The following is a 230,686-nucleotide window of genomic DNA, read 5'->3' on the forward strand; positions in this document are numbered from 1 at the left end:
GACGGAGGCACCTACGTGGGCGGTCGATTCCACAGGATCGGCGCGGCGTTCAGGCCCGGCCTGCTGCGCCTGACACCAGCCGGTGCTCTGGACACCGCCTGGTTGCCGCCCCTGGTCGGCCGCCGTTGGGTGAGCGCCCTCGTCAGCGACGCCCACCACGTGTATGTGGGCGGTGAATTCGCCAGCGCCGGTACCCCGACAGTCAACAATCTGGTCCGGCTCACGCACGGTGGGAACTTCGATTCCAACTGGATTCCGGGCGCCTCCGGGCCCGTGTATGCCTTGGCCATCGACGAGGCTGCCAATACCGTGTTTGCAGGCGGCCCGTTCAACGCGGTGGCTGGCCAGGCGCGCAACAACGTCGCCGAGCTGAGCCGCAGTACGGGCCTGCCCACGGCCTTCAACCCCAACCCCAACAATCAGGTGAGGGCGATTGCTCCAATCGGCGATGCCGTGTTCATCGCCGGCAACTTCAGTTCGGTGGCCGGCGTTCCTCGCAGCCGCGTGGCCAAGGTCAACCGTGCCGGCGCGCTTGATGCGAACTTCGTTGCCAACGCCAACTCAACGGTCCGTGCGCTCTTGCCCGGCCCCGATGGAACCCTCTACGTCGGCGGATTCTTCACCTCCATCAGCGGTCTCGGTCGCACGGGCCTTGCCAGGCTTTCGCAGGCAACCGGCGCGCCCGACCCCAGCTGGACAACGTTTCCCAACAGCGCAGTCACCACCTTGGCCGCTGCCTCCGACGGCATCTACGCGGGCGGCAACTTCAGCCTGATGGGAGATCAGCCGAGGCAGCTGCTGGCTCGGATCTCACACGGCAATCAGGTGGCGGCGCTTTTCGCACCTGCCCTCGATGTGGGCCTCAACACGGTGATCGAGCAAGGTGGACGCGTGCTCGCCGGAGGCTTCATGGCCTACTACGCGCCAGCGTCGCAGCGTCAGGTGGGCTTGCTTGCCTTTCCCCTCAACGCCATTCCCGTCGCCACCACCACCACCATCACCAGCGACAGCCCGGAGCGCTCGCAGCCCTTCCAGGCCTATCGGGTGACGGTCAACGTGACGGGTGCGGGCGGAGTGCCCGCCAGCAATCAGCGCGTCGATATCAGCGACGACCGCGGCGAGCTCTGCACGACGTTCCTAGATTCCGCCGGCAACGGGGCTTGCGAGCTGGTCGGCCGCGTGTCAGGCACGCGCCAGCTGACTGCGCGCTTTGCGGGAACGCCCCTGCTGCTCCCCAGCAGCGCCACCGAACCCCACACCGTCGCCGGCGAGAGCAGCACGCCGCCGGTGAACACCGCCGTCGATCTGCGTTCGGCCAGTGCGCCTGCGGCTTCGGTACGTCTCTCCGACGGCAGTCTGGTGATCGGCGGCAGCTTCAACCGCGTGGGCGATCAGATCCGCCGCGGTTTGGCCAAGCTGCGGCCCGATGGAACTCTGGACACCGCCTTCAGCGCGGATGTCATCGGTAGCGTGACCGCGCTCGCGCGTGATTCTGCAGACAACGTCTACGTCATCGGCAGCTTCGGTTACATCAACGGCGCAATGCGGCGGAACATCGCCAAACTCACGCCGACGGGAAGCGTCGTCAGCGCCTGGACCGCCGGCACCCCATCGATCGAAGTCGCCTCTGGCCGCACGACGCTGGCGGTGGAGCCCGACGGAAACCTGCTGGTGCAGACCGCGCAGACGGTGATCTCCGGCAGCCCGAGTATCCGCTTCACCCAGATCGTCCGCCTCTCCGGCAGCACCGGAGCCGTGCTGCCGGGATTTGTGGTCGACTTGAGCACCGACTCCACGAGCAAGCAGCTGTTCGCCAGCCTGCTTGTCGACGGGTCCGACCTTTACGTCTTTGGCAGCTTCGATAGGGTCAATGGCACAACACGGGCACAGATCGCCCGCGTGAGCAGGGCGACAGGCGTGCTTGACCCCGGCTTCGTACTCGATCCGTCCGGGCCGGTCGCGGGCGTCAGCTATCCCGTGCAGCGCGCGATCGCGGATGGCGCGGGTGGCCTTTATGTGGCGGGGAGCTTTACCCGGCTCGCGGGTCAAGCGGTGACGCAGCCGGCACGCGTGAACAGTGCGGGGGCCGTCAGCGCCGCGTTCGCGCCCAGTGTGTTCTCCGGCGTCGATGCGATGCTGCTGCTCGACGGGAGCCTGTATGTGGCCGGCGCCAACTGCCTGCCGAGCACGCCCTGCACGTTTGCGACGGCCCGCATGGACCCGCAGACCGGGCAGGTGGATCCGACGTTCCAAGCAGAGTTTTCCGCGAGTGCTCTGCATCCGCTGGGGCCGAATCTCTGGCTCTCGAACGGTGCCCAGCTGCTGGATGCCAGCGGGGTGCTTGCGATGGGCGCAGTGCAGCTGCGTCGAGCCGACGGTGTGCGCGTACCGGCCGAGTTCATCACGCGTCCGCCCATCATCCGCGCGCTTGCACGGCAGCCGGACGGCGCCACCCTGATTGGCGGCCGGTTTGCCCGCGTGGGCGGCAATCAGGAAAACCTGGTGCGCGTCACGGCCGCGGGCCAGTTCGACACGACCTTCGCTCCCTCGGTCGGTAGTCGTTTCGTGCAGGCGATCGGCGTGTCGGGGACAGGGGAGATCTTTGTCGGTACGACCGGCGCGCTTCTCAAGTTCACATCGACTGGAGCGCGGGACACGGCGTTTGGTACGGGCGGCGAACTGGCATCGAACGGCACGATCTACGCCTTCGCGCCGCAGCCCGACGGACTGCTGGTCGGCGGTATCTTCGGCACCTTCGGCGGCGTGAGCCGACAGGCGCTGGTCAAGCTGGACCCGGCAACGGGCGCTGTCGATCCCGTCTGGAACGCGCAGATCTCCGCCAACGGCGGCGTGCTGGCCATGCAGCGCGATGCTTCCGGCGATCTCTTTCTCGGCGGCACCTTCACCGCTGTTGGCGGTCAGCCGCGCCAGAACCTCGCTCGCATCACGTCAACGGGAGCGCTGGCCACGTCGTGGAACGCCCCGGCCAACAACCTCGTCTGGAGTTTGCTGCTCGACGGCAACGCGCTCTACGTCGGTGGCAATTTCAGCAGCCTGAGCGGCAGCACGCGTCAGCAGATCGGTCGCGTGGACGCCGTCACCGGCGCGGTGCAGCCCTGGAACCCCGGCGGCACCACCTTCGCCGGCGCCGTGCGTGCCATTGCGCGGGGGCAGGATGGGGCCATCTTCTTGGGTGGTGACTTCCTACGGATGGGCGGAGCGTTCCGCAGTCGTGCGGCCAAGCTCGATCCGGTCTCCGGCTTGGCCGACCCGAACTGGAACCCCAGCTTCGATGGCCCGGTGTTCGCCATCCTTGCCGGTTACGGTGACACCCCGCCGCGGGGCGCAAGACTCGCCCACATCGATCAGGCCGTGACCCTTGGCGGCGAGTTCGAGTTCGCCGGGCACGTGCCCATGGCCGGTTTCACTGCCGTCGAGCCCACCGGCATCCCGCCGCGGGAGATCTTCTGCAGCGGGTTCGAGCAGCGGGCTTGCGAGTAGTCCCTCTTCGCAGACTGTGAGCCGCGCCGCAGTCGTTATGCTTCGCGCGGCTGGCAGCACCCCTCTGCGCCGGACATGACGCATCGTCCGACGCCTTCTGATTGTTCGCTTCCATGGAGTCCCACATGCGTTTCCTTGTCTGCCTCCTGCTCATCGCCGGATGGCCCCTGCGCGCAACGGCGCAGATCGAGATCCCCGAATACGCGGATTTCGCCGACATCTACGACAACCTCGGCGCCGTGGTACTGGCGGACGACAACCGACTGGTGCTCGGTCCGGTGCGCGGCCGTCAGGGCACCAATCCCGATCTGTTCGTGTTCGTTCGCGAGGGCACCCAATGGCGGCGTGAGGCTGCCCTTGAGACCGGCTGGGAGGGGGGCGCGGTGATCGGCAGCACTGTCTCTGCCAACGCCTCCGCTTTCGGCAACCTCAAGATCATCGCCTTTGCCGATCCTTGGCTTGCGGTGGGGATGCCGCAGCGCGCGCAGAACGGTGCTGCCAACACCGGCGCCGTCCGCCTGTACCGCCGCGGCGCCGGAGGCTGGCAGGAGCACAGCCTGCTGCGCGCCAATGTCGAGCAGGCCAACAGCCGGTTCGGCGCTTCGGTCGCGATCGCCGGTGACCGTTTGGCGGTGGGTCAGCCCGGCTCCAACCGGGTTGAGATTTTCCGCTTGCAGGCAGGGGCATGGCAGTCCGAGACCAGAATGCAGTGGTCTGGGGGCGGACTCGCGTTCGGCTACGAGCTGGCCTTCGCCGGCGATCAGCTGGTGGTGCGCAGCACTGCCGGCCTCCACATGTTCAGTGAGGTCGCCGGAGACTGGGCGCTGTCAGGCGAACTGAACCTGGCCACCGCCGGCTTCGGCAGCAACTTGCCGTGGGCCACCGAGGGCGACCTGCTGATCACCGCAGCCAGCAGCGAGATCCGCTTCTTCCGCAGCGTCAATGGCCAGTGGGGCGCCGCTGCGAACATCCCTCCGCTGCCGATGGGCGCCGCCGCTGGGCTCAGCGGGTCACTGCGCGGCTTCGCGGTCAAGTCTGGCACCGCGCTTCGCCTTGCCGGGCACGGTTTCGGCGTGAACGGCGGACCCATGCGCCCGCGCTATTGGGAGCTGGTGGACGGCGCCTGGTCACCCGCGCGAGACATCGCCCTGCCTGCGAGTGACGCGCCTTCGGCGTTTCGATTCACCACATCCTTCGCGGGCATGGCCTTCGCTTTCGCGCAGGACCGCCTCTTCGTCGGCGCGCGTCTGGTCAGCGTGGGTCGCGTGCTCAGCCAAGGAGCGGCCTACGCCTACACGCTGGGCGCATCGGGCCCTGCCCATGAGCGCACCTTTCGGCATGGCAACGGCCGGCTCGGCGACAACTTCGGTCACTGGGTGGCCATCGATGGCGACTGGGCGCTGGTGGCGGCCCGCGGCGCCGATGCGTTGAGCCCGACGGGTGTGCTGCGCGACACCGGCGCGGTGCAGGTCTATCGAAAGTCCGGCACGAGCTGGGCCCCGGTACAGACGCTGGCCCTGGAGGCGCCCGAGGCCTTCAACGCCTTCGGCGAGCGTGTGGCCTTGAAAGGCGCGCTGGCCGTGGTCGCCGCGCAGGGCAGCGAAGCCGGCATCGCCAGCCATGGCCAGATGCATGTGTTCCGGCGCAACGCTCAGGACACGTGGGCGCCGCTGTGCCGCCTCACGGCGCCGGTCACGCCCGACGGCCAGCCGCAGGCCTTCCGCAACCGCGGCGATGGGCTGGAAGACAGCAGCCCCATCGAGGTGATGGTCACCGATGGCGAGCACATCGCTGCGATCTATATGAATCGTCTGTACGCCTGGCGCGCCGAGGCGAACGGCTGCAGCCTGCTGGGGGAGATCGCCATTCCCGATCGCCTGGCCGCGCCGGGCGCGCCGGGTGTCACCCAGGCGGGGTCGCTGCAGTTCGAGACCCAGGGGCGCTCGATGCTGCAGGGGCGCCTCGTGGTGAGCGAGTTCGGTGGAGTGGTGAACGGTACCTCGCCTCCGTTCCGCACGCTGGTGTTCGATTTCGACGGCAGCGCCTGGGTGCGCAGCTTCGCCTACACCAGTGCGGTCGGCGACACCTGCGCGCAGACCTTTGGCGGTGCGCTGATCGCCCGCGATCACCTGCAGTTCGTCTGTGGCCGAGGCTCCGCGCCCAGCAGGACCTACGAGCGCGTCGACTGGCGCGAGACCGCGCCGGGCGCCTGGACCTCGACCGCGCAGCCGCTGCCCGCGTTGGGCGCCACGGAGGGGCCGGTCGGATTTGCCTGGGAGTCGCTCATCACCGCCGAGGGCGGTCCGGGCTTCGACGCGGTCGGCCAGTTGCTGCGCGTGCGCCAGCCGCCGAGCTATGACGTGGTCCAGCAGCTGGGCCCCACCGATGCCTGCCTGTCCTTCATCGTCGGGCAGATCGTCTTTGTCGGCCCCAACGATGTCTTCGTGCCCTGTCCCTATGCGAATGGCCCGAACGGACGCGGCGCCGGCGCCCTGCAGATCTTCAGCCGCGCTGCAGCGCAGCGCGCGGGCGAGAAGACAGGCAGCAGCTTCGGCCCCATTCCGCAGCAGGAGGTCCCGCCGCCGCGCCCGGACCTGACCCGCGACGGCTTCGAGGCCGTGCAGTAAGCCCGCGTCCCGCGCGAGTCCCTCGGGGGCCGCGCGGGAACGCGTCGAGCGTCGGGCGGGGCGAGTCCCACCCGACGCGAGTCCTCACCACGATGCGGCCGGGCCACCGGCCCCATCGCTGCTCCCCCCCCGGTGCGGCGCAGCCATCGGGCCTGATCCCCTGCGCCGCGATTCAAGGGCTTCCCGGCCGTGGCGCCACGCCCGGCGGCCCGCCCCGGCCGCGCGCCTCGGCTCAGCAGTCGCCCCAGCGCCGCGTGTGGCGCGCTGGTCTTCACGAATTGTTTGCGATTTTCGCTCTCCAAGTCTATGAAAGAAAACATCTTTCGAGATTTCAGAGCTTTTCAGACTTGCGCGCGCTGAACCCGCGCCGGCAGCCACTACCCTCCGCGCACCCCCCCGCGACCACCGATATCCGGCAACAGCTCTCCCCCTGGGCCGCCGGCGTCGGTGGCGTGGGGGCGGGCATTCGCGTGGGCGGGGCCCGCGCCGCATCGGAGAGCAGATCGCATGAATCACAGTACGCGCCGCGCCGGCTGGCGCCGGTCCCTGACGGGTGCAGCGCTGGTCGCGCTGCTGGTTGCCACGTCCACCGCGCTGGGGATGGGCAACGTGCCCGCCATGAGCATGGCCGAGGTCCAGCAAACGCCTGAAAACGAGCCTGCCGCGTCAACCGGCCGCAGGCTCCGCTTGCCCGAGAAGCCCGCCGGCCTGGACGACGTCGGCTGGGACTCGTTGCAGCAGGCCGTTCGGAAGGAGGCGTCCCAGCAGGCGAAGTTGACCGCCGGTTCGGTAGCGGGGGCTGACGGCGCGGCGTTTGATGAGTTCGGCTACTCTGTGGCGCTGTCAGGCGACACGGCGCTGGTAGGGGCTTACCGCGACGATGTGGGTGCGATCAGTGATCAGGGCTCGGCTTACGTCTTCACGCGCAGCGGCGCGACCTGGACGCTGCAGCAGAAGCTGACGGCTGGCGACGACCCGGCGGCTGATTTGTTCGGCTACGCCGTGGCGCTGTCCGGCGACACCGCGCTGGTGGGGGCCAATTGGGACGATGTAGGCGTTAACAGCGATCAAGGCTCGGCCTACGTCTTCACGCGCAGCGGCTCCACGTGGACGTTGCAGCAAAAACTCACGGCGGCTGACGGCGCGGCGTTTGATCAGTTCGGAGGTTCCGTGGCGCTGTCCGGCGACACTGCGCTGGTGGGGGCGATCTCCGACAGCGTGGGCGGGAATAGCGTTCAGGGCTCGGCTTACGTCTTCACGCGCATTGGCACGACTTGGACTCAGCAGGCGCAGCTGACTGCTGGCGACGGTGCGGCGGTTGATCAGTTCGGCTGGTCCTTGGCGGTGTCTGGCGACACTGCGCTTGTGGGGGCGGTCTTCGATGATGTGGGCGCGAACAGCGATCAGGGCTCAGCCTACGTCTTCACGCGCAGCGGCACGACTTGGACGCTGCAGCAGAAGCTGACGGCCGGCGACGGCGCTGCGTCTGACCAGTTTGGCTTGTCCGTGGCGCTGTCCGGCGACACGGCGCTTGTGGGGGCTTACCGCGACGATATAGGTGCGATCAGTGATCAGGGCTCGGCTTACGTCTTCACGCGCAGCGGCGCGACCTGGACGCTGCAGCAGAAGCTGACGGCTGGCGACGGCGCGGCGTCTGATTGGTTCGGCTACGCCGTGGCGCTGTCCGGAGATACTGCGCTCGTGGGGGCGCGCCTCGACGACGTCGGCGCCACGAATCAGGGTTCGGCCTACGTCTTCATGCGCAGCGGCACGACGTGGGCGCAGCAGCAGAAGCTGACGGCTGGCGACGGCGCGGCGAGTGATGGATTCGGTTACGCCGTGGCGCTGTCCGGTGACACCATGCTGCTGGGGGCCAATGGGGACGATACAGGCGTTAACAGCGATCAGGGCTCGGCCTACGTCTACACGCGCAGCGGTATGACCTGGACGCAGCAGGCGAAGCTGACGGCGGGCGACGGTGCGGCGAGCGATTTTTTTGGCTTCTCCGTCGCCCTCGACGGTGACACCGCGCTGGTGGGGGTTCAGGGCGATGACGTGGGCGCCAACGTCGATCAGGGCTCGGCCTACGTCTTCACGCGCATCGGCACGACGTGGACGCAGCAGGCGCAGCTGACGGCCGGCGACGGCGCGGCTTTTGATCAGTTCGGCTACGCCGTTGCGCTGTCCGGCGACACTGCGCTGGTGGGTTCAGTGAGTGGCGACGTGGGTGCGAACAGCAATCAGGGCTCGGCCTACGTCTACACGCGCAGTGGCACGACCTGGACGCAGCAGGCGAAGCTGACGGCGGGCGACGGTGCGGCGAGCGATTTTTTTGGCTTCTCCGTCGCCCTCGACGGTGACACCGCGCTGGTGGGGGTTCAGAGCGATGACGTGGGCGCCAACGTCGATCAGGGCTCGGCCTACGTCTTCACGCGCATCGGCACGACGTGGACGCAGCAGGCGCAGCTGACGGCCGGCGACGGCGCGGCTTTTGATCAGTTCGGCTTCTCCGTAGCGCTGTCCGGCGACACTGCGCTGGTGGGTTCAGTGAGTGACGACGTGGGTGCGAACAGCAATCAGGGCTCGGCCTACGTCTACACACGCAGCGGCACAACCTGGACTCAGCAGGCGCATTTGACGGCCGCCGATGGCACGGCGAGCGATCTATTTGGCCGCGCCCTGGCGCTAGATGGCGACACCGCGCTGGTGGGGGCGCCCTTCGACGACGTGGGTGCCAACGCCGATCAGGGCTCGGGCTACGTCTTCACGCGCGGCGGCACGACCTGGACGCAACAGGAAAAGCTGACGGCCGGTGACGGCGCCGCGTCTGACCAGTTCGGCTCCTCCGTGGCGTTGTCTGGCAACACCGCACTGGTGGGTGCGCGCTCAAACGACGTGGGCGCCAACAATGACCAGGGCTCGGCCTACGTCTATATGCGCAGCGGCACCACCTGGACCCAGCAGCAGATTCTAACGGCCGGCGACGGTGCGGCAGGCGATTTTTTGGGCTTCTCCCTGGCGCTCTCCAATGGAGCTGCACTCGTTGGGGCCTATTTGGCGGATGGCCTGCCGCCCTACGGTAACGCCAACGAGGGCGCGGCCTACGCTTTCAGCGGCGTCGGACTGCTGCCCCAAATCATCACATTCGCCAACCCGGGGGCGCAGACCTTCGGCAAGACGCCGACGCTGAGTGCAACGGCCTCGTCCGGTCTGCCTGTGACGTTCACCTCAGCGACGACAGGCGTCTGCACGATCACCGCCGGCGGCACCCTGAGTTTCCTCACGACGGGCACCTGCACCATCAACGCCGATCAAGCCGGTGATGCCACCTACGACGCCGCACCGCGGGTGTCGCAGAGCTTCGCCGTGATCAACGCCCCGATCGATGCCGTCAACGACAGCGGCACCGTCGCGAACGGCGCTTCGGGAGGCGTCGCCGTCGCTGACGTACTGCTCAACGACACCTTGAATGACGCACCGGCCACCTTGGCCTCGGTGACGCTGACCCAGCTCAGCACCAGCAACCCGAATATCACCCTGAACTCGGCGACGGGTGCGGTGGCGGTGGCGGCGGCCACGCCGGCGGGCACCTACACGCTGACCTACCAGATCTGCGAGCAGCTCAACCCGACCAACTGCGATAACGCAACCGCAACCGTCACTGTGGGCGCGGCGATTATCGATGCGGTCAACGACAGCGGCACCGTTGCGAACGGCGCTTCGGGAGGCGTCGCCGTCGCTGACGTACTGCTCAACGACACCCTGAATGCCGCAGCGGCCACCTTGGCCTCGGTGACGCTGACCCAGCTCAGCACCAGCAATCCGAACATCACCCTGAACCCGGCGACGGGTGCGGTGTCTGTGGCGGCCGCCACGCCCGCGGGCACCTACACGCTGACCTACCGCATCTGCGAGCAGCTCAACCCGACCAACTGCGATGACGCAACGGCAACCGTCACCGTGGGCGCGGCGATCATCGATGCCGTGAACGACAGCGGCACCGTCGCGAACGGCGCTTCGGGAGGTGTAGCCGTCGCTGACGTACTGCTCAACGACACCCTGAATGCCGCAGCGGCCACCCTGACCTCGGTGACGCTGACTCAGCTCAGCACCAGTAACCCGAACATCACCTTGAACCCTGCGACGGGTGCGGTGGCCGTGGCAGCGGCGACGCCGGCGGGCACCTACACGCTGACCTACCGCATCTGCGAGCAGCTCAACCCGACCAACTGCGATAACGCAATCGCGACCATCACGGTGGGTGCTGCGCCAATTGACGCGGTGGACGAGGACTACACGGGCACGCAGGTGAACGGTGCCTCCGGTGGCACCCTGCCGACGGTGCTGGTCAACGACACGCTGAACGGTGGTGCAGCTACGGTGGGCGACGGCGGCAACGTGACGCTGACGCCAGGCGCAGCGCCGACGCCGGACGCTGGCAGCATCGCAATGAATGTGGAAGGCACGATCACAATCGCGGCCGGTACGACGGCGGGGGTTTACACGTATGCGTACACGATCTGCGAAGTGCTGAACCCGACCAACTGCGACACGGCGATCGCAAGCGTCACCGTGGGCGCGGCGATCATCGATGCGGTCAACGACAGCGGCACCGTTGCGAACGGCGCTGCGGGCGGTACAGCCGTCGCCAACGTGCTGGTCAACGACACGCTGAACGACGCAGCGGCCACCTTGGCCTCGGTCACGCTGACCCAGCTCAGCACCAGCAATCCGAACATCGCCCTGAACCCGGCGACGGGTGCGGTGGCGGTGGCGGCGGCCACGCCGGCAGGCACCTACACGCTGACCTACCAGGCCTGCGAGCAGCTCAACCCGACCAACTGCGATAGCGCGACGGTCAGCGTCACGGTCAATGCGCTTGCGCCCACGACCGCCGACTCGTCTGTGACGGTGGGCTACAACGCGTCCGCCACCAGCGTGCCGCTGACCCTGGGCGGTGGCGCCGCGACATCCTTGACGGTGGTGACGCCACCGGCCAAGGGCACGGCAAACGTCAGCGGCACGACGATCACCTATCAGCCGAACGCCGCCTTTGCCGGTCCGGACAACTTCACCTACACCGCCACCAACAGCGGCGGCACCTCGGCGCCGGCCACGGTCACCATCACGGTGCAGGACCCGGTGATCACCATCACCCCGAGCGGTGGTCTGAGCGCGGCGGTGGCGTCGCCTTACACGCGGACCTATAGCTTCGACGGCGGCGCCCCGCCGTGGTCGGAGTACCAGGTCACGAATCTGCCAGCGGGCCTCAGCATCACCGGCACTACGGCCAACACGGTGACCATCAGCGGTACGCCGACGCAGGCAGGCAGCTTCACTCTCAATGTCTCCGCCACGGACAGCAGCACGGGCAACGGCCCCTTCACCGTGGGCCAAGCTTTCGGCCTCACTGTGGATGCCATCCTGCCGGGCGCGCCGAGCATCGGTGCCGCGACTGCAGGCGATGGCGAGGCCAGCGTCAGCTTCGGCGAGCCCGCGTTTACGGGTGGCGCGCCGATCACGGGCTACACCGTGACTTCGAATCCCGGTGGGCTCACCGGCACCGGCGCGACCAGTCCGATCACGGTCACAGGCCTGAGCAACGGCGTGGCCTACACCTTCTCGGTGACCGCCACCAATAGCGCTGGCACGGGTGCGGCCTCGGAGGCCTCCAATGCGGTCACCCCGCGCGGACCGCAGGCGGCGCTGACCGCCATTGCCACGCCATCCACGGTGGCGTTCGGCGCGACCAGCGCGCTCAGTGCCAGCGGCGGCTCGGGCGGTGGTGAGGTGAGCTACGCCATCACTGCGGGCGCTGCGTTCTGCAGCCTCAGCGGCAGCACCCTCACCGCAACCGCCATCGGCACCTGCACGGTGACCGCCACCAAGGCGGCCGAGGGCGCATTCAATGCCGCCACGGCAACGGTGGATGTCACGGTGGTGCGAGCCGAACAAGCGGCGCTGACGGCGACGGCAAGCCCGTCGAGCATTGCCTTCGGTGGGGCCAGCGCTCTGGGCACGACCGGCGGTTCGGGCACGGGTGCGGTGAGCTTCGCAGTCACCGCGGGCGGCGAGTTCTGTTCCATTAGCAGCACGACGTTGACCGGCACCGGTGTCGGCACCTGCACGGTCACCGCAACCAAGGCGGCGGATGTGAACTTCAACGCCGCCACGGTGACGGTCGACGTCACCGTTGGGCGCGCGGATCAGGCGCTGCTGACGGCGACGGCAAGCCCGTCGAGCATCGCTTTCGGCGGCACCAGCACGCTGGCCACGACCGGTGGCTCCGGCGCCGGCGCGGTGAGCTACGCAATCAGTGGGGGCAGCGAGTTCTGTTCGATCACCGGCACCACGTTGACCGGCATCGGTGTCGGCACTTGCACGGTCACCGCAACCAAGGCGGCGGATGCCAACTTCAACGCCGCCACGGCGACGGTGTCAGTGACGGTGGCACGCGCAAACCAGGCCCCGCTCAGCGTGACCGCCACACCCTCCGCCATTCCGCTCACCCGCACGACGGCACTCTCAGCCACTGGCGGCAGCGGAACCGGTGACGTGAGCTTCGCAGTCACGGCCGGTGCGGCGAACTGCACGATCAGCGGCAGCACGCTGACGGGTACGGGCGTGGGGGCCTGCACGGTGGTTGCCACCAAGGCGGGCGACGCACAGTTCAACCCGGCCACCGCGCAGGCCACGGTGGTGGTGCAGGCGGCGACTGATCTGGAAATCAGCAAGGACGACGGCACTCAGTACGCACTGCCGCAGGGCACCGTGCTGTACGAAATCCTGGTGGCGAACGCGGGCCCGCTCGCTGTCGAGGGCGCGCGCCTGCGCGATGTGCTGCCGGCGGGTCTGGCGGATGCGCTGTGGACCTGCACGCCCCTTCAGTTGGCCGCTTGTCCGCAGGCGGCGGGCGAGGGTGGCATCGACCAGACGCTGACGCTGCCGGTGAACGGCGTGCTGCGCTACCGGCTGAGCGCGCGGGTCACCGCGCCGCTCGGCAGCACGCTGACCAACACCGCGACGATCGACGCGCCCACGGGCGTGATCGAGCTGCAGTCCAGCGACAACAGCGCCAGCGACAGCAACCTCGTCGTGCCGGAAGGCCTGTTCGGCAACGGCTTCGAGGCGGCGCCCAACCGCATCAGCGTGCCTGTGCGGGGCTTGTAGTGATGCTGCGGACGCGACCTGTCGGCGCAGCGCTCTGCAAGCGTCTGCGCGGGGTCGCGCCACCGCAGCGAGGGCTCGACGTGTCGAGGCCGGTTGCACTGGCCCGGCCTGCGCCTCTCGCCCGTTGCGATACCCATGTGTAGACGGGGCGTACGCCCAAGCCCCGTGATTCCATCGCCGGCGGAGTGGCCGCACGGTTCGATCAACCGACCAGAGGAGGCACCATGCGCAGAACGCTCAGAACCCTTTTGGGTCTCACCTTGGCTGTCGTCAGCCTCGGCAGCCAGGCGGCCCCGCCGCAGGTCTTGCCCGAACCGAATCCGACCAGCTTGCGTGGCTCAGCGCTCGCCCAGGTCTCGGTGCGGTATCCGGACGGTCGTCTCGTTGTCGGTGGCAGCCTCACCTGGGTGGATGACGCGCCCGTGAGTTATCTGGCGCGCTTTTCTGGGAATGGGGTGAACGATCCCGCTTTTGCACCGCCGCTGAACAGCAACGTGGACGATCTCGCGCTCGATTCGCAGGGGCGCATCTACGTGATGCAGCGCTTCTCGCGGGCGGGTTCCCAGCCGCAGGCGCTGGTGGTTCGGGTGCTCGATGACGCAGTGGGGACCTTGGACCCGAGCTTCCAGTTCGAGGCGCCCGCGGGGCACGACTTTTCGGGCTTCGCCCTGCTGATCGATGAAGCCGCCGGCGTGCTGTATGCGGCGACGGCGCCGCGCAATGTCTTCAATCGCTACACGGTGACCCGCCATTCGCTGCAGACCGGCGCGCGGGACCACAGCTTTGAAGTTGTCGTCAACGGGCTGGTGCATGACCTGCAGTTGGTCGGCGACGGGCTGCTGATCGCCGGTGGGTTCGCCGAGGTGGCAGGCGTGCAGAGAAAGGCCGTGGCGCGGGTCGACCGGGTCACCGGCGCGCTCGATACGAACTGGAACCCGGGTGCGACGACCCCGGCGACAGGGGGCCAGACCGTACGCGCGCTGCTGGTTGACGGTGGCACCCATGTGTTTGTGGGCGGTCCTTTCAACGGTCTCGGCAATGCGAGCAGCCGCGGTCTGGCCAGGATTTCGCTGGGCGACGGCACGGCCGATCCGGCTTGGCTGCGGCCTGTGTTCGGCAGCCTGTCGGCCTTTGCGCGCGACTCGCAGGGAAGGCTGCTCGCCGCGGGCAGCATCAGTCAGGTCGATGGCCAGGCCCGCAGCAGCGCGGTGACGCGCTTCAATGCGGACGGTTCGCTGGATGCGGGCTATGGGCAGGCCAACGACACGCGGGGCTCGACGGTGATCTCCCTCCATGTGCTGTCCGATGACACTGTGCTGACCCATGCCTACTTCCAGGGCAACGATCCCACCCGGCTGGTGCGGTTCGATGCCGCCACCGGCCTGCGCCAGCCGCTGGGCACGGCCGCGCTGTCGGGGCCGGCCAGCATCCGCAGATTGATCCCGCTGCCTGCGGGACAGGGCTTTCTCGGTGTGCACAACTTCGGCCTGATCGAGGGCGCTGCCACGGCAGGATTCGTTCGTCTCGGCGCCGATTTGGCCGCGGTGCCGGGCTGGCGCTCGGGCCTTGGCGACATCATCAACTTCATCTCGCCCTCGGGCGGGGCGGCGAGCACCCAACACGCCTATCTGATCGGACTGATATTCGAGCCTGCTGGGCGCTCGGCTGCGCGTCGGGTCCGCCTCGCCGATGGCGTGGTCGACGCGGCTTGGCAGCCTACCGGGCTCAGCGCTCCCGGGCAGCCGACTACCAATGCCATCGCGATCGATGAGCCGGGTGGATTTCTTTATCTATCGGGCAGCGGTGGGCTGAACCTCAACCGTTTCGCGCTCAGCGACGGCGCACGCGATACGTCCTGGGCGCCCAGCGTTGGCGCAGCCAGTCAGATCAGCACCTCCGTGCTCCATGGCGGCTTTCTGTACGTCGCCGGCAGCTTCAACACCGTGGGTGGCCAGGCCTTGCCGCGTCTGGCTCGAATCGCCGTGGCGGGGACGGGCGCGCCCGACGCTACCTGGGCACCGTCACCGTCGGCAGCCTCGGTCACTGCCCTGAGCCTGGATGCTGCTGGCGGCTGGCTCTACGCCGGCGGATCGGAAGCGAACGGGCAGATCTACCTGCGGCGGATCAGCCTGCTCACGGGCCAGCCGGATCCGCTCTGGGCGCCTCTGCAAGGGCGAGCAGGATCGATCACGCGTCTGGCCCTGAGCTCCGAGCGCGGCGAGCTGGTGGTGTTCGGCGACATCGCAGTGGGCTGCGCGTCCGAGCGTCTGCCCGCCGTCCGACTGATCGGTGGTGCCCGTCGCGTGGACGCGCTGTGGAAGGTCCAGCTCAACGAGTTCGGCAGCTTCTCCGACGGCCACATCCTGCCAACGGGCGATGTGCTGACGGCCGGCAACTTCGAACGCGTCAACAGCGCGACTCGACCGGGCCTCGCAGCATTGAGCTCGGGCGATACGATTTTTTCGGACGGCGCCGGCGATACCGGCGGCTGCGTTCTCTAGCGGGGTTCGCCGCGCCTTGGGGGCCGGCCCTGACACGTTCGGGCAGGCATCTGGGCAGGGCTGGACGCACAGGCGGAGTGCCCGGCTCGGGATGCCCCTGAATCAGACGGGGATGCGGGCCTGAAGTTCGGCGAGCCAACGTCGGCGGTAGTTGTTCTCCGGCAGTCCCTTCAGTTTCTCCGCACACTCCGCGGCCTGCTCACGGGCCGTGCGGGTGTCACCCTTGGCCAGGGCCAGCTCGCCGCGCAGGCAGTGCACCAGAGCATGCCGCGGATGGGCGTCTGGCAGGCTGGCTTCGGTGTCGCTCTGCATGCGTGCGATCTCGGTGGCTGCGGTTTCGAGGTCGCCCAGCAGCAGGGCCGTGCGTGCCCAGATCTCGGCAAGTGCACTGCGCTGCTGCAGGCGCTCGCCCAGCGCCTGCAGGCTGCGGTCGCGTTCGGCGATGAAGATCGGCTGGACTTCGTCGATGTTGCCGGCGGCCGCCTTGGCCCACAGCAGTTCCGCCAGGGTTTGCAGGGTCCAGAGGTGCTCGCGGCCGAGGTCCCTCAGCTCGGCCTGATACACCCCTTCGTACAGCGGCAACGCGCGTTCGGCGTTCCCCGACCATAAAGTGATGCGGGCGCGGAGGAAATCGTCGAACTTGCTGTAGTGGTGCTCGGGTCCAAAAACGGATTCGAACACCGGCGCGGACTTCTCGATATGCTCCTCCGCCGCCTCGAAGTCGCCCTCGATCGTGAGCGCCTCGGCATAGTCCGTGTGGGTCCAGGCGCGGTCCAGCGGCAGATCGTTCGCGCGCTCGCGCCACTGCAGCAGCGCCTCGAAGTCCGCGCGCGCCTCCCTGAAATTCGCCAGTTGAGCGTGACACAAGCCGCGGAACCACAGGGCCTCGGAAAACCACGCTTCGGAGGACTCGTCCCCCGCGCGCTGGATCGCGTCGTCGAAGTCGGCAATGGCCTGCTGGCACTCGCCGAGTTCGAATTTCAGTTTGGCGGCTTCGACCTGTGTCTTCGGGCGGATCGAGCCCAGCACTTCCGATTCCGTCTGAAGCGCGATCTCGCAGCCCTTCTGTGATGACGACAAGTCGCCCGCCATGCGCCCTTGAGCGCAATGCATGATTCCCGCCTCGGCGAGCGCGAGATCGACTACCTTCTGGGGCTCGCCGAGCAGCTCGAGGGCGCGACGCGAGTGCTGCATCGCGCGGCCATAGTCGGTCCAGCTTTCGAACACGCTTGACATCGCCATGTGGACATCTGCAGCCGACTCCCGGTCGTGCTCGAACACACGATCGATGCGTTCTGCCGCTCGGTGCATGGCCTCCACAAGGCGTGGGTTGCCGTTCTCGATCTGTGCGACCGAATACGGGTCAGCCTGACTGAGCAGTTCACGGGTCAGGAAATCCCGCACCGCCGCCGTCCGCGCAGCGTTGCGCTCGGCTTCGCGCTGCGCGGCCTCGGCGCGCAGCCCCATCCACACCGAGACGGATAGCGCCAGCAGGGCGGAGCCGGCGATGGCGCTGGCCACTCGCCAGCGGCGACGCAGCCGCTGTACGCGGGCTTCGGCGCCGGCCAGCTCCTCGGCTTCGCGCAGACGTTGACGTGCGGCCTCGCGCCGCGCTTCCAGGCTGCGCAGGCGCTCGGCCAGCTCACCGGCGGAGCCGAGTCGCCGCTTGGGGTCGATGTGGGCGGCCTCGGCCAGGTCCGCGCTGAGCAGCGGGTCGCCGATGCGTTCTTCCCAGCCGGGCGCGAGGCTCATGCGCAGATCGCCGGCGATCAGCTGGGCGCACAGCACGCCCAGCGCGAAGACATCGGCGCGGTGGCCGGCGGCATGGCCGGCCAGCACTTCGGGCGCGATGTAGCGATGCCCGGGTGAGGCGGGGTCTTCCGGATCGCTGTGGCCCAGCCGGGTGGCTTGACCGATCGGCAGGCCCAGCGCATCGATTCCTGGGGGCAGCAGACCTGCGCCGGCGCCGAGATCGCCCAGCAGAAAGCGCAGCCCGGCTTCGGCGGACTCCACCGGATAGATGTTCTCCGGCTTCAGATCGCGATGCGCGATGTCGGCCGCATGCAGCGCCTCGACGGCCTCGCACAGCCGCGCGCTCCATTCCAGCCGCTGCGCGCGCGCACTGCCGGCGAGGCGCGCGTCGTGCTCTGCCCAGGCGCTGAGGTTGCCCGCCACCAGCCACGGCGTGGCCACGAAGAAGGGCGGGGCTTCGAGGTTCCAGTCCAGCAGGGGCAGCGCGCAAGAAGGCGGCTTGGGCTGTCCCTGCAGCAGGCGATGCAAGGCGACTTCGCGCTTCAGGGCCCGCAGCCCGTCCTCACCGAGCGCGAACTTGTAGGCGCGGGGGGCGACGCCGTCCTCGCTGATGGCGCTGAAGACCTCGCCGCAGCCGCCGCGACCCAGCCGCGCCTGCAGCCGCCATTCGCCACGAAGCGGAACGGGATCGCCCGGCTTTAGCTCGATCGACGATGACGTCGGCGAATCGCTTGCGCTGCCCGCCAGGTAGCGGACTTCCGCAGTGAGACGATAGCCATAGCCGTGCACCAGCCGGATCAGCTCCGCGTCGGCATCGCCCAGCGTGCGCCGCAATCGGCTGATGCACTTCGTCACGCTGTTCGGGCTGACCACGCGGCCCGGCCATCCGGCCGCCAGCAGCTCCTCGGTCGTGCAGACCTCGCCCGCATGCAGCAGGAGATAGCGCAGCACGCCGTACGCGCTGCGGTCGAGCTCAATGAGTTCGCCCTCGCCAGGCTGCAGCCGCTGGTCGACTTCAAACAGTCGCCATGCGCCGAAGCCCCAGCAACCTGGAGATGCGTCAGCGGGCAGTGGGCGCGCGGGGGGCGTGGTCACGGACACAGGGCCTGGCTCGCCGGTCTTCGAGAGCGGTGTGGGAGACAGCGCAAGAGTATTGGCGAGCCACTCGCCGCGGGTGAACCCGCAGCGGATGCGGCATCCATCGAGCGCGTCTATCGGGCCGCGCGCGCGGTCTGCTACCGTTGCAGCAGTTCGCTGTCGAGGTCCTACCCATGCAAGCTGCCGGAATGATGCGCCAGGGCATCCTGTCGCTGGCAATCAAGGAAAAGCAGGCGCTCTATCAGGCCTACATGCCCTTCATCAAGGGCGGCGGCCTGTTCGTGCCGACGCCGAAGCGCTACAGCCTGGGCGATGAAGTCTTCATCCTGCTGAGCCTGCTGGAAGACAAGGAGCGCCTGCCGGTGGCCGGCAAGGTCATCTGGATCACCCCGGCAGGCGCACAGGGCAATCGCGCTGCCGGTATCGGCGTGCAGTTCAACGATTCGGCCGAAGGCGAAACCGTGCGCGGCAAGATCGAAACCATCCTCGCGGGCCTCACGGGCGGCGACAAGCCTACTCACACGATGTAGTACCCGCGGAATCGGTTCTTGCGAGGCCAGCGTTCGCTGGTCTGCTCTTGCTAATCCCGAATCCCCAATCCCTAATCCCCGCCCTTCAGCCAAACGGCGCCACGCCGATCAGGTGCAGATGCAGGTGCAGGGCGAACACGCCCCACAGCAGGGCGCCGATGATCACGCACAGCGCGCTGCGCACCACATTGCCTGGTCCGCCGACCCGCCCGGCCGCGCGGTCGCGGCGGCGCGCGGCGGCGAAGGCGACGATCGCCCAGGCGAGAAAGCCCGCCATCAGAACAATTCCGTGCAGCCAGCCCACCGCGAGCAGATGGCCGGCGGCCCACAGCTTGACGCTGAGCAGCATCGGGTGGCCGAGCTTGGCCTTGAAGTGGTTGCCCGGCACATAGGCGGCCACCAGCAGGATGAACGCGGGCAGGGTGAACAGGGCGACCAGATGGCGGATCCACACCGGCGGCGACCACAGCAGTACGGGTTCGGCGCGCGCCAGCGCATAGCCGTAAAGGATCAGGCCGAAGCCAGCCAGCGAAACCAGGCTGTACAGGCCCTTGTAGCCGCCCGCGCCCAGCCGGTCGATCAGCCGTGTGCGCAGCGCTGGCAGCAGCGCATGCAGGCTGTGCACGCCAAGAAAAAGCAGCAGGCCCGCAAGCAGAACGGCCATCGTCGAGTCTCCAGAGAAATGTGGCAGTGGCGCAGGCGTCGCGCGCCCTGGCCGACAGGTGGCATCAAGCGCCGCGGCGAGCCTGCAGCAAGGCCAGCGATAGCGCAATCTGCAGCGGCAGCAGCAGGGCGATCCATTCCAGATGCTGCTGCGGGTAGACCTGCACCTGGGCCAGCACCACGCCCGCCACGCTCATCACGGCAAACGCGTGCGCGCCGAAGCGCAGTCGACTCTCGCGTGGGCTGCGGCGCTGCCGCCAGAGCTGGATGCAGCCAGGCAGGAGCAGCAATGCCAGCGGATTGAACAGCAGCAGATTGCGGTTGGCCCAGGCGGATTCGTGCGCGGTGCCCACCCACAGCAGCATCAGGCCAAGGCCCACCACGCCCGTCAGACCCCAGATCGCGAGCAGCACCGCCCCGCCGTGTCGGCCACGCGCGGCGCGGGCCAGCGGCAGGGCCAGCACCACACCGAGCGCCAGTGCCAGCCATAGCCAGCGCGGCGGGTCGACAGGCGTGGTCGGTCCGCGGTGCGGCAGCAGCTCGCGTTCGGCGATGACCAGCGGCTCGCCGCCGGCTGTCCGCACGTCGCGCAGGGCTTCGGCGAGACGCGCGGGGATGAAACTCTGTTCCCAGATCGATAGCGGGCGATCCGCGTAGGGGCCGAGGCCGAGGTGCATGCCGAGATGCAGCCATGGAATGTCGGCGCCGTGCCGCAGGGCCTCATGCCGATAGGTAATGCCCATGGAGCGCCCATCGAGCTGGCGCTTCAGCGCGCCGCCGAGCGCGTCATCGAGCGCGTCGCGTACCTTCGTTGAACAGTTCGAGACGAAGTAGTCGTAGCGGTATTCGGCGTTCTCGGGCCGCACGTGCTCGGCCAGCGCGGCGGCAAGCGCCTCGGCCTGCGCGGGCTCCAGCCGCAGCCACTGCAGGCGCGCGCCGCGGCCCTCGTTGGCATAGCCGCCCAGGTCGCTGGACATGGGCAGGGCGACGGCCAGGTAGCGCATGTCCCCGCGCAGAAAGCGGGCCAGGAAGCCCGGCTGCTCGAAGTCGAAGTAGCCGAAGTTGTAGAACACCGGCTCGCGGCCGTCGCCGTGATCGATCAGCAGGGCGTTGTGGCCGAAGCGGGCCCAGTAGGCCTCGCCCGGATCCATGGTGACCAGACCGACCGCCGGCGCGGCCTGAAGCGGTGGCGCCAGCAGACTGATCAGGACAAGTAGGGCAGCGGCTGCGAAAGAGGCGCGCGAGGCCGACCCGCGCCGGCGAAGAGCATCAGACGGCATCGGCCATCCGCAGTTCGAGCGTGTGCAGGCGGCGGCCGTCGGCTTCGAGCACCCGCAGGTGGAAGCCGCCCAGCTCAAGCTCCTCGCCGATCTCGGGCAGGTGCCCCAGCGCCGCGGTGAACAGACCGCCGATGGTGTCGTACTCCTCGTCGGAGAGTTCGGCGCCAAAGCGCTCGTTGAACTCCTCGATCGGCATCAGGGCTTCGATCTCGTAGCGGCCCTGGCCGGTCTGCTCGACGTGCGCGTCCTCGGTGGGCGCATCGTCGTGCTCGTCGTCGATCTCGCCGACGATCTGCTCCAGCAGGTCCTCGATGGTGACAAGGCCGGCCACGCCGCCGAACTCGTCAACCACGATGGCCATGTGATTGCGCGACTGCCGGAATTCGCGCAGCAGCACGTTGAGGCGCTTGGATTCAGGGATCAACACGGCCGGGCGCAGCAGGTCCTGCAGCGCTGGCGACTGGCCGCTGGCGCACCCGCGCAGCAGATCCTTGGCCAGGAGGATGCCGAGAATCTCGTCCTTGTCCTCGCCGTGCACCGGAAAGCGCGAATGGCCACTTTCGACGACCGTCTGCAGCACCTCGGCCGGGCTGGCGTCGATGGCGATGGCCACCATCTGACCGCGCGGCACCATCACGTCGCCCACCTGCAGGTCGGAGACCGCGATTGCGCCCTCGATCATCGCCAGGCTGTCGGCGGTGAGGAGTCCGGCGGCCTGGGCGGAGCGCAGCTCCTCCAGCAGGTCTTCGCGGCTGCGTGGCTCGCCCGTCAGGGCCTGGGTCAATCGACCAAACCAGGACCGGCTGGACGAGCCGGTGGTACTACTCGGATCTTCGGACATTGCGCTGGGAACATCGCCCGCGGGGGGCACCGGGCGCGAGTGTATCCCAAGACTGTGAAGGGCTTCCCGCGGTAGCGCATGCACGGAACAGTCTGTGAAGGCACAATGAAGAACACTCTGCGCTCGGGGGAGCCATGAAGCAAAACGTGCTCGCTGCATCCTGTCTGCTGGCTTTGGGACTGTCGTGTATTCGACTGGCATCCGCGCACGAGCCAGGCCCGGATCCCTCCAAAGCCGGAGCGAGCACACTTGAAGTGCTGCGCGTCGAGACCCGCGATGAGAACGTCATTCGCGCTCTCGCCCTGGAGCACGGTCACCTGATCGTCAATCGCGACAAGGGCGTGGTGATGTTCGATGCGCCGGAAGGCGGGCGCATCCCGCTGCTGGCCAAGGGCCTCAAGGTCTCGGTCGATCCCGTGCTGAGCGAGGCCTTGAACGAGTCGCAGGCGATCCTGCGCGCCAAGGGCATCAACGGCTATGCCTGCTATCGGACAGTGGCTGAGACCAATGCGCGCATCGATGCGCTGGTCGCCCAGCATCCGCAGCTGGCCAGCGTGATCGATATCGGCCCCAGCTGGGAGGCCCAGGCCGGTATCGCCGGTGGCGGCGAACGCCTGCGCGTACTCAAGCTCGGCAACGCGCAGCAGCCCGGCCCCAAGCCCGCCCTGTTCGCGATGACCGCTGTGCATGCGCGCGAATACACCACCGCCGAACTCGGCCTGCGCTTCGCCGAGCGGCTGCTCACCGGCTATGGCAACGATGCGGACGCCACCTGGCTGCTCGACCATCACGAAGTGCACCTGCTGGTGCAGGCCAACCCGGACGGCCGCAAGCGTGCGGAAACCGGGCTGTCGTGGCGCAAGAACACCAACCAGGGCTACTGCGGTGCGACCAGCAACTCGCGCGGCGCCGACTTGAACCGCAACTTCCCGTTTTCCTGGGGCACGGTCGCCGGCGGCTCCAGCCCCACCCCGTGCAACGACACGTACCGTGGCCCTTCGCCGGCGTCCGAGCCCGAGACCCAGGCCATCGTCCGCCACGTGCGCGGCCTGTTTCCCGACCGCCGCGGCGACGGCCGCAACGATGCGGCACCCGACGACACCCAGGGCCTGTTCCTCGACATCCACAGCTATTCGCAGCTGGTCCTGTGGCCTTGGGGCACGACCACGCAGGCGGCACCGAACAATGCTTCGCTGGTGGCGCTGGGTCGGCGCTTCGCCTGGTTCAACGGCTACACCCCGCAGCAGTCGGTGGGCTTGTATCCCACCGATGGCACCACCGACGATTTCGCCTACGGCGAACTGGGCGTGCCGGCCTACACTTTCGAACTGGGCACGGCCTTCTTCCAGGATTGCGCCAGCTTCGAGAGCCGGATTGCCCCGGACAATCTGCAGGCGCTGATGTATGCCGCCAAGGTCGTGCGCGAGCCCTACCGGCTGCCCTTCGGCCCCGAGGCGCGCGCGCTGCAGGTCGAGCCCGACTTGCCCGTGGTCGGCGAAACGGTGCAGCTCAGCGCCGTGATCGATGACAGCCGCAGCAGCACCACCGGCGGCAGCGTGCCGGTGCAGGCGATTGCCGCCGCGCGCGCTTACGTCGGTACGCCGCCCTGGCAGGGCGGGGCGCAGGCTCTTGCGCTGCAGGCGAGTGACGGCGCCTTCAATGCGAACGTCGAATCCGTCGGCGCCGCACTGCCCACAGCAAGCGTGGGCCGGCAACTGGTGTATGTGCAGGGCGAGGACGCGAGCGGCGCGCGCGGCCCAGTCGCTGCGGCGTTTGTCGATGTGCGTGCGGCCGAGCAGGTGGCCCAGCTGGCTGGACGGGTCAGCCGGGTCGCGAATGGCGCTGCGGTGGTCGGCGCCAGGGTGCGGGTCGGCGGCTTCTCGGCCATGGCCGATGCCGCCGGCCAGTACGCGAGGCGGGTGCCTGCGGAGGCCAGCGTCATCGAGGTCGAGGCCGCCGGCTATGAGCCGCTGCGCGTCGAGGGCGTCAGCCTGCAGCCGGCTGCGCTGAATACGCGCGATCTGCAGCTGTATGCCTACTGTCCGCTGCTGTCGACAGACGCCGAGCAAGGCGCCCAGGGCTGGACGGCCACGCGCCCAAGCGGCGGCACGCCGCTTTGGTCCATCGTCGAGACCTCGCCGGCGGGTGGCAGCCGGGCCTGGCACGACAGCGCCACGGGCGTCTACGCCAACAGCCTCGACACCCAGCTGCTGTCGCCGGTGGTGAATCTGCAGGGCTACACCGGCCTGCGTCTTCGCCTGCGCAGCTTCTGCGACACCGAGTCTGGCTACGACTTCGGCACGATCCAGGTGCGTGCGTCGGCGTCAGGCGAGTGGTCGACGGTCTACAGCTGCAGCGGCGATCCGGCCTGGCGGAGCCTCGATATTCCCCTTCCCCAGTTGGAAGGTGCGGCGCAGGCGCAGATCCGCTTCCGCCTGACCAGCGACAGCAGCGCGCAGGACGACGGCTGGTACGTCGACGATCTCGTGCTGGAAGGTGGCGGACCCAGCTGCCGCGCGCAGCAGCAGCCGGTCGGCCTGTTTACTGATGGCTTCGAGCTGCAGTAGCGCGCACGCGCCGCGCGAGGCGCGGCGCCGGCTTCAATCCGGTGAGGGCGCGTCGCTGGCGCGCACCTGCACCAGCACCAGTTCGCCGCCACCTTCCAGCAGCACGCGACCGCCCTCGCCGAACAGCAGGGCGCTGTCGCCCTGGGCGAGGTCGACGCTGAGCGCGGCTTCTCGCACCCGCGCCTGGCCGCCGGCCAAGTGCAGCAGCCAGCGTTCGCCGGCGCGCGGAAAGAACAGCATGCTGCCCAGCAGCGGGCGGGCGAGCAGTCGCGCCTGCACGGCCTCCGGGCGGAACATCAGGTTGATGACCTCGCAGGGCCCCTCGACGCATTCGGCGCGGGTGTCGGCGGCGCCGTCGAAACGGCAGAGCGCGTAGGGCGATTCCAGGCACGCCGGCTCCAGACCTTCGGCAAACACCCGCAGCCCGCCGCCGCGCTGGTACATCAGCTCGCGGCGATAGCCCGGAAAGCTTGAGAACGGTCCATCCGCCTCGATCCGCGCCAGCGAGAACCGCCAGTCCGGCGCCTCGCCCTCGCGCCAGACCTCACGTGTGCTGCCGCCGCCGTTGCGCCAGGTCTGGCGTTCGTAGCGATGGGCGGGCAGGGCGATCAGCGGCATGAGTCGGTTCCGGGGGGCTCGCGGATGAAGTGTAGCCAGAGCGTCGCGGCTGTCCGCGAAAGCCTTGCACAGCGAAAGGCCCCGGCGAGCCGGGGCCTTTCTCCTTCCCTTGGAAGTCCCCGCCGCGCATGCCTTCGCGGCGGGCTCCCCCGGGCGGACACCTCCCTGTGTCCACCCGGCGTTCTGCGCTGCCGGCATCCACGCCGGGTCGCGGGGCCTTCAGCGCGCGGGGGCCGGTGCCGCCGGAGCGGCACTGACGATGATCTTGTCGCGGTTCTTCTCGACGGTTGCGAGGCCAATGCCGCGCACTTCGGCCAGCTGGTCGGCGCTGCGGAAGGGGCCGTTCTCGGTGCGGTAGGCAACGATGGCCTCGGCCTTGGCGGGGCCCACGCCGTTCAGCGTGGCGGCAAGGGTGGCGGCATCGGCGGTGTTGATGTTGACCTTGTCGGCGGCAAAGGCCGAGGCGGCCATCAGCAGGGACAGGAACAGGGCGGCAAACAGGCTGGACAGACGATTCATGGCTTCATCCTCATGGGTTAAGGCGTCTCGGAATCCCCGGCCAAGCCCCGGGGCGGCCCGGCGTATCGGCCGGTGGAAACAGTCTCCGCATCCGCCCGCGGCGGCGGTATCGGTGCACTGCGCTCGCGCAGCTGCGACATCGCGCGAGCGGAGGGTCGGAGTTTTCCTACCCCGCTCGGCCGGCTGCTCCCACTGCGGCTAAACTGCGGGGCCCCGCGGCTGGCCCTGCGCACGGCCCGCGACACGCCTTTCGATTCGAGGACACGCCATGGATCCGCAGCAGGTCGAGCGCTTCGTCAACGAACTCTGGGACGACGAAATCGTCGGCCAGCTGGTCGAGTACATCCGCATCCCCAACAAGTCGCCGATGTTCGACGCCGACTGGGTCAAGCACGGCTACATGGAGGACGCGGTCACCCTGATGGAGGCCTGGGCGCGCCGGCAGCCGGTGCGCGGCATGCAGATCGAGGTGGTGCGCCTACCCGGCCGCACTCCCCTCATCTTCATCGAGATCGAAGGCAGCGATGCCAACAACCCCGACACCGTGCTGCTCTACGGCCACCTCGACAAGCAGCCCGAGATGACCGGCTGGGCCGACGATCTCGGCCCGTGGAAGCCGGTGATCAAGGGCGACAAGCTGTTCGGTCGCGGCGGCGCCGACGATGGCTACGCCCTGTTCGGTTCACTGGCCGCGATCATGGCCCTGCAGCAGCAGGGCCGGCCACACGCGCGCTGCGTGATCCTCATCGAAGCCTGCGAGGAATCCGGCAGCTACGACCTGCCGCACTACGTCGACCATCTCGCTGCACGCATCGGCAAGCCCTCGCTGGTGGTCTGCTTGGACTCCGGCTGCGGCAACTACGAGCAGCTGTGGTGCACCACCTCGCTGCGCGGTCTTGCGGGCGGCAACCTCAGGGTCAGCGTGCTGGAGGAAGGCGTGCACTCGGGCGATGCCTCGGGCGTGGTGCCGTCCAGCTTCCGCATCCTGCGCCAGCTGCTGTCGAGACTCGAGGACGAAGTCAGCGGCCGCATTCGCGCCGAGGATCTGTTCGTCGAGATCCCGGCCGAGCGCATCGAGCAGGCCAAGCGCGCGGCGAGCGTGCTCGATCGCGAGATCTGGGCCAAGTTTCCCTTCCTGCCCGGCATGTCGCCGATGCACAGCGAGCTGCACGAGCTGGTGCTCAACCGCACCTGGCGACCGGCGCTGTCGGTCACCGGCGTCGACGGCATGCCGCCGCTGTCGAATGCCGGCAACGTGCTGCGCCCGCATACCGCAGTGAAGCTGTCGCTGCGCCTGCCGCCCACGCTTGATGGCGAGAAGGCCGGAAAGGTGCTGCGCAGCCTGCTTCTCGACAGCCCCCCCTACGGTGCACGCGTCGAGTTCGAGCTGGAGAAGAGCAGCACCGGCTGGAACGCGCCCAGCCAGTCGCACTGGCTGAACCATGCCATCGAGCACGCGTCGCAGGCAGCGTTCGGCAAGCCGGCGATGTACATGGGCGAGGGCGGCACCATCCCCTTCATGGGCATGCTCGGCGAGAAGTTCCCCGGCGCGCAGTTCATGATCACCGGCGTGCTCGGCCCGCACTCGAACGCGCACGGCCCGAACGAATTCCTGCACATCCCGACCGGCAAGCGGGTGACCGCGGCGGTGGCGCATGTGATCGCCGAACACTACGAGGCCAGCGCTCGCGGCGAGACCACCCAGGTCGGCGTCGCCTCGGGCGATACCCGCTTCGGCGACCACGGCTGCTGCTGATCGAGCGGCCTGACCCCCGCGGGCATCCGCCCCGGGGGGTTCCACCACACGCAGACAAGGTGACGCATGAGCCTCTTGTGGACGCTGCTGATCGGCTTTTTCATCGGCTTGGTCGCCCGTTTCCTGAAGCCCGGTCCGCAGAAGCTGGGTCTCATCCTGACCACAGTGCTCGGCATCGTCGGCGCCTTTGTCGGCAGCTTCATCGGTCAGACGCTCGGTCTTTACCAGCCGGGCCAAGCGGCCGGCTTCATCATGTCGGTCATCGGCGCCATCATCGTGCTCGTCCTCTGGGGCGCGCTCGCCAAGGGAAAGTGAAACCCATGAACAGTCCTCGTTCTCTCGTGATCCTCCCTCTGCTGGCGGCGCTGGCGGCCTGCGGTGCGTCCGAAGCGCCGCCCGCTCCCAGCCCTGCCGCGCCCGCAGAGGACGCCGCGCCCGCGGCAACTGAAGATGCAGCACCGGCCGCCAAGGCCGAGCAGGCGGAGGCTCCAGCGCTGGAAGCCGGCAAATCCTGGACCTTGATCGAGGCCTCGGACGACACCCTGAAGAGCGCCGCCGCCGAGGCCGGCATCTTCATCGAGGTGCAGGACGAGCGCATCGTCGGCTACGGCGGCTGCAACCGCTTCAGCGTGCCGCTGGAGCGCGGCGAGGGCAGCAGCATCAAGCTCGCCGCCGTGGTCGCCAGCAAGCGCGCCTGCGCCTCGGACGCGCTGAACGCCGCCGAGCAGACCTTCCTGCAGACCCTGGGCGCGGCGCAAAGCTTCGAAGTGCGCGATGAGGGCCTGTATCTGCGCACCTCGGACGGCGCCGAGCTCAAGTTCAGCGCGGGCCGCCCGGGCGGCAGCGAGGAGGACGTCTCCGAGGCCAAGGGCGCATGAGTCGCCGCATCCAGCAGCGTCGCTCGCGCATCCATGGCAACGGCGTGTTCGCGGCGGCCGACCTTCCGGCCGGCACGCGGCTGGTCGAGTACAAGGGCCTGCGCCGCACCCACGAAGACGCCGATGAGCGCTACGGCGACAGCCTCGATACGGGGCACACGTTTCTGTTCACCTTGAACGACGACTACCTGATCGATGCCAACGTCGATGGCAACGTCGCGCGCTGGATCAACCACAGCTGCGCGCCAAACTGCCAGGCGGTGCTGGAGGAGGACCCCAAGGGCAATCCTCAGCGCGATCGCGTGTTCATCGAAAGCCTGCGCGACATCGCCGCCGGCGAAGAGCTGACCTACAACTACGGCATCCGCCTCTCGGTGCCGCACACCGCCAAGCTGAAGAAGCAGTGGGCCTGCCGCTGCGGTGCGGACGCGTGCACGGGGACGATGCTGCAGCCGAAGGGCTGATTCAGGGCAGGCCGTGCGCGCCTTGCTGCGCGCGCTTCCTTCAGAGCTCGATGTGATCCACTCCGCGCCACGCGTCCAGTGCCTCCAGCACGGTCTGCAGTGCCATTGCGACCGGTTCCGCGTGCAGGGGCTCGCGCTCCAGGCCTTCGATGTGGCCGAACAGGGCCTGACGCAGGGCGTCCAAGCCGAAGACGCGCTGCAGCAGGTCGGCGAGCAGGCGCTCGAACTCGCCCGGGGTGGGGCTGATGCGCAGCTGATTGAACAGTGCGGACAGCGCAATGAACAGGGGCGCGGCCTCAGCGCCGAGGCCATGGTCCTCCGGCCGGTAGTCGAGGTAGGCGCGTTCGGCGTCGGTCCAGATCCGGTAGGACAGCCGCGCCAGCGAGTGGTACAGCGGGCCGTCGCTGATCAAGGCCACCAGCAGGCGTCCGCGATGCGCGAGCACGCTGCCGGCGGCGCTGGCCCACTCGCCGCTGCGCAGAAAGTCGGTGAGCTTCAGCTGCTCGGCAAAGGGCGCGGCCTGCAGCTGATCGAAAATCAGCAGGCTGCGCTCGCTTTCGGAGAAGGCGCAGGCCTCAGTGATGCAGCGCTCGAAGGCGGGCAGGGGGGCTTCCGGCGGCGCCAGGCTGCCGTCCTCCAGCTGCACGGGCAGCAGCATGGGGGCCGGCTCGGCCTGGCTGAAGTCGTGGTAGAGCACGTGCGGGTATTCGAGCGCTGCGCCCAGTGCGTTGGCGAAGGCGGTCTTGCGGCGGCCGGCGCTGCCGTCGACGTGCAGACAGCGCACGTGATCGAGCTTCGCGGCGAACAGGCAGTCCAGCGCGAAGCCGTAGTCGGTGTTGCTTTCGAAGCCGTGCAGGGCCAGCGAACGGCGCAGGTTCATGGCGACGGAGGGTTCGCGCGACGCCCGCGAAGCGGGGCGCGGCGAGTCTAGCAAGCGCGGCCTTGCGTGCCGCTGTGCAGGCCTTGGGAAGCCGCTGGGCTGCGCGCGAACTTCGAGCGCAGCGCCGTCGAGGCGCGGATCAGCGCCCGAGGTCGGCCTCCAGCACTGCCGCGAGGCGCGCTGCCGCGAGCCGCATCCGGGCCTCGGCGACCGGCCGCGTGCGCTCGATATAGCTGCGGTCGATGAAGCGCTTGTCCGGGTAGATGCCCGCGGATTCGATCAGGGCGCAGGACTCCTCCGCCCAGCGCGCTGCCGACGCCGCGCCGACCTCGCCCGGCGCGGGCAGAGGCGACTGCAGCAGGTGCTCGACCAGGGCGGGGCGATCCAGTTCCAGGGTGTCGACCAGCAGGCCGTCCCACAAGGCGTGCAGGTTCGAGCCCATGCGGTTGAGGCGGATCTGGGTGTCGTTGCCGCCGCGGTCGAAGCCATAGCCCGCGTGCAGCGGCTGGTGGATGTCGCCGACGAAATGCACGACGAACTTGAGTGCCTCCACGCGTCGTTCGCGCGGCGTGGACGGAACGCGCAACGCGGCGCGCTGGGCCTTTAGCGCGCCGATGACGCAGTTGCCGTCGGCGCAGTCGCGCTCGGGCCGGTACCGGCAGGCGCCCTGCGGGAAGTTCACGAAGTGCCAGCGTCCAGTGTGGCGCCAGATCTCCTGGTCACGCACTTCGTCTGGCCAGGTCGACACCGCCGCCAAGGTGGGCGTGGGCTCATCGACCAGCAGCGCGCCGACGGCGGCGCGCGTGCCCGCCGGCAGCTGCCGCTCGGCGATCTCGGCGATGGTCTGATGGCCCTTGAAGCTCCACGCCTGCGCCGGGTGGGAGCAGGCCAAAGGCAGCACGATCAGGAGCAATAGAAGTCGGAGTGCAGACGGCATGCGTTCGGATCGATGCGAGCGGGGGCGCGAGTCTGACAGGCGCGCGCGGCGACGGGGGCAAGGGAAGGTGAACTTGGCCGCGCCGGATCTACCCACCCGCTGCGCCTCGCGCGCTCGGGGGAGAGGCCCGTTCGCGCGAGCGCATGCGCTTTCGGACCTGTGCGCCGAGGCGAATCGAAATGCGAGGGCCTGCGCACTACACTAGCGCGCTCGGCCGGGCCGTCCCGGCTGTTTTCCCGCCCCTGGCATCCACGCCCTCACGAGGACTCGAGCAATGACGATCAAGGTCGCGATCAACGGTTATGGCCGCATCGGCCGCAATGTGCTGCGCGCGCTGTACGAGGCCAAGCGCACCAGCGAGATCCAGATCGTCGCGATCAACGACCTGGGCGATGCCGAGACCAATGCCCACCTGACCCAGTACGACACCGCCCACGGCCGCTTCCCGGGTGAGGTCGCGGTCGATGGCGGTGACCTGATCGTCAACGGCGACCGCATCAAGGTGTTCGCCGAGCGCGACCCGTCCAAGCTGCCCTGGGGCGCCCACGGCGTCGACGTGGTGTTCGAGTGCACCGGCCTGTTCACCAGCAAGGCCAAGGCCGCGGCCCACATCGCCGGCGGCGCCAAGAAAGTGATCATCTCGGCGCCGGGCGGCAGCGATGTCGACGGCACCTTCGTGTTCGGCGTCAACCACGACCAGTTGAAGGCTGCGCACGATGTCATCAGCAATGCCAGCTGCACCACCAACTGCCTGGCGCCCCTGGCCAAGGTGCTGCACGACGCCATCGGCATCGAGCACGGCCTGATGACCACCATCCACGCCTACACCAATGATCAGGTGCTGACCGACGTCTACCACTCGGACCTGCGTCGTGCGCGCTCGGCCACGATGAGCCAGATCCCGACCAAGACCGGCGCCGCCGCCGCGGTCGGCCTGGTGCTGCCCGAGTTGAACGGCAAGCTGGACGGCTTCGCCATGCGCGTGCCGACCATCAATGTATCGGTCGTGGATCTGACCTTCGTCGCCAAGCGCGCGACGACCAAGGACGAGATCGATGGCCTCGTCCGCGCCGCCGCCCAAGGCCCGCTGAAGGGCATCCTCGACATCAATACCAAGCCCTTGGTCAGCGTCGACTTCAACCACAACCCGCACAGCTCGGTCTACGACGCCACCCAGACCCGCGTCATGCAGGGCACGATGGTCAAGGTGCTCAGCTGGTACGACAACGAGTGGGGTTTCTCGAACCGCATGCTCGACATGGCGGTTGCGCTGATGGCAGCCAAGTAAGCGCCTGCAAGGTCTGAACGGACGCGCGAACGCCCACCCCGAGCGGTGGGCGTTCGCGTATGTGGCGTCTGCGTTCCATTGCACGCGGTGGAGCTGCGCCAGAAGGGCGCGCGTGCCTGGCGCTGAGCACCGCGCGAGGTTGTATTGCCCTCAGACGACAATCCGCAGGCAACAGAACCCAAATCCTTGCCCTCGCGCTCTGCGCTCAGGCGCTCATCCGCATTCGGACCGGTGGTCCGTAAACACGCCTCTTCGCTCCCCAATCCCGGCTCTAAAGCCATGAAAAAATTCCTGATCATCGCCGTCGGCGTGCTGATGCTGGTTGTGATCGGCCTTGAGCCGGTGCTGCGCAGCTTCCGCTACGACATCGAGACAGCGCAGCTCGAAGCACCGGACAGCGGCCGCTTCACCCGCAGCGTCAGCTGCTGGTTCGGCGACGGCTGGCTTGAGCGCAGTGAATGCGCCTGGCTGTACCCGAGCCAGCAGGGCGAGGCGATGACCGCGCTGCCCGTTGTGATCCTGCGCAGCGGTCTGCTCACGCGCTCGGAAACGGCGACGGTCTATCTCAGCGGCGGCCCCGGCGGCTCCAGCTATCTGTACGAGGAGGCCATGCCCTGGTGGCGCGACTGGATGCAGCAGCGCATGGGCCTCGATCACGACCTCGTGCTCTACGACCAGCGCGGTACCGGTTACGCCACGCCTCGCCTCGACTGTCCCGAGTACGATGCCGCTGCGCGCCGGCTAATTCTCGAAGGTGCATCGATCGACGCGCAGTGGAAAGAGACCGTGCCACTGCTGGAGGCCTGTGCTGCGGAGGTGCCGCAGGCCGAGCGACGCGAGGGCCTGTATTCCACCGCCACCGCCGCCCAGGACCTGCGCGAACTGGTGCGCGCTCTGCGCGAGGAGTTCGGCTATCGCGAGGTGCACATCTACGGCGTGTCCTACGGCACGCGTCTCGCCCAGGTCGCGCTGGCCGACCCCTTGGAGGGCGTCGGCCGCATTGTTCTGGATGGCTTCTATCCCGCCGGGCTTGAACTCATCGGCCGCTTCGCCGACGACTACGCCAAGCTGCTCGCCGCGGCACAGACGCAGTGCGAGGCCCAGGCCGGATGCGCCGGCGCCAGCCTGCGCACGCTGCTGGCAGAGGCACTGCAGCGGCTGTCCGCGCAGCCCGTGCAGATCGCCCTGCCGGCCTTCGAGGACGCCGCGGCCCAAGCCGGCGCGCAGCCCGAGACGCTGCGCCTCACCCCCGAAAATCTGTTCGCGCTCGTTGAAGCCCAGCTCACCTTCGGCCTGCCCGTGGCCGAGCTGCATGCCCTGCTGCAGCAGGCCGCGCGCGGTGAGTTCGATGCGCGCTGGGAGGAACTCGCCGCCGACTGGGTCTACACCCTGGACGACCCCGAGTTCAGCACCCTGTCGATGGCCCTGATCGAATGCCGCGACAACCCGCCGCTGCGCCGCGAGACCGTGGCGGCCGCGATCAAGGCTCACCCCGACTGGGCGGCCCTGATGCACACGCCCGACATCGCCTTCGAGCAGTGCGGCCGACTCGGCGTGCGCCCGCAGCCGCTGCGCCCCAGCGTGATCCGCCAGCCCACCCTGCTGCTGGCCGCCGAGTTCGACCCGCGCACGCCCACCGTTCCGGCGCTGGAGCAGGCGCAGGGCTTCACCCAGCTGCAGACCCTGGTGCTGCCGCGCAGCGGCCACAGCATGACCGACCTGGACGACTGCGCTGCGGCTGCGGCGGGGGCGTTCCTGAATCGGGGTGCTGCGCCGCCGGAGCGGTGTGTGACGGTCCCTTGATCAGTCCTTTGCCAGCGCATTCGCCAGCGCCTGCACACGCGCGCCGAAGTCCGCGTAGTCATGGCCTGCGCCGGGGCTTGGCCGTTCGCGGATCTGGCGTACCGCCACCAGCTCCGCTTTGGGAATCACCACGAGGTACTGCCCAAGCCAGCCCCGCGCTTCGTAGGCTTCGATGGGACCCTCCTCAGGATGGAAGGGTCGCCAGGGCCCCACACCGTGCGGTTCGATCAGTAGTCGCTGCCACTCCCTGCGCCAGTCCTTGCCGAGCTGGGTGCCAAGCGCGGCATACAGCTGCTCGGCCGAATCGAAATGGCGCCCGAGCAGCGGCCGTAGCTTTGCGGTGAACTCAGGCGGTACGCCCGCGCGCTCGACCATTGCGAGGCTCTCTGCGTCTGCACGAAAGCGCACCCACGCGCTGGATCGCCACCACAGCAAACCCAACGAGGGGTCGAGTCTTGAGGCCCCGAGCATCGTCTCGACGTAGCTATCGGGAACGATCTGCTGATCGCCGGCCCGTCCGCGCTGCAGGACCAGCTGACCTATCGCCGCCAGTCCGCGCGCATCCAGTGTCAGCCCGGCCATGGCATAGGGATTTCCGCTGGGATCTCGATGCCATGGCCCTGCGCTCACGCCGAGCGGATCCAGCAGGCGGCGCTGGATGTAGGCATCCATCGGCTCGCCGCTGGCGCGTTCGATGATTCCCGCCAGCAGGTTCACCGCCTTGTTGTTGTAGGCGATTTGGGTGCCAGGCCGGTGGCTCAACTCCGCGGCAAGCGCCAGCTGCACGGCATCGGGCGCAGGATAGATTTCGACCCGCGTATCGCCCACGTTCTGAAGGCCCGAGCTGTGATCGAGCAGCATGCGCACGGTAATCGCCTGTTTCGCGCCCTGCTTCCATTCGGGAAACCAAGTGTGCACGGGCGAATCCAGCGATTCGATCCGACCCTCGCCGATCAGAGCGCCCACGGCCAGCGCCACCACCGACTTGGTGACCGACATCGTTTCGAGGACTGGCGCAGGGTGCGAGGCGTAGCGCTCGAGTACCGGCTTGCCGTCGACCAGTACCAGCACGCTGTCGCTGTGCGAGTTCTGTGCACCTGCCTCAATGTGGTCGAGTGCCGCCTTTGCATCGACGGAGAGGGCCGCAGCTCCAAGGGTCGCGCTGGAGGCGGTGAGCAGGAGTGCAAGCAGGGTGAGCTGCGCTCGCTTCACTCGGCGTGGCGGTTCCGATATGGCCCGCGTTCGCGATGGCATGGCGTTCAGCGCCCTTGCGTGTACGGTGGATGGACTTCTATTGGATGCCCGGTAGCGCCCTGAGTGGCTGCCGCCGAAGCATCGGCCTTGACCCACCGCGACCCGACTCTCGACGTGTCGCGGTCTTTCCTGCCTGGAGTTCAGCCGGAGCGCGTCATTGCCGATGCGTCAGGTGTCGGAGGACGTCCGGGCCGTGTAGCGGTGGGTCAAGACCCACCCTACGCCGGGCGGTGAGACGCGACTCTCGACGTGTTGCGATCGTTCCTGCCTGGAGTTCAGCCGGAACGGGTCATTGCCGATGCGTCAGGTGTCGGAGGAAGTCCGGGCCGTGTAGCGGTGGGTCAAGACCCACCCTATGCCGGGCGGTGAGGCCGGCACGGGTCTGGAGTCCGAAGTCCGAACCTCGAACCTCGAACCTCGAACCTCGAACCTCGAACTCTGAACCGTGAATCCCGAATCCCGGCTCTCACACCTTCCCGCGCACAAAGCCCTCGACTTCGGCCAAGGCCGCCGCCAGCGCCGGGCCATCCTCGCCGCCGCCCTGGGCCATGTCGGGGCGGCCGCCGCCCTTGCCATTGATCTTGGCGGCGACGAAGGACACCACGTCGCCGGCCTTGACCTTGCCCAGTGCGGCGCCAGCAACGCCGGCGGCCAGCGAGGCTTTGCCCTCGCTGCCGGTGGCGAGCAGGATGACCGCGTCGCCGAGCTTGTTCTTCAGCACATCGACCGAGTCGCGCAGGGCCTTGGCGTCGAGGCCGTCGAGGCGCGCGGCGACCAGCTTGAAGCCGCCGAGGTCGATGGCGCTGTCGGCCAGTTCGCTGGCGGCGTTCGCGGCCGACTTGGCCTTCATCTGCTCCAGGGTCTTTTCGAGCTGCTTCTGGCGGTCGAGCAGCTGGCGCAGCTTGGCGCCGACTTCGGCCTTCGACGCACCGACCAGCTCGGCGATCTCGCCGAGGCGCTGTTCTTCCTCGCGCACGTGCGCCAGCGCGCCTTCGCCGGTGACCGCCTCGATGCGGCGCACGCCGGCGGCCACGCCGCCTTCGGAGAGGATCTTGAACAGGCCGATGTCGCCGGTGCGCTGCACGTGGGTGCCGCCGCAGAGCTCGGTGGAGAACGCACCCATGCGCAGCACGCGCACGCGGTCGCCGTACTTTTCGCCGAACAGGGCCATGGCGCCGAAGTCCAGCGCTTCCTGCATGCCCATGTGGTGCACTTCGGCGGCGACGTTGCGGCGCACCTCCGCGTTGACCATGTCTTCAATGGTCTTCAGCTCATTGGCGCTCAGCGCCTGGAAGTGGCTGAAGTCGAAGCGCAGGCGGTCCGGTGCGACCAGCGAGCCCTTCTGCTGCACGTGGGTGCCGAGCACGCTGCGTAGGGCAGCGTGCAGCAGGTGGGTGGCGCTGTGGTTCAACACGGTCGACTGCCGGCGCGCCGAGTCCACGCGCGCGGCCAGCGCGTCGCCCACTTTGAGGCTGCCGCTGCTGACGTGGCCGACATGGCCATGGAAGACACCAGCCAGCTTCTGGGTGTCGCGCACCTCGAAGCGGGCGCTGCCGGCGCTGAGCTGGCCGTGGTCGCCGACCTGGCCGCCGCTTTCGGCGTAGAAGGGCGTGCGGTCGAGGATGAGGATGCCGTGCTCGCCTTCGTTCAGGGCCTGCACGGACGCGCCCTCGCGCAGCAGGGCGATGATCTTGAGCTGCTCGCTATCGAGATCTTCGTAGCCGATGAACTCGGTCGGCGAGAGGCTGGCGACGATGTCGGCCGACAGCGTGCCGGCGGAAGCGAACTTGCTGGCCGCGCGCGCCTGCTCGCGCTGCTTCTCCATCGCCGCGTCGAAGCCGGCCATGTCGACGCCCATGCCGCGCTCGCGAGCCATGTCGGCCGTGAGGTCGACCGGGAAGCCGTAGGTGTCGTAGAGGCGGAATGCATCGGCGCCGGGGATCTCTCCGCTGCTGCGAGCCGCGACTTCGTCGAAGATGCGCATGCCCTGGTCGAGCGTTTCCGCAAAGCGCTCTTCCTCGGCACGCAGCGCGGCTTCGACCGTCGCCTGCTTCTCGCGCAGTTCGGGGTAGGCCTCGCCCATCTGCTCGACCAGTGCGGCCACCATCCTGTGGAAGAAGCTGCCGCGCACGCCCAGCATCCAGCCGTGGCGGAGCGCGCGGCGGATGATCCGGCGCAGCACATAGCCGCGGCCTTCGTTGCTGGGCAGCACGCCGTCGACAATCAGGAAACTGCAGGCGCGGATGTGGTCGGCGATCACGCGCAGAGATTTGTTCTCGAGATCCTGCGTGCTGGTAAGTTCGGCGGCGCGGCGGATCAAGGCCTGGAACAGATCGATCTCGTAGTTCGAGTGCACGTGCTGCAGCACCGCGGCCAGGCGCTCCAGGCCCATGCCGGTGTCGACGCAGGGCGCCGGCAGCGGCACCAGGCTGCCGTCGGGCTGGCGGTCGAACTGCATGAAGACGTTGTTCCAGATTTCGATGTAGCGGTCGCCGTCTTCATCGGGGCTGCCGGGCGGGCCGCCGGCGATGTGCGCGCCGTGGTCGTAGAAGATCTCGGTGCAGGGGCCGCAGGGGCCGGTGTCGGCCATCTGCCAGAAGTTGTCCGAGGCATACGGCGCGCCCTTGTTGTCGCCGATGCGGATGATGCGGTCCTCGGGCAGGCCAGCGACATCGCGCCAGAGCGCGAAGGCCTCGTCGTCGGTGTGGTAGATGGTGACCAGCAGGCGTTCTTTCGGCAGCTTCCAGACCTCGGTCAGCAGCTCCCACGCATAGGCAATGGCGTCGCGCTTGAAGTAGTCGCCGAAGCTGAAGTTGCCCAGCATCTCGAAGAAGGTGTGGTGGCGGGCGGTGTAGCCGACCTGATCCAAGTCGTTGTGCTTGCCGCCGGCGCGCACGCAGCGCTGGCTGGACACCGCGCGCTTGTAGCTGCGCTTCTCGCCGCCCAGGAACACGTCCTTGAACTGCACCATGCCGGCATTGGTGAACAGCAGGGTGGGATCGTTGCCCGGCACCAGCGGGCTCGACGCCACCACGGCATGGCCCTTGGACTTGAAGAAATCGAGGAAGTCCTGGCGGATCTGGTTGCTGGTTTTCATGGGCTGAAGGCGCGGGCAGGGGGCGGGCAAGGGACCTCGAATGATGCCCCATGCTGCGCTGCAGTGCCACGCAAGACGCGGCCACAAGTCATGGCCTTGGACAAGCGGGTCTCTGCCACGCTTCGCTCGCCTGAAAAGGCAAAGGCCGGGCGAACGCCCGGCCTTTGCCTTAGGGACACTGCCCGCCGATCAGAAGCTGCGGCTGATCGAGGGGTCGAGTCGGATCAGGGCTTCGCTGATTGTGGTGGCGCCGGTGCGATCAAGATCTTCGCGGGTGTAGACGCGACCCGGCGAGCTGCAGCTGCCGCGCGGACGCTTGATGCGGCTGGCGGTGGCGTCCGGACACAGGCGATCGAGTCGGGCGCTGCGCTTCTCTTTCTCGGACGCGGCGACGGCGTTGGCGGCCTCGGCGCTGTCGGCAGGTTCGGCCTTGGGTTCGGCGGCCTGCAGGCTGGCGCCGGCCAGCAGCAGGGCAATGGCAGAGGCAAGGATCAGTAAACGGCTCATGGGAATCTCCTCGACGGGCAACAGCGACATCGAGGAGGGAAGCTGCGCCCGCGCGTTCGCAAGGTCAAGTGCCGCACCGTGCTCGTGGATCAGGCCCCGCGCCTTCGTTCGTGCGGCGCTCAGCTTGCTGAATGGGTCGGGGCGGCGGCGCGAGGGGGTCCGGGATCAGCGCGAACGGTGCAGGGTGAGCTCGGCCAGGGCTTCGAGCTCCGGCGCCGCCTGCGGCAGGCGAGCCAGTGCGGCGCGCATGGCCTCGCCCTGTTGTTCGAGAGCGGCGCGGGCGCCCTGCACGCCCAGCAGGGCGGGGTAGGTCGGCTTGCCCTGTTCGGCGTCCTTGCCGGGCGTCTTGCCCAGCGCTTCGGCGCTGCCCTCGATGTCCAGCAGGTCGTCGCGGATCTGGAAGGCCAGCCCCAAGGCCGCGGCGTAGTCATCCAGGGTCGACTGCGTGGCGGCTTCGGCGCCGGCGCAGAGCGCGCCCATGCGCACGGCGGCGCGAATCAGCGCGCCGGTCTTGAGTGCATGCATGCGCTGCAGCTGGGGCAGGGTCTGATCGCCACCGGTCACCGCGAGGTCCAGCGCCTGACCGCCGCACATGCCGGCGGCGCCGCTGGCGCGCGCCAGTGTTGCCAGCAGCTCGACGCGGGTGGCAGCGTCGAGCGGCGCCTGCGCCAGCACCTCGAACGCCAGGGTCTGCAGGGCGTCGCCGGCAAGAATGGCGGTGGCTTCATCGAAGGCGATGTGCACCGTCGGACGACCGCGCCGCAGGCTGTCGTCGTCCATCGCCGGCAGGTCGTCGTGGACGAGCGAGTAGGCGTGAATGAACTCCACGGCCGCCGCCGCGTGATCGAGGTCGGGTTCGCTGGCGCCGCAGCTCAGGCCGCTGGCATACACCAGCAGCGGGCGCACGCGTTTGCCGCCACCGAGGCAGGCATAGCGCATGGCCTCGTGCAGCCGGCGCGGTTCATCGGCAGCAGCGGGCAGCAGCCCGGCAAGGACAGATTCGCTGCGCTCGGCCCAGGCGCGCAGCCGAGCCTCAGGGAGCATCGGCGGCAAAGGGCTGGGCGCTGTCCGGGTCTTCGGGGTCACTCAGCAGCCGCACCCGCAGCTCGGCCTGGTCGAGCGCGGTCTGACAGCGACGGAACAGGGCGATGCCGCGCTCGTAGGCCTGCAGCGATTCGTCGAGGCTGAGGTCGCCCTTCTCCAGGCGCTGCACCAGACTTTCCAGTTCGTCGAGCGAACGTTCGAAGCCGGCAATGGCGCTGCCGTCAGTCGAGGCTTCAGGGGCAGGGACGGCGGGATCAGGCGTGGACATGCGCGGCAGTGTGCCGAAGCGCTGCGAGCGCGGTCAATGTGAGGAAAGTCGAGCCCTGCGCTGCAGCCCACGATAACGGCGCCCAGGGCGAATGCGCCATGCCCCCGAGCGCTACCTGGGTGGTGCCGGGGCAAGGCCAAGGTCGTCGACCCCGGCGATCGGCTCGCGTCCGTAGGGCCCCAGCCAGCGCAGGCACAGTCCGTTCTCCAGCAGCGCGGCACGCAAGTCCTCGCGCAGCACCAGATCGGCGACGGCGACCAACTCACCCTCAGCGCTCCACAGAAATGGCAGATGCGTTCGCTGCCAGGGCGGCACGCCCAGCGACTGCAGCAGGGTTTTCACGCACTGGCGGGGGCGCTTGTGCGAGAGGCGGATGCGCTCGCCGCCCTGGCGGGCTCGAACCCGCAGCGGCAGCGGCGGTCGCGCGCCGTGCTGGATGTCGCCGAGGCCATCGCAGAGCGCCAGCGCATGGCCATCCGGCAGCCTCAGCGGGCCCGCCGCGTCCCATGCGGTGTCCATATCCGCAGGCAAGGGCGGCAGCGCGGGCAGCAGATGCAGGGACTCGCCCCAGGCGCGCAGGCGATGTCCGCGCCAGCGCGCTTCGGCTTCGCTGTCGGCGCGGGCCCGCAGCAGTTCGCGCTCGATCTGCGCCAGCACGCTGGGTGGCGGCAGCGCGCAGTGGAGCGACTGCAGCCAGGCGCGCAGAACGCGGGCGCGGCGTGCCTGCGGCCAGCCGCGAAGCACCTGCAGATCCAGTACCCGCGGATCGAGCCGCTGGGCGCGCGCGAGATCGACGGCGTCCAGCGATGCAAGCCGGGCATCGGCTTCCGCGCTCAGCGCGGCCGAAAGCGCCAGCGACTCGGCGGCCTGCGGCCAGCGCTGCTGCAGCAGGGGCAGCACGGCCTGCCTCAAAAAATTGCGGTCGTGGTGGGCGTCCTGGTTGCTGGGGTCTTCGATCCAGCGCAAGCCGCGCGCCACCGCGTAGGCCTCCAACGCGCTGCGCGGCGTGCCCAGCAGCGGCCGCCACAGCCAGCCTGCACCGAACCGACGTAGCGCACGCATGCCGCCCAGACCGCGCTCGCCGGCGCCGCGCAGGGCGCGCAACAGAAAGGTCTCGGCCTGATCGTTCTGGTGATGGGCCATGACCACCACCTCGCCCGGCTGCAGCGCGGCCTGCAGCGCCGCGTGGCGGGCGCGGCGCGCGCGCGCTTCCAGCCCGCCGCTGCCGCCCGCCACATCCACCCGCAGCACGCGGATGTCGACCCCCAGCGCGGCGGCCTCGCGCTGGCAGTGCGCCGCCCACTGCGCTGAATCCGCGTGCAGGCCGTGGTCGACGTGCAGCGCACGCAGGCCGCGTCCGCGCGCCCAGTCGGCTTCGCAGAGCAGCTGCAGCAGCACGCGCGAATCCAGCCCGCCGCTGAAGGCGACCGCCAGCCCGGCTCCGGGTGGCAGCACGTGGGCGTCGAATTCGATGGCGTGGCTGTCGAGCATGCGTGGCATGGTAGCGAAGCGTCGGGTTGGCACAGGCAGCCCGCGCATTGAGTGCGGTCCGCGCATGCGGTTAGGGTGTGCGCCCAGCACGGGGCAGCGCGCTTGCGGATCCTGCGGCCCTGCACGCGCAGGCGCTGCGCGCCCGTGACTGTTTGCAGCTTCAATCGCTCAAGGCCCCGCATGACCGCATCGCCCTACATCGTCGCCGTCACTGGCGGTATCGCCTCCGGCAAGTCGGCCGTGACGGCGCGCTTCGAGCAGCTCGGCGTGCCGGTGATCGACGCCGACCTGATCGCCCGCGAGCTGGTGGAGCCGGGTGAAGTCGCGCTGGCGGAAATCGTGCAGCGCTTCGGGCGGGGCGTGCTGGATCTGCAAGGTCGGCTGGATCGACGCCAGCTGCGCCAGCGCATCTTCAGCGACGCCAGCGCACGCCGGGATCTCGAAGCCATCCTGCATCCGCGCATTCGCGAGCGCATGCGCGAGCGCGCCCTCGCCGCCGACGCACCCTATGTGGTACTGGCGATTCCACTGCTGACCGCGGGCAGTCGCTATCCCTTCATCGATCGCGTCCTGGTGGTCGACGTGCCCGAGGCGTTGCAGATCGAGCGACTCACGCGCCGTGATGGCGTCGACGAAGATGCCGCGCGAGCGGCATTGGCGGCGCAGATCAGCCGCAGCGAACGGCTGGCGCTGGCGGACGCGGTGATCGACAACAGCGGCAGCCTCGAAACCCTGGCCACTGCGGTGGATGCCCTGCATGCGGGCTATCTGCAGCAGGCTTCGAGGCGCGCCGAGTCGGGGGCCTGAGCGACCCGCATAGGCGATGGCGGTGGATCACGCCACCGCGGCGCGCACGAACTCCGGCAGCTGCATCGAGGCCCCGCTGCGGTTCACCCACACCAGCACAGTGTGGCCGTCGGCGTAGACCACGCCGGCCTGCGTCGCACTCTCGATGCGATGGCTGAGCGTCAGGCTTTTGCCGCCCACGCGCTCGGCGCCCATCACGACGCGCAGGCGCTCGGGCCAGCCGATCGGGCGGCGGTAGTTCATCTGCGCGGCGGCCAGAATCGGCGCGCAGTCGGGGTCGGACCAGTCGGGGCTGATCTGCTTGAACCAGAGCACGCGTGCTTCCTCGATGTAGCGCAGGTAGCTGGCGTTGTTGACGTGGTTGAAGGCGTCCATGTCGCCCCAGCGCACGTCCATCTCGATCTCGAACACGGTCTTCATCGGCGTCTCGCTCATGCCAGCTTCCTGCGGCCGCGCTGCATCGGCCTGGCCTCGCCCACGCCCTCGGTTGTGGCCGCCGAGAGGTTCGGCAGCAGCTTCTTCAGAAAGACGCCGGTGTGCGAAGCGGCGTTCGCGGCGACGGTTTCCGGCGTGCCTTCGGCGATGATCTGGCCGCCGCGATGGCCGCCCTCGGGGCCGAGGTCGATGATCCAGTCGGCGGTCTTGATGACGTCGAGGTTGTGCTCGATCACCACCACCGTGTTGCCCTGCTCGCGCAGTCGATGCAGCACGCCCAGCAGCAGCTCGATGTCGTGGAAGTGCAGGCCGGTGGTGGGCTCATCGAGGATGTAGAGGGTATTGCCGGTGTCGCGCTTGGCCAGCTCACGCGAGAGCTTGACGCGCTGCGCCTCACCACCCGACAGCGTGGTCGCCTGCTGGCCGAGCTTGATATAGGACAGGCCGACCTGCATCAGCGTCTCCAGCTTGCGGGCGATGGTCTGCACCGGCTCGAACAGCTTGAGCGCGTCCTCCACGGTCATGTCGAGCACGTCGTGGATGGTGTGGCCCTTGTAGGTGATCTCCAGGGTCTCGCGGTTGTAGCGCTTGCCTTGGCAGACATCGCAGGGCACGTAGACGTCGGGCAGGAAGTGCATCTCGACCTTGATCATGCCGTCGCCCTGACAGGCCTCGCAGCGCCCGCCTTTGACGTTGAAGCTGAAGCGTCCGGCCGTATAGCCACGCGCGCGCGCCTCCGGCACCTGGGCGAACAGTTCGCGCAGCGGCGTGAACAGGCCGGTGTAGGTCGCTGGGTTCGAGCGCGGCGTGCGGCCGATCGGGCTCTGGTCGATGTCGACCACCTTGTCGAACTGCTCCAGGCCCTGGATCTCGCGGAAGGCCTCGGGCGTGTGGCTGGCGTCATTCAAGCGATTGGCCGCCAGCCGGAACAGGGTGTCGTTGATCAGGGTCGACTTGCCCGAACCGGACACGCCGGTGATGCAGGTCAACAGGCCCGCCGGCAGATTCAGATCGACGTCTTTCAGGTTGTTGCCGGTGGCGCCGAGCAGGCGCAGCCAGCGCTTGGCGTCGGGCGCCTTGCGCACGGCCGGCACTTCGATGCGGCGACGGCCCGAGAGATAGGCCGCCGTCAGCGAGCGCTCGGACTTGAGCACGTCCTTGAGCGTGCCCTGGGCGACGATCTCGCCGCCGTGCACGCCGGCGCCAGGGCCGATGTCCAGAACGTGGTCGGCGAGGCGAATGGCGTCCTCGTCATGCTCGACCACGATCACGGTGTTGCCGAGATCGCGCAGGCGGGTCAGCGTGCCCAGCAGGCGCTCATTGTCGCGCTGGTGCAGGCCGATCGAAGGCTCATCCAGCACGTACATCACGCCGACGAGCCCCGCGCCGATCTGGCTGGCCAATCGGATGCGCTGCGCTTCGCCGCCGGACAGCGAATCGGCCTGGCGGTCGAGGGTCAGATAGTCGAGACCCACATCGACCAGAAACTTCAGCCGCTCGCGGATTTCCTTGACGATCTTGGTGGCGATCTCGCCGCGCCAGCCGGGCAGGGCCAGCTGGTCGAAGAAGGCCATCGAAGCGTCGATCGACAGCGCGCTCAGTGCCGGCAGGGTGCGGTCGGCCACGAACACATGGCGCGCGGGGCGGTTCAGGCGCTGGCCGCCGCATTCCGGGCAGGGGCGGTTGCTGATGTATTTCGACAGCTCTTCGCGGACCATCTGCGACTCGGTCTCGCGATAGCGGCGCTGCAGGTTGTTGACGATGCCCTCGAAGCGGTGGATGCGGGTCTGGCTGCGGCCGTTCTCGCCGGGGTAGCTGAACTTGATCTCTTCCTTGCCGCTGCCGTACAGCACGGCCTGCTGCACGGACTCCGGCAGGCGCGAGAAGGCGACGTCGACGCTGAAACCGTAGTGTTTGGCCAGCGAGTTCAGCATGGCGAAGTAGTACGGGTTGCGCCGGTCCCAGCCCCGGATGGCGCCGGCTGCGAGGCTGAGTTCCGGGTGCCCGACGATGCGCGCGGGGTCGAAGAACTGGGTCACGCCGAGGCCGTCACAGGTCTGGCAGGCGCCGATCGGCGAGTTGAACGAGAACAGCCGCGGCTCCAGCTCGGACAGCGAGTAGTCGCAGACCGGGCAGGAGAATCGCGAGGAGAACAGCACCTCGGCGGCGTTGGCGTCGTCCATGTCGACCAGCTTGACCAGACCGTCGCCGAGCTTGAGCGCGGTCTCGAAACTCTCGGCCAGACGCTGCTTCAAGTCGGCGCGCGGACGGAAGCGATCGATCACCGCCTCGATGGTGTGCTTGTTGCGCAGGCCGAGCTTGGGCACCTCGTCGATTTCGTAGGCGGTGCCGTTGACGCGCACTCGCACCAGGCCCTGCGCGCGCAGCTGCTCGAACACCTGCACATGCTCGCCCTTGCGCTCGCGCACCACCGGCGCCAGCAGCATGTAGCGCTGGCTCTCGGGCAGGGATATCGCGGCATCGACCATCTGGCTGACGGTCTGCGCTTCCAGCGGATGCCCGTGCTCCGGGCAGCGCGGCGTGCCGACGCGGGCGAACAGCAGGCGCAGGTAGTCGTGGATCTCGGTGATGGTGCCGACGGTTGAGCGCGGGTTGTGCGAGGTCGACTTCTGCTCGATCGAGATCGCTGGCGACAGGCCCTCGATGTGGTCGATGTCGGGCTTCTCCATCATCGACAGGAACTGCCGCGCGTACGAGGACAGCGACTCGACGTAGCGCCGCTGGCCTTCCGCGTAGATCGTGTCGAAGGCGAGCGAGCTTTTGCCCGAACCGGACAGACCGGTGATCACGATCAGCTTGTCGCGCGGCAGCTCAAGGCTGAGGTTTTTCAGGTTGTGCGTGCGCGCGCCGCGGATGCGGATGGTGTTCATGGCGGGCCGGGGAGGGCTTGGGGAACTGGGCATTGTAGGAGGCGGGTGTGAGGCTGGGGCGATGCGCTCGACAGCCGGGATTGGGGATTCGGGATTGGGGATTGGTTGGAGCAGGCTTGGCGAGACCCTGGCTCGCGCGCTGGTCGAAGGCGTGACCTTGGTGGCTTGCTGCTGTCATCGTGATGTCAGTAAGTCGGGGGCGCAGCGCCCCCTCGCCGGGATTCGGGATTGGTGATTCGGGAGTCGCGAGCGCGCGCTAGACGAGCATCAGGGTCTCCGAACCGTCAGCCCTCGTCGATCTCGTACCGATTGCCCTTGGCGCGCCCTGAGTGAGGCTTCAACGCTGGCCCCAAAAGGCTTCTGGATCAAGCGTTTGACGCCGCATGCGTAGGTCGCGCGGGAGGCGCGTTCGAGCGAATCCCGAGGCCCTCGCGCCTTGCGCTCGGGCGTTCATCGGCGCGCGGACCAGTGGTCCGCAAGCACGCCTCTTCACTCCCGAATCCTCAATCCCGCTGCAACCGGGTTTGACCCGGGCGCAGCACAAACCTATACTCCCGCGGCTGTCCTGGCGCCCTTGCGCCGTCCTTCCCGTGTTTGCGGGGTTCAATGACGGTGTTTCTCGGGGTCAAGCCCCGGCCCAGGCAGCCGACAATAACTACAGAGGAATCCGCAACATGTACGCAGTCATCGTCACCGGCGGTAAGCAGTACCGCGTGATGCAGGGCGAGACCCTGCGCGTCGAGAAGCTCGACGTCGAAGCTGGCAGCAGCATCGACCTGGATCAGGTCCTGCTGGTGGGCTCGGGCGAAGCCGTCAAGGTCGGCACCCCGACCGTCGCCGGCGCCAAGGTCACCGCCACCGTCAAGGCCCACGGCCGCGGCGAGAAGATCCGCATCATCAAGTTTCGCCGGCGCAAGCACCATCGCAAGCAGATGGGCCACCGCCAGCACTACACCGAAATCGAAATCACCGGCATCAGCGCCTGATCGGCGCCGTCTGAAGCCCCAAGCAAGGAGAGTCTTCCATGGCACACAAAAAGGCAGGCGGCAGTACCCGTAACGGCCGCGATTCCAACCCGAAGTACCTTGGCGTGAAGATTTATGGTGGGCAGGCGATCGAAGCTGGCAACATCATCATCCGCCAGCGCGGCACCCAGTTTCACCCGGGCCCGGGCGTTGGCCTCGGCCGCGACCACACCCTGTTCGCGCTGAAGGACGGCGTGGTCAACTTCGCGGTCAAGGGCCCGAAGAACCGCCGCACCGTGAGCGTCATCGGCGAGTAAGCGCCGAACCCGCAGCACACGCGAAAGGCCCCGCCTCTAGTGCGGGGTTTTTCGTTTTGGAGCGGGGATTGGGGATTAGGGATTCGGGATTGGCCGACGGTTTGCCTGCAACGGCAGGCTGAGGGCCTAGCTCCGACTTCCCGCCCCGACTGAGGGCCGCGCACCGTCCGCCGATGGCCCGGGTTCGCAGCCCTGCATCGTCGTCTGCCCAGGCAGACGGCCACTCAATCCCCAATCCCCAATCCCCAATCCCGGCTCCCCAATGAAACTCGTCGACGAAGCAGACATCCGCGTCATCGCAGGCAACGGCGGCAACGGCTGCGTGAGCTTCCGCCGCGAGAAGTTCATCCCCTTGGGCGGGCCGGACGGCGGTGACGGCGGCGACGGCGGTAGCGTCTTTCTGGTCGCTGACGAGAACCTCAACACCCTGATCGATTTCCGCCACCAGCGCATCTTCCGCGCCCAGCGCGGCGAGAACGGCATGGGCCGGCAGATGTACGGCAAGAAGGGCGAGGACGTGGTTATCCGCGTGCCCGTGGGCACCGTGGTCACTGCGGTGGATACCGAGGAAATGATCGGCGACCTCACCGAGCACGGCCAGACGCTCAAGGTCGCCCAGGGCGGCGAGGGCGGCCGCGGCAACATCCACTTCAAGACCTCCACCAACCGCGCACCGCGCCGCGCCACCACCGGCAGCCAGGGCGACGATCGCGAGCTGCGGCTCGAGCTCAAGCTGCTGGCCGACGTCGGCATGCTCGGCTTTCCCAACGCGGGCAAGTCGACCTTCATCCGCGCGGTGTCGGCGGCGACGCCCAAGGTGGCGGATTACCCGTTCACGACCCTGTACCCCAACCTGGGCGTGGTCCGCGTCGAGCAGGACCGCAGCTTCGTCATTGCCGACATTCCGGGCCTGATCGAAGGCGCGGCCGAAGGTGCCGGCCTCGGCGTGCAGTTCCTCAAGCACGTGCAGCGCAACCGTCTGCTGCTGCATATCGTCGACATGGCGCCGATGCTGGAAGGCGAGCAAGCGATCGAGCACATCGTCGGCGAGGTGCACGCGATCGAGCGTGAGCTTGAGCGCTACGACGCCGAGCTGCTGGGCCGGCCGCGCTGGCTGCTGCTCAACAAGGGCGACCTGCTGGATGAGGACACCCGCCGCCTGCGTGCCGAGGCCGTGGTTGCGGCGCTGGACTGGCAGGCCCCGTGGTTTCTGATCTCGGCGATCAGCCGCGAGGGCACCTGGACGGTGGCCCAGCAGGTCATGGAGTTCTTCGACGCCGAGAAGCGTGCGGCGATCAAGCAAGAAGAGGACAGCCGGCCCTGGAGCCCGCTGGATTGATCCTTCCGCCGGGCTCGCGCCCTGCGGCAACCGCGCCGGCAAACTGCTAAAGTCCGCGCGCTTTCCACTTGGAGTTCACACATGAACCGTTTCGTCTCGCTGGCTGCGGCCGGCCTGTTCTCTCTTGGCCTGGCTGCCTGCGGTGGCGGCGACAAGGGCGCGGCGGATCCCGCCGAAGCCACGGCCACCCCGGATGCCGCTCTGAAGTCCGCCACCTCGGCGCTGCGTCAGAACGACGTCAGCCAGTTCGTCAAGCTGGTCCTGCCGGAAGCCCGCTACAACGAGGTCAAGGCCAAGTACGAAGCGCAGCAGGCGGAAGCGGGTGCGCCCGATCCGGCCGAAGCCGCCGAGTTCGCCGAGATGATGGGCAAGCTCACCGCCGCCGATGCCGAGACCGCGCTGATGGCCGAGCTTGAGCCGCAGCTGGCGCAGTTCGAGGCCGAGATGGCCCCGCAGATGCCGATGATGATCGGCATGGGCCGCGGCATGGCGGTGCAGGGCATCCAGCAGAACGCCGAGATGAGCGAGGACCAGAAGCGTCAGGCCACCCAGGTCGTTGATGCTCTGGGCAACTGGCTGTCGGGCGTCAAGCTGGCCGATCGCGAGCTGGCCAAGCAGGCCATCGCCAAGGCCGTGGCGACCGCCCGCGCCCTGGATATCAAGACGCTGGAGCAGCTGCAGGCGCTGAGCTTCGACGACGCGCTGGTCAAGGCCGGTGTCGCGTTCGGCGGCTTGAAGGATGTGCTGGCGGTGTACGGCTTTGACATCAACGCCGCGCTGGACAGCGCACAGATCGAAGTGCTGAACACCGAGGGCGACACCGCCCGCGTCAAGGTCGGCTACACCCTGCTGGGCGCCACCATCAGCAGCGAGCAGGACATGGTGCGTGAGGCCGGCCGCTGGTACGGCAAGGACACCATGAAGGCGATCAGCGACGCGCTTGACGGGCAGGCTGAAGCCGAAGTCGCGGCCGAGCCGGCGCCTGCGGAGCAGCCTGCGCCGACGGAAGAAGCCGAAGTGACGGAAGAGCCGGCCACAGTCGACGAAGAAGAGACTGCCTCCCAGTAAGGCATCGGATCTGCTCGGCAGACCCCGAAAGGGCGGCCCAGTGGCCGCCCTTTCTCGTTCCATGCGCGCATCAGCAAACGTCCAGCTAACGGCGTGCGCGAGCGCTTCGGCGATACTTCCCCGATGAATGCCAGCCCTACCGCCAAAGAACCGTGGCTGATGCGCCTTCTGGGGCGCTTGCTGCGGCCCTGGATCGCCATTCGCCGCGAGCCCTCCGCGCCCATCGAGTCGCTGGTGCGGCCCGATTTGCCGGTGTGTTACGTCGTCGAGCGCTACGGCCTGTCCAACACGGCCATCCTGGCGCGCGCCTGTGCGGAGGCCGGCTTGCCTTCGCCCTTGCTGCCGATCTCCGAGCACGCCGCCTTCGGTGATGAGCGCGCGCTGGTGGCGCTGTCGCGCCGGCAGAGCACGTGGTTCGGACGACCGCGTTCGCGCACGCACTCGGCCAGCCTTGCGCGGCTGGTGCAAGCGCTGGAGGCGCACCCCGAGCTGGACCTGCAGATCGTGCCGGTGTCGATCTTCGTCGGCCGTGCGCCCGACCGCGAGAGCGGCTGGTTCCGCGTGCTGTTCTCCGAGAACTGGGCGATGGTCGGGCGCTTCCGGCGCGCGCTGTCGGTGCTTCTGAACGGTCGCGGCACCATCGTGCAGTTCGCTCCCGGGGTGTCGCTGCGCGAAGCGCTGGCCGAGGGTCTGACGCGCGAGCGCACCGTGCGCAAGGTGTCACGCGTGCTGCGCGCCCACTTCCGGCGCGTGCGCACGGCGGTGATCGGTCCGGACCTGTCGCACAAGCGCACTCTGGTCGATGCGGTCATCGCGTCGGAAAGCGTGAGCTCCGCCATCGCCGATCAGGCGCGGCGCGATGGCATCAGCCTGGAGCAGGCGCGCGGCAAGGCCCGTCGCTACGCACTCGAGATCGCCGCCGACTACTCGCACCCGGCGGTGCGCTCGGCCTCGTTCATCCTCACGCCGTTCTGGAACAAGCTCTACGACGGCGTGACCATGCACCACTTCGAGTCGCTGAAGCAGGTCGCGCCCGGGCACGAAGTCATCTATGTGCCCAGCCACCGCAGCCATATCGACTACCTGCTGCTGTCCTACCTGCTCTACGTCAACGGCATCGTGCCGCCGCACATCGCCGCGGGCGTCAACCTCAATCTCCCGGTGGTGGGCCCGATCCTGCGCCGCGGCGGCGCGTTCTTCCTGCGCCGCAGCTTCAAGGCCAACCCGCTGTACTCGGCGGTGTTCAGCGAGTACGTGGCCAGCCTGATCACCCGCGGAGTGTCGATCGAGTACTTCATCGAGGGCGGTCGCTCGCGTACCGGTCGACTGCTGCAGCCCAAGGCCGGCATGCTGGTGATGACCCTGCGCGCCTTCCTGCGCCAGCCGCGGCGGCCGGTGGTGTTCCAGCCGGTCTACATCGGCTACGAGAAGGTGATGGAGGGCAAGAGCTACATCGCCGAGCTGTCGGGTGCACCGAAGGAAAAGGAGTCTCTGTTCGGCCTGCTGCGCGCCGTGGGCAACGTGCTGCGCAAGCGCTACGGCAAGGTCGCGGTGAACTTCGGCGAGCCGATCTTCCTCGACCGCGTGCTCGATGCGCACGACCCCGACTGGCGCCGCTTCGCCAGCCAGCCGGACGAGAAGCCGCAGTGGCTGAACCGCGCGGTGGACGACCTGTCGACGCGCATCCAGCGCCATATCAACCAGGCGGCCGACGTCAACCCGGTCAACTTGCTTGCGCTCGCCCTGCTCGCCACGCCCAAGCACGCAATGGCCGAGACCGATCTGCTGTCTGCGCTGGATCTGTTGAAGTCTCTCCTGGAGCGCGCGCCCTACTCCGAACGCGTTACCGTCACGTCGCTGTCGCCCGCGGACATCGTGCGCTACGGCGAGTCCGTGCAGGTGCTGGAGCGCGTCCAGCATCCCTTGGGCGACGTGCTGCGTTTCCCGGCCGAACGGGCCGTGCTGCAGACCTACTACCGCAACAACGTGGTCCATCTGTTCGCCGCGGCCTCGTGGGTGGCGTGCTGCTTCCAGAACAATCGCCGCATGAGCCGCTCATCGGTGGTACGGCTGGGCCGTCTGCTCTATCCCTTCGTGCAGGAGGAGCTGTTCCTGCCGTGGACGGCGGAGGAGTTCGGTCAGCGCATCGAGGCGACGGTCGATCTGCTGATCGAGCGCGGGCTGTTCACGCTTGACGAGGGCGGCGCCCTGCAGCGCGGCCCAGGCCAGACCGACGAGGTCTTTCAGCTGCGCGTTGTGTCGCACAGCCTGCAGCAGGCCTTCGAGCGCTACTACATCGCGATCGCGGTGCTGGTGAAGAACGGCTCGGGTGCGCTGAGTTCGGGCGAGCTGGAGAACTTCTGCCAGCTCACCGCCCAGCGCCTGTCCCTGCTGTACTCGCAGGCTGCCCCGGAGTTCTTTGATCGCGCTTTGTTCCGTGGCTTCATCGGCAAGCTGCGCGAGCTGGGCATGATCCGTCTCGATGCCAACAGCAAGCTCGAGTACGACGAGCGCCTGGAAGCCTGGGCGAAGGATGCGCGCCTGATCCTCTCGCGCGAGCTGCGGCATTCGATTCTGAAGATCACCCCCGAGGTGGCGCGGGAAGTCACTGCGGTGCCGCCGCTGGAGGCAGCGTAGGCGCGCACGCCGCGAGGGTCGCCGCTCAGCGCTCGCCTGCTCCGGGCTGGGCGAGCAGTGAGTCGAAGGCCCGGACATCCCCCTGGTGCTCGGCGGGTTCGATCCCCAGCAGCCGGCAGAGCAGGGCGTAGACGTCCACCGCGTGCACGCGCGGCACGCTCGATCCCGGACGGAAGGCGGGGCCGTAGCCCACGAACAGCGCCTGCATCTCCGGCAGGGTGGGGTCGTAGCCGTGGCCGCCGCGCTTGGGCGTGCGGCCGGGCAGGTTCAGTGCGCGACGGGTCGCGATGACGTGGGGCGGCTCTGCCTGGCAGGTGATTCGCGGCACGCGAGGATGCGATCCGAACTGCCATTCCTGCGGGAAGTCCTGCGGTCGGAAGCAGCGCATGTGCGGATGCTCGCGCAGCAGCGCCGCTTCGACTTCGGCGCGACGTCCGCGTCTGGGTTCGATTCCCGCCGAAGCCCCGAAGCTGATCAGCTCGAAGCTGCGCGGATCCAGCAGTTCATCGAGCAGGATGGGCCGTGACTCGTCGATCGCGGTCATGCCGTGATCGGCCACCAGCACAAGATTGACGCGGCCGGCCCAGGTCGACGCTTCGATGCCCTCGATCAGCGCCGCGATGGCGGTGTCGACCGAGCGCACCGCGCGCCGCAGCGCCGGCGCATCGGGGCCGTGGTCGTGACCCACCGAGTCGACCTGCTCGAAATACAGGGTCATGAAGTCCGGACGGGTGGACTCCGGTCGGTTCAGCCAGTCCAGCACCTGCCGCACGCGCGCGGTGCTGGTGAGGCTGGCGTCGTACGGAAGCCAGTCGTCGGGATGCTGACCCTGCACGTTGGCCTCGCTGCCGGGCCAGAACAGGGTGGCCGTGCGCAGGCCGTGGCGACGCGCGGTGATCCACACCGGTTCGCCGCCCCACCAGCGGCCGTCCGCGACCGCCGTGCGCATGTGCATGGCGAACAGCCCCAGCTCCGGGTCGCGCATGGTGTTGTTGAGGATGCCGTGGCGATCGGGGTGGAGGCCGGTCACCAGGGTGTAGTGGTTGGGAAAGGTCAGCGACGGATACGCGGGCTGCATGGCCTCGGCACGTCCGCCCTGCTCGGCGAGGCGGCGCAGCGTCTGCGCTTCGGGGAACTGCAGGTAGTCCGGGCGGAAGCCGTCGATGCCGATCAGCAGCACCGGCAACGGCCGCGCAGCGGCGCGCTCGTCCGCGTGCGGCGACAGCGCGCAGGCCGACAGCAGGAGGACGAGGGCGCAGAGGCCAATGCGTCGAAGGGTCGCGGACGCAGCGAAAGCACGGGTTGCCATCCGCAGAAGTATGCGGCGGTGCAGCGGGCCAAGCCTGCGCCAAAGGGCATGCCCAGTCAGCGGGGCCACTCGCAGTGCGGGCGAGCGTGCCGCGCGAACATCGATTCGCGGCAACGTGCGGACTGCGTGTCCGGGGTAGCGCCAAACGAACACCACGACGCAGGCGTGACTGCAGCCGCGGGGCGCGAGCCCAAGACAGCGCCAGCCGCAGCGCCCGTGGTCCGCGAGAGCTCTCGGCAGGCGCTCAGCTGACCGGCCGCAGCTGCGGCTTCAGCCAGCGCTGACCGTCGCCCGCCAGCCACACCTCAAGCTCTGCCGCCGGCATGGGGCGTGCGTAGTAGTAGCCCTGCGCGACCGGGCAGCCGGCCTGCAGCAGGAACTGGTGCTGCTCCAGGGTCTCCACGCCCTCGGCGACAACGGTTTGGCCGAGGCTGCGGCCGATGCCCATCACCGCGCTGGCCAGCGCGCGGTCGCCCGCGTCGGTTTCGATGTCGCGTACAAAACTGCGGTCGAGCTTCAGCTCGTCGACCGGCAGGCGCTTGAGATACGAAAGGCTCGAATAGCCGGTGCCGAAGTCGTCGACCGACAGATGCACGCCAAGCCGGTTCAGACTGTCGAGGTCGGCGCGCACGTGGGGCTCGTCGATCAGCATCAGGCGCTCGGTGATTTCCAGCGTGAGCGCGGTGGGCGGCAGCCGGTAGCGCTGCAGCACCAGACGCACGTGGGCGGGCACGTCGTCCTGCCGGAAGCGCTGTGCCGACAGGTTCACCGCCACCGCCGGCACCGGCAGTCCCTTGGTCTGCCATTCGGACAGCTGCGCGCAGGCCTTTTCGAGCACCCAGGCGTCGAGTGCGTTGATCAGTCCGCAGTCCTCGGCCAAAGGAATGAACTGGTCCGGAGGCACCCTGCCAAGCTCCGGGTGGGTCCAGCGCACCAGCGCCTCCACGCCGGCCAGGCCAGGGCGACCCAACAGCACCTTGGGCTGATAGTGCAGCTCCAGCGCATCGCGGCTCATCGCCAGCCGAAGCGCGCTCTCGAGCTGGATGCGCAGGCGCGCGTTCTCGTTCATCGAGGCCAGGAAGAAGCGCACGCAGCCGCGGCCGTCGCGCTTGGCCTCGTACATCGCGATGTCGGCATTGCGCATCAGCGTGTCGAAATCGCGGGCGTCATCGGGGAACTGGCTGATGCCCATGCTGACGCTCGGCATCAGCGTCTGGCCGCCGATCTCGACGCGCTGTGCCACCGCGCGCAGGGCTTTCTCGGCCGCTACGGCGCTCTCGTTGGCGTCGCTGTCGGGAAACAGGATGACGAACTCATCGCCGCCAAAGCGGCTGATGGTGTCGGAGTCGCGCAGCGTTCGGCGCAGGCGATGGGCGACTTCACGCAGCAGTTCGTCGCCCGCCGAGTGGCCCAGCGAGTCGTTGATGTTCTTGAAGCGATCGACGTCGAGCACCGCCAGGCTGAGCTTGCGACCATCGCGCGCGGCTTGCTGCAGTGCCATGCGCGCGCGATCGACCAGCAGCGCGCGGTTGGGCAGTCCGGTCAAGGGGTCGTAAAAGGCGAGACGTTCGATCTCGGCCTGGTTGTCGTCGTGCTGGATGGCCACCCGGCACAGCTGGATGCAGGCGTCGACCATGCGGCGGTGGAAGCGGCTGGGGCCGCGCGCCTCGCGGTAGTAGAAGGCGAAGGTCGCAATCACCTTGCCGTCGCGCCCGGTGACCGGCGTAGACCAGCAGGCCATCAGCCCCAAGGGCAACACGAGCTGCTTGAACGGCGCCCACAGCGGGTCGTTCGCGATATCGCGAACTTCAACTTCCTCACCGCGGAAGGCGGCGGTGCCGCAGGAGCCCGCGACGGGACCGATGGCGACGCCATCGATCGCGCTGGAGTAGGAGATCGGCAAGCTGGGCGAGGCCAGCGGTCTGAGCTTGCCTTCTGCGTCGATCCGCAGCACCGAGCAGACCACTTCGGGCGAGAGGGCCTCCACCTGTCGGCACAGCAAGTCGAGTACCGCGCGCAGCGGCCGGCCCAAGGCCACCGACTCCAGCACGTCGCGCTGCAGCAGATTGACGGCGGCTTCCTGCTGCCGGTCCAGCAGGGGGAAGGTCAGGCCAACCACGGCGTCGAGCGCCGGGTGCTTGCACAGCCGCAGCTCGATGGCGTCGAGCTTGCCTCCGGAGCTGTTCAGCGCAGCGGGTGCGAGCAGGGCGGTGGGGCTGGTCTCCATGCCGGCCAGCAGGCGCTGCCAGCGCGCGGTATCGAGATCGGCGACCAGCTCACCGACGGTGCTTGGCGCGCGCCCGCCAATGCGCTCTCTGAGCGAGGCATTCATGCCCAGCAGTCGGCCCGTCGCGTCGGCCAGAAACGCGCCGACCGAGGTGCCTTCGAACAGCTCGATCGCCGCGCTTCGACCCACGTGGCTGGCCGTGTTCACAGCGCCACCGCCGCGCTGCCGCAGCAAGCGCCACGCGCGGACAGCGGCGCGAGCGAGGAGATGACGCCTTTGGTCTGGGCGAGAGGCATGGCTTGGTAATCGGCTGCAAGGCGTGTGCCGGCCTTAAGGGGCGGCGTCTTGGCGGTTTTCTGTCTGAAAGCTGAACGCAGAAGCGTCCCTTCTTAGATTTCTATACAGTACGTTCTGTACAGTTTTGCCCCTATGACTCGCCCTCCCAAAGCCCGCCAGCGCGTTCTGGACGCCGCCCGCCGCATCGTTGAAGAACGCGGCGCCGGCCATTTGACCTTCGACGAGCTGGCCCGCGAGAGCGGCGTCACCCGCGGTGGTATCACCTACCACTTCCCGACCAAGGAAGACCTGCTGCGCGCCCTGATCGAAGCCGACATGCAGCAGTGGGATGCCGCCGCCGCTCCGCCTCCCGATCTGCCCGTCGGTTGCGTGTGCCCGCGGACCGCCGCGGCGCTCGGCCAGTTGCGCTGTCACCTCAGCGAGGACGAAGGCCACAAGCGCTTCGTGCACGGCATGTTGAGCGCAGCCATGGTCGACCACAGCCTGCTCGATCCGGTGCGTCGACACCACGCGCAGGAGTTCGCGGACTGGGTTTGGGATGAGACAGACCTGCGTCGCTTTCTCCTGCTGGCCGCTGCCGAAGGCTTGTTCTGGCAGGACCTGTTCAACCTGAGCCCGATGCCCACCGAGGCTCGCCTCCGGCTCAAGGCCCTGATCGAGCGTCTGCTGATCGAGTGGGCAGGCGCTGTCGAAACCCCCGCCGCACCAAACGACCACAGCACGCCGGCCGCCTGAGCCGCTGCGATCCGCTTTCCAACTTCCAAGGAACTACCTATGCCTGCAGCCCCGCGTTTCCGGATTGATCCGCGGCTCCTCCCCGTGGCTCTCGCTGTGGCCGTATTGACGGCCTGCTCGGGCGGCGGTGGAGCAGCGATGCAAATGCCGCCCACCGAGGTCAACGTCGCCACCGTTGTGTCCAAGCCCGTCACCCAGTGGGATGAGTTCACCGGCCGCATCGAGGCCGTCGAGCACATCGAGATCCGGCCGCGGGTCGCCGGCTATCTCACCGGCATTCATTTCAAGGAAGGCGGTGCGGTCAAGGCCGGCGACCTGCTGTTCACCATTGACGACCGCGAGTACCGGGCGGCGGTCGCCAGCGCGCGCGCCGATCTTGCCCGCGCCGAAGCGCGTCGCGCACTGGCCGAGACGGAGTTCAAGCGCAGCCAAGCGCTGGTCGAAGCGCGCGCGGTGAGCGCCGGTGAGCTGGAGAGCCGCCAGAACGAAGCGCGCCAGGCCGACGCCGACGTGCTGGCCGCTCGCGCGCGAGTCGAGCAGGCGGAGCTGAGCCTGGGCTTCACCCGCATCACCTCGCCGATCGACGGCCGCGTCAGCGTCGCGCGCCTGCGCGTTGGCAACCTGGTGTCGCCCGGCGAGCCGGTGTTGACCACGGTGGTCTCGCTCGATCCGGTCTATGTCAGCTTCCAGGGCGACGAGCGCGCCTACCTGCGCTACCAGGCGCTGGCCCGCCGCGGTGAGCGCGAGAGTTCGCGTGACGCGGCCAATCCCGTGCGCGTGGGCCTGGCCGATGAACAGGGCTTTCCGTATGAGGGGCGCATGGTGTTCGTCGACAACGCCGTCGACCCCGCCACCGGCACGATCTTCGCGCGCGCCGAGCTGGCCAATCCGGACGGCGTGTTCACTCCTGGCCTGTTCGCGCGCGTGCAGCTGCTCGGCGAGCGACTGGACAGCGCGCTGCTGGTGCACCCGCAGGCCGTGCTCACCGATCAGGACCGCCGTTACGTCTACGTCGCCGACCAGGTCACCCTGCCCCCGGAGATGGGTGGCACCGGCGAGCCGCATCTGGGTGCCGTGCGCAAGGACGTGGTGCTGGGGCCGATCATCGACGGTCTGGTCGTCGTCGAGCAGGGTCTTGACGCCGACGACCGGGTGATCGTGAACGGCATGCGCAAGATCTTCTTCCCCGGTGCGCCGGTGCAGCCGATCGATGTGCCGATGGACCAGCCGAACACCGTACAGGCCGCGCCCGCTGCCGCGCCCGCCGCGGCCGGGGACGAGGGCTGATCCATGGCCCACTCCGACCTTTCCCGCGTCTTCGTCGACCGGCCGATTCTGGCCGCCGTCCTGTCCATCGTCATCTTCGTGGCCGGCCTGATCGCCATCCCCAACCTGCCGATCACCGAGTACCCGGAAGTCGCGCCGCCCAGCGTGCAGGTCACCGCGATCTATCCCGGCGCCAACCCCAAGACCATCGCCGACACCGTGGCCGCCCCGCTCGAGGAGGCGATCAACGGCGTCGAGAACATGATCTACATGAAGTCGGCGGCGTCCTCGGACGGTACCGTCGTGCTGACGATCACCTTCGCGCTGGGCACCGACGTGGACCTCGCGGCCGTGCAGGTGCAGAACCGCGTCGCCCAGGCCCTGCCGCGCCTGCCCGACTCGGTGCGAGCGCTCGGCGTCACCACCGCCAAGGTGTCGCCGAACATCACGATGGTGGTGCACCTGCTGTCGCCGGATAAGCGCTACGACGGACTGTACCTGTCGAACTTCGCGAACCTCAACGTCAAGGACGAACTCGCGCGCCTGCCCGGCGTGGGCAACGCGCAGGCCTTCGGCGCGGGCGTCTATGCGATGCGCGTCTGGATCGACCCCGATCAGGCGGCCGCGCGCGGGCTGACCGCGCTCGACGTGGTGGGGGCGATCCGCGAGCAGAACGTGCAGGTGTCGGCCGGTGCGATCGGCGCGTCGCCGCAGCCGAGTGGCGCTTCGGTACAGCTGCTCGTCAACGCGCGCGGTCGACTTGAAACCCCCGAGCAGTTCGGCGCCATCGTGCTCAAGACCGGCGAGAACGGGGCGGTCACGCGGCTTCGCGACGTCGCGCGCATCGAGCTGGGCTCGAACACGTACGCGCTGAACAGCTACCTCAACAACACCGAAGCCGCGGCGATCGTCATCTTCGAGGCGCCCGGCGCGAACTCGATCGCGCTGTCCGATGCCGTCCGCGCCCGCATGGCCGAGCTCAAGCAGAGCTTCCCCGAAGGCGTCGACTACGCGATCGCCTACGACCCCACCGTCTTCGTGCGTGCCTCGGTCGATTCGGTGATCACGACCCTGCTGGAGGCCGTGCTGCTGGTGGTGCTCGTGGTCGTGGTGTTCCTGCAGACCTGGCGCGCCTCCATCATTCCGCTGCTGGCAGTGCCCGTGTCCATCGTCGGCACCTTCGCGGTGCTGCTGCTCCTCGGCTATTCGATCAATGTGCTGACCCTGTTCGGGCTGGTGCTGGCGATCGGCATCGTGGTCGACGACGCCATCGTGGTCGTCGAGAACGTCGAGCGTCACATCGAGGAAGGGCTGGCCCCCATCGACGCCGCGCACAAGGCGATGAGCGAGGTGTCCGGGCCGATCGTCGCGATCTCGCTGGTGCTGGCGGCGGTGTTCGTGCCGATCGCCTTCATCGACGGCGTGACCGGCCAGTTCTACCGCCAGTTCGCGGTGACCATCGCGGTGTCCGTGCTGATCTCCGCGTTCAACTCGCTGACCTTGAGCCCGGCGCTGGCCGCGGTGCTGCTCAAGCCCCACGGCGCACCGAAGGACGCGCTGGCGCGCGGCATAGATCGCGTGTTCGGCCGCTTCTTCGCCTGGTTCAACGCCCGCTTCAAGCGCAGCTCGGACCGCTATGCCGGCCGCATCGGCGGCACCATTGCGCGGGCGCCGCGCCTGCTCGTCACCTACGCCGTGCTTGTGGTTGTCACGGTGCTCGGATTCACGCAGATCCCCGGCGGCTTCATTCCGACCCAGGACAAGCAGTATCTGTTCGCTGGCGTGCAGCTGCCGGAAGGGGCGACGCTGGAGCGCACCGAGGCCGCGATGAAGCGCATGGGTGAGATCGCGCTGGAAACGCCCGGCGTCGCTGATGTCGTGCAGTTTCCTGGCCTCAACGCCATCCACTTCGTCAGTACGCCCAACGTCGGCGTGATGTTCATCGGTCTGGATCCGCCCGGCGAGCTGCCCAAGCCGGCTGCGGCCATCGCGGGCGAACTGACTGGCAAGTTCGGCGCCATCCAGGACGGCATGGCCTTCGCCTTCATGCCGCCGCCGGTGAACGGCTACGGCAATGCCGCGGGCGTCGAGGCCTATGTGCAGGATCGTCAGCGCATCGGCTACGGCGAGCTCAACGTCGCCACGCAGGCCCTGACCGGAACGATCAGCCAGCTGCCCGGCTTCGGCCCCGGCTCGGCCTTCTCCTCCTTCCAGGCCAACGTGCCGCAGCTCGATGCGGTGGTGGACCGCGACAAGGTCAAGGAGGGCGGGCTTGCGCTGACCGATGTCTTCGACAGCCTGCAGATCTACCTCGGCAGCGCCTATGTCAACGACTTCAACCTGTTCGGCCGCACCTACTCGGTCTACGCACAGGCGGATGCCCCCTTCCGCGACGAGGTGGGCGATGTGGCACGCCTGCAGGTGCGCAATGCGCAGGGCGAGATGGTGCCGCTGGGCAGCGTGGTCGAGCTGGTGCCGAGCTTCGGCCCCGATCCGGTGGTGCGTTACAACGGCTACCCCGCGGCCGATGTCAGCGCCAGCCCCTTCGATCCGGCCGCGGTCAGCAGCAGCGACGCTGTCGGCATCGCCCGCGACACCGCCGCCCAGGTGCTGCCGCGCGGCATGAGCCTTGAGTTCACCGGCCTGACCTACCAGCAGGTCAACCAGGGCATCGCGCAGTACCTGGTGTTTCCGCTGTGTGTGCTGCTGGTCTTCCTGGTGCTGGCCGCGCTGTACGAGAGCTGGTCGCTGCCGCTGGCGGTGATCCTGATCGTGCCGATGTGCCTGCTGTCGGCGCTCGGCGGCATCTGGGTGCTCAACAAGATCAACGAGGGCTGGTACATCGCGCAGATCATCCTTGGTTGGATCAACCCGATGACCGCCGCGCCGCCCACCATCATCGACATGAACGTGTTCACCCAGATTGGCCTGGTCGTGCTGATGGGCCTGGCCTGCAAGAACGCCATCCTGATCGTCGAGTTCGCCCGCGATCTGGAGAAGCAGGGCCGCGGCATCGTCGACGCTGCGGTCGAGGCCTGCCGCCTGCGTCTGCGGCCGATCCTGATGACCAGCTTCGCCTTCTGCGCCGGCGTGCTGCCGCTGGTGTTCGCCAGCGGCGCCGGTGCCGAGGTCCGCCATGTGATGGGCGTGACCGTGTTCTTCGGCATGCTCGGCGTGACCTTCTTCGGCCTGTTCTTCACTCCGGTGTTCTATGTGGTCATCCGCAAACTGGTCGAGCGCCGCCGCGCCCGCCCGGCCGCTGCCGAGGAGGCGCCCGCCCATGCTTAAGCATCCGCTCGCCCTTGCCTTGGCAATGGCCTTCGCCCTGGGCGCCTGCACGGTCGGGCCGGAGTACGTCCGCCCTGCCGCCGAGCTGCCCGAGCGCTTCGACCAGGCCGGGAGCCACGCCGGCACCGAGGCCGTGCAGCCGGCCCTGTGGCGGGCCTTCGGCGATCCCGCCCTGGATGCGCTGATCACCCGTGCGCTGGAGGCCAACACCCAACTCGCCCAGGCGCTGGCGCGGCTCGATGAGACCCGTGCGCTGGCCGGGCTGTCGACCTACAGTCTGTTCCCGACCGTCGATACGGGCTTCAGCGGCGAACGCAGCCGCCCCAGCGGCCGTGACCCGTTCCTCCCGCCCGAGCAGGGCCTGACGGACACCTACCGCGCGGGCTTCGACGCCAGCTGGGAGATCGATCTGTTCGGCACCCTGCGCAACCCGAAACGTGCCATCGACCGCCGGGTGCAGGCCGATGCCGCGGCGCTGCAGCATGTCCACATCAGCGTGGTCGCTGAAGTGGCCCAGGCGCTGTTCGAGCTGCGCGGCGCCCATGCGCGCCTGCGCTTGCTTGAGGAGAACCTCGACGGCTGGCAGCGCACGCTGGATCTGGTCACCGCACTCGAACGCTACGGCCGCCGCAGCGCACAGGATGTCGCCGCCGTGCAGGCGCAGCGTTCGGCGCTGGCCGCACAGTACGCCCAGCAGGAGGCCGCACTGGTGCGCGCCGAGCAGCGGCTGGCCGTGCTGACTGCGCAGCCGGTGGCGGAGGTGCGCGCGCAGATCGATGCCGAGGCCGGGCTGCCTGAGCTGCCGCCGCTGGTGGCAGTGGGCACGCCCCAAGACTGGCTGCAGCGCCGGCCCGACGTGCGCGAGGCCGAGCGCCGCTTGGCCGCGACCTACGCGGATATCGGCACGGCGGTCGCCAACTACTTCCCCAAGCTCACCTTGCTAGGGGGCTTCGGCTGGACTGCGCAGAATTTCGGTGATCTGGGCGAGGATGCGTCCGAGCGCTGGAGCTGGGGGCCGTCAATCACCTGGAGCATTCTCGACTTCGGCCGCACCCGGCAGCGCGTGCAGGCGGCTGAGGCCCGCGCCGACGGTGCTGAGGCGCTGTTCCGCGAGACCCTGCTGCGGGCGCTTGAGGAAACCGAGAACGCGATGGCGGGCTATCGCTCGGCCAACCGCGCGGCCTTCGATCTCGAAGCGGCCGCCGAGGCCGCACGCGAGTCGGCGCGTCTGGTGCGTCTGCGATTCGAAGCGGGCAGCGAGGATGCACTCGCCCTGCTCGATGCGGAGCGCACGCGCATCGATTTCGAGCTGCGGGCGGTCGACAGCGAAGTGCAGCGTGCCACCGCATTGGCCGCGCTCTACAAGGCGCTGGCCGGCGATTTCGCGGAGCTCGATCCCGAGGCCTTGGCCGCGCGCCGCTGAAAGAAAGCCGCGTGCGGAGGTCTTCCGCACGCGGCGCGTGGTTCGTGCGGGGCGTTGCCCTCGCACGGGGCCAGGGAGGGCCCGCTTCATTCCGTACCTGCGTAGGGCCGATGCAGCACGCGCGGCTCAGCCCTGCGGCAGCGCTCCACGCGCGACCGTTGCGCTGGGCTTGGCGGCCGGTTTGCGCGCATAGCGGCGGTCCAGCAGCACGCCAGCGATCACCGAGACCAGCACCGGCACGGCCCAGGGCGCCAGCTGCAGGTAGCCGCTCATCTGCAGGCCAAAGGCGGCCAACACGCCTTTCAGCCCGATGGCGAAGAAGGCGATGTGGGTCGCGGTGCCGCAGCCAAGCATGGCGCCGTAGTGCTCCTGCAGCCACCAGTTGCCGGCGTCGATGGGGCGCCGCAGGCGGCGCAGCATGCCCGCACCGAGAAAGGCGCCGACGGCCGAGAAGCCGATCAGCAGGGGGTTGCCGATCTTGAGGCCGACGCCCAGCACGACGGCAGCGGAGACGAGGTTCAGCGCGCCGACGACCGCGTAACGACGATCGTGAAACGCGGCCTGGTCGCGCTTGCGCCGGATCGCGCGCCAGCCCAGCCACATCGAGGTGCCTGTGATGACCACCAGATAGGCGAGGAAGGTGCCGATGCCGCTCTGCCCGCGCAGGAAGAACGTGGCGGCCATCGGCATCGCGGTGATGCAGATGCCCAGCATCGCGAGCAGATAGACCTTGCCGCTGCCGCGATGCAGCGGACCGCCCTTGCGGGCGAAGGCCGCCATCCAGAAGGTCAGCAGGGACACCGCGCCGGCCAGGCCGTGCACGCTGACGAGGATCGGATACAAGGTTTCCATGGGGCGGCTCCGTCGCGGTGGGTGGGAGCCCAGTCTCGGTGTCCACGCGAGCGGCCAGCAGATGCCCGGGGTCATCCGCGAGGGGTGAGAAAAGTCACCTGACGCGCTTCGCGGGTTTCATGCCGGCGCGCCCGCTGCCATGCTGTTCCCATGAACACGGCTCTTGCTTCGCACACACCCGCGCCGCCACTTGGTCGAGGGTCGGGCTGGCTCACACCGCTCAGTCTTGCGGCCTACATCACCTGGGCGGCGATTGCCTTTGCGGCTGTCGATGGCAGCACGCTGCAGGCCGGGCTTGCCAGCGAGTGGGCGGGCCTGGGCTGCCTCGTCGGCATGCTCGGCCTGTTCATCTGGCGCAGCCTGCGCGATGGCGCCGTTGACTGCCGCGGCGCGCGCTGGAACAGCGTCGCCCAGGGCGTGCTGGTGGTGCTGGCCGAGCGCCTGCTGATGGAAGGCCAGGTCACCGTGCTGCTGGTGATCGTCGCCGCCCAGCTGGTGCTGCTGATGCCGGTGCGCTGGGCTGTGCTCTGCCTGCTCGCCCTGAACGCCGCCGTGGCCCTGCGCTGGATCGGCAGCGGCTGGTCGCCGCTGCAGGCGCTGTTCAATCTGGTGCCGCTGATCGGCTTCCAGGCGTTCGCCACGCTCACCGGCTACTACGCCGGAACGAGCGAACGCGCACGCGACCATCTGGCCCAGGTCAACGCCGAGCTGCTGGCGACGCAGCGGCTGCTTGAAGAGAGCGCCCGCAGCGGCGAGCGCTTGAAGCTCTCGCGCGAGCTGCACGACGTCGCCGGCCACAAGCTCACCGCGCTCAAGCTCAACCTGGCGCGCCTGCAGCGCGACCCTGCGCTCGCGGCGCGCGAAGAGGTTGCAGTCAGCGCTCAGCTCGCCGACGAACTGCTTGCTGACATCCGCAGCGTGGTCAGCGCCCTGCGCCAGCACGATGGCCTGGAACTGGACGCAGCCCTGCGAGCTTTGGCGCGGCCCATCGCCGGCACCCAGATCGAAGTCGAGGTGCAGGAGGGCCTGCGCGTGGAGTCGGTCGCCACCGCCGAAACCCTGCTGCGCTGCGCGCAGGAGGCCATCACCAACGCCCTGCGCCACGGCCGCGCCAGCCACGTGCATCTGCGCTGCGCGCGCAGCGGCGAGGGCCTGCTGCTGGAGGTCGCCAACGACGGCGAGCCGCCGCGCCGCATCGAATTCGGCAACGGCCTGACCGGCATGCGCGAGCGCCTGCAGGCGATGGGCGGTCGGCTGGAGCTTGATGTCGGCGCCGAGCGCGGCCTGCGTCTGCGCGCCTTCCTGCCGGGGCAGGCCGCATGAGCGCGCGCATCGCGCTGTGCGACGACCAGGCCCTGGTGCTGCGCGGCCTGTCCGCTCTCTTGAGCGACCTCGGCATCGAGATCGCGCTGGAGGCGCCCGATGCCGAAAGCCTGCTGGCGGCCCTGCCGCAGCGGCCGGTCGACGTCATTGTCAGCGACATCCGCATGCCCGGCATGGGCGGCATCGGCCTGATCGGCGCCCTGCGCGAGCGCGGTGACGCCACGCCGGTGATCCTGCTCACCACCTTCGACGACAGCGAGCTGCTGCTGCGCGCGGTCGAGGCGGGCGCCCAGGGCTTCCTGCTGAAGGACGCCTCACCCGAAGACCTGCGCGCCGCCATCCTCCGCGTCGCTGCGGGCGAAACCCTGCTGCAGCCGGTCAGCCTAGGGCCCGTGCGCGCCGGCTGGAGCGCCCCCGAAGCCACGCCCGGGCAACGCATCACCGAGCGCGAGCAGAGCATCCTGCGGCTCGTCGCCGGCGGCTACAGCAACAAGGAAATCGCCCGCGTGCTGCACCTCTCGGAAGGCACCGTGAAGAACTACATGTCCGAGATCCTGCTGAAGCTCGACTGCCGCGACCGCACGCATGCGGTGCTGAAGGCGATCACGCAGAAGCTGCTGTAATCCTCGCGCGTGAACACCGGCAGCTTTCGTCCCGAGCTGATCCTGCTGCCCGGACTCGACGGCACCGGGCGCCTGTTCGCGTCATTGATTGAGTCGCTTGCCGAGTGCGGGGTTTCGGCGAGGGCCATCGGATATCCCGCGCATGAGGCGCTCGGTTACGTCGAACTCGAGCATCGCGTGCGCGCGGAGCTACCCGCCGCCAACCCGTTCGTGCTGCTCGCGGAGTCGTTCTCCGGGCCGATCGCCTTGAGGATCGGGGCTGCACCGCCCGCCAATTTGCTAGGGCTCATCCTCTCGACGACCTTCGCCATGCGCCCGACCTCCTTGCTGGGCCCGCTCTCGGGGAGCGTGCGCTGGGCGCGACTGCGTCCACCGATGTTCCTGCTCGACTGGTTCCTCATGGGCCCCTGGTCGAATCAGGCCCTGCGCTCCGGGCTCGCCGCGGCCTTGGCCGAGGTCTCGGTAAGCGTGCTGAGTCAGCGCGCGTTTGAAGCCCTGCACGTGGACGCGACGGATGCAGCCAGGCAGCAGAGGCGTCCCTCTCTGATCCTTCGGGCGAGTCAGGATCGGCTTCTAGGCGCGAACGCATTCAGGCAGCTTGCGAACGCGCTTCAGCCTGAGCGGATGCATGAGGTGAAGGGGCCGCATCTTCTGCTGCAAACGCAGCCTCGCCTGTGTGCAGGGCTGATCGCGGAGTTCCTGCAGACCTTGGCGACCGCATAGGGAGCAGCCGTCGCGATCACCGCATTAGACGCTCTCTCGCAAGGAGCGCAAGGCCAAGAGCAGGCCTCGCCTTGCGTTGGGCATAGGGTGGGTCTTGACCCACCGAAGCTAAACGTCCGCCGCAGCCCCAACTTCACGCCCGCGGCCTCAAGCCAGCACCTACAGCTCCGGCAGGGCCGGCCGTCCATAGGGTGGGTCTTGACCCACCGAAGCTCAACGCGCGCCGCAGCCCCAACTGCACGCTCGCGACCTCACGCCGGCACCCACAGCTCCGGCAAACCCGGCAGGGCGCGCAGCAGCGGAATCAACTCGCCGCGCCTGACGAGGGCCGCGGCGCGTTCGATATCGGGGGCGAGGTAGCGATCGGTCTCCACGCTCGGGCACTGCGCGCGCAGCAGGGCGTGGGCGGCTTCCAGCGGGGTCGAGCTGGTCAGCGGACGCAGGAACTCGATGCCCTGCGCGGCCGCCAGGTACTCCACGCCGAGGATGTGCGTGACGTTGTCGATCATGGCCTGCAGTCGGCGCGCGGCGAAGGTCGCCATCGACACATGATCTTCCTGATTGGCGCTGGTCGGCAGGCTGTCCACCGAGGCCGGATGCGCCAGCGACTTGTTCTCGCTGGCCAGGGCCGCGGCGGTGACGTGGGCGATCATGAAGCCGCTGTTCAACCCTGCATCGCGGGTCAGGAACGGCGGCAGGCGCGAGACGCCGGCGTCGATCAGCATGGCGATGCGGCGCTCGGCAATCGCGCCGACTTCGGCGATGGCGGTGGCCATGGCATCGGCGGCCAGCGCCACCGGCTCCGCATGGAAATTGCCGCCCGACACCATCAGCCCTTCGTCGGCGAAGACCAGCGGGTTGTCGGTGACGGCATTGGCTTCGCGCAGCAGTACACGGGCGGCGTAGCGCAGCTGGTCGAGGCAGGCGCCGACGACCTGCGGCTGGCAGCGCAGGCAGTACGGATCCTGCACGCGGTCGTCGCCTTCGGCATGCGAGGCGCGAATGGCGCTGCCGGCAAGCAATGCCCGGTAGTACTGGGCGACATCGATCTGCCCCGGCTGGCCGCGCACGGCGTGGATCCGCGGATCAAACGGGCCATCGCTGCCGCGCGCGGCATCGACCGTGAGTGCGCCGATGACGAGCGCGGATTCCAGCACCGGCTCGAAGGCGAACAGCGCATGCAGGGCCAGTGCGGTCGAGGTCTGGGTGCCATTGATCAGGGCCAGACCTTCCTTGGCTTCGAGCGTGAGCGGCTTCAGCCCGTGATTGGCGAGCACCTCGGATGCCGGGCGACGTTCGCCGTGAACCAGGAACTCGCCTTCGCCGAGCAGGGCCAGGGTCATGTGGGACAGCGGCGCGAGATCGCCCGAGGCGCCCACCGAACCCTGCGCCGGCACATAGGGCACCAGACCCTCGTTGTAGACATCGAGGATGGCATCGATCACCTCCTCGCGCACGCCGGAATGCCCGCGCGCGAGGCTGGCCGCCTTGGTCACCAGCATCAGGCGGACGACTTCAGGCGACAGCGGTGCGCCGACGCCGACCGAGTGCGAGCGGATCAGGTTCAGCTGCAGCTGGGCGAGATCCGCCTTGCTGATGCGGGTGGACGCCAGCTTGCCGAAGCCGGTGTTGACGCCATAGACCGGCGCATCGCCGGCCGCATGCCGCTGCACCAGCTCGGCACTCGCGCGGATGCCGGCGCGGGCGTGGTGATCCAGCTCGACGCGCACGCCGCCCGCATGGATGGACTGCAGCTGCTCAAGGCTCAGGTGGCCGGGGGTGAGGGTGAGGGTCATGGGCGGGTCCGTGTTTTTGAGGCGTTGTGTCGTGGCGAGCTGTCGTGCCTCGCGGTTTCCGAGTGCCGCTCATGACGCAGTCGACGCGCGACGGACGTTGTGCGGCAAGGCTCTGCTCTTGAGCCCCTCTCCCAGTGGGAGAGGGGTTGGGGAGAGGGTCCGGGCACTCTCAGAAGAGGCTTCCACAATGAGCAGTCGTGTTCCTCATCCAGAACGGGAGATTGAGGACTCCCGGACCCTCTCCCCCCAGCCCCTCTCCCACTGGGAGAGGGGAGCAGGGCTGCGCGTGATCGATTTGTGGCGATGACGGATTGCTACTGTCAGCGTCACCCCTCTGCGACGAGCGAGCCGGGTGAAGGCACGCCTCACCCCAACATCGGCAAATCCAGCCCTTGCTCGCGCGCGCACTGCTGCGCGATCGCATAGCCCGCATCCGCATGCCGCATCACGCCGGTGCCCGGGTCGTTCCACAGCACGCGGGCGATGCGCTGATCTGCTGCCTCGCTGCCGTCGCAGACGATGACCACGCCGCTGTGCTGGCTGTAGCCCATGCCGACGCCGCCGCCGTGGTGCAGGCTGACCCAGGTGGCGCCGCCGGCGACGTTGAGCATTGCGTTCAGCAGCGGCCAGTCCGAGACCGCGTCGGAGCCGTCGAGCATGGCTTCCGTCTCGCGGTTGGGGCTGGAGACAGACCCGGAGTCGAGATGGTCACGCCCGATCACGATCGGCGCCTTCAGCTCCCCCTTCCGCACCATCTCGTTGAAGGCCAGCCCCGCGCGATGGCGCTCGCCCAGACCGATCCAGCAGATGCGCGCGGGCAGGCCCTGGAAGGCGATGCGCTCGCCGGCCATGTCCAGCCAGCGGTGCAGGTGGCGGTTCTCGGGGAACAGCGCCTTGATCTTGGCGTCGGTCTTCGCGATGTCCTCGGGGTCGCCCGACAGCGCGACCCAGCGGAAGGGGCCCACACCGCGGCAGAACAGCGGACGGATGTAGGCGGGCACGAAGCCGGGGAAGTCGAAGGCGTTGGCCACGCCCTGATCCTTCGCGACCTGACGCAGGTTGTTGCCATAGTCGAAGGTGGGCACGCCCATCTGCTGGAAGGCCAGCAGGGCGCGCACGTGCTCCGCGCAGCCTCGCGCTGCAGCGGCGCGCAGTTCCGCATGTTTGGACGGATCGCGCTGCGCGGCCTGCCACTGCTCGACGCTCCAGCCCGGCGGCAGGTAGCCGTTGACGAGGTCGTGGGCCGAAGTCTGGTCGGTCACGAGATCCGGCTTCATCCCACCCGCCTGGGCACGCCGCACCAGTTCGGGCAGCACCTCAGCCGCATTGCCGAGCAGGCCGATCGAAATCGCCCGGCCTTCTGCCGTGTAGCGACGGATGCGCGCGAGCGCGTCGTCGAGATCGCTGGCCTGCTCGTCGAGGTAGCGCGAGCGCAGGCGGAAGTCGATGCGCGACTGCTGGCATTCGATGCTGAGCGAGCACGCCCCGGCGAAGCTCGCCGCCAGCGGCTGCGCGCCGCCCATGCCGCCCAGGCCTGCGGTGAGCACCCAGCGGCCGGTGAGATCGCCGCCGTAGTGCTGGCGGCCGGCTTCGACGAAGGTTTCGTACGTCCCTTGAACGATGCCCTGGCTGCCGATGTAGATCCAGCTGCCGGCCGTCATCTGGCCGTACATCATCAGGCCCTTGCGATCGAGTTCGTCGAAGTGCTCCCAGCTGGCCCACTTCGGCACCAGGTTCGAATTGGCGATCAGCACACGCGGTGCGTCCGGGTGGGTCGGGAACACGCCGACCGGCTTGCCGCTCTGCACCAGCAGGGTCTGGTCATCCCCTAGGCGCTCAAGCGTCTTCAGGATCGTCTCGAAGCTGTCCCAGTCGCGCGCGGCCTTGCCGATGCCGCCGTAGACCACCAGCGCATCGGGGTTCTCGGCGACCTCGGGGTCGAGGTTGTTCTGCAGCATCCGGTAGGCGGCTTCGGTCAGCCAGCTGCGGCAGTGCAGGGTGCTGCCCCGGGGCGCGCTGACGCGACGCGGCTGGGCCTTCGCGGTGGAGGTACTCATGCGTGACTCCTGCGGCCATGGGCCGGGTGGGTGGCGTCGAGCGCCGCGTCGTGCGGCTGCGATCGCGCTGGCGGTGCGCCTTCGGAGCGACTACGCTACCTGTCTAGACAAGACCGGGCAAGTCGAGGTGCAGCATGGGCACAGAATCGAAGCTGCCGCCGTACGCGCGGATCAAGGCCGCGCTGAAGCACGCCCTGGCGCGCGGCGACTACGCACCCGGCACACAGCTGCCCAGTGAATCGGCCCTGGTGGCGGAGTTCGGGGTCAGCCGCATGACCGTCGGGCGCGCCTTGAATGAACTCGCCGCCGAAGGCCTGATCGAACGCGTGCAGGGCGTGGGCAGCTTCGCCAGCGCGCTCGATCGCGTCTCCAGCACGCTGACTCTGCGCGACCTGCATGAGGAGATCGCCGCGCGCGGACATACCCACACCGCCGAGGTGAAGCTGCTGCGCGCGGAAGTGCCGAAACTGGCCTTGGCCAAGGCGTTCGGCGTGGAAGCGGGGCGCGCGCTGTTCCACAGCGTGATCCTGCATCTGGAATCCGACCGCGCGATCCAGTTGGAGGATCGCTGGGTCAATCCGGACGAAGCGCCTGACTATCTTGCGCAGGATTTCAGCCGGGTCACGCCGACCCACTATCTGTTCGGCGCCACCGCGCTGTGGCGCGCGCGCTATGTGATCGAAGCGGTGAAGCCGAGCGCGCAGGAGGCCCGTTGGCTCGGCATCGCGGCGGATGCGCCCTGCCTGCGGATCACCCGCGAAACCTTCAGCCGCAGCGCGACAATCACCCGCGCGCGGCTGCTGCATCCCGGTGATCGCTATGCGATCGAGGGCGAGTTCAGTCCCTGATTTCGCTGCGGTGGGTGCGCAGCCTTCACCGGGGCTTCGCGTTCGGCCGCCCGTTCTGCTCAAGATGTTCATTCCGTCTTGTCATGGCTAGGGCGGATACGGGCGGGGGCCGTGGCGGCGCCCGCCTGTGCTGGCGGGCGATGTCTTCGCACAGCCCCACTGCATTGATTCCCGCAGCTGCTGCCGAGCGTTGACAGGGTGACTGGAGGCGTGGCTCGCTGCGCGCACATTTCCCACCGGCTGTCGCCCATGTCCGAGCCTGCTCTTGCCATCGTCTACGAGCACCCCGAGTGGTTCAAACCGCTGTTTGCCGCGCTTGATCGACGTGGCGTCGGCTACCGCGCACTGGCGCTGCAGCAGCACCATTTCGACCTCGGTGAGACCGTGCCGCCCGCGCCGGTGGTGTTCAGCCGGCTCGCCATGAGTTCGTTCCTGCGTCAGCAGGAGCATCCGATCTTCTACGCCCAGGCGCTGTACTCCCACTGGGAAGCGCTGGGCGCGCGTGTCATCAATGGCACCGCAGCGCTGGCGATCGACGCCTCCAAGGCGCGTCAGTTGTCCCTGCTTCGCGGCCTGGGCCTGCAGGCGCCGCACACGCGAGTGGTGCACCGTGCCGCCGATGTCCTGGCGGCCGCCACCGGCCTGCGTTTTCCGGTGATCGTCAAGGTCAACATCGGTGGCGCCGGCGCCGGCGTGGTGCGCTTCGATACCGTCGAAGAGCTGGCACAGGCAGCCGCCGCTGGCGCGCTGCCAGTGAGCATCGACAGCGTCCTGCTGGTGCAGGAATACGTTCCCGCGAGTGATCGCCAGGTCATTCGCGTCGAAACGCTGAACGGTCGTTACCTGTACGCGATCGCACTCAACAGCGACAGCGGCAGCTTCGACCTGTGTCCGGCGGATGTGTGTCTGCTCGACAAGCCCGCGCTGAGTGTGCGTGCCTTCACCCCGGATGCCACCGTGATTGCCGAGGTGGAAGCGATCGCGCGGGCAGGCCGTCTCGATATCGGCGGAGTCGAGTACATGGTGGATGCGCGCAACGGCAGCCGCCGCTACTACGACATCAACGGGCTCTCCAACTTTGTCGCCAATCCCCAGGAGGTGCTGGGCTACGATCCGCACGAGGCGCTGGTCGACTATCTGCTCGCGGTCATCGGTTCTACGGCGGAGGCGGCGGCATGAGGTACGGATTCTGGGCACCCGTCTTCGGCGGCTGGCTGCGCAATGTTCGCGACGAGGGCATGGAGGCGAGTTGGGAGTATCTGAGCAGGCTGTGCCGGCGTGCGGAGGACATCGGGTACGACCTCACCCTGATTGCCGAGCTCAACCTGAATGACATCAAGGGCGTGACCGAACCGGCACTCGATGCATGGTCGAGCGCTGCAGCACTGGCGGCGGTGACGCGGCGGCTGGAGATCATGGTCGCGGTGAGGCCCAATTTTCATCAGCCGGCGCTGTTCGCCAAACAGGCCGCCAATATCGACCGCATCTCGGGCGGGCGCCTGTCTCTGAATGTGGTGTCTTCTTGGTGGGCCGATGAAGCGCGCCAGTACGGTCTGCAGTTCGATCAGCACGACGACCGCTACGCGCGCACTCACGAGTGGCTGCAGGTGGTCGACGGTTTGTGGTCGCAAACGCCCTTCAGTTTCGAAGGCGAGCGCTACCGGCTGCAGGAGGCGATCTGCGAGCCCAAACCGCTGTCCTCGCCACGCCCAACCCTCTATGCCGGCGGCGAATCCGAAGCGGCCAAGAACCTGATCGCTCGGCAATGCGATGCCTACGTCATGCACGGCGATGCGCCCGAGCATATCGCGCCGAAGATTGCCGACATGCGTGCGCGTCGCGAGCAGCTCGGACTGCCGCCGATGCGCTACGGCATGGCGGCCTACGCCATCGTTCGCGACACGGCTGCGGAGGCACAGGCAGAACTTGAGCGGATCACCACGCTTGACCCGGATGCCCCCGGATTCGCCAATTTCGACCAGTGGATTGCCGGCACCGAACTGGAGCGCGAGCTAAAGATCCAGGAGTACTCAGTGTCGAATCGGGGACTGCGGCCAGGCTTGGTTGGCACGCCGAAACAGGTGCAGGCCAGAATCGCGGAGTTCGAAGCGGTTGGGGTGGATCTGCTGTTGCTGCAGATGAGCCCGCAGCTGGAGGAAATGGAGCGCTTCGCGGCTCAGGTGATCGCACGGCCCCCAGGCGTCGGAAGCGCCTGATCGTGAGCCCGGCAGCGGTGCTGTCGGCCTCAGGGTTCAGGCCAGCAGCGAGCGCAGCATCCAGGCGTTCTTCTCGTGAACTTTCAGGCGCTGGGTCAACAGATCGGCGCTCGGTTCGTCGCCGGCTTCGCCCACAGCTTCCAGCACCTTGCGCGCGCTGCGGCAGACCGCCTCATTGCCGAGCACCAGTTGTTCGACCATGGTTTTGCCGTCGGGCACGTGGTCGCCGTCTTGCTCCTCCATGCTGCTGAGCTTGGCGAACTGCGTGTGCGAGCCCGGCGCCGAAAACCCGAGCGCGCGGATGCGTTCGGCGATCTCGTCCAGCGCGGTCCAGGCTTCGGTGTACTGGGTCTGGAACATCAGGTGCAGGCTGTTGAACATCGGCCCGGTGACGTTCCAGTGGTAGTTGTGGGTCTTCAGATACAGCGTGTAGCTGTCGGCCAGAAAATGCGCCAGGCCGTCGGCCACCTTCCTGCGCTGCTTGTCGCTGATGCCGATATCGATCTTCATGAAACCTCCGGGGTGCAGGGGGAAGAGCTGCGTTCGCCGCGGCGCAGTTGAGCATGGCCCTTCGCGCTGAGCCGGTAGAATGCGGCCCCCGTTGCGAGGCCTTGCGCAGGATCAACCGTGAGCAGCGACCCCGCCAATACGCAGCCTGCGTCGCCCGATGCCGTCGCGTCTGCTGCCCAGCGCACCCTGGCCAAGGCGCGCGGGCAGCTTTCGCACGCGCTCTCGCGCGACCAGCGGCGGCTGCGCCAGCTCCTCTCGAACTGGGAGCGCGAGCCGGACAACGCGAGCCGGCGACAGGCGTTTGGCTCGGCGCTTGCGATTTCGGAGGCCGCGCGTGCGGCGCGTGTCCAAGCCCTGCCCAAGCCCGAGTTCGACGCCGAGCTGCCCATCGCGCGCGAGGCCGATGCGATTCTCGCGGCGATCCGGAAGCACCAGGTCGTGGTGATCGCGGGTGAGACCGGCTCGGGCAAGACCACCCAGCTGCCGAAGCTGTGTCTGGCCGCCGGTCGCGGCGCCGCCGGCATGATCGGCTGCACCCAGCCGCGGCGCATCGCCGCGCGCTCAGTCGCCCGTCGCGTTGCCGAAGAGCTGGGTACCCCGCTCGGCAGCGCGGTCGGCTTCCAGGTGCGCTTTACCGAGCAGGTCGGCGAGCAGACCTACATCAAGTTCATGACCGACGGCATTCTGCTGGCCGAGATCCAGTCGGACCGCATGCTCTCGGCCTACGACACCCTGATCATCGACGAGGCCCACGAGCGCAGCCTCAACATCGATTTCCTGCTGGGCTATCTGAAGGACCTGCTGCGTCGACGCCGCGATCTGAAGCTGATCGTCACCTCGGCGACCATCGACACCGCCCGCTTCGCGCGTCATTTCGACGGCGCGCCAGTGATCAATGTCGAGGGTCGCAGCTATCCGGTGGAGATGCGCTACCGGCCGCTGGAGCTGCTGGGCCGCGACGAGGGCGGTGGCACGGTGCCGGAAGGCATCGCTGCCGCCATGGACGAGATCAACCGCGAAGACCCGCGAGGCGACGTGCTGGTGTTCCTGCCCGGCGAGCGCGAGATCCGCGAGACCCATCTGTTGCTCAGCCGTCGCAACTACCGCGAGACGATCGTGCTGCCGCTGTACGCGCGGCTGTCGGCGCGCGACCAGGACCGCGTGTTCAATCCCGGCCCGCAGCGTCGCGTGGTGCTCGCCACCAACGTCGCCGAGACCTCGCTGACGGTGCCGCGCATCCGCTATGTGATCGACCCCGGCCAGGCGCGGGTCAAGCGCTACAGCCCGCGGCAGAAGCTTGACCGCCTGCAGATCGAGCCGATCAGCCAGGCCAGCGCGAACCAGCGCGCGGGCCGCTGCGGGCGCACCGCGCCGGGCGTGGCCTATCGCCTGTATGCCGACAGCGATTTTGCGTCACGGCCGGAATTCACCGACCCCGAGATCCTGCGCTCCTCCTTGGCGGGCGTGATCCTGCGCATGCTGGCCTTGGGCCTCGGCCGGATCGACGATTTCCCCTTCATCGACGCGCCCGACGAGCGCGCGGTGCGCGACGGCTGGCAGCAGCTGATCGAGCTGGGTGCCGTTGCACCGAACCGGCAGATCACGCCGCTGGGCCGGCAGATGGCGCGGCTGCCGATCGATCCCAAGCTGGCGCGCATGCTGATGGCCTCCAAGGACTTCGGCTGCACCCGCGAGCTGATCACGATTGCCGCATTCCTGAGCATTCAGGACCCGCGTGAGCGCCCGGGCGAAGCGCGCGAGGCGGCCGACAACGCGCATGCCCTGTTCGCCGATCCGCGCTCGGAGTTCGTGGGCCTGCTGAAGCTCTGGGCCGGCTACGAGGCCGCGCGCGAGGAGCTCACCGCCAACAGGCTGCGCGACTGGTGCGGCAAACACTTCCTGAACTTCCTGCGCATGCGCGAGTGGCGCGAGCTGCACCGCCAGCTGCTGCTGGCCTGCGCTGAACTCGGCATCGAGCCCGTTGCGCCCGCGCTGGAGAGCGAAGAGGAGCCCGCGCCGGGCGCGGCCTCGGCCGGCTATGCGCGCCTGCACAAGGCCATCCTTACCGGCATCCCGAGCCAGATCGGCCGGCGCAGCGAAAAAGGGCTGTATGAGGCGCCGCGGCAGCGCAAGTACGCGCTGTTTCCGGGTTCGAACCTGGCCCGCAAGCCGCCGCCCTGGGTGGTGTCGGCGGTGGTGATGGAGACGCAGAAGGTCTACGGCCTCATCAACGCCAGCATCGAGCCCGAGTGGGTGATCGAGGCGGCACCGCACCTGCTGAGCCGCAAGCATTTCGACCCGCACTGGGCGCGCAGCCAGGGTCGCGTGATCGCCTCCGAGCAGATCAGTCTGCACGGCCTGGTGCTGGCGCCGAAGAAGCCGGTCAGCTATGCCGGCATCGATGCGCGGCACGCGCGCGAGATCTTCATCGCCGAAGGCCTGGTGCCGGGCGAGGTCAACCTGCGCATTCCGCTGCTGGAGCGCAATCAGCGCGTGCTGCAGCAGGCCATGGAAGAAGAGGCCAAGCTGCGCCGCGTCGGCATCGTCATCGACGTCGATGCGCAGGCCGCGTGGTACGGCAAGCGTCTGCCCGAAGACATCAACACCGCCCAAGGGCTGGAGGCCTGGTACAAGAGGCTCACGCCCGAGCAGCGCGCGGCGCTGGAGTGGTCGCTGCCCGACCTGATCCCCGCCGATGAAACCGACGCCGCGCGCTTTCCGAACACGTTCCGGATGGGCGAGCTCAGCCTGCGCCTGTCCTATCGCTTCGAGCCGAAGGCGCCGGACGATGGCGTGACCCTGCATCTGCCCTTGCATCTGCTGAATGCGCTGGATGCCGCGCGGCTCTCGTGGCTGGTGCCCGGCCTCCTGGAGAACAAGGTCGCCGAGCTGCTGCGCGGCCTGCCCAAGGCCCTGCGCCGCAACTTCGTGCCGGTGCCGGACTTCGCCCGCGCCTTCGTCGAGGCGGCAGGTGCGCACTCGCATGACCGCCCCGTCACGGAAGCGCTGAGCGAATTCCTGAAGCGCAGCACCGGCGTCGAGGTGCCCTTCGCCGAGTGGGATGAGGCGGCGGTGCCGGCGCATCTGCGCTTCAACCTGCGCCTGTCCGAGGGCCAGCGGATTCTCGAGGAATCCCGCGACCTGGCCGATCTGAAATCCCGCTACGGCGAACGCGCGCAGGCGGCGTTTGCGGCGGAGGCGGGACGCAAGCTCGACGGCCAGCTGGTGGATCACTTCCCCGAGGCCGGAGTCGCCGAGCAGATCCGCGGCGCGGCCGGCGTGCCGGCGTTCCCGGCGCTCAGCGCGGAAGGCGAGGGCGTGCGGATCCGCGTATACGCCGATCGCGAGCAGGCGCAGGCGGCGCATCCCGCCGGCGTACATGCGCTGCTGCGGCGCGCGCTGACCGACAAGCTCAAGCAGGCGCGCAAGCAGCTGCCGCTATCGCCGAAGACCGGCCTGATGTACGCCGCCATCGAGAGCAGCGAGCGCCTGCGTGAGGACCTTGTCGAGGCGGCGCTGAACGCCCTGGCCGGCGAGCAGCCGGCGCGCATCCGCACCCGCGAGGCCTTCGAGTCGCTGGCCGCGGAGATCTCACGCGGCCTGTTCGCTGAATCCATGCGCCGACTCGAACTGACCGAGCGCATCGTCGCCGCCTACGCCGAACTGGTGCCGGCTCTGGAGCAGAAGCTCATGGGCCACGGCACGGCCAGCTATGACGACCTGCGTGCACAGCTGAAAGCCCTGGTGCATCCGGGCTTTCTGCGCGACACGCCCTACGAGCGCCTGAGCGAACTGCCGAGGTATCTCAGGGCCATGCGTCTCAGAGGCGAGCGCCTGCGTCAGGACCCGATCAAGGACCAGGCGCGCATGCTGGAGCTGATCCAGTTTCGCGAAGCCCTTGACGATGCCCGGCGGCGCGGCGTCGATGCGCGTCCAGCCTGGCAGGCCCTGCGCTGGGCGCTTGAGGAACTGCGCGTGTCGCTGTTCGCGCAGGAGTTGGGCACCCGCGACACGGTGTCGGCGAAGCGCCTGGCCAAGCTGCTGGAACAGGCGCGGGCGGCCGGCTGAGCAGGGACGGCCGGGCTCACTCGATCCGCTTGACCTTGGCGCGGCTGTTGTAGCCCTCGACGCTCAGGTACCAGGCGCCGAACAGGCTCTTCTCAATCGTCACCGCGGGCGAGTCGAGGTTGACGCCGGCGAGGCGGTCGCCGCCGGTTTGCTGCCAGACCTGGCCGTTCTCCAGTCGGAACACGGTATTGCCGCTCCAGCCGCGGAAGCTTCCGAGCAGGCGGCTGCGCACGATCTGATCGGCGCGGTCGCGCTCTGGCGGAAGGCCGACACGGTCAGCGGCGTTGCTTGCAGTGGCCCCCGACGGTGCGGTCAGGCCGCGCTCCTGCAGCCAGCGGTTCAGGAACGCGAGCTCCTCGGCGCTCAGCTTCTGCAGGCCGGCGCTTTCGAAGTCGCGCTGGCTCATGCGTTCTTCCAGGCTGGAGAAGTCCTGGGCAGGCAAGGCGAAGCTCGAAGAGACCAACAGCAGGGCAAGGGCAGTTTGGGCGAGACGCATGATTCGGCCTTGGGGCGTGGGAACGCCCGGAGTCTATGCAGTCGGCTCGCGCGCTGCCAGAGCCTGCGGAGTTCTGATTTGCGCCGTGTGCCGCGCCCTGCGGGCCCGCCTTGGCTCGCAGGGGTGGGGCGCATCGAGTGCGCATCGCTGCGCATGTTCGTGGAACCCAAAGTGAAACGGCCGGATGCTCCGGCATCCGGCCGTTTGGGCAAGCTCCTCTGGCGGACTTGGGCGCAGCGAGCTGCGCCTGCATCCTCGCCCGAGTGGGGTGCTGCTAGAACCCGTAGCTGAGCCCGAGCACGACGCGTGAGCCAACCCAGTTCTGATTGAAGAGATCCTCGGCGTCGCTGCTGGTGTCGTGATACGTGAGCGCGGCGCTGATCGGGCCGAAGTCGCGCGACAGGGCGAGGCTCCAGTCGAAGTAGCTGCTGCTGCTGTCTTCGAGCACGCCGCTGGCAAACTGCGAGTAGCCGACGCCGGGGCTCAGCGTGAACTCGGCAGGCAGGGCCAGGTCGAGGCTGGCGCCGTAGTACCAGCCGGTTTCGCCGCTGTTGTAGACGTCGTTGGTGTAGCCCAGCGTGGTCGTGAGCTTCTCGGCGAAGGTCAGGCTGAACAGCAGCTCGGTGTAGTTGAGTCCGCCCTCATCGGGGTAGACATAGCGCAGCACCTGCACGTCGGCGGCCACCGAATCGGAGAGGCTGAAGCCGTAGCCGGCAAACAGGTCGACCTCAAGATCGGTCTCGCTGTTGAAGTCGACCTGCGAAGCCCAGGTGCCGACATAGAAGCCGGAGTCCAGCGTGAAAGAGAGGCCCGCCTGCACAGCAGGATCCTCGTCATTCTGGGAGACGCCGCGGAATACGTAGTCGGAAACCACGCCAACGTCGCCGGACAGCTCGCCCGCACTGGCGTTGCTAAGCAGAAGGGCGGACACGGCGAGGCCGCCAAGGGCTCCGCGGATGGATCGTGCGATTCGATGATGCATGCTGGCCTCTCTGCGCCTGGGGCGCGCTATGGATGGGTATCGGGCGGGGGCTCGCCGGTTTATCGCACTGCAGCATCGATGTTTCAAGCGCCTTTTCCGAGCATGGCGACAGGGTCGCAAGCCGCAGCAAGCATCGCGGGCGCGGGAGCCCGCGGTATCGGTGCCGGCGGAAGCGCCTGCTAGTCTTGCCCGCCATGAGCCTTGTAGAACTTCGTCATCTGCTGCAGTTGCTGCTTGATCGTCGCCGGCTGCAGGCCTTCGCCGGCTTCCTCGGGAGGCGCTTCGTCGAGGACCGCTGCTTCGAGACCGCGAGCGGCCTTGCCTACGCCACCGTGTTTGCGCTGGTACCGTTCGCGGCGGCGGTGTTTGGCGTGATCAGCACGTTCCCGGTCTTCGAAGCCTGGAGCGAACAGCTCACCAGCTTTTTGTTCAGTAACTTCGTGCCGGCTGCGGCCCGCACCGTTGAGGTCTGGGTGCGGGACTCGGCGGCCAGTGCGTCGCGGATGACCTTGGCCGGCGTCATCGGACTGCTGGTGGTGGCCCTGCTCCTGATGAAGGGGATCGAGGACACCTTCAACCGCATCTGGCGTGTGCCCACCGGGCGTGGGCCGGTGGCGCGATTTCTCATGTATTGGGCTGCGCTCACGGTGGGGCCGCTGCTGGTCGTCGTGAGCCTGGCGCTGTCGTCCTACCTGTTTTCGCTGCCGTTGCTCGCCGATGGCGGCGTGGCCGCGGGCTCGCTGCTGCAGCTGAGCCCCTTTCTGCTCGCGCTGTTCGGCTTCACCTGCGCGTACCTGATCGTCCCCAATCGCAGCGTGAGGTTTCGCGACGCGCTGGCGGGCGGCGTGCTGGCGGCGGCGCTGCTGGAAGCCTGCAAGAGCGGGCTCAGCCTGTATCTCCGTCAGGTGCCGACTTACGAGCAGATCTACGGCGCACTGGCGGTGATACCGATCTTCCTGCTGTGGATCTATCTGGTCTGGATCGCCGTGCTGCTTGGCGCTTCCCTGGCGGCCTCCTTGAGCGCCTTCCGCTACCTGCCCTGCGAGCGGCGCCTGCCGGAAGGTCTGGAGCTGTTGGGCCTGCTGCGGCTGTTGGCGCGCTTCTCACAGGCACAGCAGTCCGGGCGTGCGCTTGAAGTCGATGAGCTGCGACGGCTGGAGCCCTCGCTGTCCGACGATGCACTGATGTTCCTGCTTGAGCGGCTGAGTGAGCTTCGCGTCGTGCAGCGGGCCGAGCTGGGTGGCTGGCTGCTGGCTCGGGATCTGGACCACTTGAATCTCGCCGAGCTCTATCGCGGAGCACGCCTGCGCGTGCCCCTGGAAACGCCACCCGCCGAACTGCTGAGCGATCCCATCGGCCAGCGTATCGGCGCGCGTCTGCAGGGGCTGGCGCATGTGGTTGAATCGGCCCTCGATACGCCGCTCTCGCACTGGCTGCGCGACACTTCAGGCAGCGGTGCTGCGAGTTCTGTGGCGCCCGAAACCCCCAAGGACACCATTTGATGAACCCGCTGTGGCAGAACGCCCCGAATCTGAATCGTCCGACTCACACCTGGATCCTCACGTACCCGCGTTTCATGCGGCGCAGCGCGCTCAGCTGCGCGCTGCTCGTTGCCGCAGGGTTCGCGATCTCGACGCTGCCCGCGCTGGCGGCACCGCCGGAGGCGCCGCCAGCACCGGCGCAGACGGTGGCAGCGGCTGAACCCATCGAGCTGGCGCTGCCGACGCTGGATCACGGCGTCTTCGACGTGTCGCAGCAGCGCGGGCGCTGGGTGGTGGTGAACTACTGGGCGACCTGGTGCGCGCCGTGTCGCAAGGAAATGCCCGAGCTCGACGCGCTGCATCGCGAGCGCGAGGACGTCGAGGTGCTGGGGCTGGCCTTCGAGGAGATCGAGACCGCCGATATGCGCAGTTTCCTCAGCGAGCGCCCGGTCAGCTACCCCATCGCCATCGTCGACGTGTACGCGCCTCCTGCCGCGTTCGAAGTGCCGCGCGGCATGCCCATGACGTATCTGCTTGATCCCGAGGGCCGCATCGCACACCGCTGGCTGGGCCCGGTGACCAAGGTCGAGATCGAAGCGCGCGTGGACGGGGGGGGTGAGTAGGGCAACGCTGGAATTTTTAGCGAAGGTCTGAACAGCTCCGTCCGGGCGTTGTTCGGACCTGCCCTAGCGCGAGAGCGTGCGGATCGCCTCGTCCAGTCCTCGCAGGCTCATCGGGTACATGCGCTGTTCGATCAGCTGGCGCACCAGTCCTACCGAGACCGTGTAGTCCCAGGCCGGGCGTGGCAGGGGGTTGATCCAGATCGCTCGTCGGAAGTGCGCGAACAGACGCTGCAGCCAGGCCGCGCCGGGCTCGGCGTTGTCGTGCTCCACGCTGCCGTGCGTGTGAGTGATCTCGTAGGGCGCCATCGCGGCGTCGCCGACCAGGACGAGGCGCCAGTCCGACGGCAGGCGCTGGATCAGATCCTGGGTCGCCGTGCGCTCGCTGCGCCTGCGCGTGTTGCTGCGCCAGACCGACTCGTAGACGCAGTTGTGGAAGTAGTAGTGCTCGATGTGCTTGAACTCGCTGCGTGCGGCCGAGAACAGTTCCTCGCAGACCCGCACGTGCTCATCCATCGAGCCACCGATATCGAGCAAGAGCAGCACCTTGACCGCATTGTGGCGCTCCGGCCGCAGCTGGATGTCGAGCAGGCCGGCCTTGCGGGCGGTGCCGCTGAGCGTGCCGTCGAGATCAAGCTCGGTGGCGGCGCCCTCGCGGGCGAAGCGGCGCAGCCGCCGCAGCGCCAGCTTGATGCTGCGGGTGTTGAGTTCAACGCTATCGTCGAGATCGCGAAAGCTGCGCTGCTCCCACACCTTCACCCCGCGACGATGACCCGCCGATTGCGAGCCGAGGCGAATGCCTTCCGGGTGGTAGCCGTGCGCGCCGAAGGGGCTGGAGCCGCCAGTTCCGATCCAGCGGTTGCCGCCGCTGTGCCGCTCCTTCTGTTCCGCCAGACGTTCGCGAAACGCCTGCAGCAGCGCGTCGAGGCCGCCGAGTGACTCGATCAGCGCTTTCTCCCGCTCGCTGAGCTCGCGCTGGAAGGTAAGTCGCAGCCACTCTGGCGGCACCTCCGCGCGCAGGCCTTCGCCGATAGCTTCCTGCGAGGTCAGCCACTGCCCGAAGGCGCGGTCGAAGCGGTCGAAATGGCGTTCATCCTTGACCAGCAGCGCGCGCGCCAGCGCATGCAGTTCTTCGAAGTTGGCGAAGGCCAGACCGTGTTCCAGCGCGGCATGCAGGTCAAGCAGCTCGCGCAGGCTGACCGGGACGCCGCTGCTGCGTAGGCGCTCGAACAGGCCGATGAACATGCGGGCTCAGCCCTGGCCGCGGCGGGTCATGAAGGCCAGCCGCTCCAGCAGCTGCACGTCCTGCTCGTTCTTCACCAGAGCGCCGGCCAGCGGTGGAATTGCGCGGCGCGGGTCGCGCTCGCGCAGTACGGATTCCGGCACATCATCCGCCAGCAGCAGCTTGATCCAGTCGATCAGCTCAGAGGTCGAAGGCCGCTTCTTCATGCCAGGGATCTCGCGCAGCTGGAAAAACACCTCCAGCGCCTCGCGCACCAGGCTCCCCGAGATGCCGGGGAAGTGCACGTCGACGATGCGCTTCAGGGTCTCTCGGTCCGGGAAAGCGATGTAGTGGAAGAAGCAGCGGCGCAGAAAGGCGTCGGGCAGCTCCTTCTCGTTGTTCGAGGTGATCAGGATGATCGGTCGATGCAGGGCGCGCACCGTTTCGCCGGTTTCGTGCACGAAGAACTCCATCCGGTCGAGTTCCTGCAGCAGGTCGTTGGGAAACTCGATGTCGGCCTTGTCGATTTCATCGATCAGCAGCACGCAGCGGCCTGGGTGGGTGAAGGCCTCCCACAGCTTGCCGGGGCGGATGTAGTTGCGGACGTCCTCGACGCCAGCGACGCCCAGCTGCGAGTCGCGCAGGCGGCTGACCGCGTCGTACTCGTACAGGCCGTGGATCGCCCGGGTGGTGGACTTCACGTGCCAACTGATCAGGGGCGCACCGAGGCTGGCGGCGAGTTCTTCGGCCAGCAAGGTCTTGCCCGTACCGGGTTCGCCCTTGATCAACAGCGGGCGCTGCAAGGTGATGGCGGCGTTGACCGCCTGCTTCAGTTCGGAGGTGGCGATGTAGCGCTGGGTGCCGTCAAATCGCATGGGCGGGGAGTCGGGGAGAAGGAAGGGGGTTTGACGCAGCTGCGCGAGATCATTATGCTTCCGCGGCTCAAGGTGTCGCGTGCGAGCGCGCACCTTCTGCTGCACAAGCCCGGGGTATAGCACAGCTTGGTAGTGCGTCTGCTTTGGGAGCAGAAGGTCGGGGGTTCGAATCCCTCTACCCCGACCAGCCTCGGCGCATGCGCAGGGCTGGCGGGCGTGGCCTTCGGGCGGCGCGTAGGACTCGACAACCGCTTCTGCCGATTGCATGCGCCTGTAGCTCAATCGGATAGAGCACCGGCCTTCTAAGCCGGCGGTTGCAGGTTCGATTCCTGCCAGGCGCGCCAGCAGCAACAGACAATGGTGGATGTAGCTCAGTCGGTTAGAGCACTGGATTGTGATTCCAGATGTCGCGGGTTCGAATCCCGTCTTCCACCCCAGCACCCGGATGCGGCACAATGCGCATCCACCGCAGCGTTCAGCCCCTTCGGGGCAGCGAAGCGGTCACAGTCCAGGTCGGGCCGTTAGCTCAATTGGTAGAGCAGCGGACTCTTAATCCGTAGGTTCTAGGTTCGAGTCCTAGACGGCCCACCACCCTCTTCTCCGCAGATCGCGGAGGCATCCCGGACCGGTCAAGCGAAAGTGGCGGAACTGGTAGACGCGCTGGATTTAGGTTCCAGTGGGTAACCCCGTGAGAGTTCGAGTCTCTCCTTTCGCACCACCCGGGAAGCTTCAGCGGCGAGTTCGGCGTCCAGGGCGGCGTAGTCTGGTCTGTATTCACATGGTTGAGAGCGGGCGGCCAAGCGTCACCGGAAGCGAATCCGGCGCGCCGGCTGCCCTTGTCCATTTCAGGAGTCGTCATGCAAGTCTCGGTTGAAAACGTCGGCAAGCTCGAACGCAAGCTCACCGTCCGCCTTCCAGCGGAGGGGCTGCAGTCGCAGGTTTCCACCCGTCTGCGCGAGCTCGGGCGCACCGTGCGTCTGGCGGGGTTTCGTCCGGGCAAGGTGCCGGCGAAGGTGATCGAGCAGCGTTTCGGCGCGCAGGTTCGCGCTGAGGCCTTGGGAGAAGTCATCCGTCGCGGCTTCTCGGAAGCCATCGAGCAGGAGAAGCTGCGTCCTGCGGTTGCACCGAACATCGAAGCGACGTCGACCGGAGAGGACGGCGAAGTGGCCTTCATCGCGACCTTCGAGGTCATGCCCGAGATCGGCAGCATCGACGTCTCGGGGCTGAAGATCGAGAAGCCGGTATCCAGCGTCGAAGAAGCGGATGTCGACCGGATGATCGAGACCCTGCGCCTGCAGCGCCGCACCTGGACACCCGTGGAGCGGGCCGCCCTGGCTGGTGACATGGTCATGTTCGAGTCGAGCGCCGCGACCGACGCCGGCCGCGTGCCCGCCGAGGGCGTGGAGCGCGCGGGCACGATCATCGGGTCGGGTGCGATTCTGCCGGCGCTGGAAGACAGGCTGATCGGGTTTGCCGCCGGCCAGGAAGCAGAGTTCGAAGTCGAGTTCCCCGCCGATTACCGAGCCACTGCTCTGGCAGGCAAGACGGCAAAGATCAACGCCAAGATCATTCGTGTTTCTGAGCCCAAGCTGCCTGAAGTCGACGCCGAATTCATCCGCAGCTTTGGGGTGGCGGAAGCGGATGTGGACAGCTTCCGCCGCGAAGTGCGTGCCAACCTGGAGCGTGAGCTCAAGGGCGCACTGATGGCACGCCTCAAGACGCAGGTGGTTGAGAAGCTGCTCGCTGCCCACGCCGATCTCGAGATGCCCTCGCGCATGATCGAATCGGAAGCCCAGGCGCTGGCGCGTCAGGCAGAACAGCAGGCAGCGCAGCAAGGCAACCCTGGCGCGAAGGCGGATCCGGCGCTTTTCGTAGACAGCGCCAAGCGCCGCGTCGCCGCAGCCCTGCTGTTGGGGGAGTTGGCTCGCCAGAACGAAATCCGGCTTGACGCTCGCCGCCTGAGCGAGACCCTGAATCTGATCGCCTCGACCTACGAGGATCCGAGCGAGGTGGTTGAACTTTATCGTCGCGAACCCCAGCTGATGCAGGGCTTGCAGAGCCGCGTCATTGAGGATCAAGTGATCGACTGGATTGCCGATCACGCCGAGCTCACCGAGCAGACGCTGGACTTCCAGGACGTGATGCGCCCGATGGCGGCCTGATCGCCCGCGGGCTAGCGACTGCAACGGCCGCCATGCTTCGCAGGCGGCCGTTTCGTTTTCGGCTACGCTCACTCATCCCTTCATCGCCTGCGCCACATACGAGGACGCAACCCATGAGCATCACCAATCTCAATCTGGTGCCGATGGTGGTCGAGCAGACCAGCCGCGGCGAGCGCGCCTACGACATCTACAGTCGCCTTCTGAAGGAGCGCGTGATTTTCCTGGTCGGTCCGATCGACGACCACATGGCCAACGTGGTGGTCGCCCAGCTGCTGTTCCTTGAGTCCGAGAACCCGGACAAGGACATCCACCTCTACATCAACAGCCCGGGCGGCGTCGTCACGGCTGGCATGGCCATCTACGACACCATGCAGTACATCAAGCCCGACGTAAGCACCATGTGCATCGGCCAAGCGGCCAGCATGGGTGCTCTGCTGCTTGCGTCAGGCAAGGCGGGCAAGCGCTACGCTCTGCCGCACTCGCGGGTGATGATTCACCAGCCGCTGGGCGGCTACCAAGGCCAGGCCAGCGACATCGAGATCCATACCCGCGAGATCCTCACGATCCGTGATCGTTTGAACAATATCCTCGCTCAGCACACCGGCCAGCCGGTGGAGCAGATCGCCCGCGATACCGATCGCGACAATTTCCTGTCGGCCACGCAGGCGCGTGACTACGGCTTGATCGATGCCGTGCTTGAGCGACGCTCGGAAGAGACCGTCAAGGCGGGCTGAGGCCGGGGAATGGCGTAGGCGCCTCTAGCGTGGCCCGCGTCCGGGGCGTTCCGGGGGGGCTGTGCTATCCTCCGGCGTAGCTCAAGGCGGCGCGCTCGCGCAGTGCGCGTCCTCCTTGTCAAGACATTGAAAATGCTGCATTTCGGGGCGCATCGATGGGCGCCACCGGGAGGCTCCAAGGCCTCCGCTGCATCTCACAGGTCCATCGGGACGAAGACGAATGAGCGACGAGCGACAGGGCAGGGCAGGCGAAGGCGGCAAAATTCTGTACTGCTCCTTCTGCGGCAAGAGCCAGCACGAAGTGCGCAAGCTGATCGCCGGCCCCAGCGTGTTCATCTGCGATGAATGCGTGGAGCTGTGCAACGACATCATCCGCGAAGAGTTGGAAGAGAAGGGCGCTGCGACCCGCAGCCACCTGCCCAAGCCGCGCGAGATCATGGAAGCGCTCGACCAGTATGTGGTGGGGCAGTCGCGTGCCAAGCGCACCTTGGCTGTGGCGGTGTACAACCACTACAAGCGCGTCGAAAGTCGCTCTCGCAATGACGAGGTCGAGCTTTCGAAGTCCAATATCCTGTTGATCGGCCCGACCGGGTCGGGCAAGACGCTTCTCGCCGAGACCTTGGCACGTTTGCTCAACGTGCCTTTCACGATCGCCGACGCTACGACGCTCACCGAGGCCGGCTACGTGGGTGAGGACGTCGAGAACATCATCCAAAAGTTGCTGCAGAAGTGCGACTACGATGTCGAGAAGGCGCAGACCGGAATCGTCTACATCGATGAGATCGACAAGATCTCACGCAAGAGCGAGAACCCCTCGATCACCCGCGATGTCTCCGGCGAGGGCGTCCAGCAAGCCTTGCTGAAGCTCATCGAGGGTACCGTGGCCTCGGTGCCGCCGCAGGGCGGCCGCAAGCACCCGCAGCAAGAGTTTCTGCAGGTCGATACCCGCAACATCCTGTTTATTTGCGGCGGTGCATTCGCCGGGCTGGAGAAGGTCATCCAGCAGCGTTCGCTGGACAACTCTGGCATCGGTTTCGGTGCGAACGTGCGCAGCAAGGACCAGAAGCCTAACGTGGGCCGCCTGCTCGCGGACGTCGAGCCCGAGGATCTCATCAAGTTCGGCCTTATCCCCGAGTTTGTTGGTCGACTGCCCGTGCTCGCCACGCTTGAAGAGCTCGACGAGGCCGCCCTAGTAAGGATCCTGACCGAGCCCAAGAACGCCATCACCAAGCAGTTCAAGCGACTGTTCGAGCTCGAAGGCGTGGATCTCGAGTTCCGCCCCGAAGCGCTCACTGCCGTGGCCCGTAAGGCGCTGGCGCGCAAGACTGGCGCTCGCGGACTGCGCACGATCCTAGAGCAAGTGCTGTTGGATACCATGTTCGAGCTTCCGTCCATGGACAACGTCAGCAAGGTCGTTGTGGATGAGGGCGTCATCAACAGCCAGTCCGAGCCGTTCATCATCTACGAAAACTCGGCGCCTCCGCCCGCGAAGGCCGTGTCGGAGTAAGTGCTCGCTGTTCAGCTGTCCGTTGAGGCCCCCGCGTCGCTGCCGCGGGGGCCTTTTCGTCTCTGGCGCATGAGCTTTCGACGTCACCACGGCCGCGCGTGCGCTGGTTCAGGCAGCTCGGGTCGGCTTCTTGCATGCTGTCGGCGTAGTGCGGCGCCTCGAAGCGGCAATGCCCTTGCAAGGCGCCGCTTCGCCCGCATGTGTCAGTGCAATGGGCCGCGTGCGCTGTCGCCGGCGGCCGTCCAAAGGAGAACTCCATGAGCGATGCCCCTTTCCCTGCGTGCGTAGAGCTGCCGGTGCTGCCGCTGCGCGATGTCGTGGTTTATCCGCATATGGTCATCCCGCTATTCGTCGGCCGCGAGAAGTCGATGCTGGCGTTGGAAGCCGCCATGGCGAGCGACAAGCAGATCCTGCTGGTGGCGCAGAAGGCGGCGGATATCGACGATCCCATGCCTGTGGATCTGTACGGCATGGGAACGCTCGCGCATGTGCTGCAACTGCTCAAGCTGCCGGATGGCACGGTCAAGGTGCTGGTTGAAGGTGTCGCACGCGCTCGCGTTGATCGCGTCGAACAGCGCGAGGGCGCGCTCTACGCGCGCGCCGATGTGGTCGACTCGATTCGCGACCGCGATGCCCGCGAGCTTGGCGTGATTCAGCAGTCGCTTCTCTCGCTGTTCGAGCAGTACGTGAAGTCGAACCGCAAGATTCCGCCGGAGCTGCTTTCAACCCTGGGCGGAATCGACGACACCTGCAGGCTGGCCGATACCGTCGCTGCCCATTTGGGGGTGCGTCTCTCGGAGAAGCAGAACCTGCTGGAAGCGCTTGAGATCGGCCGGCGGATGGAGCTGCTGATCGGCTTGGTCGAAGGTGAGATCGACGTCCAGCAGATCGAAAAGCGCATCCGCGGTCGGGTCAAGTCGCAGATGGAGAAGAGCCAGCGCGAGTACTACCTGAATGAGCAGATGAAGGCCATCCAGAAGGAGCTGGGTGAGCTTGACGATGCGCCGAACGAGATCGAAGAAATCGCCCGCAAGATCACCGCGGCTGGGATGCCGAAAGAGGTCGAAGCAAAAGCGCGCACAGAACTCAACAAGCTCAAGCAGATGTCGCCCATGTCTGCTGAAGCGACGGTGGTGCGCAACTACATCGATTGGATGGTGGGGGCCCCCTGGAAGCTTCGTACCCGCGTGCGCCGCGACCTGCGCAGTGCTCAGCAGGTGCTCGACGCAGACCACTACGGCCTTGAGAAGGTCAAGGAGCGCATTCTCGAATACCTCGCGGTGCAGCAGCGCGTGCGCACCATGAAGGCCCCTATCCTCTGCCTGGTCGGCCCGCCTGGCGTTGGCAAGACCTCTTTGGGTCAATCGATCGCAAAGGCGACCAACCGCAAGTTCGTTCGCATGAGCCTGGGCGGCGTGCGTGACGAGGCGGAGATCCGTGGGCACCGTCGCACCTACATCGGTTCCATGCCCGGTCGCATCATCCAGAATCTCTCCAAGGTGAAGAGCCGCAACCCGCTGTTTGTGCTCGATGAGATCGACAAGATGAGCATGGACTTCCGCGGCGATCCAAGCTCGGCGCTGCTCGAGGTCCTGGACCCCGAGCAGAACAGCGCATTCGCGGATCACTACCTCGAGGTCGATTTCGATCTCTCGGAAGTGATGTTCGTTGCTACCGCGAATTCGCTGAACATTCCTGGCCCGCTGCTTGATCGCATGGAGGTCATCCGCATTCCCGGATACACCGAGGACGAGAAGCTCAGCATCGCCCAGCGCTACCTGCTGCCGAAGCAGATCAAGGCCAACGGCCTCAAGCCCTCTGAGCTTGACATCCAGGTCGAAGCCCTGCGCGCCGTGATCCGCTATTACACGCGCGAGTCCGGCGTCCGCAATCTGGAGCGCGAGATCTCGAAGATCTGCCGCAAAGTGGTCAAGGCTCTGCTTCTGCAGCCTACTCCCGCCAAGGCCGCGCCCGCCAAAGCAGCAAAGGCAAGGAAGCTGCCCAAGCTCCGCCCGGCAAAGCAGGGCGTCGAGGTCAGCGTGGACAACCTTGCCGACTATCTGGGCGTGCGTCGATTCGATTTCGGGCGTGCGGAGAAGGACAACGAGATCGGTCTGGTCACAGGTCTTGCGTGGACCGAGGTCGGCGGGGATCTGCTGCAGATCGAAGCGACGGTGGTGCCGGGCAAGGGCAATCTGATCCACACCGGCCAGCTGGGCGACGTGATGCAAGAGTCGATCAAGGCGGCACAGAGTGTGGTGCGTTCGCGCGCTGATCGCCTCGGGCTTGATCCCGAGTTCTATCAGAAGCTCGACATCCACGTGCACGTGCCCGAGGGCGCCACGCCGAAGGACGGGCCCAGCGCGGGTATCGCCATGTGTACTGCGCTGGTGTCTGTGTTGACCCGTGTGCCGATCCGTTCTGATGTGGCCATGACGGGCGAGATCACCCTTCGCGGTCGCGTGCTGCCGATCGGCGGGCTCAAGGAAAAGCTCCTTGCCGCTCTGCGGGGCGGCGTGCGCACCGTGATCATCCCGGAAGAGAACGCGAAGGACCTCGCAGAGATTCCGGCCAACGTGACGCAAGGCCTCGACATCCGCCCGGTGCGCTGGATCGATGAAGTGTTGGACATTGCGCTTGAGCGTCCGGTTGCGGAACCTGCCAAGCCGCCGGCCCCTTTGCCGCGTGCTGCGCGCAAGCCAACGAAAGTCGCGAAGCCTGTGGCCCGACGCAGGGTCAGCGAGAAAGCGCGACGCCCCCACTGAGATGGCTTTGCACGAACAGCTCGATGGTGTAAGCTGTGGAACTCTTCCGGGTGCTTAGCTCAGCGGTAGAGCGTCTCCCTTACAAGGAGAGGGTCGGGGGTTCGAAACCCTCAGCACCCACCAAAGCAAAGTATCCGGTCGCTGTCAAAAAAAGTTGTAGACAGCGGTACAGTTGACCAGCATAATGCTGGGCTTAGCGCGGAGTGGTAGTTCAGTCGGTTAGAATACCGGCCTGTCACGCCGGGGGTCGCGGGTTCGAGTCCCGTCCACTCCGCCATCTCTTCAAGGGCGCCCGCGTGGCGCCCTTGTTTTTTTCCGGGTACGGATGTCCCGTGCCCGCCACCCGAGCACGGTCGAATTCGCATGCTGCAGACACTGCGTGAGAAAACCACCGGCTGGGTCGCCGTCGTCATCGTCGGTGCACTCGCCATCCCCTTCGCCTTCGTGGGTATCGAGAACTATCGCGCCCAGTCGATCGCCGACTACGTCGCCAAGGTTGGCGAGATCGAAATCAGCCGGGATGACTTCACGCGTCGCTTCGAGGGCTACGTGCAGCGCGCCCAGCAGATGATGGGCGAGTCATTCCAGCGCTCGCTGGTCGACACCCCCGAGGCGAGACGTCAGGTGCTCGATCAGATGATCGACGAGGCCTTGTACCGCACGGCCGCGATGCAAATGGGGCTCAGGGTCACGCCGGAGCGGCTGCAGGATGAGATCAAGGCCATCCCAGCGCTGCAGGTCGCCGGCCAGTTTAGTCCTGAGCTCTACCGCGATCTGCTGACGCGCGAACGTCTCACCGCGTCCGGGCTGGAACAGATCCTTGCGCGCGAGATCGAGGCGTCGTTCTTGCCCGAGGGTCTGACTCGCAGCGCTCTGGTCACTCCGGCCTACGTGGACAGTTATCTGGCTTTGCGGGATCAGAAGCGCAGTTTTGCCTACCTGGAATTGCCTGCGCCCGCCCTGGCCGAGACTCCCGATGACGCCGCGCTTCGTGCGCACTACGACGCGAATCTCGAAAGCTATCGCAGCGAGGAGACAGTCAGCGTCGAGTACATCGCGCTCGATGCGGCCTCGATCACCGTGAGCGAAGAGGTCAGCGACGAGAACCTGCGAGTTCTTTACGACGAAGCAGGGCGCCGCTTCGTTGAGCCCGAGCAGCGACTGGCCTCGCACATCCTGATCCGCGTGCCAGCGAACGCCGACGCCGCTACGGAAGCTGAGGCTCTGTCCAAGGCTGAAGCAGCGCTCGCTCGTGCCCGCGCAGAGGGTGCTGACTTTGCAGCCTTGGCCACCGAACTGTCCGAGGATCCAGGTTCGCGCGGCTCCGGTGGCGACCTGGGGTGGCTTGAGCGCGGCTTCACTGATCCCGCATTCGAGGAAGCGCTTTTCGCGCTGAGCGCGGGCACCCTGAGCGAGCCCGTGAAGTCCGCGGAAGGGTGGCACGTCATTCAGCTGCGCGAAGTGCGTGCTGAAGTGGCCAAACCTTTCGAAGAGGTGCGCGAAGAGCTCCGCGCCGAGTACGTCGCAGCGGAGAAAGAGCGCCAGCTCGACGAGCTTGCCGGACGCATGGTGGAACTGCTGCTGAAGGATCCGACCGCTCTTGAGGACACAGCCGCAGCCCTGGGCGTGGAACTGAAGACTGCCGGCCCCTTTACCCGCGGCGCTGGCGTAGATGCGATCAGCAACGAAGCCAAGGTGCGGGAAGCGGCGTTCTCCCCGACCGTGCTCGAGGATCGGCTGGTCAGCGACATGATCGAGCTGCCTGGTGGCCAGCGCGTGGCACTTCGCGTGACCGATCACGTTCCGTCTGCAGTCCTCGCTTTCGAGGATGTGCGCACCCGCGTGCTCGCAGAGGTGAGCGAAGCGCGTCTGGCTGAGCAGGCGCGAACCGAGGCCGATGCGCTTCTGGCGCAGTTGAAGTCAGGCGAGGCCACGCTCGAAGCGATCGCCGAGGCGCGCAGCATCGAGTTGAAGACCGGCGACGCACTCGGTCGAAACGCCTTCACCGTCAACCCTTCGCTCTTGCAGCAGGTCTTCCAGATGCCGGCGCCTTCGGCGGATGCTGCGACCTGGGGTCAGTTTGATATCGGGGGAGCCAGCCACGCTGTGGTGAAGCTGACCAGCGTGCAGGCGGGTGATCCCGCTGCCGTGCCTCAGGCCGAGCGCGATGCCCTTCGCGAACAGGTGAGCCAGGCGCTGGGCGACGCTGAAGCGCGCGCCCTGGCGGCCGCTCTGCGGCAGCGAACGACCATCGAGCTCGCCGAAGACCGCCTCTGAGGCACGTCGTCCGGAGACCGACAAGCAGAAAGGCCCGCGAATGCGGGCCTTTCTGTTTTCTCGGCGCTTCGATGGTCCTGGCACTCGGCGCCTGTCGCTCGAGCGTCTGTGCCTGCGCAGCAAATCCGTGGGGCGCCGCAAAGCTGCTCGACGCGAGCCGCCGCGCGAAAGGATGGCGTGGTTTCTGTACAGAGCCGCTCGCCACAGCCCTCGCGATAGGCATTCGCCTGGCTGGCCGTCGAAAACCAGACCCTCAGCTCGGCTAAGGAGAGCCGAGTCGACAGATCAAGCGCATAGGCGAGGGCTTTGTCGGGAGGCGGAACGGACCTGTGCCGGACCGCCGACTCCAAAGACTCCCGGGACGGGAGACTATCGACAAGCGAGGGGTGCAACACGGATCAAGTCCATCCTGAACTTGATCCGCGCCCGCGAGCTTGGCGCCGCCGGACTGGCTTCCGCTGGATCAGGCATCTGCGCACTGGATCCGCGATAGCGTCCTCCACAGGGCGCGGCAACGCTGAATTCTTGAGCGTTGCCCTAAACGTCGATGCCCGTCATGCCCAGAACGTTGTAGCCGCAGTCGACATAGGTCACCTCGCCGGTGACGCCAGCTGCGAGGTCGGAGCACAGAAAAGCGCCAACGTTGCCGACATCCTCGATGGTGACGTTTCGTCGCAGCGGCGCGTGTTCGGCGACGTGGCTGAGCATCTTGCGCAAGCTTCCTACACCCGAGGCAGCCAGCGTCTTGATCGGGCCAGCCGAGACCGCGTTCACGCGCGTGCCCTCCGGGCCGAGATTGAGCGCAAGGTAGCGCACACAGGCCTCAAGGCTCGCCTTGGCCAGACCCATCACGTTGTAATTCGCGAGCGCGCGTTCGGCGCCCAGATAGCTCAGCGTCAGAATGCTGCCGTTGCGGCCCTGCATCAGCGGGCGCGCGGCCTTGGCCAAGGCGGCCAGGCTATAGCTGGAGATGTCGTGAGCGATGCGGAAGTTCTCGCGCGTCAGATTGTCCAAAAACTGGCCGTCCAGCGCTTCACGCGGCGCGTAGCCGACCGAGTGAACCAGGACGTCCAGATGACCCCAGCGCTGGCCGAGCTCGGTCATCACCGCATCGATCTCGGCATCTGAGGCGACGTCACAGGGCAAGACCGGGCCACCGCCAAACTCAGCGGCGGCCTCTTCGACGCGCGAGCGCAGCTTCTCGTTCTGATAGGTAAACGCCAGCTCGGCGCCCTGTTTGTGCATGGCCTCGGCGATGCCCCAGGCGATCGAGCGTTGGCTGGCGATACCGACGATCAGAGCGCGCTTGCCCTGCATGAATCCCATACTTCCTCCTGCGTTGCGATGATGCCGGCGCACACGGCAGTAAGCCGATTGTCCAGCCCAGTGGATGGCGCTCGCCGACATCGGCGAATACGCACGCGTATGCAGGCGGTTGGCGCCTGCAGGCGCGCAAGTGTGCACGCTGAGCGCTGTGATGGCCACGCCCGCTGCGTATCGAAGCCCGCGTACGCCGGGGTACTGCCGAGCGCGCTGGATGCCTTGCGAAGACGCGGGCAACAGCACGCGCCCGGCGACGCCTTAGGGAACGTCTGAACAACGCGGTCCGGGAGTTGTTCAGACGCCGCGAGTCCGCTGCGGGCCCGGACTCGTTCGACCGCTGTGCGGCGACGCCTTCGCCGCGCTCGGTCACCCCAGATCAGGCACTGACGTGCTCGATCCGCGCGCGCGCCAGTCGTTGCGCGCCGGAAGCTCCGATAAATCAGAGCTTCCTTGGCTCGGTTTGCATCGCGGATGAACTGTCTCTTCCGGGAACGCCGCGTTCTTCAGCGCGCACCAGCGCCTGCTGCTGCCGACCCAGGCGCGAGACGCAGCACTTGGCCGATTCGAAGCACCGATTTTGCGTTCAGGCCGTTCCACTGCAGAAGATCGGCGAGGCTCAGCCCGTGTCGACGAGCAATCGCTGACAGCGTGTCGCCTGCAACCACGGTGTGCGCACGCGGCTCTGGCACTGAGACCTCGCCAGACTTCACGCGCTCCATGAAGGCAAGCAGGCCGGCCGCGGCATTCTCGGGGAGAAGGAGATCCTTGTCCCCGCGTGCCGGCGCTGCGGGACGCAGCAGCGGATTGAGGCTGCGCAGCAGTTCAGCATTCACGCCCGAGGCTTCGCTTAGCAGGTCCAGACGCTGCAGCCGTGGCGGCGCGGTCACGCGCGTCAGCGGTTCGAAACCGTCTGGGTCCGGCAGACGGATGCCGAACCTCTCGGGTTCGCTGAGCATGCAGGCCCAGGCCTTGAGCTTCTCCACGTACTCGTAGGTGCCGCGCGCCAGTCCCTGGGGCAACTGGCCGGGGGGCGGCGGTTGATCCAAGCGTTCGAGCAGCTTGCTGAGTCGAAAGGCTCCGGCGTTGTAGCCGGCCGCCGCCAACGCCCAATCGCCATGCTGTGACTGCAGTTGGGCCAGATGTTCGAGGGCGGCTTCGGTCGCATCCACCACCGACAGGCGCTCGTCGCGCTCGCCGCTGACCCTGAGTCCAAAATGGCGAGCGGTATCCGCCGTGAACTGCCACATTCCGGCCGGACCCGCCGGGGAGCGAGCCTGCGGTCGGTAGCTGCTCTCGATGATCGGAATCAGGGCGAACTCGCCCGGCAGGTCTGCGGCTTCGATCTGGCTCAGCACGTAGTCGAATAGCGGCAGCATGGGCGCGATGCGTGCGCCGAAACGGTCCGGGCGCGGCGCGTACAGTCGAATCCACTGCGCTTGGCGTGCGCTCTCCTCGCAGTGGTCCGATCCCAGTCGGGCGCGCAGGCGCTCGAACACATCCGGCGGAGGCGGAGCGGGCTTCTCGATCGGTTCGGGTGGCGGTGGAGCAGCCGGTATCGACTCGGGCGTTGACTCCACCGCGGCAGGCGGCGGCGTCGCCAGCGCCGGGCGCTTTGGTGCGTGACAGCCGCTCATGCAGAGCGCCATCCAGAGTGCGAGCACGACCCGCAGCTCGCTGCGAGGCCTCGCAGTTGCCGGGCGACTCGTCGGCTTGTGTCCGCCACTTCGCATCATCTGAACTCATCCTTCCAGCGGCGCAGCGCGCCGAAAACCTGGTCTGGCGCGTCAAGCGAGTGCCCACATCGCGCTTCGGCAGCCGCAAGGACTTCGGGCTGATCAACGCGCAGGAACGGATTGCATTCGAGCTCGGAGGCCAGCGCCACGGGAAGGCTCGAACGCCCCTGTTCGCGGGCGGCAGCGATCGACTGGGCGCGCGCGCGGAGCGCAGTGTTGTTCGGATCGACGACCTGCGCGAATCGGGCATTGGCTGCGCTGTACTCGTGCGCGCAGCAGACCAGCGTGTCAGCCGGCAGCGCGGCCAGTCGCTGTAGCGAACGGTGCATTTGCTGCGCGTCACCCTCGAACATCCGCCCGCAGCCAAGGCTGAACAAGGTGTCGCCACAGAAAACATAGCCGTCGATGTGATAGCTCACATGCGAGCGCGTGTGGCCGGGCGTAGCGATCACTCGGATTGAATCCTGCCAGCCATCAACGGTAAGGAGTTCGCCATCTTCGATGCAGCGCAGCTGGCCCCGTATACGAGCATCGGCAGGCGCGAAGCACGGCAGGCCCAGCCTTCGCTGCAGCTCGACCACGCCGCCTACGTGATCGGCATGGTGATGAGTGACAAGGATCGCCGCGAGCTCAAGTCCGCGCTCGACTTCTTCGATGACCACCTGTGCGTCACCCGGGTCGACGACAATGGCTCCAGCGTCCGGCGCGTGCAGCAGCCAGACGTAGTTGTCATCAAATGCAGGCAGGGCAGAGACCGTGATCAAGCAGGTGCAGGGTCAGCATGGGGGCGCAGAGTCTGGCAGATGCCAATCGGCGGCGCATGACGCGCTGCCCACTGCCCTGGCGCTGCATGGCGCGGGCGGCGGCGCCTGGGAGTGGGCCTGCTGGGCGCGGTCCTGGTCAGCCGCCGGCGGTCAGTTTGTCGCGGCGGACTTCAGTCGTCAGGCTGCTGAACAGAACTGTCGGATCAGTCCGCTGCTTCGCAACTTGGCTGAGCAGCACCGGCATGTGGTCGGGGGAGTTCTGCTCGGTGCCAGCTTCGGCGCTTTGCTCGCCTGTGCCTTGGCGCGGCCCCTGCGGGCGGCGGCCCTGGTGCTGCTGAATCCGCTGCCGCCAGCGCCTTTCCACAGCATCGGCGTACAGCGAAAGGATGGGGCCGAACCCGCACCTTCTTCGATGCGCCGCTGGGGACTGACTGCGTGCCCCGCCGGCACGCGGGCCGCGTTGCCTGAACTGGAGGCCTCTGAGTCGTTGCTTGCGTTCCGGCGCTGGACCGACTTCTCCCGAGGATTGCTGGCGGAGGCGCGAGCGGGGATCGCAGTGGAACGCCCCGATTGCCCCGTGCTCGTGGTTCACTCTGATGACGATCAAGACATCGATGCGGGTGCCTTGGAGGTCATGGTCGAGCGCTGGCAAACCGCGCATCTGCGCCTGCCTGGCTCGCATGTTTCTCCCCTACTCGGCAAGCGCTGGTCAGAGGCCTACCGTGGAGTCCGCGCATGGCTTGCCGGGCTTTAGGTCGACGCCGAAGAACTCAGCGTTGCCGCGCGCCACGCAGGTCGCATTGCTTGAGCCAGTGTGATCGAGCGCAGCGAAGGCATCACCGTGGAGCGGGCGAGCGCGTCCGGACAGGTGCCTGACTCGCGACCACGGATCAAACTCAGCAGGGATTTGATCAGCCTTGTCTTTGTCAGACGGAGCTGAGCGATCGGCGGATACGGCGCTGTGCGCGTTCGGCTGACGCGCGCCGACGGAGCGCGCGCCGCTTGATTCAGCCGCGACTTGTCTTGCTCGATCCGCGCTGAACGCGGTCCTGGGAGTTCAGAGGCGATTAAGTGCCCCGAACCTAGCGTCCATCGCGCCGGGACGGCCCGGTCTTGGACAGCAGTGGAGTTCGTCATGAAGCGTGCAGGCCTGCGTTCTTTCTCACTCGTCACCGCAGCGTTCGCGCTGGTTTGCGCGGGCGCGGGCGCGGCCTCGGCGGACGGCGGTGGCTACGGCCCAGCCTATGACTATGCCCGCGTGGTTGAGGTGCGGCCGATCATCGAGAGCTATCGCGAGCCAGTGCGCAGCGAGCAGTGCTGGAGCGAACCCGTGACCTATCGCGAGCCCGATCGTTACCGCGGTGGTTCGCGCGATCGCGCTCCGGCCATCCTGGGCGGCATCATCGGAGGCGCGATCGGCAATCAGTTCGGCAGCGGCAGCGGCCGCGATGCGGCGACCCTCGCGGGTGCCGCGCTCGGCTATGCCGCCGTGCGCGACTCGCAGCGCCATCGCGGCGGCTACATCGAGGGGCGCGAGTACACACGCTACGAAGATCGCTGTCGCGTGGTGACCGACTACCGGCGTGAGGATCGCGTGGTCGGCTACGACGTGGCCTATCGCTATCGTGGGCGCACCCACTGGACACGCACCGACTTCCATCCTGGTGACCGCATCCAGGTCGAGATCGATGTGCGGCCTGTGCCTTACTGATTCCACTTGACGCTTCAAGCAACAAGCCGCGCTGCAAAGCGCGGCTTGTTGCTTTTCAGGGGCTGCGGCACAGTGGTTGCTACCGCGATTACCGAGACCGCCGCATGCCGCCTCGTGCCTCCCTCGTTCTGCTGGGTCTCGTCACAGCTGCTGTGGCGTCCGCTGAAACCACCCTGCTGGTCGATGCGCGTATCCATACCCTCGATACGGACCATCCACTGGTCGAAGCGATGGCCTGGGATGACCAGGGACGCTTGCTTGCGCTGGGCGACAGCGAAGCGTTGCGAGAACAGTTCGCGGGTGCACGTGAGATCGACCTTGGCGGGCAGACGGTTGTGCCCGGCCTCATCGACGCTCACGGCCACCTGATGAATCTTGGCCATGCGCTGCTGCGCGCCAATCTTGCGGGGGCAAACAGCAAGGCGGAGATCATGGAGCGCCTCAAGGCGCATGCGCGCGATCTGCCGAAGGGCGCATGGTTGCTCGGCCGCGGCTGGGACCAGACGCTCTGGCCTGAGGCGGAGTTCCCCACTGCCGCAGATCTCGATGCGCATTTTCCGGATCGTCCCGTGTGGCTGGAACGCGTTGACGGTCACGCCGGCTGGGGCAACTCCCTTGCGCTGGCAGTCTCCAAGCGCGATCTGGCCGGCGAGTGGCAGCCCGAGGGTGGGCGCATCCTGCGTGACTCGAAGGGTGAGCCGACTGGCGTGCTTATCGACAGCGCTGAACAGTTCGTCGTCGAGGCTATCCCCGCTCCGTCCGCCGAGGTCGATGCGCTGGCCTTCGAGCGTGCGCTGGCCGAAGCCGTCAAGTTCGGCCTGACGGGTGTGCACGATGCCGGAGTGTCCCTCCAGCAGCTCGCCCTGTACCGCCGCTTCGCCGACAGCGGCCGCCTGCCTCTGCGCATTCACGCGATGGCCAATGGAGACGCGGAAGCCCTGGATGCGCTGTGTGCCATGGGGCACTACGTGCATCCCTCCGGTCGACTGCAGATGCGGACGGTCAAGCTCTATATCGACGGCGCGCTGGGTAGCCGCGGTGCTGCCCTGCTCGCCGATTACAGCGACGAGCCCGGCAACCGCGGCCTGCTGTTCGCCGAGCCGCTGGCCTTCGAGAAGGTCTTGCGCAAGGCCCACGACTGCGGCGTTCAGGTCGCAGCGCATGCGATCGGTGATCGCGGCAACCGGGTTGTGCTCGACGGCATGCAGCGCGTGCTGGGCGAGGCGGCAGGCAGCGATCACCGCTGGCGCATCGAGCATGCGCAGGTGGTGGCGCTGTCCGACATTCCGCGTTTCGCCCAGCTGGGCGTGATCGCTTCCATGCAGCCCACCCACGCCACCAGCGATATGCGCTGGGCGCAGGCGCGACTGGGTGAGGATCGCCTCGCGGGCGCCTACGCGTGGCGACGCATGCAGGAGTCGGGAGCCCTGCTTGCCCTGGGGTCGGACTTTCCCGTTGAGGCGGTTGACCCGGTGCTTGGCCTGCACGCCGCCGCAACGCGCCAGGATGCGCGCGGTTGGCCCGAAGGAGGTTGGATCGCGACCCAGAAACTGAGTCTGATGGAGGCGCTGCGCGGCTTCACCCTCGATGCTGCGCGCGCAGGCTTTGCTGACACCGAGGTCGGCAGTCTGCAGCCCGGCAAGCGCGCCGACTTCGTGGTGCTCTCGCGTCCGCTGGAGGATCTGGCGCCCGCCGACATTCTGGAGCTGCGCGTGCAGTCAACGTGGGTGGACGGCGCGCCTGTCTATCCCCCGCGCTGACGCGCGGAAAGCGCCGACACTCGCTTCTGCAGGCGTTGAAGTCGATGATCTGGTGCCTTCATCTGGTCGAAAGCGCTCGCGCACTTAGCGCAGGCCTGTCGCCGTGAAGCGGCGCTTGCAACGCTGGCTGCCGGATCCCGACAAGATTCGTTCCGCGGGCTGGGCACGCTGGATGGGCCGCGGCATACAGCACCCGCGGCTGTGGCACCTGGGGCGTCGCGGCACTGCGCTCGGTGTCGCGATCGGAATCTTCTTCGGGCTGCTGCTGCCGTTCGGGCAGATACCGCTGGCCGGCTTCACGGCGATTCTGCTCCGCGGCAACGTGCCGGTGGCCATGGCCAGCACCTTCATCAGCAATCCGCTGACGCTCCCGGCGACCTTCTACCTCGCGTACCTGATCGGGGTGTTGCTGATGGGGGGCGAGGCCACCTCAAGCACGAATGCAGGCGCCTGGCCCGACCCCTTGCTGATCGAATCGCGCATTGCCCACTCTGGCGAGCAGGGCCTGCTGAACCTCACCTGGGCCTATCTCGGCGCCATGGGCATGCCGCTGCTGCTTGGGCTGGCGGTGAACGCTTTGCTGGGCGGAGTGATCGCGCATGCGCTTGTCACGTTGGCGTGGCGGGTGAGTGCCCGCCGGGCATGGCGCAGGCGACTGCGTGAGCGCAGCGAGCGGCGCGCCGCACACACGGGCGACGGCGCGCGTGTCGAACGAGACCGAGATGTCTCGACTGCAGCCTTGGAGGAACCAGGCTGCGCGGATTCGAAGAACTCTGCCGCAGAAGTGCCTCAGATGCCGTTGCGCTGACGCAGGCTTCCGCACCCGGGCGGATGCCAGCACCAATGCCACGGCTCGTACACGATTCCGTAGGGGTTGTCGCGCGGATAGCTCAGGTGGAAGCCAAAGCGCGCGGCCTTCGCCTGCAGCCATGCGAAGGCGGGCGTGCGCTCGAAGCTCTCCTCGGCGGGCGGCTCACCGGGGCAGCCGATGTCCAGTGCACGTCCGCTGTGATGCTCTGAAAAGCCGGGGGCCGCGTTGACCTTGAGGATCTCTTCGATGGCGAGGCCGCGGGCGCGTTTTCGGCGGATGATGGCCGCCTGGTAGTGGGCGCTTCGAAAGCCCGAAATGGCCTGCAGCTTGATGCCCTCGCGTGCGGCGGCGCGCTGCATCGCGTTCCAGGCGAGTCCGGCTTCACGACTCAGCCACAGCGCTCGGCCGTAGCGATCACGGCCTGCCAGAACCAGCGCGGCTGGCGCCGGATGAGTGCGCTGACCGCCGCGGGTCGCGAGGGTTCTGTCGATCTCCAGTTCCCGCAGCAGCTGCGGCACGAGGTTTGGCGGCTGCCCAAGCTGCAGCGTGCCGGGGCAAGGACGACGCAGTGCGCGCAGGGCGGAGCCACGCGAATCCAGTACGGCCAGGTAAGCGCCGGTGTCGGCGTCCCGCAGCAGCCAAGGCCAGGAAGCCAGGAGGCGTTGCGTCCTCAGACCGCGTCCCTGCACGGAGTGGCTGGGGACGATTTCGAGGACTCGCTTCGGCTTGCGGGGCTGGAATGCCGCCCAGCGCAGTCCGCTCCGAAGCCGTGACGGCGGCAGAATCCGGCTGGGCATGGCGGGCATGGTGTTCAGGTCGGTCGTCGCGTGCAAGTAAGTCATGTCGTCCAAGGGAGCACCGCTCGGCGCGCGGTGGCGCCTGGGTTTACAGCGGGTTCAGGCGGGGCATGGCCAGCGGGCTACACTCCAACGGCCGCCTCGACCCGATGGCCGGAGATGGAATGCGAAGCGGCAACCCCTTACCCTATGCCCACTTATGTTTACGGAGTTCTTCATGACCTTCTTTCCTTTCCCTCGTTGCGCTCTCTCGATCGCCTTGGCCTCAGCCCTCGTCGGAACCGTCGCTATTGCGGCACCGGCAAGCGACGACGCTGCCAAGATGGAGGGCCGAACGTCGGAGGACAGCAAAGCGTCCGCGGGCATCGCAGGGGAGCTTCTGTGCGCACCCGGCGCCACCAAGGTCGCGAAGGATGGCTTGGGCCTCTACGACACGGGCAGCGGCTTGAGCCTAGCCCCCGTCAAGGCGGGTCAGCCCTGCACCTTGCTCGCCACGGGGGCGGGACTCAGCGTGCAGTTCAGCGGTCAAGGCGCCTTGCTGCTTGCCGGCCCCGTCAACTACCGACTCAACCAGACCCCGCGTCGCGCTGAGTTCGCCCTGGCCGAGCCTGCGCTCTGCGAGAGCTACTACAGCGCAACCGATCGCCTCACCCTGCGCGTGACCGATACCAACGCTGTCGTGCAGGATCTGCCCGGCATTCGCCGCGTCGACTACATCCCGGGTCCGGCGCGCTTTGTGCCGGATGCGGTCGAAGGCACCTACGGTCCGACCCTGCAGTGCCACGCGTTTCCCTTCACCAGCCTGATCGCCAACCCGCCGACGGTGCCGGCACCGCCCGCCGTCAACCCGGACCTGATCTTCGCGTCCGGCTTCGACGATTCGGCGAGCATCGCGCTTCAGCTGTTGACTGGCGATGGCGCCAACGCGATCCGCAAACTGGACGTCACTCTCGATCAGAGCTTCGCCTATCGGATCCGTATTACCAACACGGGCGCGGTGCCGGCGAGCGGCATCCGCCTGCGTGAATTCGTGCCGGTGCCTGCGGCCACGCCTCTGCTCACCCCGGTGGTGACCGCGGGCACTTGGACCTGTTCCACCGCAGCGGGCCCTTGCAGCGGGGCGGCGTCCGGCTCGGGCGTGTTGAACCAGGCCAGCATCACGCTGGCGGCCGGCGAGTCGCGCACCTACGTGTTGAACCGCACGGTCACCTCAGGCGCGCCCCCGCAGCGCACGCTGCTGGCGGCGGCGGTGTTCTTCAACCCGGAAGACGCCACCGGTGGCGGCGACCGCGTGTCGACTGACAACAGTGCGCCGCTGGTCCTTGAGCTGGTGCCCAACCAGGGCCCCGAGATCGCCTGTGCGGGTCTTTCCAGCCCGCTGAATCTTCTTGAGAACCCGTCCCCGGTCGAATACACCTGCACGCTCAGCGACCCCGAAGGCGATGCCATTACCGGCTTGGTGCTGCAGAGCAATTCCAACACTACCCTGCTGCCCAGCGCCGGCATGCTGACGCCCGGTTCTGCGCCGAACACCTGGACGCTGCGCTTTGCCGCCGCCACCGATCAGCTCGGCAGCTCGACGGTGGTGCTGCGCTCGACCGACAGCCGCCTGGGCACGCGCGACCTCACGATCGTGGTGAACGTGGCGGATGTGAATTCGCCGCCGAGCTTCGCACTTTTCACGCAGGAGATTCGCATGTCGCCCACCGGCGGCTTGCCGCGCGATGCGGCTGGCCAGCCGATTGATTCGCCGAACGTCGTGCGTGGGTCGAACTGCCCCAGCCAGGACGTGTGTTCGCTGACCTTCCCCAACTTCCTGATCAACCGCTCCCTTGGCGTGCAGCCCGAGTCCCCGTCGCAGCAGCTGCAGGCGAGTGTGAGCTGCGCGCCGCACTCGACTGGGGTCAATCCTTTCGAGGTGGCCCCGAGCATCACGCCAGCCACGCCACAGGCGGTTGGTCAGCCTTTCGCGCTGGGTTTCACCTATCGCAAAGCCAACTTCGACCCAGCCCCGAACCCCGCGGTCGAAGTGATTTGCACGATTACTGTCGCGGACACCGGCTCGCCACCCCTCAATGCGCAGCAAACGCTGCGGATCGTCTTCAACAACTGATCGGCAACCTGTACTGCACCACATGAACGCCGGAGCTTGCTCCGGCGTTTGTTTTTGCAGTCCACTGTGAGGCATGAGCAAGCCCGCCCTATCATCGCCGGTCGACTGGCTGCGGCAGCGCGCGCCACACAGCCCCGCGCTGCCCGCAGAGGTGGGCGCATGGTTGGAGGCTAGTGGCGTCGCTTTCTCCGAACAGGGCGTGCTGACGGACAGCCTGGCGCTGCTGGATCGCTTGGGTGCCGATGCGGACACCCTGCAGGCGGCGATGCTCTACGCCGCTGGGCCTGAGGTTGAAGCGAAGCCGCCGTGGCCCGTATCGGCCTCGGTGAGAACCTTGCTGGAAGGCCTGCACGAGGCCGAGAAAGTGTGGGCGCTGTGGGGCGAGCGCGGTGCGCGCAGCAGCGCTGAGGGCCTGCGCCGGCTGCTGCTGGCGATCATTCGCGACCTGCGGGTGGTGCTGATTCTGCTGGCGCGGCAGCTGGCGAAGATGCGCGCCGCGAGTGAACTGGACGAGGATTCGCGCAGACGTCTGGCCCAGTTGAGCGCTGACATCCACGCGCCGCTGGCGAACCGTTTGGGCATCTGGCAGCTGAAGTGGGAGATGGAAGACCTCGCCTTCCGCTACCTGCAGCCCGACACCTACCGACGCATCGCCAAGCTGCTGGACGAGAAGCGCGGCGACCGCGAGCGCTTCATCGAAGACGCCAAGGCGCGTCTGCGGGCCGCACTGGCGGAGGCCGGCATCCGCGCCGAGGTCGCCGGCCGGCCCAAGCACATCTACAGCATCTGGAAGAAGATGCAGCGCAAGGACGTGCCGTTCTCTGATCTCTATGACATTCGCGCGGTGCGTGTGCTGGTCGATGACCTCACCGCCTGCTACGCGGCGCTCGGCGCAGCCCATAGCCTGTGGACGCCGATCGCCTCCGAGTTCGACGACTACATCGCCAACCCCAAGGGCAACAACTACCGCAGCCTGCACACGGCCGTGGTCGGGCCCGAGGGCAAGACGCTGGAGATCCAGATCCGCACCCACGAGATGCACCAGCACGCCGAGCTGGGTGTTGCCGCGCACTGGCGCTACAAGGAGGGCGGCGGCGGCGACGCCGAGTTCGAACGCAAGATCGCCTGGATGCGCCAGCTGCTGGAAGGCAAGGAGGGCGAGGAGGACACGGCGCTGCTGGCCGGGCTGTCGACCGAGCTGATCGAGGACCGGGTCTATCTGCTGACACCGCAGGGGCAGGTGATCGACCTCCCGCGCGGCGGCACGGTGCTGGATTTCGCCTACCACGTGCACACGGAAGTCGGTCATCGCTGCCGTGGCGCCAAGGTCAACGGCCGCATCGTGCCGCTGACCTATGCGCCGCGCTCGGGCGACCGCGTAGAGATCCTCACCGGCAAGGTCTCCGAGCCGCGCCGCGACTGGCTGCTGCAGGGGGCGGGCTATCTCATCTCTGGCCGCGCCCGCGACAAGGTGCGGGCGTGGTTCCACAAGCTCGACCAGGCTCGCAATCTGCAGGAAGGCCGGGAGGTGCTGGACAAAGAACTGAAGCGCCTGGCTCTGCACCAGTTGGACCTGAACCTGGTGCTGGCGAAGTTCCGCTTGCCGCGGATCGAGGATCTCTACTTCGCGGTGGCGCTCGGTGATCTCGGTCCCAGCCAGGTTGCGCGCGCCCTGCACGAGGTCACCAGCCCCAAGCAGGAGCCCGAAGCGCCAAAGCCGCTGATCTCGGCCGCCAAGCCGCCGAAGCCCGATCGCGGTCTCACCATCGAAGGCGTGGGCAATCTGCTGACACAGCTGGCACGCTGCTGCCAGCCGGTGGCGGGCGATCCCATTGTCGGCTTCCTCACCCGCGGGCGCGGGGTCAGCATCCACCGCGAGGACTGCCCGTCCATGCAGCATCTGGCTGCGCGCCACCCCGAGCGCGTGCTGCCGGTGGAGTGGGGTCGTCGCGGCGGCCAGAGCTACCAGGTCGACGTGCTGGTGCGTGCCATCGACCGCAAGTGGCTGTTGAAGGACCTCACGAACGTGATCGGCGTGGCCAACGCCTACGTGCTGGGGGTGAACAGCCGCATGGACCCCGAGACCTCGAAGGCGGAGCTGCGCTTTTCGCTGCGCGTCAACGATTTCCAGCAGCTGGGCGAGCTGCTTGGCAAGCTGACCGTCGTGCCCGGCGTCAGCGAGGTTCGGCGTACGCCCTGAGCGTGGCTGCCACTGCGGCTGCGATTCGCAGACAATGGCGCCGATGCCCGCACTGTCCGCTGCCTCCGTGACGCCTCCGCTCGACTGGTTCGCCAGCGCCGCCGGCGCGCGTCTGCTGGCCTGCGAGGCTCCCGGCCTGCATGAGTTTGGTGGCCGTTGCGTTGGCAGCCGCGCGTTGCTGCTCTGCGGCAGTCGCGCTGCCGGTTTCGATGTGGCGCTTGAAGGCCCTCGCGCGGCGCTGTCCGTGGGCTTCGAGACGCGCAGCGGGGCGCTGGTCGGGCCACTGCGCGCGGATCTCGACGGCCTGCCGTTCTGTCGCGAGAGCTTCGGCCTGATCGTCGCGTGGCATCTGCCTTCGCAGCCTGCGTTCGAGCGCTTCGATTTCGCCGAGGCCGCCGAGCTGCTGCAACCGGAAGGTGAGCTGGTACTGGTGGGCCTCAACGGGCTATCGGCCTGGCGTCTGCATTGGCAGCGCTACCGCCTGCTGCCGCTGTCGGTGAATCGGATGCGCCAGCGCGCGCAAGCCGCCGGCTTCGAGCTGCGCGCTGTACGTGGCCTGGGTCCCCGCTGGCCCTGGGCTCTGGCCGCCGAGCCCGGCCCTGCGGTGCTGCAGTCGACCACGCTCTGCGCCAGCCTGCTGCTGCAATTCAAGCGTCGCCGCCACGGCCTGACTCCGCTGCCGGCGCGTCGCGCGCTGGCGGCTGCACGAATGGGAGCCCCATGAAGGAAGTTGAGATCTACACCGACGGCGCCTGCCTGGGAAACCCCGGCCCCGGCGGCTGGGGCGCGCTGCTGCGTCATGGCGCGCACGAAAAGGAGCTGGCTGGCGGTGAGCCTGACACCACCAACAACCGCATGGAGCTGCTGGCTGCGATTCGCGCGCTTGAGGCCCTGCGCGAGCCTTGCCGGGTGGTGCTGCATACCGACTCGCAGTACGTGCAGAAGGGCATCAGCGAGTGGATCGGCGGCTGGCAGCGGCGCGGCTGGAAGACCGCCGACGGCAAGCCGGTGAAGAACGATGATCTCTGGCGCGCCCTGCTGGCCGCGCAGAAGTCGCACAAGGTCGACTGGCGCTGGGTGCGCGGGCACTCCGGCCACGTCGAGAACGAGCGCGTCGACCAGCTGGCCCGCGACGCCGCTCAGCGCATCAAGGAGAAGGCCGCATGAGGCAGGTTGTCCTCGATACCGAAACCACCGGCATGCCGGTCGAGCGCGGTCACCGCATCATCGAGATCGGCGCGGTCGAGATCGTCAACCGCCGGCTGACGGGCCGTACCTTTCACCACTACATCCACCCCGAGCGCGAAATCGACGAGGGCGCCCAGGCGGTCCACGGCATCAGCCTGGAGTCTCTGGAAGGCAAGCCACGCTTCGCTGGCATCGCGGATGAGCTGATCGAGTTCCTGCGTGGCGCCGAGCTGATCGCCCACAACGCGGCCTTTGACGTCGGCTTCCTCAACGCCGAGTTGGCGCGCCTGCCGAACGCCCCTGGCGTGCGCGATCTCGCGATCGTGACCGACACCCTGGCGATGGCGCGCGAGCGCTATCCCGGCCAGCGCAACAGCCTGGACGCGCTGTGCAAGCGCCTGGGCGTGGACAACGGCCACCGCAACCTGCACGGCGCCTTGCTCGACGCCGAGCTGCTGGCCGATGTCTACCTCGCGATGACCTCGGGCCAGACCGATCTTGGTCTGGCGGTGGTCGCCGAGAGCGCCGCCGCGGCCAGCGCGCGTCGGGTCATCTTCGATCCGGGCCAGCTGCGCGTGGTCGCCGCCAGCGATGACGATCTGCAGGCGCATCGCGTCTGGGTCGACAAGCTGAAGGGCGCCAGCGGCGGGCGCAGCCTGTGGCCGGAGGCGGCCGAGGCGTGAGCCGCGAGCTGCCGCGGCTGCCGGCCGACACTCCGCGCGAGGTGGCGGGCTTCCGCATCCAGCGTCTTCTGGGCGGCGGCAGCAGCGCGCGGGTCTATCTGGCTGAGCATCCCCTGCGCCATCGGCCGGTCGCGGTGAAGCTGATCCGCGCCGATCTCGAAGCCGACGAAGACGGACTGGAGGCGCTGCTCGCTGCCGTCCAGCGCGCGCGCGGCCTGCGCCATCCGCACCTTGAGCGCGTGATCGAGGTGCAGCGCGGTCCTGATGGCGTACAGATCGTCAGCGAGTACCTGCCGTGCGGCAGCTTGCGCCAGCGCTTGGAGTCTGGTCGCGCGCTGCCGGCGGTGCAGGCCCTGACGGTGCTGAAGCAAATCCTCGCAGCGCTGTCGGCCCTGCACCAGCGCGGCCTGGTGCATCGCGACGTGAAGCCCGGCAACGTGCTGTTCGACGCCGAGGGCCGAGCGGTGCTGGTCGATTTCGGTCTGCTGCAGCCGATCCGTGCGCCGGCCCAGCCTGGGCCTGCCGACAGCGTGCTGCCGCCCGCACTGGGCGCGGGCTCCTCGCGCACCGGGCAGATCGCCGGCACCGCGGCCTACATGGCACCGGAGCAGGCCCGCGGCGAGCCCGTCGATGCGCGCGCCGACCTCTACAGCCTAGGCGTGATGGCTTTTGAACTGCTGAGCGGCCGCTTGCCTTACCGAAGCGAGGATCCGCTGACCCTGGCCGAACTGCACGAGCGCGCTCCGCTGCCCGAACTGCCGCGCGCCGTGGACTGGCTGCAGCCGCTGATCGACGCGCTGCTGGCCAAGCGCCTTGAGGATCGGCTCGACTCGGCAGAGGCCGTGCTGCAGGTCATCGAAACCTTGGTGCTGGCCGAGCCAGCGGCGGCTGATATCGCGCCGCGTACCACCTCGCGGCTGCTGCGCGCGCCGCGTCCTCCTCGGGCATCGCGCGGTCGATTGCTTGCCGTGGCCGTCGCCGTGCTGCTGCTGGCATCCGCGTGGGTGCTCGTCGCCCGCTAGGGAAGCTCTGGTTTATCGGAGCTTCCGGCGCGCCACGGATGGCGTGCACGCGGATCGATCACGTATGCGCTTGATCTGGGAAGTCCGAGCGCAGCGAAGGCGTCGCCGCGCAGCCGCCGAACGCGTCCGGCCCCGCGCCGGACTCGCGACGTCTGAACAAGGCCCGGATGGAGTTGCTCAGACCCTCCCTGACGGGAGCCGTGGATCACTGTACCTCGAAGCCATTGCGGAACAGCGCACCTTCCACCGTCACCGGCTGGAAGCAGGTCGCCTGCTGGATGCGCGGCTCGATCGAGGTGCGCGCGCAGGGCGAGAAGGTGCTGGATCCATTGAGGCTCGGGCTCATCAGCCAGCTGCCGGTCTGTGACTCGCAGACGCTGCCGGTCTGGCCGTCGTGGCTGGCACCGAAGTTGTGGCCCATCTCGTGGGCGATGGTCAGTGCCGTGGTTGTATTGGCAGCGCGCACCTGGTTGATGCCGTAGCCGAACGAAGTGCTGCACAGCGTGGAAACGTAGGCCACGCCGACCGTCGAGCCATCGAAATCCTTGCCGCTGAAAAGATGGTTTAGGCCGCCCTTGGGGATGCTGCTGCCGGCACCGCTGACCATATAGGTGCGGAAGCGCGTGAGCAGCGTATCGCTGCCGCTGACCACGGTCGTATTGAGCGTGCCGTTGTCGCTCAAGTGGCGCAGTTCGCCGACCACGATGCGGGTCTGGAACTGGTCGCTGTAGATGCCGTCCACCACGTTGACACGCGAGGCCACCACCGCATCGCGGTTGCTGCCGTGCACGCCTGCGAATTCGGTGTCGGTAATGACCGTCAGGCGCATCTGGCGTACCGGTCCGCCCAGCTTTTCCGTACCCGGAGCGGCGCGCAGGTGGCGCGTGAAGCTCGCATAGTCGGTGCGCGCGGGCGCGGCCTTCAGGGGATAGCCCGGCACCGTGACCACCTCGTCGATCAGGCCGGGCAGTTCCACATCGCGCAGGCGGTAGGCCAGCAGGGCATCCGGTGATGTCGGCGCGCGCTTCACCAGACTGCTCGCCAGCGTTTCCGCGCGATCGAGAAGCACCAGCTCGGCACCATCGAAATAGGCGCCGGAGTAGTGGCCGTCGACCAGCGACAGGCGCAGCCAGCTGCCCGCGATGCCCTCGATCTCGCCTTCGAAGTGGGTGCCCAGGGCGCTCCCTGAAGCGCGCGCCGCGGGCGGCAGCGAGGCGAGCAGGGCTGAGTTCTCACGCAGGCGCAGCTGCAGGGTCTGGCCTTCGATCTGCAGGTTGAGCCGATCCGGCGCGCGTGGATCCGCTTGCAGTCGAGCCTCGGCATGGGCGTGGATGCGGGTATCGCCGCTGGCGACTGCGGCAGCGCTGACCGCGAGCGCCAGAGTGCCAAGCGCACAGGCGAAGGTGGAGCGGACGGACCAGGAAGCGAAGCGCATGCGAGGACCAAATGCAAAAAACTGTGCCGAGTCTAGGGCGGAGCGTGGCGGGTTGCGAGTGAACGGGATCACCAAACACTGCATTCGCCGCGGAACGGCGCGGACGCTGTGACCGATGGCTGCCTCGGTTTGCGCCGTGAGGCCGCTCAGCGGCAGCCGTCATGTGCGAGCAGCCGAGCCGTTCAGTACTCACCGGACGAACATCGCGCGTGCTGGCCGCGCGCTGAGTGGCTACAATCGCGGCCCCGCGGAGGGATGGCCGAGCGGTTTAAGGCACCGGTCTTGAAAACCGGCGTGGCAGCGATGTCACCGTGGGTTCGAATCCCACTCCCTCCGCCAGCTCACAGACGTCGCCCTCGCGGCTTTACAGCGCTCGCACCGACATGCTCGACTGCCGGCTTCCAGCACGGGGGCAGGGCATGCGCAGACGCATCGACTTCAACTGCGATGTGGGCGAGAGCTTCGGCGACTGGCGCATGGGCAACGACGCCGCCCTGATCCCCTTGGCCTCGTCCGCCAACATCGCCTGCGGCTTCCATGCCGGCGATCCGCTGCACATGCGCGCAGCGGTGGCGCTCTGCCTCGAACACGGCGTTGCCATCGGCGCGCATCCCGGCTGGCCCGATCTGCAGGGCTATGGCCGCCGCGCGCTCGCCGCCAGCAGCGCCGAAACCTATGCCTACGTGCTCTACCAGATCGGTGCGCTGGCAGCGTTCGTGCGCGCGGCGGGCGGGCGTCTGCACCACGTCAAGCCGCACGGCGCGCTGTACAACCAGGCCGCGCGCGATGCGACGCTCGCCGAGGCCATCGCCCGCGCAGTGCGTGACTTCGACCCGCAGCTGAAGCTGTACGGTCTGGCCGGCAGCGCCCTGATCGAGGCCGGACGCGCCCACGGACTCAGCGTCGTCGGCGAGGCGTTCGCCGAGCGCGCCTACGAGGCAGACGGCAGCCTCACCCCGCGCGCCCTGCCGGGTGCGGTGCTGCACGATTTCGCTGCCGCCGAGGCGCAAGTGCTGGGACTGATCGCACGCGGCGAAGTGCTCGCGCGTAGCGGTGAGACCGTGCGGGTCGACGCCGATACCCTGTGCCTGCACGGCGATCGCGCCGACGCCGTCGACTTCGCGCAGCGCCTGCGTGCGAGTCTCGCTGCCGCGGGCGTGGGGGTCGCCGCACCGTGAGTGCGACGGTCAATCTGCTGCCCTTGGCTGGCGTTGGCCTGGTCGTGCTCGGCTTCGCCCTGCGTCTGAACCCCGCCCTGGTGGTGGTCGGAGCGGGTTTCGCCACGGCGCTGCTCGCCGGTATCGCGCCGGTGGCGACACTGGAGCTGCTGGGCACGGCCTTCGTCAAGAACCGTTTCCTCGCCCTGCTGCTGCTGACCCTGCCGGTGATCGCAGTGCTCGAGCGGCATGGCCTGAAGCAGCACGTGCAAACGGTGATCGTGCGACTGCGCGCGGCCACCGCCGGCCGCCTGCTGCTGGTCTACCTCGCGCTTCGGCAGCTTCTCTCGATGATCGGTCTGCACAGCCTGGGTGGGCATCCGCAGACCGTGCGCCCGCTGCTGGCGCCGATGGCCGAGGCCGCCGCCGAGTCGCGCCACGGCCTGCTGCCGGCGGCCGAGCGCGAGCGCCTGCGCGCGCTGTGCGCGGGCACCGACAACGTCGGCATGTTCTTCGGCGAGGACGTGTTCATCGCCTTCGGCGCCGTGCTGCTGATGCAGAGCTTCTTTGCCGACCATGGCATCGAGCTGCGGCCGATCGACATCGCGCTGTGGGGCATTCCGACCGCGCTGTGTGCCTTTGCCATCCACGGCGGCCGCCTGCTGCGGCTGGACGCGCGTTTGGCGCGCGCGGCTGCACGCGCAGCGGCGGAGGCACCGCCGTGATCTCGCTGCCGCTGATCTACCTGCTCGCGGGTCTCTACGTCGCCCGCATCGCCTGGCTGTCCGCGCTGGATACCGCGAATCCGCGGCGGGCGATGACCGCGTCTTTCTGGGGCCTGCTGTCGCTCTCTTTTCTGATTGGCGACCGCTTGCCTGCGGCCTGGATGGGCGGCGTGGTCGTGGCGCTCGCCCTGCTTGCCGGGTTCGGCGGCGTGCGCGCCGGCCGCGTCGAGCCGGCGTCTGCAGAAACACTTGCCGCCTCGGCCGCACGCTTCGGCCATCGCCTGTTCGCGCCGGCGCTGGTCATTCCGCTGGTGACGGTGGCCGTGGTGCTGTTCGGCGCCGGCATCGGCTGGGGCGAGTGGCGGCTGTTCGGCAGCGAGATGATCACCCAGGTCGGCCTCGGTCTGGCCTGTGTCCTCGCCCTCTTGGCCGCCTGCGCGCTGACGCGGACCTCGCCGCTACGGGCGATGGAGCAGTCGCGCGGGCTGGTCGATGCGATCGGCTGGGCGGCGCTCCTGCCGCTGCTGCTCGCCACCCTGGGCAGCGTGTTCGCGGCCGCCGGCGTGGGCGAAGCGGTGGCCGAGCTGGTGCGCGCGTGGATTCCGGTCGACAACCGGTTCGTGGTGGTGCTGGCCTACGCCTTGGGCATGGCCGGATTCACCATGATCATGGGCAATGCTTTCGCGGCCTTCCCGGTGATGACGGCCGGCATCGGCCTGCCCTTGCTGGTGCAGCTGCACGGTGCGGATGCGGCCTCGCTGGCGGCGATCGGCATGCTTTCCGGCTACTGCGGCACCCTGATGACGCCGATGGCCGCCAACTTCAATCTCGTTCCCGCTGCGCTGCTGGAACTGCGCGACCCGTATGCGGTCATCCGTGTGCAGATTCCGACGGCGCTGCTGCTGCTGGCCGCCAACGTCGGGCTCATGTACTTCATCGTGTTCCGCAACGCCGCTTGAAGCAGTCGCTGGCCTTTACGGCGGATTAACCCCGCCCGCCCCGCGTGCGTCCAAGATGGCCCACTGTCGCTGCCCAGGAATTCGGCCCATGGCCCCGCCGCTCCGATTCGTCCGATGCCTTCGCCTGATGTTGCTGCCCGCCGCCCTGGTGATGGCTGGCGCAGCGTCAGCGCAGTCGCGCGATCCGCTGGCCCTGCCCGACATGGGGTCGTCGGCCGGCAGTCTGATCACCCCGGCCGAAGAGGCGATGTACGGCGAGTACACCCGCCGCGAGCTTCGCGCTTACGGCATGCTGCTCGAAGACCCGCTGCTCGACGAGTATCTGAGCGCGCTCGGCCAGCGCCTTGCCAGCGTCAGCGAGCGGCCGCAGCAGGACTTCACCTTCTTCTGGATGCGCGCCCGCGACATCAACGCATTCGCCACCCTCGGCGGTTACATCGGCATGAACTCCGGCCTGGTGCTCACCGCCACCAGCGAGGACGAGGTGGCGGCCGTGATGGCACACGAAATCGCCCATGTCACCCAGCGGCACATCGTGCGCGCGGTGGAGCGTCAGCAGAAAGACACGCTGCCGATTCTGCTGGCCACGCTGGGGGCTATCGCCGCCGCGCAGAGCGCCGGCGGCAGCAGCGCCGGCAATGCCACCCAGGCGGCGATCGTCAGCGGTATGGCGCTGATGCAGCAGCGGCAGATCAATCACACCCGCAGCAACGAGTACGAAGCCGATCGCATCGGCATCCTCACCCTGGCGCGTGCGGGCTACCAGCCGATGGCCATGGCGGACTTCTTCGCGCGCATGCACCGCACCCTGCGCTCGACCATCGGCGAGCAGGAAGCCCCCGAGTTCCTGCGCACGCATCCGGTGACCAGCAGCCGCATCAGCGAGGCCAAAGGCCGTGCCGAGGGCAGCCGCATCCCGATCGGCTTCCAGCCGCCGCCGCGGCTCGACGACAGCCCCTTGAACCCGCTGCTGCCCGAGCGCCACTTCTCTGCCGTGGGCCTCGATGCCCGGCCGAGCCGCGCGCTGTTTCCCTGGGTGCAGGCGCGCCTGCGGGTGCTGAGTGCCGACAGCCCCGCGCAGGCGCTGGATGAGTTCTCCAAGCGCGCGGCGGCCCACGGTGAGGGGTTGTCCGACCCCGAGCGCTACGGCTACGCGCTGGCCTTGGCCCGCACCAGCGATTCCGCGGCGGCGCTGCAACAGCTCGCACGTATCGAACGGGCGCCGCCGGGCTACTGGCTCGACCTCGCGCGGGCGGAAGCGCTGCATCTGGGCGGTCGCCAGAAAGAGGCGGAAGCCCTGTTCCAGGCCCTGTTCGAGGCGCATCCGCGCAGCCGGCCGGTCAGCCTGAGCTATGCCGATGCCTTGATCCGCAGCGGCGGCGAAGCCCAGGGCCGCCGCGCTCAGGCCGTGCTGCGTCCGTTGCTGCTCTCGGCGGGGGAGGACATCGCGCTGCAGCGCAGCTTTGGTCGTGCCAGCGAGTTGGCCGGTGACCCGGTGCGGGCGTCGGAGGCGCATGCCGAGGCCGCGTACCTGTCGGGTCGCGCCGAAGACGCGCTGAATCAGCTGCAGGCCCTGAAACAGCGCGATGATCTCGACTATTACCAGCGCTCGCGCATCGATGCGCGCATCGCCGAATTGACCCCCGTGGTGCTGGAGCTGCGCGAGCGTGGCTACCGTGCAGGCCGCGAGCCGGGCAGCAACCGCAGCTTCGGTTTCAGCGCCTCGGGGTCTGTCACGCCAGGGACATAAAACTGTTATCTACTTTGCCGGCGGCTGAAAACCCCTCAAGGACGCCCCGTGCAGAAGCAGATTCTGATCGTCGACGACGAGCCCGCCATTCGCGACATGGTGGCCTTTGCCCTGCGCAAGGCCGAGTACGAGCCCGTACACGCCGGTGACGCCCGCGAAGCCCAGGCGGCCATCGTCAGCCGGGTGCCGGACTTGATCCTGCTCGACTGGATGCTGCCCGGCATGAGCGGCGTCGAGTTCGCCCGCCGCCTGCGCAAGGAGGGCCTGACCCGCGAAGTGCCGATCATCATGCTGACCGCGCGCGGCGAAGAAAACGACCGCGTCAGCGGGCTTGAGGCCGGCGTCGACGACTACGTGGTCAAACCCTTCTCGGCGCGCGAGCTGTTGGCCCGCATCAAAGCGGTGATGCGACGCTCGCGCGGCGACGAAGAGGACGGCAGCGTGGCGCTCGGCGGCCTGCGCATCGACGGCGCCGCGCATCGCGTCTATGCCGGCGAGACGCCCATCCACATCGGCCCCACCGAGTACCGGCTGCTGCACTTCTTCATGACCCATCCCGAGCGCGTGTACAGCCGCACCCAGCTGCTCGACCACGTCTGGGGCGGCAACGTCTATGTGGAAGAGCGCACCGTCGACGTGCATATCCGCCGCCTGCGCAAGACGCTTGAGCCGCACGCGCTCGATGGCCTGGTGCAGACCGTGCGCGGCGCCGGCTATCGCTTCTCGACCGACCTCTGATCGCACGTGCCTGCCCGGCGTAAGCTTGCGCGGACCTCCGCTGCCCGGCCTTCCGTGCGCAAGACGCGATTCCCCACGCCCGCGACCCTGAAGCGCGCCTGGCAGCACACCGCCGGGCGCCTCGCGCTGGTCGTGCTCGGCAGCCTGCTGTTGGGCCTGCTCAGTGGTCATCCGTGGCCGCTGCTGTGTGCAGGCCTGCTCGGCGTGCTGGTCTGGCACTACGCCCAGCTGCACGCGCTGCTGGGCCAGCTCAACCGTCGCGAGTGGCTGGAGCGCGCGCAGGGGCAGGGCGTTTTCTCGGAGCTCACCCGCGTGCTCTACCTGCGTCAGCGCGAGAACCGCGAACGCAAGCGGCGGCTGCTCGGCACCCTGCGCGCGTTCCGCCAGGCTGCGGCGGCACTGCCCGATGCCGTGGTGGTGCTGAGCCGCCGCGAGCAGCGCATCGAGTGGTTCAATGAATCCAGCGAGCATCTGCTGGGGCTGTGTTACCCCAAAGACATCGGCAATCGGTTCAGCAACCTGGTGCGCTCGCCGCAGGTGACCGCCTGGCTCGAAGCGGGTGCCGCCGAGCCGCTCATCGATGTCCAGGGCACCGGTGCGGAAGGCCTGCGGCTGTCGATGCGCCTGCTGGAGTACACGCCCGAGGAGCAGCTGCTGATCGCCCGTGACATCAGCAAGCTGCTGCACCTGGAGCAGGTGCGCCGCGACTTCGTGGCGAACGTCTCGCACGAGCTGCGCACCCCGCTGACCGTGCTGCACGGCTACCTCGACATGCTGGAGCCCGAGGATGTGCCCGAGTGGTCGGGCATGCTCACCGAGATGCGCCGGCAGTCCGGGCGCATGACCCAGATCGTCGAGGACCTGCTGACCCTGTCGCGGCTGGAATCGCGCGAGTCGCTGCCGCATGAGCGCGTAGACATGGCCCTGATGCTGTCCGCGCTGCGCAGCGAGGCCGAAGGCATGAGCCTCGGCCGTCACCGGATCGAGATCGACGACCGCGTCGAGTGCGACCTGCTGGGCTCGGCCAAGGAGCTGCACAGTGCGTTCTCGAACCTGGTCATCAACGCCGTGCGCTACACCCCGGAGGGCGGTCGCGTGCGCGTCGAGTTCCACCCGACCGCGGCCGGAGGCGTCAGCCTGTGCGTGGTCGACACCGGCCCCGGCATTGCCCCCCAGCATCTGCCGCGGCTGACCGAGCGCTTCTATCGCGTCTCGTCCAGCCGCTCGCGCGATTCCGGCGGCACCGGGCTCGGGCTCGCCATCGTCAAGCACATCCTGCAGCTGCATCAGGCCCAGCTGACGATCGACAGCGAGGTCGGCGTCGGCAGCCGCTTCTGCTGCGTGTTCGACGCCCGCCATCGTGTGCAGCGTGCGGCGGTCGGCTCGGACGCAGCCTGACCCCACTGCGCTCGCGAGGCGGAAGCCTCGCTGCTGCGATTGCCTCAATCACCCGCCGACACTTGCGGCATCATGGCAGGCTTCGGCGCCAAGCGCCCCGCTGATTCCGCACAGACCCCAACGCCATGGCCCAGGACCGCGATCTCACCGATCCGTCGCTCTACATCAACCGCGAGCTGTCCCAGCTCGAGTTCAATTTCCGCGTGCTGGCGCAGGCGATGGACGAGCGCGTGCCTCTGCTGGAGCGGCTGCGCTACCTGTGCATCAGCTGCACCAACCTGGACGAGTTCTTCGAGATCCGGGTGGCGGCGATCCGCCACCAGCAGGATTTCGGCGGCGGCGGCATGGCCGACGGTATCGCGCCCACCGCCGCGCTGGCGCAGATCTACGCCCGCGCCGGCGAGCTGGTCGACGCCCAGTACCGCTACTGGAACGAGACCCTGCGTCCAGCGCTGAACGATGCCGGCATCCGCATCCTCACCCGCGACAGCTGGAGCGCCAAGCAGAAGCGCTGGCTCAAGGACTACTTCGACACCGAGATCACGCCTGTGCTCTCGCCGCTGGCCGTCGACCCGGCGCATCCCTTTCCGCGCATTCTCAACAAGAGCCTGAATCTGGTCGTGGTGCTGCAGGGCCAGGATGCCTTCGGCCGCAGCGGCGGCCTGGCCCTGGTGCGGGCGCCGCGCTCGCTGCCGCGCATCATCCAGCTGCCGGAGAACGTCTCCGGGGGCAGCCACGATTTCGTTCTGCTCTCGGCCGTGCTCTCGGCCTTCGTCGAGGATCTCTTCCCCGGCATGACGGTGAAGGGCACCTACCAGTTCCGCGTCACCCGCAACTCGGAGCTGTTCGTCGACGAGGACGAAGTCGAGAACCTGGCCTCGGCGCTGCGCGATGAGCTGGTCGGTCGCGGCTATTCGCACGCGGTGCGGCTGGAGATCGCCGACACCTGTCCCAAGCCCATCGTCAAGCAGCTGCTGCGCCATTTCGAGCTGCCAGAGTCGGCGATCTACCGCATCAACGGCCCGGTGAACCTCAACCGCGTGACCGCCGTGTACGACATGGTCGAGCGGCCGGATCTGAAGTTCCCCGCCTTCAAGCCGCGTCTTCATCCGCACGAGACTGGCGAGGAGTTGTTCGAGGTTGTGCGACGCGGCGACGTGCTGCTGCACCACCCCTATGACAGCTTCGGTGTGATCCTCGACCTGGTGAAGACCGCCGCGCACGACCCCAACGTGCTGGCGATCAAGCAGACCCTGTACCGCACCGGCCACAACTCGCCGCTGGTGAGCTCGCTGATCGAGGCCGCGCGCAACGGCAAGGACGTCACCGTCGTCATCGAACTGCGCGCGCGCTTCGACGAAGAGGCCAACCTGCGCCTCGCCGATCGTCTGCAGGAGGCCGGCGTGCAGGTCGTCTACGGCGTGGTCGGCTACAAGACCCACGCCAAGATGCTGCTGATCGTGCGCCGCGAGGCCAAGAAGCTGCAGCGCTATGTGCATCTCGGCACCGGCAACTACCACAGCGGCACCGCCAAGGTGTACACCGACATCGGCCTGATCACGGCCAACGCCGACATCGGCGAGGACGTGCATCTGCTATTCCAGCAGATGTCGGGCCTCGCCCCTGCGATCCGCCTGAAGCGGATCCTGCAGTCGCCCTTCACCCTGCATCCGGGCCTGCTCAAGAAGATCGAGCGTGAGGCCGCCAACGCGCGCGCCGGCAAGCCCAGCGGCATCATCGCCAAGCTCAACGCGATCAACGAGCCCAAGGTGATCCGCGCGCTTTATCACGCCTCGCAAGCCGGCGTGAAGGTCGAGCTGATCGTGCGCGGGGCCTGCGGGCTGCGGCCCGGCGTCCAGGGTGTGTCCGAGAACATCCGCGTGCGCTCGATCATCGGCCGGTTCCTGGAGCACAGCCGCATCTACTGGTTCGCCAACGGCGGCGAGCCCGAGCTGTATGCCTCCAGCGCCGACTGGATGGAACGCAACCTGCTGCGCCGCATCGAGACCTGTTTCCCCATCCTGGATCCCACGCTGGCCGAGCGCGTGCGCACTGAAGAGCTCGACAACTACCTGCGCGACAACACCCAGGCCTGGGAGCTGAAGTCCGACGGCAGCTACGCGCGTATCGAACCCGCCGAGGACGAGATGCCGCATTCGGCGCAACAGTTCCTGCTCGCCCTGCTGTGCCACTGAGGGAGCCGCGCATGCCCGAGACCCTGCTGAAGGCCGACACGGCCGGCCTGGCCGAGAACGAACTGATGGCTGCGGTCGATCTCGGCTCGAACAGTTTCCACATGATCGTGGCCCGGCACACCCTGGGCCAGCTGCGGGTGGTCGATCGCCTGCGCGAGTCGGTGCGCACGGCGTCCGGCCTGACCGAGCGCGGCGAGCTCACGCCCGAAGCGCTGTGGCGCTCGCTGGAGTGCCTGGAGCGCATGGGCCAGCGCCTGCGCAACATCCCGCACAACCGGGTGCGCGCGATCGCCACCAACACCGTGCGCCAGCTGCGCAACCCGCAGTCCTTCCTGGTGCCGGCGCAGACCGCGCTCGGCCATCGCATCGAAGTGGTCTCGGGCCGCGAGGAAGCGCGTCTGATCTACCTCGGCGTCGCCCAAGGCCTGCCGCCCAAGAGCAGTCGGCGCCTGGTGATCGACATCGGCGGCGGCAGCACCGAGTTCATCATTGGCGAGGGCTTCGAGCCGCTCGAGCGCGAGAGCCTGCAGATGGGCTGCGTGGCGACCACGCGCCGCTTCTTCGGCGCCGGCCGGCTGTCGCGCAAGCGCTGGAAGGAGGGCCTGACCGAGATCTCGGCCGAGTTCCAGCAGTTCGCCTCGATCTACCGCGCGCGCGGCTGGAAGGACGTGATCGGCTCGTCCGGCACGGTCAAGGCGATCGGCAAGATCATCAAGGGCATGAAGCTCGGCCGCGGCGAGATCACGCTGGAAGGCCTCGCTGCAGTGCGCGAGGCCCTGCTCGGCTTCGAGGATATGGACGCGATCCAGCTGCCTGAGCTGACGGAGGAGCGACGGCCAGTGATCGCCGGCGGCGTGCTGGTGCTGGAGGCCGCCTTCAACGAGCTGGGTCTCGCGCAGATGAAGGTCGCCCAGACCGCGATGCGCGAAGGCGTTCTCTACGACATGCTGGGCCGCGTCGCCCTGCGCGATCCGCGCGATGGCTCCATCCAGGCGATGGCCCAGCGCTACGGCGTCGATGCCGCCCAGGCCGCGCGTGTCGAGGTCACTGTGCTCGCCCTCTTCGACCAGGTGGCCACCGCCTGGAAGCTGGGCGAGGACGAGCGCCTCAGCCTTGCGTGGGCCGCGCGCGTGCACGAGATCGGACAGGCCATCGCGCACAGCCAGCATCACGTGCACGGCGCCTACCTGATCGAGCACTCGGACATCGCCGGCTTCTCGAATCAGGAGCAGCAGTTCCTCGCTGCCCTGGTGCGCTCGCAGCGGCGCGGCGTGCACAAGTCGGTGCTGGCCGGCGCCGGTGGGCGTGACCCCTTGACCACGCTGCGCTGCGTGGTGCTGCTGCGGCTCGCCGTGCTGCTGCATCGCAGCCACGACCCGGCGGGTCTGGCCCAGTTCAGCGCCGAGGCCAGCGAGCGCGGCCTGCGGCTCAAGCTGCCGAGCAGCTGGCTGGTCCAGCATCCGCTGTCGCGCGCCGATCTCGCCACCGAATGCGAGCAGCTGCAGGAGCTGGGGCTCGACCTCAGCCTCGACTGAGGCGCGGCTGCACGCGCCGCGCCGGCGAGCAATCAGCAGTCGAAGTCGGAGGCTACGGCGGCCGTCGCATTGCGCGACAGCAGCAGGCGGTCGACGCGATTGCCGTCCATGTCGACCACTTCGATGCGCAGGCCGGGCAGCTCGACGATCGCGCCGACCTGCGGCACCCGGCCCAGCAGGTGCATTACCAGCCCGCCCAAGGTGTGTACGTCGGCCTCATCCTGCTGCAGCTTGAGGTCGCCGCCGAGCAGCTCCTCGACGCGATCGATAGCGACCATGCCGTCGATCAGCCACGAGCCGTCCTCACGCTGCACGGCGGAATCGCTGGGCTCGGCGCCGCGCTCCGGCAGCTCGCCGACCAGGGCTTCGAGCAGATCGGTCAGGCTGACCAGACCCTCGATGCTGCCGTACTCGTCGACCACCAGGGCCAGATGGCTGCGCTTGCGGCGCAGGGTTTCCAGCAGCTGGAAGGGACTGATCGACTCCGGCACATAGACCGGCGGATGCAGGGCGACTTCCAGCGAAGGCGGCTGGCCTTCGAGGCAGCGCGCGAGGTAGTCCTTCGCATCGAGCAAGCCCAGCACTTCGTCAAGGCTGCCGCGGCCCACGGGCAGGGTCTGGTAGCGGCCTTCGCGCAGCACCGCATGGTTGACCTCGTGCGGATCCTCGACGTCGAGCCAGCGGATGTCGACGCGCGGCGTCATGATCGCCCGCACTTCGATGTCGTCCATGCGGAACACATTGCCGACCATGGTGTGTTCGACCGCCTTGAAGACACCGCTGGCCGCGCCTTGCGCGATCATCGTTCGCACTTCTTCTTCGCTCACTTCGGGCTCGCTGCGCTGCTTCGCGCCGAGCAGTCGCAGCAGCAGGTTGCTCGACAGACTGAACAGGCTGACCAGCGGGTGTGCGAACTTCGCCAGCACGATCATCGGCGGCGCCACGAAACTCGCGAAGCGCTCAGGGGCCAGAAGGGCCAAACGCTTGGGCACGATCTCGCCGAGCACGACCGAACAGTAGGTCACGGCGATGACCATGCAGATCGTCGCGAGCAGTTCGCTGTGCTCGGCAATCAGCGGCACCTGCTCGAACACGCCGATCAACCTCTCGGCGATCGCGTTCTCGCCGAACGCGCCGCTCAGGATGCCGATGGTGGTGATGCCGACCTGTACGGTGGACAGGAAAACCGCCGGGTCGTCGCTGAGCTTGAGCGCCGCGCGCGCACCGGCACTGCCGGCCTCGGCGCGCGCCTGCAAACGCGCGCTGCGCGAAGACACCAGGGCCATCTCCGACGCGGCGAATACGCCGTTCAGCAGGATCAGGCCAAGCAGGATCAGCAGTTCCATGAGATTCCGGAGAGTCGCGTCGGTTCGACGGGAAAGCGCGGGCGTGGCGCCACAGCATAATGCGACCCCTCTTTCTGAGGTCGATCCGGATGAAATCAAGTCTGCGCGCGGCGGGGCTGGCTGGTGCCCTGTTCGGACTGGCGATGGGTCCTTTCTTCGCCTGGCAGCTGTGGAGCCAGGAGGTGGCCTTGGCGAAGGCGCTCGCGTTCGGGGCAGTCGCCGGGCTCAGCAGCGGGCTCAGCTTCGGTGGTCTGATGTGGGCCTTCATGCGTTCGCGTTGGGTGCGCGCGCAGATCGAGCTGCAGCCGCAGGATCTGCTGCCCGGCGAGCGCCTGCTGCAGTCGACGCCCGGCAATCTGGTGATCGACCCCGCGCGCTTTGGCTTGCGACCTTTCGTGTTCGGCGACCTTGGCTTTCTGCTGGGCATGAAGGGCAAGGAGGTGGTCGGAGGAGGCCTGCATCTCACCAACCTGCGCCTGCTGTTCAAGAGCCATCGATTGAATCGCCTGCACGGCGCGGTCAGCCTGTTCCTGCCCAGCGTCGAAGCCGTCGAAACCTCGCGCGTCCTGCTGATGCGTCGGCTGCGACTGCGTACGGTGTCCGCCCAGATCGAGTTCAATCTCTTCGATGCCGCCGAGCTCTGCGCGCACATCGAGCGCGCCCGCGTTGAGTTCGGCCACGCAGAGCAGGCGGCGCTGGAGGCGCTGCAGGCTGAGCTGAAGGGCCTCGATGCGCTGCAGCCCGATCTGGCCATCGACCGCATCAATACCGTCTTGCACTACGGTCGGACGGGCCAGGACGTTGTGCAGGCGGCGACCGCGCCGCTGGTCGCCCTGGGCAGCCTGCTGGCCAGCGAGATCTTCGACCGCAGCCTGGCCGAGCGCTGGTCGCGACGCATGCAGCGCTGAGCCTTGGTTCGGGCCAGCGCGCGTCCTGCGGCGAAGGCGTGAGGCTTGAAGCACACCGCGACGGGGCGCCATGCTTGAGGTGCCCCTGCGGCTGGAGTTGCGATGAGCCTCAAGCAGATTCTGATCGGCGGCGCTTTCGTCGCCCTGCTCGCGTTTGGCGCGCGCTGCAGCCGTGACCCGCTGCGCACCGAGCTGCCCTTCGGCAGCACCGACCTCACCGCGGTGGACGTGCAGCTGGCCAGGCTCGAAGCCGAGGATCGCGCGCGGGTCGAGGCCTACGTGAAGCGCAGCAACGGCGACTACCTGCCGGCCGGCATGGGCGACCCGGACATGCCCTTCACCGCACGCACCTTTGCCGAGGCGATCGAACTCGAGAAACAGTGGGAGGCGCGCATGGCGCAGGAGGCGGTGGCCCAGCAGGGCAGGGACGCCGAGCGTGAGCGTGCGCTGGCGCCGCTGCGCCAGATCGTCAGCGCCGACATCGTCCGCGCCGCCATCGATACCGGCAGCGGCGCCTCCCTTGTGCCGGGCAGCGCGGCCAAGCGCGTCGCATCGCCTGACCGCGGCAGCCCGGAGCGCATGCGCTTGAGTCTGCGCATACGCAATCGCAGCGCCGAGGACGTGGTGCAGCTGGCCGGCACCTTGCGCGCCCGCGATCGCGAGCAGCCGCTGAGCCTGTCGCTGTGCTACTTCGAGATCACCGCCCAGCAGCCCCTGAAGGCCCACGAGGTGCGCGAGTTCGACTGCCTGCAGCAGCGCGCGATCAGCGAGCAGGAGCGGGCGTTCGTGGCGGGCGCACCCGGCCGCTTCACCGTGGAATGGCTGCCGCGCGAACTCACGCTGGCGGGCGGGCGCCGGCTCCAGTCGAACGTCTACTGACGGCGCACGCCTGGACGCTGCGCGGGCACCGCGTCCGCTGCACAGCCCGCGCTCTGCAGGTGTCCTTCGGAGCGCCCGAGGGCGGCTGCGTGTGCTGCGCGATTCGCGTGCGGCTGGGGCCCTGTCACGCATTGCATACTCGGCGGTCCGTGCGCCGCGAATCCCAGGGGAGTGCCGAAATGCTGTGGAGTCTGCTGCTCTTGCTGGTCCTGCCCGCACTGTGGGCACTGATCGCCTACAACGGCCTGGTGCGCCTGCGCAATCAGGTGCGCACGGCCTGGGCCGACATCGACGTGCAGCTGGTGCGTCGCCACGATCTGGTGCCGCAGCTGGTGAGCGTGGCGCAGGCCGCGGCCCAGCACGAGCGCGGCACGTTTGCACTCGTCAGCGAGCTGCGCACGCAGGCCCTGGGCCTGCAGGTGCAGGCGGGGCAGGGCGCGGCCGCGCTGGGCGAGGTCGAGACCCGGCTGCAGCAGGCGCTCGGTCAGGTCTTCGCGCTGGGCGAGGCCTATCCAGCCCTGCGCAGCAGTGAGAACTTCCTTGCCCTGCAGCAGGCGCTGTCCGCTATCGAGGAGCAGCTGCAGTACGCACGGCGCTTCTACAACGGCGCGGTGCGCGACTACAACGATGCCACCCAGAAGCTTCCGGACGTGTTCATCGCCCGGCTTGGCGGCTTCGGCGGCGCCGAATTCTTCCAGGCCCGCGAGGGCGAGCGCGCGCCGGCGCAGGTGCAGCTGTCATGAGCCGGCTTCGAGTGCTGATCGCCCTGCTGCTGCTCGCCTGTGCGCTGCCAGCGTTGGCGCAGGAGCGCATCCTTGATTACCGCGTCGAGGTCGATATCCGCCCGGATGGCAGCCTCGATGTGGCCGAGCACATTCGTGTGCGTGCGGAAGCGCAGCAGATCCGCCGCGGCATCTACCGCGACTTCCCGACGCGCTACCGCGATCGCTACGGCAATGCCGTGGTGGTCGATCTGCAGGTGCTGGGCGTCGAGCGCGATGGCCAGCCCGAGCCCTGGTTCACGGAAGGCATGGACAACGGCCTGCGCATCAATACCGGCGGCGACGACCTTCTGCCCGGCTTGCCGCGCGAATTCGAGTTCACCCTGCGCTATCGCACCACCCGGCAACTGGGCTTCTTCGAGGCCCATGACGAGCTGTACTGGAATGCGATCGGCACCGGCTGGGCGTTCGCGATCGAGCAGGCCAGCGTCGAGCTGAGGCTGCCGGCTGTGGTGGATCCTGCCAAGCTGCGCCTGGATGCCTACACCGGAGCTCAGGGCGCCCAGGGCGGCGATGCGCGCGGCGAAGTGGTGTCGCCGGGCATCGCCCGCTGGACCCTGGTCCGACCGCTGGCGCCGCGGGAAGGATTGACCATCGCGCTCGGCTTTCCGAAAGGGCTGGTGGTCGCGCCCACCCGGGCTGAGCGCGTCGGCTGGCTGCTGCGGGACAACCGCGGGCTGCTGGTGGCGCTGGCCGCTTTTGGCGTGCTGATTGGCTGGTGCGTGTGGCGCTGGCGCGCGGTGGGGCGAGACCCCGACGCCGGCGTGATCATCGCCCGCTACCAGCCGCCGGCCGATCGTTCGCCGGCCGAGCTGCGCTATCTGAAGCGGATGCGCTACGACCCGCGCTGCCTCACCGCTGACCTGCTGGCGGGGGCTGTGGCCGGCGCGGCCGAAATCGAACGCGAAGAGGGCCTGCTGTTCGGCGAAACCTGGAGCCTCGCGCGCGGCCCCGCAGCGGTGGATGTAAGCCTGCCTCTCACCGTGCGCAGCCTGCTCGGCGCGCTGCTGCCCTCGGGGAGTTCACGACTGGAGCTCAAGAAGAGCAGCAGCACCGCGCGCCACATGCAGGCGTCGATGCGCGAACACACCCGCGCGCTGCACGCACGGCTGCATCGCACCCACTTCAACAGCAACACGGCCGACACGGTCATCGCCGTGATGATTGCCGTGTCCGGCGCGGTGATGGCGTTCCTCACGGCCGGCGGCTCGGGTCAGCCGGCCATGATTGCCGTCTGCGTACTGATGCTGATCGCCGTCATCGCCTTCGCCTGGCTGGTCAAATCGCCGACCGCGCAGGGCCGCAAACTGCTCGATGAAATCGAGGGGCTGAAGCTCTACTTGAAGGTGGCCGAGCGCGACGAGCTGGCGGCGATGCCCGGGCCCAACCAGCCGCCGCGGCTGGACGCCGAGCGCTACGAAGCCTTGCTGCCCTATGCGATCGCCCTCGACGTCGAACAAGCCTGGACCGCCAAGTTCACCGCGGCTGTGGGCGCCGCCGCCGCGGCAGCGGCAACCCAGTCGATCCGCTGGTATCGAGGCGGCGGCTTCAACGACATCGGCAGCCTGGCCAAGGCGGTCGGCTCGGGCTTGAACCGCTCGATCGCGTCCGCCAGCAGCCCGCCGGGCAGCAGTTCCGGCGGCGGTGGCGGCGGGTCGTCAGGTGGTGGTGGCGGCGGTGGTGGTGGCGGCGGACGTTGAGCCCAAGGCGTCGTGGGCGGCTGGCGTCACGTCCCGAGGCTTGGGGCGTCTGAGGCGCGCCAACGCAAAGGAGCCTGCCATGTCCCGTTTCGATTTCCTGAGCCCCATCCACCCCGAGCTCGGCCGCGAGGTGAGTCGCGAAGAGAGTCTCGAAGCCTTGCGTGAGACCCTGCGCGAGGACCTGCGCTGCTGGCTCTGGCTGGGGACAGGTTTGGCGCTTTGGCTCGCTGCGGTCCTCTCCTTCCGACTCGGTGGCCCGGGCGTACTGGCGCTGTCCGGCGTGCTCACCAGCTGGCTGTGGTTCGGTCGATGGCTTGCGGAGCCGCGTGTGCATGTGCGCTTCCAGCAGCGCCTGAAGCGTCGTGAGCTGCTGCAGGATTTCCGCCCCTGGTGAGTGCCTACGTGACGGGACGCGGAAGGCCCATTCGTCGATGTGCCGCCGCGCATTGGATGGCTCCGCAGTGACGACGGCGGCGGTACTGGCGGGCTCAGGGCAGCAGTTCGAGGCGTCTCAGCGCGAGGTCAGCTTCGAAGGCCTCACCGTAGGCCACCAGGGCCACCGAGCGCAGCCGACGGAGGTCGAGTGCGCGCTTAGTGGCCACCGCTTCGAAGCGGTCGAGCGGCAGCTCGACCGCCTGCCACGTGTCGGTGACGGGCACAGGGGCGCGGTAGTACGCCCAGGGCAGCCGGGTATCGGCGCTGCGCAGATGCACCCAATAGGCACCCGGCGCACCTCTCACCTCGACGCGCAGCGTCCGGAAAGCGCTGGCATCGAAATCGCCGCCGGTGGCGGTCAGCGGCAGGCGCACCTGGATGAAACCGCCGTTGTTCTCGAGCCGCACGCGTCCTGACATGCGCAGGTGGCGTGATCCGCCCTCTTCAACGTAGCCCGCCTGCAGATCCGAAAGCCCGCCCATGACGCGGTCGCTGAAGCCCTGCCAGCGGGTGCCGATCGAAGCGCGGCCGCTGTCGTCGGAAAAGTCATCCAGCAGCAGCGGTGCGTCGCTCGCCATGACGGCTCCTGCAAGGCCCAGCGAGATCAAAGTCAGCGCGCAAGCGCGCCAGAGTGCGATTCTGCGCGCCTTGGAGAGGATGCCGGATACCGTGTGCATCGCCGCACTCTGCGCATACGTGCGCAAAGGAAACGTGCTCGGGCCGGGATCGCAGAAGCCCGTGGGCGCGTAGCGCCGCAGATCAGCGCGCGCCTTCGTAGTCAGCGATCCGCACCGAGGCACCAGCAGCTTGCCGAAAAACGCCCTTGCTGCGAGTTTCGAGTCGACGCTCCGCTACAGGCCCGTTCTGCCTCCCGACACATCCATCGCTTGCGCGATTTCTTTGTCGACTCGGCCTTCCTTGGCCGGGCTGGCAGGCTGTTCGACAGCAGCCTGCTAGACCTGCGGCAAGGGCTCGTTCACCGGGCGCGAGGGATCGAAGCTCGGTGTGCCGCTGTGTCGCTCCTGCGGCTGCGGGTGGTCGCCTTTTTCGATCACCACCACGCTGTCGTAGAAGTGCATGGAGCGCGTCGCGCGGGTGAACGGGCCCGGGCCGAAACTGTGCGGGTCGCGACTGTGCCATCCGTTGAGATCATCGACCAGACGCTTGGCGAACTCCATGAAGCTGAAAGGGGCGCGCAGGCCGCCACCGTGGCTGCGCCAGTAGCTGGTGTGGGTGTCTTCAACCAGGATCACCCCCTCGGGCTTGACGCTGGCGTAGAGCTCTTCGACCGTGGCGATCTGCTGGTGCATCTGGTGGCCGCCGTCGTCGAGCAGGATGTCGATCGGCCCGACTTTGGCCGCGAGTGCGCGCAGAAAGCCGCGATCGCCTTGATCGCCGATGTGGATCTCGACGCCCGGCTCATTCAGCTCGACGAGCCGTGGGTTGATGTCGACGCCCACCACCCGGCACTGCGGCCCGAAGTAGTGCCGCCACATCTGCAGCGAGCCACCGTGGAACACGCCGAACTCGACCAAGGTGATGGGCTTGCCGCGAAAGCGCGCGAAGTGGCGGTGGTAGATGTCGAGGTAATGGTCCCACTTCGTCATCAGCCGGCCGGGATTGGTGTCGAAGTACGCGCGCAGGGGATTCGGCTCGGCAGGCTGCATGGTGTTCTCGGCAACGCGATAGGCGATGGGCGCGAAGTTTGGACAAGTCGCGCCGGCCGGACAAGCCGAGTCGGTGGACGTCCGCGCGACCACGCGCAAACGCCGCAGGGCTTTGCGCCGTGCCGACACCTTTCATGGCTCTTTGACCGCGCGCGCGGATCGAGCCCCCGATGCTTGATCCAGCGCAAGCGGGCCCGGGCTCGCGCTCAACTCGCAGCGATCGGTCAGCTCCGCGATGGGCTTGATCCGTATTGCCTTAGAGTTGTGGATCCTCGTACAGCGCGGTGCGCCATGCGTAGACCGCTCAAACTTCTACTGCTGCTGGTGTTGGCCTACGTCGGGGCCTGTGCGGCGGTGTTTGCCAGTCAGCGCGCCTTGATCTACTTCCCGCAGCCGCGCGCTCTGCCTGCCGGCGCCGCGGAGATCTGGCTGCAGAGTGACGGCCTGCGCATCCAGGTCAGCGTCTTTGAACAGCCCGGCGCGCCTGCCCTCATCTATTTCGGCGGCAACGCCGAAGACGTCTCGCGCACCTTGGCCGAGCTGCGCGAGTTGTTTCCCGGGCATGCGCTGTACCTGCCGCACTACCGCGGCTACGGCGGCAGCGAGGGCGAGCCGAGCGAGGCTGCGCTGTTCGCCGATGCGCTCACCTTGCATCAGCGCGTCGCGCAGTCGCATGCGCGTATCGATGTGATTGGACGCAGCCTGGGCAGCGGTGTCGCCGTGTACTTGGCCAGCCGTCGCGATGTTTCGCGCCTTGTCCTGGTTACGCCCTTCGACAGTCTGGCAGCGGTGGCGGCTGAACAGTTCCCATGGCTGCCAGTGAATTGGTTGCTTCAGGACCGCTTCGACAGCCAGCTGCACGCGCAGCGCGTTCGCGCGCCCACCTTGCTGCTGGTTGCCGAGCACGACCGGCTGGTACGACCCGAGCGCAGCCAGGTGCTCTCACAGGCTTTCGCGCCCGGCCTGGCCGAGCTGCGCGTGCTGGCGGGCGTCGATCACAACACGATCGGCCAGCATCCCGACTACGGCACCGCGCTGGCCGCAGGCAGCTCAGAGCCCCGCTGACCTTGTGCCGGTGCGCGTGCACTACTCCCAGGTCAGGGTGACGCGAGGATGGATGCGGCGAGTGGTGTAGAGCGCGTCGTTCTGGATCTCCTCTGCGACTGGCTCGGCATGGACGGCCACCGAAAAGAAGCCCACCAGACCACTCCCCCAGTCCAGGGCGACGATGTCTTGGGTAATGAAGAGCTTGGTGGGGCCCCCCGAAACGCAGGTCGAGAAACGCGTGGCGCTGCGCAAGCTCAGGCAGGAATCTGCGGTTGCGATAGAAGTCGCTGCGCTTGGGCAGCACCCCATCCGGCGCAGCTGCCCGGGCGAGCTCGCGCGCATCGTCAGCCAGCCGCAGCCAATCGGCTTCGGGCGTTGCGCGTATGCGCCATGCAAATCCTTGCGTAAGGCTGGGCCCGAACAGGGCGATTGCCATCGACAGGGCGACCACGAGCAGGTCGACACCCAGTACCCGCACGCTGCGCTTCCGCCTCGCCGCAAGTCCAAGCCAGGCGGCAAGCACGGTCCCCACGAGGATCACGGCACCGATGACGAGCAGCGGCCTCACCACGAGTACCGGAACGACGATGCCGAGTGCCCCGCAAACCCAGTCGCCGAAGCCCAACAGGAGGCCAAGCCCCAGGACGAGCAGCGCGGAACGCGAGGGGCTCAGGCCGCGCATGGCGCCTGCGCTCTCGGTCGAGAGCTCAAGACTCATGCGCGGCATGCCTCAAGGCCGCCAGTTCGCATGCCGCTCCCAGAACGCCACGCTGCGCCGATAGGCCTCGCGGTCCAGCGGCACGCCGGAGCCGCCTTCCTCCACACCCAGCGCGTTGCGCATCATGGTGATCGGCACCATCGGGATCTCTTCGGGCTCCATCGTGTACAGGCAGCCGACGATGCCCCAGTCGGCCTTGATGGGCGTGCCTTCCTTGGCCAGCTGTTCGCGGCTGTAGAGGATCGGCACCAGATAGCTCGCCACCGGTGGCTCGATGCCCTCGAACCAGCGCACCAGCACCGGCAGTTCGTCCTTGGTGCGCGCTTCGTAGGCGCTGCGCAAGCGGTGGCGGTTGTCGTCGGTGATCGGCACCACGGAGCCGCGCGTGGAGGTCCAGTTGCGATGCACGTGCAGCTGGCAGAAAGGCGCATAGCCCTCGATCACCCTGTCCGGCGCGTGCGTGTTGAGGTGCTCGACGAACTGCTCCGGCGTGCAGTCCTGGATGGCGGTGATGCGGCGGTCGCGCGGGAACAAGCGCGCACGCGCGAAGTCGGTAAGGACGATGGACATGCGTTGGCCGCTGCAGACGAATCGAGGGGTCGCCTTATAGCGCGAATGCGCCGCCGCCGGAGCGCCAAATCGCGATCAGCCCGGCGCGGCCGGGACCAATCCTGAAGTCTGGCGAAACTCCCGATCAGCCCGGCCATCGGCAGGGGCGCTGCGCTCACTACTCTGCGCGTCGTGCTGCCTGCGCTGTAGATTTCCGGGCTGCCTTCTCCGATTCCCGACGCTGGAGCTTTCGCATGACCCCGCCATGGACCCCACTGCTGGTTTTCGTATCCCTCCTGCTGGCCGCCGAAGGCGCGGCGGCGCTCGACATGCAGCGCTGCAACGGACGCGTGCTCAAGGTCGGCGACTGGTCAACGCAGGCCGAGGCGCTTTGCGGCCCGCCCTACTTCGTCGAGCGTTGGGACGAGCTGCAGTACGTGGATCTGGATGCGCGCCGCAGCCTGCGCCAGCGGATCGATTGGAGCGAGGCCTACTTTGATCCCGGCGAGGGGCAGCTGCTTTTTCGCGTGCGCTCGCGACAGGGCCAGATTGTCGCCATCGACAGCCTCAACCGTCGCGGTGGGCGTGCGCAGGCGGGCGACTGCTCGCTGGCCGCACTGAAGCGCGCGCAGCCGATCGGCGAGGTGGTGCATCGCTGTGGCCTGCCTGCCCAGCGCATCGACCTGGGGGCGGCGGTGGTCGACCGACGCGAGCGCATCGAGGAGGCCCAGGATCTGCGTCACGAGCAGTGGCTGTATCCCGCAGGCGCCGGTCAGACGCTGGTGATCGAGCTGCGCGAGGGGCGGGCGCTGGGCGCTTTCCTCCGGCCCTGAGCTGCCGGGCGAACTGGCTACGGATCTGCGCGCGGGGGTGTGCTGGCAGGCCGCGCGTGCCCTGCGACTGCTTGCCGCCGCGAACGGCCTGTCTCGAATGCATGCCGTGAGGGCGTAGCGGCAGCTGCGGCGGGGCAGGAAAGGGACGGTCAGACCCGTTCCCGGCGCATGGCGCCCAGCCGCAAAGGTCCGGGCGCCTCTCGGCGCCCGGACAGGTCGGATCAGTGCTTGTATTCCAGGCTCAGCCAGAACTTCTTGATGTCCGTGCCGAAGCCGTCGCTGCGGTAGTCGGCGAACTTGGCCATTGCCGTCCAGCGCGTAGCGAACGGCCACACCAGCTGCAGGTCCAGTTCGTCGCCGAACGCCTGACCGCCCTGCGCGGCTTCGAAGCGGTGCAGCGCAACGAGGTAGCGCATCGGGCCGAGCGGGCCGTCGAACTTGACGTGGGTGTCTTCCAGGCCGTTGACCGGCGTCACCAGGAAGCGATCCGCCCAACCGTTGAAGGCGTGCAGGGTCGCGAGCGGCGTCTGGAAGGCGCGCTGGCCGTTGCCGTCGAGCAGCTCGTAGCCCAGGCGCAGGCCGTGCCCGGACAGCCTCAGGCCGGCCTCCAGGTTGAGATAGTCCACGGTGCCGTTGGACAGCGCGTCGCGCCAGCCTTCCTGTCGCGCGAATTCACCGACGTACCACCACTCGAGGCCTTCGCTGATTGGCAGCGTGCGCGTGTGGCGCAGGCCGAAGGTCTCGATCGAGTTGAGGGGCAGGTCCTCGTTCTCGATCAGGTAGGCATAGCCGGTGAAGCTGCCCGGCACGCCTTTCCAGGTCGCGTTGAGCAGATGCGCGTTGAGATCCTGCTCGGCCTGCAGACGGATCGGGTGGTTGTTGCCGAACACGCGATGCACCTTGTCGAGCCAGGCGTAGTTGAAGGTCAGGTCGCCGTATTGGTGACGCACGCTCAAGGCGTCGTAGGTCTGCTCGTTCTGGCGCCAGATGACGTTGCCGATGAAGCGGTGGTTGTCATAGATGATGCGCTGACGGCCCGCCTGCACCAGGGTGCCGCTGCCGGAATCCCAGCCCAGAAAGGCCTGGTTCCACTCGCTGCCCTCAGGGTCCGAAACCGACGGGTAGCTCGTGCGTCCGTTGGCCGTGGAGTTGTAGCTTTCGTCCAGCGCGCGCACATCGTCCACATCCGCCAGCAGATGGAAGCCCGCGACGTTGCCGCTGCGCCAGCCGAGACGGGTGCGCAGGGTCAGAGCGTTCGCGTCGCGTGCGAAGGCCGCATCGTCAACGTGCTCGGAGCGCAGGCGCACATCCAGCAGCAGCTTGCCCTCGGTGAAGAACGGGCTCGACGCAGAGGCGACCAGGGGCATCGTCAACAGGCTTGCAAAAACAATGGACTCGCAGGTGCTGCGTCGCTGCATGGGGGTGTCTCCCGGTGTCAGTAAAGCCGGGGATGTTACAGCGTGTGACGTGCGTGATAACTGTGTGTGGCGTCGCGGTTTTCGGCATAGGACTGCATCGCTCCAGGCCCTCGGCACGGCTTGCAGACAGAAGCTCACGCGAGTCTCGCGCTAAGCGCGTGCTCGGAGATCTTCAGCGGGCGCGATGCGCATGCGCACTGCGAGCGCCAGCGCTAGAAGTTCGCGCTGCATCCGCTCGGCGCGGTCAAGACCACGCACTCGACCTCAGGAGCCGCGGGCCCACTGACCTGCTCCAGGATCACGGTCGGTATCCCTACATCTGCAAGCACTCAAGCGCTTGATGTGGAAGAGCGCCCTCCGTAGCGTGCGGCAACGCTGAAATCTTCAGCCTTGCCTTGGCCCCTGAGGAGACACGCATGACCCGGATCGTCGAGATCCACCGGCGGCAGCTCGCGCAGACGCGCGTGATCGAAGAGGCGCAGACCGCGCTGGCTGAGGGTGAGGTGCAGCTGGTCGTGCGCCGCTTCGCGCTGACCGCCAACAACGTGACCCTGGCCATGTTCGGGCACAGCTACCGCTACTGGGATTTCTTTCCCAGCGGTGATCCCGAGTGGGGCCGGGTGCCGGTCTGGGGCTATGCCGAAGTCGAGTCCTCGGCGCATCCCGCGCTCTCGCGGGGCGATGCGCTCTACGGCTTTCTGCCGATGGCGCAGTCGGTCCGGCTGCGGCCGGATCGCGTAGGCGCGAAGCGGCTCGTCGATGCCGCTGTGCATCGGGCGGATCTGCCGGCGGTGTATCAGAGCTATGCCCGCGTGCCGTGCAGCGAGATCGATGCCGAGCCCTGCCTGCGTCCGCTGCTGCACCCGCTGGCGCTGACGGCGTTTCTCCTGGCGCTCAGAATTGATGAGCTGGATCCGACCGGGCAGCGCCCGGTGGTGTTCACGTCGGCCTCGTCCAAGACGGCGCTGGCCACTGCGTTGCTGTGCCGGCGCGCAGCCAGGGGTCAGCAGCGCAGGTTGATCGGCCTGTCCTCGCCGCAGAACACCGCCTTCGTGGCGGCGCGCGCGCTGTTCGATACGGCGGACGCCTACGGCGCCGCGCTCGCGGGCGTGGGAGCCGGCGCCATCGTGATCGACTTCGCCGGCAACGCAGGGCATGTCGCTTCGCTGGCGACCCAGCTGGGAAGCTCGGCGCGACTGCTGCAGATCGGCATGACCGACTGGCGCGCCGCGAGCGCTTCGCACGGTATGCCCGCGGAGGTCTTCTTCGCACCGAGCGAAGCGCTTCGCTGGATCGAGACTTGGGGTGTGGCCGAGTACGATCAGCGCTTCGCTGCCGCTTGGCAGGCGATCCTAGACTTCGCGCGGCCCTGGATCCAGCTGCACGAGGCGGTGGGCGCCGCGGCCATGGTCGAGGGCTGGAGTGCGCTGCTGGCCGGGCGCGTGGCGCCCGATCGAGGGCTGCTCTACCGCTGGTGAGGCTTCGCTGTGCCAAGCGTGCTGGGCGGGGAGAGAGCTCGCCCAGCAAGCCGATGTGCGGTCTACGGCGCGATGAGTGGCACGAACGACAGGTCTCCGCGTCGAAGACCATTGCCGCCGGTTTTCGGCCTTGCACACCGACAGGACATACGAAACGACTCGAGCCCTGGTCTTGCTGTCGATGCTGGTCATGGGGCCGTGGCTGGTCCGCGTGATCGCCCCAAGGCTGCGCAACTACGAGTTCACCCGGGGCGGGGTTCCGCCGGGCGTGGTAGCGCTTGTGTCCAGTGCCTTCGCTCTCTTTGCGGTGTATCGCCTGCTCGCAGGGCTGTTCGTCGGCACGGTGATCTGCTTTGCCCACAACTGCCAGGGTGAGACCTACGAGATCAGCCGCGCCCCGCGGATATTCTGGTGGATGGTCCTGGGGCTGTTCGTGCGGGCGCTCAAGCCCAATGTGGCTGAGCGGAGGAGATCTGCAAGTTCAGCGCGAAACGCAGATCGCGAACACGCAGGAGTTGGGGGTCGTGTCGGGGCAAGCCTGCTCCTGCTTCGGCAGCAGCCACTGTGTCGTTCCCTCTGATCGCGCGCGTGAGGCTGCGTCAAGCAGCGCGGTTGACAGACGCAAAAGCGTCGGTGCGCTGCCGCAGAGGAACAGCGCATCTTCTCGATGCTTCGGTGCGAGCACCTGCAGGAAAACGACGATTCTGCCGTCGAGTGCATCGCTTGATTCGGGTGGGTCTTCGCCCATCCAGCCTGCACCCGGATGGAGATTGACCTCGATGGCTTGGATCGCGGCCGCTGGGTTGTCATTGATTAGGAAGCCTGACTGGTTGCTCTGCAGGTTGGCGAGTCGCTCAAGCCAAAGTGCGAGGCGCACCGCAGCGGCTGCGGTGAACTCAAGTTCGACGTCATCCAGCCAGCCCTGCGTGCATCGGACCTGACGGTACCGGCCGTTGAAGGCCATTCGCACCGCGCGGAGGGCGCTTGTCTGCGGTACGACCATCGAGCATCCGGCCTGTACTTGCTCGATTAGCTCTTGCGGGTAGGCGCGATCAAGGCAGCGCCATGAACTCGCGTGCAGACCAAGGATGGCGCTCATGCAGCTCTGCCCCCCAGTGACTGCAACAGATCCCGCGCCGTGCGCAGCCGCGAGGACGCGTCCGGCAGCTCCAGCTTGAGCTTGAGCTTGTCCGGCCCCTCCATCGCGAACACGCGTGGCTGGCTCTGGATGAGCTTGATCATGTTCATCGGATCGAGCTTCGGCTGCTTCTCGAACTGTACGCGGCCGCCGCGTTCGCCCATCTCGACTTTCTTGATCCCAAGCGCCGTGGCGACGAGCTTGAGCTCGGTGACCGCGAACAGGTGCTTGGCGGGGTCGGGCAGCAGGCCGAAGCGGTCGACCATTTCGACCTGCAGTTCGTGCAGGGCGTCGCGGTGCGGGGCGCTGGCGATGCGCTTGTACAGGGTGAGCCGCGTGTGCACGTCGGGCAGGTAGTCGTCGGGGATCAGCGCCGGAATGTGCAGGCTCACTTCGGCGCCGTGCTCGCTGTTGCCGTCCAAGTCGGGGATCTTGCCCTGCTTGATGCTGCGCACCGCACGCTCGAGCAGCTCGGTGTAGAGGCTGAAGCCGACTTCCGCGATCTGGCCGCTCTGGCCTTCGCCCAGCAGCTCGCCGGCGCCGCGGATCTCCAGGTCGTGGGTGGCCAGCGTGAAACCGGCGCCCAGCTCCTCCAGCGAGGCCAGGGCTTCGAGTCGCTTCTCGGCGTCCTTGGTGATCGACTTGCGGTCAGGGATGACCAGATAGGCGTAGGCGCGGTGGTGGCTGCGACCGACGCGGCCACGCAGCTGGTGCAGCTGGGCCAGGCCGAAGCGGTCCGCGCGGTTGATGATGATGGTGTTGGCGCTGGGAATGTCGATGCCGCTTTCAACGATCGTCGTGCACAGCAGCACGTTGAAGCGCTGGCGGTGGAAGTCGAGCATCACCTGCTCCAGCTCGCGCTCGGGCATTTGCCCGTGGGCGATGCGGATACGCGCCTCGGGCACCAGCTCCAGCAGGTCGCGCTGCATGCGCTCGATGTTGTCGACCTCGTTGTGCAGGAAGTAAACCTGGCCGCCGCGCGCGAATTCGCGCTGGAAGGCTTCGCGCAGCTGGTTGGCATCCCACTGCGCGATGAAGGTCTGCACCGCCAGACGATGCGCTGGCGGGGTGGCGATGATGCTGAGATCGCGCAGGCCGCTCATGGCCATGTTCAGGGTGCGCGGAATTGGTGTGGCGGTAAGCGTCAGCAGATGCACCTCGGCGCGCATGGCCTTCAGCGCCTCCTTCTGGCGAACGCCGAAGCGCTGCTCCTCGTCGACGATGACGCAGCCCAGATCCTTGAACTTGACGTCGGCCTGCAGCAGGCGATGGGTGCCGACGATGACGTCGATCTTGCCCTCGGCCAGCTTCTCCAGCTCGACCTTGATCTCCTTCGCGGTCTTGAAGCGCGACAGCACCTCGACGCGGATCGGCCAGTCGGCGAAGCGGTCGCGGAAGTTCCGGTAGTGCTGCTCCGCCAGCAGGGTGGTGGGCACCAGCACTGCGACCTGACGACCGCTCATGGCGGTGGCAAACGCCGCGCGTACAGCGACCTCGGTCTTGCCAAAGCCGACGTCGCCGCAGACCACGCGGTCCATCGGCAGGCTGGACTGCAGGTCGGTCAATACGGCCTCGATGGCCTGCAGCTGGTCGGGGGTTTCCTCGAAGGGAAAGCCGGCGGCGAACTGCTCGTATTGCGGGCGATCGATGTCGATCGCAAGTCCCTGCCGCGCCTGGCGCTTGGCCTGGATCTCCAGCAGCTCGGCGGCGACGTCGCGGACCTTTTCGGCGGCCTTGCGGCGGGCCTTTTCCCAGGCCTCTCCGCCCAGCGAGTGCAGCGGCGCCATTTCGGGGGAGGCGCCGGCATAGCGGCTGACCAGGTGCAGCTGCGCCACCGGGACATAGAGCTTGTCGCCCTTGGCGTATTCGATGGCGAGAAACTCGGTCTTGCTGCCGCCGACGTCCAGCACCTCAAGCCCGCGGTAGCGGCCGACGCCGTGATCCTCATGAACGATCGGCGCGCCGATCTCCAGCTCGCCGAGGTCGCGGATGATCGCCTCGGGCTCGCGGCCGGCGCGCTTGCGGCGGCGCGGCTGCGAGGCGCGCTCGGGATAGAGCTGGCGCTCGGTGAGCACGCACAGGGCGGGCGCCTTGACGCTGAAGCCGTCTTCCAGCGCAGCCACGGTGATCGCATAGCGCGGCCCGTCGGATGCTGCAAAGGCCGACCAGTCGGCCACGGTGACGGGCCTGAGATCGAGCGCGCCGAGCTGTTCGATCAAGGCTTCGCGGCGACCGGCGGAGTCGGCGGCGATCAGCACCCGCCCCGGGTAGCTCGACAAAAGACCGCGCAGGGCGGTGCCGCTGGCTTCGTTCTGGCGGGTGATCGGCGTCGCCGGTGCGGGGGCATCGCCGAGCGCCTGGGCTTCTTCGAAGCGCGCATGCGCGCTGCCGCAGACCTCGATGCGGCGCACGCCGTTGAGCTTCTGGCGCAGCGCCTCGGGCGCCAGAAAGAGTTCCTCCGGGGGCAGCAGGGGGCGTTCGATGTCGTGGCGACGCTGCTCGTAGCGCTCGCTGGCCTGCTTCCAGAACGCGTCCGCTGACTCCAGTGCACCCTCACAGAGCAGGCATAGGGTGTCGGCGCCAAGGTAGTCGAACAGGCTTGAGGTCTGGTCGAAGAACAGCGGCAGGTAGTACTCGATGCCGGCCGGCGCACCGCCTTCCTTCATGTCCTGGTAGAGCGGGCAGCGGCGCGGATCGATCGGGAAGCGTTCGCGCAAGGTCGCGCGGAAGCGCTTCGAAGCCGCCTCGTCCAGCGGGAACTCGCGTGCCGGCAGCAGCCGCACTTCGGTGACCTTCTGCAGGCTGCGCTGGCTCTCGGGGTCGAAGGTGCGGATCGAGTCGATCTCGTCGTCGAGCAGCTCGATGCGATACGGCTCCGGGCTGCCCATCGGGAAGATGTCGAGCAGGGCGCCGCGCACGGCGAAGTCGCCCGGATCGAGCACCTGCGGCACGTTGCGATAGCCGGCGGACTGCAGCCTGAGTTTCTCGGCGTCGAGGTCGAGGCGCTGGCCGTTCTTGACCACCAGCGAGCTGCCGCTGATGAAGCTGACCGGCGCCAATCGCTGCATCAGCGTGGCGATCGGCACGACCAGCAAGCCGCGCTGCACGCCGGGGAGTCGGTACAGCGTGGCGATGCGCTGGCTGACGATTTCGGCGTGCGGGCTGAAGGGGTCGTAGGGCAGGGTTTCCCAGTCCGGGAAATGCAGCACCGGCAGGCTGCGGGCAAACACCGCAAGTTCGGCTTCCAGAGCTTGGGCATGGAAGCTGTCGCGGGTGATCGCGATCAGCAGGCCGCTGTGGCGCGCGGCGGCTTCGGCGACGACCAGGGCAAGGGCGCTGGGGCTGGAGGGGGCGCGCCAGTAGGCGCGCTGTTGGCCGGCGGCAGGCAGGGGCGGAGAGAGCAGAGCGGGTGCGATGTTCGGTGCGTTCAATGCGATGTCCGGGCGGAGGCAGGGCCCAGAGGGGCGCTGCGCTCGGTAAAACCCGCGATTCTAGACCCGCGTGCCCGGCGCGAAGTGTGCAGACCCGGTGCGCGGCAACGCATAGGAGTTCAGCGTTGCCGCGCGCCAGGGCGTGCGCGCTCGCGGATCGGACACGTAAGTGCTTGATCCCGCGTAAGCGAGTGCCGCGCCGCCGGACGCGCTCCCGCGGATCACGTTGCGGAGGGACTTGATCCCGGTTGCCCTACACTTTCCGGGACTTCTTTCCCGGAGCCCGCCATGGGCAGCCAGACCGATCGCCAGCAGCTGACCCGGCTTCTGCACGCGTGGAGTGCCGGTGAGTCGCCGGCCGCCGAGGCCGTGCTTGCGATCGTCTACGAGCGGGTACGCCAGCTCGCGGCCAACAAGCTGCGGGCGAACCCGGCCAATGGCATCGAGCCCACCGAGCTGGCGCATGAGCTGGTGATCAATCTGCTGGAAGCGCATGTCGACTGGATCGACCGCGTGCACTTCTTTCGGACGGTCGCCGTGGCGATGCGCAATCTGCTCTTCGACATGGGGCGCAAGCAGCTGGCCGCCAAGCATGGCGGCGGCCAGCTGCGGGTGACGTTTCGCGCGGCCGAAAGCGAGCCCGCGCCAGACTTCGCAGAGGCCGAGGCCCTGCACGACGCGCTGATCGAGCTGCGCGCGAACGACCCGCGCAAGGCCGACGTGGTCGAGCTCACCTACCTGGTCGGCCTGGAGCACGAGGAAGTCGCCAAGGTGCTCGAGGTCTCGCTGGCAACGGTCAATCGCGATCTGCGTTTCGCCCGCGCCTTTCTGCGCGATCGGATGCAGTCCTGAGTGTGACGCCGCGCCAGCGGTCGGTCGCGGCCTTCGCCGGAATCCGGCGTGAAGTGCCAAGCGACTTCACCGCTCAGCCGGCAGTGGCTCCCACTCTCCGTGTCGCAGTTGCTCCAGCCCGGAGAACCGTCGCTTGTAGTCCATCTTCGGGTGGCCCTGCAGCCAGAACCCGAGGTAGACATGCGGCAGGCCGAGCTCGCGAGCCCACTCAATCTGCTTGAGGATGGCCCACGTGCCCAGGCTGCGCGAGGCAGCGTCCGGCTCGAAGAAGGTGTAGACCGCCGACAGTCCGTTCGACAGCAGGTCGCTGACTGCAACGCCCAGCAGCCGGCCGTCCGGCTGCTCGAATCGAAGAAAGCGGGTGGGGCTCCAGACGGCCGACAGAAAGCCGTCGAAGTCCTCCGGACGCGGCTCGTCCATGCCGCCCTTGGGGTGCCGGCTGCGCAGATAGCGCCGGTACAGCTCGAACACCACGCCGCAGCGCGCCGGTGCCGAGTCGATCAGGCGGAGGTCGGCATTGCGCTGCAGGCAGCGTCGCTGGCTGCGATTCGGCAGGAAGGCAGCGACGTCGATTCGCACCGGCACGCAGGCCATGCAGTGCGCGCACTGCGGTCGATAGACGTGGCCGCCGGATCGCCGGAAACCCTGCGCGAGCGCCGCCGGGTAGATCGCCGGCAGAGCACGGCTGTCGGGGTCCAGGACGATGTCGCGCGCGCGTCGCTCGGGCCAATAGCCGCAAGCGTGCTCGGCGGTCTGATAAATGCGGATCGAGCCGGCAGCGGTCATGCGGCGGAGTGCTCCGAGGGGCCCAGCTCAGCCCGGCGGCGCGGCAGTGAGGAGACCGATGCCGAGTGCGACCAGGCCTAGCAGCATGCCCGCCAGCATGCTCCAGATCGCGTAACGGCGCTCCGCCATGCGTTCCAGTTCAGCGCGGCCCGGATCGCGACGGCGCTCAATCTCATGACGCCGCTCCAAGAGACGCGGCAGCCAGAGCAGGTTCATGGCGCCGACAGCGCCCATCATCACGACGAAGACAAGCCCCGGCACCACTGGGTCGCCTTCAAGGCCCGCGAAGAACATGCCGGCAGCGAACATCACGACCACGGCGATCGCCACGGCCGAGTAGCGGGTCAGCGAGCGCTTCTCCTCCTCGTCGATCGCGGTGACCCAGTAGCGGCGCACGCCGAAGACAACGCCAGCGATGCCGGCGACCAGTGCGAACAGTGCGCTGCCGGCCGCGCCAAGCAGGATCTTGCCCGCGCCTTTGCCAGCGCTGGCGCCGCCGAACAGAAGATTGGACAGCCCCTTGCTGCCGCCCCCGGCGGCGAGACCTGCCTTCTTGCTGGCCAGGAAGCCGCCTGCGGCCGCCGTTGCCGCGATCGCTGCGCCCGGCGCCATCGACAGCCCTCCGACCACCAGGGCAGTGAACGCCACCCCGGGCGCCGTGCTGCGCGCGAACTCGCCGATGCGCTTCAGCATGTCGGTGCGCAGCGAGTCACGGGCGCGCTGCAGGCGCTTGCGTACCGCCGCGTCCTGCATGCCCAGCAGCTGTGCGACCTGCTTCGAGCTTTGGCCTTCGCGGTAGTAGATCAGCAGGATCTCGCGGGTGTCCTCGGGCAGCTCGTCGATCAACTCGGCAACGATCTGCTCCTCGTGCTGGCGCGACAGCAGCTCGGGCGCGTCGGGTGTGGGGTCGGCCACAACGGCGAGGATGTCGTCCATGTCGCCGTTGTAGCGCTTCTCGCTGGCGCGCCGGCGCAGGTGGTCGCGGGCCAGGTTGCGGGTGATCTGCCGCAGCCAGGGCAGGAAGCTTCCCGAACTGCGCAGCTGGGGCAGGTTGTTCCAGGCATTGATGAACGCATCCTGGGCAATGTCCTGGCTGGTCGGCACGTCGCGCACGATCGCCAGGGCAATCGCCGAGATCGAGTTCTGGCACGCGGCGACGATTCGGCCAAAGGCGGCGCGATCTCCGTTCTGCGCGCGCGGGAGCTGTTCTGAGATGACGAGGTCCAGGGTTTCGGTGTTCATGCGCAGCCGGGGATCGTGGAAGCCGCAGCGCCGGACGTCAGGGTCCGGTCCGTGTGACCGTTGACATGCTCCGTCCCGCCAGGGCTGCTGGCAAGCCCTGGCCACGAGGGTCTCGACGGGACGCCGCCGAGGATTCCTGGCGAATGCCTGCCGGAAGTCACGGGTTCTGTTCGTACGTCAGGCGCCGATGGGCAGAGTGTCGAATGACGTCTGAACGCGGCTTTTCGCGTTTTGAACAGTGCGCCCGCGGTGTGGTCGGCGCCGAGTGGTGCGGTCCGCCTTCGATCGTGGCGGCGATGGAACGATTCATGCATAGAGGCAGCCCAAGGTGTCGTCCGGGCCAATTGCTTGACGTTGATTCAGCGCATCCTGCGAAAGGCGCCCAGACCCGCCTACGTGCCTAAAACCATCGGTGAACATAATGAGCAAGAAAAAAGCAGAAGCAGCGGCCAACGAAGCCGTTGAACTCCAGGCCGGCGAGATGCCGGCGGGAAGCTCCCGTCTCGACGAACTGCTCGGTTTGGCCTTGCGCCGCGCCGAGTCTGCCGCCTCCGAGACGCTCGCGGCGCAGCTCAACGCACACGACAGCACCCCCACCCGCATGATGGCCCTGATGATCGTGGCCGAGCGCCCAGGCCTCAAGCTCGTCGATCTGGCGCGTGCGCTCGGCATAGCGCGCTCCGGCGCGGTGGTGCTGGTCGACGAGCTGGAGAATCGCGGTCAGGTCAAGCGTCGTCCGATGCCGGGCGATCGCCGCGCGCACAGTCTGGTGGCCACGCCGCGTGGCTTGAAAGCTCTCGAAAAGCTGGTCGATGTCGCCAAGGCGTCTGACGACAAGGTTTTCGAAGTGCTGGGGCCGCGTGACCGTCAGACCCTGCTCAAGCTGCTGTCCAAGCTGGCGCCGCTGCCGGCACAGTAAGTGGCGTAGACAGTTGTCAGCGTCAACGAACAGGCGGCCGAAATGGCCGCCTGTTCGTTTCTGTCCTGGGTAGGCGTCAGCCCGCGCTGAACATCCAGCGGGCGAAATGCAGCGAGGCCAGCACCACCACGAGGAGCAACAGCGCCCGGCGGATCTTGCTGGCGGTTGAGACACGTTTTGTTTCAGGAGTCAAAGATCTGACGTGACCCTGAAGGGCAAAGCTTGACTCGGCACGTTCGATCTCCAGCAGGCCGGCCTCGGCCATGACCTGTCGCGCCTTGGTGATGTCATCCCCATGCACGATCCAAAGTGAGGATTCGCTCGCATTGTGGTCGGTGAAGCTGAACTGGCGGCGGCGGTTGCCCTTGTAGGAGCGCGGTTGGCTGAGATGCGTTTCGATGCCGTGTTCCGCCAGAAGGCGGGCGACGCCTTCGACGTTCTCGAGTCGACGCGAGCGGAAGATCTGGCGCATCCCTCAACCCTCCTTTCCGACCAGCCGGATCAGGCCTTCCTGGGCGGTAGATGCGACCAGCACGCCCTCGCGCGTGTAGAAGCTGCCGCGGGCGAGTCCCCGGGCGCCATGAGCGCTGGGGCTGTCGCAGGCGTAGAGCAGCCACTGGTCGACGCGGAACGGACGGTGGAACCACATGGCATGGTCGAGGCTGGCCATGTGCATGTCGCGCGACAGATAGGACATCCCGTGCGGAAAGGTGCTGGTGCCGATCAGATGGAAGTCGGACACGTAGGCCAGCAGGCTCCGATGCAGGATCGGGTCCTCGGGAATCTCGTCGATCAGCCGCACCCACACCTGGTTGTAAGGCGGCCGCTTGGCCGGATGCAGCTCGTCGCGCGGATACACCGAGCGGAACTCGAAGGGGCCACTGCGGGTGAGCCAGCGCTGGGTAATCGCCGGCAGCTGGGCCAGAGCCTCGGCCGAGATCGGGGCCGGAGGCTCGATGTCTTCGGGCTTGGGCACGTCCGGTGCAGAAATCTGATGGTTCACGCCCGCTTCGGGGCGATGGAAGCTCGCCGAGGCGACGAAGATGGGCTGGCCATGCTGGATGGCGGTCACGCGCCGCACCGAGAAACTGCCGCCATCGCGCGAATTCTCGACCTGGTAGACGATCGGGTGCTCGATGTCGCCGGCACGCAGAAAGTAGGCGTGCAGCGAGTGCAGGGCGCGCTCGGCGGTCACCGTCTGCTGGGCAGCCGACATGGCCTGCCCCAGGACCTGTCCGCCGAACACACGGCGCGTGCCGATGTCGCGGCTCTCGCCGCGGAAGAGGTTGACTTCAAGACGCTCCAGGCGGAGCAGGTCGATCAGTTCCGAAACCAGGGGATGCATGGAGCGTGCTGCTGAGAGAGAGGCCGCGGAGTATACGGCGGCGGTCGTCGAGCCCCGGTTCAAGCGTCGGCGTCGGCTCCAGTCACCCGCCTCAACGTCGAATCGCTGAGCACTTCGGCCCATGGAAAATGCGGGCCGGGATCACGTTTGCGGTACACGCGCTGGGTCGGGTCGTCGCTGGCGGGCACTTGCTCCCGGTCCAGATCCTCATGACCGGCAATCTCACGCAGGTTGGGTAGCTGCGCCTGCAGCTCGCGCAGCAGCTGGCGCAGAGCGGCGATCTGTTCATCGGAATACGGCTGCGGCATCCGCTGGCTGCGGCTGGACAGCCAGTCCGGGTAGCGTCCGATGTTGACCAGTTCGATGCCGATGGAGCGCGCGTTGTGTCCGCGCACGTGGTGGGCGATGCGCTCGACCGGCACCCACGCATGCACCTGGCCATCGCGATCGATATAGAAGTGCCCGCTGTTGCCGGTGCCGCTGGGATAGAGCACGCGCTCGCCAGCGACCCGCGCTTCGGCCAGGTCCGGCAGCTCGGTGCAGTGGATAACGACCAGTTCGATCTGCGCCGCACTTCGCAACTGCAGTTGTTCAACGTAGGACAGGGGCCAGTCGTTGATGTGCAGATCCATGCGAGATCGCTCCTGTTGATGAGGCTGGGGCATGGCTTTCGTGCGCTTCAACCCGCCCGGTTGGGCCCACCCAGGCGTGCAGCTTATCCCCCGGAAGACGGGTTCGGCCGAGGTGCGTTGAGCCGCGCTGCCAATCGTCTCGCGTCCCAAGAGCTGCGCAGGTTCAGCGCCGCCGGACCGGGATGCGCAGGGTCGACCCTGTCAGATTCGACAGCTATAAAAAGCGTGACGCATATCTCAATATCTCTACCGCGGTGTGATGCAAGTCTCACTTCAAGGGCGACTACGGCTGCTTCGACCCAGTCCGAGACCATCACCTGCGATGCGGCACGTGAAGCGAATGGAGGAGGTCCAGCAGCTCATGAGAGGGCTGTCGACGCACGCGAACCAGCTCGAGCACGGATGCAAGGGCCGGAGTCGCGAGTGTCTGGGCCACCGCAAGCGGCGTTGGCGTGGAAGGTGGATCCGTCCGCCCCGGCGCTGCCGATATGCACATGACAACCCACCAGACAACCACACAACCGGGAGATTCACATGCGACAGGTCCAGAAGATCAGCGTCATCAACAGGGGTGCCTACGTTTTCAACTTCTCCGTGCAGTGGCTCGGAAGCGACGGCGTGTGGCACACCACGAACTGGAACAGCGGCAACTATCCCGTGGGGCAGGTGGTTACAACTCCCCCCCTTGATCAGATTGGGGTGCCGGCAGACGCCGTGGTCGTGACGCCGTATGGCCATGCCGTGCTCGGTCGCTCTGGCCAGGGCACGCCGTTCGTCGGCTTCGCTCCCAACGGCCAAGTGGCCACGTACGAGGCGGTGGGAACAACCATCATCGGCTTTGAAATCAAGCTGATCAGCTGACGCCACTCGCGCCCGCTGGCGTTCGGGAGATCGGGCTCCAGGCCTCGGCTTGGGCCTACCCGGCAAGGTGGTCGCGAAAGCGACCGCCTTGCCGCATCGGCGGCACTTCGCCTCGACCGGCGCACACCATGTAGGCGCCGTAGCGAGGGGATCCCGTGGCACCCGCAGCCGTCGGAGGAGGATTCCCAAGCGCTCTTTGCGCTGCAGTCTCCCGATCGATCCGGCTGCAGGCTTTTGGCGGCCTGGTGGTGATGGGAGGCGCGGGTCTTGGGACGCCCGCCGCGCTGACGTGCCGCCTGCTGCCCTCGCCGCATCGCCTCTGGCGCGGCGATGCAAACCTACCCTGCCGTGCACGGAAACGGTCCAGAGCCTCCGGCGCGATCCCCTTCAACAACCACAGGCGTGGCCTCGCTTCGCTGCGGTCTGCCAAGGCGCACGGCTGTGCACGAAGCCCCTCCCGCCACCCAGATCCTCGCCTCACTCTCAAGCCCGGGAACCCTGATATGAAGAAGATCGAGCGCATTGGCTGCCTGAACAGCGGACTGTTCGTGATGAGCTTTGCCATCCGTTGGCTCGATGCTGACGGTGCTTGGCACGACACCGATTGGAGCAGCGGGAACTTTGAGAACGGCCTGTACCGGGTCAGCCCGCCGCTCGACAGCATCGGCGTTCCCTCAACGGCGCTTGCGGTGACGCCTTTGGTGTCCGTGGTGCTTGGCGAAACGGCCAGCGGAACGCCACTCGTGCAGGCCGCCTGCAATGGCCGCTTGGCGGCCTACGAGGTCACGGGCACGACCTTGGACGTGGCGGTGAATCCGCTGCCTTGGCGCAACTGGGCGCAGAACATCGAGCGCGTGATGAGCATCGATGGCGAGCACTATTACTCGCCGCGATGTCGCGATGAACTCCGTCAGGTGATTCTTGCGGCAGCCCAGATGGGAACCACGGTGCGGGTTTCGGGCCAACGCCATGCGCAGCCGCCGCTGGTTTCGGAAGACAGTCGCGGCGATCCGGATCCTCGGTCCTGGTTGATAGATCTCGCCTGCTACCGTGATCTCGGCCCCTCGGGGGACGATTCCATCGTGCTCAACGCCGCTGCTGCGACAGTCACCGTCAATACCGGCGTGCGTGAAGACGAGTTGGATGCCTTTCTCACCGCACGCAACTGGATGCTGAAGACGGTGACCGCGGGCGGATTCTTCAGCCTGGGTGGGATGACCGCCGTAGACGTGCATGGCGCCACCGTCGATGCCCCCATTTTTGCCGAGACGGTGACTGCGTTCAGCATCATGGGGCCCGATGGCGCGGTCAGCGTGATTGATCGCGACAGTCCCAGCACGCAGGGCTGGTCGCCGCTGCAGTTCGCCCGGGTGTCGCTGGGCGCGCTCGGGGTTGTCACTGCGGTGACCATCGAAGTGATGCCACGCCCCTGGGCCACGACGCTGAGCTCTGGGCGCGACAACAACATCGTCTGCAGCCAACTGCAGGACTTCATCGCGCAGTTCCAGCCCTTGCTGGCCACGCACGACCGCATCGAGAGCTTCTTCAATCCCTACACCCATCGCTTTCTGGCCCTGTGGTGGGACATCGTGGATTCGCCCGCGGTGCGCACGCCGAACCTGAACCCGCAGGTACCGAACGCCTGTCAGCTGGCGGGTGAAGAGGTGTTTGGGGCGCCGTACCTGATTCCTGTCGAGCCGATCATCGAGCCGCCGCTGATCGCGGCCCAGTACGCGCGCATCGCGTCGGCGGCAAGCGCAGTCATCGATGCCGGTTTTCTCACCATTGAGACGCTGTTCGATGCCGCCGCCGAGGTCTATTCCGACCTGTGGCTGACCAAGGCCTCGCGCGTCATCTTCATGTCCTACTTCATCGAGCTGCCGGGGTTGGACGCCGCCGGCTTGACCAAGACCTGGGCGGGACTGCAGGCGGTGGTGGACCGGCTGCAGAAGAGCCAGGACTTCCTGCTGGTGGCGCCGATGGAGTTCAGATTCATCCGCGGCGGCGACACGGCCCTGGCGGGCACCTACAGCAGCGATCCGGCGGCCGTCTTCGTCAATCTGGATCTGATCGCGTACGTGCCCGCAGTCCCCGGTGCCGACTATCCGTCCGCTCTCCTGCAGTTCTTTGCCGACATCGAGCGCGCTTGGCGTGCCCTCGGCGGGGTGCCCCACAGCGGCAAGATGTACGGCTTCTACGACCCCGCGCAGTCGTCAGGAACCTACTCCGCGCCCTTCAACCCCGCCTTTGTCAACGATCTGGCCCAGCGCCGCGCAGAGCGCACGGCGGCGTTCGAGGCCTATCGAAAATCGCGTGACCCGAACGGTGTGTTTCTGAATCCCTTCGTCGCTGCGCTGCTGGGGCACTCGGGCTGACGGGAACGCCTGGCGCTGGCGATGCGCCGGAGCGCGGCGGGTCGCCTGCCGGCGCTGGGCACGCTCTGCTTATCCGGCCGCAGCGGGCTGGTAGACTGCGGCGCCGCACTGCAGCCGAACTCGCCCATGAGCCCTCGCGGCCACGTCATCCTCTCGCACGGTCTCGAGAGCGGCCCGCAGGCCACCAAGGTCACCGCACTCGCCGCCGCAGCCGAGGCCATGGGCTGGAGCACGGAGCGCCCCGACTACCTCGATCTCGACGCCACCCGCGATGTGGCCCGCGTGCCGGATCGTCTGCTGCGCCTGGTCGAGCGCTGTCGTGCGGCCATCGCCGAGGGCCGCGGCCCGCTGGTGCTGGCGGGCTCCAGCATGGGGGCCTTCATCTCGGCGCTCGCCTCGCTGGAGGTCGAAGTGCGCGGCCTGTTCCTGCTGGCGCCGCCGGTGCGCATCGCCGGCTATCGCGAACTTGACGCCGCACCCGTGCCGACCTCGATCCTGCACGGCTGGCGCGACGAGCTGATTCCTGCGGTGGACGTGGTCGCCTGGGCGGCGCCGCGCTGCGATGAGCTCACCCTGGTCGATGACGGTCATCGCCTGGCCGAGCACGTCGACTACGGCGCGCGCACCTTCGCGCGCTTCCTGGAGCGACTGTCGTGAGTGAGACCGAAAGCCGCCGCTACTTCGCGACGTGCCCGAAAGGGCTTGAATACCTGCTGGTCGACGAGCTGAAGGCGCTCGGCGCCGACGGCGTGCGCGAGGCGCTGGCCGGCGTCTATTTCGAGGGCCCGATCGGCATCGCCTACCGCGCCTGCCTGTGGTCGCGTCTCGCCAGCCGCATCCTGCTGCCGATCGCCGACTTCGCCTGCGCCGATGAAGAGGCCCTGTACTCGGGTGTGCAGTCGATCGACTGGAGTACTCACCTGCGCGCCGACGGCACGCTCGCGGTCGATGCCAGCCTGGTGCAGTCGCAGCTGAAGCACGCGCGCTACGCCGAGCAGAAGACCAAGGACGCCGTCGTCGACCAGTTCCGCCAGGCCAGCGGGCAGCGGCCGTCGGTCGACACCGAGCAGCCCGATCTGCGCATCAACCTGTTCGTGAAGCGCGACCGCGCCACCGTGTCCATCGATCTGTCAGGCGATGCACTGCACCGTCGCGGCTGGCGACTGGAGCAGGGGGCCGCACCGATCAAGGAGAACCTCGCCTGCGCGGTGCTGATCCGCGCCGGTTGGCCGCAGCGCATGCAGGACCTGGCCCTGTTCGATCCGCTCTGCGGCAGCGGCACGCTGCTGATCGAAGGCGCGCGCATGGCCGCCGATATCGCGCCGGGACTGGAGCGCGACTACTACGGTTTCCTGGGTTGGCTGGGCTTCGATGCACCGCTCTGGCAGGCCTTGCTGGACGAGGCCCGCGAGCGCGCGCGGATCGGCCGCGAGTCGCTGTCGCTGCGCTTCTTCGGCTCCGATGCGGATCGCCGGGTGATTGAAGCCGCGCGCGCCAATGCCTCAGTGGCCGGGGTGTCAGCCTTCGTCCGCTTCGAGGTGCGCGCGCTGGAGGACATTGCCGAAGCGCCGGCGCCGAAGGGTCTGGTGGTGAGCAACCCGCCCTACGACGCGCGACTGGCCGCCGACCCCGGGCTGTACCGCGCGCTCGGTGCCCTGCTGCGCGGACCCTGCCGCGACTGGGCCGCGGGCTTCATCGTCGCTGACGAAGCGCCGGGCCAGGCGATCGGCCTTCGCGCGGAGAAGCGCTATGCGCTCTACAACGGCGCCATCGCTTGCGCCTTGCTGCGCTTCGCGCCAGTGGCCGAGCAGCCCGAGCGCGCGCCGGCGCAGCCGAAGGAGCTCACGGCCGGCGCCGAGATGGTCGCCAACCGCCTGCGCAAGAATCTGAAGAAGCTCGCGCCCTGGCTGAAGCGTGAGGGCGTGAGTTGCTACCGCGCCTACGATGCTGACCTGCCGGAATACTCGGCCGCGATCGACGTCTACGCCGCGGCCGACAGCGCACCAACCGAGGACCGTGGCCTTTGGCTGCACGTGCAGGAATACCAGGCCCCGCGCGACATCCCCGAGGAAACCACGCGTCGACGCCTGTCCGAGCTGCTGCAGGCGGCGATGGCCGTGTTCGAGCTGCCGCGCGCGCGCATCGCGCTCAAAACCCGCGCCCCGCAGACCCGCACGTCGCGCTACCAGAAGCAGGATCTGCGCGGCCACTGGCTGCCCGTCGAAGAGGACGGCCTGAAGCTGCAGGTCAACCTGTTCGACTACCTCGACACCGGCCTGTTCCTCGACCACCGCCCGGCGCGCCGGCTGATCCGCCAGCAGGCGCGCGGCAAGCGGGTGCTCAATCTGTTCTGCTACACCGGCGTGGCCAGCGTGCATGCCGCGGCGGGCGGCGCGGCCTCGACCACCAGCGTCGATCTCTCGGCGACCTATCTGGAGTGGGCCGCGCGCAACCTCGGCATGAATGGGTTCACCGGCGAGCGTCACCGGCTGATCCAGGCCGACGTGCTGGCCTGGCTTGCGCAGAACCGCGAGCGCTTCGAGCTGATCTTCTGCGACCCGCCCACCTTCTCGAACTCGGCGCGCGCGGCGGATTTCGACATGCAGCGCGACCACGCCCGCCTGATCCGCCTGTGCATGGATCGATTGGCGCCCGGCGGCCAGCTGCTGTTCTCCAACAACTTCCGGCGCTTCCGCATGGATGAAGGCATCGAGGCCGACTTCCAGGTCGAGGAGATCGGCGCGGCCTCCGTGCCGCCGGACTTCGCCCGCGACCCGAAGATCCACCGGGCCTTCTGGATCCGCTGATCCGGCCCGCGGTCACCGCCGGCCGCGTCACCGTGGCGGCGGTGTTCACGCTTCGGTCATACTCGGCGCCCGGTCTGCCCATGGACAGGGCAGCCTCAAGCGATCGGGGAGGAGATCGATGTCAAACCAGCGCCATTCACCCCTGCGCGGGCCCGCGCGCACCGACCACTGGACGTTCTTCCGGCAGTGGCTGCGCAATCCATTGGCCACCGCGGCGATTTCGCCCTCGGGCGCGCAGCTGGCGCGGCTGATGCTGGCCGAGCTGCCCGCCGGCGCCAAGCGCGTGATCGAGCTCGGAGGCGGCACTGGCGTGTTCACCGCCGCCCTGCTGAACCACGGCATCCGCGACGCGGATCTGATGGTGGTCGAGCTGAATGAAGAGCTGCATCAGCATTTGAGTCAGCGCTTCCCGGGGGCGCACGTCGCCTGCGGGGATGCCCGCGAGCTGCCCAGCCTGGCCGAGCGCAGCGGTTTCGCCGAGGGCGGTCCGGCCGATGCGGTGGTGTCGGGGCTGGGCCTGCTGTCAATGAGTCGCGCCACCCAGCAGGCGATCGTTGCTTCTGCTTTTGACTGCATGCGCCCGGACGGGCGCTTCATCCAGTTCACCTATGGGCCGACCTGTCCGGTGGGCAAGGACGTGCAGCGTGCGCTGGGTCTGCAGGTGAGGCGCGCCGGCGTCGCGCTGTGGAACGTCCCGCCTGCGACGGTGTACGTGCTGAGCCGTGAGGCCTGAACGGCTCCGCTGCGGCGGCCCGAGACACGGGCTTTGCCGGCAGCGGTACAGGTGTCGACTCACCGGCGTTGGATGCCTGCGATGCTGCTGACGGGGCGGCCAGCGCGGCGGTGAGTCAGCCGCCTGCCATTGGCGCTGTCGTCATCCCGACGCAGGCCCTGGCCCGGGCTTTGCAGCCGCACAGACCGACCATGCCCAGAGCCGTCACTGCCGCTGTTCTTGCGCTTGCACTGCTGCTGTCCCTGGGGGCGGCAGCGGAGCGTGCGCGCGCGCAGGCGACGAGCGTGGCCGCGGCGCCCCCGGCTCAGACCCCGCTCAACGAGCTTTCGAGGCGCAACTGGACCACGCGCGAGGGCCTGCCGCACAACTCGATCAATGCCCTGGCGCAGACTCGGGATGGCTATCTATGGCTGGCCACCTGGGAGGGCCTGACCCGCTACAACGGCCGCGAGTTCGAGCTGTTCGGCCGCGACCAGCTGCCGCCACTGCAGGATCTCGCCATGCGCAGCCTGCACCTCGATCACGAAGGCGGGCTCTGGGTGGGCGGTGTGCGCGGCGATCTTCTCCGTTACCACCACGGAGAATGGTCGCGCCTCGAGCCGGCCGAGGCCTTCGTCAACGCGCTGCTGCTCGATCGCGCCGGTCGACTCTGGGTGGGCCAGGAGGCCCGCGGCCTGCTGCGTATCGACCCCGATGGCCACCGCCAGGTCTACGGACGCGCCCAGGGCATGCTAGGCGACAGCGTCTTCGAGCTGGTGATGGACCGCCAGGGCCGCGTCTTCGCCGGCACCTCGGGGGGGCTGGTGCGCGTCGAGGGCGAGTACGCCGTCGAGGTCCGCTATGCCGAATCCGCGGACAGCCCGGCGGTGCTGGGTCTCAATCTGGACCGCGAGGGCCGGTTGCTGCTGTCGACCGCGCGCGGTGCCTACCGCTCGCGCACGTCCGACTACGCCGAGGGCTTCGATTCCCTGCACCCCGATCTCGCGGGTCGCAGCGTGTTCCGCATGGTCGAGGGCCCGGACGGCTCGCTGTGGATCGGCACCGCCATTGGCGGTCTGGCGCGGCTGTACGGCGACACGCTTGAAACCTTGGGGACCACGCAGGGGTTGCCCAGCGGGCGGGTGCTGTCGCTGCTTCTCGATCAGGAGGACGCCCTCTGGGTCGCCACCAACGGCGGTCTGATGCGTCTGGGTGCAGCGCCGTTCTCCAGCCTGACCGCGGCCCAGGGTCTGTCCGAGAACTTCGTGCGCGCGGTGTTTCGCGCTCGCGACGGCAGCCTGTGGCTTGGCACCGGGCGTGGGCTCAATCGCGTCGTCGACGGCCAGCTGGTGCCGATCGAGGATCCACGGCTGCGCGAAATGTCGGTGCTGAGCCTGACGCAGAGCGCCGATGGTAGCCTGCTGGTGGGCAGCTTCGACCGCGGCGTCGCGCGCGTTCGCGACGGTCGAATCGTCGAGGTCATCGATCGCAGCCGCGGCCTGCCCTCGGACCAGATCCGGACGCTGCGGGAAACGCGCGACGGCGCGCTCTGGATCGGCACCATCGAAGGCTTGGCCGTGCTGGAGCCCGGGGAAGAGCGCGCCCGCCAGCTGCCGCCCGGTCCCGCTGGCGTGTTCATCAACACGCTGAACGAAGACGATCAGGGCCGGATCTGGGTGGGGTCGACGCGGGGCCTGGACCTCATCGAAGACCGGCGCAGCATCGTCGCCGGGCCGCGCCTGCCCGCCGATGCGCGCGCGGTGTTCGCCCTCGCTCGCGATGGCGACAGCGCGGCCTTCTGGGTGTCCACCGATCGCGGATTGATGCGGCTCGAGCCGGAGACCCGCGAGATCACCTTGCTCGGCCCCGAGCAGGGCCTGCCGGTCGAAAAGGTCTTCAACGCCTTGGCCGATGGCACGGGTCAGCTGTGGCTCTCTTCGAACCGCGGCGCGATCCGGCTGAAGCGCGACGACGCGGTTGCGGTGCTGCGCGGCGAGCTGCCGCGGATCAGCGCGGATGTGTTCGACGAGTCGCACGGCATGGAGAGCAGCCAGTGCAACACCGGCAGCCCGGCCGGCGCGTTGGACGCCGAGGGCAATGTCTGGATCGCCACCGCTTTCGGTGCTGCGCGCATCCGCCGCGAGCGCCTCGGTGATGACACCGCACGTCCTCTGCCCACGGTGCTGGAGCACGTGGCCGCCGAAGGTCGGGCCCTGCGGATCGATCGGCCTGCGGTGCTGCCCGCGGACACCAGCCGCGTGGCCTTCAGCGTGGCGGGCCTCGGCTTCGTAATGCCGGAGCGGATTCACTACCGCTATCGACTGGAGGGCTTTGACACCGACTGGGTCGAGCGCGGTCGTCTGCACGCGGTGGAGTACACCAACCTGCCGCCCGGTCGCTATCGGCTGCGCGCGCAGGCGGCTTATGCAGGCAGCCCTTGGGACTCGCCCGAAGCCAGCTTCGAGTTCCAGATTCTGCCGGCGCCCTGGGAGCGGCCCTGGGTGCAGGCGCTGGTCGGGCTGTTGCTGCTGGGGCTTGCCTTCCTGATCTACCGGCTGCGGGTGCGCGCGCTGCGTGCGCAGGCGGTGAGCCTGCAGCAGGCGGTCGATCGCAAAACCGCCGAGCTGCGCGCATCCACCGAACGCCTGCTGGCCGCCGATGCGGAGAAGACCCAGCTGATGGACCAGCTGCGCGAACAGGCGGAGGCCTTCGAGCGTCAGGCCCGCGAGGACGCGCTCACCGGCCTCGCCAATCGCCGGGCCTTCGATGAGACCGCCGCCCGCGAGTTCAGCCGCGCCCGTCGCATGGACACGCCGCTGTGTCTTGCGCTGATCGACATCGACCATTTCAAGCGCATCAACGACAGCTACAGCCATGCAGCCGGCGATGAGGTGATCGTGCGCCTGGCGCAGCTCATGAAGCGACAGAGTCGCGGCATGGACGTGGTGGCGCGCTGGGGCGGCGAGGAGTTCGCCTTGCTCCTGCCGCAGGCGAAACTGGAGGACGCCGAGCGCGTCTGCGAGCGCCTGCGCGCGGCCTTTGCCGCCGAACGCTTCGACGAGATCGATCCGGCGCTGCGGCTGACCATCAGCATCGGCCTTGCCTCGCAGCAGGGCCTGAGCGGGCACGAGCAGCTGCTGGTGCGGGCCGACGCGGCGCTGTACGCCGCCAAGCGCGGCGGCCGTGATCGCGTGGTGGTCTCGCGCATCGACTGAAGGCGCTGCGTTGGAAGGTCTGAACCACTCCGTCGGGGAGATGTTCAGACGTCGCGGGTCCGGCGCAGGTCCGGACGGGTTCGGCCGCGGCGCGGCGACGTCTTCGCTGCGCTCGCTCACTCCAGCTCAAGCATTGCCCTGCGCGATCCGCAGGCGCGGCGCTTGTAGCGCGCCGCAAGCTCCGATGAATCAGGGCTTCCCTTTCGCCGCGACGCCGCTGGCTCAGCCTCCGCGCTCCGAACGCAGAGCCTGCAGCGCCGCCTCGCGCCCCGCGGCCTCGCGGCCAGCCAGCAGGCCCAGCGCAACGATGCCGGCCATGACGATCGCAGCGCCAGTCCACGCGGTCGCGCCCGGCAGTGCTTCGGCAAACAGCAGCGCACCCAGCACCGACGCGAACACGATTTCCGCCGCCTGCATCGCTTCCACCGCACCCAGCGCGCCGGGCTGGTTTTGCACGCGCCCCGTGGCCTCGAAGAACAGCACCGTGGCGATGATGCCGGCGAACAGGGCGACGCCGCCGGCCAGCCAGAGCTGCTCCACCGGCGGCGCGCCGCTGCGGGCGAAGGCCAGCGCGGCGATCGCGAACCACAGCGGCTGGCTGGCCAGGGTCATGCCGAACACGCGCTGGGTGGCGTTCAAGCGCTCGCCGGTGCTTTCGAGATGCAGCAGCAGGCCACGATTGCCCAGCGGGTACGCGAAGGCCGACACGCCCACCACGGCCAGCGCGATCCAGTCAGCCAAGCGCAGCGCGCCGCCGGCCGCATCGAACTGCATCAGCAGCACGCCGCCGATCATCGCCAGCGCCATCGCGAAGACGGCCTTGGGCACGCGCGCCCGCGCATCGCGATACAGCAGCGGCGCACACAGCATTCCCGCCACCACGGTCAGCTGGAAGCTGCCGGCAATCAGCCAGGACGGCCCGGTCGAGGCCGCCCACGCAAGGCAGACGTAGAACAGGCCGAAGCCGATGCCGCTCCACAGCAGCCACGGGCCCGGGTGGCGGCGGATGCTGGCCCACACCGGCGCCACGCCGCCTTGCCAAAGCATCAGCGGCAGCATCAGCGGCAGGGTAATCAGATAGCGCAGGCAGGCCGTCCACAGCCAGTCGCCCTCGCCATCGGCGGCGGCGCGGTTCAGCACGTAGGTGGCGCTGAAGAACAGGGCCGAGGCCAGGCCCAGCGCGATCGCCAGGTAGGCGCCGCGCTTCGCGCTCGCCGGCATGTCAGTCCTGGGCGAAGCGCCGGTAGGCGCCGCGCAGGTAAAGCAGTGGCTCGGCTTCACTGGTTTCGAAGCCTTCGACCTCGCCCAGCAGGATCACGTGATCGCCGCCCGCATAGCGCTCGACGATGCGGCAGACGAAGCGGGTCACGCAGCCGGTCAGCAGGGGCAGCCCGGTCGGCCCACGTTCCAGATCAAGCCCGGCGAAGCGGTCGATATCGTGGGTGGCGAAGCGCTGCGACAGCTCGCGCTGCTGCGCACCCAGGATGTGCACCGCGTAGTGGCTGGCGCGCTCGAAGGCCGCGAACGTTGCCGCGCGTCGCGCGAGGCACCACTGCACCAGCGGTGGCTCCAGCGAGACCGACGAAAAGCTGTTCACGGTCAGCCCGACATCGCGGGCCGGCAGGCTCGCATCGCCGGGATCGCGCGCGGTGACGATGGTGACGCCGGTGGCAAAGCTGCCGAGCGCGCGGCGGAGTTCTGCGTGGGGTTTGGTCATTGCGAGGGCTGCGCTGGAGGACGGGCGATAGTAGCTGCGGGTGAAGCGGCATGGGTGATTCCGGATGGGCCGACGGTAGCGCTGCTGCGAGAGCGCCGTGCCGGGTTGCGTTGATCTCCGCCCCGGCAGATCGCATTGCGAGGGTGGCTGAAGCCCCAATCCCCGCCATCAGCGCCTCCACCTGCGGCCATACGTGCGCCAACCGCTTGGGCTGCGCCTGCGCCCTCGAGTGCGGCTTGCCCGGCGCGAAGGTCTCGCGGTCGCTGGCGATGGGGCGCGCAGAACCTGCGGCCGCGCGTTTCGCCAGAGGTTCGGCGAGCGCGCTGAACGGGCCGCGGAGGGCTTGCGTGACGTCCTGCAGACGCGGAGTGATCTGACTTCGGTCGATTGGCGCGCCACCGACTGTCGTTTTGCCCGCTGTCTTGCGAGTCCCTTTGCAGACGACCCGCCCCGGGTCCGACGAGGGAGCAACGATCATGAGGGCTTTCAACAAACATCCCAGGCTGTCCGGGTACGCCGCACTGCGGGCGGCTTGCCGCGCGCAGGTGACGCACGCCAGCAGTGCATTTCGAGGACTCCTGCTGGTCTGCGTTGCGCTGCCCGCGGCGGCGGCTGACGTCACGCAGCATCGCATCAACACCTTCACCGGCGCCGGCATTCAAGCGCCCACCCATGACGTGGTCATGCCGGCGAACACCCACTTCAACATGAACAGGCCCTTCAACGCGGGGGCGCAAGCCTTCACCGCGTTGATCAACGGGCACACCGGGCGTGTGCAGCTGCGCGCTATCGGCTCCGGCGCCACTCTCGGCGCTGTGACGTCGGACACCACCCGCCTGGAGTTCCGCAGCACCAACGCGGCCGTGCTCTCACTGGCGGGCGGCGCCACGCTTGCCCTGCACGACGCATTCGCCGGAACGCTGCGGCTGGTGAACATCACTCCCGCGGGCACCCTGGTGGGAACCGGCGTTGAGCACCGGTACGAGTCGCTCAAGGACAAGAACCTTTTTGACATCTACCAGCGCGCGGGTCGCTGGCACTTCTTCGCGCTCGACACGTTCTCGGGAGATGCGGCCTCGTACACCGACACCGGCTTCGAGCTCAAGACCGAGACCTGGTCGCTCGGATGGTCGAGCGTCGACCACCTGACCGCCGGCGCCGGCACGCACCGCATCCTCTACAAGGCCGCCGGCGATCCGACGCTGCTCCGCGGCGAGGCGGGCGACAACGAAGGCATGCTGGTGGTGCAGCGGGTTGCGAACACCGGCATGAACGAGGGCAACACCCAGGTCATCAACATCGATGCCGGATACTCGCACGTGCGCTTCGTCAGACTCGGCACCGCGCCCGTGTACCGGGTGCTCGCCTACGACCGGAAGACCGGGTATTCGAAGCACGCTCCGTTCGACCCGAATACAGGCACCATCACCGGCCCCTTCACGGGGCACGTCGATGCGACGCCAAAGTGGGCAGAGGTCGAGCCCTTCGTCGCCGGCGGCGTCTCGCGGATCGCGTTTCTCGCCGACGACAGCGTCGAGCCCTTTCACTACGACCAAGCGGAGCGAATGGCGCTGTCGATTCACGATCGCCTGAAGACCCGAGCGGTTGGCTACCAGTACGTGCTGATGCAGTCGGGTCGGCTGATCGGCCGCCGCGCGTGGGGATACGTCGGTCTCGGCAGCGAGGAGAAATCAATGACCAACCGTCTGCGCATGGACGTCGGCAGCGTGAGCAAGATGATCATGGCGACCAGCATGCTCGAGCTCTCCCGGCGTGGCACGGTCGATCTCGACGCTCCGCTGCGCAGCGCGATCAACCCTGCGGCCGCTGCCGGCTGGGTCGACACGTTCACGCTGAAGAACGCGATGACGCACACCACGGGCATGCCGAAAGACTCGCCAGGGTGTTCCGGAGAAAGCACGTTCCTCACCATGGACTGCCTGCCCTTCTACGCGGCCGAGCAATCCGGGGAACTGGAGTCGCCCACGCCCAGCGCAGACGTGACCGACGACTACCGGCGCGAGTACGTGAACTCCAACATCGCACTCGCGCGCGACGTGTTTACCTGGAAGCTCTCGGCCGCCACCTCACCGCACGTGGTCGACGAGGTCTTCAAACTGTGGGCGAGCCACATGGGCGCCGATCGCGAGCAGCTCAGCTGCCAGCACCGTCCTGACGTCTACTACTTCGGTCAGTGCCGCGGCGCCGGCGGCTGCCAGGAGCACCTGAGCGGCGTGTACCAGCAGTCGAGGATCATCGAGGACTGGTCGAACAATTGCTCGGCGGGAGGGTGGGCGGCCTCTTCGCGTCAGCTCTCCGAGTTCCTCACTGCTGTGCGCTACCGGAAGCTGATGTTCGGGGCTGCCCCCGAACAGGGGCTTCTGACCAACGTCACGCTGACCAGCGGCAACTCCGCCACTGCTTTCGGGTGGGACGCGCCGACCACGTTCAACGGCGTGGCCACGCTCGGCAAGGGCGGCGCGAATGGAGACCGGGACTCGACCGCTGCGTTCAACGCGCACATCCTGCGCTTGCCGAACAACATCGACGCGGTGCTGCTGGTGAACACGGCCGGGATCGACTCGGGCGACTTGCTCGCCGAGGGCTACCGCTACGGCATCTCGACCCTCAACGAACCCAGCCCCTATGTGATCGAAGACCTGCTGCAGGTCGAAGGCACTTACGACCGGCTCGCGCTCAACGCTCCGCCCGAGAACCACCTGTTCCCCTCCCGCTACGTCACCGCCAGCCGGAATGCGGCCAACGGCAGACTGCAGCTCGACGCCTTCCGGGTCGACCCCGGCCAGGGACTCACCCTCACTGACAGCGAGAGCGCCGATGCGATTCTCTCGGTCGCGGTGACCGATGGCCTGCAGTTCGTCACCGCCGTTCGCGACGCGCTCGGACGCCTGCAGTTGACGTGATGGAACCACCACAACGGCGCCCTCAGCCGGTTGGGCAGCTGGCTGGGCGACACGGTCTCTGAAATCGACGTGACCCGGGTGGGCACTCCTGTCGATGGAGTGACGCGCGCGGTGGTGGTGAGCCGGCGCGGTGACGGGCAGCTCACGCTGCAGACCGTCGATCACGCGCCCGGCAACGTTGCCACTCGTCGCGACACCGAGGTGGTCGCCGCGGGCACGGGCGCGGCCGTTCAGACACTGCGCTGGGCGAGCACCGGCGCGCCCAGCGGCCGAGTGGTGCTCGGCTTCCGCAACGCTGCGGGGCAGCTCGAACTTCAGACCTGGGAGGTCGCAAGCGACGGCGCCTTGACCCAGCTGGGGACGCTCGCCCGCGCCGCAGTCATCAGCGGCCAGAGCGCCAAACGCGTCGCGATCGATCAGGTCGGCGACCGCACTCCGTTTTTCAACAGCGGCTTCGTCACCGTTCACGTCACCCCCGAGTCGGAGGCCGAGCACCGCAGCTGGGAGGTGGCCGCCAACGGTGCGATCACCGAGCTGGCGACCGTCGCCGGCACCAGCGCGACCTCGGTCGACGCGATGGGGCGGATCACCACCCAGCGTCGCGAGACCGGGGGCATGACGGTCAAGCGCTGGTCCGTGGCAGGCAACGGCACCCTCACCCTGCTCGACGGCGAGACCTACCCCAACGTCAACCAGGCGATGACAGCAGGCGACCGGCTCATCGCTTACCGCAACGGCACCGACGAGCTCAAGGTGCTGACGTTCTCGGTCGTGCCCTAGTTGAAGACTATGCGATGAGCCCCGCGCCCCCTCTTGTTGTATGGACCGGAGAGGGGGTGGGCAGAGCGGGATGTGCGCCTCGCCTTGCGTTTACCCCCTCTCCCCCGGCCCCTCTCCCACGGGGGAGAGGGGAGATCGGCATTTGGCTTGCGCGTCGGGCTAACCCGCGCCGCTGTGGCCAGCGACGAGTGCCTCCACCTGCGGCCACACATGCTCCAGCAGCCTTGGCTGCGCCTCGGCCGTCGGGTGCAGGTTGTCCGGCAGGAAGGCCTCGCGGTCGCTGGCGATGGGCTCCAGCAGGAAGGGCAGCAGGGCGGTGCCATGGGCCTCGGCCAGTTCGGCGAACATCCCGTGGAAGTCCGCGGTGTACTCCGGGCCGTAGTTCGGCGGGATGTGCATGCCGATCAGCAGCACCTTCGCGCCGGCCGCCTGGCTGGCGGTGATCATGCGCGTCAGGTTGGCGCGGGCCTGGCCCAGGTCAAGGCCGCGCAGGCCGTCGTTGGCGCCGAGCTCGATGATCACGATGGACGGGCTGTGCGCCTTCAGGTCGGCGTCGATGCGGGCGGCGCCGCCGGCGGTGGTTTCGCCGCTGATGCTGGCGTTGACCACGGTCCAGCCGGGGCGCTCACGCGCAAGCTTTTCTCCCATCAGATGCACCCAGCCCTGCTCCTTCGACAGGTTGTAGGCGGCCGAGAGCGAGTCGCCGACCACCAGCACCGTGCGCGCGGGCACTGGGGTTTCGGCGATCGAGACCACAGAAAGCAGCAGGCCCAGCAGAATCACCACGAATGTGATGACGCCACGTTCAGATCGGCTGGGCGAGGCTGCGTGGGTGTGCAGGATCAAAGACATGGAGTTCCCGTGATGGATGGATCGAGCGAGCCGCGCCGCGAGGGCGCTGGCAGTGGGACGGTTTCGGCGCGCGAGGCGCTGCGTGCGCAGGCGCTGGGCAAGCGGGTGCAGCTGCCGACCGGGCCGCTGACCATACTTGAGGACGTCAGCTTTTCGATCAAGGCGGGTGAAACCGTCGCGATTGTCGGCGCCTCCGGTTCAGGCAAGTCGACCCTGCTGTCGCTGCTGGCCGGCTTGGACACGCCGTCCTCGGGCTCGGTCGAATTGGCGGGCGAAGCGCTGTCGAGCCTGGACGAGGACGGGCGCGCCGCAGTGCGTGGGCGCCATGTCGGCTTCGTGTTCCAGAGTTTCCAGCTGCTGCCCTCACTCACCGCGCTTGAGAACGTGATGCTGCCGCTGGAGTTGTCCGGGGCGAGAGACGCCGAGACGCAGGCACGCGGCATCCTTGCCCAGGTCGGTCTTTCCGAGCGCCTCAGCCACTACCCGCGGCAACTCTCGGGCGGCGAGCAGCAGCGTGTGGCCCTGGCCCGCGCCTTTGTCACGCGGCCGGCGGTGCTGTTCGCCGACGAGCCCACCGGCAACCTCGATACCAAGACCGGCGAGTCGGTGGTCGAGCTGCTGTTCGAGATGAACGCCAGCAGCGGCACCACCCTGGTGCTGGTCACGCATGACCCGAAGCTGGCGGCGCGCTGCGGCCGCGTGCTGCGCATCGACTCCGGTCGGCTGCTGGCATGAGGCTGCTCAAGCTCGCCTGGCGCTTCACCCGTCGCGACCTCGCCTCCGGCGAAGTGCGCGTCTTGCTGGCGGCGTTGATGCTGGCGGTGGCTGGCGTCACTGCGGTCGCCGCGCTTACCGACCGCGCCGAGCGCGCACTCGCCATGGAGGCCAACCGTCTGCTCGGCGGTGACGCCGTGCTGCGCGCCGACCAGCCGATCGGCGAGGGCCCGCGCGCGCTGGCCGCCGAGCTCGGCCTGCAGGTGGCCGAGACGCTGGGCTTTCCGAGCATGGTCCGCGCCGGCGAGGCGCTGCGCCTGTCGGATATCCGCGCGCTGTCCGAGGGCTATCCGCTGCGCGGCGAGTTTCTCCTGATCGACGCGCAGGGCCGCGAGTTCAAGGCCGAGGGCATTCCCGCCCGCGGCGAGGTCTGGATCACCCGCGCCGGCGCCGAAGCCCTGCAGGTGGGCATCGGCGACACCCTCAAGATCGGCAGCAGCGAGCTGCGACTCTCAGCGCTGGTCGCACAGGAGCCCGACGCGGCGCTCGACTACTTCAACGTCGCGCCGAAAGTCTCAATCAACCTCGCCGACCTTGAAGCCACCGGCCTCGTGCAGGTCGGCAGCCGCATCAGCTACCGCCTGGCCGTTGCCGGCGAAGCGTCGGCGGTGTCGCGCTGGATCAGCGACCAGCGCGAGGACCTGGGCCGCGGCCAGCGCCTGGAAACGGTCCAGGACGGCCGCCCCGAACTGCGCAACGCGCTGGAGCGCGCCGACCGCTTCCTCGGCCTCGCCGCACTGGTCGCCGTCGTGCTGTCAGCGATCGCGGTGGCGATGGCTGCGCGCCGGCACAGCGCGCGCCATCTGGATGCCTGCGCGGTGCTGCGCTGCCTCGGCGCGGATCAGCGCGCGATCGTGGTGATCCAGCTCGGCGAGCTGCTGTTCCTCGGGCTGATGGGCAGCCTCGTCGGTGCCCTGATCGGCTACGGCCTGCAGGCCGCGGTGACCGCCTGGCTGGCGCAGGTGCTGGGCCTGTCGGTGCCCGCACCCGGCCTGCTGCCGCTGGCGCAGGGCCTGGCCGTGGGCTTGATCGTGCTGTTCGCGTTCGCTGCGCCGCCCGTGCTGGCGCTGCGGCGGGTGCCGGCGCTGCGCGTGCTGCGGCGCGATCTGGGCGGCGTCGAAGCCAGCGCAGTCGCGGTGTCACTGCTGGGTCTGGGCGCGCTCGCGGCGCTGCTGTGGTGGAAGGCCGGCTCGGTCAAGCTGGGTGCGGCGATGCTGGGCGGCATGCTCGGCACCTTCATCGTGCTGGCGCTGCTGGCGCTGGCGCTGGTGGCCGTGCTGAAGCGCGTGCGCGGACGCCTGCGTGGGGTCTGGCGCTACGGGCTCGCCAACGTGTCGCGGCGCGCGGCGGTGAGCGTGGCGCAGATCAGTGCGCTGGGCTTGGGCCTGATGGTGCTGCTGATGCTGGGCCAGGTGCGCGGCCAGCTGCTCGACCGCTGGCAGCAGGCGATTCCCGAGGACGCGCCGAACCGCTTCGTGGTCGGCGTGCAGGCCGATCAGGTCGAGGGCGCGCTCGAGGTGATGCAGGCGCGCGGCATCGAGGCGCCCGGCCTGCTGCCGATGGTGCGCGGGCGTCTGGTGCAGCACAACGGCGATGCCGTGACGGGCGAAACCTATGCCGAACGCGGCCAGCGCGCGCGCCGGCTGGCCGAGCGCGAGTTCAATCTGAGCTGGGCGCAGGACCTGGCCGTGGACGGCAACCCTGTCGTCGCCGGTCGCGCCTGGGACCCGGCGGGCACAGCGCCCGAAGTCTCGGTGGAGCAGGGCATCGCCGAGACCCTGGGCTGGTCGCTTGGCGACCGCATCGCCTTCGATGTCGCCGGCCGCGTCTTCGAGGCCGAGATCACCAGCCTGCGCGAGGTCACCTGGGAGGGCTTCCGGCCCAACTTCTTCGTGATCACGAACGCGCCGGCGCTGCAGGACTCGGCGGCCAGCTACATCACCGCGGTCAACGTGCCCAGGGGCGACGTCGAATTCACCCGTGCGCTGGTCGGGCGCTTCCCCAATGTGTCGGTGATCGATGTCGACGCCATCATCGAGCAGGTCCAGCGCACCGCGCGCCAGGCCACGTTGGCGGTCGAGTATGTGTTCTTTTTCACCCTGGGCGCGGGCCTGCTGGTGCTGGTCGCAGCGGTCACCAGCAGCCAGGACGAGCGCCTGCTCGAAGGCGGCGTCATGCGCGTGCTCGGCGCGCGCGGCCTGCAGCTGCGCCTGGCCCAGGCCAGCGAATTCCTGGCGATTGGCATCATCGCAGGCGGCATCGCCGCGCTGGCGGCAACCGGGCTGACCGCGCTGGTAGCGGACCTCGTGTTCGAGCTGCCGTTCGCGCCCGATTGGGGGCATGTAGGTATCGGCTTCGGCGCAGGCGTGTTGGCGGTGGTCGTGACCGGCCTCGCCGCCACCCGCCGCGTAGTCAGCACGCCACCGGCCATCACCCTGCGAGCCCTGCAGGGATGACTGCGTAAACCTCAACCGAAGCATAGGGTGGGTCTTGACCCACCATGAGCTTCACGCTCGCCTCGGACTGCCGTGCTTATCGCCTCGGCGTCCGAGCATCGTGGCGAGGTTTGGAGCTTTGGTGAGCCATGGCCCACGCAATGCGCGCGACATGGGCTCTCGCCGCGGCATGCTCTGCGAATCCCGAATCCCGAATCCCGAATCCCGTGCTGCGGCGTTGAGTTTCGGTGGGTCAAGACCCACCCTATGCAGGCTCGAAACACCGCCGCGGCGCAGCGCCTGCCCGCGGCCTGCCCCAAGGAACTGGAATGCCCGACATCAAGATCTACAGCACGGCCATCTGCCCCTACTGCGTGGCGGCCAAGAATTTCCTGAAGCAGCGCGGCCAGAGCTGGGAGGAGATCCGCGTCGATCTCGACCCCGCCGTTCGCAAGGAGATCGTCGAAAAGACCGGCCGCACCTCGGTGCCGCAGATCTTCATCAACGGCCAGCACATCGGTGGCTTCGACGACATGGTGGCGCTGGACCGCGCTGGCGGCCTCGCGCCGCTGCTGGAGGCAGGCGCATGAGCAGCCGCGTGCAGGAGTTCACCGATTTCCGCAAGCGCATGAACGAGCGCATCCTGTCCGAGGACAACCAGGTGGTGCGCCGCTTCTTCGCGCTCGACACCCAGACCTACAAGGACGGCGCGCTCGACCACAAGACCAAGGAGCTGCTGGGTCTGGTCGCCTCGATGGTGCTGCGCTGCGACGACTGCATCAGCTACCACATCGCCCAGTGCAAGGAAGCCGGCGTCAACCGCGAGGAGTTCTTCGAGACCTTCTCGGTGGCGCTAGTGGTGGGCGGCTCGATCGTGATCCCGCATCTGCGCCGCGGCGTGGATTTCCTGGATCAGCTCGAAGCTCCGGAGAGCACCTGACGGTGCCCTCCGGAGTGGGGATTCGGGATTGGGGATTCGGGATTTGCGCTTGGCCTTCGCTTGAGCGGCTTCGCGCGCTTGGATCAGTGCGCCCCGGATAGCGTCGAGCGGGGTCTCGAGGGCGGGATACAACTGCACGCAAGCGGCGCCACGCCCGCATTCGATCCCCGATCCCCGATCCCCGATCCCCGATCCCCGATCCCCGATCCCCGATCCCCGATCCCCAATCCCCAATCCCCAATCCCCAGCAACCCATCGCCCGACATCAACGCACCCACAGCGAGGCCGCGCCCCATGAGTTCCCTCTACGACTTCAGCGTGCAGGACATCGACGCCCAGCCGCAGTCCCTGCGCGACTACGCCGGCCGCGTGCTGCTCATCGTCAACACCGCCAGCAAGTGCGGCTTCACCCCGCAGTACAAGGGGCTTGAGGCTCTGCACCGCAAGTACGAGGCCAAAGGCCTGACGGTTATGGGTTTCCCCTGCGACCAGTTCGGCCACCAGGAGCCCGGCGACGAGGCCGAGATCAAGAACTTCTGCAGCCTGAACTACGACGTGCGTTTCCCGCTGTTCGCCAAGGTCGAGGTCAACGGCAAGGGCGCGCACCCGCTCTTCCAGTACCTGAAGAAGGAAGCCAAGGGCATTCTTGGCAGCGAGGCGATCAAATGGAACTTCACCAAGTTCCTGATCGATCGCGAGGGCCGGGTGGTGCGGCGCTATGCGCCCACCGATACGCCGGAGTCGATCGAGCGCGATATCGTCGAACTGCTGGGCTGACGCCCCGCTGCGAGCCCATGGGGTGGGTCTCGACCCAGCATGAGCTTCGCGTTGGCCCCGGTGTCCCGTGGGTCTTGACCCACCGATGCTTCGCTTCGACCCCGGTGTTCCGAACCCATAGGGTGGGTCTTGACCCACCATGAGCTTCGCTTCGGCCTCGGTGTTCCGAACCCATAGGGTGGGTCTTGACCCACCATAAGCTTTGCTTCCGCCTCGGTGTTTCGAACCCATAGGGTGGGTCTTGATCCACCATGCGCTTCGCTTCGGCCCCGGTGTTCCGAACCCATAGGGTGGGTCTTGACCCACCATGAGCCCCACGCTCGCCTCGGTCTCGCTTCGTCGCTTCGTCGCTTCGTCGTTCGAAGCGAAGATCAAGATCAAGAGCTTTCGGTCAGCCCTGCGGGCTGCCCGACCTGCTTCTCTTTGCGTGGCCAAAGAGAAGTAGGCAAGTGAAAGGCCTGCTCGTCCGCGCCCTACGCGCATCCCTGCGCTCCGGGTACGCGTGAGTCGGTCGGGGTTTTCGGACAGGCCATCCCTGGCCTGTCGAAAACCTTGGCCGCATCCCTGCGGCCAACCCTGCGGGCGAATCGACCGCCTCCCGCCGCTCCCCAGGGGCCCCGGTCAGAGCGCGGGCTCCTGCCCGCAAGAGCAACCGCCGAAGCGCAGAGCCGAAGCGGAGAGCCGAAGCGCATAGCCGAAGCACGGAGCCGAAGCTCAGAGCGGAACCGCGGAGCCGGATGAGGCTGGCGCCACGCCAACCCAGGCGCCGAATCTCGCCACTGCCCGCCTCCACGCCTTCGTGCCGCACAATACGCGGCTTCGCTCTGAACCCCTCTCCCCACTGGAGAGGGGAGGGGTGAGGGGCCGGGCGCGCGATCCGCGTGACCCACCGGCTCTGAATCCCCAGTCCCGAATCCCCAATCCCGGCTCCCCAATGCCCTTACTGCAACTGCTCAACCTAAGCCACAGCGTCGGCGGCCCCCCGCTGCTGGACCACATCGAACTCACCATCGAAGCCGGCGAGCGCGTCTGCATCGTCGGGCGCAACGGCGCTGGCAAGTCGACACTGCTGCGCATCATCGCTGGAGAGATCACCCCGGACGAGGGCGAGCGAAGGGTGTCTTCCGGTGTGCGCGTGGCCCGGCTGGCGCAGGAGGTGCCGCAGGCGACTTCAGGCAGCATCTTCGAGGTGATCACCGCCGGGCTCGGCGATCTCGGCCACTGGCTGGCGCGCTATCACGCACTTCTGCCTCGATTCGAAGAGCCGGCGATCGCCAATGAAGTCGCCGACCTGCAGGAGCGCATCGAAGCGGCCCAGGGCTGGGATCTCGACCAGCGCGTCGAAGCGGTTCTGACCCGCCTCGGCCTTGATGGTGAAGCGCAGTTCGCGGCGTTGTCGGGCGGCATGAAGCGGCGCGTGCTGCTGGGCCAGGCGCTGGTGTCGGCGCCGGACATCCTGCTGCTGGACGAGCCCACCAACCACCTCGACATCGACTCCATCGACTGGCTGGAAGAGACGCTGAAATCGCTGCAGACGGCGCTGGTGTTCATCACCCATGACCGTCGCTTCCTGCGCGCGCTGGCCACAAGGATTCTCGAAATCGACCGAGGCCAGCTCACCAGCTGGCCCGGCGACTTCGACAACTACCTGCGCCGGCGCGAGGAGCGCCTGCATGCCGAGGCCCAGGCTGCTGCGCATTTCGACCGCAAGCTGGCCGAGGAAGAGGTGTGGATCCGCCAGGGCATCAAGGCGCGGCGCACGCGCAACGAAGGGCGCGTGCGCGCGCTGAAGGCGATGCGCAACGAACGCATGCAGCGCCGCGAGCAGCAGGGCCAGGTCAATATCCAGATGGCAGCCGCCGCGCCCTCGGGCAAGCGCGTCGCCGAAGCCAAGCGCGTCAGCCACGGCTACGGCGGCCGCAGCTTGCTTGAAGATTTCTCGGTCAACATCCAGCGCGGCGACCGCATTGGCCTGGTCGGCCCCAACGGCGTCGGCAAGACGACCCTGATCCGTCTGTTGCTCGGTGAAGCCAAGCCGGACACCGGCGAGATCGAGCTCGGCACCCAGCTCGAGATCGCTTACTTCGACCAGCACCGCCTGAGCCTGCGCGAGGACTGGAACGCGCTGGAGAACGTCGCCGAAGGCCGCGAGTACATCGAGCTCGACGGCCGCCGCAAGCATGCGCTGGGCTATCTGCAGGATTTCCTGTTCACGCCGGAGCGCGCGCGCGCGCCGATCACCATGCTCTCCGGCGGCGAGCGAAACCGCCTGCTGTTGGCCAAGCTGTTCGCCCAGCCCAGCAACCTGCTGGTGATGGACGAGCCGACCAATGACCTCGACGTTGAAACCTTGGAGCTCCTCGAAGAGAAGCTCGGCGAGTACCCCGGCACGCTGATCCTGGTCTCGCACGATCGCGAGTTCCTCGACAACGTGGTGACCAGCTGTCTGGTGTTCGAAGGCGAAGGCTCGGTGCGCGACTACGTCGGCGGCTACAGCGATTGGCTGGCAACCCGCGATGCGCAGAAGACCGCCCAAGCGGCGCACGCGGCGACGGTGGCGCCGTCTTTGGCGACGCCAAGCGCCAGCGCGATGGCGGCGCCCGTCGCGCCGAAGAAGAAGCTCAGCTACAAGGATCAACGCGAGCTTGAGCTGCTGCCCGCGCGCATCGAAGTGCTGGAGACCCGCATCGCCGAACTGGGCCAGCGCATGGCGGACCCCGGCTTCTACCAGCGCCCCGCGGCCGAGGTTGCCGCTGCCGGCGCTGAGCTGTCCCAGCTGCAGGCCGAGCTGGAAGCCGACTATGCGAGATGGACTGAACTCGACGGATGAGAGACCGAAGGCCGCTCACGACCGGGCGGCGCTGAGCGGTCGGCACTCCTCACGTTGATGCTTTGGCTGCGCCAGCGCGCTTGATCGCTGGCGCAGCGGGGACTGCGTCCGCGCGCGCATCGGGCGTTCTCTTCCGCAGCCGGTACCGTGCCGCTTCCAGGGCAACACGGATCAAGTCCCTCCTGGCCTTGCAAGTCCCTCCCGGCCTTGAGTGGTCGCGAGTCCGGCACATGTCCGGACTCGTTCGGCGGCTACGCGGCGACGCCTTCGCTTCGCTCGGTCACGCTGGATCAAGCATCGCGTGCTCGATCCGCGGGCGCGCCCCCCATGGCGCGCGGCAACGCTGAATTCTTCAGCGTTGCCCTAGTCCTTGCCTGTCTGCAGCGAGAGCAGTCGCGCGGTCTCAGGCGCGTCCAGCCGGTTGCGCGCTGCGTCGAGCAGGTCGGGCAGGTCCGAGGGTCGCAGCCCTTGCGCTGGCGCGAGAACGATCCAGCGATTGCGACCGCGACGTTTCGCGCCGTAGACGGCCGCGTCCGCCAGATCGACGACCTGCTCCCATTCGAGCGCATCGGGGTCGCCCGGCAGGAAAGGCAGGGCGGCGGCGCCAACCGAACATGAGCAGCGCAGCAGCTCGCCGCTGTCGAGCCGGAAAACTTCGTTGCGCACGGCGCTGACGATCCGCTCGGCAAGCACCCCAGCCTGCGCGGCGTCGGCCTGGCGGGCCACCACAAGGAATTCTTCGCCGCCCCAGCGCACGGCGTAGTCGGACTCGCGCACCGCATGGGTCAGCAAGCGGGCGAACTGGCGCAGCACGGTATCGCCCGCCGCATGGCCGTGCCGATCGTTGATCGCCTTGAAGTGGTCGATGTCCACCAGCAGAAAAAGCATGTCGCGCTGCACGCCAGGTGAGGCCGCAACGCGGTAGGCGCGGCGGCACTGGGCGAGGTCGGCCAGCACCTGACGGAGCAGGTATCGGCGGTTCGGCAGGCCGGTGAGCGGATCGGTCAGCGAGGCTTGCTCCAGCTGACTATTGGCCTCGGCCAGCGCCTGGGTGCGGAACTCCACCAGCTGCTCCAGCTCGCGCCTGCGCGCCGCCAGCTGGTGCAGCCGGAAGCGCACTGCCAGCGCGGCCAGCAGGACCAGGCTGATCGCCACCAGCAGCCGTGTCGACGTACGTTGCCACGGTGCGGGCTCGATGGCGAAGCTGAATTCCGTCGAAGGTCCCCACTCGCGCAGTCCGTCGCGCGCCTGGACCTCGAAGACGTAGCTGCCCGGCGGCAGTGCGGCAAAAGTGATCGGCTGATAGGGCTGCGGCGCCGACCAGTCGCCACCGTCGCCGCGAAGCCGATAGCGATAGCGCAGTTGACTGCCATAGCCGAGACGCAGAGCGGCGAAGCTGAAGCTGAGGTCGCGAGTGCCAGCAGCCAGTTGACTGCCCTCCGGAACCGGCTCATCGGCGCTGCTGACGCGCTCTATCACGACCCGCGGCGGGGCTTCCGCCGGGCGCGCGCGCTCGACGTATCGCACAAGGCCGAAGCCGCTGCCGAACCACAGCGTGCCGTCGCGCGTGCGCAGTGCCGCGGTGGCGCTGCCTTCCGGGTGCAGCAGCCCATCGGCCACAGTGAAGCTCTGCACCTGGCCGTTCTCGATCCTCGCCAAGCCGCGACTGGTGTAGGCCCAGACTCGATCCTCGCCGTCGACCAGCACGCTCCAGACGAAGTTGTCGGGCATGCCCTGCTCGCGCGTATAGCGCCGCACCTCGCCATCAGGCGCGCGATGGAACAGGCCGTCGCCGTTGCTACCCACCCACAGTCCGCCCTTGGCGTCGACTGCGAGATCCCACAGGATCTCGTTGCTGAAACCTTCCTCGCGTCCCAGGCGCTGCACCGAACCGTCTTCCGCCATTCGCAGCAGGCCGTCATGCATGGAGGCGAACCATAGGCTGCCGTCCGGCGCGGCTTCGATCGCAAGCACCCGCGCCACCGACAGCAGTGGATCGGCCACCGCTTGGATGCGCGCATCTTCCATCAGCGCAACGCCCGTCATCGTGCCGATCCAAAGGCGGCCATCGCTATCGCTGCACAGTGAGCGGACCGCGTTTGCCGGTAGCCCGTCCTGCTCGGTCAGCAGGCGCAGGATGCCGCGGTCGGCACGCCACTCGGCGAGCCCGAACTCGGTGCCGATCCACGCATGGCCCGGCGAGGGCAGTTCGATGTCGTACACCCGCTCGTCGATCAGGCCATCTGCGGCCGTGAGAGTGAAGCCGGCGCTCGCATCCAGGCGCTCCTCGCGAGAGGGCAGCACCTGCACGCCCTGGCGGGTGCCAAGCCAGAGCCGGCCCGCGGTGTCCTCATCCAGGCTGCGCACGAAGTCGGCAAGCAGCCCCTCACGGCGCGTGTAGCCCTCAAACCTGCCGATCCGGTACCGGCTGAGTCCGCCGTCGCTGCCCACCCAGATCGCGCCCTCGCTATCCCGAAGCACGCTGTGGTTGACGAGGCTGGCAAGCCCATCCTCGGGGGTCTGCAAACGCAGCGCATGCTCCGGGCCCCGCAGCAGTCCGCGGTTGCCGGTGACCCAAAGCTCTCCGGTGGCGTCTCGCGCGATGCCGCTGATCGCCATGCCTCGCGCCTCTGCGGGCAGCCCCGGCGGCAAGGCAAGCTCCTCGCCCTTCAGCAGCAGCAGGCCGGCGCTGGTGCCGATCCACACGCGATCCTCTTCGGCCAGCAGCGCCGAAACCATCGGCGCGCTGTCCAGGGGCAGATGCACCGAGGCGTACTGGCCGGTGACCGCGAACCAGCGCAGCAGACCATTCGGGGTGCCGACCCAGATGCTGCCGTCGTCGGCGCGCGCGAGGCTGGTGGTGTGCACGTCGGCGATGAGCGTGGTGACCGTGGGCGGATCAAGGCCGTCGGAGCCTTCGATCGGTTCAAGCTGGTAGAGCCCGCGCACCGTGCCCACCAGAAGGTTCGCGCCTCGCGCCGCCAGCGCCTGCACCGAGACATCGCTGATGCCGGGCATTTCGCGGCAGCGGAAGCGGCTGGCGCCCGGCGCGAGACTGCACAGTCCGCGCGTGCTGCCCACCCAGACCTGCCCGTCGGCGCTGCTGGCGATCGCCTGCACCGAGTTGCTGGCGAGTCCGTCGGCGGTGCTGAACACGCGGAACTCGCGGCCGTTGAACCGGCCCAAACCGCTGTAGGTGCCCACCCAGAGGTAGCCGTCGCGGTCCTGATGCAGGGCGATCACCTGCTGCTGCGGCAGCCCATCGGTAGCGTCGAACTGCTGGGGCTTTGCGCGCGCGACGGCGTGATCGAGCAGCAGGCTGGCCGCGATCAGGGCGAGAAAAAGGGCGACAGCGGCAAGCCGTGGGAACGCGTCCGGTTGACGGACGCGACCTGGGGCGGAACGGCTGGAGACAAAGTGCGATGGCATAAGCCGGGCAAAATGCGATCCCCGCTGTCGGGGGTGCTGTGCGCTGCCGCACACTTTTCGGGTGACGGCGTCCGGGTACGAAATCTCCTACCCATCGTCGCGACCCGGTGCCGATGCGGATCCCGGCAGTCCGTGGGCACTCTTTGCCGCTCGACGCGGGCGGCCGTCATCGCCGACCGCGTCCTGTTTTGCCAAAGGTTGCCGTGCATGCGCGATTCTCCACAGCCCCTCCTGCCACGGCCCGCCGTCGATGCTCTGGTCCGCCCGCTTCTGCCCGCCGCGCTGGCGGTGGACAGCGCAGTCTGCGGTTTCGAGCCCGGCAGCGCTGGCCATACCCTCTGGCTGATCGCTCGCCAACGCGCGGCAACCCTGCGCCCGCCGCATCACCGAGTGCCCGCTGCGGCGCCGTGAGCACAGTGTTTGCGAGTCCAGCCTCGCCGGGCGCGCATTCGCTTCGTGTGGTTTCGCGTCCTCCGCCGCTGCGCGGCAAATCCCGAAGCGCATGCCTCGGCGAGAGGGCCTAGGCCTGCCAGCTGTCTGCCGCGCCTCGGCTACTCGAAACCGTTGGCGAAAACTGCCGCCGCCACCGGCACCTGCTCGCCCGACTGCAGCACCTGGGTGATGGCGGCCAGAACGCCGCCAGGCATCAGGGTGATCACGCGGTTGGCCGCCATGCTCACCCCACATCCCCCGCTGCCCGCATCACAGTTCAAGACCCGCATGTCGGGATCGCCGACGGTCACGTTGGTGGTGGCGTTTCGCGCGAAGTGGTAGCAGTCATCGCCGCAGCCCTGCAGGGGAGAAGGGCTGAGGCTGTAGGCGGCATCGAAGCGGTTGTCGAGCGCCAGCCGGATCGGCCGCGCATCGTGCAGCATCGGCACCGGGAACGATTGCCCGGTACGGACGTCGACAATCCAGCGCCCCTGCGAGCGCATGTGCCCGATCAGGGTGTCGACGCTGAGGCTCGACCAGGCGTTGCCTGCGCGCAGCACCGCAACCGCGCCGGCGACGTGCGGCGCGGCCATCGAGGTGCCGGTCTTGATGTAGCCGCCGGCGTCGATGTCTTCGCCCGGTGCGAGAAAGCTCAGGACCGACTCCGAGTTCGAGAACGTCGAAACGGTCCACTGGGTCCGGTCCGTGTCCAGTGAACCCACGCCGACAACATGGGCATTGCAGGCAGGCCATCTCATGATGGCGACGGTGCCAAGCGTGCTGTCGTTGCCTGCGGCTGCAATCTGCGCGATGCCAGCGCTCTTGGCCGCCTGAAAGGTGCCGCTTGCCCGTGAACAGGGCTGTTGCGATGTGGGTACGCTGCCCCAGCTCATGTTGTGGGCGACGATGTTGTACTGCGCCTGGTTCTGCACCGCCCAATTCAAGGCGGTGAACGCCGATACACTGCTGACGCAGCCGTCCTGATCCGGGCAAGCGATCCCGATATCGGCGAAGTGGATGCCGGCCCCACGTGCGGTACGCGCGACGATGGCGGCGACATTGGTGCCATGGCTGTCGCTGCCGGCCGACTCCAGCGTCATCCATGTCCGCAGCTGACAGCTGGCGGGCGTGCCGACAGCGGTACAGGGGCCGAAGTCAGGATGGATGCTGGCGGGCGGCCCGGAACCCAGCGCGGTATCGGTGACCAGAACGGAGGTGCCCGCGCCAATGAAGCCGGCGGCGGCCGCCAGCCCGGCCTGCATCTGATTGGCCGACTGGGTGGCCGTCAGGGCCTGCGTGCGCAGCTGTGGTATTGGCCAGATGCCTTCGACACCCTGCTGATCCAGAATCGAGCGCTCCTGCGCGTCCGTCGCTAGCTCGACCAGCAGCAGCGGCAGATGATCGAAGTCCCGCACCACCTTGAGGCCCAGCGCGGCGACCAACTGCTGTTTGCGCGGCAGCAGTTCGGCCTTCAGCTGGGCAGGCTGGGCGCGCCGCCCCTGCCGCAGAGCCTGACGCGCCGCTGGCGGCAGACTCAGATCGATGTAGCGCAGGCGCTCCTCCGCGCTGGCGTCCAGCTGCGCCTGCGCCGGACTCTGAGCGGCCCCGAGCAGCAGCGCGATCGTGGCCGTCAGCAGCGCGCGCCGACCGGGTGTCGCCAGCGGCGAGACCGCGTCAGCGGTTCGGGGTTCAGAGAGTTGAAGCACGGTTGCGCCCCATTCAAAGCAGGGCCACGACGTGCAGGTAGCAGAAGTTGTCGGACGAATGCGTCCAGCGTCGGCTGGGGTCGCCGATCAGGCGCACGCGCGCCCGACTGAGCTTGGCCGCGGTCAGAATCTGGAAGAACTCCTGGTACTGCGCATCGGACTTGCTGATCCAGCCGCCCCGACAGACGCCGGCATTGAGGGGGTCGGTGACCGACACCACCAGATCGTTCTTCGCGCCCGGTGCGGGCTCTTCATCGCTGTAGCGAAGCAGCTGATCGATGGTGCTGGCCGATGTCGTGATATCGATCGGCGCGGCGTGGGCCGACAGACTGGCAAGACCGAGGCAGAGCGCCGCCACGGCAAGGTGGAAGTTCATGGTGTGCTCCGGAAGGATGCTGGGCCGCGACGGAATCGTCCGGCTGACCGGATCGCTCGGCGTGACCTTCAAGTCGCCCGCGCCGTCCGCCGTAAAGTAGAAACGGGCATCGCGACTCGCAAGCCAGCAATCCTGAAATCTTCTGAAAGTTTGTGGCCGCGGCGCAGAGCGCGCCTGGCGCGGCATCCACGGGGTCCAGGGCCGCAAGTCCGGCGTCGCCGGACGCGCGCGCTGGATCGAGCATCGGGCGCCCGGTCCGCGAGCGCGCCGTCCCTGGCGCGGGAAGCTCCGACAAATCAGAGCGCTCCTACCGGCCTCCGGCTCACCGCGGCTGTGCGGCGAACCAAACAAAAAGCCCCGGCTTGCGCCGAGGCTTTTGTCTGAAACTGGTGGGCAGTACAGGGATCGAACCTGTGACCCCTACCATGTCAAGGTAGTGCTCTACCGCTGAGCTAACTGCCCGTCGATGCGGGGCGCGCACTCTAACACAGCGCTTTCGCCGATCACAACGCCCGACGCGAAACTCTCCGCTCCGGGCCTGTGATCGCGCAGCGATCAGGCCATCTGGCTCTCGACGAAGTCCCAGTTGACCAGGCTCCAGAACGCCTCGACGTACTTGGCGCGGGCGTTGCGGTAGTCAACGTAGTACGCGTGCTCCCACACGTCGCAGGTCAGCAGCGCGCGGTCTTCGCCGGTCAGCGGGGTGGCGGCATTCGAAGTCGAGACCAGCGCCAGGCTGCCGTCCGGACGCTGCACCAGCCAGGCCCAGCCGGAGCCGAAGGTGGTCAGCGCGGTCTGGGTGAACTTCTCCTTGAAGGCCTCGAAGCTGCCGAAGGCCGCGTTGATGGCCTCGGCCAGCTTGCCGCTCGGCGCGCCGCCGCCGTTTGGCTTCAGGCAGTGCCAGTAGAAGGTGTGGTTCCAGACCTGGGCGGCGTTGTTGAACATGCCGCCGCTGCTGGTCTTGATGATGGTTTCCAGATCTTTGCCCTCGAACGCGGTGCCAGCGATCTGGTTGTTCAAGTTGGTGACATAGGTCTGGTGATGCTTGCCGTAGTGGTAATCGATGGTCTCGGCCGAGATGTGCGGGGCAAGAGCGTCGCGGGCGTAGGGCAGGGCTGGCAGTTCGATGGCCATGACGGTTCCTTCAGGCGAGCGTGGAAAGGGAAGAGTGCTTGCGTCGCGCCCGGCGGCGGTGCCGGCGGGCCACGCAGCCGGCGAGGCGTGGTGCCGAGCAGGATGGAATCGCTGCAAGGCCGGCTGGTGTGGGAAAATTGTAGCAAGCAGGCCGCGTGACCCGTTCGTGAGGTTCGCGCAGCGCCGCTCCCGACTTTCCCCGCAACCGCGCCCACGCTTTAGCCGGGCCGTGATGGAGACCGCATGAACGCCACCGTCGATCGCATCAAGGCCGTGCTGGCCGAACACCCCATCGTGCTGTTCATGAAGGGCACCCCGCAGTTTCCCATGTGCGGCTTTTCCTCGCGCACCGTCGAGGCGCTGAAGGCCTGCAACGCCCAGTTCCACTCGATCAACGTGCTGCAGGATCCGGACGTGCGCGCCAACCTGCCGCGCTTCTCGAACTGGCCCACCTTCCCGCAGCTGTTCATCAACGGTGAGCTGATCGGCGGCTGCGACATCACCCTGGAGTTGCACCAGGCGGGCGAGCTGGCGCGCATCGTCAGCGAAGCGCAGAAGCCGGCATGAGTGACGCTGCGAAGCCGCTGGCGGGACGCTCGCTGCTGGTCGTCGGTGCGCACGGCGCCTTCGGCTCGGAAGTCGCGCGCGCGGCGGCTCGGGCCGGTGCGCAGGTCGTGCTGCTCGGGCGGCGCGTGCCCAAGCTGGGCCAGGTCTACGATCAGCTCGTCGCCGATGGTTCGCCCGAACCCGCGATCTATCCGCTGGATCTCGAAGGCGCCACACCCGCCGACTATGAGCAGCTCGCCGACACTCTGCGGGCCGAGCTGTGCGGCCTGCACGGTGTGCTGCACGCCGCGGCCGACTTCAAGCACCTGGCCTCGATCGAAAACAGCGAGCCGCTCGACATCGCCCGCGCCATTCACGTCAACCTGACCGCGCCGCTGATGCTGAGTCGCGCCCTGCTGCCTTTGCTGCGCGAGAGCGGCAGCACTGAGCGGCCGTCCTCGCTGGTGTTCATGCTCGACGATCTCGACCGCGTCAGTCGCGCCTACTGGGGCGGCTACGGCATCGGCAAGCACGGGCTCGAAGGTGCCTTCCGCATTCTTGCCGAGGAACTGGAAGGCTCGACGCTGCGGGTGAACGCCGTGCGGCCCGCGCCGACCCGCACCAATCTGCGTTCGCGTGCTTACTTCGGCGAAGACCCGGGCCTGCTGCCGCCGGCCGCGCAGCGCGCGCCGGCGATTGTTCGCCTGTTCGACACGTCCGCTGCATCCCCCCATGGCGAGGTCATCGCACCGTGAGCACCCTGTCGGCGGCGATCCTGCTGTTCATGATCCTGGACCCCTTGGGCAATGTTCCGATCTTCCTGAACCTGCTCAAGACCCTGCCGCCTGCGCGGCGGCGCTGGGTGCTGGCCCGCGAGCTGCTGATCGCCCTGGTGGTGCTGTTCGCCTTCCTCTGGGGCGGCCAGCACATCCTGTCGGCCATGCATCTGCGTCAGGAGTCCGTGGCGATCGCCGGCGGCATCGTGCTGTTCCTGATCGGCATCAAGATGATCTTTCCCACGCCCGAAGGCCTGTTTGGCGACACGCCCGAGGGCGAGCCCTTCATCGTGCCGATGGCGATTCCGCTGATCGCCGGGCCCTCGGGTATGGCAGCAGTGATGCTGATGTCCAGCAACGAGCCCGAGCGCATGGGGGACTTCAGCCTGGCCCTCTTCCTGGCCTGGCTGGCGACTGCGGTGATCCTGTTCTCCTCGACGTATCTCTACCGCCTGCTTGGCCACCGGGTGCTGGCGGCGATCGAGCGCCTCATGGGCATGCTGCTGGTGGCATTGTCGGTGCAGATGTTCCTCGACGGCATCGGCGCCTATCTGGCGCGCTCGGCCGGAGCGGCCTGAGCTTCGGCGCGGCCGCTCCGCCATCGGGCCTTCATGGATCCAGTCGACGCTGCGCGCGACACGGAGAGAGGCATGAGCTGGAGAACGCTGGACGGACTGCCGCCGCAGGTGATCGCCCATCGCGGCGCCAGCGGACTGCTGCCTGAGCACACCCTGGCCGCCTACGCGCTAGGCCTGGGCCAAGGCGCCGACGTGATCGAGCCGGACCTTGTGCCGACTCGCGACGGCGTGCTGATCGCCCGCCATGAGCCCAATCTCGCGCGCAGCACCGATGTCTTTGTTCGCGGCGAGTTCTCGCACCTGAAGCGTGGGGACGACTGGTGGAGCACCGATTTCGCGCTGGAGGACATCCGCCGCCTGCGCGCGCGCCAGCCCTTCGAGGGGCGCAGCGACCGGCATGACGATCACCACGGCGTGCCCAGTTGGCAGGACGTGCTGGACTGGGCTGCGCAAGCCGCACTGGAGCGTGGCCAGGCAGTGAGCGTCTATCCCGAACTCAAGCATCCGGCGCATTTCGCCGCGCTGGGCTTGGATCCTGTCCCGCTGTTCGCACAAGCGCTGCTCGCGCTGCCCGCAGGGGTGGAAGTCCGCGTGCAGTGTTTCGAGGTGGGAGCCTTGCAGCGAGTGCGGGCGAGTACGGGCCTGCCCTGCACCCTGCTGCTGGAGCAGGGCGCCGACTGGCGCCGCGTCATCGCCGAGCACGGTCAGTGGCTGTGGGGCCTCGGCGTCGACAAGCGCCTGCTGTGGAGCGCGCAAGGCCGCGGCAGCGGTCTGGTCGAAGCGGCCCACGCCGCTGGACTTCGCGTGCACCCGTGGACCTACCGCGATGATCGGGTGGGCGAGGGCTACGCCGACGTGCGCGAGGAGCTGCGCGCGGCCTTGCGCCTCGGCGTGGACGGCGTGTTCTGTGATTTCCCGGCGACCGGTATCGAAGTTCGCGACAGCCTGCGCACGACCTTTGGCTGAACTTGGCGCTGCGGTGGGTTGGCCCCCAGCGCGATGCCGCCGCCAGCGCCACGCCTAGCCGCGCGCCGTGAGCTGCCAAAACCGGATCGAAACGCAAGCTGCCCGCCCGCGGCGCTACTCCTGGTCGAGATTCAGGCGCACGCCTTCGACGCTGTTGTTCACCAGGGACACATTGAAGCGCGGCCGGCCCAGGCGGCGCTTGACCAGCACGTCTTCGCCGTCGTCGACCTCGACGCGGTAGTCCTCGCCGATCGCTTCGCGCAGGGCTTCTCGCACGCGGCGCGCCACACCGTTCTCGCTGGTGCCGTCCTCGATCGTGACCTCCACTTCGGTGGCAGCACCATCCTTGGGCGTGAATGCCAGCACCAGCGAGCCGCTTGACTCGGCGTTGCCGCTGAACTGCAGGCGCCACTTGTTCTCGATCGGGGCGGCTTGGGCGATGCCGGCGAAAAGCAGCAGGAAGGTCGGCAGGATCAGGCGCATAGGGGCGCTCCGCGCAGGGGTGAGGGGCCCCACATCATCGCTCCGAATGCCCCGCCTCGTCATAGCCGCCGCGGGCGAAGGCCTGGGGCTTGATCTGGTCGACGAAGGCGCGGGCCTGCGGGCTCAGGTACTTGCCCTTGCGGATCACCACGCCGTAGCTGCGCGGTGGGAAGTACTCGCGCATGTTGTGTACGAACAGGCGCTGGCGGTCCGTCTCGTTGATGCAGATGCTGGTGACGATGCTGATGCCGAGCCCCATGGCCACGTATTGCTTGATGACTTCCCAGCCGCCCACTTCCAGCGCGACGGTGTAGGGCACCTTGCGCTGCTGGAAGATCAGATCGACCAGCCGATAGGTGGTCAGACGCTTGGGCGGCAGGATCAGGCCGTAGGGCGAAAGGTCTTCAAGCGTCGGATGCCGCGCGCGCGCCAGCGGATGGTCGGGCGGCGTGATCAGGACCGGGTCAAAGGAGTACAGCGGCGCGTAGTCGATATCGTTGGGCACATCGAGCATCGAGCCCACGGCAAGGTCGACTTCGTCCGAGCGGATCAGGGCCAGACCGTCCTTGCCGGTGACGTTGTGCAGGCGCAGCTGCACGTCCGGATGGGTGCGGCGGAACTGGGCGATCAGCTCCGGCAGCAGGTAGAGAATGGTCGAAGCACCCGCCGCGATATTGAGCTCGCCGCCCTCAAGGCCCTTGAGGCGGCTCTTGAACTCGGTTTCGAGCCCATCCAGTCCGTCGACCAGCGGACGCGCCAGCTCGTAGAGCACTTGGCCTTCGCGGGTGAGGTTCAGGCGGCGGCCGTGGCGTTCGAACAGACTGAGGCCCAGCTCGCCCTCGAGCGCGCCCAGCTGCAGCGACACGGCCGGCTGGCTGAGGAACAGGGCCTCGGCCGCGCGCGTCACCGAGCCCAGGCGCGCAGCGTGGCAGAAGGCCCGCAGCTGCTTGAGGCGACTGCCCTTGTAGTAGAAGCGCGCGGGCGATTTGCTCATCGCCGCAACGGCTTCAGGCGCTTTCGAACGCGTCGGCGGCGGCCTGCGCCTGCCACCAGTGTCCGAGCTGACGCAGGCCTTCGATCACGCTGACCCGCGGCTGGTAGCCGAAGTCCCGGCGCGCGGCGCTGATGTCGTAGAAGTGCGTGGTCGACAGCTGCTCGGCCAGAAAGCGCGTCATCAGCGGCTCGCCTTTGAGCGGCAGGACCGTCCAGGCGGCTTCCATGGCGGCGCCGATCCAGTAGGCCGCGCGGAAGGGCATCAGGTCCTTGACGATCGGCGCGCCGGCGGCGCGCAGCAGGCCGTTGACGATTTCCGAGATCGGTTTCGGCTCGCCGTTCGAAATGAAGTAGGCCTTGCCCGCGCAGCGGGCGCCGGCGTGGCCGTGCAGCGCGTCGAAGGCGTCCAGATGCGCCTGGGCGGCGTTGTCGATGTAGGTGGTGTCGATCTTGTTCTGGCCGTCACCGACGAAGCGCAGGCGCCCCGCCTTGGCGCGCTCGACCATGCGCGGCAGCAGGTGGTTGTCGCCGGGGCCCCAGATCAGGCGCGGGCGCAGGGCGACGGTGGCGAGGTCCTGAGTGTTCGCTTCCAGCACGGCTTCTTCGGCGATGCGCTTGGTGGCCGGGTACCAGGCCTTGAAGCCCGTGGCCAGCGGCACCTTGGCTTCGGACAGGCCGACTACCGGCGTCGAGGCGTGATGGGTGACGCTGGGCGTGCTGGTGTAGACGAGCGTGCGCACGTCGTTCAGGCGACACGCTGCGAGCACGTTGCGTGTGCCGCGCACGTTGGCGTCGAAATAGTCGCGGAAGCTGCCCCAGGCGCCGGCCTTGGCACCCACGTGGAAGATCGCATCCACGCCGGCAGTCGCCTCGGCGAGAGCATCGAAGTTGGCGAGGTCGGCCTGGACCTGCTTGACGCCAAGCGCCGCCAGGCCGGGATAGAGACCGCGGTTGAAGCTGACGACGGTGAGCCCGCGATTGACCAGACGCGTGCAGATCGCCTGCCCCAGAAAGCCGCCGCCGCCAGTGACCAGAATCTTCATGCCTTGCCCCTGCCGAGGATGTCCGCAGCCCAGCGCGAAAGCGCTTCGCGGCCGATTTTGGCATTGTGCCGGATGTCGACCGGAAAGCCCGGATGGAAGAGTACGCGCTGGATGCTTAGGGTGTGCGGGTGATGCCCGCCCAGGTTCAGCAGCTCGGCCTCGATGGCCGAGCGGTCCCGCAAGACGCCGGGCTTCAGCTCCACGCAAAGCACTGGCGTCTGTGCGCCCGTCGCGCCGACGCCGACCAGCGCGGTGCGCCGCACATCCGCGTGGGTGTTGAACACGGGTTCGACCTGCTCTGTATACAGCGCGCCGCCAGAGGTTTCGACGCGCTGGCTCTTGCGGCCGCAGAACCACAGCCGGCCGTGCTCGTCGAACCAGCCGAGGTCGCCCATCCGGTGGACGATGCGCTCGCTGCCGTCGGGCAGGTGCTCGCGGATCTTGGCGAGTCGGGTGGCGGCATCGCGCTGGAAATACGCATCCGTGGCGCTGGGGCCTGCCACCGTGATCTCGCCGATCGCGCCCGGCGCGAGCTCCTGCACTTCGCGCCAGTCGGCGATGGCCTCATCGGTGATCGCGATGATGCGCACCGTGTTGGCGGCGACGGGTCGCCCCACGCAGGTGCCGGCGCCAGCCTCGGTGGCGGCGCGGGTCTCGGCCAGCTCGCGGCCCTCGATCACCGCCACCGGCAGGCATTCGGTGGCGCCATAGGGCGTCCAGATCTGCGCGTCGGCCGGCAGCATGGCCTGCATGCGTTTGACCACAGCGAAGGGCACCGGTGCGCCGGCGGAAGTCACGCGCTTCAAGGTTGGCAGGGTGATGCCGTGCTGCTCGCCGTAGCGCGACAGCGTGTCCAGCAGGGCGGGTGAGCCGAACATCTGGCCGACGCCGAATTCATGGATCGCGGCGATCAGCTTCTTCGGATCGGCCTTGGCCGGGCGGGTCGGGTCCATGTCCGGGATCACGCTGGTCAGCCCGAGCGCGGGATCGAACAGTGCGAAAGGCGGGAAGGTCGGCAGGTCGACGCCACCGGGCTGGATGCCGAAGGCGCTGCCGAGCAGATCGATCTGGGCGACGAAGTGGCGGTGCCGGTACACCACGCCCTTGGGCACGCCGGTCGATCCGGAGGTGAACAGGATGGCCGCGATCTCATCGGGTGCGGTGTCCGCCAGCTGCGGGCCGGCGCCTGCACCCAGTGCCTCGACCTCGGCCAGGCTGTGGCCGCCGAAAGGAAAGCGCCGGCCGACGGTGACGATGTGCCGCACGTGGCCGCGCCCCCAGCCGAGCAGCACGCGCGCCAGCTGCGCCAGCGGAATGCCGATGAAGCCCGCGGGCGCGGATTCACCGAGGCACTGCTTGAGCGCACGTTTGTCGATGCCCGGATCGATCAGCACCGGCACCGCACCCGACTTGAACAGGGCGAACATCAGCAGAAAGAGGTCGGGCGAGGGCCGCACCATCAGCGCAGTGCGCACGCCGCGGCCGATGCCGATCTTCGCAAGACCCGCAGCGATGGCATCGCTGCGCCGGTCAAGCTCGGCATAGTTCAGGGTGAGTCCGTACTCGGCGCTGCCGTCGGCGCGCCGGCCTGAGGGACAGCGGATGGCGATCTGGTCGGGGCGCTCAAGCGCCAGCCGCGGCAGGCTCGCGGCGATATTGCAGGGGGAGGTCATGCCGGGGATTCTAGCCGCTGAGCGTGGGTCAGGTCCGCGCTGCTACCATCGCCCAAGACGCCAACAGCGGGAGCCTGCCATGGCCCATGGCCAGCCTCGAAGCGGAGAATTCTGCTACGCCGACTACCTCGCCTGGCCGGAGGGTGAGCGCTGGCAGCTGCTGGATGGACACGCTTACGCCGTGGCACCACCCAGCACGGCACATCAGCGCGTGGTGTTCGAGCTCGGTCGGCAGATTGGCAACCAGCCGCAGGGCAAGCCCTGCCAGGGATTCTCTGCGCCTATGGGCGTGCGCCTTCCCGGCGGTGATGAGGCGGACGAGGACATCCGCACTGTCTTTGAACCCGACCTGCTCGTCGTCTGCGATGCGTCCAGGATTGATGCTCGCGGCGTGCGCGGCGCACCGGACTTCATCATCGAGGTGCTGTCTCCGAGCACGGCAGCGTTTGATCTGGTGGACAAACGCCAGCGCTACGAGCGGGCCGGTGTCGGCGAGCTGTGGCTGATCGATCCGGTCTCCAGCGTTTTGACTGTGTATCGGCGCGAGGGCGAGCAGTTCACCGCCGCCGACATCCGCGTGGGACAGGGCCGTCTCGCGGTGCAGTCGGTGCCGGGCCTGGTGCTGGAGCTCGACTTGCTGCAGTCGCTGCGTATTGCCGAACAGGCCGCCGCTTACGAAGCCTGTGAGGCCTTCGTGGCTTGAGCCTGGGATCACGTTCGCCAAAGCCCCGTTTCGCGCACCCGCTGCTCTTGAAGAATTCTGAATTCGTCCGTTCGCGTTCTCTGTAGGAGCCTGCTTGCAGGCGACTGCAGCCTGCGCCCTGCAAACACGCTCCGGGTCGCGAGCAAGCTCGCTCCAAACGGCGGGCCTTCGTTGGACGACTTGACCAGGTGGCTTGGCGAGCCATTCTTGCGCGAGCGCGCGGCAGACCGATCCTCAGCCCCGCCACTCCAGCCCCACCACGTAGCTGCGCGGCGCACCCGGGAAGTAGCGGCGCTCGCCGAAACCGAAGTCGGCGCGTTCGGCGTAGCCGATGTCGCCGAGATTGCGGATCGAAGCACTCAGCCGCCAGCTCTGGCTGAGCGACCGCGACCAGCGCAGGTGGGCGAGGTCGTGGCCTGGGTGCCAGAACGTGTTGCCGGCGTCGGCGAAGTAGCCGCCCTGGTGCTGCCACTCCAGCTCGACTTCGCCGAAGCCATCGAAGGCGCGGCGCAGGCGCAGGCCGCCCAGCCATTCGGGCGCGGTGTCGACGCGGTTGCCGCGGCGGATCGTCTCGCCGCCGCCCAGCGCGCGTTCGAAGCGATAGGTCTGTTCCGACCAGGCGAGGTTGGAATCCAGCTGAACATCCAGCGGCAGCGTCAGCGACAGCTCCAGTTCGATGCCGACGTGCCGACTGCGGCCGTCGCCGAGGTTGAAGCCGGCGGCATCGCGGAAAATGCTGCCGCGCTTGTCCATCGCGTACACGACGCCCTCGATGCGGCCGCCGGGCAGGGGAAGGCCACCGCCGATTTCGAGCGACTCCGCACGCTCGGGCCCGAGATCCGCCACCGACTGCCCGCGCTGCAGGCGATACAGCTCGCCCACCTGCGGCGCGCGGAAGGCGCTGGCCGCGCGCAGGAACAGCCGGCGCCCGGCCTCGTCGACACGCAGCAGGCCGAGGTTGGCGGTGGGGCGGGTGAAGCGGTCGCTGCGGTCCGCGGGGCGCTCATAGAGGCAGCCGCCGAAGCCGCAGGCACTGCCGTTCTCGGCGAGGTTGCCGCTGTCCATGCGGTTGTCGTAGCGGTAGCCGATCGACTCGACACGCGCGCCGCTCTGCAGGCTCCACAGCGCGCCGAGCGCTGCGTCCCACTGCAGGAAGGCCGCTGCACTGTCGGAGCGCACGCGGTAGTCGTAGTGACGGCCCGCGGGGCGAATGGCGTTCTGCGCGGCCGTGCCGGTGGTGAGCGGCTGCGCCTGCCGCTGCAGCAGGTCGCCCTGTGCGAACTCAAGGTCGATGCCGCTGCGCAGCGCACCGCCCAGCGCGGCCACGCCCAACTGCAGGCCGAGGCTGTCGCTGCCGTTGTCCTCGATCGGCTTGCCGAGCAGAAAGTGCTGGATGAACTCGCCGCGATCGCCGCGCGCGTAGGGCGTCAGCGTGAGAACCACCGGGTCGAGAGCGAACCGCCAGCGTCCGGACAGCCGCGCCGACTGCGCCCGGCGGTAGGCCTCCGGGTTGGGATTCAAGCGTCGGCGCGCGTCGGCGAATGCGCGGTCACCGGTGACGAAGCCGGCGGTGTCCTGGTCCAGGGCTTGCGCAGAGAGCAGGAACTCCGGCGCGCCCGGCGCCTGCGGCAGCGCGAACTGCGCCAGGATGCGCTGCTGGCTGTAGCCCTCGTCCGCGCGGAAGCTGCCGCTATCGGTGGCCGCGAGGTCGATGCGAAAGGGGCGCGCCGCGCTGCCGCCGGGCAGGCCGGCGATCAGCTGTGTGTAGTCGAAGCTGCCTGCGCGCAGGGCCAGGCGCGCCGGTGCATCGAGGCGCGGCGCGCGCAGCTCGATGACACCGTGCAGGGCATTGCTGCCGTGCACCGCTGTGCCGGGGCCGCGCAGCACCTCGATCGCGCCAGCCAATTCGATCGGCAGCTCGAACAGCTGGTTGACGTTGCAGAAGCCAGCCGGGCGGATCGGGAGGCCCTGTTCGAGGACGAGGAAGGCGCCGCAGGCGCCGGTGCCTGTCAACACCGGCGAGCGGATCGCCAGCAGCTGTTCCTGACCGCTGCCGCGGCTGGCCCAGGCGCCGGGCACGCGGGCGAAGGCCTCCTGCGCATGCTGGGGCGCGATGCGGTCGAGCGTATCGGCATCAAGGCGCGAGGCCGACACGGTTTCGGCGGCGGCCGAGCGCGGCGCGCGCGCGCTGACGTGGATGGCATCGAGCGCCGCCGGGTCTTGCGCGGCCAGCAGCAGGGGCAGGGCGATCAGCACAGAGGTCTTCGCGGAGTGAGGGCGGCGGCCGAGACTAGCCGCGGCGAAGTGGTCGCCACGGCAAGGCCTGCAGCTGCGAATGCACTTCCTCGGCCCAGCGCGCATGACCGAGTTCGGAGGGATGGAAGCCATCGCTGGCGAACAGCGCGGGCGTGGGCTCGATGTGGATCGGTGAATGCAGGGCGTCGCGCCTCTGCGCCGCGGCGATGCCCAGCGCCTCCAGCCGACGACTGCGTCCACCCAGCCAAGCGCGCAGCGGCTCCGGCAGCAGCGGAAACGCCTGCATCGGCGGGATGCCGAGCAGCACGATCTGCGCCTGCGGCGAGTGCGCGCGCAGATCCGACAGCAGGGCGTCGATCGACTCTGCAAAGCCGTGCCCGCGCGTCAGTCCGGTGACGTCGTTGACGCCCACCGAGACCAGAATCAGATCGAACGGGTCGCGCTCGATGCCCGGCAGCAGGCGCTCGCGCAGGCTGCGCGCGGTGGCGCCGTTCTTCGCCAGGATGCGCCACTCCACGCGCATCTGTTCCGCGTCGGCAATCAGCCCGGCCAGGCGCACCGGCAGGGTGTCCGCCATGCGCGCGATACCCACGCCCTCGAAAGGCGAATCGCCCAGCGCGAGCAGACGCAGTCGCGCTGCATTCTCAGCGCCGGCACGGCCTTCGCGCGCGCCTTCCGCGGCCGCAGCGCGCGGCGCCGAGCGCTTCAGCCACAGCGCCTGCGGCAGCATCAGCGGTAGCGCTGACCAGAACAGAGCGCTGCGTGCGAAGAGACGGAACACAGGCGCGATCAGTCGAGGTCGATGATCACCGGCGCATGGTCGGAGGGCCGCTCCCAGCTGCGCGGCTCGCGGTCGATGATCGAGGCCCTGCAGCGCGACTTCAGCGCGTCGGAGACCAGCACCAGATCGATGCGCAGGCCGAGGTTGCGGCGGAAGCCGGCGGCGCGGTAGTCCCACCAGCTGAACTGCCCGGCTTCATCGGAGTGCAGGCGGAAGCTGTCGTGCAGGCCCAGCCCGCACAGCCGCTTCAAGGCATCGCGCTCCGGCGTGGAGCAGAGGATCTGCTCGTGCCAGGCGGCCGGGTCGTGTACGTCACGATCGTCGGGCGCGATGTTGAAGTCACCCAGCACAACCAGGTTCGGATGCCGCGCGATCTCCTGCGCCACCCAGTCGTGCACCGCGGCCAGCCAGCGCAGCTTGTACTCGTACTTCTCGTCGCCGACGGCCTTGCCGTTGACCACGTAGAGGTCGATCACCCGCAGCTCGCCGAAGCTCGCGGCGATGACGCGCTTCTGCTCGTCTTCGAAGCCGGGAATGCCGATCTGCACCTCGCTCGACGGCGTTTTCGACAGCAGCGCCACACCGTTGTAGGTCTTCTGCCCGGCGAACACGCTGCGGTAGCCCAGCGCTGCGAGCTCTGAGTCCGGAAACTTCGGATCCTCCAGCTTGGTTTCCTGCAGACCAACGATGTCGGGCTGGGCCGACTTCAGCCAGTCCGACAGATGCGGCAGGCGCACGTTGAGCGAGTTGACGTTCCAGCTGGCGATGCGCATTGGAGAGCCGGGATTGGGGATTGGGGATTGGGCAAACGTGGTCGTCGCGCTGGCGTGCGCGTCTGACCTGCGGGCCTCGGACTATAGCCGCTGCGCTTGGCCCAACCTAGGGCTGCCCCGTCAGGCCGAGGCCTGCGAGCGTTGAATCCCAATCCCCAATCCCCAATCCCGAGCTCAGCGCGCCGTCCAGCCCCCATCCAGCGTTAGCGTCGTGCCGGTGATGTTGTCCGCCGCCGGGCTGCACAGGAACACCGCCGCACCGCCGATGTCCTCGGGGCGGGTGAAGCGCAGGCTGGGCTGCTTCTCGGCCAGCAGCGCGCGTTCCGCGGCGGCGGCATCGAGGCCTTCGCGTTCGGCGCGGGCATCGATCTGCTTCTGCACCAAGGGCGTCAGCACCCAGCCCGGACAGATCGCATTGCAGGTGATGTTGGCCTCGGCATTTTCCAGCGCCGTCACCTTGGTCAGACCGACGATGCCGTGCTTCGCGGCGACATAGGCCGACTTCTCCACCGAGGCCACCAGGCCGTGCACCGAAGCGATGTTGATGATGCGGCCGTAGCCGCGCGCCTGCATGCCCGGCAGGGCACAGCGCAGAGCGTGGAAGGTGGCCGAGAGATTGATCGCGAGGATCGCGTCCCAGCGTTCGGCAGGGAAGTCCTCGATGCGCGCGGTGTGCTGGATGCCGGCGTTGTTGACCAGGATGTCGAGGCGCCCGAAGCGCGCTTCGGTAGCCCGCACCAAGGCTTCCACGCCTTCGGCCTTGGACAGGTCGGCGCCGTGGAAGTCGACCTCGACGCCGTGTGCGGCGACCCTGGCGCGTGCCGCCTCGATCTGCTCCGGCGTGCCCAGCCCGTTCAGCATGATCCGACAGCCGGCCTGGGCCAGGGCTTCGGCCACGGCGAGGCCGATGCCGCTGGTGGAGCCGGTAACGAGGGCGATGCGGGGCTGATCCATGGCGCTGCTTTTGTTCGGGGGAGGGCTGCTGAGTCTGGCAGTGGATCGCGTTGGCCGCCATCGGGCTTAAGGACAGTCGCGGCAAGGCGCGACCGCCTCGGTGCGAGTTCCGTGCAGCCCCCGATGCGACACGCGGCTCCCGCGCCAGCTTGGAGGTTCGAGACGGGTCGGCGACGGCTCCGCAAAGGCGCCCGACGCAAGCCCCCAGAGCGGATGCCGACGACTCGTCAGCGATCCGGTCGAGTCTCCGCCATCCGCGGCTACGAGCGGCCCAAACGGACTGCTCGTCCTAAGAAATCGTCTGTGCAGATGCGGTCTGCGCTGGCATCCTGCGTCGCCGCAATTCGCGGCCGCAGCGCTGCATCTGCGCCCAACGTTGTGGGATACGGGTTAGATCGCGGGTCGATCGCGCGGATCTTGACGCCGACCCGCTCCCGGATGCCCCCCGCCTGCCGGCTGTCCGCAGCATTTGCACTGCTTTCCAAAGCCTTTCCATAGACGAGGTTCTTCGATGAGATTCTGTTTCTCGCCTGTATCCCTATCGCCCACGGCTCTGTTGCTTGTAGCGATGCTTGGGCTCACCTGCGACCGCGCAATCGCCGCTGCGGCCACTCCGCCCCCGCTGGAGCACTTCCTCGAGCGCGATGCCTTCGTCGACGTGAAGATCTCGCCCGATGGCCGCCACCTTGCGGCCAGCGTGCCGGTAGAACGCGGAAGCGCGCTGGTGATGCTCAACACCGAGACAGGCGAGAAGCAGGGCCACTTCTACGCTGGCAAGGAGCTGGAGATCGATGATTTCTGGTGGGCAAGCAACGACCGGTTGCTCATTTCGGCCGCGCAGCGCTTCCTGGGGGACGAGGCCCCGACCCCGACCGGCGAGATCTTCGCAACGGATGTGGACGGCGGGCGTTCCACCCCGCTGATCGGCTACCGCGCGGGCCAGCGCAGCACGGGCACCCACCTCAAGGTTCGTGAGAGCGAGCGTGTCTGGGCATCGCCCATCGCGATCCTCCCGGAGTCTGAGGGCGTGGCGCTGGTGCAGGTCGAGCCGATGCTGTCCCGAGCCACCTTGCCAGCGACTATTGAGCGTCTCGACATTGAGCACGGACGTCGGGTCAAGCTGGCGACATCGCCTGTCATTCGCGCTGACTTTCTGACGGATGCCGAGGGCAACCTCCGATTCGCCCAGGGGCGCAACGTCAACAACGAACTCGAACTCCATCATCGCGGGCCGGGTGAGGACGAATGGACTCTGATCAATCACGAAGGACAGACCGGCCAAGAGTTGTTTGCCTGGGGTTTCACTCCCGATGGCCGGGGCGTGTATCTGCAGGCCTCGCGCGAAGACGGTCCCGATGCGGTTGAACTGATGGACTTGGCCACCGGCGAGCGCACCGAGGTGTATCGGCATGAACGCCACGATCCGGTAGGCCCGATTCGCAGTCTGGATGGCGATTCGGTGATCGGCGTGCGCGAGCGAAACCCCCTGCCGGGCGTGCACTTCTTCGACCCGGAGCACCCCGAGGCACTGCTCTGGCGCAGCTTGCTCACGGCCTTCGAGGGGCATGAGGTCGCGGTCACCTCGGCGACTGCCGACGGCAGCGTCGCCGTTGTATTCGTGCGCAGTGATCGCAACCCCGGGGAGTACTTCCTCTTCGATCGCGAGTCCAAGCACGCTCGCCATTTCGGTAGTCGCGGCGCAAAGCTCGACCCGGAGCACATGGCGAGCACCCGCGCCGTGCAATTCCGCACGCGTGATGGACTCGCGATGGACGGATGGCTCACCCTTCCTCCGGGCGCTGCCGCGAAGGATTTGCCCCTGGTGGTGCACCCGCATGGCGGGCCTTTCGGCGTCCAGGACATCTGGGGCTTCAACCCGGGCCTGCAGATTCTCGCCACCCGCGGCTACGCCGTTCTGCAGGTGAATTTCCGTGGTTCTGGCGGCTATGGAAAGGATTTCGTCCTGGCCGGCTACAAGCAGTGGGGTCGGGCGATGCAGGACGATTTGACCGACGCGACGCGATGGGCGATCGAAGAGGGCATCGCCGATGTCCGCCGAATCTGCATCTATGGCGCCAGCTATGGCGCGTATGCCAGCCTGATGGGCGCTGCCCGTGAGCCCGATCTCTATGCCTGCGCTGCGGGTGATGTAGGCGTGTACGACCTCGAGGCCTGGTCGCAGCGCGTCGATTTCCAACAGCTTCGCTGGGGTCGGAACTACCTGCGTGATGCGATCGGTACCGAGGGCCTGGAGCAGGTGTCGCCGGTCCACCTCGCCGCGAGCATCAAGGTGCCGGTCTTTCTTGCGGCGGGCGAGAACGATCGCCGCGCGCCCGTGCAGCAGACCGAGCGGATGGAAGAGGCCCTGGAGCGCGCCGAGGTGCCGGTGCAGTCCCTGTACTTCCGCGGCGAGGGCCACGGCTACTACTCGACCGAAAACAAGCTCAAGTTTTACAGCGAGCTGCTTGCCTTCTTCGATCAGCACATCGGTAGCGGCTGGGAACCCGCTGAGACCACGCCTTCTGGGCCTTGAGGCTGCCGAGCCGCCCTCGTGCACCCTCCGCGGCCCGGCGTGCCTCATGTACGCCGGGCCGCTACACTTTGCGGCCTTCGCGCGGCTTTCCGCGCGACACCTCACAAGGCCTGGAGCCACGCATGAGCATCAAGTCCGACCGCTGGATCCGTCGCATGGCCGAGCAGGGCATGATCGAGCCCTTCGAGCCCGGCCAGGTCAAGCAGAATGCGGGCGGCGAGCGCATCGTCAGCTACGGCACATCGAGCTACGGCTATGACGTGCGCTGCGCGCGCGAGTTCAAGATATTCACCAACATCAACAGCACCATCGTCGATCCCAAGCACTTCGATCCCAGCAGCTTTGTCGACGTGGTGGGCGACACCTGCATCATTCCGCCCAACTCGTTCGCGCTGGCGCGCACGGTGGAGTACTTCCGTATCCCGCGCGATGTGCTGGTGGTGTGTCTCGGCAAGAGCACCTATGCGCGCTGCGGCATCATCGTCAACGTGACCCCGCTGGAGCCCGAGTGGGAAGGCCACGTGACCCTGGAGTTCAGCAACACCACGCCGCTGCCCGCCCGCATCTACGCCGGCGAAGGCGTGGCGCAGATGCTGTTCTACCAGTCGGATGAAGTCTGCGAGACCAGCTACAAGGACCGCGGCGGCAAGTACCAGGGCCAGACCGGGGTGACGCTGCCGCGGACCTGACGGTTCGCGGCGGGATTGGGGATTGGGGATTGCCGAAGGTCGATGACGCAGCGGTTGTTCGCAGGTCGGAAGCTGATACGACCCTCGATGCGGGCCTGAGGCAACGCTGAAGAATTGAGGGTTGCCGCGCGCCATGGAGGGCGCGCCCGCGGATCGAGCACGTAAGTGCTTGATCCAGCGTGACCGAGCGAAGCGAAGGCGTCGCCGCATAGCGGCCGAACGAGTCCGGACATGTGCCGGACTCGCGACCACTGATCAAGGCCAGGAGGGACTTGATCAGTGTCGCCCTAATGCGAGAGCGCATCGGGGCTACGAAACTCACAACTCTCCCGTGTAGCTTCGCTCGCCCTATGGCAGCGAAGCATCATCCGCCCCATCAACATCAAGACGGTACCCGGCTTCGAGGCAACCAAATCCCCAATCCCCAATCCCCAATCCCGCCGCGCCGTGGGCGCGGCTAGGCTCACACCTCGTCCGAGCCCTCGTTGATGCCTTCAAAGAGGAAGGTCGAGAGGTAGCGTTCGCCGGTGTCGGGCAGCATCACCAGCACCTGGCTGCCGGGCTCCAGGTCCTTGGCCAGCTCCAGCGCGGCGGCATAGGTGGCGCCGGCCGAGATGCCGACGAAGATGCCTTCCTTGCGTGCCAGCTCCAGCGAGGTGTCGCGGGCGACCACGTCCTCGACCGGGATGTTGCGGTCGAAGATCTCGCGGTTCAGCACCGGTGGGATGAAGTCCGGCGTCCAGCCCTGGATCTTGTGCGGCTTCCATTCGCCGCCGGCCAGAAGCTGCGCGCCTGCCGGCTCGGTGGTGCAGATCTTGATGTCCGGCCGAGCCAGCTTGAGGATCTCGCCGGCGCCGGTCATGGTGCCGCCCGTGCCGTAGCCGGTGACGTACCAGTCGAGCCGCTTGCCGGCGAAGTCGGAGAGGATTTCCGGCCCGGTGGTGTTGCGGTGGAAGGCCGGGTTGGCGGGGTTCTCGAACTGCCTTGCGAGGAATCCGCCGGTCCGCTCGGCGTACTCCTTGGCTGCGCGCACCATGCCGGTGGCGCGTTCGGGTGCAGGTGTCAGCACCACCTTGGCGCCGAGTGCTCGCATCAGCTTGCGGCGCTCGATCGAGAAGGTCTCGACCATGAAGGCGACGAAGGGATAGCCGCGCGCGGCGCAGACCATGGCCAACGCGATGCCGGTGTTGCCGGAAGTCGCTTCCACCACGGTCTGGCCGGGCTTCAGCAGGCCCTTCTGCTCGGCGTCCAGGATGATCGCCAGCGCCAGGCGGTCCTTCACCGAGGCCATCGGGTTGAAGGCTTCGATCTTGACGAACAGATCGACGTGCTCGGGCTTGTAGCGGTGGATGCGGACGATCGGCGTGCGGCCAATGGTGTCGAGGATGCTGTTGTAGATCATGGTGGGGCCTTGGAGTGCAGTCGGGGGATTCCACGCGGTGCAGCAGTGGCTGGGCCAGTGTTGCCCTCGCCTATAGTCCTGCGCGTCATGACGAGCTGGCGGCGCTCGGAGCGGGCGGTACGCAGCTGTGCTCGCCTCATCGTGCTGCGCCCCAACGCAGACGCCCGCCATGAAGGCGGGCGTCTGCGTTGTGCAACCGGGAGGCTCGATCAGTTGATCGCTTCGAAGCCGTTCGCAAAGATCGCAGCAGGCAGCGGCGGGCTGACGAAAATCACGAAGCCATCGTGATCCGAACTGCCGGTCGGCACCCAGGGCTGGGCTGGCGTGACCGCCGTGCCCTGCGGGCACAGGGCCAGATCGCGGTTGGTGAAGTTGCAGACGCGGAATCGCTGGGTCGATGCGTCCACGTTGGCGCGACCGTAGGCCATGCCCGTCACGAAGTTCGACGCGACGCTGTTGAACAGGCCGTGGTCGAGCACCTGATTGGTCGCTACATCGCGACCGGTGCTGCCCTGGACGGCTCCGAAGTTCTCGGTGAACTTGTAGGAGTAGCGCTGCTCGGCGGGCAGCAGGTCCACGGCGTTGATCATGGCCGGCGACACGATGTTGGCCCCACCGGGCAGCTCGCAGTCGGTGACGCTATTGGCCGGAGCGCAGGTGTTCTCGTCGTTGCGGTAGGTGCCCGCGATCAGGCCCACGACATCCGCGTAGCCATCGGTGAACTGATAGGCGTTGTGATCGCCGATCACGAACAGCGGCACCTGCGCAGTTGCGGGGTCGGACTGCAGGCCCTGCACTAGCGTGGCGATCGAGCGCGCCTGCAGGAAACGTTTGGCGCGCACGCGCTCGCCTTCCGCATCGCTCACATCCACACCGCCGCGCGAGCGGGTGTGGTTGTTGATCACGTTGAAGGCGAAGGGGCGGCCGTTGCCGATGAAGGTGGCGCGCAGCAGCAGCGGCGGACGGTCGTGCAGGATTGAAGTCGGGGTGCCGCTGGGGTCGTTCCAGGTCTCGGTGGCGGCCAGCTGGGTGACCGTGTCCACGGTGACCCGCGCCGGATTCACGAGATAGCCCACGTCGATGCCGCCCACGTCGCTGCCTTCCACCAGGTAGGCGACATAGGCGGGGCCACCGTCGGCACTGATCTGGGTCGCGAGCTGCTGCAGGATGGCGAGGTTCTCGACCTCCTGCAGGCCGACCACGTCCGGGCTGCGCAGCACGTCGCGGAGGTAGGCGCTGACCTGGCCCAGCTGGTGGGTGACGCGTGCGGCGTTGGTTTCGAGCGCTGCCGTGGCTGCGCACAGGCTGGGTGAGTTGCCGGCGACCGCGTCGCAGAATCGGAAGGCGTTGAAGCTGCCGATGGTCAGCTCGCGGGTGGAGGGCGCGGGGACAGGACTCACCACCTGGTTGCTGCCGGCGACGATCGTGAGGCTGCTCGGCCAGAACTCGTAGTCGCCGAAATCGAAGCCGATCACGCCCTCGGCGGAGAAGCGCGTGCCGCCCGCCAGCTCGGTGTCGACCAGCCCGGTGAGCAGGAAATCGGCATCCATCTCGAAGATTTCCGGGTTGCCATCCCACACGCCCGCAGCGGAATTGGAGGGCACCAGCGTATTGCCGAAGCGCGCACCTTTCTCGCGCAGCCCGCGTTCGCCGTAGGGCGAAATCCAGACTTCGGCGAACAGCTGGCCGGCCGGGCTGGCGAAGCGCTGGTTGGAGACGGTCACGGCGCCCGTCGCGATCTGGATGCGCATGCCTTCGAAGCACTCGAAATTGCCCACCGCGCCGCAGCTGAGGTTGGCGGGATCCTTGGACGGGATCGGAATGCTGCCGCCGGCAGGGACGTTGCCAAACGCGACCGCGCTCGGCAGCGGCTGGGCGCTGGCTTCGGTGAGGATGCTGTTGCCGGTGTCGCGGGTCGCGTTGACGACGATCTGGGTGAGGCTGAAGAACTCAGCCACCCGGCCGATCACCTCGACCTGGTCGCCGACCGCGATCAGTTCGCCGGCGTCGTTGCGCGGAGCACCTGCCGTGAACACGTACACGCCATTCGAAGTGAGCGAGTTGTTGTCGTCACGGGCGTTCGGCGTCTGCATGGTGAAGCCGCTCGTGCCCACCGCGGTGACGATATTGCTGCGGCTGCGTACCGCATCGCCGGTGACGTTGGCCGCCGCATTGCAGGCGGTGATGAAGGGCGAGCACGCTCCGCTGCCTTGGATCGTAAACACTTCGCTGATCGGCAGGTCATCGTCAAGGATGGTGCCCGACTTGCTCAGCGGAGTGGCCTGGGTGCCGTCGGTGCCCACGAAGTTGCTGAGGCTGATGCTGACCACCGCATCCGGTTCGTCGGTACGGTTGCCGATCGAGCGCACGTTGATGGCGTAGGGCAGCGGTGTCTGATCCGTGATTTGCACGGTGCTCGGACCCGCGTAATCGAACCGGCCGCCCGGTCCCGTCACGGCGAGGTCGAAGCTGACCGGCGTGCCGGCAGCGGGGGGCGCGGAGAGATTCAGGTTGAACGTCAGCAGGTTGCCACTCGCCGAGTCGCCTTCGGCCACACTGACGACACCTTCGGCGAAACTGACCACTGGCAACGCGGGCAGATCGTCCTCAAGAATCGTGGCTTGCTTGGTGATCGGTGAGGTCTGGCTGACGTCCGTGCCGGTGAAGCCCGAGAGGGTCATGGTCACAACGCTGTCGCCTTGGACCAGGTTGTTTCCGACGCTGGTTGCGCTCAGCACGATCGGCAGCACGGTCGCGCTGGTGACGGTCAAGGTGCTGGGGCCGGTGTAGCTGAAGCGCCCGGCTTCACCCGTCACCGCAACGTTGAACGACACCGATTGCGAAGCTGTGGGCGCCGGCGTGAGGTTGATCGTGAAGTCGACGGGGTTCGATTGCCCGAGGCCGCCTTCGTTGGCGCTGATGGCCGCGGCCGCGAAGCTGACCACGGGGGCCGGCGCCGGTCCGGCCGTCACCGTAATGGCGACATCGTCGATCGCCAGCGAGTCGTCCGAGCTGGTCGCATCGGTATCGGTCCAGCGGATCCAGAACTCCGCTCCGGCAGCGACGTTGGGGCTGTTGATCGTGCGCAGCAGGAAGCGCTGGTTCTCAGCGGAATTGCCGTTCAGCGCGTTGGTCACTACCGCGCCGCAGGCGAGCGACTGGAAATCCAGCTCAGGCACCGCCGTCCAGGTGCCGGTGCTCAGCGATGTGGCGTCGGTGCTGTACTCGAAGCGCAGGAAGTCGCAGCGGTTGGCAGCGCCGTGGCGCCACTGTTCGCCCACGTAGCTGACCGTGAAGTCGACCAGCGGGCCGGGATTGTCGTTGCGCAGGCGGGCGCCGAACACGCTGGCGACCGAGCCGCTTCGCAGACTGCCCAGGGCGCGCTCGCCGGTGGTCCCGCCCGTGGCGGCTCCCAGGCTCAGCGTGTCGCCCGCGTTGCTGCTGCCGTCGACGGCGCGGAAGGTGGTGTTCGCACCGGTGCCGGTCTCGACAAAGATCCAACCCGCCGGCAGCGTCGTGACCGCGTTGCTCGTGCCAGTGCTGGGCAGCGTGTTGAAGTCCTGAGTGTAGGTCTCGCCCGACCGGAGGTTGACCTGCGCCGACGCGCTTGCCCCCACCGCGAGCCCCAGCGCCAGCAGCGCCATGTGTGCCGCCTTGCAACCCTTCATTCCGCAACCCCGCAAACGATGGAAAACCGCTGGAGTGTAGCGGTCGGCGCTTACAGATTCATGTCAGGTTTAGTGAAGCTGTCACAAAGCCGTGCTCCACGCCTGCGGCCTCGCGTTCGGCGTTCGATCTCTCCAGGCGCGTGGGATGCGTCGCGTCAGGGGCGCCCCCGTCGCAGACCTGCGCGTGGGTGGACCCGCGCGCCCTTGAGACCACTCGCGAAGCGGCGGGCCGAGGGTTCCGCGCCAGCGAACGAAACCGTCGCTGCCTCAGCGCAGCTCGATCAGCCGCAACTCGTAGGCATCCGCCCCGTCCTCGCGCTGCAGGACACGCAGCGGCGCCGGCGGCAGGCTCGGATCGATCCAGAGGGTGATCTCGCGGTCCTTGTCGGTGCGGCGATGGTGCAGGGCGACGGCCTCGCGCTGGCCCATCGGCACGCTCACCGATTCCCTGCCGCGCACGCGGTACTCGACCGGGTCGCTGTCGCCGCGGTTGACCATGTCGAGGCGGATGACGCCCTCGGCGCCGGCGCGCAGGCGCTGCGCCAGGGCGAGGTTGAGGATCTGCGGGTTGACCGTGTCGGCGCCCAAGGGCGCGGGGCCGCGGTGTTCGGGCTTGGCGTCGCCGTTCCAGCGGACTTCGCCTGCGCTCCAGTCGAACTCCGTGCCGATGCTGCGGCGGCGCAGGCTGATGCCGCCCTCGGAGCGCGCGGACAGTGGTTTCAGGCGGCCATCGGGCAGGGCTTCGAAGTCGGTGCTTTCGGTCATCTCGAAGCCGGACAGCCGGGCCATGCCGGAGGTGCCGCGGACATCGCTGGTGAAGCGCCACTGGGCGCCGTCGATACGCTCCAGCCGCATCACCGCCTCGCCCTGCGCCTTGCCGTCGCGCAGCACCTCGTAGCGTGCCGTGAAAGGTTCCAGCGCGCCGGCCTGTGCGTGGCCGTCAGTGGCGCCGAGCGCCAGCGCCGCGAGGGCGGCAAATCGGAACAGACTCAGGCGCATACGTAGACCTCGCGGTCGCTCAGTTCATGGTGGGAGTCGAGAAAGCGAACGGCATCGCCTTGACGGATGCGTCCAGCGGCCAGCGCACGAATCGCCGCCAGCAGCAGGGGGCGTTCGACCCCGCGCACGCGCGCTTCCAGCGTGTGTTCGTCGTCGGTCGGATGCACCGGCACCCGTGCCTGCGCCATCACCGGGCCACCGTCGAGTTCGGCGGTCACCCAGTGCACGCTGGCGCCGTGCACTGAATCGCCCGCGTCCAGGCACTGGCGATGCGTGTGCAGGCCGCGAAACTTGGGCAGCAGGGAAGGGTGCAGGTTGATCATCCGGTGCTCGAAGCGCTGCGCCATTTCGGCGCTGATGATGCGCATGTAGCCGGCACAGACGATGAGTTCGGGCTGAACCTGCTCGACCCGGGCAAACAGCGCATGGTCGTGCTCGACGCGCGAATCGAAGCCCTTGGGGCTGAGCGCGCAGACCGGCATGCCGGCGGTCAGCGCGCGTTCGAGCGCGCGTGCGCCGGGCTTGTCGGAGAACAGGCCAACGAAGTCCACATCGAGACTGCCCGCGTCGCGGGCCTCGATCATCGCCTGCAGGGTGCTGCCTTCGCCCGAGGCCAGCACGGCCACGCGCAGGGTCATTGGCTTAGACGATCGTGACGCGGTGTTCGCCGCTGGCGGCCACCACTTCGCCGATGCGCCAGTGCTTCAGGCCGAGGCGATCGAGGTCGGCTTCGATCGCGCTGGCGGCAGCGGGATCGATCAGCAGGGTGTAGCCGATGCCGCAGTTGAAGGTGCGCCACATCTCACGCTGGGGCACGGCGCCCTCGCGCTGCAGCCAGTCGAACAGAGCGGGCAGGGCCCAGCTGCTGCTGTCGATGTGCAGGCCCAGGCCCTCGGGCACCACGCGGATGATGTTTTCTTCTAGCCCGCCGCCGGTGATGTGGGCCATCGCGTGGATGGCCTCGGCGCGCGCGCCTGGGTTGTGCTTGGCGAGCAGCTCCAGCACCGGCTTCACGTAGATCTCGGTCGGCGCCATCAGCGCATCGACCAGCTTGACGCCGCCGAGCTCCAAGTCGAAGGGCCGGCCGGCGCGATCGACAATGCGGCGGATCAGCGAGTAGCCGTTCGAGTGCGCACCGCTCGATGCGATGCCGAGGATGAGGTCACCGGCCTTGACCGCCGCGCCGTCGAGCAGGGCCGACTTCTCGACCGCGCCGACGCAGAAGCCGGCAAGGTCGTACTCGCCAGGCGGGTACATGTCGGGCATCTCGGCGGTTTCGCCGCCGATCAGTGCACAGCCGGCCAGCTCGCAGCCGCGGGCGATGCCGCCGACCACGCTGACCGTGGTCTCGACGTCGAGCTTGCCGGTGGCGAAGTAGTCCAGAAAGAACAGCGATTCCGCGCCTTGCACCAGCACGTCATTGACGCACATGCCGACCAGATCGATGCCGATGGTGTCGTGGCGGTTCAGCTGCTGGGCCAGCTTGAGCTTAGTGCCGACACCGTCGGTGCCGGAGACCAGCACCGGCTCGCGGTACTTGCCGGAAAGGTTGAACAGCGCGCCGAAGCCGCCCAGGCCGCCCATCACCTCGGGTCGGAAGGTGCGCTTGACCAGCGGCTTGATGCGCTCGACGACGGTGTTGCCGGCGTCGATATCGACACCCGCATCGCGGTAGGTGAGGGGCTGCTGCGGGTTGCTCACGAGGGTGTCCTGGGCCGGCAGGAAAGCCGCGCATGATAGCAGCCGCCTCCGCTCGGACGGCCTCTGCAGGCCCCGGCGCGGCCCTCGGTTACCATGCTCGCCTGTTCAATCGCTGACTTCCGGGGCTTCTCCGTGCGCCTGCTCGTGCCGTTCCGTCCCTCGCTTCGCCTGCCTGAGTTCCTGTTCGCGCTGTTCCTGTGTGCGGGCTGCGCGCCGCTGGCTCTGGCGCAGCCCATCGACCCGGCTGCGCTCTACGAGGGCGAGGCGGCGGTGCCCGATCAATCGGAAGAGGCCCGCGCCGCGGCACTTCCTGAAGCGCTGGCGCGCGTCCTGGTCAAGCTCACCGGCAGTGAGGACACGCCGCTGCAGCCCGCCGTGCGCGAGCCGCTCGCTGGAGCCGCAGGCCTGTTGCAGCACTTCCGCTACCGCAGCGAGGTGGCGGTGGTGAACGGCCTGCCCGAGCAGCGCGCCGTGCTGGTGGCGCGCTTCGATCGCGCCAAGGTCGATGCCCTGCTCAGCGGCGCCGGAATCGCGTTCTGGCCGGGTCCGCGCCCGCCGCTGATGCTGTGGCTCGGTATTGACGACGGCCGCGGCCCGCGGCTGGTGAGCGAAGCCCAGGCTCAGGCCGTGACTGCACTCAGCAACCGCGCGGCCAACGAAGGCGTCGGATTGATTTTTCCGCTGCTTGATCTTGAGGATCAGGCGGCCGTCAGCGCCCAGGCGGTCTGGGACGAGAACGTCGCGGCGCTGGTCGCCGGCAGCGCGCGCTACGCCAGCCAGAGTCTGCTTTCCGGCCGATTGGAGCGGGCGGGCAGCGGCTGGCGCGCGAGCTGGCTGGTAATCGACGGGGGCGAAGTGCTGCGGCGCTGGAGCGACGCAGGCGGCGATGCCCAGGCGCTGCTGGCAAACGGCGCCAGCCAGGCCGTGTCGGCCCTCACCCAGCGCTACTCGGGCTTGGCGGCGCTCGGTGAGCCGGGCCGCTATGCGGTGCGCATCCAGGGCATCCAGAGTGGCGCCGACTATGCGCGGGCGGTTGCCTATCTGCGCTCGCTGAGCCTGGTTCGCGGCATCGAGGTGCGTTCGGCCGAGGACAGCGTGCTGGTGCTGATGCTCGACCTCGGGGCTGGCGTTGAGGCGCTGCAGCGGCTGGCCAGTTTCGGCCAGGTGTTGCGCCCGCTGGGCAGCAGCCCGGGCGGGGCCGCCGAGTTCCAATTGGAACCCTGAGCCGATTGATCCCATGACGGCCCTGCGCCATTTGCCGAATGCGCTGACGATCCTGCGCCTGCTGCTGGTGCCGCCGCTGGCGGTGCTGCTGCTGCGCGGCGAGTACGAATCGGCGCTGTGGGTGGCGGCCATTGCGGGGCTGACTGACGCGCTCGATGGCGCGCTCGCGCGGATGTTCCGCTGGCAGAGCTGGCTCGGCGGGGTGCTCGATCCGCTGGCGGACAAGCTTCTGGTGGTCACCGGCTACGCTTGTCTGTGGTGGCAGAACGTGATTCCGGATTGGCTGGCGGCCCTGGTGGCTTTGCGTGATCTGGTGATTGTCGCTGGCGCCACGGTCTGGCATCGACGCATCGAGTGCCTCACGCCCACGCCCAGCCTGCTGGGCAAGCTCACGACGTTCCTGCAGCTCGTGTTCCTGCTGGCCTGTCTGATCCACGTAGGGTCACGTGCCGATTTCGGCCACGTCCTGCCGCAGCTCGCGGCGGTCACTGGGCTCGCCACCCTGCTCAGCGGCATTGATTACGTCTGGCGCTACGGCCGCCGCGCCCGCGCCCGCGCTTCGCTTGGAGCTCCGCATGACTGATACCCACAAGTGGCAGCTGCTGGCGTTGACCGTGCTGCTCGGCGGCCTGCTCTACCTGCTGGCGCCAGTGCTCACACCCTTCGCTGCGGCAGCGCTGTTCGCCTATCTCGGTGATCCGCTGGTCGACCGGCTGCAGGCGCGCAAGCTGTCGCGCGGCAGCGCCGTCGGCATCGTGTTCCTGCTGATGACGCTCGTCGTCGTCGGCGCGGTGCTGCTGCTCATTCCGATGCTGCGCACGCAGATGACCTCGTTCGGCGAGAAGCTGCCGGTGTTCGCCGAATGGGTGCAGAACACCGCCTTGCCCTGGCTCGAAGCCCAGACCGGCTTCGGACTTGACCATCTCAAGACCGAGAACCTGGTGGCGCTGGCCAAGGACTACTGGCAGGAGGCCGGGCAGGCCGCAGGTCAGGTGTTCACGCACCTGTCGCGGTCCAGTCTGGCGGTGCTGGGCTTTCTGGCCAATCTCGCGCTCATTCCGGTGGTGAGCTTTTACCTGCTTCGCGACTGGGATGTGCTGCTCGGTCGCGTGCGCGAGCTGCTGCCGCGAACCGTGGAGCCCACCGTGGTGCGGCTCGCTGGCGAGGCCGACGCCGTGCTGGGCAGCTTCCTGCGCGGGCAGCTCAGCGTCATGCTCTCGTTGGGCGCGATCTACTCGATGGGCCTATGGCTGGTCGGCATCGACCTCGCTCTGCTGATCGGCATGCTGGCGGGCCTGGTCAGCTTCGTGCCCTACCTCGGCATGATCATCGGCCTCGGCGCTGCGCTGATCGCGACCCTGGTCCAGCACGGCGATCTGTTCCACATCGTGCTGGTCTGTGTAGTGTTCGGCGCCGGCCAGACGATCGAAAGTTTCGTCCTCACGCCTTGGCTGGTGGGCGACAAGATCGGCATGCATCCGGTCGCGGTGATCTTCGCGATCATGGCCGGCGGCCAGCTGTTCGGCTTTCTTGGCGTGCTGCTGGCCCTGCCGGTGGCGGCGGTGGTCATGGTGGTCTTGCGCTGGCTGCATGCGCGCTACACCGAGAGTTCGCTGTACGGGGGCGAGGGCGACCGCGAGCATCGCCATAGCCGTCGTGAGCGTACGCAGCGCGAGCGCAGCGCCCGATCCGAAGCCGCAGCCATGGCCACAGGCGCCAGCGAGGAGGACGCGCGCGCATCGGGCCCGCTCAGCTCCGCAGGACGCGACACGGCCCCTCGCAGCGCCCGGCCGTCCGCTCCTGAAGGCGAGCCCGAAGGCGTGACCGCGGGCCCGCCGGAAGGCGGCAAGCGTCGCCGTCGTCGCCGCGGGCCGCGTGGCGGCGGAGACCGCCCGGCGTGAGCGTGCCGCAGCTCCCGCTGAACCTGCGGGCGCCGCAGGTCGCGGGCTTCGAGGACTTCGAAGGCAGCGCAGAGGCGGTTGCACAGCTGCGCGCATGTGCCCGCGGCGAGTCGGCAGGCCACGTGTTTCTGGATGGGCCGACCGGCAGCGGCCGCAGCCATCTGCTGCTGTCCGCGGTGGCCGAAGCCCGGCGTTCAGGGCGCGAGGTGCACTACCTGCCGCTGGCAGTGCTTGGCCCGCGAGCGCTCGATGCGCTACAGGCGCTTGAGGGGCTTGGCCTGGTTGCGCTCGACGATCTGCAGTCGGTGGTCGGCGACCGCGAGCGCGAGATCGAACTGTTCGCCCTGCACAACCGCGTGCACGATCAGGGCGGCCAGCTTCTCTATGCGGCGGATGCTTCGCCGCAGGGCCTGGCGCTTGCGCTGCCCGACCTGCGCTCGCGCCTGCAGCAGTGCAGCCGCTTCTCGCTGCGCGCACTCGATGACGAGGGCCGTCGCCGGGTGCTGAAACGCCGGGCGCAGGCGCGGGGGCTTGAGCTGGATGAGCCGGTGCTCGACTACCTTTTCCGCCGCCATTCGCGCGATCTGCAGGCGCTCACGCGCCTGCTCGAACGGCTCGATCAGGAGAGCCTGGCCGCGCAGCGGCGGATCACGGTGCCGTTTCTGCGAACGCTGCTGGACGCCGGCGCTTAAGGCAGCACGGATCAAGCCCCTCCTGGCCTTGATTCGTAGTCGCGAGTCCGGCGCATGTCCGGACTCGTTCGGCCGCTAGGCGGCGACGCCTTCGCTTCGCTCGGTCACGCTGGATCAAGCATTTCCGTGCTCGATCCGCGGGCGCGCCCTCCATGGCGCGCGGCAACGCTGAATTCTTCAGCTTTGCCTTAGGGCTGCAAGAAGTCGGCAGCGCGCCCGAGCTTTGCGAGCGTTCCACATCCGGCGGAAGCGAGTTCGGCATTGCGGGACTCGCGACTACGGATCAAGTGCAGGATGAACTTGATCTGTGCTGATTCAGCCGAGCTGCGACCACTCCACGGCCTCATCGGCCAGCAGCACCGGAATACCGTCCTCGATGCGATACGCGCGGCTGCCGCTGGCGGTGATCAGCGCTTCCTTCCAGGCCTGGCTGAGCGCCTGACCATCTGTCTGCCTGACATCGCCGGCCGCAATGGCGGCATTGAGCGAGGCCAGTCGCTGCGCGTCCAGCATCTGCAGCGGCTGGCGGGTCAGCGGGCAGCACAGGATTTCAAGCAGGCGCGGATCAAGGGCCATGGACGGTCGCCGGGAGTGATGACAATCCCGCGATTGTCGGCCATGGGCCGACGCACTGCAAAGCACGCATCGCACGGCCCGTCTACACTGTGCGGCTTCCGGACGGGCGGGGTGCCCGCGCCGGGTTCGCTATCGCCATGCGGAGGCCGCAGCCGATGACGCAGCACACGCTCGCCGCCCACACCACCGCGCCGCTGGTTGGCGTCGTGATGGGCTCGCGTTCCGATTGGGACACCATGCAGCACGCCGTCCAGCGGCTTGAATTGCTGGGCGTGCCGCATGAAGTGCAGGTGGTCAGCGCGCACCGCACGCCCGATCTGTTGTTCCAGTACGCCGAAGCCGCGGAGGCGCGCGGCTTGCGCGCGATCATCGCCGGTGCCGGGGGCGCTGCCCATCTGCCGGGCATGCTGGCCGCTAAGACCGCCCTCCCTGTGCTCGGCGTGCCGGTGCAGTCGAAGGCGCTCAACGGGCTCGACTCGCTGCTGTCGATTGTGCAGATGCCGGCCGGCATTCCGGTCGCGACCTTTGCCATCGGCGTCGCTGGCGCCGCCAATGCGGGCCTGTTTGCCGCCAGCCTGCTGGCGGCCGATCACCCCGCCATCCGTGCAGCGTTGGCGGCCTTCCGCGCCAAGCAGACCGACGACGTGCTGGCTCATCCCGACCCGAGGCAGGCATGAGCGAGCGCAGCCTGATCCGGGTTGGCGTGCTTGGCGGCGGCCAGCTTGCGCGCATGCTGGCGCTGGCCGGCGCACCGCTGGGCACGAAGTTCGTGATGCTCGACACCGACGCCAACGCCTGCGGTGGCCAAGTCGCCGCGCTGCTGCAGGCCGACTATCGCGATCTTGACGCGCTAGGCCGCTTCGCCGCGCAGATAGACATCGCCACCTTCGATTTCGAGAACGTGCCCGCGGACAGTGCCGCCTGGCTCGCCAAACGTGTGCCGGTGTTTCCGAACCCCCGCGCGCTGGCCGTGGCCCAGGATCGCATGGCCGAGAAAACGCTGTTTCGCGGACTCGGCATCGGCACCCCTGCATTTGCGGCGGTCGACACCCTTGAGCAGCTGCGCGAGGCGGTCGGACGCATCGGCCTGCCCAGCATCCTCAAGACGCGCCGGCTCGGCTACGACGGCAAGGGTCAGGTCCGCCTCCGCAAGCCTGATGACGTCGAAGCCGCCTGGGCGGCGCTGTCGCATGGGCAGGATCAGGCCAGCTTGATCCTCGAAGCCTTCGTGCCCTTCGACAGTGAGCTGTCTGTCGTTGCCGTACGCGGCCGCGACGGCGAGTTCCGCAGCTACCCGCTGACCCGCAACTGGCACCACGAGGGGATTCTTTCCCTGAGCCTCGCGCCGGCTGCCGTCAGCGAGACGCTTGCGGATCGGGCTGTGGCACATGCGCGCGCGGTTGCCGATTCGCTGGACTACGTGGGCGTGTTTGCGCTCGAGCTGTTCGAGAAGGGCGGCGAGCTGCTCGCCAACGAGATGGCGCCGCGCGTCCACAACAGCGGACACTGGACCATCGAGGGCGCGGTCAGCAGCCAGTTCGAGAACCATCTGCGCGCCGTGCTCGGCCTGCCGCTGGGCGACACCGCCACGCGCGGCCACAGCGCCATGCTCAATTGGATAGGCGAATTGCCCGACTGCGCCGCCGCGCTGACCGTGCCGGGCTTGCACTGGCATGACTACGGGAAAAGCGCGCGCGCCGCTCGCAAGGTGGGCCACGCGACCGTTCGCGCCGACAGTGCGGTCGCGCTGGCCGAGGCGCTGGAGCGGGCGGGTGAGGTCTTGGGCCGACAGGCGCAGGTGCAGCCGGCAATTGACGCGCTGCGCAGCTGAAGGCCAAGGGCGCTCCAACGTTTGACTCGCCGCAAAAGCGGGCAAGGTCCGGCGAATCGAATGCTGGCCACCTCGCGCAAGCTCATGGAGCCTTCCTCGACGCAAGGCCGGTCCGCAGGGGCGAGGGGATAGAGACACTCGCTGCCACTTGGCCCTCAGGCAACACGGATCAAGTCAATCGTGGACTTGATGGTCGCGAGCCCGGCGCGGGTTCAGACTCGCTTCTTCTGGATCAGGCCCTTGCGTGCCCGATCCGCGAGCACGCCCTCCATGTCGCGCGGCAACGCTGAGTTGTTCAGCGTTGCTCGGGGGTTCCAGAGACCGGTCGCGCGCTCCGCGCGCGTGGCAAGGTGCGCCAGACCGCGATTCGGGCAACGCGAGTAGCAGCGATCAGATTCCGCTTGGCTTGACCAACAGACTCCCTGATTCGAATCCCTCAATGCCCGATGCGATCACCCTAGGCCCCTTGCTGCTGCCAACCCAGGCCTTGCTTCTCGTCGTCGCCACAGCGGTGGCGCTGGGGACGTTGGCTCTTTTGCGCGACACCGAGCCGTCCTCGCGCGCTGGCGCCGAGATGCGGCTGTTCCTCGCGCTGGCGACCGGACTGCTCTGCGCGCGCCTTGGGTGGATCGCCCAGCATTGGCAGGCCTACGCCGAAAGTCCTTGGGCCGTGCTGGCCTTCCGCGACGGCGGCTACGCGCCGGGCATCGGATTGATGGCCGGGCTGGGTGCGGTCACGGTGTTTGTCTTCCGAACGGCATCGGACGCGGCTTCATCGACCGATCCGTCTTCCGCGGTTCCCATTGAAGCCCGATCGAGCGCACAGGCAGTGCGTCGCCGCCAACTCTGGATTCCCGCCGCTGCCGCTGCCGTGATCTTGCTCGGCGGCCAATCGGTGCTCACCATCGATGGCCGTCTTGCGCCGCTGCCCAGCCTCGAAGTGCTGGACATGGCGGGGACCCCGGTGCGCTTGCCTGCCCGGATAGGGCGTCCGCAAGTTGTCAACCTGTGGGCGAGCTGGTGTGCGCCTTGCCGCCGCGAGATGCCCGCATTCACCCGTGTGCAGGCGCAGCGGCCGGATGTGGACTTCGTGTATCTCAACATCGGCGAGAGCTTGGACGAGATCGCCCTCTTCACCCGTACGCTCGCCGTGCCGCTGTCGCCGATCCTTCGCGATCCGCAGGGCAGGGTGCCTGAACAGCTCGACATCCGCGGCTACCCCACGACCCTGATTCTCGACGCCGAAGGCCATCTGCTGCATCGGCGCAGCGGTGAACTCTCGGAGGCGAGCCTCAAGGCCCTGCTGCCGCCACCGGCATGAGGTCCGCCTCGCGCGTGCACATCACGCGTCAGGCGAACCCCGCGGCACGATCGCATCTCCTCGCGGCTGGTCGAGCGGTTTTGGCAACTGGCTCGAATCCAAGGCGTACCTAGCCGGACGCAGAGGCTTGGCATTCCGCCTCGCGGCTTCGCGCGCAGCCCCGACCAAGCCCCGGAAACGCTGGTCGGTGTCGGTCTACCGGCTGTCTGGCACGTGCGGAACTTGCTGCAAGCCCGCGATACTGTTGGCATCGGAGCAAACCGGAGCGTTCCATGACACCGTTCACCAAGCGGCCACCATCCGGCGTGACATTGATTGAACTGATGATCGTGCTGGTGATTCTCGGGATCGGTACAGCCTTGGCACTGCCAGCTTTCAACGACGTTATTCGACAGTCGCGCGTTTCCTCGGAAGTCAACGAGCTTTTGGCGGCGATCAATCTGACCCGCAGTGAGGCGCTGAAGCGTGGCCAGACCGTGCTGATGTGCGGCTCGTCTGATCAGGCCACCTGTACAGGTGATTTCTCGGGCGGCTGGATCGTCTGGAACGACGCGAACTTCGACAATGCTGTTCAGAACGCGGAGATCATCACGGTTCGTTCGGTTTTGACAGAGCGCGTTGAGCTTGCCGGTAGCGTGGACCGCTTCGGCTTTGACCGCCGCGGCCTGCGGATGGCGGCGGCTGACGTCAGCTTTCAGATCCAGCCTCATGCCTGCGTTGCAGGCAAGCTTCAGCAGCGACGGATCGATATTGGATCGGGCGGTCGCGTCACCAGAACGGAAGCCGGAGCGTGTCCATGAAGACCACAGCCTTGCGTAATCGACAGCGCGGCTTCTCGCTTATCGAGATCATGGTGGCGGTGCTTGTCATGTCCATCGGCTTGCTGGGTCTCGCAGCGCTTCAGGCGACCGCTCTGTCGAGAGGTGCGAGCGCGGATCAGCGTGCCCAAGCGGTCAATGCGGCTAGTGAGTTGATCGACATGGTGCGTGCGAATCGTGGAGAGGCAAACCGGTATGCCGGAGCTTTTGCCACCGGCGCTTGTAATGCTGCGTTGCTTCCCCCGTTCGGCGTGCCCGCCGGTAATTCAATGGCCATTCCTGAGCGAAATGCGTGGGTCAACAACGTTCGCTGCAGCCTTCCGGGGGCAAGTGGCAACGTGCAGATTGCAGGGGGTGTGATCGACGTAACGATCGCTTGGGCGGACGCCCGTTGGGAGGAAGATGCTGCAAACCAGGCCACGGTCGTCCAGATCAGGAGTCAGCTCTGATGCGTGCCATGATGTCCAATAACCTGAAAACTCGCGGTCTCTCACTCATCGAGATCATGGTGGCACTCGCCATCGGATCCTTCTTGTTGTTGGGGATCATGCAGATATTCTCGGGCAGTTCAGCCGCATTTCGCACGAATGAGGCAAATAGCCGGATTCAGGAGTCTTCGCGGTTTGCCATGGATTTTCTGCGGCGTGATCTTCGCATGGTCGGCCATTTGGGCTGCGTCAACGACCGGACTCACTTTGCGCCTGGAGTCGTCCCCACGCTCTTCTCCACTTTCTTTGATGCCGCCGCCGGGCAAACCTTTACTAACGCGCCGCTTCCGCTGCGATTCGATCTTTCGATCCAAGGCTACGAGGCGCGCAACACCCAGCCCGGTCAGCTCGTCAATATCGCCGCCAACCCCGCGGTCGGAGCTGCTGCAGACTGGGTGCCGGCATTGCCAGCGCCGATTCTCGCGCTCAATCCACTGGCTGGGAGCGACGTCGTCGTGCTCAGGTATTTCAGCGCTGAAGCGGTGCGTTCCTACGGACCAGCGCGGACCACGTTCACAACGCCGGATCCGGTGACTGGTCAATTCACATTCAATGTCAGCTTTGCCCCTTTCCCTGTCGAGGCGCGCCGTTTCTACGGTGCTGCTGATTGCCAGCGTGCGCGTGTCTTCCAGCTGTCCACCGCAGCCGGGCTCCCGGGCGTGGTTTCGGTGTTGGGCGCGAATGGTGCGAACGTGGTCGGATTCGGTGCGATGGAATCGCTCGACGGCTTTCGCGAGTTTTTTGCTGCGGAATCCGTGGTGTTCTACACCGGACGCGGCGTCAGCGGCGAGCCCGCCCTGTTCCGTGCTCGGCTCGCCAACTCTGGCGGTTGGGTTGGAGAAGAGATCGTAGAAGGAGTGGAGAATCTGCAGGTCCTCTACGGTTTCGACCCACAGTTGCGCGACCTTACTCGGGACTACGTCACCGCCAATACCGTTGACGCGCTTCCTGGTGCGGATGCTGCGAAGTGGTTGCAGGTCTCATCGGTTAAGGTCGGAATCCTCGTTAGAAACCCTGGCGTCTCCAATACGCAGCGGGCCGCTCAGCCTTTCAGGCTGATGGGGCTTAGCTTGCAGGCTCCGCTCGCTGCTCAAGAGCCCATTCCTCGTTTGCGGCGCGCCTACGAGACGACTGTTTCACTAAGAAACCGGCTGAGGACGATCTAAGCCATGACTATCGAATTGCGATCCAGAGGTCGCCAGCGCGGCGCTGTGCTGTATATCAGCTTGGTCTTGCTGATTCTGTTGACCTTGCTGGGGCTTGCCAGCATCGGCGGAACCATCCTGCAGGAGCGAATGGCAGGAAACTACCGGGTGCAGCAGTTGGCCTTCCAGAACGCCGAAGCCCGACTCCGCGCAGCCGAGCGGACGGCGTTGGCTTCTGCACTCGCTTCGGTTGCCATCGTGCCAAGTGGTTTCGACTCTGACACCCCCACTGATCCCGCGAGTGTTGAGTACTGGGCTCGCCGCGACCCTGCGGCAGAACGAGAGCGCTTCGCCGACATCTGCGGGCCTGCAGGATTCTGCAGTTTGACCAGCGGCACTGGCGGTAACACGCCTGTCGTGGATCAGGTTTTGCAAGTTTCAGTGGCGTCCTTTGACAGGCCAGCCGATCCCACTACGGCATCGGTCCTGCAGAGCATCTTTGTGCCGTGACGGCGCGCCAGGCAACGAGGAAAACGCAATGAAGACACTTCTTCAAAACGCGGCGGCGACGGCACTGCTGACTTTCGCAGCCGCGCTAAGTGCACCGGCTTTCGCAGTGCCCGGCCCTTTGGATATCGCTCAAGACCCGCTTTATCTGACGGGTCCTGTGCCGCCCATGAATATGATCGTCATGGGACGCGATCACAAGCTGTACTATGAGGCGTACAATGACGCGACCGACCTGACCGGAGACGGACAGCCGGACATCGGCTACAAGCCGCAGCGCATCGATTACTACGGCTACTTTGACTCGTTCAAGTGCTACGACTATTCGGGTGGGCAGTTCGTGCCCGCCGCGGTGACGGCTAACAAGAGGTGCAGCGGTCGCTGGAGCGGTGATTTTCTCAATTACCTGACTACTTCGCGCATGGATGCTTTGCGCAAGGTGCTTTACGGTGGTCGTCGCTCCACCGATAGCGCAACAGCGACGGTGCTCGAACGTAGCTATATCCCGCAGGACGCACACAGCTGGGGCAAGGAATACCAAAGCATCGCACGCGACGGTTTTGACATCCGTGAGTATGCTCCGTTGGGTTTGCCGGCTGCGGGACGCTACCATTTATTCGCCAACACCAGCTTGCGCGGCGCCCCAGGTAACCCGCTCCTGCGAGTTCTGACTGGGACTCAGAGGCGCGTCTGGGAATGGCTCTCGATCGAGCAGCCGGTTGCAGGAGATCAATGCGTTCAAGGCACGACTCGGGTCAACTGCACTGCTGACGGTTCCGTTCGTACGGATTACAACGTGAGAGTCAGCGTCTGCGTTGCAGGCCTGCTCGAGCCCAACTGTAGGGTCTACCCGAATGGCACAGGTAAACCTATCGGGCTGCTTCAGCGCTATGGCGAAGACAATCAGATGCTGTTCGGCCTGCTCACGGGCAGCTACATCAACAATACGCAGGGCGGAGTCCTCCGCCGCAACATGGGTCGATTCTCGTCTGAAGTCATCCCGAATACTGGGCAGTTTTCGAACTTTCAGGGCATCGTTCGTACCATTGACGCGATGCGTATCGTCGATTTCCGCAACGACGCGTTCTCCTACCAGGGCGGTTGGGTTTCCAATCAGCCGATGACTCCCGCCAACTTTCCCGACTGGGCCAACCCCATCGGCGAAATGATGTACGAGTCCTTGCGCTACTTCGGTGGCAAAGCGGCTCCGACGCCTGCGTACGTTGCGAACATCACAGGCGGAATCGAAACTGTGACCGTGCGCAATCCAGCCAGCACGTTGAGCCTTCCGGCGCCTGCTTGGAACGACCCTTACGCGCGTGATGGCGGCCAGCCCTGGTGCTCGCGCCCGGCCAATTTGGTCATCAGCGATACCTCGCCTTCATTCGATTCGGACTCCGTGCCCGGGAGCGCGTTCGCGACCTTCTCGGGTGATTTGGCTGGCTTCAATGCGACAAGCGAGGCCAACGCGATCTGGGCGGCGGAGCACGGCGGCTCTTCCATGCACTTCATCGGAACTTCGGGTGCGGTGTCTGACAGTACGCCTTCTCCGAAGCTCGTAAGTGGTCTTGGCAATGTCCGAGGCCTCTCGCCCGAGGAGCCCACTCGTCAAGGGTCCTACTATGCCGCCTCGGCGGCGCGTTTCGGGCAGCGCTCCGATCTGCGACCGGATCTGCGAGGCACCCAGAATCCGCAGACATACGCCGTTGCGCTCGCTTCGCCTTTGCCCAAAATTGAGTTTCCAGTGGGTAATGGGCGGATCACGCTGGTTCCTTTCTCCAAGTCGACTTCGGGTACCTTCGGCGGCACCATCAACGCCGGTCAAGGACAGTTCCAGCCGACCAACCAGATCGTCGACTTCTACATCGAGCGCTGGGCCAACACGGATGCCAGCAACATGGATCTGACTCTGAACGGCGGCCGCCCATACGCCAAGTTCCGGGTCAACTACGAGGACGTCGAGCAGGGCGCCGACCACGACATGGACATGATCGTGTCCTACACCCTGCAAGTTGACACCCTTGGGAGGCTGCAGGTGCAGCTGGTCTCCGAGTACGCAGCGGGTGGCATTGAGCAAGCTGCGGGTTACGCGATCTCAGGCTCCAACGCGGACGGCGTGTATATCGAGGTTCGCGACTGCGACACTGCCACACCGGCTACGCCTGCAGATCTGACGATGGGGGCTGGGGTGACTACGTGCTCGGGCAATGGACCGGCCTATGACGCCGCCGCAAACACCGGCACTGGTCGTCGCGGCACGGTGTACTTCCTGAGCACCCCAAATTGGGGCACCGCCCGCCCCAATGGCGCGACGGGCCCGATTCAGGCTGCCGTCACTCCGGGCCAGTGCGCGCTCACGACGGGACGCCCTGCGCAGTGCGCCTGGGGGCTGCCGCTTTCTTCTACCCGTACCTTCACGTCGACTGCTACTCCTGCGGCAACCGTGCTGCAGAATCCGCTGTGGTACGCAGCGAAGTTCGGTGCGGATGCCAATACTGAGCTGGCACCTGGCGCCAATCCTGGCAACTACTTCCTGGTCACCAATGCGGCTACGCTTGAAACGCAGCTCTCGGCCTTGTTCAACCAGATTCTTCAACTCTCTCAATTCGCGGGCGGCATTGCATCGAACGGAACGCGCATTGATGCGGGCTCGATGGCTTATATTCCTGAGTTTGACACGCGCGATTGGACGGGTGATCTCTCTGCCTACCGCATCAGTCCGTCTGGGGTCATCGCTTCCGAACCGGAGTGGCGGGCGAGCCAACGCATTGTCGAACAGGGACCTGCGACTCGGCGCATTTTCACCCAGCGTGTGCAGTCCACCGCTCCACTCACGCTGCAGAAGATCAGCTTTAGTCTGGGCGCCGGAGGTTTCGCCAACGCAGCGCAAGCACAGAGCGATCTGGGCATTACAGCCGCCGATGTCGCTCGATACGGTTCCGTGCAGAACATCATCAGCTACCTGCGCGGAAATCGTTTCGAAGGGGGTAACCCCCTTGAAATTCGAGACGGTGGCGTCATGCGCAACCGGTCGCGCGTAGTGGGCGACATCCTCGGCTCGCAGCCGGCTGTGATGGGGCGCGAGGACTACGGTTGGAGCATCCTGCCGGGCTCGCCTGGCGAGCTCTACCGAGACTTCCTTGCAGCGAAACAGACGCGCACGCCGGTGGTGTTCGTAGGTGCCAACGATGGCATGCTGCATGCGTTCGATGGGCGCATGCGTGCCCTCGGCGGCGGCGCTGAGATGTTTGCTTACGTTCCGTACGCCGTGCATGCGAATCTCAAGCGGCTGCCAGACCCCGACTACTTCCACCGCTATTTCGTGGATGGATCACCCCGCATCGGGGACGCCCTGCTCGACGGTCAGTGGCGCACCGTCCTGCTCGGAACGACCGGTGCTGGTGGGCGGTCGGTGTTTGCTCTGGATGTCACCAATCCTGAGTCGTTCGGTGCCAACAACATTCTCTGGGAGTTTACCGGGCTCAACGATTCAGATCTGGGCGCCACCATCGGCCAAGCCCAGCCAGTGAGACTCACCAGCGGCCGCTGGGTGGCAATCTTCGGAAACGGCTATAACAGCAGCAACCATCGCGCGGCCTTGTTTGTGCTTGACCTTCGTACTGGCGAGGTGCTTCGGAAGTTTGTTGTTGGTGGCGGCAGCGCGACTGATCCGAATGGTCTCGCGCAGCCAGTTGTGCTGGGTGCCACGGCTGGATCAATCGGCTCCGATCTTGCCTATGCAGGTGATCTGCACGGCAACGTGTGGAGATTCGATCTCAGTGGTGAGCCGTCCGAGTGGTCCGTTGGTGTTGGCGGTCAGCCGTTGTTCTCTGCGAGGGATGCCAACGGTAACCGTCAGTCGATCACGGGTGGCCTTGACGTAATCGCCCATCCTGAGCGCGGTCGCCTAGTCTTCTTCGGGACCGGCCAGTACTTCCTGCGTGGCGACAACGTCGTGCCATCCAATCCGCAGATTCAGAGCTTCTACTCGATCTGGGACGACAACCAGGTGGTTTCAGGGCGCGCGGATCTTGTGGAGCAGCGGATCACGAGCGAGAACCCTGCTACCGGCTTCCGGAGCACTACCAACAACCCTGTTTCCTGGGCAACCAAGAAGGGTTGGTTCATGGATCTGAGGGTGCAAGGGCAACCCGCATTGGGCGAACGCTTCATCAGTCGGCCGCAGGTCCGTCTGGGTAAGGTGTTCTTCCCCACGTTCCGCCCGACTGGTGACCAGTGCAGCCCCGGTGGTGAGAACGTCCTTATGGTGCTGAATGCCACCTCCGGCCGTGCTGGAATCGTTGTGCCGCCCGGGGGTACGGCTCCCGACTGTGGCGCCAACTGCGGAGGCGTGAACTTGCCGCCTGGCCCGCCCAGTGCTCCTCCCCCGGTGATTATCTCGCCGCCTGGAAACGGACAGTGTCGACCTGGCATCGACCCTGGCTGCAACCAGTGCGATCCTGCCACCGATCCTACTTGCACCTGTGCGCCCAACGACCCCACCTGTCTTCCGCCCAGCATTGTTGGCGGATCGGCCAACGTGTGCGGAAACTTTATAGTGCCGATCCCTGGCCAGCAGCCTCTTGTATTTGCTAGACCCTGCGGACGGCAGTCGTGGCGGCAGCTGCGGTAGGCGATCGAGGATGCGACCCGGGCCGCGTATTGCGGCCCGGGTTGCGCTTAAGCTCTCGGATTGGATGCGCTCGGTGCTCTCGATGTCGCGTTCGACCCGCGCTCTTGTAGTCGTCTCACCGGCCGCCTTTCATTCCCGGCGTGCCGGTTTACACAAGAATCATCAGGGGGTACGAGATGCGTATGCGTCAGCGCGGCTTCACACTGATCGAGCTGGTCATCGTTCTGTTGGTCATTTCGATTCTTGTCGCTCTGGGCTATCCGAGCTACCAGGAGCAGATCCGCAAGTCCCGGCGGGCGCAGGTCAAGGCGGACATGATGGAGCTAGCTCAGCTCGCTGAGCGTTGGTATACGACCAACACGACCTACCAGACCTTCGCCATTCCGGCGGGGCTCAACGTTTCGCCACGCACCGGGGGGACGGTTTACTACAACCTTCGGATCGAGGTTGCTCCTAGAGCCTTTACTCTCACCGCCGTACCTCAGGGTCCGCAAGCTCAGGATCGCTGCGGCACTTTGACCCTTGATCACGCCAACCGGCGGACACAGTCAACAGGCACCGCGGAAGAGTGTTGGTGATCTAGGTTTTGCTGCGGGTCGCTGGGCTGATGGCCGACGGCCCTGCTTCTGCGAGCCGCTGCGTCTCCTAGGGCAGGTCTGATCAACTTCCCCGCGGACTTGATGAGACGTCGCGAATCCGGCACTTGGCCGGAACTGGTCAGGTGGGACAGGCGCACGCGTGATCGAGCCGCGAGCGCCCCCTCCTTGGAGCGCGTGGAGCTCCGACAGATCCGACCTTGGGTAGCGGCCGTCGATTTGCCGAGATTTTGCGCCCCAGGGAAGCTCTGACCAACTCCAAGCTTGAGTTGAACGGAGTTCCTCCGGCGTCGTCTGCGAGCGGGAAGAACGCTCACAGGCCCCGGCTCGACCCTTGGGTTCATCGAGCAGCACACATTTCCTGCGCCGCTCATCGACGAGCAGGACGAAGTGTGTTCAGCGAGTTTGCCGAACAGCTTGGAGCACGTGCTGCAGGCGCTTGGGCCCTTCCTCAATGCGCTGAAGGCGCTGGCGGTGGAGTCGACCTACAACTGGTACTGGCTGGTCGATGGCCTGATGGATGCCGGCGTTGATGTTCGTCTGGTGAACACGGCCGCGATTCCGCAGTACGCAGGCCTGAAGCATGGCAATGACCACACGGATGCGCGGCATCTTGCCATCTGCTGCGCCTGAACCTGCTGCCCGAGGGCTACATCTACCGCGTGAGCGACGCGGCGTGCGCGATCTGCTGCGACGACGCTTTCTGCTGGTTCGCCAGAGCGTGACGCTGACCAATTCGCTGCAGAGTGCGTGGTCGCGGCGTATGGGCCACGGCATCCGCACCAACGACCTGCGGCAGCTGACCGGCGAGGCGATCGAGAGCACGTTCATGGACGTTCATGAGCGCCTGGCGGTGCTGTCAGAACTCAAGCTGTTGCAGTGTTTGCACAGCCAGGTCGACCAGATGGAACGCTGGGTGCTGGAGTCGATCCGTTGCACGCCCGAACTGCAAGCGCTGCGCAGCGTGCCGGGTATCGGTGTTGTGCTCGGTAGCACCATCCTCCTGGAACGGGCGAGATCTCACGCTTCGAAAGCGTCGGCGACTACGCCTCGTACTGCCGCATGGTCGAGAGCACGCGGCTCTCCAACGGCAAGAAGAAGGGCAGCGGCAACGCCAAGTGCGGCAACCGCTACCTGAGCTGGGCGTGGATCGAAGCCGCGAACTTCGCGATCCGCTTCAGCCCCGAGATCGCCGCTGGTTCGATCGCAAGGCGAGCAAGAAGCCGCGCCCGGTGGCGATCAAATCCGTGGCCCACAAGCTGGCACGCGCCGGCTACCACCTGATCAAAGACGGAGGCCACTTCGATGTGAAGCGGGCGTTCGGCTAAGCACACCGGCGGCGCCTGAGGTCGGAACATGGGGTTGGTTTGCAACCACCAGATCTGAATGATCCAGGCGTCGTCGACCCGATTCAAAGGCAGGGGCCGCCTGCCCGGCGAGCCAACGAAGGGTTGGACGCGCACCGCGCGAACCACGTTACCTGTGCAGCCAAACCGGCCACATGGACGCCAGGGCAGAACCGATGAGTGTTTGGGGCAGCGATGCCTGGGGCTCCCGAAGGAGCCTAGATCCAAAATGTGACTGGTGCGGCCAAGAGCCGCAGCCACACGTGAACACAGGCGGGGACGGTCAAGCCAAGAAGCGGGTCAGCAGGAATAGAGAGAAGCCCGGGAAGCGGGAGGAGTTTTGTCAGCCCTGTTGACACGGGCGGCGCAATGGCGACCTTGGGTAGCGGCCGTCGATTTGCCGAGATTTTGCGCCCCAGGGAAGCTCTGAACCAACTCCAAGCTTGAGTTGACGGAGTTCCTCCGGCGTCGTCTGCGAGCGGGAAGAACGCTCACAGGCCCCGGCTCGACCCTTGGGTTCATCGAGCAGCACACATTTCCTGCGCCGCTCTGGGTCTGTCTGCAGCTAGACTCCGTCGCTGGCAGTCGCGGGGTGATCACTGGGTCGCCCCCCCCCCCCCCCCCCCCCCCGCCACCGCCGCAGTCGAATCTCACCGTGCTTCGTGTCGAGCAGGAGAATGCCGTGTCGCGCTACCGAGCCTTTGCCATCCACTTCGCCGTCAGCGCCCTGGTGGTCGGAACTTTCATGGGTCTCGTGCTCCTGCTCTGGTACCCCCCCGATCTGCTGGCGTTCGCCTTTCCTATGCGCTTGTTCTTGACTCTTATTGCTGTCGACGTGGTCGCGGGGCCGGTTTTGACGCTCATCGTCTACAGGCACGGCAAGCCGGGGCTGCGCTTCGACCTTATCTGCATCGCCTTGGTGCAGTTGGGTTTCCTCGTCTATGGCGTGCACTCGGCGTGGACCACGCGTCCTGTTTGGCTGGTGGCGGCGGCGGGCCAGATTGACGTGGTCTTCGCCAACGAAGTGCTGCCTAAGGAGCTGGCCAAGTCAAAACTGCCGGATTTCCTCGAGCTGCCCAAGGACGGCCCGCGTCTGGCTGGGGCTCGGCTTCCTGAGGATCCCAAGGAGCGCGAAGCCTTGCTGATGGAGGCGCTGGCAGGGCAGGACATCAGCCGCCGCCCTGAGTATTTCGTGCCCTACGCTGAGGAGGCGGCGCGCCTGTTTGAACGCAAAGGGCGCAGGCTGGGTGACGGGCTGGAGCCTTTGGAGGTCGATATCGTCTCCAACCGCGGAGCTGGGTTCGTGCGGCTTGATGCCGCCACGGGGCAGCCGATCGACAGTCGACCAGATCCGCAGCTCCAGTAAGGTGGCGAGGGGGGCTCTCCACAGATCGAGGGCTCATTGCGTCGGGTCGCTCATCCACCCCACGGGGCCAGCGCCACAGGGCGCCTCCCTGAGGCTACGCCGTTCAAGGCTGTCGTGAACTCGATCGGTGGCTGCGAGCCTGACCTCCTCGGAAGTGTTCTCGCTGATTCAAACCCACGAGTTCGAACTTCAAAGGCGCCTTTCGTGGCGCGCGGCAAACTTGATCTGCTGGGCGTTGCTCTTGGGTCAGCGACTCGTCCGACGGGTTCCCCCACGGCAGGGACTTACGCTGATCGGAGATGGCAGAAGCGCGTCGACTGCGAAGTGGCGCGGCTGTCGGCAGCCAAGGGTCCTGGAACGCGCGCCGGAGGCAAGCGGGCAGTGCCGCCAGGCGACAGATTTCCGGCGGCTCCGCGGCCAGTCGTTGTCGGCTCAGCTTCCGTGCGCGCTTCGGAAGTTATCTATGGAAGTGCAAGAGATGTCACTTCTTCGCTGCGAGCTTGGCAGCGGTCTGTCGTCCGGCAAGGGTTCTCTTGTTTAGTTTTGTAACGGCAAGTGACGCGAAGCGGCAGTCTTCGCCCTCAATTCCGACGGAGCGGAGGTGCCGGGTTCTAGGCTCTGTGAGCGGCCGCACGCGTGTGCCTTCTGCGTACCGGGTGGTTCTCCAGGATTGGCTGCAAAGGGCCGCAGAACACCCGCATAAATCACTTCGTGATGCTCTCTGCTGAAGTTGGCACGCAAGCTGCTAGGCTTGTGGCGCGCATGCAGTGAGGCTGGCTGAAAGGGCCAGGGAGTCGGGCGGAAGCCACCTCTACAGCCTGCGTACACATGACTCAGAATGATTTCCCGGGAGACACACCATGCAAAAGATCCACAAGGGCTTCACCTTGATTGAACTGATGATCGTGATCGCGATCATCGGCATCCTGGCCGCGATCGCAATCCCTGCGTACCAGGACTACACCATCCGCGGCCAGGTGTCTGAAGGCCTGACGATGGCAGCCTCCGCAAAGGCCCAGGTCTCCGAGTTTTACTCCCAGCGCGGTGTCGCTCCGGCTGATCGCACGAAGGCGGGCATGACGGCCAACGCGACCGACACGGCCGGCAACTACGTGAAGTCGCTGGACGTGGCCAACGGCGTGATCACCGTGACCTACAGCACCACTGCTCCCCAGCGCGCGAACAAGCAGATCGACACCAAGACGATCACTGTGGTCCCCTACGTGTCGAAGGACGGCACGGTGTCTTGGAAGTGTCGCGCCGTGGGTTCGACCGCCGCGCCGACCGCGACGATCATGCCGGGTGCTGCCAACGCTGTGGGCGATGTCGAGGCCCGCTTCGCTCCCGCAGAGTGCCGCGAGTAACTGTTTCTCTCTAGGTGGACGCGAAAGGGCCTTCGGGCCCTTTCGTTTGTGCGGTGAGAATTGTTGAACGCCTTGACTGTCCGCGGGAAGCCAGCTTCAAGGGAATCTCTGAACAACGCGCCGACATCCCTCCGCAGCGCCCTCGGCAGAGTTGTTTCGGATAGCTCCACTTGTCTCAGCAGCTTGCCGACCTGGCTCAAGCTCCGCTTGAGGTCAGTGATACCACTTTGGTTCGGGTTTGTAACCGCATGTGACGCGATGCGGCAGTCTCCGACCGCGATCCCGTTGGCGTGGAAGCGCCCGACTCTAGGCTCTGTGAGCGGGCGCACGCGATTGTCCGCCGAGTAACCAAACTGCTCGGAACGACAGGCTGCAAAGGGTGGTAGGACACGTGATCAGGCCACTCCGTGACCCGCTGCGCTGTAGTTGGCACGCAAGCTGCTAGGCTTCCTACACGCAAGCGGTGAGATTGGCCAAATGGGTCAGGGAATCGGGTGCAAGCCATCTCGACAGCCTGCGTATTCACCGTCTAAACACTTTCTCCCGGGAGACATACCATGCAGAAAATCCACAAGGGCTTCACTCTGATTGAGCTGATGATCGTGATCGCGATCATCGGCATCCTGGCCGCGATCGCAATCCCTGCGTACCAGGACTACACCATCCGCGGCCAGGTGTCTGAAGGCCTGACGATGGCAGCCTCCGCAAAGGCCCAGGTCTCCGAGTTTTACTCCCAGCGCGGTGTCGCTCCGGCTGATCGCACGAAGGCGGGCATGACGGCCAACGCGACCGACACGGCCGGCAACTACGTGAAGTCGCTGGAGGTGACCAACGGCGTGATCACTGTGACCTACAGCACCACCGCTCCCCAGCGCGCGAACAAGCAGATCGACACCAAGACGATCACTGTGGTCCCCTACGTGTCGAAGGACGGCACGGTGTCTTGGAAGTGTCGCGCCGTGGGTTCGGTCGCCGCGCCGACCGCGACGATCATGCCGGGTGCTGCCGACGCTGTGGGCGATGTCGAGGCCCGCTTCGCCCCGGCAGAGTGCCGCGAGTAACTGTTTCTGCCTAGGTGGACGCGAAAGGGCCTTCGGGCCCTTTCGTTTGTGCGCTGGGGATTGTCATAAACTGTGACGGCGTCCGCGAAGCGAGCAGCTATGCTCGGGTTTCGCCTAATGCTTTACTGCAGCCGCATGCGGTAAAGTCCTGTTCAGACTGGTAAAGCGCGGAGCAACACCCATGAACGGTCCAGCCGCCGTCAACCTGGTGGGCATCACCGGTATCGCCCGCCGTCTGGTGCAGGATGGCCACTTGGGGGAGGCAGAGGCACGTCGAGCGCTGGATGAGACCGCCAAGGACAAGGCCCCGATCACCCAGTGGCTCTTGGGTCGCGGTCTCGTATCGGGCAGCCAGATCGCCCAGGCACAGGCCATCGAGTTCGGTATGCCCATGATCGACGTCGTGGCGATGGATGCTACCCAGATGCCGGTCAAGCTGATCGACGAGAAGTTGATAACCGCTCACAAAGCGCTGCCGTTGTTCAAGCGCGGTAACCGGCTGTTCGTTGGCATCGCGGATCCGACCAACACCCGTGGCCTGGACGAAATCAAGTTCGCCGCGAACCTCGTCGTCGAGCCCATCCTTGTCGCCCAAGACCAGCTGGAAAAGGCGATCGACGTCGCCTTGAGCGCGGCCGATGCATCCGTCGGCGGGCTCGAAGACGATGAGGGCCTCGAGAATCTAGAACTTGGCGATGCGGGCGAAGAGGGGGATGCCGCGGGCGGCGTTGACGCCAAGGGTGACGACACTCCGGTGGTGCGCTTCGTCAACAAGATGCTGGTGGATGCCATCAAGCGCGGCGCCTCGGACATCCACTTCGAACCCTACGAAACCGAGTACCGCGTGCGCTTCCGAATGGACGGCATTCTGAAGAGCGTCGCCAAGCCGCCGATCAAGCTCAGCCCGCGCATCTCTTCCCGCCTAAAGGTCATGTCCGCGCTCGACATCGCGGAGCGCCGCGTGCCGCAGGACGGCCGCATCAAGCTCAATTTGTCCAAAACCAAGTCGATGGACTTCCGCGTCAGCACGTGCCCGACTCTGTTCGGCGAGAAGATTGTGCTGCGTATCCTCGACGGCTCGGCCGCCAAGCTTGGCATCGATAAGCTCGGCTACGAAGACAACCAGAAGCAGCTGTTTCTGGATGCCATCGAGAAACCCTACGGCATGGTGCTTGTCACCGGCCCGACGGGGTCTGGCAAGACGGTGTCCCTGTACACTGCGCTCAATATCCTCAACACCGAGGGCCGCAACATCAGCACGGTCGAGGATCCGGTCGAGATCCGCGTGCCGGGCATCAATCAGGTGCAGCAGAACAACAAGCGCGGCATGACCTTCGCTGCTGCACTGCGCAGTTTTCTGCGTCAGGACCCGGACGTGATCATGGTTGGCGAGATCCGCGACCTTGAAACGGCCGAGATCGCCGTCAAGGCTGCGCAGACCGGCCACATGGTGCTCAGCACTCTGCATACCAACGACGCTCCGCAGACCGTCAGCCGCCTGATGAACATGGGCATCGCGCCCTACAACATCATCAGCTCGGTGACCCTGGTGATCGCGCAGCGCCTGGCGCGCCGTCTCCACGACTGCAAGCGCCGAATTGAGCTGCCCAAGCCTGCGCTGCTTGCTGAGGGCTTCACCGAAGCCGATATTGCCAGCGGCATGAATCTCTATGAAGCCGTCGGATGCGACGAGTGCAACGAGGGCTACAAGGGCCGCACCGGCATCTACCAGGTGATGCCGCTGACAGAAGAGATCCAGGCGATCATCCTGCAGGGCGGCAACGCCATGCAGATCGCCGCTGCCGCCGACCGCTCGGGCATCAACGACCTGCGCAAATCGGCCCTCCTCAAAGCGCGCAACGGCGTCACCAGCCTTGCCGAAATCAACCGCGTCACCAAGGACTAAGCCATGGCCGTCGCCACCAAAACCGCCGCGCGCCCCGCCAAACCCCTGCCCAAGCGCCAGGGCAGTGAGCTGCAGCCCTTTGTTTGGACCGGAAAGGACAAGCGCGGCACCGTGATGAAGGGCGAGCAGCTCGCCAAGAACGCCAACCTGCTCAAGGCAGAGCTTCGTCGACAGGGCATCACGCCCAGCGCCGTCAAGCCGAAGGCCAAGCCGCTTTTTGGTGCGGCGGGTTCGACGATCACGGCCAAGGACATTGCGATCTTCAGCCGTCAGATCGCCACCATGATGAAGTCAGGCGTGCCCTTGGTGCAGGCCTTCGAGATCATCGCCGGCGGCCAGAAGAATCCGCGCATGAAAACGATGCTGGAAGACATCAAGTCGACCATCGAAAGCGGCAGCACTCTGCACGAGGCGCTGCAGAAGCACCCGGTGCAGTTCGACGAGCTGTATCAGAATCTCGTGCGCGCCGGCGAGGGCGCAGGTGTGCTCGATACGGTCCTGGACACCATCGCGACGTACAAAGAAAACACCGAAGCGCTGAAAGCCAAGGTCAAGAAGGCTTTGTTCTACCCAGCCGTAGTGATCGTTGTGGCCATGCTGGTGTCGGCCATTCTGCTGATCTTCGTGGTGCCGCAGTTCGAGCAGGTGTTCAAGGGCTTCGGCGCTGAGTTGCCCGCGTTCACCCAGATGATTGTGAGCGCCTCCCGGTTCATGCAGGACTACTGGTGGATGATTCTTGCGATCGTCGTCGGCGCGATCGTGGGGTTGGTTCAAGCGAAAAAGCGGTCGGTCAACTTCGCCCGCTTCCTTGATCGCGTCCTGCTCAAGGTGCCTGTGATCGGCCAGATCATGCACAACTCGGCGATCGCTCGCTTTGCTCGCACCTTGGCCACCACTTTCCGCTCGGGCGTGCCCTTGGTCGAGGCGCTGGAAACTGTGGCCGGTGCCACGGGCAACATCGTCTATACCGATGCCGTAAACCGCATCCGCCAGGATGTCGCGGTGGGCTACCAGCTCAACCTGTCCATGCGACAGGTCAACCTGTTTCCGCACATGGTGGTGCAGATGACCGCGATCGGCGAAGAGGCGGGCGCGCTCGACACCATGCTGTTCAAGGTGGCGGAGTTCTACGAGCAGGAAGTGAACAACGCCGTGGATACCCTAAGCAGCCTGATCGAGCCCTTCATCATGGTGTTCATCGGCATCATCATCGGCGGCATGGTGATTGGCATGTACCTGCCGATCTTCAAGCTCGCTGGCGCCATCTGAGGCCGGTCGCCGCGTGATCCCCCTTCTGTTCGAGTCGCCGGCGCTGGCTGCGACCATCGCCGGCCTCTTCGGCTTGCTGGTTGGCAGCTTCATCAATGTAGTGATCCTGCGCCTACCACCGCGTTTGGAGTGGGAGTGGCGCCGTGAGTGCGCGGAGCATCTGGCCGACTGCGCGAGCCGCGCTTCGCCTTCGACCTCAGGCGTGAGTCCAGAGTCCGTCGTTTCGGCCCAAGGTACGAGCTCGCCGACAGAATCGGTCTCGCATGAACCCGCGGACGGCCACGAACCGGGCCTAGTCGAGTCGACGGGAGTTCGCCCTGAGTCTGTGCCGGTCGACTTCTCGCCCGCCGGTTCCGATGACGAGGTGAACGCATCGAGTCGCATCGATGCGGTTTCGGGGCTGGAGCGCGCACGGCTTGGGTGCGATCAGCGCCCGGGCTGCGGTGATCGGACAGCAGAGTCGATCGATCCCGAACCCCCTGGCATCGTCTTTGAACCCAGTCACTGCCCGGCCTGCGGAATGCGGCTCAAGCCGTGGCACAACGTGCCGGTGCTCAGCTGGCTCGCCCTGCGTGGCCGCTGTGCCGGCTGCGGCACGCGCATCAGCGCTCAATACCCGGCCGTTGAGCTGTTGACCGGGGTGGCCTTTGCCATGGTGGTCTGGCAGTTCGGTCTCGGTTGGCAGGCGCTGGCCGGTCTGGTGTTCACGGGCTTGCTGATTGCCATGAGCGGCATCGACGCGCGCACCACGCTTCTGCCGGACAGCTTGACGCTTCCTTTGCTGTGGCTCGGACTGCTGGCCAGCACGCAGGGCGACGCGGATCAGGGGCTGTTTGTGCCGATGGATCAGGCCATTCTTGGCGCAGTGGTTGGCTACTTGGCACTCTGGAGCGTGTTCTGGGTCTTCAAGCTCGTGACCGGCAAGGAGGGCATGGGCTACGGCGACTTCAAGCTGCTCGCGGCACTCGGTGCCTGGTGCGGTGTGGCGGGTCTGCTTCCTATCGTGCTGATCTCGGCTTCCTTGGGCGCTGTGGTTGGCAGCTTGTGGTTGGCGTTCAAGGGGCGCGATCACGGCACGCCGATCCCCTTCGGCCCTTTCCTGTCGTTCGCCGGTTGGGTCTATCTGCTCTGGGGAGGGCCGATCCAGGCGCTGTATCTCGGACTGGTTCAGATCGGCTGACGCTCGACTCTTGACGCACGCGGCAGGCCGCGACTGCTTTGGGCGCTTGGGTTTGTCGGTCTATCGAGATCCACTCCGGCGAGGACGCGTAGACAGCCGGCTTTGCCGCATGGCTTAGCGGCGCCCCTGTTGCTACGCTTCACCCCTATCCAAGGAAACACGCACATGTCTGATCGGCGCTGGCTCATTCCTGCTCTTCTCGGCCTGTTTGTTCTGTCCGGCTTCGCGGGGCTGATCTACCAGTCGATCTGGTCGCACTACCTCGGGCTTACCCTTGGCCATGCGGCCTACGCGCAGACCCTTGTGCTAGCCATGTTCATGGGCGGCATGGCGCTGGGCGCCTGGCTCGTCAGCCGCTACGGCGAGCGACTCAAGCGCCTTGTCTTCGGTTACGCGGTCGTCGAAGGCGTGATCGGCCTGATGGGCCTTCTGTTTCACCCGTTCTTCATTGCCTACACGGACTTCTCGCAAAACACCGTCCTGCCAACGGCCGGTGGCTTGGGACTGGCTTGGCTTTGGCAGTGGGGTTCAGCGGCCGCGCTGATCGCGCCGCAGACCATCCTGCTCGGCGCCACCTTCCCCCTGATGAGCGCGGGCCTGCTGCGCTCGCGCATGGCCGGTGACGGCGAGGTGCTGGGCGGGCTTTACTTCACCAACAGCATTGGCGCGGCCGTCGGTGTGCTGGCGGCGACCTTTGTGCTGCTTCCCAAGGTGGGAATGCCGGGGGCGATGATGATCGCCGGCGCCCTGAATGTGCTGGTTGCCCTGCTTGCATGGGGTCTCAGCCGAGCGATGCGCGAGGAGCAGCAGGCGATTCTCGCTCCCTCGGCGGGCGTCCAGGCGGGCGGCGCCGAAGCCACCGAGGTGCAGCAGCTGTATCGCGTGCTGCTGGGCTCCACCTTCCTATCCAGTGCGGCCTCGTTCTGCTACGAGATCGGTTGGGTGCGGCTGCTGAATCAGGCTCTCGGCACCACCTTGCACAGTTTCGAACTGATGCTGGCCACCTTCATCGCCGGTATGGCCTTTGGCGGGCTCTGGATCCGCAACCGCTCTGCTCATGTGAAGGACGTGGTGCAGTACGCCGGCTATGTGCAGGTACTGATGGGAGTGGCAGCGCTGATCTCGGTGCCGCTGCTGTCCTCGAGTTTCGACTGGGTCAGCTGGATGATGCGCGCGCTGTCGCGCACCGGCGAGGCCTACTCGCTGTATGCGCTGGGCACGGCGGCGATCGCCATGTTGATCATGTTCCCTGCTGCCTTCTTCGCTGGCATGACCTTGCCGCTGTTCACTACGGCCCTGCTGCGCAAAGGTGCGGGCGAAGCGGCGATCGGGCGGGTGTACGCAGCGAATACGGTCGGCGCGATCGTCGGCGTGATGTTCGCTGTGCATGTGTTGATCCCGCTGATGGGAATCCGGCTGACTGTCACCCTGGCAGCCCTAGTCGATGCGCTGATCGGCCTGTATCTGCTGCGCATGGTCAGCCCTGGCAGGATGACGCTTCCTGTGGCTGCGGCTAGCCTGGGCGCGGCGGCGCTCTTGGCTTTCAGCCTGACCCAAGGGCGATTCGATCCGCTGCAGCAGGTTGCGGGCGTGTTTCGTACGGGCATCGCCCGTTCCGATTCTGAAACCACGGTGCACTACCTGAAGGACGGGTCGACAGCGACCATCTCAGTGTTCGATACCGCGAGAAGTTCGGTGATCTCGACCAACGGTAAGCCCGATGCCTCGCTGACCCCCATGGGCAACAGCCCGACTTCGGACGAGATCACCATGCTGATGGCAGCGGCATTGCCGCTGTCCACCCATCCGAACCCTGAGGATGTTGCCATCATCGGCTGGGGCTCGGGCCTGACAACTCACACCATGCTCGGCAGCGAGGTGCCGAAGCGCGTCGACAACATCGAGATCGAGCGCGCGATGTGGGAAGGCGCCAAGCTTTTCGGACCTCGCGTCGCACGCGCCTACAGCGATACTCGCTCGCACGTGTACTTCGACGATGCGCGCACCTTCTTTGCGGCCGGCGATCGCAGCTACGACGTGATCATCTCCGAGCCCAGCAACCCCTGGGTCAGCGGGGTAGCCAGCCTGTTCACCGAGGAGTTCTACAGGTTTCTGCATCGCCACCTGAAGGACGATGGTCAGCTGATCCAATGGATCCAGACCTACGAAATCGACAATGCCATGGTCGCCACCATGGTGGCTGCACTGCTCGAAGTGTTTCCCAACTCGACGATCTATCTGACCAACTCCGCAGATCTGCTGATCCTAGCCAAGAAGGGGGATGGGGCTGTGACCTACAGCGATCTGCCTTGGCAGGACGAAACTTTGGCCGCCGAACTGGCACGTGTGGGTCTCGCCTCCAAGGCTGATCTGCAGGTCAGGCGGCTGGGTGGGCCCGCGGTGCTGAGGAGCTTCGTGCGTTTGCATGAAGCCGAGCCTCACTCCGACTTCTTCCCCACCGTGTCCTTGCGCGGCCCCATGACTCGATTCATGCGCGCTGAGGCGACCTTGTTCGCTCGCCACGCGTTGGTGGGCTTGCCTGCGCTCGAGGTTTTGGAGTGCTTCGATCGAACTCAGCTGAGCGGGAAGGTGTCGGCGGCGCGCGCCTCGAGTGTCGTCGAGAACTTCTTGCTCGCTCAGTCGCTTGCGACGTACCTGTTGTCACCAGGAGCGGAGGAAGCTCGTGATCTCTGGTTCAAGGAGCCCAACCTCGCTCTACGAATCTCTTACCTGGCGTCACCCGTTGGGCCTGTGCCGGAACTGGACCTCGCCGAAACCAGCGAACGACTCGCCGTCGTTGCCGCGATGACGATGAGCACGGTGGAGCCCGTTCAGCGCGCTCGGCTCTGGACCGAGACGCTCTGGATCCATCCTTCTCGCCTTGAATCCGAGGCCGTCCAGGCACAGCTGCGCGTGCTCAGTGCGGCCGCACGTCGCGATTGGGCTGAGACCTTGTCCGAAGCCGCTGCCTTGCTGGGCTCCGAACAGCTCGAGCAGCTGCATCCCATCGCCCGCGAGCAGATTCTTGCCTTCGCATCGTTGGCGTCCATCGCCACCGGCGGGTCTGAACGTGCCGCCGAGCTTGAGCGCGAGTATGGTGGGAAGGTGGTATCCGCCTCGATCGACGATGTGCGTTCCATGGTGTTGAGCTGGGGCGCTTCCGAGCAGTTGTGCAGCGGCGCGTCTGGAGAGCGTACGACTCGCTAGTGTCTTGGCGCGCCCCGGCTTTGCGTTGTCGATCTGCGGCTGACCCGGTCCCCACCGCTGCGCCGACCCGCAGATTCGCCTGTGGTTCGTCGGTCGAGCGCAGAGAGCCGGCTCGCGGCGAGTCGGTGTCCAGCAGGGTTGGCGATTGCACAACGCGCTGCCTGGCACATAGCCGACACTGAATCCTCGGCTTGTGTTGCCGCTTTGCGGACGATTCCCCCAAAGACCCCCTCTCCCTTGATGGAGAGGGGTTGGGGAGAGGGGACAAGCCCGCAGCAGGCTTTCAATCCCTCTCCAGCGACCGCTCTCCCGCAAGGGGAGAGCTGAGCTCAGCCACCACGGCCGCGCGGTCTGCACTTGGGCAGTGCGTCCCGATGACTTCGCTCCTGGCTGTCGTCGCCACCTCCTCGCCACCGGCCAGCCTCTACACTTGCGGCATGCATACGTCCTCAGATTCCGCTGCCCTGGCCGCGACGCCGCTGGATGTCCTTATCGTCGGCGGCGGCCTGGTCGGCAGCAGCCTTGCTTGTGCGCTGGATGGCGGGCCCCTGCGCGTGGCCCTGGTGGAGGCCAGCGCGCCGCAGCGCGAGCAGCCGCCGAGCTTCGACGAGCGCAACCTCGCACTCAACCGCTTGAGTCTTGATGCGCTGGAAGCGCTTGGCGTGCTGGCGCATTTGCACAGCCCGCCGGTGCCGATTCGTGGGGTGCACGTCAGCAGCGCAGGTGACTTTGGCCGCGTGCGGCTTGACGCGAAATCGCACGGCGTGGACGCCTTCGGCGGTGTGGTGGTGGCGCGCGAACTGGGTCAGGCCCTGCAGCGGCGTCTCGCGGAGTGCCGCAGCCTGCTGCGCCGCGCGCCGGCCACTGTGGTGGCTGCCCAGCGCGAAGATGACGCGGTGCGCGTCGATCTGGATAGCGGCGAGACGCTGCGGGCCCGCGTGCTGGTGATTGCCGAGGGCACAGACTCGATCTTGCGTGAGTCCCTCGGCCTGGGCTCGACCCGGAGCGACTACGGCCAGACCCTGTTCGTCAGCGTCGTCGAAGCGGATCGCTCGCACGGCGGCATCGCCTATGAGCGCTTCACCGCAGACGGCCCGGTGGCGATGCTGCCGCTCGCGGGCACTCGCTTGGGCAGCGTGCTCACGGTGCCCAAGGCGCAGGCAGAGGCCGTGCACGCGCTGGACGAGGCCGGCTATCTCGCGCTGCTGCAGCAGCGCTTTGGCTGGAAGCTGGGGCGGCTGCGCAGGGCAGGGCGGCGCAGTGCTTACGCCATGCGGATGGTCGTCGCGAATGCCCTGCACGGGCCGCGCTGTGTGGTGATCGGCAATGCCGCGCAAACCCTGCATCCGATCGGTGCGCAGGGCTTCAATCTCGGGCTGCGCGACGCGCTGACGCTGGCGGGCCTGCTCATCGACGGCAATGAGCTCGATGCGGGCTCGCCCACCCTGCTGGCCGAATACGCGCGGCGCCGCGAGTCGGACCGCGCGCGGACCCTCGATTTCAGCGACGGCTTGGCGCGCCTGTTCGCGCACACTGCCGCGCCGGTGCGCTGGCTGCGCGGGCTGGGCCTCGCGGCCTGCGATCACTTCACCGACCTCGCGCACCCGCTGGTACGCGGCGCAATGGGCGCCGAGCCTTCCGCGCTGGCGGCGCTCGAACAACTGCGGAGGCGCGCATGAGCCGCGCGCGGGCAGGGCATGAGGCCATCGTGGTTGGCGCCGGCATTGTCGGTGCGACCATCGCGCTGGGTTTGGCCCAGCAAGGCCGACGCGTGGTGCTGGTGGAAGCGCATGCGCCTGCAGAGTGGCGGGCGGAAGACGCGCTCGACCTGCGCGTGTACGCAATCGCGCCGGGCTCACAGGCGCTGCTGGAATCAGTCGGCGTGTGGCCGCAGATCGCTGCTGCCCGCGTGCAGCCCTACCGCGCCATGCACGTCTGGGATGCTGGCGGCGGGGCGCCCTTGCATCTCGACGCCGACGAGTCGGGTCTGCGCGCCTTGGGCCACATCGTCGAGGCTGGGCTGATCCAGTGGCAACTGTGGCAGGCGCTCAGTTCAGCGGGCGTCGATGTGCGGCTGGGGCGTGTGCAGGGCTATGCCGAGGAAGACGGCACCGCGGTGCTTGATCTGGAAGACGCCAGCCTGCGCGCGCCGCTGCTGATCGCCGCCGACGGCGCGCACTCTCCGCTGCGCGCGCTGGCCGGCATCGAGACCCGTGGCCACGACTATGCGCAGAGCGGTCTGGTGGCGTATCTGCGCACCGCACAGCCGCACCAGCACACGGCCTGGCAGCGCTTCCTGCCGACCGGCCCTTTGGCGGTGTTGCCCTGTGCGGACGAGCTCGTGTCGATCGTCTGGAGCTTGCCGAGCGCTGAGGCCGAGCGCTTGCGCGGTCTCAACGCCGATGCGTTCGAGCGTGAACTCACCCGCGCCTTCGATGCGCGGCTGGGCGCGATGCGCCTGGCGTCGGCGCGCGCGCTGTTTCCGCTGAAACTGCAGCTGGCCCAGCGCTATCGCAGCGGCCCGCTGCTGCTGGCCGGCGATGCCGCGCACGCCGTGCATCCGCTGGCCGGCCAAGGGGTGAACCTCGGCCTGCAGGACGCGCGCGAGCTGCTGGCGTTGTCGGCGGACGCCCGGTCGCGTGCCCAACCTCTGCACAGCCCGCGCCTGCTCGATCGCTATGCGCGTCGTCGGCGCAGCGAGAACCAGCTGGCGGCGTACAGCTTCGACGGTCTCAACCGGATGTTCTCCAACGATGCCCTGCTGCCGACCCTGCTGCGCGGACATGCCCTGGGTCTCGCGGGCGCAATCGCGCCGCTGCGGCGGCTGTGGGTCAAGCGCGCGAGTTCTGCCTAGCCTGCGGCCGGGCGAGGCGCAGCGTCAGCGGGGTGAAACGCTCGGTGGGTCAAGACCCACCCTATGCAGTTCACAGCCCGCTGCCAATGCGAAACCCATAGGCTGGGTCTTGACCCACCGAGCCTCTCATCCTGCATAGGGTGGGTCTTGACCCACCGCTGTTGTCGATCGCTTTCCGCGCCGTTGCCACCGTTGCGCTTCGTTGCCGATGCCCTTGCGAGGGCATTTCGA

175 protein-coding genes and 9 tRNA genes (1 of these 184 running past the window's edge) are annotated in these 230,686 nt (G+C 67.5%); 119 read left to right on the top strand and 65 right to left on the bottom strand.

Annotated elements, in window-relative coordinates; all coding sequences use genetic code 11:
* From H4O13_01455 to H4O13_01470, 4 genes are all read left to right on the top strand, one after another.
* A protein-coding gene (locus tag H4O13_01455) for a delta-60 repeat domain-containing protein (GenBank protein MBE5314052.1) crosses the window boundary here: on the top strand, positions 1–3,501 show its 3' portion. Its footprint begins 1,209 nt before the window's first position; the window shows 3,501 of its 4,710 coding nt (coding positions 1,210–4,710); its start codon lies off the left edge, out of view; it ends in the stop codon at positions 3,499–3,501.
* Between the two features lie 125 nt (positions 3,502–3,626).
* Positions 3,627–6,128 (top strand): hypothetical protein, encoded by a 2,502-nt coding sequence (locus H4O13_01460; protein ID MBE5314053.1) that lies wholly within the window; start codon positions 3,627–3,629, stop codon positions 6,126–6,128.
* A 507-nt stretch (positions 6,129–6,635) separates the two neighbouring features.
* Positions 6,636–13,298: a fibronectin type III domain-containing protein gene (locus H4O13_01465; GenBank protein MBE5314054.1), complete on the top strand. Its 6,663-nt coding sequence runs from the start codon at positions 6,636–6,638 to the stop codon at positions 13,296–13,298.
* 224 nt (positions 13,299–13,522) lie between these two features.
* Positions 13,523–15,799, top strand: coding sequence for a delta-60 repeat domain-containing protein (locus tag H4O13_01470; protein ID MBE5314055.1), 2,277 nt, complete (start codon positions 13,523–13,525; stop codon positions 15,797–15,799).
* A 102-nt stretch (positions 15,800–15,901) separates the two neighbouring features.
* On the opposite strand, the gene H4O13_01475 is transcribed toward H4O13_01470, so the two are convergent.
* A complete protein-coding gene (locus H4O13_01475) occupies positions 15,902–18,646 on the bottom strand; it encodes a winged helix-turn-helix domain-containing protein (protein MBE5314056.1) in 2,745 nt (914 codons plus the stop codon).
* A gap of 191 nt (positions 18,647–18,837) precedes the next feature.
* On the opposite strand from H4O13_01475, the gene H4O13_01480 reads away from it, so the two are divergent.
* Positions 18,838–19,179, top strand: coding sequence for a PilZ domain-containing protein (locus H4O13_01480; GenBank protein MBE5314057.1), 342 nt, complete (start codon positions 18,838–18,840; stop codon positions 19,177–19,179).
* A gap of 85 nt (positions 19,180–19,264) precedes the next feature.
* Here H4O13_01480 and H4O13_01485 read toward each other — a convergent pair whose 3' ends face one another.
* From H4O13_01485 to H4O13_01495, 3 genes are all read right to left on the bottom strand, one after another.
* Entirely contained in the window at positions 19,265–19,843 is a 579-nt protein-coding gene (locus tag H4O13_01485) for an NnrU family protein (protein MBE5314058.1), read from the bottom strand.
* Positions 19,844–19,907: 64 nt separating this feature from the next.
* On the bottom strand, positions 19,908–21,122 hold the full coding sequence (locus H4O13_01490; GenBank protein MBE5314059.1) for a DUF4105 domain-containing protein: 1,215 nt from the start codon (positions 21,120–21,122) through the stop codon (positions 19,908–19,910).
* Complete coding sequence (locus tag H4O13_01495) at positions 21,112–21,963, bottom strand: CBS domain-containing protein (GenBank protein ID MBE5314060.1); 852 nt, start codon at positions 21,961–21,963, stop codon at positions 21,112–21,114. Before H4O13_01495 ends, H4O13_01490 begins: the two co-directional genes overlap by 11 nt.
* Positions 21,964–22,097: 134 nt before the next feature.
* On the opposite strand from H4O13_01495, the gene H4O13_01500 reads away from it, so the two are divergent.
* Positions 22,098–24,530, top strand: a complete 2,433-nt coding sequence (locus H4O13_01500; protein MBE5314061.1) for a hypothetical protein — start codon at positions 22,098–22,100, stop codon at positions 24,528–24,530.
* 33 nt (positions 24,531–24,563) lie between these two features.
* Here the strand turns inward: H4O13_01500 and H4O13_01505 are convergent, their stop codons facing one another.
* Positions 24,564–25,148 (bottom strand): HutD family protein, encoded by a 585-nt coding sequence (locus H4O13_01505; GenBank protein ID MBE5314062.1) that lies wholly within the window; start codon positions 25,146–25,148, stop codon positions 24,564–24,566.
* A 219-nt stretch (positions 25,149–25,367) separates the two neighbouring features.
* Positions 25,368–25,667 (bottom strand): helix-hairpin-helix domain-containing protein, encoded by a 300-nt coding sequence (locus tag H4O13_01510; protein MBE5314063.1) that lies wholly within the window; start codon positions 25,665–25,667, stop codon positions 25,368–25,370.
* Between the two features lie 268 nt (positions 25,668–25,935).
* On the opposite strand from H4O13_01510, the gene H4O13_01515 reads away from it, so the two are divergent.
* From H4O13_01515 to H4O13_01530, 4 genes are all read left to right on the top strand, one after another.
* Positions 25,936–27,423 (top strand): M20 family metallopeptidase, encoded by a 1,488-nt coding sequence (locus H4O13_01515; GenBank protein ID MBE5314064.1) that lies wholly within the window; start codon positions 25,936–25,938, stop codon positions 27,421–27,423.
* 66 nt (positions 27,424–27,489) lie between these two features.
* A complete protein-coding gene (locus H4O13_01520; GenBank protein MBE5314065.1) occupies positions 27,490–27,738 on the top strand; it encodes a GlsB/YeaQ/YmgE family stress response membrane protein in 249 nt (82 codons plus the stop codon).
* Between the two features lie 5 nt (positions 27,739–27,743).
* Positions 27,744–28,301: an META domain-containing protein gene (locus H4O13_01525; GenBank protein MBE5314066.1), complete on the top strand. Its 558-nt coding sequence runs from the start codon at positions 27,744–27,746 to the stop codon at positions 28,299–28,301.
* Complete coding sequence (locus tag H4O13_01530) at positions 28,298–28,765, top strand: SET domain-containing protein-lysine N-methyltransferase (protein MBE5314067.1); 468 nt, start codon at positions 28,298–28,300, stop codon at positions 28,763–28,765. Before H4O13_01525 ends, H4O13_01530 begins: the two co-directional genes overlap by 4 nt.
* A gap of 40 nt (positions 28,766–28,805) precedes the next feature.
* Here the strand turns inward: H4O13_01530 and H4O13_01535 are convergent, their stop codons facing one another.
* Positions 28,806–29,645 carry a hypothetical protein gene (locus H4O13_01535; GenBank protein ID MBE5314068.1) on the bottom strand — a complete coding sequence of 280 codons (840 nt, stop codon included), beginning with the start codon at positions 29,643–29,645 and terminating at the stop codon, positions 28,806–28,808.
* A gap of 139 nt (positions 29,646–29,784) precedes the next feature.
* The gene (locus H4O13_01540) at positions 29,785–30,582 is read right to left on the bottom strand and encodes a S1/P1 nuclease (GenBank protein ID MBE5314069.1); all 798 of its coding nucleotides are present in this window, start codon (positions 30,580–30,582) and stop codon (positions 29,785–29,787) included.
* A 274-nt stretch (positions 30,583–30,856) separates the two neighbouring features.
* Here H4O13_01540 and gap point away from each other — a divergent pair, with 274 nt between their 5' ends.
* Complete coding sequence (gap, locus tag H4O13_01545; GenBank protein MBE5314070.1) at positions 30,857–31,870, top strand: type I glyceraldehyde-3-phosphate dehydrogenase; 1,014 nt, start codon at positions 30,857–30,859, stop codon at positions 31,868–31,870.
* A 279-nt stretch (positions 31,871–32,149) separates the two neighbouring features.
* Complete coding sequence (locus H4O13_01550) at positions 32,150–33,673, top strand: alpha/beta fold hydrolase (GenBank protein MBE5314071.1); 1,524 nt, start codon at positions 32,150–32,152, stop codon at positions 33,671–33,673.
* Here H4O13_01550 and H4O13_01555 read toward each other — a convergent pair whose 3' ends face one another.
* The 6 genes from H4O13_01555 to tilS form a co-directional block, all read right to left on the bottom strand.
* A complete protein-coding gene (locus tag H4O13_01555; GenBank protein MBE5314072.1) occupies positions 33,674–34,885 on the bottom strand; it encodes a beta-lactamase family protein in 1,212 nt (403 codons plus the stop codon).
* A gap of 508 nt (positions 34,886–35,393) precedes the next feature.
* On the bottom strand, positions 35,394–38,024 hold the full coding sequence (gene alaS / locus H4O13_01560; GenBank protein MBE5314073.1) for an alanine--tRNA ligase: 2,631 nt from the start codon (positions 38,022–38,024) through the stop codon (positions 35,394–35,396).
* 189 nt (positions 38,025–38,213) lie between these two features.
* The gene (locus H4O13_01565) at positions 38,214–38,531 is read right to left on the bottom strand and encodes a hypothetical protein (protein MBE5314074.1); all 318 of its coding nucleotides are present in this window, start codon (positions 38,529–38,531) and stop codon (positions 38,214–38,216) included.
* Positions 38,532–38,696: 165 nt separating this feature from the next.
* Positions 38,697–39,575, bottom strand: coding sequence for a polyprenyl synthetase family protein (locus tag H4O13_01570; GenBank protein MBE5314075.1), 879 nt, complete (start codon positions 39,573–39,575; stop codon positions 38,697–38,699).
* Complete coding sequence (locus H4O13_01575; protein ID MBE5314076.1) at positions 39,565–39,843, bottom strand: exodeoxyribonuclease VII small subunit; 279 nt, start codon at positions 39,841–39,843, stop codon at positions 39,565–39,567. The genes H4O13_01570 and H4O13_01575 overlap by 11 nt, the downstream gene beginning before the upstream one ends.
* A gap of 111 nt (positions 39,844–39,954) precedes the next feature.
* Entirely contained in the window at positions 39,955–41,334 is a 1,380-nt protein-coding gene (gene tilS, locus H4O13_01580) for a tRNA lysidine(34) synthetase TilS (protein ID MBE5314077.1), read from the bottom strand.
* A gap of 180 nt (positions 41,335–41,514) precedes the next feature.
* On the opposite strand from tilS, the gene H4O13_01585 reads away from it, so the two are divergent.
* Positions 41,515–42,141, top strand: a complete 627-nt coding sequence (locus H4O13_01585) for a dephospho-CoA kinase (protein ID MBE5314078.1) — start codon at positions 41,515–41,517, stop codon at positions 42,139–42,141.
* Positions 42,142–42,168: 27 nt separating this feature from the next.
* Here the strand turns inward: H4O13_01585 and H4O13_01590 are convergent, their stop codons facing one another.
* Complete coding sequence (locus H4O13_01590; GenBank protein ID MBE5314079.1) at positions 42,169–42,576, bottom strand: acyl-CoA thioesterase; 408 nt, start codon at positions 42,574–42,576, stop codon at positions 42,169–42,171.
* Positions 42,573–45,467 carry an excinuclease ABC subunit UvrA gene (uvrA, locus tag H4O13_01595; protein MBE5314080.1) on the bottom strand — a complete coding sequence of 965 codons (2,895 nt, stop codon included), beginning with the start codon at positions 45,465–45,467 and terminating at the stop codon, positions 42,573–42,575. The genes H4O13_01590 and uvrA overlap by 4 nt, the downstream gene beginning before the upstream one ends.
* A 674-nt stretch (positions 45,468–46,141) precedes the next feature.
* Here uvrA and rplU point away from each other — a divergent pair.
* The 5 genes from rplU (at position 46,142) to plsB (ending at position 51,793) form a co-directional block, all read left to right on the top strand.
* Positions 46,142–46,453, top strand: a complete 312-nt coding sequence (rplU, locus tag H4O13_01600) for a 50S ribosomal protein L21 (protein MBE5314081.1) — start codon at positions 46,142–46,144, stop codon at positions 46,451–46,453.
* Between the two features lie 38 nt (positions 46,454–46,491).
* Entirely contained in the window at positions 46,492–46,749 is a 258-nt protein-coding gene (rpmA, locus tag H4O13_01605; protein MBE5314082.1) for a 50S ribosomal protein L27, read from the top strand.
* A 262-nt stretch (positions 46,750–47,011) separates the two neighbouring features.
* Entirely contained in the window at positions 47,012–48,088 is a 1,077-nt protein-coding gene (gene obgE, locus H4O13_01610; protein MBE5314083.1) for a GTPase ObgE, read from the top strand.
* 81 nt (positions 48,089–48,169) lie between these two features.
* Entirely contained in the window at positions 48,170–49,156 is a 987-nt protein-coding gene (locus tag H4O13_01615; GenBank protein ID MBE5314084.1) for a hypothetical protein, read from the top strand.
* A 123-nt stretch (positions 49,157–49,279) separates the two neighbouring features.
* Positions 49,280–51,793: a glycerol-3-phosphate 1-O-acyltransferase PlsB gene (gene plsB, locus H4O13_01620; protein ID MBE5314085.1), complete on the top strand. Its 2,514-nt coding sequence runs from the start codon at positions 49,280–49,282 to the stop codon at positions 51,791–51,793.
* A gap of 25 nt (positions 51,794–51,818) precedes the next feature.
* Here plsB and H4O13_01625 read toward each other — a convergent pair whose 3' ends face one another.
* Positions 51,819–53,102 (bottom strand): alkaline phosphatase family protein, encoded by a 1,284-nt coding sequence (locus H4O13_01625; protein MBE5314086.1) that lies wholly within the window; start codon positions 53,100–53,102, stop codon positions 51,819–51,821.
* 244 nt (positions 53,103–53,346) lie between these two features.
* Positions 53,347–55,536 (bottom strand): EAL domain-containing protein, encoded by a 2,190-nt coding sequence (locus H4O13_01630; GenBank protein ID MBE5314087.1) that lies wholly within the window; start codon positions 55,534–55,536, stop codon positions 53,347–53,349.
* A gap of 222 nt (positions 55,537–55,758) precedes the next feature.
* Here H4O13_01630 and H4O13_01635 point away from each other — a divergent pair, with 222 nt between their 5' ends.
* Genes H4O13_01635 through H4O13_01650 form a run of 4 tightly spaced genes read left to right on the top strand, consistent with a single transcriptional unit; the run spans position 55,759 to position 62,338 of the window.
* Positions 55,759–56,361 (top strand): TetR/AcrR family transcriptional regulator, encoded by a 603-nt coding sequence (locus H4O13_01635; protein MBE5314088.1) that lies wholly within the window; start codon positions 55,759–55,761, stop codon positions 56,359–56,361.
* A 39-nt stretch (positions 56,362–56,400) separates the two neighbouring features.
* Positions 56,401–57,648: an efflux RND transporter periplasmic adaptor subunit gene (locus H4O13_01640; GenBank protein ID MBE5314089.1), complete on the top strand. Its 1,248-nt coding sequence runs from the start codon at positions 56,401–56,403 to the stop codon at positions 57,646–57,648.
* Positions 57,649–57,651: 3 nt separating this feature from the next.
* Positions 57,652–60,915 (top strand): efflux RND transporter permease subunit, encoded by a 3,264-nt coding sequence (locus H4O13_01645; protein MBE5314090.1) that lies wholly within the window; start codon positions 57,652–57,654, stop codon positions 60,913–60,915.
* A complete protein-coding gene (locus tag H4O13_01650; GenBank protein ID MBE5314091.1) occupies positions 60,908–62,338 on the top strand; it encodes an efflux transporter outer membrane subunit in 1,431 nt (476 codons plus the stop codon). Before H4O13_01645 ends, H4O13_01650 begins: the two co-directional genes overlap by 8 nt.
* Positions 62,339–62,464: 126 nt before the next feature.
* On the opposite strand, the gene H4O13_01655 is transcribed toward H4O13_01650, so the two are convergent.
* A complete protein-coding gene (locus tag H4O13_01655; GenBank protein ID MBE5314092.1) occupies positions 62,465–63,190 on the bottom strand; it encodes a hypothetical protein in 726 nt (241 codons plus the stop codon).
* 150 nt (positions 63,191–63,340) lie between these two features.
* On the opposite strand from H4O13_01655, the gene H4O13_01660 reads away from it, so the two are divergent.
* From H4O13_01660 to H4O13_01670, 3 genes are read left to right on the top strand one after another with little or no spacing between them, the layout of a single operon-like run.
* Positions 63,341–64,513, top strand: a complete 1,173-nt coding sequence (locus tag H4O13_01660) for a sensor histidine kinase (GenBank protein ID MBE5314093.1) — start codon at positions 63,341–63,343, stop codon at positions 64,511–64,513.
* Positions 64,510–65,136, top strand: coding sequence for a response regulator transcription factor (locus tag H4O13_01665; protein ID MBE5314094.1), 627 nt, complete (start codon positions 64,510–64,512; stop codon positions 65,134–65,136). The genes H4O13_01660 and H4O13_01665 overlap by 4 nt, the downstream gene beginning before the upstream one ends.
* Before the next feature lie 9 nt (positions 65,137–65,145).
* A complete protein-coding gene (locus tag H4O13_01670; GenBank protein ID MBE5314095.1) occupies positions 65,146–65,859 on the top strand; it encodes an alpha/beta hydrolase in 714 nt (237 codons plus the stop codon).
* A gap of 251 nt (positions 65,860–66,110) precedes the next feature.
* On the opposite strand, the gene hutH is transcribed toward H4O13_01670, so the two are convergent.
* Both hutH and hutU read right to left on the bottom strand, forming a co-directional pair.
* Complete coding sequence (hutH, locus tag H4O13_01675; protein MBE5314096.1) at positions 66,111–67,655, bottom strand: histidine ammonia-lyase; 1,545 nt, start codon at positions 67,653–67,655, stop codon at positions 66,111–66,113.
* Positions 67,656–68,020: 365 nt separating this feature from the next.
* Complete coding sequence (gene hutU / locus H4O13_01680; protein MBE5314097.1) at positions 68,021–69,712, bottom strand: urocanate hydratase; 1,692 nt, start codon at positions 69,710–69,712, stop codon at positions 68,021–68,023.
* Positions 69,713–69,846: 134 nt separating this feature from the next.
* Here hutU and H4O13_01685 point away from each other — a divergent pair, with 134 nt between their 5' ends.
* The 3 genes from H4O13_01685 (at position 69,847) to H4O13_01695 (ending at position 72,776) form a co-directional block, all read left to right on the top strand.
* The gene (locus H4O13_01685) at positions 69,847–70,560 is read left to right on the top strand and encodes a UTRA domain-containing protein (protein MBE5314098.1); all 714 of its coding nucleotides are present in this window, start codon (positions 69,847–69,849) and stop codon (positions 70,558–70,560) included.
* Positions 70,561–70,809: 249 nt separating this feature from the next.
* Positions 70,810–71,739, top strand: a complete 930-nt coding sequence (locus tag H4O13_01690; GenBank protein MBE5314099.1) for an alpha-L-glutamate ligase — start codon at positions 70,810–70,812, stop codon at positions 71,737–71,739.
* Positions 71,736–72,776 carry an LLM class flavin-dependent oxidoreductase gene (locus tag H4O13_01695; protein MBE5314100.1) on the top strand — a complete coding sequence of 347 codons (1,041 nt, stop codon included), beginning with the start codon at positions 71,736–71,738 and terminating at the stop codon, positions 72,774–72,776. Before H4O13_01690 ends, H4O13_01695 begins: the two co-directional genes overlap by 4 nt.
* Before the next feature lie 36 nt (positions 72,777–72,812).
* On the opposite strand, the gene H4O13_01700 is transcribed toward H4O13_01695, so the two are convergent.
* Positions 72,813–73,286, bottom strand: coding sequence for a DNA starvation/stationary phase protection protein (locus H4O13_01700; protein MBE5314101.1), 474 nt, complete (start codon positions 73,284–73,286; stop codon positions 72,813–72,815).
* A 186-nt stretch (positions 73,287–73,472) separates the two neighbouring features.
* Here H4O13_01700 and hrpA point away from each other — a divergent pair, with 186 nt between their 5' ends.
* A complete protein-coding gene (gene hrpA / locus H4O13_01705; GenBank protein MBE5314102.1) occupies positions 73,473–77,354 on the top strand; it encodes an ATP-dependent RNA helicase HrpA in 3,882 nt (1,293 codons plus the stop codon).
* Positions 77,355–77,370: 16 nt separating this feature from the next.
* Here hrpA and H4O13_01710 read toward each other — a convergent pair whose 3' ends face one another.
* Positions 77,371–77,850 (bottom strand): hypothetical protein, encoded by a 480-nt coding sequence (locus H4O13_01710; GenBank protein ID MBE5314103.1) that lies wholly within the window; start codon positions 77,848–77,850, stop codon positions 77,371–77,373.
* A 274-nt stretch (positions 77,851–78,124) separates the two neighbouring features.
* Positions 78,125–78,781 carry a hypothetical protein gene (locus H4O13_01715; GenBank protein MBE5314104.1) on the bottom strand — a complete coding sequence of 219 codons (657 nt, stop codon included), beginning with the start codon at positions 78,779–78,781 and terminating at the stop codon, positions 78,125–78,127.
* 245 nt (positions 78,782–79,026) lie between these two features.
* Between H4O13_01715 and H4O13_01720 the strand changes: the two genes are divergently transcribed.
* Positions 79,027–80,334, top strand: a complete 1,308-nt coding sequence (locus H4O13_01720; GenBank protein ID MBE5314105.1) for a YihY family inner membrane protein — start codon at positions 79,027–79,029, stop codon at positions 80,332–80,334.
* Positions 80,334–80,936 carry a TlpA family protein disulfide reductase gene (locus tag H4O13_01725; GenBank protein ID MBE5314106.1) on the top strand — a complete coding sequence of 201 codons (603 nt, stop codon included), beginning with the start codon at positions 80,334–80,336 and terminating at the stop codon, positions 80,934–80,936. Before H4O13_01720 ends, H4O13_01725 begins: the two co-directional genes overlap by 1 nt.
* Positions 80,937–80,999: 63 nt before the next feature.
* Here the strand turns inward: H4O13_01725 and H4O13_01730 are convergent, their stop codons facing one another.
* Together H4O13_01730 and H4O13_01735 are read right to left on the bottom strand one after the other, a co-directional pair.
* Complete coding sequence (locus H4O13_01730) at positions 81,000–82,178, bottom strand: VWA domain-containing protein (protein ID MBE5314107.1); 1,179 nt, start codon at positions 82,176–82,178, stop codon at positions 81,000–81,002.
* A gap of 6 nt (positions 82,179–82,184) precedes the next feature.
* On the bottom strand, positions 82,185–83,030 hold the full coding sequence (locus tag H4O13_01735; GenBank protein MBE5314108.1) for a MoxR family ATPase: 846 nt from the start codon (positions 83,028–83,030) through the stop codon (positions 82,185–82,187).
* A gap of 110 nt (positions 83,031–83,140) precedes the next feature.
* Here H4O13_01735 and H4O13_01740 point away from each other — a divergent pair.
* From H4O13_01740 to H4O13_01795, 12 genes are all read left to right on the top strand, one after another.
* Positions 83,141–83,217: transfer RNA gene (locus H4O13_01740), tRNA-Pro, on the top strand.
* Between the two features lie 80 nt (positions 83,218–83,297).
* Positions 83,298–83,374 (top strand) — tRNA-Arg (locus tag H4O13_01745).
* 16 nt (positions 83,375–83,390) lie between these two features.
* Positions 83,391–83,467, top strand: a tRNA-His gene (locus tag H4O13_01750).
* Positions 83,468–83,545: 78 nt separating this feature from the next.
* Positions 83,546–83,621, top strand: a tRNA-Lys gene (locus tag H4O13_01755).
* A gap of 42 nt (positions 83,622–83,663) precedes the next feature.
* A tRNA-Leu gene (locus tag H4O13_01760) sits at positions 83,664–83,748 on the top strand.
* A gap of 139 nt (positions 83,749–83,887) precedes the next feature.
* Positions 83,888–85,192, top strand: a complete 1,305-nt coding sequence (locus H4O13_01765) for a trigger factor (protein MBE5314109.1) — start codon at positions 83,888–83,890, stop codon at positions 85,190–85,192.
* A 113-nt stretch (positions 85,193–85,305) separates the two neighbouring features.
* Positions 85,306–85,926 (top strand): ATP-dependent Clp endopeptidase proteolytic subunit ClpP, encoded by a 621-nt coding sequence (clpP, locus tag H4O13_01770; GenBank protein ID MBE5314110.1) that lies wholly within the window; start codon positions 85,306–85,308, stop codon positions 85,924–85,926.
* Between the two features lie 220 nt (positions 85,927–86,146).
* Positions 86,147–87,433 carry an ATP-dependent Clp protease ATP-binding subunit ClpX gene (gene clpX / locus H4O13_01775; GenBank protein MBE5314111.1) on the top strand — a complete coding sequence of 429 codons (1,287 nt, stop codon included), beginning with the start codon at positions 86,147–86,149 and terminating at the stop codon, positions 87,431–87,433.
* Between the two features lie 257 nt (positions 87,434–87,690).
* Complete coding sequence (gene lon, locus H4O13_01780) at positions 87,691–90,198, top strand: endopeptidase La (protein ID MBE5314112.1); 2,508 nt, start codon at positions 87,691–87,693, stop codon at positions 90,196–90,198.
* Positions 90,199–90,246: 48 nt separating this feature from the next.
* Positions 90,247–90,321, top strand: a tRNA-Val gene (locus H4O13_01785).
* Between the two features lie 77 nt (positions 90,322–90,398).
* Positions 90,399–90,475: transfer RNA gene (locus tag H4O13_01790), tRNA-Asp, on the top strand.
* Between the two features lie 86 nt (positions 90,476–90,561).
* On the top strand, positions 90,562–92,475 hold the full coding sequence (locus H4O13_01795) for a SurA N-terminal domain-containing protein (protein MBE5314113.1): 1,914 nt from the start codon (positions 90,562–90,564) through the stop codon (positions 92,473–92,475).
* Positions 92,476–93,012: 537 nt separating this feature from the next.
* Here the strand turns inward: H4O13_01795 and H4O13_01800 are convergent.
* From H4O13_01800 to gloB, 3 genes are all read right to left on the bottom strand, one after another.
* Positions 93,013–93,801: an enoyl-ACP reductase gene (locus tag H4O13_01800; GenBank protein MBE5314114.1), complete on the bottom strand. Its 789-nt coding sequence runs from the start codon at positions 93,799–93,801 to the stop codon at positions 93,013–93,015.
* Positions 93,802–94,301: 500 nt separating this feature from the next.
* Positions 94,302–95,432: a transglycosylase SLT domain-containing protein gene (locus H4O13_01805; protein MBE5314115.1), complete on the bottom strand. Its 1,131-nt coding sequence runs from the start codon at positions 95,430–95,432 to the stop codon at positions 94,302–94,304.
* 95 nt (positions 95,433–95,527) lie between these two features.
* Positions 95,528–96,292: a hydroxyacylglutathione hydrolase gene (gene gloB, locus H4O13_01810; GenBank protein MBE5314116.1), complete on the bottom strand. Its 765-nt coding sequence runs from the start codon at positions 96,290–96,292 to the stop codon at positions 95,528–95,530.
* On the opposite strand from gloB, the gene H4O13_01815 reads away from it, so the two are divergent.
* The 4 genes from H4O13_01815 to H4O13_01830 all read left to right on the top strand — a co-directional run bounded on the left by H4O13_01815 (position 96,288) and on the right by H4O13_01830 (position 100,574).
* Positions 96,288–97,049, top strand: coding sequence for an alpha/beta fold hydrolase (locus H4O13_01815; GenBank protein ID MBE5314117.1), 762 nt, complete (start codon positions 96,288–96,290; stop codon positions 97,047–97,049). The two genes, gloB and H4O13_01815, sit on opposite strands and share 5 nt — an antisense overlap.
* 381 nt (positions 97,050–97,430) lie before the next feature.
* Positions 97,431–98,006 (top strand): glycine zipper 2TM domain-containing protein, encoded by a 576-nt coding sequence (locus H4O13_01820; protein MBE5314118.1) that lies wholly within the window; start codon positions 97,431–97,433, stop codon positions 98,004–98,006.
* 104 nt (positions 98,007–98,110) lie between these two features.
* Entirely contained in the window at positions 98,111–99,766 is a 1,656-nt protein-coding gene (locus H4O13_01825) for an amidohydrolase (protein ID MBE5314119.1), read from the top strand.
* Positions 99,767–99,881: 115 nt separating this feature from the next.
* Positions 99,882–100,574: a DUF2062 domain-containing protein gene (locus tag H4O13_01830; protein ID MBE5314120.1), complete on the top strand. Its 693-nt coding sequence runs from the start codon at positions 99,882–99,884 to the stop codon at positions 100,572–100,574.
* On the opposite strand, the gene H4O13_01835 is transcribed toward H4O13_01830, so the two are convergent.
* Positions 100,556–101,383: a D-alanyl-D-alanine carboxypeptidase family protein gene (locus tag H4O13_01835; GenBank protein MBE5314121.1), complete on the bottom strand. Its 828-nt coding sequence runs from the start codon at positions 101,381–101,383 to the stop codon at positions 100,556–100,558. The genes H4O13_01830 and H4O13_01835 overlap by 19 nt on opposite strands.
* A 208-nt stretch (positions 101,384–101,591) precedes the next feature.
* Between H4O13_01835 and H4O13_01840 the strand changes: the two genes are divergently transcribed.
* The 6 genes from H4O13_01840 (at position 101,592) to H4O13_01865 (ending at position 108,580) form a co-directional block, all read left to right on the top strand.
* Positions 101,592–103,487: a hypothetical protein gene (locus tag H4O13_01840; GenBank protein MBE5314122.1), complete on the top strand. Its 1,896-nt coding sequence runs from the start codon at positions 101,592–101,594 to the stop codon at positions 103,485–103,487.
* Positions 103,488–103,560: 73 nt separating this feature from the next.
* Positions 103,561–105,687, top strand: a complete 2,127-nt coding sequence (locus H4O13_01845) for a bifunctional (p)ppGpp synthetase/guanosine-3',5'-bis(diphosphate) 3'-pyrophosphohydrolase (protein ID MBE5314123.1) — start codon at positions 103,561–103,563, stop codon at positions 105,685–105,687.
* Between the two features lie 43 nt (positions 105,688–105,730).
* Positions 105,731–106,411: a hypothetical protein gene (locus tag H4O13_01850; GenBank protein MBE5314124.1), complete on the top strand. Its 681-nt coding sequence runs from the start codon at positions 105,731–105,733 to the stop codon at positions 106,409–106,411.
* The gene (gene rnhA, locus H4O13_01855; protein MBE5314125.1) at positions 106,408–106,854 is read left to right on the top strand and encodes a ribonuclease HI; all 447 of its coding nucleotides are present in this window, start codon (positions 106,408–106,410) and stop codon (positions 106,852–106,854) included. Before H4O13_01850 ends, rnhA begins: the two co-directional genes overlap by 4 nt.
* Positions 106,851–107,558 carry a DNA polymerase III subunit epsilon gene (dnaQ, locus tag H4O13_01860; protein ID MBE5314126.1) on the top strand — a complete coding sequence of 236 codons (708 nt, stop codon included), beginning with the start codon at positions 106,851–106,853 and terminating at the stop codon, positions 107,556–107,558. The genes rnhA and dnaQ overlap by 4 nt, the downstream gene beginning before the upstream one ends.
* Positions 107,555–108,580 (top strand): serine/threonine protein kinase, encoded by a 1,026-nt coding sequence (locus tag H4O13_01865; protein MBE5314127.1) that lies wholly within the window; start codon positions 107,555–107,557, stop codon positions 108,578–108,580. The genes dnaQ and H4O13_01865 overlap by 4 nt, the downstream gene beginning before the upstream one ends.
* A gap of 205 nt (positions 108,581–108,785) precedes the next feature.
* On the opposite strand, the gene H4O13_01870 is transcribed toward H4O13_01865, so the two are convergent.
* Entirely contained in the window at positions 108,786–110,015 is a 1,230-nt protein-coding gene (locus tag H4O13_01870; protein ID MBE5314128.1) for a hypothetical protein, read from the bottom strand.
* Positions 110,016–110,264: 249 nt separating this feature from the next.
* Between H4O13_01870 and H4O13_01875 the strand changes: the two genes are divergently transcribed.
* The 9 genes from H4O13_01875 (at position 110,265) to H4O13_01915 (ending at position 120,472) form a co-directional block, all read left to right on the top strand.
* Positions 110,265–110,354, top strand: a tRNA-Ser gene (locus H4O13_01875).
* 80 nt (positions 110,355–110,434) lie between these two features.
* A complete protein-coding gene (locus H4O13_01880) occupies positions 110,435–111,193 on the top strand; it encodes a LamB/YcsF family protein (GenBank protein ID MBE5314129.1) in 759 nt (252 codons plus the stop codon).
* Positions 111,190–111,897 (top strand): DUF969 domain-containing protein, encoded by a 708-nt coding sequence (locus H4O13_01885; GenBank protein MBE5314130.1) that lies wholly within the window; start codon positions 111,190–111,192, stop codon positions 111,895–111,897. The genes H4O13_01880 and H4O13_01885 overlap by 4 nt, the downstream gene beginning before the upstream one ends.
* On the top strand, positions 111,894–112,856 hold the full coding sequence (locus H4O13_01890; protein MBE5314131.1) for a DUF979 domain-containing protein: 963 nt from the start codon (positions 111,894–111,896) through the stop codon (positions 112,854–112,856). The genes H4O13_01885 and H4O13_01890 overlap by 4 nt, the downstream gene beginning before the upstream one ends.
* A gap of 88 nt (positions 112,857–112,944) precedes the next feature.
* Positions 112,945–114,606: a M48 family metallopeptidase gene (locus tag H4O13_01895; protein ID MBE5314132.1), complete on the top strand. Its 1,662-nt coding sequence runs from the start codon at positions 112,945–112,947 to the stop codon at positions 114,604–114,606.
* Between the two features lie 48 nt (positions 114,607–114,654).
* Positions 114,655–115,344, top strand: a complete 690-nt coding sequence (gene phoB / locus H4O13_01900; GenBank protein ID MBE5314133.1) for a phosphate regulon transcriptional regulator PhoB — start codon at positions 114,655–114,657, stop codon at positions 115,342–115,344.
* 87 nt (positions 115,345–115,431) lie between these two features.
* Positions 115,432–116,742 (top strand): phosphate regulon sensor histidine kinase PhoR, encoded by a 1,311-nt coding sequence (phoR, locus tag H4O13_01905; protein ID MBE5314134.1) that lies wholly within the window; start codon positions 115,432–115,434, stop codon positions 116,740–116,742.
* Positions 116,743–116,867: 125 nt separating this feature from the next.
* Positions 116,868–118,937: a polyphosphate kinase 1 gene (gene ppk1 / locus H4O13_01910; GenBank protein ID MBE5314135.1), complete on the top strand. Its 2,070-nt coding sequence runs from the start codon at positions 116,868–116,870 to the stop codon at positions 118,935–118,937.
* An 11-nt stretch (positions 118,938–118,948) separates the two neighbouring features.
* Positions 118,949–120,472 carry a Ppx/GppA family phosphatase gene (locus H4O13_01915; protein ID MBE5314136.1) on the top strand — a complete coding sequence of 508 codons (1,524 nt, stop codon included), beginning with the start codon at positions 118,949–118,951 and terminating at the stop codon, positions 120,470–120,472.
* 32 nt (positions 120,473–120,504) lie between these two features.
* Here the strand turns inward: H4O13_01915 and H4O13_01920 are convergent, their stop codons facing one another.
* Positions 120,505–121,818, bottom strand: coding sequence for an HlyC/CorC family transporter (locus H4O13_01920; protein MBE5314137.1), 1,314 nt, complete (start codon positions 121,816–121,818; stop codon positions 120,505–120,507).
* A gap of 89 nt (positions 121,819–121,907) precedes the next feature.
* Between H4O13_01920 and H4O13_01925 the strand changes: the two genes are divergently transcribed.
* From H4O13_01925 to H4O13_01945, 5 genes are all read left to right on the top strand, one after another.
* The gene (locus H4O13_01925; GenBank protein MBE5314138.1) at positions 121,908–122,726 is read left to right on the top strand and encodes a hypothetical protein; all 819 of its coding nucleotides are present in this window, start codon (positions 121,908–121,910) and stop codon (positions 122,724–122,726) included.
* Between the two features lie 102 nt (positions 122,727–122,828).
* A complete protein-coding gene (locus H4O13_01930; protein ID MBE5314139.1) occupies positions 122,829–123,605 on the top strand; it encodes a hypothetical protein in 777 nt (258 codons plus the stop codon).
* 179 nt (positions 123,606–123,784) lie between these two features.
* Positions 123,785–124,348 carry a LemA family protein gene (locus tag H4O13_01935; GenBank protein ID MBE5314140.1) on the top strand — a complete coding sequence of 188 codons (564 nt, stop codon included), beginning with the start codon at positions 123,785–123,787 and terminating at the stop codon, positions 124,346–124,348.
* The gene (locus H4O13_01940) at positions 124,345–126,087 is read left to right on the top strand and encodes a DUF2207 domain-containing protein (protein MBE5314141.1); all 1,743 of its coding nucleotides are present in this window, start codon (positions 124,345–124,347) and stop codon (positions 126,085–126,087) included. The genes H4O13_01935 and H4O13_01940 overlap by 4 nt, the downstream gene beginning before the upstream one ends.
* A 79-nt stretch (positions 126,088–126,166) precedes the next feature.
* Positions 126,167–126,481, top strand: a complete 315-nt coding sequence (locus H4O13_01945; protein MBE5314142.1) for a hypothetical protein — start codon at positions 126,167–126,169, stop codon at positions 126,479–126,481.
* Positions 126,482–126,575: 94 nt separating this feature from the next.
* On the opposite strand, the gene H4O13_01950 is transcribed toward H4O13_01945, so the two are convergent.
* Positions 126,576–127,100 carry a CIA30 family protein gene (locus H4O13_01950; GenBank protein MBE5314143.1) on the bottom strand — a complete coding sequence of 175 codons (525 nt, stop codon included), beginning with the start codon at positions 127,098–127,100 and terminating at the stop codon, positions 126,576–126,578.
* A 375-nt stretch (positions 127,101–127,475) separates the two neighbouring features.
* On the bottom strand, positions 127,476–128,189 hold the full coding sequence (locus tag H4O13_01955) for a class I SAM-dependent methyltransferase (GenBank protein ID MBE5314144.1): 714 nt from the start codon (positions 128,187–128,189) through the stop codon (positions 127,476–127,478).
* A gap of 291 nt (positions 128,190–128,480) precedes the next feature.
* On the opposite strand from H4O13_01955, the gene H4O13_01960 reads away from it, so the two are divergent.
* Positions 128,481–129,254: a hypothetical protein gene (locus H4O13_01960; protein MBE5314145.1), complete on the top strand. Its 774-nt coding sequence runs from the start codon at positions 128,481–128,483 to the stop codon at positions 129,252–129,254.
* Positions 129,255–129,966: 712 nt separating this feature from the next.
* On the opposite strand, the gene H4O13_01965 is transcribed toward H4O13_01960, so the two are convergent.
* Positions 129,967–130,524, bottom strand: a complete 558-nt coding sequence (locus H4O13_01965) for a DUF3228 family protein (protein ID MBE5314146.1) — start codon at positions 130,522–130,524, stop codon at positions 129,967–129,969.
* 233 nt (positions 130,525–130,757) lie between these two features.
* On the opposite strand from H4O13_01965, the gene H4O13_01970 reads away from it, so the two are divergent.
* Positions 130,758–131,336 (top strand): DUF2845 domain-containing protein, encoded by a 579-nt coding sequence (locus tag H4O13_01970; GenBank protein ID MBE5314147.1) that lies wholly within the window; start codon positions 130,758–130,760, stop codon positions 131,334–131,336.
* Between the two features lie 221 nt (positions 131,337–131,557).
* On the opposite strand, the gene H4O13_01975 is transcribed toward H4O13_01970, so the two are convergent.
* A complete protein-coding gene (locus H4O13_01975; GenBank protein ID MBE5314148.1) occupies positions 131,558–132,754 on the bottom strand; it encodes an alginate export family protein in 1,197 nt (398 codons plus the stop codon).
* 416 nt (positions 132,755–133,170) lie between these two features.
* On the opposite strand from H4O13_01975, the gene H4O13_01980 reads away from it, so the two are divergent.
* Positions 133,171–134,232, top strand: a complete 1,062-nt coding sequence (locus tag H4O13_01980; protein ID MBE5314149.1) for a DUF2855 family protein — start codon at positions 133,171–133,173, stop codon at positions 134,230–134,232.
* 481 nt (positions 134,233–134,713) lie between these two features.
* Here the strand turns inward: H4O13_01980 and H4O13_01985 are convergent, their stop codons facing one another.
* Positions 134,714–135,331, bottom strand: a complete 618-nt coding sequence (locus H4O13_01985) for a hypothetical protein (GenBank protein ID MBE5314150.1) — start codon at positions 135,329–135,331, stop codon at positions 134,714–134,716.
* Positions 135,328–138,786 carry a transcription-repair coupling factor gene (gene mfd / locus H4O13_01990; GenBank protein MBE5314151.1) on the bottom strand — a complete coding sequence of 1,153 codons (3,459 nt, stop codon included), beginning with the start codon at positions 138,784–138,786 and terminating at the stop codon, positions 135,328–135,330. The genes H4O13_01985 and mfd overlap by 4 nt, the downstream gene beginning before the upstream one ends.
* A gap of 303 nt (positions 138,787–139,089) precedes the next feature.
* Between mfd and H4O13_01995 the strand changes: the two genes are divergently transcribed.
* Entirely contained in the window at positions 139,090–139,653 is a 564-nt protein-coding gene (locus H4O13_01995) for a sigma-70 family RNA polymerase sigma factor (GenBank protein MBE5314152.1), read from the top strand.
* A gap of 66 nt (positions 139,654–139,719) precedes the next feature.
* On the opposite strand, the gene H4O13_02000 is transcribed toward H4O13_01995, so the two are convergent.
* Both H4O13_02000 and H4O13_02005 read right to left on the bottom strand, forming a co-directional pair.
* On the bottom strand, positions 139,720–140,439 hold the full coding sequence (locus H4O13_02000; GenBank protein MBE5314153.1) for an arginyltransferase: 720 nt from the start codon (positions 140,437–140,439) through the stop codon (positions 139,720–139,722).
* Between the two features lie 27 nt (positions 140,440–140,466).
* Positions 140,467–141,681, bottom strand: coding sequence for an RNA polymerase sigma factor (locus H4O13_02005; protein ID MBE5314154.1), 1,215 nt, complete (start codon positions 141,679–141,681; stop codon positions 140,467–140,469).
* A gap of 421 nt (positions 141,682–142,102) precedes the next feature.
* Here H4O13_02005 and H4O13_02010 point away from each other — a divergent pair, with 421 nt between their 5' ends.
* On the top strand, positions 142,103–142,600 hold the full coding sequence (locus H4O13_02010) for a winged helix-turn-helix transcriptional regulator (GenBank protein ID MBE5314155.1): 498 nt from the start codon (positions 142,103–142,105) through the stop codon (positions 142,598–142,600).
* Between the two features lie 76 nt (positions 142,601–142,676).
* Here the strand turns inward: H4O13_02010 and H4O13_02015 are convergent, their stop codons facing one another.
* Genes H4O13_02015 through H4O13_02025 form a run of 3 tightly spaced genes read right to left on the bottom strand, consistent with a single transcriptional unit; the run spans position 142,677 to position 144,577 of the window.
* Positions 142,677–143,072, bottom strand: a complete 396-nt coding sequence (locus tag H4O13_02015; GenBank protein MBE5314156.1) for a pathogenicity-like protein — start codon at positions 143,070–143,072, stop codon at positions 142,677–142,679.
* Positions 143,073–143,075: 3 nt separating this feature from the next.
* Complete coding sequence (gene tesB / locus H4O13_02020; protein ID MBE5314157.1) at positions 143,076–143,945, bottom strand: acyl-CoA thioesterase II; 870 nt, start codon at positions 143,943–143,945, stop codon at positions 143,076–143,078.
* A 59-nt stretch (positions 143,946–144,004) separates the two neighbouring features.
* A complete protein-coding gene (locus tag H4O13_02025) occupies positions 144,005–144,577 on the bottom strand; it encodes an N-acetylmuramoyl-L-alanine amidase (protein MBE5314158.1) in 573 nt (190 codons plus the stop codon).
* Positions 144,578–145,111: 534 nt separating this feature from the next.
* Between H4O13_02025 and H4O13_02030 the strand changes: the two genes are divergently transcribed.
* The 6 genes from H4O13_02030 to H4O13_02055 all read left to right on the top strand — a co-directional run bounded on the left by H4O13_02030 (position 145,112) and on the right by H4O13_02055 (position 154,547).
* Entirely contained in the window at positions 145,112–145,438 is a 327-nt protein-coding gene (locus H4O13_02030) for a hypothetical protein (protein ID MBE5314159.1), read from the top strand.
* Between the two features lie 503 nt (positions 145,439–145,941).
* Entirely contained in the window at positions 145,942–147,813 is a 1,872-nt protein-coding gene (locus tag H4O13_02035; protein MBE5314160.1) for an FAD-binding protein, read from the top strand.
* 126 nt (positions 147,814–147,939) lie between these two features.
* The gene (locus H4O13_02040) at positions 147,940–148,470 is read left to right on the top strand and encodes an alpha/beta fold hydrolase (GenBank protein ID MBE5314161.1); all 531 of its coding nucleotides are present in this window, start codon (positions 147,940–147,942) and stop codon (positions 148,468–148,470) included.
* A complete protein-coding gene (rlmKL, locus tag H4O13_02045; protein MBE5314162.1) occupies positions 148,467–150,620 on the top strand; it encodes a bifunctional 23S rRNA (guanine(2069)-N(7))-methyltransferase RlmK/23S rRNA (guanine(2445)-N(2))-methyltransferase RlmL in 2,154 nt (717 codons plus the stop codon). The genes H4O13_02040 and rlmKL overlap by 4 nt, the downstream gene beginning before the upstream one ends.
* 118 nt (positions 150,621–150,738) lie before the next feature.
* The gene (locus tag H4O13_02050) at positions 150,739–151,353 is read left to right on the top strand and encodes a methyltransferase domain-containing protein (GenBank protein ID MBE5314163.1); all 615 of its coding nucleotides are present in this window, start codon (positions 150,739–150,741) and stop codon (positions 151,351–151,353) included.
* Positions 151,354–151,544: 191 nt separating this feature from the next.
* Positions 151,545–154,547, top strand: a complete 3,003-nt coding sequence (locus H4O13_02055) for a diguanylate cyclase (GenBank protein ID MBE5314164.1) — start codon at positions 151,545–151,547, stop codon at positions 154,545–154,547.
* 222 nt (positions 154,548–154,769) lie between these two features.
* Here H4O13_02055 and H4O13_02060 read toward each other — a convergent pair whose 3' ends face one another.
* Together H4O13_02060 and H4O13_02065 are read right to left on the bottom strand one after the other, a co-directional pair.
* Positions 154,770–155,768 (bottom strand): multidrug resistance efflux transporter family protein, encoded by a 999-nt coding sequence (locus tag H4O13_02060; protein ID MBE5314165.1) that lies wholly within the window; start codon positions 155,766–155,768, stop codon positions 154,770–154,772.
* Position 155,769: 1 nt separating this feature from the next.
* Complete coding sequence (locus H4O13_02065) at positions 155,770–156,264, bottom strand: flavin reductase family protein (protein ID MBE5314166.1); 495 nt, start codon at positions 156,262–156,264, stop codon at positions 155,770–155,772.
* A gap of 434 nt (positions 156,265–156,698) precedes the next feature.
* On the opposite strand from H4O13_02065, the gene H4O13_02070 reads away from it, so the two are divergent.
* Complete coding sequence (locus H4O13_02070; protein ID MBE5314167.1) at positions 156,699–159,188, top strand: serine hydrolase; 2,490 nt, start codon at positions 156,699–156,701, stop codon at positions 159,186–159,188.
* A gap of 30 nt (positions 159,189–159,218) precedes the next feature.
* The gene (locus tag H4O13_02075) at positions 159,219–159,968 is read left to right on the top strand and encodes a hypothetical protein (protein ID MBE5314168.1); all 750 of its coding nucleotides are present in this window, start codon (positions 159,219–159,221) and stop codon (positions 159,966–159,968) included.
* 159 nt (positions 159,969–160,127) lie between these two features.
* Here H4O13_02075 and H4O13_02080 read toward each other — a convergent pair whose 3' ends face one another.
* Positions 160,128–160,820 carry an arylesterase gene (locus H4O13_02080; protein MBE5314169.1) on the bottom strand — a complete coding sequence of 231 codons (693 nt, stop codon included), beginning with the start codon at positions 160,818–160,820 and terminating at the stop codon, positions 160,128–160,130.
* Positions 160,821–160,832: 12 nt separating this feature from the next.
* On the opposite strand from H4O13_02080, the gene H4O13_02085 reads away from it, so the two are divergent.
* The 6 genes from H4O13_02085 to H4O13_02110 all read left to right on the top strand — a co-directional run bounded on the left by H4O13_02085 (position 160,833) and on the right by H4O13_02110 (position 168,576).
* Positions 160,833–161,555: an ABC transporter ATP-binding protein gene (locus tag H4O13_02085; GenBank protein MBE5314170.1), complete on the top strand. Its 723-nt coding sequence runs from the start codon at positions 160,833–160,835 to the stop codon at positions 161,553–161,555.
* Positions 161,552–164,050 carry an FtsX-like permease family protein gene (locus H4O13_02090; protein ID MBE5314171.1) on the top strand — a complete coding sequence of 833 codons (2,499 nt, stop codon included), beginning with the start codon at positions 161,552–161,554 and terminating at the stop codon, positions 164,048–164,050. Before H4O13_02085 ends, H4O13_02090 begins: the two co-directional genes overlap by 4 nt.
* A 308-nt stretch (positions 164,051–164,358) precedes the next feature.
* Positions 164,359–164,619 carry a glutaredoxin 3 gene (gene grxC / locus H4O13_02095; protein ID MBE5314172.1) on the top strand — a complete coding sequence of 87 codons (261 nt, stop codon included), beginning with the start codon at positions 164,359–164,361 and terminating at the stop codon, positions 164,617–164,619.
* On the top strand, positions 164,616–164,969 hold the full coding sequence (locus H4O13_02100; GenBank protein ID MBE5314173.1) for a carboxymuconolactone decarboxylase family protein: 354 nt from the start codon (positions 164,616–164,618) through the stop codon (positions 164,967–164,969). Before grxC ends, H4O13_02100 begins: the two co-directional genes overlap by 4 nt.
* Before the next feature lie 294 nt (positions 164,970–165,263).
* Positions 165,264–165,746, top strand: a complete 483-nt coding sequence (locus H4O13_02105) for a glutathione peroxidase (protein ID MBE5314174.1) — start codon at positions 165,264–165,266, stop codon at positions 165,744–165,746.
* Between the two features lie 934 nt (positions 165,747–166,680).
* Entirely contained in the window at positions 166,681–168,576 is a 1,896-nt protein-coding gene (locus H4O13_02110) for an ATP-binding cassette domain-containing protein (GenBank protein ID MBE5314175.1), read from the top strand.
* Between the two features lie 363 nt (positions 168,577–168,939).
* Here H4O13_02110 and H4O13_02115 read toward each other — a convergent pair whose 3' ends face one another.
* Entirely contained in the window at positions 168,940–171,819 is a 2,880-nt protein-coding gene (locus H4O13_02115) for a diguanylate cyclase (GenBank protein MBE5314176.1), read from the bottom strand.
* Here H4O13_02115 and H4O13_02120 point away from each other — a divergent pair.
* The gene (locus tag H4O13_02120) at positions 171,805–172,416 is read left to right on the top strand and encodes a hypothetical protein (GenBank protein MBE5314177.1); all 612 of its coding nucleotides are present in this window, start codon (positions 171,805–171,807) and stop codon (positions 172,414–172,416) included. The genes H4O13_02115 and H4O13_02120 overlap by 15 nt on opposite strands.
* Before the next feature lie 140 nt (positions 172,417–172,556).
* On the opposite strand, the gene H4O13_02125 is transcribed toward H4O13_02120, so the two are convergent.
* The 4 genes from H4O13_02125 to sodB all read right to left on the bottom strand — a co-directional run bounded on the left by H4O13_02125 (position 172,557) and on the right by sodB (position 175,653).
* Positions 172,557–174,143, bottom strand: a complete 1,587-nt coding sequence (locus H4O13_02125) for a S8 family serine peptidase (GenBank protein ID MBE5314178.1) — start codon at positions 174,141–174,143, stop codon at positions 172,557–172,559.
* A 13-nt stretch (positions 174,144–174,156) separates the two neighbouring features.
* Positions 174,157–174,519, bottom strand: a complete 363-nt coding sequence (locus H4O13_02130; GenBank protein ID MBE5314179.1) for a hypothetical protein — start codon at positions 174,517–174,519, stop codon at positions 174,157–174,159.
* A 387-nt stretch (positions 174,520–174,906) separates the two neighbouring features.
* A tRNA-Val gene (locus tag H4O13_02135) sits at positions 174,907–174,981 on the bottom strand.
* Positions 174,982–175,074: 93 nt separating this feature from the next.
* The gene (gene sodB / locus H4O13_02140; GenBank protein ID MBE5314180.1) at positions 175,075–175,653 is read right to left on the bottom strand and encodes a superoxide dismutase [Fe]; all 579 of its coding nucleotides are present in this window, start codon (positions 175,651–175,653) and stop codon (positions 175,075–175,077) included.
* 243 nt (positions 175,654–175,896) lie between these two features.
* Here sodB and grxD point away from each other — a divergent pair, with 243 nt between their 5' ends.
* From grxD to H4O13_02160, 4 genes are all read left to right on the top strand, one after another.
* Positions 175,897–176,220 carry a Grx4 family monothiol glutaredoxin gene (grxD, locus tag H4O13_02145; protein ID MBE5314181.1) on the top strand — a complete coding sequence of 108 codons (324 nt, stop codon included), beginning with the start codon at positions 175,897–175,899 and terminating at the stop codon, positions 176,218–176,220.
* Complete coding sequence (locus H4O13_02150; protein MBE5314182.1) at positions 176,217–176,954, top strand: SDR family oxidoreductase; 738 nt, start codon at positions 176,217–176,219, stop codon at positions 176,952–176,954. The genes grxD and H4O13_02150 overlap by 4 nt, the downstream gene beginning before the upstream one ends.
* Entirely contained in the window at positions 176,951–177,553 is a 603-nt protein-coding gene (locus H4O13_02155; protein MBE5314183.1) for a YhgN family NAAT transporter, read from the top strand. Before H4O13_02150 ends, H4O13_02155 begins: the two co-directional genes overlap by 4 nt.
* 72 nt (positions 177,554–177,625) lie before the next feature.
* Complete coding sequence (locus tag H4O13_02160; protein ID MBE5314184.1) at positions 177,626–178,519, top strand: glycerophosphodiester phosphodiesterase; 894 nt, start codon at positions 177,626–177,628, stop codon at positions 178,517–178,519.
* Between the two features lie 114 nt (positions 178,520–178,633).
* Here H4O13_02160 and H4O13_02165 read toward each other — a convergent pair whose 3' ends face one another.
* From H4O13_02165 to H4O13_02180, 4 genes are read right to left on the bottom strand one after another with little or no spacing between them, the layout of a single operon-like run.
* On the bottom strand, positions 178,634–179,002 hold the full coding sequence (locus H4O13_02165) for a hypothetical protein (GenBank protein MBE5314185.1): 369 nt from the start codon (positions 179,000–179,002) through the stop codon (positions 178,634–178,636).
* Positions 179,003–179,036: 34 nt separating this feature from the next.
* Positions 179,037–179,996 (bottom strand): LysR family transcriptional regulator, encoded by a 960-nt coding sequence (locus tag H4O13_02170; protein ID MBE5314186.1) that lies wholly within the window; start codon positions 179,994–179,996, stop codon positions 179,037–179,039.
* 13 nt (positions 179,997–180,009) lie between these two features.
* Positions 180,010–181,038, bottom strand: coding sequence for an NAD-dependent epimerase/dehydratase family protein (locus tag H4O13_02175; GenBank protein ID MBE5314187.1), 1,029 nt, complete (start codon positions 181,036–181,038; stop codon positions 180,010–180,012).
* Positions 181,035–182,711 (bottom strand): AMP-binding protein, encoded by a 1,677-nt coding sequence (locus tag H4O13_02180; GenBank protein MBE5314188.1) that lies wholly within the window; start codon positions 182,709–182,711, stop codon positions 181,035–181,037. The genes H4O13_02175 and H4O13_02180 overlap by 4 nt, the downstream gene beginning before the upstream one ends.
* Before the next feature lie 79 nt (positions 182,712–182,790).
* On the opposite strand from H4O13_02180, the gene H4O13_02185 reads away from it, so the two are divergent.
* Positions 182,791–183,414, top strand: a complete 624-nt coding sequence (locus H4O13_02185; protein ID MBE5314189.1) for a Uma2 family endonuclease — start codon at positions 182,791–182,793, stop codon at positions 183,412–183,414.
* 234 nt (positions 183,415–183,648) lie between these two features.
* On the opposite strand, the gene H4O13_02190 is transcribed toward H4O13_02185, so the two are convergent.
* The 4 genes from H4O13_02190 to H4O13_02205 form a co-directional block, all read right to left on the bottom strand.
* Positions 183,649–185,670: a TonB-dependent receptor gene (locus H4O13_02190; GenBank protein MBE5314190.1), complete on the bottom strand. Its 2,022-nt coding sequence runs from the start codon at positions 185,668–185,670 to the stop codon at positions 183,649–183,651.
* Between the two features lie 34 nt (positions 185,671–185,704).
* A complete protein-coding gene (locus tag H4O13_02195; GenBank protein MBE5314191.1) occupies positions 185,705–186,451 on the bottom strand; it encodes an SGNH/GDSL hydrolase family protein in 747 nt (248 codons plus the stop codon).
* An 8-nt stretch (positions 186,452–186,459) separates the two neighbouring features.
* Complete coding sequence (gene xth / locus H4O13_02200; GenBank protein MBE5314192.1) at positions 186,460–187,224, bottom strand: exodeoxyribonuclease III; 765 nt, start codon at positions 187,222–187,224, stop codon at positions 186,460–186,462.
* 174 nt (positions 187,225–187,398) lie between these two features.
* Positions 187,399–188,178: a 3-hydroxybutyrate dehydrogenase gene (locus H4O13_02205; GenBank protein ID MBE5314193.1), complete on the bottom strand. Its 780-nt coding sequence runs from the start codon at positions 188,176–188,178 to the stop codon at positions 187,399–187,401.
* Positions 188,179–188,746: 568 nt separating this feature from the next.
* On the opposite strand from H4O13_02205, the gene H4O13_02210 reads away from it, so the two are divergent.
* Both H4O13_02210 and H4O13_02215 read left to right on the top strand, forming a co-directional pair.
* Positions 188,747–190,711, top strand: coding sequence for a S9 family peptidase (locus H4O13_02210; GenBank protein MBE5314194.1), 1,965 nt, complete (start codon positions 188,747–188,749; stop codon positions 190,709–190,711).
* Positions 190,712–190,833: 122 nt separating this feature from the next.
* Entirely contained in the window at positions 190,834–191,400 is a 567-nt protein-coding gene (locus tag H4O13_02215) for a dCTP deaminase (GenBank protein ID MBE5314195.1), read from the top strand.
* A 463-nt stretch (positions 191,401–191,863) separates the two neighbouring features.
* On the opposite strand, the gene cysK is transcribed toward H4O13_02215, so the two are convergent.
* From cysK to purM, 5 genes are all read right to left on the bottom strand, one after another.
* Positions 191,864–192,802: a cysteine synthase A gene (gene cysK / locus H4O13_02220; GenBank protein MBE5314196.1), complete on the bottom strand. Its 939-nt coding sequence runs from the start codon at positions 192,800–192,802 to the stop codon at positions 191,864–191,866.
* A 209-nt stretch (positions 192,803–193,011) separates the two neighbouring features.
* The gene (locus tag H4O13_02225; GenBank protein MBE5314197.1) at positions 193,012–196,470 is read right to left on the bottom strand and encodes a hypothetical protein; all 3,459 of its coding nucleotides are present in this window, start codon (positions 196,468–196,470) and stop codon (positions 193,012–193,014) included.
* Between the two features lie 267 nt (positions 196,471–196,737).
* Entirely contained in the window at positions 196,738–197,469 is a 732-nt protein-coding gene (locus H4O13_02230; GenBank protein MBE5314198.1) for a DUF3108 domain-containing protein, read from the bottom strand.
* Positions 197,460–198,107: a phosphoribosylglycinamide formyltransferase gene (locus tag H4O13_02235; GenBank protein ID MBE5314199.1), complete on the bottom strand. Its 648-nt coding sequence runs from the start codon at positions 198,105–198,107 to the stop codon at positions 197,460–197,462. Before H4O13_02235 ends, H4O13_02230 begins: the two co-directional genes overlap by 10 nt.
* Positions 198,108–198,111: 4 nt before the next feature.
* On the bottom strand, positions 198,112–199,170 hold the full coding sequence (purM, locus tag H4O13_02240) for a phosphoribosylformylglycinamidine cyclo-ligase (GenBank protein MBE5314200.1): 1,059 nt from the start codon (positions 199,168–199,170) through the stop codon (positions 198,112–198,114).
* 132 nt (positions 199,171–199,302) lie between these two features.
* Between purM and H4O13_02245 the strand changes: the two genes are divergently transcribed.
* The 5 genes from H4O13_02245 (at position 199,303) to H4O13_02265 (ending at position 203,301) form a co-directional block, all read left to right on the top strand.
* The gene (locus H4O13_02245; protein ID MBE5314201.1) at positions 199,303–200,394 is read left to right on the top strand and encodes a DUF2066 domain-containing protein; all 1,092 of its coding nucleotides are present in this window, start codon (positions 199,303–199,305) and stop codon (positions 200,392–200,394) included.
* 13 nt (positions 200,395–200,407) lie between these two features.
* Positions 200,408–200,977: a CDP-alcohol phosphatidyltransferase family protein gene (locus H4O13_02250; GenBank protein ID MBE5314202.1), complete on the top strand. Its 570-nt coding sequence runs from the start codon at positions 200,408–200,410 to the stop codon at positions 200,975–200,977.
* Positions 200,970–202,295: an AI-2E family transporter gene (locus H4O13_02255; protein MBE5314203.1), complete on the top strand. Its 1,326-nt coding sequence runs from the start codon at positions 200,970–200,972 to the stop codon at positions 202,293–202,295. Before H4O13_02250 ends, H4O13_02255 begins: the two co-directional genes overlap by 8 nt.
* Positions 202,292–202,987 (top strand): DnaA regulatory inactivator Hda, encoded by a 696-nt coding sequence (gene hda / locus H4O13_02260; GenBank protein MBE5314204.1) that lies wholly within the window; start codon positions 202,292–202,294, stop codon positions 202,985–202,987. The genes H4O13_02255 and hda overlap by 4 nt, the downstream gene beginning before the upstream one ends.
* Positions 202,988–203,139: 152 nt before the next feature.
* Complete coding sequence (locus tag H4O13_02265) at positions 203,140–203,301, top strand: hypothetical protein (protein ID MBE5314205.1); 162 nt, start codon at positions 203,140–203,142, stop codon at positions 203,299–203,301.
* A gap of 1 nt (position 203,302) precedes the next feature.
* Here the strand turns inward: H4O13_02265 and H4O13_02270 are convergent, their stop codons facing one another.
* Complete coding sequence (locus H4O13_02270; GenBank protein MBE5314206.1) at positions 203,303–203,563, bottom strand: Trm112 family protein; 261 nt, start codon at positions 203,561–203,563, stop codon at positions 203,303–203,305.
* A gap of 155 nt (positions 203,564–203,718) precedes the next feature.
* Here H4O13_02270 and purE point away from each other — a divergent pair, with 155 nt between their 5' ends.
* The 20 genes from purE to H4O13_02370 all read left to right on the top strand — a co-directional run bounded on the left by purE (position 203,719) and on the right by H4O13_02370 (position 230,455).
* Positions 203,719–204,240, top strand: a complete 522-nt coding sequence (gene purE, locus H4O13_02275; GenBank protein MBE5314207.1) for a 5-(carboxyamino)imidazole ribonucleotide mutase — start codon at positions 203,719–203,721, stop codon at positions 204,238–204,240.
* Entirely contained in the window at positions 204,237–205,394 is a 1,158-nt protein-coding gene (locus tag H4O13_02280) for a 5-(carboxyamino)imidazole ribonucleotide synthase (protein MBE5314208.1), read from the top strand. The genes purE and H4O13_02280 overlap by 4 nt, the downstream gene beginning before the upstream one ends.
* Before the next feature lie 439 nt (positions 205,395–205,833).
* On the top strand, positions 205,834–206,715 hold the full coding sequence (locus tag H4O13_02285) for a TlpA family protein disulfide reductase (GenBank protein ID MBE5314209.1): 882 nt from the start codon (positions 205,834–205,836) through the stop codon (positions 206,713–206,715).
* A 272-nt stretch (positions 206,716–206,987) separates the two neighbouring features.
* Complete coding sequence (locus tag H4O13_02290) at positions 206,988–207,515, top strand: GspH/FimT family pseudopilin (protein MBE5314210.1); 528 nt, start codon at positions 206,988–206,990, stop codon at positions 207,513–207,515.
* Positions 207,512–207,982, top strand: a complete 471-nt coding sequence (pilV, locus tag H4O13_02295; protein ID MBE5314211.1) for a type IV pilus modification protein PilV — start codon at positions 207,512–207,514, stop codon at positions 207,980–207,982. The genes H4O13_02290 and pilV overlap by 4 nt, the downstream gene beginning before the upstream one ends.
* Positions 207,982–209,187, top strand: a complete 1,206-nt coding sequence (locus H4O13_02300; GenBank protein ID MBE5314212.1) for a PilW family protein — start codon at positions 207,982–207,984, stop codon at positions 209,185–209,187. Before pilV ends, H4O13_02300 begins: the two co-directional genes overlap by 1 nt.
* 3 nt (positions 209,188–209,190) lie before the next feature.
* Positions 209,191–209,676: a hypothetical protein gene (locus H4O13_02305; GenBank protein MBE5314213.1), complete on the top strand. Its 486-nt coding sequence runs from the start codon at positions 209,191–209,193 to the stop codon at positions 209,674–209,676.
* A gap of 28 nt (positions 209,677–209,704) precedes the next feature.
* Positions 209,705–214,306 (top strand): fimbrial protein, encoded by a 4,602-nt coding sequence (locus H4O13_02310; protein ID MBE5314214.1) that lies wholly within the window; start codon positions 209,705–209,707, stop codon positions 214,304–214,306.
* 182 nt (positions 214,307–214,488) lie between these two features.
* A complete protein-coding gene (locus H4O13_02315) occupies positions 214,489–214,884 on the top strand; it encodes a type IV pilin protein (protein MBE5314215.1) in 396 nt (131 codons plus the stop codon).
* 444 nt (positions 214,885–215,328) lie between these two features.
* Positions 215,329–215,535: a hypothetical protein gene (locus H4O13_02320; protein MBE5314216.1), complete on the top strand. Its 207-nt coding sequence runs from the start codon at positions 215,329–215,331 to the stop codon at positions 215,533–215,535.
* 384 nt (positions 215,536–215,919) lie between these two features.
* A complete protein-coding gene (locus tag H4O13_02325) occupies positions 215,920–216,186 on the top strand; it encodes a transposase (protein MBE5314217.1) in 267 nt (88 codons plus the stop codon).
* 717 nt (positions 216,187–216,903) lie between these two features.
* Complete coding sequence (locus tag H4O13_02330; GenBank protein MBE5314218.1) at positions 216,904–217,614, top strand: hypothetical protein; 711 nt, start codon at positions 216,904–216,906, stop codon at positions 217,612–217,614.
* 860 nt (positions 217,615–218,474) lie between these two features.
* Positions 218,475–218,978, top strand: coding sequence for a pilin (locus H4O13_02335; protein MBE5314219.1), 504 nt, complete (start codon positions 218,475–218,477; stop codon positions 218,976–218,978).
* A gap of 557 nt (positions 218,979–219,535) precedes the next feature.
* Complete coding sequence (locus H4O13_02340; GenBank protein MBE5314220.1) at positions 219,536–220,039, top strand: pilin; 504 nt, start codon at positions 219,536–219,538, stop codon at positions 220,037–220,039.
* A 181-nt stretch (positions 220,040–220,220) separates the two neighbouring features.
* Complete coding sequence (pilB, locus tag H4O13_02345) at positions 220,221–221,945, top strand: type IV-A pilus assembly ATPase PilB (GenBank protein MBE5314221.1); 1,725 nt, start codon at positions 220,221–220,223, stop codon at positions 221,943–221,945.
* Between the two features lie 3 nt (positions 221,946–221,948).
* A complete protein-coding gene (locus tag H4O13_02350; GenBank protein MBE5314222.1) occupies positions 221,949–223,214 on the top strand; it encodes a type II secretion system F family protein in 1,266 nt (421 codons plus the stop codon).
* A 16-nt stretch (positions 223,215–223,230) separates the two neighbouring features.
* Positions 223,231–224,394, top strand: a complete 1,164-nt coding sequence (locus H4O13_02355) for a prepilin peptidase (protein MBE5314223.1) — start codon at positions 223,231–223,233, stop codon at positions 224,392–224,394.
* 165 nt (positions 224,395–224,559) lie between these two features.
* On the top strand, positions 224,560–227,601 hold the full coding sequence (locus H4O13_02360) for a fused MFS/spermidine synthase (protein ID MBE5314224.1): 3,042 nt from the start codon (positions 224,560–224,562) through the stop codon (positions 227,599–227,601).
* Positions 227,602–228,038: 437 nt separating this feature from the next.
* Complete coding sequence (ubiH, locus tag H4O13_02365) at positions 228,039–229,280, top strand: 2-octaprenyl-6-methoxyphenyl hydroxylase (GenBank protein ID MBE5314225.1); 1,242 nt, start codon at positions 228,039–228,041, stop codon at positions 229,278–229,280.
* Positions 229,277–230,455: an FAD-dependent monooxygenase gene (locus H4O13_02370; protein MBE5314226.1), complete on the top strand. Its 1,179-nt coding sequence runs from the start codon at positions 229,277–229,279 to the stop codon at positions 230,453–230,455. The genes ubiH and H4O13_02370 overlap by 4 nt, the downstream gene beginning before the upstream one ends.
* Positions 230,456–230,686: the final 231 nt, after the last annotated feature.

Source organism: Lysobacterales bacterium (genome assembly GCA_014946745.1).
GTDB lineage: Bacteria > Pseudomonadota > Gammaproteobacteria > Xanthomonadales > Xanthomonadaceae > Aquimonas.

Coding starts and splice junctions, on each gene's coding strand:
- H4O13_02050 (MBE5314163.1), top strand. CDS start 150,739: ATGTCAAACCAGCGCCATTCACCCCTGCGCGGGCCCGCGCGCACCGAC.
- H4O13_02300 (MBE5314212.1), top strand. CDS start 207,982: ATGCGTGCCATGATGTCCAATAACCTGAAAACTCGCGGTCTCTCACTC.
- xth (MBE5314192.1), bottom strand. CDS start 187,224: ATGCGCATCGCCAGCTGGAACGTCAACTCGCTCAACGTGCGCCTGCCG.
- clpP (MBE5314110.1), top strand. CDS start 85,306: ATGAGCATCACCAATCTCAATCTGGTGCCGATGGTGGTCGAGCAGACC.
- H4O13_01720 (MBE5314105.1), top strand. CDS start 79,027: ATGAGCCTTGTAGAACTTCGTCATCTGCTGCAGTTGCTGCTTGATCGT.
- H4O13_01505 (MBE5314062.1), bottom strand. CDS start 25,148: ATGCCGCTGATCGCCCTGCCCGCCCATCGCTACGAACGCCAGACCTGG.
- H4O13_02205 (MBE5314193.1), bottom strand. CDS start 188,178: ATGGATCAGCCCCGCATCGCCCTCGTTACCGGCTCCACCAGCGGCATC.
- dnaQ (MBE5314126.1), top strand. CDS start 106,851: ATGAGGCAGGTTGTCCTCGATACCGAAACCACCGGCATGCCGGTCGAG.
- H4O13_02210 (MBE5314194.1), top strand. CDS start 188,747: ATGCTTGGGCTCACCTGCGACCGCGCAATCGCCGCTGCGGCCACTCCG.
- H4O13_02120 (MBE5314177.1), top strand. CDS start 171,805: ATGCAGGGCGATCACCTGCTGCTGCGGCAGCCCATCGGTAGCGTCGAA.
- H4O13_01495 (MBE5314060.1), bottom strand. CDS start 21,963: ATGTCCGAAGATCCGAGTAGTACCACCGGCTCGTCCAGCCGGTCCTGG.
- plsB (MBE5314085.1), top strand. CDS start 49,280: ATGAATGCCAGCCCTACCGCCAAAGAACCGTGGCTGATGCGCCTTCTG.
- H4O13_01655 (MBE5314092.1), bottom strand. CDS start 63,190: ATGGAAACCTTGTATCCGATCCTCGTCAGCGTGCACGGCCTGGCCGGC.
- rnhA (MBE5314125.1), top strand. CDS start 106,408: ATGAAGGAAGTTGAGATCTACACCGACGGCGCCTGCCTGGGAAACCCC.
- H4O13_02170 (MBE5314186.1), bottom strand. CDS start 179,996: ATGAGCAAATCGCCCGCGCGCTTCTACTACAAGGGCAGTCGCCTCAAG.
- H4O13_01930 (MBE5314139.1), top strand. CDS start 122,829: ATGAGCCTCAAGCAGATTCTGATCGGCGGCGCTTTCGTCGCCCTGCTC.
- H4O13_01880 (MBE5314129.1), top strand. CDS start 110,435: ATGCGCAGACGCATCGACTTCAACTGCGATGTGGGCGAGAGCTTCGGC.
- H4O13_01635 (MBE5314088.1), top strand. CDS start 55,759: ATGACTCGCCCTCCCAAAGCCCGCCAGCGCGTTCTGGACGCCGCCCGC.
- H4O13_01960 (MBE5314145.1), top strand. CDS start 128,481: ATGCGTAGACCGCTCAAACTTCTACTGCTGCTGGTGTTGGCCTACGTC.
- H4O13_02055 (MBE5314164.1), top strand. CDS start 151,545: ATGCCCAGAGCCGTCACTGCCGCTGTTCTTGCGCTTGCACTGCTGCTG.
- tesB (MBE5314157.1), bottom strand. CDS start 143,945: ATGCATCCCCTGGTTTCGGAACTGATCGACCTGCTCCGCCTGGAGCGT.
- H4O13_01650 (MBE5314091.1), top strand. CDS start 60,908: ATGCTTAAGCATCCGCTCGCCCTTGCCTTGGCAATGGCCTTCGCCCTG.
- H4O13_02040 (MBE5314161.1), top strand. CDS start 147,940: ATGAGCCCTCGCGGCCACGTCATCCTCTCGCACGGTCTCGAGAGCGGC.
- alaS (MBE5314073.1), bottom strand. CDS start 38,024: ATGAAAACCAGCAACCAGATCCGCCAGGACTTCCTCGATTTCTTCAAG.
- cysK (MBE5314196.1), bottom strand. CDS start 192,802: ATGATCTACAACAGCATCCTCGACACCATTGGCCGCACGCCGATCGTC.
- H4O13_02130 (MBE5314179.1), bottom strand. CDS start 174,519: ATGAACTTCCACCTTGCCGTGGCGGCGCTCTGCCTCGGTCTTGCCAGT.
- H4O13_01995 (MBE5314152.1), top strand. CDS start 139,090: ATGGGCAGCCAGACCGATCGCCAGCAGCTGACCCGGCTTCTGCACGCG.
- H4O13_01965 (MBE5314146.1), bottom strand. CDS start 130,524: ATGTCCATCGTCCTTACCGACTTCGCGCGTGCGCGCTTGTTCCCGCGC.
- H4O13_01525 (MBE5314066.1), top strand. CDS start 27,744: ATGAACAGTCCTCGTTCTCTCGTGATCCTCCCTCTGCTGGCGGCGCTG.
- H4O13_01970 (MBE5314147.1), top strand. CDS start 130,758: ATGACCCCGCCATGGACCCCACTGCTGGTTTTCGTATCCCTCCTGCTG.
- H4O13_02000 (MBE5314153.1), bottom strand. CDS start 140,439: ATGACCGCTGCCGGCTCGATCCGCATTTATCAGACCGCCGAGCACGCT.
- H4O13_02230 (MBE5314198.1), bottom strand. CDS start 197,469: ATGCGCCTGAGTCTGTTCCGATTTGCCGCCCTCGCGGCGCTGGCGCTC.
- H4O13_02015 (MBE5314156.1), bottom strand. CDS start 143,072: ATGCGCCAGATCTTCCGCTCGCGTCGACTCGAGAACGTCGAAGGCGTC.
- H4O13_02270 (MBE5314206.1), bottom strand. CDS start 203,563: ATGGCCCTTGATCCGCGCCTGCTTGAAATCCTGTGCTGCCCGCTGACC.
- H4O13_01725 (MBE5314106.1), top strand. CDS start 80,334: ATGAACCCGCTGTGGCAGAACGCCCCGAATCTGAATCGTCCGACTCAC.
- H4O13_01730 (MBE5314107.1), bottom strand. CDS start 82,178: ATGTTCATCGGCCTGTTCGAGCGCCTACGCAGCAGCGGCGTCCCGGTC.
- H4O13_02255 (MBE5314203.1), top strand. CDS start 200,970: ATGACTGATACCCACAAGTGGCAGCTGCTGGCGTTGACCGTGCTGCTC.
- H4O13_02175 (MBE5314187.1), bottom strand. CDS start 181,038: ATGAAGATTCTGGTCACTGGCGGCGGCGGCTTTCTGGGGCAGGCGATC.
- H4O13_01535 (MBE5314068.1), bottom strand. CDS start 29,645: ATGAACCTGCGCCGTTCGCTGGCCCTGCACGGCTTCGAAAGCAACACC.
- H4O13_02350 (MBE5314222.1), top strand. CDS start 221,949: ATGGCCGTCGCCACCAAAACCGCCGCGCGCCCCGCCAAACCCCTGCCC.
- H4O13_01690 (MBE5314099.1), top strand. CDS start 70,810: ATGTCCGAGCCTGCTCTTGCCATCGTCTACGAGCACCCCGAGTGGTTC.
- obgE (MBE5314083.1), top strand. CDS start 47,012: ATGAAACTCGTCGACGAAGCAGACATCCGCGTCATCGCAGGCAACGGC.
- tilS (MBE5314077.1), bottom strand. CDS start 41,334: ATGCTCGACAGCCACGCCATCGAATTCGACGCCCACGTGCTGCCACCC.
- H4O13_02235 (MBE5314199.1), bottom strand. CDS start 198,107: ATGACCCTGCGCGTGGCCGTGCTGGCCTCGGGCGAAGGCAGCACCCTG.
- H4O13_01590 (MBE5314079.1), bottom strand. CDS start 42,576: ATGAGCGAGACGCCGATGAAGACCGTGTTCGAGATCGAGATGGACGTG.
- H4O13_02185 (MBE5314189.1), top strand. CDS start 182,791: ATGGCCCATGGCCAGCCTCGAAGCGGAGAATTCTGCTACGCCGACTAC.
- H4O13_02105 (MBE5314174.1), top strand. CDS start 165,264: ATGAGTTCCCTCTACGACTTCAGCGTGCAGGACATCGACGCCCAGCCG.
- H4O13_01805 (MBE5314115.1), bottom strand. CDS start 95,432: ATGAGCGGCTGTCACGCACCAAAGCGCCCGGCGCTGGCGACGCCGCCG.
- H4O13_01700 (MBE5314101.1), bottom strand. CDS start 73,286: ATGAAGATCGATATCGGCATCAGCGACAAGCAGCGCAGGAAGGTGGCC.
- grxC (MBE5314172.1), top strand. CDS start 164,359: ATGCCCGACATCAAGATCTACAGCACGGCCATCTGCCCCTACTGCGTG.
- H4O13_01915 (MBE5314136.1), top strand. CDS start 118,949: ATGCCCGAGACCCTGCTGAAGGCCGACACGGCCGGCCTGGCCGAGAAC.
- H4O13_02065 (MBE5314166.1), bottom strand. CDS start 156,264: ATGACCAAACCCCACGCAGAACTCCGCCGCGCGCTCGGCAGCTTTGCC.
- H4O13_02165 (MBE5314185.1), bottom strand. CDS start 179,002: ATGCGCCTGATCCTGCCGACCTTCCTGCTGCTTTTCGCCGGCATCGCC.
- rplU (MBE5314081.1), top strand. CDS start 46,142: ATGTACGCAGTCATCGTCACCGGCGGTAAGCAGTACCGCGTGATGCAG.
- H4O13_01490 (MBE5314059.1), bottom strand. CDS start 21,122: ATGCCGTCTGATGCTCTTCGCCGGCGCGGGTCGGCCTCGCGCGCCTCT.
- H4O13_01835 (MBE5314121.1), bottom strand. CDS start 101,383: ATGCCCGCCATGCCCAGCCGGATTCTGCCGCCGTCACGGCTTCGGAGC.
- H4O13_02265 (MBE5314205.1), top strand. CDS start 203,140: ATGGCGCGCGGCAACGCTGAATTCTTCAGCTTTGCCTTAGGGCTGCAA.
- H4O13_02060 (MBE5314165.1), bottom strand. CDS start 155,768: ATGCCGGCGAGCGCGAAGCGCGGCGCCTACCTGGCGATCGCGCTGGGC.
- hutU (MBE5314097.1), bottom strand. CDS start 69,712: ATGAGTACCTCCACCGCGAAGGCCCAGCCGCGTCGCGTCAGCGCGCCC.
- H4O13_02340 (MBE5314220.1), top strand. CDS start 219,536: ATGCAGAAAATCCACAAGGGCTTCACTCTGATTGAGCTGATGATCGTG.
- H4O13_01825 (MBE5314119.1), top strand. CDS start 98,111: ATGCCGCCTCGTGCCTCCCTCGTTCTGCTGGGTCTCGTCACAGCTGCT.
- H4O13_02310 (MBE5314214.1), top strand. CDS start 209,705: ATGAAGACACTTCTTCAAAACGCGGCGGCGACGGCACTGCTGACTTTC.
- H4O13_02215 (MBE5314195.1), top strand. CDS start 190,834: ATGAGCATCAAGTCCGACCGCTGGATCCGTCGCATGGCCGAGCAGGGC.
- H4O13_01645 (MBE5314090.1), top strand. CDS start 57,652: ATGGCCCACTCCGACCTTTCCCGCGTCTTCGTCGACCGGCCGATTCTG.
- ubiH (MBE5314225.1), top strand. CDS start 228,039: ATGCATACGTCCTCAGATTCCGCTGCCCTGGCCGCGACGCCGCTGGAT.
- H4O13_02285 (MBE5314209.1), top strand. CDS start 205,834: ATGCCCGATGCGATCACCCTAGGCCCCTTGCTGCTGCCAACCCAGGCC.
- H4O13_01975 (MBE5314148.1), bottom strand. CDS start 132,754: ATGCAGCGACGCAGCACCTGCGAGTCCATTGTTTTTGCAAGCCTGTTG.
- H4O13_01480 (MBE5314057.1), top strand. CDS start 18,838: ATGATGCGCCAGGGCATCCTGTCGCTGGCAATCAAGGAAAAGCAGGCG.
- H4O13_02035 (MBE5314160.1), top strand. CDS start 145,942: ATGAAGAAGATCGAGCGCATTGGCTGCCTGAACAGCGGACTGTTCGTG.
- H4O13_01470 (MBE5314055.1), top strand. CDS start 13,523: ATGCGCAGAACGCTCAGAACCCTTTTGGGTCTCACCTTGGCTGTCGTC.
- H4O13_02225 (MBE5314197.1), bottom strand. CDS start 196,470: ATGAAGGGTTGCAAGGCGGCACACATGGCGCTGCTGGCGCTGGGGCTC.
- H4O13_01575 (MBE5314076.1), bottom strand. CDS start 39,843: ATGTCCACGCCTGATCCCGCCGTCCCTGCCCCTGAAGCCTCGACTGAC.
- H4O13_01665 (MBE5314094.1), top strand. CDS start 64,510: ATGAGCGCGCGCATCGCGCTGTGCGACGACCAGGCCCTGGTGCTGCGC.
- H4O13_01585 (MBE5314078.1), top strand. CDS start 41,515: ATGACCGCATCGCCCTACATCGTCGCCGTCACTGGCGGTATCGCCTCC.
- gap (MBE5314070.1), top strand. CDS start 30,857: ATGACGATCAAGGTCGCGATCAACGGTTATGGCCGCATCGGCCGCAAT.
- H4O13_02160 (MBE5314184.1), top strand. CDS start 177,626: ATGAGCTGGAGAACGCTGGACGGACTGCCGCCGCAGGTGATCGCCCAT.
- H4O13_01625 (MBE5314086.1), bottom strand. CDS start 53,102: ATGGCAACCCGTGCTTTCGCTGCGTCCGCGACCCTTCGACGCATTGGC.
- H4O13_01695 (MBE5314100.1), top strand. CDS start 71,736: ATGAGGTACGGATTCTGGGCACCCGTCTTCGGCGGCTGGCTGCGCAAT.
- lon (MBE5314112.1), top strand. CDS start 87,691: ATGAGCGATGCCCCTTTCCCTGCGTGCGTAGAGCTGCCGGTGCTGCCG.
- H4O13_01980 (MBE5314149.1), top strand. CDS start 133,171: ATGACCCGGATCGTCGAGATCCACCGGCGGCAGCTCGCGCAGACGCGC.
- uvrA (MBE5314080.1), bottom strand. CDS start 45,467: ATGAACACCATCCGCATCCGCGGCGCGCGCACGCACAACCTGAAAAAC.
- H4O13_02110 (MBE5314175.1), top strand. CDS start 166,681: ATGCCCTTACTGCAACTGCTCAACCTAAGCCACAGCGTCGGCGGCCCC.
- H4O13_01615 (MBE5314084.1), top strand. CDS start 48,170: ATGAACCGTTTCGTCTCGCTGGCTGCGGCCGGCCTGTTCTCTCTTGGC.
- H4O13_02030 (MBE5314159.1), top strand. CDS start 145,112: ATGCGACAGGTCCAGAAGATCAGCGTCATCAACAGGGGTGCCTACGTT.
- H4O13_01735 (MBE5314108.1), bottom strand. CDS start 83,030: ATGCGATTTGACGGCACCCAGCGCTACATCGCCACCTCCGAACTGAAG.
- H4O13_01840 (MBE5314122.1), top strand. CDS start 101,592: ATGACCTTCTTTCCTTTCCCTCGTTGCGCTCTCTCGATCGCCTTGGCC.
- H4O13_02360 (MBE5314224.1), top strand. CDS start 224,560: ATGTCTGATCGGCGCTGGCTCATTCCTGCTCTTCTCGGCCTGTTTGTT.
- H4O13_01550 (MBE5314071.1), top strand. CDS start 32,150: ATGAAAAAATTCCTGATCATCGCCGTCGGCGTGCTGATGCTGGTTGTG.
- H4O13_01935 (MBE5314140.1), top strand. CDS start 123,785: ATGCTGTGGAGTCTGCTGCTCTTGCTGGTCCTGCCCGCACTGTGGGCA.
- H4O13_01800 (MBE5314114.1), bottom strand. CDS start 93,801: ATGGGATTCATGCAGGGCAAGCGCGCTCTGATCGTCGGTATCGCCAGC.
- H4O13_02280 (MBE5314208.1), top strand. CDS start 204,237: ATGAGCGAGCGCAGCCTGATCCGGGTTGGCGTGCTTGGCGGCGGCCAG.
- H4O13_01795 (MBE5314113.1), top strand. CDS start 90,562: ATGCTGCAGACACTGCGTGAGAAAACCACCGGCTGGGTCGCCGTCGTC.
- ppk1 (MBE5314135.1), top strand. CDS start 116,868: ATGGCCCAGGACCGCGATCTCACCGATCCGTCGCTCTACATCAACCGC.
- pilB (MBE5314221.1), top strand. CDS start 220,221: ATGAACGGTCCAGCCGCCGTCAACCTGGTGGGCATCACCGGTATCGCC.
- H4O13_01485 (MBE5314058.1), bottom strand. CDS start 19,843: ATGGCCGTTCTGCTTGCGGGCCTGCTGCTTTTTCTTGGCGTGCACAGC.
- H4O13_02250 (MBE5314202.1), top strand. CDS start 200,408: ATGACGGCCCTGCGCCATTTGCCGAATGCGCTGACGATCCTGCGCCTG.
- H4O13_02080 (MBE5314169.1), bottom strand. CDS start 160,820: ATGTCTTTGATCCTGCACACCCACGCAGCCTCGCCCAGCCGATCTGAA.
- H4O13_01950 (MBE5314143.1), bottom strand. CDS start 127,100: ATGGCGAGCGACGCACCGCTGCTGCTGGATGACTTTTCCGACGACAGC.
- H4O13_02335 (MBE5314219.1), top strand. CDS start 218,475: ATGCAAAAGATCCACAAGGGCTTCACCTTGATTGAACTGATGATCGTG.
- H4O13_01540 (MBE5314069.1), bottom strand. CDS start 30,582: ATGCCGTCTGCACTCCGACTTCTATTGCTCCTGATCGTGCTGCCTTTG.
- H4O13_02085 (MBE5314170.1), top strand. CDS start 160,833: ATGGATGGATCGAGCGAGCCGCGCCGCGAGGGCGCTGGCAGTGGGACG.
- H4O13_01500 (MBE5314061.1), top strand. CDS start 22,098: ATGAAGCAAAACGTGCTCGCTGCATCCTGTCTGCTGGCTTTGGGACTG.
- grxD (MBE5314181.1), top strand. CDS start 175,897: ATGAACGCCACCGTCGATCGCATCAAGGCCGTGCTGGCCGAACACCCC.
- H4O13_02315 (MBE5314215.1), top strand. CDS start 214,489: ATGCGTCAGCGCGGCTTCACACTGATCGAGCTGGTCATCGTTCTGTTG.
- rpmA (MBE5314082.1), top strand. CDS start 46,492: ATGGCACACAAAAAGGCAGGCGGCAGTACCCGTAACGGCCGCGATTCC.
- H4O13_01565 (MBE5314074.1), bottom strand. CDS start 38,531: ATGAGCCGTTTACTGATCCTTGCCTCTGCCATTGCCCTGCTGCTGGCC.
- H4O13_02180 (MBE5314188.1), bottom strand. CDS start 182,711: ATGACCTCCCCCTGCAATATCGCCGCGAGCCTGCCGCGGCTGGCGCTT.
- H4O13_01945 (MBE5314142.1), top strand. CDS start 126,167: ATGTCCCGTTTCGATTTCCTGAGCCCCATCCACCCCGAGCTCGGCCGC.
- clpX (MBE5314111.1), top strand. CDS start 86,147: ATGAGCGACGAGCGACAGGGCAGGGCAGGCGAAGGCGGCAAAATTCTG.
- H4O13_01570 (MBE5314075.1), bottom strand. CDS start 39,575: ATGCTCCCTGAGGCTCGGCTGCGCGCCTGGGCCGAGCGCAGCGAATCT.
- H4O13_01520 (MBE5314065.1), top strand. CDS start 27,490: ATGAGCCTCTTGTGGACGCTGCTGATCGGCTTTTTCATCGGCTTGGTC.
- H4O13_02290 (MBE5314210.1), top strand. CDS start 206,988: ATGACACCGTTCACCAAGCGGCCACCATCCGGCGTGACATTGATTGAA.
- H4O13_01985 (MBE5314150.1), bottom strand. CDS start 135,331: ATGAGCGCCATCCTTGGTCTGCACGCGAGTTCATGGCGCTGCCTTGAT.
- H4O13_02305 (MBE5314213.1), top strand. CDS start 209,191: ATGACTATCGAATTGCGATCCAGAGGTCGCCAGCGCGGCGCTGTGCTG.
- H4O13_01530 (MBE5314067.1), top strand. CDS start 28,298: ATGAGTCGCCGCATCCAGCAGCGTCGCTCGCGCATCCATGGCAACGGC.
- H4O13_02025 (MBE5314158.1), bottom strand. CDS start 144,577: ATGGATCTGCACATCAACGACTGGCCCCTGTCCTACGTTGAACAACTG.
- H4O13_01845 (MBE5314123.1), top strand. CDS start 103,561: ATGAGCAAGCCCGCCCTATCATCGCCGGTCGACTGGCTGCGGCAGCGC.
- H4O13_01925 (MBE5314138.1), top strand. CDS start 121,908: ATGAAATCAAGTCTGCGCGCGGCGGGGCTGGCTGGTGCCCTGTTCGGA.
- sodB (MBE5314180.1), bottom strand. CDS start 175,653: ATGGCCATCGAACTGCCAGCCCTGCCCTACGCCCGCGACGCTCTTGCC.
- H4O13_01820 (MBE5314118.1), top strand. CDS start 97,431: ATGAAGCGTGCAGGCCTGCGTTCTTTCTCACTCGTCACCGCAGCGTTC.
- H4O13_01850 (MBE5314124.1), top strand. CDS start 105,731: ATGCCCGCACTGTCCGCTGCCTCCGTGACGCCTCCGCTCGACTGGTTC.
- H4O13_02090 (MBE5314171.1), top strand. CDS start 161,552: ATGAGGCTGCTCAAGCTCGCCTGGCGCTTCACCCGTCGCGACCTCGCC.
- H4O13_01660 (MBE5314093.1), top strand. CDS start 63,341: ATGAACACGGCTCTTGCTTCGCACACACCCGCGCCGCCACTTGGTCGA.
- H4O13_01955 (MBE5314144.1), bottom strand. CDS start 128,189: ATGCAGCCTGCCGAGCCGAATCCCCTGCGCGCGTACTTCGACACCAAT.
- H4O13_01460 (MBE5314053.1), top strand. CDS start 3,627: ATGCGTTTCCTTGTCTGCCTCCTGCTCATCGCCGGATGGCCCCTGCGC.
- H4O13_02100 (MBE5314173.1), top strand. CDS start 164,616: ATGAGCAGCCGCGTGCAGGAGTTCACCGATTTCCGCAAGCGCATGAAC.
- H4O13_01515 (MBE5314064.1), top strand. CDS start 25,936: ATGGATCCGCAGCAGGTCGAGCGCTTCGTCAACGAACTCTGGGACGAC.
- hutH (MBE5314096.1), bottom strand. CDS start 67,655: ATGACCCTCACCCTCACCCCCGGCCACCTGAGCCTTGAGCAGCTGCAG.
- purE (MBE5314207.1), top strand. CDS start 203,719: ATGACGCAGCACACGCTCGCCGCCCACACCACCGCGCCGCTGGTTGGC.
- H4O13_01465 (MBE5314054.1), top strand. CDS start 6,636: ATGAATCACAGTACGCGCCGCGCCGGCTGGCGCCGGTCCCTGACGGGT.
- H4O13_01685 (MBE5314098.1), top strand. CDS start 69,847: ATGGGCACAGAATCGAAGCTGCCGCCGTACGCGCGGATCAAGGCCGCG.
- pilV (MBE5314211.1), top strand. CDS start 207,512: ATGAAGACCACAGCCTTGCGTAATCGACAGCGCGGCTTCTCGCTTATC.
- H4O13_02010 (MBE5314155.1), top strand. CDS start 142,103: ATGAGCAAGAAAAAAGCAGAAGCAGCGGCCAACGAAGCCGTTGAACTC.
- H4O13_02005 (MBE5314154.1), bottom strand. CDS start 141,681: ATGAACACCGAAACCCTGGACCTCGTCATCTCAGAACAGCTCCCGCGC.
- H4O13_01940 (MBE5314141.1), top strand. CDS start 124,345: ATGAGCCGGCTTCGAGTGCTGATCGCCCTGCTGCTGCTCGCCTGTGCG.
- H4O13_01895 (MBE5314132.1), top strand. CDS start 112,945: ATGGCCCCGCCGCTCCGATTCGTCCGATGCCTTCGCCTGATGTTGCTG.
- H4O13_01920 (MBE5314137.1), bottom strand. CDS start 121,818: ATGGAACTGCTGATCCTGCTTGGCCTGATCCTGCTGAACGGCGTATTC.
- H4O13_01710 (MBE5314103.1), bottom strand. CDS start 77,850: ATGCGTCTCGCCCAAACTGCCCTTGCCCTGCTGTTGGTCTCTTCGAGC.
- H4O13_02370 (MBE5314226.1), top strand. CDS start 229,277: ATGAGCCGCGCGCGGGCAGGGCATGAGGCCATCGTGGTTGGCGCCGGC.
- H4O13_01510 (MBE5314063.1), bottom strand. CDS start 25,667: ATGAATCGTCTGTCCAGCCTGTTTGCCGCCCTGTTCCTGTCCCTGCTG.
- H4O13_01765 (MBE5314109.1), top strand. CDS start 83,888: ATGCAAGTCTCGGTTGAAAACGTCGGCAAGCTCGAACGCAAGCTCACC.
- H4O13_01870 (MBE5314128.1), bottom strand. CDS start 110,015: ATGCGCTTCGCTTCCTGGTCCGTCCGCTCCACCTTCGCCTGTGCGCTT.
- H4O13_01640 (MBE5314089.1), top strand. CDS start 56,401: ATGCCTGCAGCCCCGCGTTTCCGGATTGATCCGCGGCTCCTCCCCGTG.
- H4O13_02150 (MBE5314182.1), top strand. CDS start 176,217: ATGAGTGACGCTGCGAAGCCGCTGGCGGGACGCTCGCTGCTGGTCGTC.